This window comes from Streptomyces sp. NPDC091371 (genome assembly GCF_040684275.1).
Lineage (GTDB): Bacteria > Actinomycetota > Actinomycetes > Streptomycetales > Streptomycetaceae > Streptomyces.
Genome location: NZ_JBFBFP010000003.1, coordinates 143,853 through 339,306 on the forward strand (window position 1 = coordinate 143,853; position 195,454 = coordinate 339,306).

194 protein-coding genes, 1 tRNA gene, 6 pseudogenes and 1 riboswitch (1 of these 202 running past the window's edge) are annotated in these 195,454 nt (G+C 73.4%); of the genes and pseudogenes, 90 read left to right on the forward strand and 111 right to left on the reverse strand.

All coding sequences use genetic code 11. The features are described from left to right. Both AB0O21_RS05875 and AB0O21_RS05880 read left to right on the forward strand, forming a co-directional pair. Positions 1-1,105: the 3' portion of an alpha/beta fold hydrolase gene (locus AB0O21_RS05875; protein WP_365166686.1), read on the forward strand. 1,607 nt of this gene lie to the left of the window's left edge; the window shows 1,105 of its 2,712 coding nt (coding positions 1,608-2,712); its start codon lies beyond the left edge, outside the window; the stop codon is at positions 1,103-1,105. Continuing rightward, the gene (locus AB0O21_RS05880) at positions 1,102-1,974 is read left to right on the forward strand and encodes an ABC transporter permease (RefSeq protein ID WP_365166688.1); all 873 of its coding nucleotides are present in this window, start codon (positions 1,102-1,104) and stop codon (positions 1,972-1,974) included. Before AB0O21_RS05875 ends, AB0O21_RS05880 begins: the two co-directional genes overlap by 4 nt. A gap of 28 nt (positions 1,975-2,002) precedes the next feature. Here the strand turns inward: AB0O21_RS05880 and AB0O21_RS05885 are convergent, their stop codons facing one another. Further along, the gene (locus AB0O21_RS05885) at positions 2,003-2,980 is read right to left on the reverse strand and encodes a D-2-hydroxyacid dehydrogenase family protein (RefSeq protein WP_365166690.1); all 978 of its coding nucleotides are present in this window, start codon (positions 2,978-2,980) and stop codon (positions 2,003-2,005) included. Continuing rightward, complete coding sequence (locus AB0O21_RS05890) at positions 2,977-3,924, reverse strand: aldo/keto reductase (protein ID WP_365166693.1); 948 nt, start codon at positions 3,922-3,924, stop codon at positions 2,977-2,979. Before AB0O21_RS05890 ends, AB0O21_RS05885 begins: the two co-directional genes overlap by 4 nt. Positions 3,925-4,153: 229 nt before the next feature. Between AB0O21_RS05890 and AB0O21_RS05895 the strand changes: the two genes are divergently transcribed. After that, positions 4,154-5,260 carry a substrate-binding domain-containing protein gene (locus tag AB0O21_RS05895; protein WP_365166695.1) on the forward strand — a complete coding sequence of 369 codons (1,107 nt, stop codon included), beginning with the start codon at positions 4,154-4,156 and terminating at the stop codon, positions 5,258-5,260. A gap of 52 nt (positions 5,261-5,312) precedes the next feature. Here AB0O21_RS05895 and AB0O21_RS05900 read toward each other — a convergent pair whose 3' ends face one another. The 3 genes from AB0O21_RS05900 to AB0O21_RS05910 are packed head-to-tail and all read right to left on the reverse strand — an operon-like array spanning position 5,313 to position 7,667. Next, positions 5,313-5,747: a hypothetical protein gene (locus AB0O21_RS05900; RefSeq protein WP_365166698.1), complete on the reverse strand. Its 435-nt coding sequence runs from the start codon at positions 5,745-5,747 to the stop codon at positions 5,313-5,315. 55 nt (positions 5,748-5,802) lie between these two features. Further along, positions 5,803-6,594, reverse strand: a complete 792-nt coding sequence (locus tag AB0O21_RS05905) for a sugar phosphate isomerase/epimerase (protein WP_365166700.1) — start codon at positions 6,592-6,594, stop codon at positions 5,803-5,805. After that, on the reverse strand, positions 6,591-7,667 hold the full coding sequence (locus AB0O21_RS05910; RefSeq protein WP_365166702.1) for a LacI family DNA-binding transcriptional regulator: 1,077 nt from the start codon (positions 7,665-7,667) through the stop codon (positions 6,591-6,593). Before AB0O21_RS05910 ends, AB0O21_RS05905 begins: the two co-directional genes overlap by 4 nt. Before the next feature lie 186 nt (positions 7,668-7,853). On the opposite strand from AB0O21_RS05910, the gene AB0O21_RS05915 reads away from it, so the two are divergent. Genes AB0O21_RS05915 through AB0O21_RS05930 form a run of 4 tightly spaced genes read left to right on the forward strand, consistent with a single transcriptional unit; the run spans position 7,854 to position 12,003 of the window. After that, positions 7,854-9,005 (forward strand): Gfo/Idh/MocA family oxidoreductase, encoded by a 1,152-nt coding sequence (locus AB0O21_RS05915; RefSeq protein ID WP_365166704.1) that lies wholly within the window; start codon positions 7,854-7,856, stop codon positions 9,003-9,005. Next, entirely contained in the window at positions 9,002-10,159 is a 1,158-nt protein-coding gene (locus tag AB0O21_RS05920) for a dihydrodipicolinate synthase family protein (protein WP_365166706.1), read from the forward strand. Before AB0O21_RS05915 ends, AB0O21_RS05920 begins: the two co-directional genes overlap by 4 nt. Next, the gene (locus tag AB0O21_RS05925) at positions 10,156-10,989 is read left to right on the forward strand and encodes a sugar phosphate isomerase/epimerase family protein (RefSeq protein ID WP_365166708.1); all 834 of its coding nucleotides are present in this window, start codon (positions 10,156-10,158) and stop codon (positions 10,987-10,989) included. Before AB0O21_RS05920 ends, AB0O21_RS05925 begins: the two co-directional genes overlap by 4 nt. A 42-nt stretch (positions 10,990-11,031) precedes the next feature. Next, the gene (locus tag AB0O21_RS05930; protein ID WP_365166710.1) at positions 11,032-12,003 is read left to right on the forward strand and encodes an SMI1/KNR4 family protein; all 972 of its coding nucleotides are present in this window, start codon (positions 11,032-11,034) and stop codon (positions 12,001-12,003) included. On the opposite strand, the gene AB0O21_RS05935 is transcribed toward AB0O21_RS05930, so the two are convergent. Next, positions 11,979-12,884 carry a hypothetical protein gene (locus AB0O21_RS05935; protein WP_365166712.1) on the reverse strand — a complete coding sequence of 302 codons (906 nt, stop codon included), beginning with the start codon at positions 12,882-12,884 and terminating at the stop codon, positions 11,979-11,981. The two genes, AB0O21_RS05930 and AB0O21_RS05935, sit on opposite strands and share 25 nt — an antisense overlap. A 115-nt stretch (positions 12,885-12,999) precedes the next feature. On the opposite strand from AB0O21_RS05935, the gene AB0O21_RS05940 reads away from it, so the two are divergent. After that, complete coding sequence (locus AB0O21_RS05940; protein WP_365166714.1) at positions 13,000-14,631, forward strand: N,N-dimethylformamidase beta subunit family domain-containing protein; 1,632 nt, start codon at positions 13,000-13,002, stop codon at positions 14,629-14,631. A 142-nt stretch (positions 14,632-14,773) separates the two neighbouring features. Continuing rightward, positions 14,774-15,172: a VOC family protein gene (locus AB0O21_RS05945; protein WP_365166717.1), complete on the forward strand. Its 399-nt coding sequence runs from the start codon at positions 14,774-14,776 to the stop codon at positions 15,170-15,172. Here AB0O21_RS05945 and AB0O21_RS05950 read toward each other — a convergent pair. The 3 genes and pseudogenes from AB0O21_RS05950 to AB0O21_RS05960 all read right to left on the reverse strand — a co-directional run bounded on the left by AB0O21_RS05950 (position 15,132) and on the right by AB0O21_RS05960 (position 17,771). Then, positions 15,132-15,953, reverse strand: coding sequence for an ABC transporter ATP-binding protein (locus tag AB0O21_RS05950; RefSeq protein WP_365166719.1), 822 nt, complete (start codon positions 15,951-15,953; stop codon positions 15,132-15,134). The two genes, AB0O21_RS05945 and AB0O21_RS05950, sit on opposite strands and share 41 nt — an antisense overlap. Continuing rightward, a pseudogene (locus AB0O21_RS05955) lies at positions 15,950-16,785 on the reverse strand (iron ABC transporter permease). Before AB0O21_RS05955 ends, AB0O21_RS05950 begins: the two are co-directional and overlap by 4 nt. Next, entirely contained in the window at positions 16,782-17,771 is a 990-nt protein-coding gene (locus AB0O21_RS05960) for an ABC transporter substrate-binding protein (protein ID WP_365166721.1), read from the reverse strand. The pseudogene AB0O21_RS05955 and the gene AB0O21_RS05960 overlap by 4 nt, the downstream one beginning before the upstream one ends. Positions 17,772-17,836: 65 nt before the next feature. Next, positions 17,837-17,917: riboswitch (cobalamin riboswitch) on the reverse strand. Between the two features lie 108 nt (positions 17,918-18,025). On the opposite strand from AB0O21_RS05960, the gene AB0O21_RS05965 reads away from it, so the two are divergent. After that, a complete protein-coding gene (locus AB0O21_RS05965; protein ID WP_365166723.1) occupies positions 18,026-18,619 on the forward strand; it encodes a GNAT family N-acetyltransferase in 594 nt (197 codons plus the stop codon). Between the two features lie 102 nt (positions 18,620-18,721). Continuing rightward, positions 18,722-18,886 (forward strand): hypothetical protein, encoded by a 165-nt coding sequence (locus AB0O21_RS05970; RefSeq protein WP_365166725.1) that lies wholly within the window; start codon positions 18,722-18,724, stop codon positions 18,884-18,886. Between the two features lie 77 nt (positions 18,887-18,963). On the opposite strand, the gene AB0O21_RS05975 is transcribed toward AB0O21_RS05970, so the two are convergent. Beyond that, positions 18,964-19,179 (reverse strand): hypothetical protein, encoded by a 216-nt coding sequence (locus AB0O21_RS05975; protein WP_365166727.1) that lies wholly within the window; start codon positions 19,177-19,179, stop codon positions 18,964-18,966. A 417-nt stretch (positions 19,180-19,596) separates the two neighbouring features. On the opposite strand from AB0O21_RS05975, the gene AB0O21_RS05980 reads away from it, so the two are divergent. Further along, a complete protein-coding gene (locus tag AB0O21_RS05980) occupies positions 19,597-20,724 on the forward strand; it encodes a hypothetical protein (protein WP_365166729.1) in 1,128 nt (375 codons plus the stop codon). Between the two features lie 66 nt (positions 20,725-20,790). On the opposite strand, the gene AB0O21_RS05985 is transcribed toward AB0O21_RS05980, so the two are convergent. After that, positions 20,791-20,864 (reverse strand) — tRNA-Trp (locus AB0O21_RS05985). 126 nt (positions 20,865-20,990) lie between these two features. Here AB0O21_RS05985 and AB0O21_RS05990 point away from each other — a divergent pair. The 4 genes from AB0O21_RS05990 to AB0O21_RS06005 all read left to right on the forward strand — a co-directional run bounded on the left by AB0O21_RS05990 (position 20,991) and on the right by AB0O21_RS06005 (position 25,092). Further along, the gene (locus tag AB0O21_RS05990; protein ID WP_365166731.1) at positions 20,991-21,536 is read left to right on the forward strand and encodes a hypothetical protein; all 546 of its coding nucleotides are present in this window, start codon (positions 20,991-20,993) and stop codon (positions 21,534-21,536) included. A 107-nt stretch (positions 21,537-21,643) separates the two neighbouring features. After that, positions 21,644-22,966: a glycoside hydrolase family 18 protein gene (locus AB0O21_RS05995; RefSeq protein WP_365166733.1), complete on the forward strand. Its 1,323-nt coding sequence runs from the start codon at positions 21,644-21,646 to the stop codon at positions 22,964-22,966. A 63-nt stretch (positions 22,967-23,029) separates the two neighbouring features. Then, entirely contained in the window at positions 23,030-24,214 is a 1,185-nt protein-coding gene (locus AB0O21_RS06000) for a serpin family protein (protein WP_365166735.1), read from the forward strand. Next, a complete protein-coding gene (locus AB0O21_RS06005) occupies positions 24,211-25,092 on the forward strand; it encodes an aldo/keto reductase (protein WP_365166737.1) in 882 nt (293 codons plus the stop codon). Before AB0O21_RS06000 ends, AB0O21_RS06005 begins: the two co-directional genes overlap by 4 nt. On the opposite strand, the gene AB0O21_RS06010 is transcribed toward AB0O21_RS06005, so the two are convergent. Both AB0O21_RS06010 and AB0O21_RS06015 read right to left on the reverse strand, forming a co-directional pair. Beyond that, positions 25,055-26,056, reverse strand: a complete 1,002-nt coding sequence (locus AB0O21_RS06010) for a PfkB family carbohydrate kinase (RefSeq protein WP_365166739.1) — start codon at positions 26,054-26,056, stop codon at positions 25,055-25,057. The two genes, AB0O21_RS06005 and AB0O21_RS06010, sit on opposite strands and share 38 nt — an antisense overlap. Then, positions 26,053-26,721 carry a bifunctional 4-hydroxy-2-oxoglutarate aldolase/2-dehydro-3-deoxy-phosphogluconate aldolase gene (locus AB0O21_RS06015; protein ID WP_365166741.1) on the reverse strand — a complete coding sequence of 223 codons (669 nt, stop codon included), beginning with the start codon at positions 26,719-26,721 and terminating at the stop codon, positions 26,053-26,055. Before AB0O21_RS06015 ends, AB0O21_RS06010 begins: the two co-directional genes overlap by 4 nt. Positions 26,722-26,808: 87 nt before the next feature. On the opposite strand from AB0O21_RS06015, the gene AB0O21_RS06020 reads away from it, so the two are divergent. Both AB0O21_RS06020 and AB0O21_RS06025 read left to right on the forward strand, forming a co-directional pair. Beyond that, entirely contained in the window at positions 26,809-27,600 is a 792-nt protein-coding gene (locus AB0O21_RS06020; protein ID WP_365166743.1) for an IclR family transcriptional regulator, read from the forward strand. A gap of 127 nt (positions 27,601-27,727) precedes the next feature. Beyond that, positions 27,728-29,329, forward strand: a complete 1,602-nt coding sequence (locus tag AB0O21_RS06025; RefSeq protein WP_365166746.1) for a sigma-70 family RNA polymerase sigma factor — start codon at positions 27,728-27,730, stop codon at positions 29,327-29,329. 22 nt (positions 29,330-29,351) lie between these two features. Here the strand turns inward: AB0O21_RS06025 and AB0O21_RS06030 are convergent, their stop codons facing one another. Further along, positions 29,352-30,734 (reverse strand): AMP-binding protein, encoded by a 1,383-nt coding sequence (locus tag AB0O21_RS06030; RefSeq protein ID WP_365166749.1) that lies wholly within the window; start codon positions 30,732-30,734, stop codon positions 29,352-29,354. A gap of 158 nt (positions 30,735-30,892) precedes the next feature. Here AB0O21_RS06030 and AB0O21_RS06035 point away from each other — a divergent pair, with 158 nt between their 5' ends. Together AB0O21_RS06035 and AB0O21_RS06040 are read left to right on the forward strand one after the other, a co-directional pair. Next, on the forward strand, positions 30,893-31,387 hold the full coding sequence (locus AB0O21_RS06035) for a MarR family transcriptional regulator (protein ID WP_365166751.1): 495 nt from the start codon (positions 30,893-30,895) through the stop codon (positions 31,385-31,387). Further along, positions 31,384-31,839: a MarR family transcriptional regulator gene (locus AB0O21_RS06040; protein WP_365166753.1), complete on the forward strand. Its 456-nt coding sequence runs from the start codon at positions 31,384-31,386 to the stop codon at positions 31,837-31,839. Before AB0O21_RS06035 ends, AB0O21_RS06040 begins: the two co-directional genes overlap by 4 nt. A 31-nt stretch (positions 31,840-31,870) precedes the next feature. On the opposite strand, the gene AB0O21_RS06045 is transcribed toward AB0O21_RS06040, so the two are convergent. Further along, positions 31,871-32,734 carry an RNA polymerase sigma-70 factor gene (locus AB0O21_RS06045; protein WP_365166755.1) on the reverse strand — a complete coding sequence of 288 codons (864 nt, stop codon included), beginning with the start codon at positions 32,732-32,734 and terminating at the stop codon, positions 31,871-31,873. Positions 32,735-32,769: 35 nt separating this feature from the next. Next, positions 32,770-33,684 (reverse strand): NAD(P)-dependent oxidoreductase, encoded by a 915-nt coding sequence (locus AB0O21_RS06050; RefSeq protein ID WP_365166757.1) that lies wholly within the window; start codon positions 33,682-33,684, stop codon positions 32,770-32,772. A gap of 134 nt (positions 33,685-33,818) precedes the next feature. On the opposite strand from AB0O21_RS06050, the gene AB0O21_RS06055 reads away from it, so the two are divergent. After that, on the forward strand, positions 33,819-36,239 hold the full coding sequence (locus AB0O21_RS06055; protein WP_365166759.1) for a Helicase associated domain protein: 2,421 nt from the start codon (positions 33,819-33,821) through the stop codon (positions 36,237-36,239). Between the two features lie 13 nt (positions 36,240-36,252). Here the strand turns inward: AB0O21_RS06055 and AB0O21_RS06060 are convergent, their stop codons facing one another. After that, entirely contained in the window at positions 36,253-37,644 is a 1,392-nt protein-coding gene (locus AB0O21_RS06060; protein WP_365166761.1) for a glutamate decarboxylase, read from the reverse strand. Between the two features lie 277 nt (positions 37,645-37,921). On the opposite strand from AB0O21_RS06060, the gene AB0O21_RS06065 reads away from it, so the two are divergent. Continuing rightward, positions 37,922-38,302: a tyrosinase cofactor gene (locus AB0O21_RS06065; RefSeq protein ID WP_365166763.1), complete on the forward strand. Its 381-nt coding sequence runs from the start codon at positions 37,922-37,924 to the stop codon at positions 38,300-38,302. After that, positions 38,299-39,144: a tyrosinase family protein gene (locus AB0O21_RS06070; RefSeq protein ID WP_365166765.1), complete on the forward strand. Its 846-nt coding sequence runs from the start codon at positions 38,299-38,301 to the stop codon at positions 39,142-39,144. Before AB0O21_RS06065 ends, AB0O21_RS06070 begins: the two co-directional genes overlap by 4 nt. On the opposite strand, the gene AB0O21_RS06075 is transcribed toward AB0O21_RS06070, so the two are convergent. Both AB0O21_RS06075 and AB0O21_RS06080 read right to left on the reverse strand, forming a co-directional pair. After that, a complete protein-coding gene (locus AB0O21_RS06075) occupies positions 39,102-39,803 on the reverse strand; it encodes a response regulator (protein WP_365166766.1) in 702 nt (233 codons plus the stop codon). The two genes, AB0O21_RS06070 and AB0O21_RS06075, sit on opposite strands and share 43 nt — an antisense overlap. Further along, entirely contained in the window at positions 39,800-41,395 is a 1,596-nt protein-coding gene (locus AB0O21_RS06080; protein ID WP_365166768.1) for a sensor histidine kinase, read from the reverse strand. The genes AB0O21_RS06075 and AB0O21_RS06080 overlap by 4 nt, the downstream gene beginning before the upstream one ends. Before the next feature lie 105 nt (positions 41,396-41,500). On the opposite strand from AB0O21_RS06080, the gene AB0O21_RS06085 reads away from it, so the two are divergent. Together AB0O21_RS06085 and AB0O21_RS06090 are read left to right on the forward strand one after the other, a co-directional pair. Then, a complete protein-coding gene (locus AB0O21_RS06085) occupies positions 41,501-42,868 on the forward strand; it encodes a cation:dicarboxylase symporter family transporter (RefSeq protein ID WP_365166770.1) in 1,368 nt (455 codons plus the stop codon). 276 nt (positions 42,869-43,144) lie between these two features. Further along, positions 43,145-44,908: a S8 family serine peptidase gene (locus AB0O21_RS06090; RefSeq protein ID WP_365166772.1), complete on the forward strand. Its 1,764-nt coding sequence runs from the start codon at positions 43,145-43,147 to the stop codon at positions 44,906-44,908. 58 nt (positions 44,909-44,966) lie between these two features. Here AB0O21_RS06090 and AB0O21_RS06095 read toward each other — a convergent pair whose 3' ends face one another. Continuing rightward, positions 44,967-45,683, reverse strand: coding sequence for a (2Fe-2S)-binding protein (locus AB0O21_RS06095; RefSeq protein WP_365166774.1), 717 nt, complete (start codon positions 45,681-45,683; stop codon positions 44,967-44,969). After that, on the reverse strand, positions 45,655-46,260 hold the full coding sequence (locus AB0O21_RS06100) for a hypothetical protein (protein ID WP_365166776.1): 606 nt from the start codon (positions 46,258-46,260) through the stop codon (positions 45,655-45,657). The genes AB0O21_RS06095 and AB0O21_RS06100 overlap by 29 nt, the downstream gene beginning before the upstream one ends. Here AB0O21_RS06100 and AB0O21_RS06105 point away from each other — a divergent pair. Beyond that, positions 46,241-46,312: pseudogene (locus tag AB0O21_RS06105) on the forward strand (hypothetical protein); the annotation flags it as partial. The gene AB0O21_RS06100 and the pseudogene AB0O21_RS06105 overlap by 20 nt on opposite strands. A 148-nt stretch (positions 46,313-46,460) precedes the next feature. Here AB0O21_RS06105 and AB0O21_RS06110 read toward each other — a convergent pair. Next, entirely contained in the window at positions 46,461-47,699 is a 1,239-nt protein-coding gene (locus AB0O21_RS06110; RefSeq protein ID WP_365166779.1) for an MFS transporter, read from the reverse strand. 77 nt (positions 47,700-47,776) lie between these two features. Beyond that, the gene (locus tag AB0O21_RS06115) at positions 47,777-48,577 is read right to left on the reverse strand and encodes an alpha/beta fold hydrolase (RefSeq protein ID WP_365166782.1); all 801 of its coding nucleotides are present in this window, start codon (positions 48,575-48,577) and stop codon (positions 47,777-47,779) included. A 140-nt stretch (positions 48,578-48,717) separates the two neighbouring features. Here AB0O21_RS06115 and AB0O21_RS06120 point away from each other — a divergent pair, with 140 nt between their 5' ends. Beyond that, positions 48,718-49,404 carry a GNAT family protein gene (locus AB0O21_RS06120; RefSeq protein WP_365166784.1) on the forward strand — a complete coding sequence of 229 codons (687 nt, stop codon included), beginning with the start codon at positions 48,718-48,720 and terminating at the stop codon, positions 49,402-49,404. Between the two features lie 44 nt (positions 49,405-49,448). On the opposite strand, the gene AB0O21_RS06125 is transcribed toward AB0O21_RS06120, so the two are convergent. Next, positions 49,449-50,477, reverse strand: coding sequence for a TolB-like translocation protein (locus AB0O21_RS06125; RefSeq protein ID WP_365166786.1), 1,029 nt, complete (start codon positions 50,475-50,477; stop codon positions 49,449-49,451). A 292-nt stretch (positions 50,478-50,769) separates the two neighbouring features. On the opposite strand from AB0O21_RS06125, the gene AB0O21_RS06130 reads away from it, so the two are divergent. Beyond that, entirely contained in the window at positions 50,770-52,038 is a 1,269-nt protein-coding gene (locus tag AB0O21_RS06130; protein ID WP_365166789.1) for an alpha/beta hydrolase-fold protein, read from the forward strand. Here AB0O21_RS06130 and AB0O21_RS06135 read toward each other — a convergent pair. Continuing rightward, positions 52,016-53,485, reverse strand: coding sequence for a carboxylesterase family protein (locus tag AB0O21_RS06135; RefSeq protein WP_365166792.1), 1,470 nt, complete (start codon positions 53,483-53,485; stop codon positions 52,016-52,018). The two genes, AB0O21_RS06130 and AB0O21_RS06135, sit on opposite strands and share 23 nt — an antisense overlap. A 101-nt stretch (positions 53,486-53,586) precedes the next feature. Here AB0O21_RS06135 and AB0O21_RS06140 point away from each other — a divergent pair, with 101 nt between their 5' ends. After that, positions 53,587-53,916, forward strand: coding sequence for a hypothetical protein (locus AB0O21_RS06140; RefSeq protein ID WP_365166795.1), 330 nt, complete (start codon positions 53,587-53,589; stop codon positions 53,914-53,916). A 93-nt stretch (positions 53,917-54,009) separates the two neighbouring features. After that, a complete protein-coding gene (locus tag AB0O21_RS06145) occupies positions 54,010-54,300 on the forward strand; it encodes a chaplin (protein WP_365166797.1) in 291 nt (96 codons plus the stop codon). A gap of 80 nt (positions 54,301-54,380) precedes the next feature. On the opposite strand, the gene AB0O21_RS06150 is transcribed toward AB0O21_RS06145, so the two are convergent. The 7 genes from AB0O21_RS06150 to AB0O21_RS06180 form a co-directional block, all read right to left on the reverse strand. Further along, positions 54,381-55,244 carry a tyrosinase family protein gene (locus AB0O21_RS06150; RefSeq protein WP_365166799.1) on the reverse strand — a complete coding sequence of 288 codons (864 nt, stop codon included), beginning with the start codon at positions 55,242-55,244 and terminating at the stop codon, positions 54,381-54,383. 30 nt (positions 55,245-55,274) lie between these two features. Next, on the reverse strand, positions 55,275-55,646 hold the full coding sequence (locus AB0O21_RS06155; protein WP_365166801.1) for a tyrosinase family oxidase copper chaperone: 372 nt from the start codon (positions 55,644-55,646) through the stop codon (positions 55,275-55,277). 59 nt (positions 55,647-55,705) lie between these two features. Next, positions 55,706-56,233 carry a GNAT family N-acetyltransferase gene (locus tag AB0O21_RS06160; RefSeq protein WP_365166803.1) on the reverse strand — a complete coding sequence of 176 codons (528 nt, stop codon included), beginning with the start codon at positions 56,231-56,233 and terminating at the stop codon, positions 55,706-55,708. A gap of 16 nt (positions 56,234-56,249) precedes the next feature. Then, positions 56,250-56,864: a trimeric intracellular cation channel family protein gene (locus AB0O21_RS06165; RefSeq protein ID WP_365166805.1), complete on the reverse strand. Its 615-nt coding sequence runs from the start codon at positions 56,862-56,864 to the stop codon at positions 56,250-56,252. A 200-nt stretch (positions 56,865-57,064) separates the two neighbouring features. Next, on the reverse strand, positions 57,065-58,165 hold the full coding sequence (locus tag AB0O21_RS06170; protein WP_365166807.1) for an acyl-CoA dehydrogenase family protein: 1,101 nt from the start codon (positions 58,163-58,165) through the stop codon (positions 57,065-57,067). Further along, complete coding sequence (locus AB0O21_RS06175; RefSeq protein WP_365166809.1) at positions 58,162-59,352, reverse strand: acyl-CoA dehydrogenase family protein; 1,191 nt, start codon at positions 59,350-59,352, stop codon at positions 58,162-58,164. The genes AB0O21_RS06170 and AB0O21_RS06175 overlap by 4 nt, the downstream gene beginning before the upstream one ends. Then, complete coding sequence (locus AB0O21_RS06180; protein ID WP_365166812.1) at positions 59,349-60,323, reverse strand: NADPH:quinone oxidoreductase family protein; 975 nt, start codon at positions 60,321-60,323, stop codon at positions 59,349-59,351. Before AB0O21_RS06180 ends, AB0O21_RS06175 begins: the two co-directional genes overlap by 4 nt. A 245-nt stretch (positions 60,324-60,568) precedes the next feature. Here AB0O21_RS06180 and AB0O21_RS06185 point away from each other — a divergent pair, with 245 nt between their 5' ends. After that, positions 60,569-61,480 carry an SDR family oxidoreductase gene (locus AB0O21_RS06185; protein WP_365166815.1) on the forward strand — a complete coding sequence of 304 codons (912 nt, stop codon included), beginning with the start codon at positions 60,569-60,571 and terminating at the stop codon, positions 61,478-61,480. 25 nt (positions 61,481-61,505) lie between these two features. On the opposite strand, the gene AB0O21_RS06190 is transcribed toward AB0O21_RS06185, so the two are convergent. Both AB0O21_RS06190 and AB0O21_RS06195 read right to left on the reverse strand, forming a co-directional pair. After that, positions 61,506-62,339: an enoyl-CoA hydratase/isomerase family protein gene (locus tag AB0O21_RS06190; protein ID WP_365166818.1), complete on the reverse strand. Its 834-nt coding sequence runs from the start codon at positions 62,337-62,339 to the stop codon at positions 61,506-61,508. A gap of 67 nt (positions 62,340-62,406) precedes the next feature. Next, on the reverse strand, positions 62,407-63,171 hold the full coding sequence (locus AB0O21_RS06195) for a PIG-L deacetylase family protein (protein ID WP_365166820.1): 765 nt from the start codon (positions 63,169-63,171) through the stop codon (positions 62,407-62,409). Positions 63,172-63,189: 18 nt separating this feature from the next. Here AB0O21_RS06195 and AB0O21_RS06200 point away from each other — a divergent pair, with 18 nt between their 5' ends. After that, complete coding sequence (locus AB0O21_RS06200) at positions 63,190-63,981, forward strand: MBL fold metallo-hydrolase (RefSeq protein WP_365166822.1); 792 nt, start codon at positions 63,190-63,192, stop codon at positions 63,979-63,981. Positions 63,982-63,991: 10 nt separating this feature from the next. On the opposite strand, the gene AB0O21_RS06205 is transcribed toward AB0O21_RS06200, so the two are convergent. From AB0O21_RS06205 to AB0O21_RS06215, 3 genes are all read right to left on the reverse strand, one after another. After that, the gene (locus AB0O21_RS06205; protein ID WP_365166824.1) at positions 63,992-65,302 is read right to left on the reverse strand and encodes an alpha/beta fold hydrolase; all 1,311 of its coding nucleotides are present in this window, start codon (positions 65,300-65,302) and stop codon (positions 63,992-63,994) included. Between the two features lie 107 nt (positions 65,303-65,409). Beyond that, positions 65,410-66,495 (reverse strand): S-(hydroxymethyl)mycothiol dehydrogenase, encoded by a 1,086-nt coding sequence (locus AB0O21_RS06210; RefSeq protein WP_365166826.1) that lies wholly within the window; start codon positions 66,493-66,495, stop codon positions 65,410-65,412. 71 nt (positions 66,496-66,566) lie between these two features. Further along, positions 66,567-67,511, reverse strand: a complete 945-nt coding sequence (locus AB0O21_RS06215) for a LysR substrate-binding domain-containing protein (protein ID WP_365166828.1) — start codon at positions 67,509-67,511, stop codon at positions 66,567-66,569. Positions 67,512-67,633: 122 nt separating this feature from the next. Here AB0O21_RS06215 and AB0O21_RS06220 point away from each other — a divergent pair, with 122 nt between their 5' ends. Next, positions 67,634-68,569: a dihydrodipicolinate synthase family protein gene (locus AB0O21_RS06220; RefSeq protein WP_365167127.1), complete on the forward strand. Its 936-nt coding sequence runs from the start codon at positions 67,634-67,636 to the stop codon at positions 68,567-68,569. Positions 68,570-68,930: 361 nt separating this feature from the next. Next, the gene (locus AB0O21_RS06225; protein WP_365166830.1) at positions 68,931-69,656 is read left to right on the forward strand and encodes a LysM peptidoglycan-binding domain-containing protein; all 726 of its coding nucleotides are present in this window, start codon (positions 68,931-68,933) and stop codon (positions 69,654-69,656) included. Positions 69,657-69,735: 79 nt separating this feature from the next. Here the strand turns inward: AB0O21_RS06225 and AB0O21_RS06230 are convergent, their stop codons facing one another. The 6 genes from AB0O21_RS06230 to AB0O21_RS06255 all read right to left on the reverse strand — a co-directional run bounded on the left by AB0O21_RS06230 (position 69,736) and on the right by AB0O21_RS06255 (position 75,801). Next, positions 69,736-71,424, reverse strand: coding sequence for a serine/threonine-protein kinase (locus tag AB0O21_RS06230; RefSeq protein WP_365166832.1), 1,689 nt, complete (start codon positions 71,422-71,424; stop codon positions 69,736-69,738). Positions 71,425-71,451: 27 nt separating this feature from the next. Then, on the reverse strand, positions 71,452-73,077 hold the full coding sequence (locus AB0O21_RS06235; RefSeq protein ID WP_365166835.1) for a peptide-N4-asparagine amidase: 1,626 nt from the start codon (positions 73,075-73,077) through the stop codon (positions 71,452-71,454). A 127-nt stretch (positions 73,078-73,204) separates the two neighbouring features. Then, positions 73,205-73,684 (reverse strand): ribonuclease E activity regulator RraA, encoded by a 480-nt coding sequence (rraA, locus tag AB0O21_RS06240; RefSeq protein WP_365166838.1) that lies wholly within the window; start codon positions 73,682-73,684, stop codon positions 73,205-73,207. 92 nt (positions 73,685-73,776) lie between these two features. After that, a complete protein-coding gene (locus tag AB0O21_RS06245; protein ID WP_365166840.1) occupies positions 73,777-74,043 on the reverse strand; it encodes a GlsB/YeaQ/YmgE family stress response membrane protein in 267 nt (88 codons plus the stop codon). A 67-nt stretch (positions 74,044-74,110) separates the two neighbouring features. Beyond that, positions 74,111-74,953, reverse strand: a complete 843-nt coding sequence (locus tag AB0O21_RS06250; RefSeq protein ID WP_365166843.1) for a hypothetical protein — start codon at positions 74,951-74,953, stop codon at positions 74,111-74,113. Further along, positions 74,950-75,801 carry a phosphatase PAP2 family protein gene (locus tag AB0O21_RS06255; protein WP_365166846.1) on the reverse strand — a complete coding sequence of 284 codons (852 nt, stop codon included), beginning with the start codon at positions 75,799-75,801 and terminating at the stop codon, positions 74,950-74,952. The genes AB0O21_RS06250 and AB0O21_RS06255 overlap by 4 nt, the downstream gene beginning before the upstream one ends. Before the next feature lie 128 nt (positions 75,802-75,929). On the opposite strand from AB0O21_RS06255, the gene AB0O21_RS06260 reads away from it, so the two are divergent. Next, on the forward strand, positions 75,930-76,547 hold the full coding sequence (locus AB0O21_RS06260; RefSeq protein WP_365166849.1) for a TetR/AcrR family transcriptional regulator: 618 nt from the start codon (positions 75,930-75,932) through the stop codon (positions 76,545-76,547). Positions 76,548-76,682: 135 nt separating this feature from the next. Here AB0O21_RS06260 and AB0O21_RS06265 read toward each other — a convergent pair whose 3' ends face one another. Together AB0O21_RS06265 and AB0O21_RS06270 are read right to left on the reverse strand one after the other, a co-directional pair. Continuing rightward, positions 76,683-77,252, reverse strand: a complete 570-nt coding sequence (locus tag AB0O21_RS06265; protein WP_365166851.1) for a TerD family protein — start codon at positions 77,250-77,252, stop codon at positions 76,683-76,685. A 125-nt stretch (positions 77,253-77,377) separates the two neighbouring features. Continuing rightward, complete coding sequence (locus AB0O21_RS06270) at positions 77,378-78,478, reverse strand: hypothetical protein (RefSeq protein WP_365166854.1); 1,101 nt, start codon at positions 78,476-78,478, stop codon at positions 77,378-77,380. A 229-nt stretch (positions 78,479-78,707) separates the two neighbouring features. Here AB0O21_RS06270 and AB0O21_RS06275 point away from each other — a divergent pair, with 229 nt between their 5' ends. Further along, positions 78,708-79,526, forward strand: coding sequence for a glutamate ABC transporter substrate-binding protein (locus AB0O21_RS06275; protein ID WP_365166857.1), 819 nt, complete (start codon positions 78,708-78,710; stop codon positions 79,524-79,526). On the opposite strand, the gene AB0O21_RS06280 is transcribed toward AB0O21_RS06275, so the two are convergent. Then, complete coding sequence (locus AB0O21_RS06280) at positions 79,510-80,490, reverse strand: superoxide dismutase (protein WP_365166860.1); 981 nt, start codon at positions 80,488-80,490, stop codon at positions 79,510-79,512. The two genes, AB0O21_RS06275 and AB0O21_RS06280, sit on opposite strands and share 17 nt — an antisense overlap. Positions 80,491-81,062: 572 nt before the next feature. Further along, positions 81,063-81,629: a DJ-1/PfpI family protein gene (locus AB0O21_RS06285; RefSeq protein ID WP_365166863.1), complete on the reverse strand. Its 567-nt coding sequence runs from the start codon at positions 81,627-81,629 to the stop codon at positions 81,063-81,065. Between the two features lie 231 nt (positions 81,630-81,860). On the opposite strand from AB0O21_RS06285, the gene AB0O21_RS06290 reads away from it, so the two are divergent. Then, complete coding sequence (locus AB0O21_RS06290) at positions 81,861-82,685, forward strand: endonuclease (RefSeq protein WP_365166866.1); 825 nt, start codon at positions 81,861-81,863, stop codon at positions 82,683-82,685. Between the two features lie 11 nt (positions 82,686-82,696). Here AB0O21_RS06290 and AB0O21_RS06295 read toward each other — a convergent pair whose 3' ends face one another. The 7 genes from AB0O21_RS06295 to AB0O21_RS06325 all read right to left on the reverse strand — a co-directional run bounded on the left by AB0O21_RS06295 (position 82,697) and on the right by AB0O21_RS06325 (position 89,716). Continuing rightward, the gene (locus tag AB0O21_RS06295; RefSeq protein WP_365166869.1) at positions 82,697-83,308 is read right to left on the reverse strand and encodes a hypothetical protein; all 612 of its coding nucleotides are present in this window, start codon (positions 83,306-83,308) and stop codon (positions 82,697-82,699) included. A 130-nt stretch (positions 83,309-83,438) separates the two neighbouring features. Then, the gene (locus tag AB0O21_RS06300; protein WP_365166872.1) at positions 83,439-85,106 is read right to left on the reverse strand and encodes a family 20 glycosylhydrolase; all 1,668 of its coding nucleotides are present in this window, start codon (positions 85,104-85,106) and stop codon (positions 83,439-83,441) included. A gap of 127 nt (positions 85,107-85,233) precedes the next feature. Further along, a complete protein-coding gene (locus tag AB0O21_RS06305; RefSeq protein WP_365166875.1) occupies positions 85,234-86,544 on the reverse strand; it encodes a serine/threonine-protein kinase in 1,311 nt (436 codons plus the stop codon). 29 nt (positions 86,545-86,573) lie between these two features. Then, positions 86,574-87,047 carry a hypothetical protein gene (locus tag AB0O21_RS06310; protein ID WP_365166877.1) on the reverse strand — a complete coding sequence of 158 codons (474 nt, stop codon included), beginning with the start codon at positions 87,045-87,047 and terminating at the stop codon, positions 86,574-86,576. Then, positions 87,044-87,721 carry a SigE family RNA polymerase sigma factor gene (locus tag AB0O21_RS06315; RefSeq protein ID WP_365166878.1) on the reverse strand — a complete coding sequence of 226 codons (678 nt, stop codon included), beginning with the start codon at positions 87,719-87,721 and terminating at the stop codon, positions 87,044-87,046. The genes AB0O21_RS06310 and AB0O21_RS06315 overlap by 4 nt, the downstream gene beginning before the upstream one ends. Before the next feature lie 8 nt (positions 87,722-87,729). Further along, the gene (locus tag AB0O21_RS06320) at positions 87,730-88,167 is read right to left on the reverse strand and encodes an LAETG motif-containing sortase-dependent surface protein (protein WP_365166880.1); all 438 of its coding nucleotides are present in this window, start codon (positions 88,165-88,167) and stop codon (positions 87,730-87,732) included. Positions 88,168-88,210: 43 nt separating this feature from the next. After that, on the reverse strand, positions 88,211-89,716 hold the full coding sequence (locus tag AB0O21_RS06325; protein ID WP_365166882.1) for a PLP-dependent aminotransferase family protein: 1,506 nt from the start codon (positions 89,714-89,716) through the stop codon (positions 88,211-88,213). Positions 89,717-89,745: 29 nt separating this feature from the next. On the opposite strand from AB0O21_RS06325, the gene AB0O21_RS06330 reads away from it, so the two are divergent. Then, positions 89,746-90,681 carry an EamA family transporter gene (locus AB0O21_RS06330; protein WP_365166885.1) on the forward strand — a complete coding sequence of 312 codons (936 nt, stop codon included), beginning with the start codon at positions 89,746-89,748 and terminating at the stop codon, positions 90,679-90,681. A gap of 89 nt (positions 90,682-90,770) precedes the next feature. Then, positions 90,771-91,586: an AraC family transcriptional regulator gene (locus AB0O21_RS06335; protein ID WP_365166887.1), complete on the forward strand. Its 816-nt coding sequence runs from the start codon at positions 90,771-90,773 to the stop codon at positions 91,584-91,586. Between the two features lie 3 nt (positions 91,587-91,589). Here the strand turns inward: AB0O21_RS06335 and AB0O21_RS06340 are convergent, their stop codons facing one another. The 4 genes and pseudogenes from AB0O21_RS06340 to AB0O21_RS06355 all read right to left on the reverse strand — a co-directional run bounded on the left by AB0O21_RS06340 (position 91,590) and on the right by AB0O21_RS06355 (position 97,559). Next, positions 91,590-95,054, reverse strand: coding sequence for an endo-alpha-N-acetylgalactosaminidase family protein (locus AB0O21_RS06340; RefSeq protein ID WP_365166889.1), 3,465 nt, complete (start codon positions 95,052-95,054; stop codon positions 91,590-91,592). A 167-nt stretch (positions 95,055-95,221) separates the two neighbouring features. After that, positions 95,222-95,596, reverse strand: coding sequence for a YbjQ family protein (locus AB0O21_RS06345; protein ID WP_365166892.1), 375 nt, complete (start codon positions 95,594-95,596; stop codon positions 95,222-95,224). Between the two features lie 59 nt (positions 95,597-95,655). Then, a pseudogene (locus AB0O21_RS06350) lies at positions 95,656-96,334 on the reverse strand (response regulator transcription factor). Continuing rightward, positions 96,309-97,559, reverse strand: a complete 1,251-nt coding sequence (locus AB0O21_RS06355; protein ID WP_365166895.1) for a sensor histidine kinase — start codon at positions 97,557-97,559, stop codon at positions 96,309-96,311. Before AB0O21_RS06355 ends, AB0O21_RS06350 begins: the two are co-directional and overlap by 26 nt. A 345-nt stretch (positions 97,560-97,904) precedes the next feature. On the opposite strand from AB0O21_RS06355, the gene AB0O21_RS06360 reads away from it, so the two are divergent. After that, positions 97,905-98,375, forward strand: a complete 471-nt coding sequence (locus tag AB0O21_RS06360; protein ID WP_365166897.1) for an SH3 domain-containing protein — start codon at positions 97,905-97,907, stop codon at positions 98,373-98,375. 18 nt (positions 98,376-98,393) lie between these two features. Here the strand turns inward: AB0O21_RS06360 and AB0O21_RS06365 are convergent, their stop codons facing one another. From AB0O21_RS06365 to AB0O21_RS06395, 7 genes are read right to left on the reverse strand one after another with little or no spacing between them, the layout of a single operon-like run. Next, positions 98,394-98,741 carry an NTP pyrophosphohydrolase gene (locus AB0O21_RS06365; RefSeq protein ID WP_365166900.1) on the reverse strand — a complete coding sequence of 116 codons (348 nt, stop codon included), beginning with the start codon at positions 98,739-98,741 and terminating at the stop codon, positions 98,394-98,396. A gap of 18 nt (positions 98,742-98,759) precedes the next feature. Next, positions 98,760-99,782, reverse strand: coding sequence for an AAA family ATPase (locus AB0O21_RS06370; protein ID WP_365166903.1), 1,023 nt, complete (start codon positions 99,780-99,782; stop codon positions 98,760-98,762). Positions 99,783-99,785: 3 nt separating this feature from the next. Continuing rightward, entirely contained in the window at positions 99,786-100,994 is a 1,209-nt protein-coding gene (locus AB0O21_RS06375; protein WP_365166905.1) for an RNA ligase, read from the reverse strand. Between the two features lie 57 nt (positions 100,995-101,051). After that, on the reverse strand, positions 101,052-101,738 hold the full coding sequence (locus AB0O21_RS06380) for an epimerase (protein WP_365166908.1): 687 nt from the start codon (positions 101,736-101,738) through the stop codon (positions 101,052-101,054). Positions 101,739-101,758: 20 nt separating this feature from the next. Next, positions 101,759-102,193, reverse strand: a complete 435-nt coding sequence (locus tag AB0O21_RS06385; protein WP_365166911.1) for a VOC family protein — start codon at positions 102,191-102,193, stop codon at positions 101,759-101,761. A 9-nt stretch (positions 102,194-102,202) separates the two neighbouring features. After that, a complete protein-coding gene (locus tag AB0O21_RS06390) occupies positions 102,203-102,913 on the reverse strand; it encodes a class I SAM-dependent methyltransferase (protein ID WP_365166914.1) in 711 nt (236 codons plus the stop codon). Further along, positions 102,913-103,878: a tellurite resistance/C4-dicarboxylate transporter family protein gene (locus tag AB0O21_RS06395; protein ID WP_365166916.1), complete on the reverse strand. Its 966-nt coding sequence runs from the start codon at positions 103,876-103,878 to the stop codon at positions 102,913-102,915. Before AB0O21_RS06395 ends, AB0O21_RS06390 begins: the two co-directional genes overlap by 1 nt. 183 nt (positions 103,879-104,061) lie before the next feature. Between AB0O21_RS06395 and AB0O21_RS06400 the strand changes: the two genes are divergently transcribed. From AB0O21_RS06400 to AB0O21_RS06415, 4 genes are all read left to right on the forward strand, one after another. After that, positions 104,062-105,090, forward strand: coding sequence for a helix-turn-helix domain-containing protein (locus AB0O21_RS06400; RefSeq protein WP_365166918.1), 1,029 nt, complete (start codon positions 104,062-104,064; stop codon positions 105,088-105,090). Between the two features lie 334 nt (positions 105,091-105,424). Next, positions 105,425-107,050 (forward strand): N,N-dimethylformamidase beta subunit family domain-containing protein, encoded by a 1,626-nt coding sequence (locus AB0O21_RS06405; RefSeq protein ID WP_365166920.1) that lies wholly within the window; start codon positions 105,425-105,427, stop codon positions 107,048-107,050. 72 nt (positions 107,051-107,122) lie between these two features. Further along, a complete protein-coding gene (locus AB0O21_RS06410) occupies positions 107,123-108,460 on the forward strand; it encodes an LCP family protein (protein ID WP_365166922.1) in 1,338 nt (445 codons plus the stop codon). A 9-nt stretch (positions 108,461-108,469) separates the two neighbouring features. After that, the gene (locus AB0O21_RS06415; protein ID WP_365166924.1) at positions 108,470-109,048 is read left to right on the forward strand and encodes a YdeI/OmpD-associated family protein; all 579 of its coding nucleotides are present in this window, start codon (positions 108,470-108,472) and stop codon (positions 109,046-109,048) included. A gap of 24 nt (positions 109,049-109,072) precedes the next feature. On the opposite strand, the gene AB0O21_RS06420 is transcribed toward AB0O21_RS06415, so the two are convergent. Both AB0O21_RS06420 and AB0O21_RS06425 read right to left on the reverse strand, forming a co-directional pair. Next, positions 109,073-110,194: a hypothetical protein gene (locus tag AB0O21_RS06420; RefSeq protein WP_365166926.1), complete on the reverse strand. Its 1,122-nt coding sequence runs from the start codon at positions 110,192-110,194 to the stop codon at positions 109,073-109,075. Positions 110,195-110,389: 195 nt separating this feature from the next. Next, positions 110,390-110,812: a DUF5997 family protein gene (locus AB0O21_RS06425; protein ID WP_365166928.1), complete on the reverse strand. Its 423-nt coding sequence runs from the start codon at positions 110,810-110,812 to the stop codon at positions 110,390-110,392. Positions 110,813-110,871: 59 nt separating this feature from the next. Here AB0O21_RS06425 and AB0O21_RS06430 point away from each other — a divergent pair, with 59 nt between their 5' ends. From AB0O21_RS06430 to AB0O21_RS06445, 4 genes are all read left to right on the forward strand, one after another. Next, positions 110,872-111,675: a LysR family transcriptional regulator substrate-binding protein gene (locus AB0O21_RS06430; RefSeq protein WP_365166930.1), complete on the forward strand. Its 804-nt coding sequence runs from the start codon at positions 110,872-110,874 to the stop codon at positions 111,673-111,675. 97 nt (positions 111,676-111,772) lie between these two features. Next, a complete protein-coding gene (locus tag AB0O21_RS06435) occupies positions 111,773-112,915 on the forward strand; it encodes a PP2C family protein-serine/threonine phosphatase (protein ID WP_365166932.1) in 1,143 nt (380 codons plus the stop codon). A 28-nt stretch (positions 112,916-112,943) separates the two neighbouring features. Beyond that, positions 112,944-113,315, forward strand: coding sequence for a VOC family protein (locus AB0O21_RS06440; RefSeq protein ID WP_365166934.1), 372 nt, complete (start codon positions 112,944-112,946; stop codon positions 113,313-113,315). 140 nt (positions 113,316-113,455) lie between these two features. Further along, the gene (locus AB0O21_RS06445) at positions 113,456-114,949 is read left to right on the forward strand and encodes a cellulose binding domain-containing protein (RefSeq protein ID WP_365166936.1); all 1,494 of its coding nucleotides are present in this window, start codon (positions 113,456-113,458) and stop codon (positions 114,947-114,949) included. 41 nt (positions 114,950-114,990) lie between these two features. Here the strand turns inward: AB0O21_RS06445 and AB0O21_RS06450 are convergent, their stop codons facing one another. Both AB0O21_RS06450 and AB0O21_RS06455 read right to left on the reverse strand, forming a co-directional pair. Next, positions 114,991-116,001: a hypothetical protein gene (locus tag AB0O21_RS06450; protein ID WP_365166938.1), complete on the reverse strand. Its 1,011-nt coding sequence runs from the start codon at positions 115,999-116,001 to the stop codon at positions 114,991-114,993. A 42-nt stretch (positions 116,002-116,043) separates the two neighbouring features. Further along, positions 116,044-116,715, reverse strand: coding sequence for an HAD family hydrolase (locus AB0O21_RS06455; RefSeq protein WP_365166940.1), 672 nt, complete (start codon positions 116,713-116,715; stop codon positions 116,044-116,046). 189 nt (positions 116,716-116,904) lie between these two features. Between AB0O21_RS06455 and AB0O21_RS06460 the strand changes: the two genes are divergently transcribed. Both AB0O21_RS06460 and AB0O21_RS06465 read left to right on the forward strand, forming a co-directional pair. Then, complete coding sequence (locus AB0O21_RS06460) at positions 116,905-117,312, forward strand: ATP-binding protein (protein ID WP_365166942.1); 408 nt, start codon at positions 116,905-116,907, stop codon at positions 117,310-117,312. A gap of 123 nt (positions 117,313-117,435) precedes the next feature. After that, entirely contained in the window at positions 117,436-118,179 is a 744-nt protein-coding gene (locus tag AB0O21_RS06465) for a carbonic anhydrase (protein WP_365166943.1), read from the forward strand. 65 nt (positions 118,180-118,244) lie between these two features. Here the strand turns inward: AB0O21_RS06465 and AB0O21_RS06470 are convergent, their stop codons facing one another. Beyond that, entirely contained in the window at positions 118,245-118,484 is a 240-nt protein-coding gene (locus AB0O21_RS06470) for a chaplin (protein WP_365166945.1), read from the reverse strand. A 182-nt stretch (positions 118,485-118,666) separates the two neighbouring features. On the opposite strand from AB0O21_RS06470, the gene AB0O21_RS06475 reads away from it, so the two are divergent. Together AB0O21_RS06475 and AB0O21_RS06480 are read left to right on the forward strand one after the other, a co-directional pair. Continuing rightward, a complete protein-coding gene (locus AB0O21_RS06475; RefSeq protein WP_365166947.1) occupies positions 118,667-119,017 on the forward strand; it encodes a metalloregulator ArsR/SmtB family transcription factor in 351 nt (116 codons plus the stop codon). Between the two features lie 91 nt (positions 119,018-119,108). Then, a complete protein-coding gene (locus AB0O21_RS06480; protein ID WP_365166949.1) occupies positions 119,109-120,347 on the forward strand; it encodes an MFS transporter in 1,239 nt (412 codons plus the stop codon). A 182-nt stretch (positions 120,348-120,529) separates the two neighbouring features. Here the strand turns inward: AB0O21_RS06480 and AB0O21_RS06485 are convergent, their stop codons facing one another. Beyond that, on the reverse strand, positions 120,530-121,186 hold the full coding sequence (locus AB0O21_RS06485; protein WP_365166951.1) for a DUF1326 domain-containing protein: 657 nt from the start codon (positions 121,184-121,186) through the stop codon (positions 120,530-120,532). Between the two features lie 129 nt (positions 121,187-121,315). On the opposite strand from AB0O21_RS06485, the gene AB0O21_RS06490 reads away from it, so the two are divergent. Genes AB0O21_RS06490 through AB0O21_RS06510 form a run of 5 tightly spaced genes read left to right on the forward strand, consistent with a single transcriptional unit; the run spans position 121,316 to position 125,295 of the window. Next, positions 121,316-122,179 (forward strand): DUF2182 domain-containing protein, encoded by an 864-nt coding sequence (locus tag AB0O21_RS06490; RefSeq protein ID WP_365166953.1) that lies wholly within the window; start codon positions 121,316-121,318, stop codon positions 122,177-122,179. A gap of 13 nt (positions 122,180-122,192) precedes the next feature. Beyond that, positions 122,193-122,393 carry a DUF5988 family protein gene (locus AB0O21_RS06495; protein ID WP_365166955.1) on the forward strand — a complete coding sequence of 67 codons (201 nt, stop codon included), beginning with the start codon at positions 122,193-122,195 and terminating at the stop codon, positions 122,391-122,393. A 53-nt stretch (positions 122,394-122,446) separates the two neighbouring features. Further along, a complete protein-coding gene (locus AB0O21_RS06500; RefSeq protein WP_365166957.1) occupies positions 122,447-122,827 on the forward strand; it encodes a hypothetical protein in 381 nt (126 codons plus the stop codon). 51 nt (positions 122,828-122,878) lie between these two features. After that, positions 122,879-123,985 carry a PLP-dependent cysteine synthase family protein gene (locus tag AB0O21_RS06505; protein WP_365166959.1) on the forward strand — a complete coding sequence of 369 codons (1,107 nt, stop codon included), beginning with the start codon at positions 122,879-122,881 and terminating at the stop codon, positions 123,983-123,985. Further along, on the forward strand, positions 123,985-125,295 hold the full coding sequence (locus tag AB0O21_RS06510; RefSeq protein ID WP_365166961.1) for an MFS transporter: 1,311 nt from the start codon (positions 123,985-123,987) through the stop codon (positions 125,293-125,295). The genes AB0O21_RS06505 and AB0O21_RS06510 overlap by 1 nt, the downstream gene beginning before the upstream one ends. A gap of 12 nt (positions 125,296-125,307) precedes the next feature. On the opposite strand, the gene AB0O21_RS06515 is transcribed toward AB0O21_RS06510, so the two are convergent. Continuing rightward, entirely contained in the window at positions 125,308-127,107 is a 1,800-nt protein-coding gene (locus tag AB0O21_RS06515; protein ID WP_365166963.1) for a beta-galactosidase family protein, read from the reverse strand. A gap of 134 nt (positions 127,108-127,241) precedes the next feature. Between AB0O21_RS06515 and AB0O21_RS06520 the strand changes: the two genes are divergently transcribed. Together AB0O21_RS06520 and AB0O21_RS06525 are read left to right on the forward strand one after the other, a co-directional pair. Beyond that, positions 127,242-128,387: a substrate-binding domain-containing protein gene (locus tag AB0O21_RS06520; protein WP_365166964.1), complete on the forward strand. Its 1,146-nt coding sequence runs from the start codon at positions 127,242-127,244 to the stop codon at positions 128,385-128,387. A 107-nt stretch (positions 128,388-128,494) separates the two neighbouring features. Then, positions 128,495-130,879, forward strand: a complete 2,385-nt coding sequence (locus tag AB0O21_RS06525; protein WP_365166966.1) for a polysaccharide lyase 8 family protein — start codon at positions 128,495-128,497, stop codon at positions 130,877-130,879. Here AB0O21_RS06525 and AB0O21_RS06530 read toward each other — a convergent pair. The 7 genes from AB0O21_RS06530 to AB0O21_RS06560 all read right to left on the reverse strand — a co-directional run bounded on the left by AB0O21_RS06530 (position 130,860) and on the right by AB0O21_RS06560 (position 138,264). Then, positions 130,860-131,492, reverse strand: coding sequence for an HAD family phosphatase (locus tag AB0O21_RS06530; protein WP_365167130.1), 633 nt, complete (start codon positions 131,490-131,492; stop codon positions 130,860-130,862). The genes AB0O21_RS06525 and AB0O21_RS06530 overlap by 20 nt on opposite strands. A gap of 22 nt (positions 131,493-131,514) precedes the next feature. After that, the gene (locus AB0O21_RS06535; protein WP_365166969.1) at positions 131,515-132,423 is read right to left on the reverse strand and encodes an alkaline phosphatase family protein; all 909 of its coding nucleotides are present in this window, start codon (positions 132,421-132,423) and stop codon (positions 131,515-131,517) included. A gap of 34 nt (positions 132,424-132,457) precedes the next feature. Further along, the gene (locus tag AB0O21_RS06540; protein WP_365166972.1) at positions 132,458-133,732 is read right to left on the reverse strand and encodes an alpha-L-fucosidase; all 1,275 of its coding nucleotides are present in this window, start codon (positions 133,730-133,732) and stop codon (positions 132,458-132,460) included. Positions 133,733-133,759: 27 nt separating this feature from the next. Continuing rightward, a complete protein-coding gene (locus tag AB0O21_RS06545) occupies positions 133,760-134,614 on the reverse strand; it encodes a carbohydrate ABC transporter permease (RefSeq protein WP_365166974.1) in 855 nt (284 codons plus the stop codon). Continuing rightward, positions 134,611-135,426: a sugar ABC transporter permease gene (locus AB0O21_RS06550; RefSeq protein WP_365167132.1), complete on the reverse strand. Its 816-nt coding sequence runs from the start codon at positions 135,424-135,426 to the stop codon at positions 134,611-134,613. The genes AB0O21_RS06545 and AB0O21_RS06550 overlap by 4 nt, the downstream gene beginning before the upstream one ends. 318 nt (positions 135,427-135,744) lie before the next feature. Next, entirely contained in the window at positions 135,745-137,052 is a 1,308-nt protein-coding gene (locus AB0O21_RS06555) for a sugar ABC transporter substrate-binding protein (protein ID WP_365166977.1), read from the reverse strand. A gap of 228 nt (positions 137,053-137,280) precedes the next feature. Beyond that, positions 137,281-138,264 (reverse strand): hydroxyacid dehydrogenase, encoded by a 984-nt coding sequence (locus AB0O21_RS06560; protein ID WP_365167135.1) that lies wholly within the window; start codon positions 138,262-138,264, stop codon positions 137,281-137,283. A 207-nt stretch (positions 138,265-138,471) separates the two neighbouring features. Here AB0O21_RS06560 and AB0O21_RS06565 point away from each other — a divergent pair, with 207 nt between their 5' ends. From AB0O21_RS06565 to AB0O21_RS06575, 3 genes are all read left to right on the forward strand, one after another. Then, positions 138,472-139,662, forward strand: a complete 1,191-nt coding sequence (locus AB0O21_RS06565; protein WP_365166979.1) for an MFS transporter — start codon at positions 138,472-138,474, stop codon at positions 139,660-139,662. Between the two features lie 84 nt (positions 139,663-139,746). Beyond that, complete coding sequence (locus AB0O21_RS06570) at positions 139,747-139,998, forward strand: DUF6213 family protein (RefSeq protein ID WP_365166981.1); 252 nt, start codon at positions 139,747-139,749, stop codon at positions 139,996-139,998. A gap of 102 nt (positions 139,999-140,100) precedes the next feature. Continuing rightward, positions 140,101-140,448, forward strand: coding sequence for a hypothetical protein (locus AB0O21_RS06575; protein WP_365166983.1), 348 nt, complete (start codon positions 140,101-140,103; stop codon positions 140,446-140,448). Between the two features lie 25 nt (positions 140,449-140,473). Here AB0O21_RS06575 and AB0O21_RS06580 read toward each other — a convergent pair whose 3' ends face one another. The 8 genes from AB0O21_RS06580 to AB0O21_RS06615 form a co-directional block, all read right to left on the reverse strand. Next, positions 140,474-140,776: a putative quinol monooxygenase gene (locus AB0O21_RS06580; protein WP_365166986.1), complete on the reverse strand. Its 303-nt coding sequence runs from the start codon at positions 140,774-140,776 to the stop codon at positions 140,474-140,476. Positions 140,777-140,886: 110 nt separating this feature from the next. Then, complete coding sequence (locus AB0O21_RS06585) at positions 140,887-141,753, reverse strand: geranyl diphosphate 2-C-methyltransferase (RefSeq protein ID WP_365166988.1); 867 nt, start codon at positions 141,751-141,753, stop codon at positions 140,887-140,889. A gap of 15 nt (positions 141,754-141,768) precedes the next feature. Beyond that, positions 141,769-143,127 (reverse strand): family 2 encapsulin nanocompartment cargo protein terpene cyclase, encoded by a 1,359-nt coding sequence (locus tag AB0O21_RS06590; RefSeq protein WP_365166990.1) that lies wholly within the window; start codon positions 143,125-143,127, stop codon positions 141,769-141,771. 138 nt (positions 143,128-143,265) lie between these two features. Then, positions 143,266-144,678: a family 2B encapsulin nanocompartment shell protein gene (locus tag AB0O21_RS06595; protein WP_365166992.1), complete on the reverse strand. Its 1,413-nt coding sequence runs from the start codon at positions 144,676-144,678 to the stop codon at positions 143,266-143,268. Between the two features lie 558 nt (positions 144,679-145,236). Continuing rightward, the gene (locus AB0O21_RS06600) at positions 145,237-145,761 is read right to left on the reverse strand and encodes a hypothetical protein (protein WP_365166995.1); all 525 of its coding nucleotides are present in this window, start codon (positions 145,759-145,761) and stop codon (positions 145,237-145,239) included. A 139-nt stretch (positions 145,762-145,900) separates the two neighbouring features. Then, a complete protein-coding gene (locus tag AB0O21_RS06605; RefSeq protein ID WP_365166997.1) occupies positions 145,901-146,518 on the reverse strand; it encodes a nucleoside/nucleotide kinase family protein in 618 nt (205 codons plus the stop codon). Between the two features lie 27 nt (positions 146,519-146,545). Beyond that, entirely contained in the window at positions 146,546-147,358 is an 813-nt protein-coding gene (locus tag AB0O21_RS06610) for an ABC transporter permease (protein WP_365167000.1), read from the reverse strand. Then, a complete protein-coding gene (locus AB0O21_RS06615; protein WP_365167003.1) occupies positions 147,355-148,353 on the reverse strand; it encodes an ATP-binding cassette domain-containing protein in 999 nt (332 codons plus the stop codon). Before AB0O21_RS06615 ends, AB0O21_RS06610 begins: the two co-directional genes overlap by 4 nt. Before the next feature lie 310 nt (positions 148,354-148,663). Between AB0O21_RS06615 and AB0O21_RS06620 the strand changes: the two genes are divergently transcribed. The 14 genes and pseudogenes from AB0O21_RS06620 to hypE all read left to right on the forward strand — a co-directional run bounded on the left by AB0O21_RS06620 (position 148,664) and on the right by hypE (position 164,039). Beyond that, positions 148,664-150,421, forward strand: coding sequence for an enoyl-CoA hydratase-related protein (locus AB0O21_RS06620; RefSeq protein ID WP_365167006.1), 1,758 nt, complete (start codon positions 148,664-148,666; stop codon positions 150,419-150,421). Positions 150,422-150,517: 96 nt separating this feature from the next. Beyond that, on the forward strand, positions 150,518-151,573 hold the full coding sequence (locus AB0O21_RS06625; RefSeq protein WP_365167009.1) for a hydrogenase expression protein HypE: 1,056 nt from the start codon (positions 150,518-150,520) through the stop codon (positions 151,571-151,573). A gap of 77 nt (positions 151,574-151,650) precedes the next feature. After that, positions 151,651-153,435, forward strand: coding sequence for a nickel-dependent hydrogenase large subunit (locus tag AB0O21_RS06630; RefSeq protein WP_365167011.1), 1,785 nt, complete (start codon positions 151,651-151,653; stop codon positions 153,433-153,435). Then, positions 153,432-153,974 carry a hypothetical protein gene (locus AB0O21_RS06635; protein ID WP_365167013.1) on the forward strand — a complete coding sequence of 181 codons (543 nt, stop codon included), beginning with the start codon at positions 153,432-153,434 and terminating at the stop codon, positions 153,972-153,974. The genes AB0O21_RS06630 and AB0O21_RS06635 overlap by 4 nt, the downstream gene beginning before the upstream one ends. Continuing rightward, positions 153,971-154,624 (forward strand): DUF5947 family protein, encoded by a 654-nt coding sequence (locus tag AB0O21_RS06640; protein WP_365167015.1) that lies wholly within the window; start codon positions 153,971-153,973, stop codon positions 154,622-154,624. The genes AB0O21_RS06635 and AB0O21_RS06640 overlap by 4 nt, the downstream gene beginning before the upstream one ends. Continuing rightward, positions 154,621-155,319, forward strand: a complete 699-nt coding sequence (locus AB0O21_RS06645) for a DUF6084 family protein (RefSeq protein ID WP_365167017.1) — start codon at positions 154,621-154,623, stop codon at positions 155,317-155,319. Before AB0O21_RS06640 ends, AB0O21_RS06645 begins: the two co-directional genes overlap by 4 nt. Then, the gene (locus tag AB0O21_RS06650; protein ID WP_365167019.1) at positions 155,316-156,731 is read left to right on the forward strand and encodes a hypothetical protein; all 1,416 of its coding nucleotides are present in this window, start codon (positions 155,316-155,318) and stop codon (positions 156,729-156,731) included. Before AB0O21_RS06645 ends, AB0O21_RS06650 begins: the two co-directional genes overlap by 4 nt. Then, a complete protein-coding gene (locus AB0O21_RS06655) occupies positions 156,728-157,273 on the forward strand; it encodes a hydrogenase maturation protease (RefSeq protein WP_365167021.1) in 546 nt (181 codons plus the stop codon). Before AB0O21_RS06650 ends, AB0O21_RS06655 begins: the two co-directional genes overlap by 4 nt. 229 nt (positions 157,274-157,502) lie before the next feature. Then, positions 157,503-157,910, forward strand: a complete 408-nt coding sequence (locus tag AB0O21_RS06660) for a hydrogenase maturation nickel metallochaperone HypA (RefSeq protein ID WP_365167023.1) — start codon at positions 157,503-157,505, stop codon at positions 157,908-157,910. Between the two features lie 3 nt (positions 157,911-157,913). Beyond that, a pseudogene (hypB, locus tag AB0O21_RS06665) lies at positions 157,914-158,597 on the forward strand (hydrogenase nickel incorporation protein HypB); the annotation flags it as partial. A gap of 581 nt (positions 158,598-159,178) precedes the next feature. Continuing rightward, on the forward strand, positions 159,179-161,581 hold the full coding sequence (gene hypF / locus AB0O21_RS06670; protein WP_365167025.1) for a carbamoyltransferase HypF: 2,403 nt from the start codon (positions 159,179-159,181) through the stop codon (positions 161,579-161,581). Next, positions 161,550-161,843, forward strand: coding sequence for a HypC/HybG/HupF family hydrogenase formation chaperone (locus AB0O21_RS06675; protein WP_365167027.1), 294 nt, complete (start codon positions 161,550-161,552; stop codon positions 161,841-161,843). The genes hypF and AB0O21_RS06675 overlap by 32 nt, the downstream gene beginning before the upstream one ends. Next, the gene (gene hypD, locus AB0O21_RS06680; RefSeq protein WP_365167029.1) at positions 161,840-162,982 is read left to right on the forward strand and encodes a hydrogenase formation protein HypD; all 1,143 of its coding nucleotides are present in this window, start codon (positions 161,840-161,842) and stop codon (positions 162,980-162,982) included. The genes AB0O21_RS06675 and hypD overlap by 4 nt, the downstream gene beginning before the upstream one ends. Before the next feature lie 67 nt (positions 162,983-163,049). Then, complete coding sequence (hypE, locus tag AB0O21_RS06685; RefSeq protein ID WP_365167137.1) at positions 163,050-164,039, forward strand: hydrogenase expression/formation protein HypE; 990 nt, start codon at positions 163,050-163,052, stop codon at positions 164,037-164,039. A gap of 27 nt (positions 164,040-164,066) precedes the next feature. Here hypE and AB0O21_RS06690 read toward each other — a convergent pair whose 3' ends face one another. From AB0O21_RS06690 to AB0O21_RS06710, 5 genes are read right to left on the reverse strand one after another with little or no spacing between them, the layout of a single operon-like run. Beyond that, positions 164,067-164,936, reverse strand: coding sequence for a hypothetical protein (locus AB0O21_RS06690; RefSeq protein WP_365167031.1), 870 nt, complete (start codon positions 164,934-164,936; stop codon positions 164,067-164,069). Continuing rightward, positions 164,933-165,202, reverse strand: coding sequence for a hydrogenase subunit MbhD domain-containing protein (locus AB0O21_RS06695; RefSeq protein WP_365167033.1), 270 nt, complete (start codon positions 165,200-165,202; stop codon positions 164,933-164,935). Before AB0O21_RS06695 ends, AB0O21_RS06690 begins: the two co-directional genes overlap by 4 nt. After that, positions 165,199-165,507, reverse strand: a complete 309-nt coding sequence (locus AB0O21_RS06700) for a monovalent cation/H(+) antiporter subunit G (protein WP_365167036.1) — start codon at positions 165,505-165,507, stop codon at positions 165,199-165,201. The genes AB0O21_RS06695 and AB0O21_RS06700 overlap by 4 nt, the downstream gene beginning before the upstream one ends. Position 165,508: 1 nt before the next feature. Then, positions 165,509-165,817 (reverse strand): MrpF/PhaF family protein, encoded by a 309-nt coding sequence (locus tag AB0O21_RS06705; RefSeq protein ID WP_365167038.1) that lies wholly within the window; start codon positions 165,815-165,817, stop codon positions 165,509-165,511. Beyond that, positions 165,814-166,278: a hypothetical protein gene (locus AB0O21_RS06710; RefSeq protein ID WP_365167041.1), complete on the reverse strand. Its 465-nt coding sequence runs from the start codon at positions 166,276-166,278 to the stop codon at positions 165,814-165,816. Before AB0O21_RS06710 ends, AB0O21_RS06705 begins: the two co-directional genes overlap by 4 nt. A 249-nt stretch (positions 166,279-166,527) precedes the next feature. Here AB0O21_RS06710 and AB0O21_RS06715 point away from each other — a divergent pair, with 249 nt between their 5' ends. Beyond that, positions 166,528-167,433 carry a SigB/SigF/SigG family RNA polymerase sigma factor gene (locus AB0O21_RS06715; protein ID WP_365167044.1) on the forward strand — a complete coding sequence of 302 codons (906 nt, stop codon included), beginning with the start codon at positions 166,528-166,530 and terminating at the stop codon, positions 167,431-167,433. Between the two features lie 107 nt (positions 167,434-167,540). Here the strand turns inward: AB0O21_RS06715 and AB0O21_RS06720 are convergent, their stop codons facing one another. Both AB0O21_RS06720 and AB0O21_RS06725 read right to left on the reverse strand, forming a co-directional pair. Continuing rightward, the gene (locus AB0O21_RS06720; protein ID WP_365167046.1) at positions 167,541-168,077 is read right to left on the reverse strand and encodes an ATP-binding protein; all 537 of its coding nucleotides are present in this window, start codon (positions 168,075-168,077) and stop codon (positions 167,541-167,543) included. A 12-nt stretch (positions 168,078-168,089) separates the two neighbouring features. Continuing rightward, positions 168,090-168,461 (reverse strand): STAS domain-containing protein, encoded by a 372-nt coding sequence (locus tag AB0O21_RS06725; RefSeq protein WP_365167049.1) that lies wholly within the window; start codon positions 168,459-168,461, stop codon positions 168,090-168,092. 144 nt (positions 168,462-168,605) lie between these two features. On the opposite strand from AB0O21_RS06725, the gene AB0O21_RS06730 reads away from it, so the two are divergent. Beyond that, positions 168,606-169,433, forward strand: a complete 828-nt coding sequence (locus AB0O21_RS06730) for a VOC family protein (protein ID WP_365167051.1) — start codon at positions 168,606-168,608, stop codon at positions 169,431-169,433. Positions 169,434-169,490: 57 nt separating this feature from the next. Here the strand turns inward: AB0O21_RS06730 and AB0O21_RS06735 are convergent, their stop codons facing one another. The 3 genes from AB0O21_RS06735 to AB0O21_RS06745 all read right to left on the reverse strand — a co-directional run bounded on the left by AB0O21_RS06735 (position 169,491) and on the right by AB0O21_RS06745 (position 172,190). Continuing rightward, complete coding sequence (locus AB0O21_RS06735) at positions 169,491-169,646, reverse strand: DUF6131 family protein (RefSeq protein WP_365167054.1); 156 nt, start codon at positions 169,644-169,646, stop codon at positions 169,491-169,493. 49 nt (positions 169,647-169,695) lie between these two features. Beyond that, positions 169,696-170,991, reverse strand: coding sequence for a cytochrome P450 (locus tag AB0O21_RS06740; RefSeq protein WP_365167056.1), 1,296 nt, complete (start codon positions 170,989-170,991; stop codon positions 169,696-169,698). A gap of 65 nt (positions 170,992-171,056) precedes the next feature. Beyond that, on the reverse strand, positions 171,057-172,190 hold the full coding sequence (locus AB0O21_RS06745) for a hypothetical protein (RefSeq protein ID WP_365167058.1): 1,134 nt from the start codon (positions 172,188-172,190) through the stop codon (positions 171,057-171,059). Positions 172,191-172,542: 352 nt separating this feature from the next. Here AB0O21_RS06745 and AB0O21_RS06750 point away from each other — a divergent pair, with 352 nt between their 5' ends. Continuing rightward, positions 172,543-173,187, forward strand: a complete 645-nt coding sequence (locus AB0O21_RS06750; protein WP_365167060.1) for an endonuclease — start codon at positions 172,543-172,545, stop codon at positions 173,185-173,187. Positions 173,188-173,199: 12 nt separating this feature from the next. On the opposite strand, the gene AB0O21_RS06755 is transcribed toward AB0O21_RS06750, so the two are convergent. Then, positions 173,200-173,496, reverse strand: a complete 297-nt coding sequence (locus tag AB0O21_RS06755) for an acylphosphatase (RefSeq protein ID WP_365167063.1) — start codon at positions 173,494-173,496, stop codon at positions 173,200-173,202. A gap of 129 nt (positions 173,497-173,625) precedes the next feature. On the opposite strand from AB0O21_RS06755, the gene AB0O21_RS06760 reads away from it, so the two are divergent. From AB0O21_RS06760 to AB0O21_RS06775, 4 genes are all read left to right on the forward strand, one after another. Next, positions 173,626-174,594, forward strand: coding sequence for a nucleoside hydrolase (locus AB0O21_RS06760; RefSeq protein ID WP_365167065.1), 969 nt, complete (start codon positions 173,626-173,628; stop codon positions 174,592-174,594). Between the two features lie 77 nt (positions 174,595-174,671). Further along, positions 174,672-175,076 (forward strand): hypothetical protein, encoded by a 405-nt coding sequence (locus AB0O21_RS06765; RefSeq protein WP_365167068.1) that lies wholly within the window; start codon positions 174,672-174,674, stop codon positions 175,074-175,076. 137 nt (positions 175,077-175,213) lie between these two features. Continuing rightward, positions 175,214-176,392 (forward strand): winged helix DNA-binding domain-containing protein, encoded by a 1,179-nt coding sequence (locus tag AB0O21_RS06770; RefSeq protein WP_365167070.1) that lies wholly within the window; start codon positions 175,214-175,216, stop codon positions 176,390-176,392. 69 nt (positions 176,393-176,461) lie between these two features. Next, complete coding sequence (locus AB0O21_RS06775) at positions 176,462-176,941, forward strand: DUF6328 family protein (RefSeq protein WP_365167072.1); 480 nt, start codon at positions 176,462-176,464, stop codon at positions 176,939-176,941. Between the two features lie 28 nt (positions 176,942-176,969). Here the strand turns inward: AB0O21_RS06775 and AB0O21_RS06780 are convergent, their stop codons facing one another. Together AB0O21_RS06780 and AB0O21_RS06785 are read right to left on the reverse strand one after the other, a co-directional pair. Further along, positions 176,970-177,206, reverse strand: coding sequence for a hypothetical protein (locus tag AB0O21_RS06780; protein ID WP_365167075.1), 237 nt, complete (start codon positions 177,204-177,206; stop codon positions 176,970-176,972). Positions 177,207-177,380: 174 nt separating this feature from the next. After that, complete coding sequence (locus tag AB0O21_RS06785; protein ID WP_365167078.1) at positions 177,381-177,833, reverse strand: Fur family transcriptional regulator; 453 nt, start codon at positions 177,831-177,833, stop codon at positions 177,381-177,383. A gap of 241 nt (positions 177,834-178,074) precedes the next feature. Here AB0O21_RS06785 and katG point away from each other — a divergent pair, with 241 nt between their 5' ends. Beyond that, complete coding sequence (katG, locus tag AB0O21_RS06790) at positions 178,075-180,234, forward strand: catalase/peroxidase HPI (protein ID WP_365167140.1); 2,160 nt, start codon at positions 178,075-178,077, stop codon at positions 180,232-180,234. A gap of 58 nt (positions 180,235-180,292) precedes the next feature. On the opposite strand, the gene AB0O21_RS06795 is transcribed toward katG, so the two are convergent. The 3 genes from AB0O21_RS06795 to AB0O21_RS06805 all read right to left on the reverse strand — a co-directional run bounded on the left by AB0O21_RS06795 (position 180,293) and on the right by AB0O21_RS06805 (position 184,719). Continuing rightward, the gene (locus AB0O21_RS06795; protein WP_365167080.1) at positions 180,293-181,924 is read right to left on the reverse strand and encodes a phospholipase D family protein; all 1,632 of its coding nucleotides are present in this window, start codon (positions 181,922-181,924) and stop codon (positions 180,293-180,295) included. Between the two features lie 66 nt (positions 181,925-181,990). After that, a complete protein-coding gene (locus AB0O21_RS06800; protein WP_365167082.1) occupies positions 181,991-183,511 on the reverse strand; it encodes a hypothetical protein in 1,521 nt (506 codons plus the stop codon). Between the two features lie 137 nt (positions 183,512-183,648). Beyond that, entirely contained in the window at positions 183,649-184,719 is a 1,071-nt protein-coding gene (locus AB0O21_RS06805; protein WP_365167084.1) for an Lrp/AsnC family transcriptional regulator, read from the reverse strand. Between the two features lie 301 nt (positions 184,720-185,020). Here AB0O21_RS06805 and AB0O21_RS06810 point away from each other — a divergent pair. From AB0O21_RS06810 to AB0O21_RS06825, 4 genes and pseudogenes are all read left to right on the forward strand, one after another. After that, positions 185,021-185,716: pseudogene (locus AB0O21_RS06810) on the forward strand (MFS transporter); the annotation flags it as partial. A gap of 6 nt (positions 185,717-185,722) precedes the next feature. After that, positions 185,723-186,292 carry an MFS transporter gene (locus tag AB0O21_RS06815; protein WP_365167141.1) on the forward strand — a complete coding sequence of 190 codons (570 nt, stop codon included), beginning with the start codon at positions 185,723-185,725 and terminating at the stop codon, positions 186,290-186,292. Further along, positions 186,289-187,497 (forward strand): amidohydrolase, encoded by a 1,209-nt coding sequence (locus tag AB0O21_RS06820; protein WP_365167086.1) that lies wholly within the window; start codon positions 186,289-186,291, stop codon positions 187,495-187,497. The genes AB0O21_RS06815 and AB0O21_RS06820 overlap by 4 nt, the downstream gene beginning before the upstream one ends. Before the next feature lie 94 nt (positions 187,498-187,591). Then, entirely contained in the window at positions 187,592-187,930 is a 339-nt protein-coding gene (locus tag AB0O21_RS06825; RefSeq protein WP_365167088.1) for a lysine transporter LysE, read from the forward strand. 12 nt (positions 187,931-187,942) lie between these two features. On the opposite strand, the gene AB0O21_RS06830 is transcribed toward AB0O21_RS06825, so the two are convergent. From AB0O21_RS06830 to AB0O21_RS06850, 5 genes are all read right to left on the reverse strand, one after another. Continuing rightward, positions 187,943-188,542 carry a hypothetical protein gene (locus AB0O21_RS06830; protein WP_365167091.1) on the reverse strand — a complete coding sequence of 200 codons (600 nt, stop codon included), beginning with the start codon at positions 188,540-188,542 and terminating at the stop codon, positions 187,943-187,945. An 11-nt stretch (positions 188,543-188,553) separates the two neighbouring features. Then, a complete protein-coding gene (locus AB0O21_RS06835) occupies positions 188,554-189,108 on the reverse strand; it encodes a GNAT family N-acetyltransferase (RefSeq protein ID WP_365167094.1) in 555 nt (184 codons plus the stop codon). Between the two features lie 109 nt (positions 189,109-189,217). Next, on the reverse strand, positions 189,218-189,811 hold the full coding sequence (locus AB0O21_RS06840; RefSeq protein WP_365167096.1) for an MFS transporter: 594 nt from the start codon (positions 189,809-189,811) through the stop codon (positions 189,218-189,220). 9 nt (positions 189,812-189,820) lie between these two features. After that, on the reverse strand, positions 189,821-190,405 hold the full coding sequence (locus tag AB0O21_RS06845; RefSeq protein WP_365167143.1) for an MFS transporter: 585 nt from the start codon (positions 190,403-190,405) through the stop codon (positions 189,821-189,823). Positions 190,406-190,703: 298 nt separating this feature from the next. Further along, complete coding sequence (locus tag AB0O21_RS06850; RefSeq protein WP_365167098.1) at positions 190,704-191,243, reverse strand: hypothetical protein; 540 nt, start codon at positions 191,241-191,243, stop codon at positions 190,704-190,706. A gap of 212 nt (positions 191,244-191,455) precedes the next feature. Between AB0O21_RS06850 and AB0O21_RS06855 the strand changes: the two genes are divergently transcribed. Next, positions 191,456-192,031: a dihydrofolate reductase family protein gene (locus AB0O21_RS06855; protein ID WP_365167101.1), complete on the forward strand. Its 576-nt coding sequence runs from the start codon at positions 191,456-191,458 to the stop codon at positions 192,029-192,031. A 118-nt stretch (positions 192,032-192,149) separates the two neighbouring features. On the opposite strand, the pseudogene AB0O21_RS06860 reads toward AB0O21_RS06855, so the two are convergent. The 3 genes and pseudogenes from AB0O21_RS06860 to AB0O21_RS06870 form a co-directional block, all read right to left on the reverse strand. Next, a pseudogene (locus AB0O21_RS06860) lies at positions 192,150-192,689 on the reverse strand (HD domain-containing protein); the annotation flags it as partial. A gap of 134 nt (positions 192,690-192,823) precedes the next feature. After that, positions 192,824-193,261, reverse strand: coding sequence for an NUDIX domain-containing protein (locus AB0O21_RS06865; RefSeq protein WP_365167104.1), 438 nt, complete (start codon positions 193,259-193,261; stop codon positions 192,824-192,826). Between the two features lie 601 nt (positions 193,262-193,862). Then, the gene (locus AB0O21_RS06870; RefSeq protein WP_365167107.1) at positions 193,863-194,828 is read right to left on the reverse strand and encodes a pirin family protein; all 966 of its coding nucleotides are present in this window, start codon (positions 194,826-194,828) and stop codon (positions 193,863-193,865) included. A gap of 105 nt (positions 194,829-194,933) precedes the next feature. Between AB0O21_RS06870 and AB0O21_RS06875 the strand changes: the two genes are divergently transcribed. Further along, complete coding sequence (locus tag AB0O21_RS06875; RefSeq protein ID WP_365167110.1) at positions 194,934-195,314, forward strand: tetratricopeptide repeat protein; 381 nt, start codon at positions 194,934-194,936, stop codon at positions 195,312-195,314. The last annotated feature ends 140 nt before the right edge of the window (positions 195,315-195,454 follow it).

Genomic DNA, 195,454 nt, shown 5'->3' on the forward strand with positions numbered 1-195,454 from the left:
GACGTACACGGTCGCGGCACGCAGCGCCCTGACCGTCCCCGAGGCGCCCGGAGTACGGACCTCGGCGGCCGGGCTGCCCGCCTGGACGTGGGGGCTGCCGCTGGGCGCCGCCGCGCTGGCCGCGGCGCTGCTCGGGATCCGCAGGACGGGGCGGCGGCCCGCGGCGGCGCAGCCGGAGGCCGCGCCGGCCGACGTACCGCTGGAGATCACGGGACTGACGAAGCGGTACGCGAAGGCGCAGGACCGGTACGCGGTGCGGGACCTTTCCTTCCGGGTGGAGAAGGGGCAGGTGCTGGGGCTGCTCGGGCCCAACGGGGCCGGGAAGACCACCACCCTGCGGATGCTGATGGGGCTGATCTCGCCGGACGCCGGGGAGATCCGGGTGTTCGGGCACGCGGTGCGGGCCGGGGCGCCGGTGCTGTCGCGGGTCGGGGCCTTCGTGGAGGGCGCGGGTTTCCTTCCGCACCTGACCGGGCGCGCCAACCTGGAGCTGTACTGGCAGGCCACCGGACGGCCCGCCGAGGACGCGCACATGGCGGAGGCCCTGGAGATCGCCGGGCTCGGCGACGCGCTGGAGCGGGCGGTGCGCACGTACTCGCAGGGCATGCGCCAGCGGCTCGCGATCGCGCAGGCCATGCTCGGGCTGCCGGACCTGCTGATCCTCGACGAGCCGACGAACGGTCTGGACCCGCCGCAGATCAGGGAGATGCGGGACGTGATGATCCGCTACGCGGCGGGCGGCCGGACGGTCATCGTCTCCAGCCACCTGCTGTCGGAGGTGGAGCAGTCCTGCACGCACCTGGTGGTCATGGACCGCGGGCGGCGGGTGGCGGCGGGCGAGGTCGCCGAGATCACGGGCGGCGGTGACACGCTGCTGGTGACGCTGGCGGAGCCGGTGGACGAGGCGGCGGTCGAGAAGGTCGCGACGCTGGAGGGAGTGGGTTCGGTGGCGGCCACCGATGACGGGCTGCTCGTAAGGCTGGAAGGCGCGACGGCCGCGGGGCTGATCGCGGAACTCGTACGGCTGGAGGTGCCGGTGGCCGGAGTGGGACCGCACCGGCGACTGGAGGACGCGTTCCTCACCCTGATCGGAGGTCCGGCATGACGGCCGCGAGCGTGATGCAAGAGGTGGCTCCGGGCTACCGGGCGAGCCGTACGCTGCCGCTCCGCGTGGAGGCGCTGAGGCAGTGGCGCCGGCGGCGGACGCTGGTGATGGGCGGGGTGCTGGCCGCGCTGCCGTTCATCCTGATGATCGCGTTCGCGGTGGGTGGCGGACCGGGCAGCCGGGGCGGCGGTGACGGCCGGATCACCCTGATCGACACGGCCACGGCTTCGGCCGCGAACTTCGCCGCGACCTGCCTGTTCGTCTCGGCCGGCTTCCTGCTGGTAGTGCCGGTGGCGCTGTTCTGCGGGGACACGGTGGCCTCGGAGGCGAGCTGGTCCTCGCTGCGCTACCTGCTGGCCTCGCCCGTGCCGAGGGCACGGCTGCTGTGGAGCAAGCTGGTCGTGGCGCTCGGCTTCAGCCTGGCGGCGATGGTGCTGCTGCCGGTGGTGGCCCTCGCCGTGGGAACGGCCGCGTACGGGTGGGGGCCGCTGCAGCTCCCGGCGGGCGGGGCGCTGCCGGCCGGGGACACGGTGCCGAGGCTCGCGCTCGCGGTGGCCTTCGTCTTCGTCTCGCAGCTGGTGACGGCGGGGCTGGCGTTCTGGCTGTCCACGCGGACGGACGCGCCGCTGGGCGCGGTGGGCGGGGCGGTCGGGCTGACGATCGTCGGCAACGTACTGGACGCGGTGACCGCGCTCGGCTCGTGGCGCGAGTTCCTGCCGGCGCACTGGCAGTTCGCATGGGCGGACGCCTTGCAGCCGCAGCTGGAGTGGGGCGGGATGATCAAGGGCGCGGCGGTGTCGGTGTCGTACGCGCTGGTGCTGTTCGCCCTGGCGTTCCGTGGGTTCTCCCGCAAGGACATCGTGTCGTGAGTGTCGCGAGCGGGAGAACCGTCCGGTCCTAGCCGAGTACGCGTACGGGTGAGCCGTCGAGGAACGCGATGACGTCCTCGACGGCTTCGCCGTAGTACGTGGCGTAGTTGGACCGGGTCACATAGCCCAGGTGCGGGGTGGCGAGCAGCCGCGGCGCGGTCCGCAGGGGGTGGTCGGCGGGCAGCGGCTCGATGTCGAAGACGTCGAGGCCCGCGCCCGCGATCCGGCCCGCGTGCAGGGCTTCGAGGAGTGCCCGCTGGTCGACGATGGCGGCCCGGGAGGTGTTGACCAGGTACGCGGTCGGCCGCATCAGGGCCAGCTCGGCCGCGCCGATGAGGCCGCGGCTGCGCTCGCCGAGCGCGAGGTGGACGGAGACGAAGTCGCTGCTGGCGAGGAGCTCCTCCTTGGAGGGCGCGAGGGCGACCCCCACCTCGTCGGCCCGTTCCTTGGTGAGGTTGCCGCTCCAGGCCACCACGTCCATGCCGAAGGCGAGCCCGACCTGGGCGACCTTGCTGCCGATCTTGCCGAGGCCGAGCAGTCCGAGCCGCCGCCCGTGCAGGTCCGCGCCGACCGTCTGCTGCCAGGGGCCGCCGTCGCGGAGGGCGGCGGACTCCTGGACCAGGCCGCGGGCCAGGCCGAGCAGCAGGGCCCAGGTCAGTTCCACGGGCGGGGTGGAGGAGCTGGCGGTGCCGCAGACGGTCACGCCGGCCCGTGCGGCGGCCGCGTAGTCGATCACGCTGTTGCGCATGCCGGAGGCGATGAGGAGGCGGAGGCGCGGCAGCCGGTCGAGCAGCGAGCCGGGGAAGGGCACGCGTTCGCGCAGGGTGACGACGATGTCGAAGCCTGCCAGCCGGGCGGCGAGTTCGTCCTCGTCGTCCGTGTGATCGGGGAAGCTCACCACCTCGACGCGGCCGGCGAGCGGCGACCAGTCGGCGGCGGTGGCGCCGACGCTCTGGAAGTCGTCGAGGAGCGCGCAGCGCAGCGGCGGGCGGGCGGTGGCGGTCATGCGGCGGCCGGGGCGATGGCGTCGATCTCGGCGACCAGCTCGGCGTCCAGTGGGCGGTCGGCGACGGCGGCGTTGGCGCGCACCTGCTCGGCGGAGGTGGCTCCGGCGATGACGGAGGCGCAGCCGGGCTGGGCGCCGAGCCAGCCGATGGCCAGTTCGAGGATGCTGCGGCCGTGCTTCTCGGCGAGGGCGGCGAGCGCTTCGACCACGTCGAGGCGCTGCTCGGTGAGGTAGGTGTCGCGGCCTTCGAGGCGGGAGCCGGCCGGTACGGGTGCGCCCCGGCGGATCTTGCCGGTCAGCAGGCCGTTGGCGAGCGGGAAGTACGGGAGCACACCGACGCCGTAGTGCAGGGCGGCGGGGACCAGTTCGCGTTCTGCCGACCGCTCCAGCAGCGACCACTGGTTCTGCGCCGATACGAAGGGTGCCGCGCCGGTCTCGCGGGCGACGTGGGCGGCTTCGGCGAGCTGCCAGCCGCTGAGGTTGGAGTGGCCGATGTAGCGGACCTTGCCCTCGGTGACGAGCTCGGTGAGCGCGGCCAGGGTCTCGGCGATCGGAGTGGCCGGGTCGGGGCTGTGCAGCTGGTAGAGGTCGATGTGGTCCGTGTCGAGGCGGCGCAGGGACTCCTCGACGGCCCGCCGGATGTAGGCGCGGCCGCCGCGGGCTCCGGCGGCGGGCCCGTACTTCATGTCCATCCCGGCGAAGCCGAACTTGGTGGCCAGGACGACCTGGTCGCGGCGGCCCTTGAGGGCCTGGCCGAGGTGGCTCTCGGAGCCGCCGAGGCCGCCGTAGATGTCGGCGGTGTCGAGGAGGGTGATGCCCGCGTCGAGTGCGGCGTCGACCACGGCACGGGTGGCGCGGGCGTCGAGGCGGCCCCCGAAGTTGTTGCAGCCGAGGCCGACGGCGGAGACCTGAAGTCCTGAATTGCCCAGGGGGAGATGGCGCATGCGGTTCGTTCCTCCACGCTCGTCGGCTACCGGATCGATCAAGTGGTCAGTCTAGGCAGGCCGTTCCCGGTGGCGGCAGGGCGAGGCCCGGGGCGGTTCCGTAGTGAACGCGTCGAGCACCCCAGCCGTGACGAAGTTGATCGGAAACGATCGTATCGATCGCATCGATTCCCTATGATGGTGCGTACCGACTCGCGGCAGCGGACCGTCACCACGTCAGGGGGACCACGTGAGACCACATGTAGACCAGCGTCAGGCGCGGGTGCGCGAGCTCGTGCGGGCCCGGGGCAGCGTGCGCGTGGCGGAGCTGGCCCAGGAGCTCGGCATCTCCCCCGTCACCCTGCGCCGGGACATCGAGGCGATGGCGGCCCGGGGTGAGATCCACCGGATGCACGGGGTGATCGGCCGGGTGGAGCCGGGGCGCACGCCAACCGCCGCGTCCGCGCCGGCGACGACCCCGGCACCGGTTCCGGCCGGGCGCGGGGGCGAGGGCCTGGTGGTCGGGATGGTGGTTCCGACGACCGAGTACTACTACGCCGACGTCGTGCGCGGCGCCCGCGAGGCCGTCGAGGCGCGGGGGGCCCGGCTGACGGTCGGGCTGACGCGGTACCTGGCGGGCGAGGACCGGACGCAGGCGGACCGGCTGCTGTCCACCGGCGCGGACGGGCTGCTGCTGACGCCGAACTGGGAGGCCGGCTCGCCCGGGCCCGGCGAGGGCGCGTGGACGGCGGAACTGCCGGTTCCCACCGTGCTGGTGGAGCGGTGGGCGCCGCCGGGACACCCCGCGGCCGCCCTGGACCGGGTGGCCTCCGACCACGCGCACGGCGCGGCCCGGGCCGTGCAGCACCTGGTGGAGCTGGGCCACCGGCGGATCGCCCTCGCCAGCCGGTCGACCCCGACCTCGGCCCGGCTCCGGGCGGGCTACGAGGCGGCCGTGGCCGCGCTCGGACTGGAGCCGGCACCGGACTGGCCGGTGGCCGGGCCGGACCCGCTGTCCGAGGCGGACCTGTTCGCGCGGACGCTGGACTACCTGTGCGACGCGGTGGCGAAGCACGGGGTGACCGCCGCCCTGATCCACAGCGACACCGACGCGATCATGCTGATCCCGCGGCTCCAGGCGCGGGGCGTGCGGGTGCCGGAGGACCTGGCCGTGATCACCTACGACGACGAGGTGGCCGGCATGGCCGACGTCCCGCTCTCGGCGGTGGCCCCGGCCAAGCACGAGGTGGGCGCACGCGCGGCGGCCCTGCTACTGGACCGCCTGTCGCCCGCCACCCCACAGGACGCCCCCCGCCAACACCTGGAACTCCTCCCCCTCCTCACCATCCGCACGTAGGGTCGCGGATCGACGCGGCGGGGGCGCTGCGCATGCCGGCCGGACCCGACTTCTACGCGACCCAGCAGTACAAGCCGTGACCGAGCTCGCCCGCGCCGTGGGCGAGAGCGCCCAGACCGCTCAGCATCTCACCGGCCAACTCGGCATCGATCGGCTGCCCGTCCTCCGCCCGCTGCCGGGCCCACTCCACGGCTACGTCATGCAGCCGGGGCGGCTCCCCCTCGGCCAGGGCCCGCACCAAGCGGTCGGAGAGCGCGAAGACAACGCATGCGTCATCGTCCCCGCCCGCGACGATCCTCGGTTCGCCGGCCTCCAGCAGTTCCTCGAAACTGCCTCCGCCGAAGAGGCATTCCCACTCGACCACGGCCTCTTCGGGATCGACGTTGCCGAACGAGAGGGACGCGACGGCACGTCCCGGTCCGGTCCTGACGACGAGGGCGGCCGACGCATCGTCCGGTGCCACGAAGAACTTCACGATGGTGCTCACAAGAAGCATGATGCCGGACGGCTGGTAGGACGCCCCGGGCCGCCGGGGTCCGCGGCTACCCGGGCCGGCTCGCCAGCAGGCGCTCCAGGTACTCCCGGCCGCGGGTGAGCTGCGCCGGCAGTTCGGCGGCGGCGGGATACCACCGTTTCTCGTACTCCCAGCAGAGCCAGCCGTCGGGCGGCGCCGCCCGCACCGCCTCGGCGAGCGGGAGTGTCCCGGCGCCCAGGCCGAGCGGGGTGAGTTCCCGCGGCGACGCCACGTCCTTCACCTGTACGTAGCCCAGGTGCGGGCCAAGGGTGCGCAGGGACTCGGCCGGGGATTCGCCGCCCAGCCAGGTGTGCAGGACGTCCCACAGCGCGCCGGCGCCGGGGCGGGCGACCGCGTCGAGGACGCGGGCCGCCGCGGCGGCGGTGCGGTGGGAGTCGTGGGTCTCCAGCAGGATCCGCACGCCGTGGCGCTCGGCGAACGGCGCGGCTGCCCGCAGCCGGCGGACGGCGCGGGCGTCGGCGGCCGCCTCGGGCTGATCGCCGCCGCCGGGGAAGACGCGCACGTACGGGGCTTCCAGGTCGGCCGCGAGCCCGACCAGGCCCCGCAGTTCGGCGAGGACCGGCTCGTCCTCACCGGGGGCGGCCACCTGGGCGTAGCCCGCGATCCCGAGGGCGGTGATGCCGGCGGCGCCCAGGGTCCGCAGTCCGGCGGCGCGCTCGGCGGCCGGGGTGCCCGGGTGCAGGGGCTCCTCGGGGTGGGCGCGCAGTTCGAGGCCGTGGAACCCGTGGGACGCGGCGAGGGCCGCAGCGCGGTCGAGTGGGGTGCCGGGCAGGCCGAGCGTGGAGAAGGCGTACTTCACGGGCGGCCTCCGTCCGGCGGGGGCGGCGCGGTGGACGCCCGGACCATCAGCTCGGTGGGCAGCGTGGTGATCCCGCCCGGGGGCAGCGGCCGGCGGCCCGTGACCAGTTGGGCGGCGAGTACACCGGCCTCGCGCAGGGGCACGCGCACCGTGGTCAGCGCGGGGGCGGTGTCGACGCAGACCGGGAGGTCGTCGAAGCCCGCGACGGAGACGTCCTCGGGGATGCGTATGCCCGCTTCGCGCAGGGCGGCGGCGACTCCGGTGGCGACGGTGTCGTTGGCGGCGGCCACGGCGGTGAAGCGGGCCCCGCGGCGCAGGAGTTCGCGGGTGGCGTCATAACCCGCCGCGCGCTCGAAGCCGGCGTGCACGGTGAGCTCGGCGCAGGTCTCGGCCAGACCGGGGTCGTGCCGCACCAGGGCGGCGTGGTGTCCGGCCAGCCGCTCCCGGGTGGTACTCAGACCCGGCGGGCCGGCGATATAGGCGATCCGGCGGTGCCCGAGCGACAGCAGGTGCTCGGCGAGGCGGAAGGCGCCGCCGCGGTCGTCGAACATGACGGTGGCGACGGGCAGCCCGGCGGGCACCGGCAGCGGCGGCCGCCCGCACAGGACGACGGGGGCGCCGTTGGCCGCCGCCCGCGCGATGCGGGCGGCCAGTGCCGCGGTGTGCTCCGGCTCCTCGACGGCGCCGCCGGTGAGGACGAGGCCGCCCGCCCGCTGCCCCTCCAGCAGGACGAGGTAGGCCAGCTCGGCCTCGGGGACGCCCTCCGTGTTGCAGACGAAGGCGAGCCGGCGGGCGCCTCCCGTGCCGACGGGCGCCAGGGCGCTCTGCAGGGAACCGGCGAGGATCCCGAAGAAGCTGTCGGCCACGTCGTGGACGAGGACGCCGACGAGGTCGGAGGTGGCGGCCGCCAGTGCGCGGGCCGGGCCGTTCACCACGTAACCGAGGTCTTCTACGGCCTGCTCCACCCGGGTCCGGGTGGAACCGGCCACCGGGTACCCGCCGTTCAGTACGCGCGAGACCGTGGCGGGCGAAACACCCGCGTGTGCCGCGACCTCGGCGAGAGTCACCGCCATACCGCTCCCCCTCCTCTGCTGGTCCAGGGCCATCGTCTCATCCGGTCCGTGGACCTCCATGCTCCCAGAAAAAGAAAGCGCTTTCCGTCACTCGTTCGAGTCTTGCGCGGCGGAGAATCCCCGCCCTAGCCTGGCGAGAGTGAAAGCGCTTTCTGTGCTTTCTGTCATCGAATGGGGAGGGGCATCGTGGAGCGCAGGACGATCAAGATCGCCATGAACGGCGTCACCGGCCGCATGGGGTACCGGCAGCATCTGCTCCGGTCCCTGCTCGCCCTGCGCGTGCAGGGCGGCCTCGACCTGGGCGACGGCAGGGTGCTGTGGCCGGAGCCGGTGCTCGTGGGGCGCCGGGAGCCCGCCCTGCGGGCCATCGCCGAGCGGCATGGGCTGGAGCACGTCAGCACGGACCTCGCGGCCGTTCTCGCGGATCCCGAGGTGGAGATCTACTTCGACGCACAGGTCACCGGCGCCCGCGAGGCGGCCGTACGGCAGGCCATAGCGGCCGGCAAGCACGTCTACTGCGAGAAGCCGACGGCGCTGAGCTTCGAGGCCTCCCTGGAGCTGGCCCGGCTGGCCTCGGCCGCGGGGATCAAGCACGGCGTGGTCCAGGACAAGCTGTTCCTGCCGGGGCTGCTCAAGCTGAGGCGGCTGATCGAGGGCGGCTTCTTCGGCGAGATCCTGTCCGTACGGGGGGAGTTCGGCTACTGGGTCTTCGAGGGTGACTGGCAGCCCGCCCAGCGGCCCTCGTGGAACTACCGCTCGCAGGACGGCGGCGGCATCGTCGCCGACATGTTCCCGCACTGGGAGTACCTGCTCCACGAGCTGTTCGGCCGGGTGGAAACCGTGCAGGCGCTGCACCGCACCCACATCGGCCGCCGCTGGGACGAGGAGGGCAAGCCGTACGAGGCGACTGCGGACGACGCCGCCTACGGCATCTTCGAGCTGGAGGGCGGGGTGGTCGCCCAGATCAACTCCTCCTGGGCGGTCCGGGTCAACCGGGACGAGCTGGTGGAGTTCCAGGTGGACGGCACGCACGGGTCGGCCGTCGCCGGATTGCGCGGGTGCCGCATACAGCACCGCTCGGCGACCCCCAAGCCGGTGTGGAACCCGGACCTGCCGCAGACGGAGGCCTTCCGCTCGCAGTGGCAGGAGGTTCCGGACAACGAGCCCGCCGACAACGGCTTCAAGGCCCAGTGGGAGCTCTTCCTGCGGCACGTCGTACTGGACGAGCCCTGGCCGTGGGACCTGCTGGCCGGCGCGCGCGGGGTACAGCTCGCCGATCTCGGGCTGCGCTCCTCGGCCGAGGGACGTCGGCTCCCGGTGCCGGAGGTGACCCTGTGAGCATCCGGCTCCCCTCGGCGGACGGCACGTACCGCATGCACCGCCCGAACACCGATCCCCTCACACCGCTCGCCTGCGGCCCCGCCCGCAGCCGTGCCTTCTACTCGGCCGCGCACGTGGTCGCCGATCCGCTGGCCGCGTCGGCCGAGGCGGGTCCCGTGGTCGACTGGGAGGCCACGCTGGCCTTCCGGCGCCGGCTGTGGGCCCAGGGGCTCGGGGTCGCCGAGGCCATGGACACGGCGCAGCGGGGCATGGGCCTGGACTGGCCCACGGCCGCGGAGTTGATACGCCGTTCGGCGGCGGAGGCCCGGGAGGCAGGCGGCCGGATCGTCTGCGGCGCGGGCACCGACCAGCTCCCCGCCGACGGCGCGCATTCCCTGGCCGCGATCACCGCGGCGTACGAGGAGCAGCTCGCACACACCGAGGCGTGCGGGGCGGGCGCCGTCCTGATGGCTTCGCGGGCCCTGGCCGCCGCGGCCCGCGGCCCGGAGGACTATCTGGAGGTGTACGGCGGCCTGCTCCGGCAGAGCGCGCGGCCGGTCGTACTGCACTGGCTGGGGCCGATGTTCGATCCGGCGCTGGCCGGCTACTGGGGGCACGAAGACCTCGACGAGGCGACGGACGTGTTCCTGAAGGTGATCGCCGAGTGCCCGCAGAAGGTGGACGGGATCAAGGTCTCCTTGCTGGACGCGGACCGGGAGGTGGGCATACGGCGGCGCCTGCCCGCCGGGGTGCGCTGCTACACGGGCGATGACTACCACTACCCGGAACTCATCGCCGGGGATGGGGAGCTGGCCTGCGACGCGCTGCTGGGGATCTTCGACCCGATCGCACCGATCGCCGCGCGGGCCGCAATCGCGCTCGACCGGGACGACGTCACGGGCTTCCGGGAACTGCTGGATCCGACGGTCCCGCTGTCGAGACACCTGTTCGCACCTCCGACCCGGTTCTACAAGACCGGAGTGGTCCTGCTCGCCTGGCTGGCCGGGTACCAGGAGCACTTCACGATGGTGGGCGGTCTCCAGTCGGCCCGGTCGCTCCCGCACCTGGCGACCGCGTACGAACTCGCCGACGGGCTGGGGCTGTTCCCCGATCCGGAACTGGCCGAGGACCGGATGCGGCGGCTGCTGTCCGTACACGGGGTGGAATCGTGAGCACCTCTCCCGCACGGCTGAGCATCAATCAGGAGACGATACGCCAGTGGTCGCTGCCCGAGCTGGTCGCCGGGTGCACGGCGGCCGGGGTGGGCGCGGTCGGGCTCTGGCGCGATCCCGTCCGCCGGCACGGGGTGCGGGAGACCGCCGAGCTGGTCGCCGGAGCGGGGCTGCGCGTCAGCTCGCTGTGCCGGGGCGGCTTCTTCACCGCCGCGGATCCCGGCGGGCGGGCCGACGCGCTCGAGGACAACCGCCGGGCCGTCGAGGAGGCCGCCGAACTGGGCGCCGACACGCTGGTTCTGGTCTCGGGCGGGCTGCCGGAAGGCGACCGGGACCTGGTGGGGGCGCGCGGCCGGATCGCGGACATCCTCGGTGAGCTGGCGCCGTGGGCGGCCGGGCACGGGGTCCGGCTGGGCATCGAGCCGCTGCACCCGATGTACGCCTCGGACCGCTGCGTCGTCTCCACCCTCGGCCAGGCCCTCGACCTCGCCGAGCTCTTCCCCCCGGAGCAGGTCGGGGTGGTGGTGGACTCCTACCACCTGTGGTGGGACGAGCGGCTCCCCGCGGATCTGCGCCGGGCCGGCGAGGGCGGGCGCATCGTGTCGGTGCAGGTGGCGGACTGGGTGACGCCATTGCCGCAGGGCGTCCTGCTGGGGCGCGGGCAGCTGGGCGACGGGTCCATCGACCTCAGGGCCTTCCGGGAGCTGGCTGACGCGGCCGGCTACCGGGGCCGGGTGGAGGTGGAGATCTTCAATCCCGGGCTGTGGGCCCGGGACGGCGCGGAGGTACTGCGGGAGGTGATCGAGCGCTACCGCGAGCACGTGGACTGAGCCCCCTGCACCGCTGTCAGCGGTGTCCGTTTCAATACCGCCATGGACGAACAACGAGAACTGCTCTCGGCTGTCTTCGGCATCGCGCGGCCGGGCCCTGGCGAGCTGACGTGTGACGAGGCGGGGCACCCGGCGGGGCACTCCTGCCTCACGCCCCCGGAGGAGTACGACCTCCCCACGCTCCAGGAGGTGCTGCGCGGGGGGCTCGGGCAGCCGCGCAATCTCGCCTCGGGCGGATTCGTCGATCCGACCGTCTCCCCGCGGACCGGGCTGCCGCTCCTGGCCCCGTTCGGCGACCGGCTCGTCGAGATGCGCGCGTGGGCGTACGGGGGCCGGTGGATCGGCTGCGGTACCGCCCGCTTCGGCGAGGAGGTACGGCCGGTGCTGCTGGTCGCCGAGCGGGAGGACCCGGCGGCGGAGCTGCACGAGGACGGCTCGCGGGTGGACGCGGCCGTCGCCGAGCGGGAGGACCCGGCGGCAGAGCTGCCCGAGGGCACCTCCTGGGTGGACGCGGTGGTCGCCGTCACCGGGTGGGACGCACGTCGTAGGCGTACGTTCGACTGGGCGGACGTCGAGGCCCGTCTCGGAACGGCGCTGCCCGGTGACTACAAGCAGCTCGTCGAGCTGTTCGGAGTGGGCGCGTTCGACGGCTTCCTCACGCTGTACCTGCCCGACGCGCGCTTCCCGGGCGAGGACATCGTGCGGGCGGCCGAGCGGGGGCGGGCGTACGGCGAGCTGTGGGAGCCGTACGAGGCGTACCCGGCCCCGGGCGGGCTGCTGGAGTGGGCGAGCAGCGAACAGGCCGACCAGTGCTTCTGGCTCACGGAGGGCCCGGACCCCGACCGGTGGCCGGTCATGGTGACGGAGGACGTCCCCGACTCGTGGCAGCGGTTCGACGGCACGACGGCCGAGTTCGTCTACCGCATGCTCACCGACCGGAGCCATCCCCTCGCCACTGCCCGCTACTTCGACACCCACTGGTTCCAGAGTTACGAGAGCGAGGGTCCCGAGTAGTCGTACTTCATGCCGATGCCCAGCGTGCTCTGGGACGGCAGGAGGCCGGTGGCCACGATGTCGAGGACCGGCGGGAGCAGCAGGTCGGCGAGCCGGGCCGCTTCCTCGCGGGTGAGCGCGGTCCACGGGGCCGAGGCGAGTTCGTCGGTCAGCTTCTCGACCGCGGTGCGCAGGGCCATCCCGGCGTCGGTGGCCGTGCCGTCCTCGGCGAGGAGGCTCCGGGCGACGAGTCGGCCGCGGGCGGAGTTCCACGCGTCGGCGGACCACTGGCGGCTCTCGAACACCTCGACCGGCGCCGCTCCGGCTCCGGCGTGCAGGACCAGGGACTCCGCCGGATCGAGGTGGTGGGCCTGGAGCGCGACGAGGTGGCCGTCCCCGCGGTGCTCGCGCAGGATCGTGGCCGCGTGCCACAGCACCGCGTGCGGGGCCTCGGGCCAGGGCAGGGCGGCGTTGGCGGCGGCCAGCGGGCGCCCGGCGGTGGCGGCGGCCTCGGCTGCGCGGCGGAGCAGCCCGGCCGCCTCGGCGAGGTCCGGGGATACGGTGCGCTCCCCGAACGCGGCCCGCAGGGCGCGGTCGGCGGCCGCCGCGCGGGCCTCGAGGACCCGGTCCGGCGGGGCGGCCCGCCAGGAGCCGTCCACGTACTGCCGGACCATGCCCGGGCTGAAGCTGTAGAAGAGGGCGCTCACGAGCCCGGCCTCCGCGGGGCCGAGCGGGGCGGCCCGGAAGGCGAAGTACATCGGCCACCGGTCGTCGGTGGGGTAGCCGAGGGCTCCGGCCTCCTCGTAGGACTCGGGCGCGAAGTAGACGAGTGCGTGGACGGGTTCGAGCAGCTGCCACAGCTGCCGGACCGTGCCCGGTTCATGTACGGCGTCGTACGTCATCTCACGTTCCCCCAGGGTCGGTTGGTGCGTCGGACTGCCGGGGGTAAGCGTAGGGCAGCAGGTGCCGGGCGGGTCGGCCGAAGCTTGGGCCCAAGCGTGACATAACGTGCCCTCCATGGATCAGGAGCACATAGCCGGGGTGGCCGGGGGCGGCGGCGACGGCGCGGACAGACGGCGGTTCCTCGCCTTGGCGTCGGGAGTGGCCACGGTGGCCGGGATCGGGGCCGTGTCCGGCTGCGCGGGCGGGGACGGTGGCGCCGAATTGCAGGGCGGGAAGCGGCCCGGCGGGTCCGGGGCTCCGAGCGGGAAGCCGTCGGCGGGCGGGCCGCGGGGATTCGACGTCAAGGCGGAGAACGCCCGCCCGGGCAACGCCGACTGGCCGGTGACCAAGGCCGGCGCGCCCCGCGCCATCGAGGGCTTCGCGGACAGGGTCAGTGTGCTGCCCGGGGAGTCCTTCGGGCTGTACGTGTCGACCACCGCGCCCCGGTTCACCGTCTCCGCCTACCGGATGGGCTGGTACGGCGGCGCCCGGGCGCGGCTGGTGTGGCGTTCCGAGGCGCTGCCGGGGACGCCGCAGCCCGAGCACACCGTGGACTCCGGGACGCGTATGGTCCGCACGCGCTGGGCCCGTACCGCCACGGTCGAGACCAAGGACTGGCCCGAGGGCTGCTACCTGCTGCGGCTCGACGCGCAGGGCGGCGAGGGCCAGCGCTTCGTCCCGGTGACGGTCCGGTCCGCCGCGACGGCCGGCCGTACGGTGGTGGTCAACGCCGTGGCGACCTGGCAGGCCTACAACCGGTGGGGCGGCTACGGCAGCTACGACGGCCCCAGCGGCGGCTACGCCTCGCGCTCGCTGTCGGTGACCTTCGACCGGCCGTACGACTATGACGACGGCGCGGGCCTGTTCCTTGTGTACGAGGCCCCGCTGATCGCGCTCGCCGAGCGGCTCGGCATCCCCCTCGCCTACGCGACCACCACCGACGTGGCGCGCGAGAAGCGGCTGCTGGAGGGCGCGGCGGCGGTGCTGTCGCTCGGGCACGACGAGTACTGGTCGCCGGAGCAGCGGGCGCACGTCACGGCCGCGCGCGACGCGGGCACCAACCTCGCGGTCCTCGGCGCGAACTGCTGCTACCGGAGGATCCGGCTCGAGGCCTCCGACCTCGGGCCGGACCGCACGGTGGTCTGCTACAAGTCCTCCTACGCCCAGGACCCGGCGGTCAAGCGGGGCCATCCGGCGACGGTCGACTTCCGGTCGGCGCCCGGCGCGGACCCGGAGAGCTCGCTCCTCGGCGTGATCTACGACGGCTACCCGGTGGACGCCCCGTACGTGGTGACGCACCCCGGCCACTGGCTCTTCGAGGGCACCGGCGCGAAGGCCGGGGACCGCTTCGAGCACCTGGTCGGCGTGGAGTACGACAAGGTGAACACCGGCTTTCCGACGCCCCGGCCGATCGAGATCCTGGCGCACTCCCCCGTGGTGTGCGACGGGCGCCCGAGCCACCAGGACACGGCGTACTACACGACGGCCGGCGGGGCGGGGGTCTTCGCGACCGGGACGATGCGGTGGGTGGAGGCCCTGGACGCGACGGGCGACGGCCGCGACGGGAGCAACCACGGCCTGGACGCGCGCTCCGGCGCGCTGACGACCCGGGTGACGGAGAACCTGCTGCGGGTCTTCGCGGCGGGCCCGGCCGGCCGGACGCACCCGGCGCAGGACAACGTCAAGGCGGTGTACGGGGGTTCGTGAGGTCCGGCGGACGGGATGCCCGGGTCCCGGTGGACTTCCCGCGGAGGGCGTGCTTAGGATCGTGATCACGGCATCGCGTGTCGGTCACCGACCGGGTGAGGCATGGAGGTGCCCGTGACGTGCCTTTCGGAGGCATTCACCCATGTCAGTCGAACTGAACCACACGATCATCCACTCCCGTGACAACCGGGAGTCCGCCGAATTCCTGGCGCACATCCTCGCCCTCGAGGTCGGAACGGAGTGGGGACCCTTCATCCCCGTCGCGACCGCGAACGGCGTCACCCTGGACTTCGCGACCATCCCGGCCGGGTCCATCACCCCGCAGCACTACGCGTTCCTCCTCTCCGAAGCCGAGTTCGACGCGGCGTTCGAGAAGATCCGGTCGGCGGGGGTCCCGTACTTCGCCGACCCGCACGGCAAGCACCCCGGCGAGATCAACCACAACGACGGGGGCCGCGGGGTCTACTTCACGGACCCGAGCGGGCACGGGATGGAGATCATCACGCGCCCGTACGGATATCAGGAGGACCCGGCCGAGTAGGGCCGGGAGCAGGGCCGAGCGGTAGGTAGACGATGTGGGGCGCGCCCGTGTCGGGATGGACCCCGATGCGGGCGCGGACCCCGTACACCTCGGCCAGCAGTTCCTCGGTGAGCACCTCGGCGGGCGGCCCGGAGGCCGTGACCCGGCCGCCGCGGAGCACGTACAGCCGGTCGCAGAAGGCGGCTGCGAGGTTGAGGTCGTGCAGGACGAGCAGGCTGGTGGCGGGCAGTCCCCGGACCAGGGTCAGGATCTCCAGCTGGTGGCGGATGTCCAGGTGGTTGGTCGGCTCGTCGAGGGCGAGCAGTCCCGGCTCCTGGACGAGGGCCCGGGCCACCAGGGCCCGCTGGCGTTCGCCGCCGGAGAGTTCGTCGAAGCGGCGGGCGGCGAGGCGGGCCGCGCCGACGGTCTCCAGGGCTTCGGCGATCCGGTGCGCGTCCTGCGGTCCGTCCTGTTCCCAGAACCGTTTGTGCGGGCTGCGCCCCATGGCGACGACCTCGCGGACGGTCAGCCCGAAGGTTCCGCTCGCGTCCTGCGGTACGACCGCCGTCCGCCGCGCGCGCTCCTTGACGGTGAGCGCGCCCGCGTCGGCGCCGTCCAGCAGCACCCGGCCGGAGGTGGGCCTCAACGTGCCGTAGACGCAGCGCAGCAGCGTGGTCTTGCCGCTGCCGTTGGGGCCGACCACGCCGACCGTCTCGCCGGGCAGGGCGGTGAGGTCGACGCGGTGCAGCAGCGTGTGCCCGTCGGTCTCGTACCGCAGGGCCTCGACCACGAGTTCCGTCATCCGGCGACCCCCTCCGTACGGCTGGAACGTCTCAGCATCCACAGGAAGAACGGGCCGCCGGCCAGCGCCGTGACCACCCCGACCGGGATCTCCTCGGGCGCGGCGGCGGTACGCGCGAGGAGGTCGGCCAGGGTCAGGAACACCGCGCCGCCGAGCGCGGCCACCGGCAGCAGCGCCCGGTGGCCGGCCCCCACGACCATCCGGGCGGCGTGCGGAACCATCAGGCCGACGAAGCCGATCGCACCGCTGTAGGCGACGAGCACGCCGATGACGAGGGAGGTCAGGACGAACACGGCGGCGCGGAACCGCCCGGTGTCCAGGCCCAGGGTGCGGGCGCCTTCCTCCCCGGCGAGCAGCAGGTCGAGCGGCCGGGCGAGGGCGACGAGCAGACCCGTGCCGAGCAGGAGCGCGGCGGCGGGCAGGGCGAGTTCGTCCCAGCGGGCGCCGCCGAGGCCGCCGAGGGTCCAGAAGAGGACGGAGCGCAGCTGGTCGGGGTGCGCGGCGAGCACGAGGACCAGGCGGCGGAGGCGCCGGAGGAGGCGCCGAGCAGGAAGGGGTCCGCGAGCCGGTTGCGTACGAGGGCTTGCAGCACGGTGCCCGCCACGGCGAGGCCGGCGCCGACGAGGGCCCCGAGGATGACCCGCGGCATCCGCACGTCCCACACGATGGCGGCGAAGGCTCCGGAGCGGTGCTCCCCGGACAGGCCGCCGAGCACGGTGTCGAGGACCCGGCCGGGTGCGATCCGTACGGGCCCCAGGGCCAGCCCGGCGACCGCCGACACGAGGAGGGCCGCGGCCAGGGCGCAGAGCACCGCGGCCGTACGGAGCCTCACGCGGTGTCGGGGTGCAGCTGGCGCCCCAGCGACTCGACCGCGTCGGCGACGCGCACGCCGAGCACGGCCGAGGACAGCGGCAGCACGACGAACCGGCGGTTCTTGACCGCGGGAACTCCGGCGAGCGCCGGGTCGTTCAACAGGCGCTGCTTCTTGGCTTCGACGGTGGTGCCGCCGTAGTCGTAGATGAGGACGACCTCGGGCCGCCGCTCGATGACCTTCTCCCACGACACGTCGCCGAAGGTGTCCTTGAGGTCGGCGAAGACGTTCGTGCCGCCGGAGAGGGTGACGATCTCGTTGCCTATGCCGCCGCCTCCGGAGGTGGAGGCCGTGGCGTCGCCGGAGTCGTAGACGAAGACGGCCGGGCGGGGCTTGTCCTTGACCCGGGTGGTCACGGCGTCGATGCGGCGCTGCTCGTCGGCGATGAGCTCGGCGCCGCGCTCGGGCACGCCGAAGATCCGGGCGACCTCGGTGATCTCGGTCTTGAGCTGGTCGAGGCGGACGGGACCGCTGGTGCAGTACTCCACGTTCAGCCGGGAGTTGATGCCGGACTTGGCGAGCCCCGCGCGGTCGCGGCCCTGCGCCTTGTCGAAGGCGCTGGAATAGCCGCCGTACACGAAGTCGGGGTCGGCGCCGAGCAGGGTCTCCTTGGAGGGGTACTCCTTCGCCAGCACCTTGACCGTGTCGTAGGCGGGCCGGTACGCGGGCAGCACGGCGTCGTCGAGGTAGGCGGAACCGACGATACGGTCCTGGAGGCCCAGGGCGAGCAGGAGTTCGGTGGCGTGCTGGTTCATGGTGACGGCGCGTCGGGGCGGGCCCTGGAAGGTGCTGGTCACCCCGCAGTTGGTGACGGTGTACGGGAACCCGGGCGCGGCGGCGGTGTCCTGGCCCCGGCCCCCCTCCCCCGGCGAACCGCCGCAGGCGGCCAGCGGCACCAGGAACACCAAGGGGACAACGGCGCGCAAAACGGCGCGGGAACGCGACATGGCGAGGCCTCTCCGGGGGATCCGCGTCCCCTGGTCGACGTGAAGGACGAGCAGAGGCGGTGCGTCAGTGTCTGACTCCCGGCCTCCCGCGCGGAGACGGCCGGTCACAGTGGCGGGACCGCACCGGAATCGCACCGGTTTCCTGTCCTGCACCGCCTGGGGTTCGGGGGCCAGTCTGCCAGACGTGTCCCCGGGCTCCGGCGGAGTCCGAAATCCCGTTGCCGGCGGCGGTGACCGGGGACGATCCTCCGCACATGGACCTTCCACCGCAGGTGATCGAACTGGGTGATGTGACGCTTCGCCGTTTCGACCGCGACGCGGACCTCCAGGAGTTGTGCCAGGTCATCGAGGAGTCGCTGGAGCACCTGCGCCCGTGGATGCCGTGGGTCGCGGGGCACGGCCCGGCCAGGACCGCCGAGTTCCTGGCCCGCCGCGAGGAGGCCTGGGAGCGCGGCCGGGAATTCACCTACGCGATCGTGCTGGGCGGGGCCGTCGTCGGCGCCTGCCAGCTGTTCCTGCGTGACGACGGCCCGGCCAACGGTCGCGAGCTCGGCTACTGGCTGCACCCGGCGGCCACCGGCCGCGGCCTGGCCACCCGGGCCGCGCGGGCCCTGGTCGACCAGGCCTTCCGCTTCCCCGGCGTCGACCACGTCGAGGTCGTCCACGACCCGGCCAACCGCGCCAGCGGCGCCGTCCCGTCCCGGCTCGGCTTCACCGCACTCAGCCGGACCGACACCGGCGAGTACCAGGTCTGGCGGCTGACCCGCGATCTCCTCCCCGACGAGGTCGAGGAGGAGCTGCGGGAGACGTTCCGCACGGTGGGTGAGGACCCGGCGTCGGACTCGTGAACGTTCTGCGCTACTCCTGGAACGATCCATTCCGCAGGGGTTGACGCAGGCATCTGCCGGGCGGATCGTAGGCGCCTCAGCCGAACGAACGCTGGAGGTTCCATGGCCGACGAGTACCGCACCAGAGTGATGACGCTGTCCGACGGCACCCCCCTCCGAACAGTCCTTGGGGGAGCCGACGCGGACCTGAGTGACGCCGAGATCCTCGAGCGGTACCCGCGCGTGGCCGAGATCCTGGCGCGTTGGGAGTGTGAAGAGGCCGGCTGACGCCGGCCGCCCGCCCCTCCCGGCTCCCCACGGGAGGGGCATCGCGCCCCTGCTCGACGGTCAGCCGCATCCCGCGGTCAGTCGCCGTCGCCCCATTCCTCCGGGCCGCCGCCCAGCCAGCGGATCGGCGGCCGGCCCTCGGCCGTCTCCAACCCCGCCGCCCGCAGCAGCTCCGTCACGCCGGTAAGGGAGTGCGCGATCCCGAGGGCCTGGTCCTCGGCATGCACGTGCGCCACTACGGCCCTGCCGCCGGCGACGACGGGATGTACAACGATGTAGACGCGGTCAGCCATACCTCCAGCCTGCGACGGGCCGGTCAGTCCAGCACACCGAGCCCCGTTTCGGGGCGGCCGGCTGATTATCGGACACAAGTTCGGTTTTACGTCCAGGCCGCGACCTCGTTGTCAGTGCCTGGGGCTAGCGTGAACACATCATCCGCGAGCAGATCTGACTTGCGGGGACGCTGCAGGGCTGCAGCCGCACGATCCTGCCCCACCGGACCCCCGCGGGGGACAGCGCCCGGCGGGGCGGGCTCTTACCTGCTGGTGGCAGGCCCGACCGAAAGCGTTCTCAGCTCAGTGGCAGAGCTTGCCAAGCTCTCTCCCAGGTAGAGCACCGCGCTGTGGACACGGGGTCCGTGCCGGCCGCTGGCGCAGTGGGGCGAGTTCGTCAGATCGACCGAGCCGGTACGCCCCCGGAAAATGGGCGGATTGGCCCCCTGGTTCGGTGAGGGTGTTTTCTGCGACGCCGCGAGCGTGTTCCGCTTCCCGCCGAGTTTCTCGGCATTCCCCCTCCTGCCCGGGGACGAGCGCACATCCGGTTTCGCGTGCGCCTACCGGCGGCTGATCACAGACGGGTTCGTCAGCACCCGGTTCGAGCTGGCCGTCGCGGGCGGAAGGTCGGGAAGACGGGGGCGGGCGAGGCTGCCCGGCCAGGACTTCGCCGCACTCCTGATCAACTGGCTCGGCCTACCCGTCGCCATCACGTCCCGTGGTGATGGCGACCACCGCAGCAGCTGTCATCTCGGACAGGCGGGAAAGCCGCTCACGGCGCACATGCTCCGGGCGACCACCAGATTCCCCACCTCCACCCCGGCGGTCGACCGTTCCTGGCTCCAGCCCGGCCGGCCGCTGCTGCTGGCCGACTACACGTCCAAGGAGGCCGAGTCGCCGCCGGACGCCAAGGTCGTGGACCTGCACCAGGACATCGGGGTGCGCCTGGCGCACTGCCGGGTGGGCTTCCGCGGAACCCTGGTCGGCGTCTGGCTGCTCGAACGGACGGGCCCGAGTCCCGACAAGGACGCCCTGCGCCGGCTCCGGATCCACCTGCTCCGCCTCCACACGGAATACGAGTGCGTGCGACTCGTACTCCGATTCCTCACCAGACAGGCGCAGGACGACAGCGACACCGCAGCAGGTGGCGGTTCGCAGCCGGTCTACATCGCGGACCGGATCGTGGTGGCGGGGAGAGGCGGGACCGTGAACGAATTCCACACCCGCGCAGGCGGGGACATACACGGCGTCATCGGCAGCGGAAACATCGTGACGAACAGTTTCAACCGGATAGACGGCTCGGACCTACCCGACGAAGCCAAGGCCTTGCTGAAGCAGCTCACGCAAGCCGTCGCACTGACGGCGACCAGGCTGCCCGCCGAAGAGGCCGAGCAGGTGAACAGGGACCTCACCGCCTTCCAGGACGAAGCCCTGTCCGGCACACCACGCAGGAACGTGCTCCAGGTCTTCGGCGATTCGCTCCAGAAGGCATCCGACTTCGTCGGCGACGTCGGCGCTCCGATCGCGAACCTCGTCACCGCAGTGATCGGCTTGATCGCGACCTAACGACCAAGACCCAGGCAGACTGGGTCCGACCTGGGCCTTCGACTCTCAAGCACCTGCTCGACGTTGCAGGGGCGGCAGGATTCGAACCTGCGACATCTGGTTTTGGAGACCAGCGCTCTGACCAGCTGAGCTACGCCCCTTCGGCGTGACCAACCATGGCACGGCCCGCTCCGCAGGTCCACCAGAATTCGCCGGATGTCCGCGTCCTGAGATGCCCGCACCGCCGCGGGTGGCGGGAGGCGGGGGCGGGGAGGATCGTGGAGAGGGTGATCCGCGGATCGGAAGGTGCCGCCACGCCCCGGGGCCGGGGCCGGGGCCACGCACCCCTCCGGCTGAGGGCGGCGCTCGCCTCGCTGGCGTTCACCGTCCCCGTGCTGCTCGGGGCGGGGCCCGGCGGTTCCGGGGAGACGATCCCGCTGGCCGGCCAGGAGCCGGGCGAGCGGCTCGACGTGACGCTGACGCAGGTGGTCGACCCGGCAAGCCCGGCAGGGCCCGCGGAGGCGGCGGCCACGAAGGTCGACGACCGGCTGGTCGCCGTCCGGTTCCGCCTGGAGAACACCGGAACCGCCGTCTACCAGGACTCCCCCGCCGCCTCAGCGCACCTGCTCGACACCGCGGGGCAGCGGTTCGCCGGGCTCAACACCGCCACGACCGCCGGGGCGTCCTTCCCCGACACCGTCACGCTCGACCCCGGCGGCACGGCGGAGGGCTTCGTGACCTTCGAGCTCCCGCGGGACGCCGGCCTGGCAGCGGTCCAGTTCGCGCTCAACGGCGGCCTCGCCGACGACGTCGGCCAGTGGAGCCTCTCCTAACGGTCCGCGCCGCCGCCCTCTTGACCCGCTCTGGTCCAGACCAATAGTTTCCGGCATGCACAGCGCACGCGCACACGCCTCTTTCCCCGCATCCGCAAAGGAAGCCCATGCGCCGCAGCATGCTCGGCAGGCTGGCCGTCGCCACCTGCTCCCTCTCCCTGCTGACCGCGCTCGCGCCCGCCGCCGCGCAGGCCGACGGCGGCCACGACCTCCCGTACAAGAAGGTCGGCTACTTCACCCAATGGGGCGTCTACGGACGGGACTTCCAGGTCCAGGACCTGGAGGCGAACGGCTCCGCCGGCAAGCTCACCCACATCAACTACGCCTTCGGCAACGTCAGCCCGCAGGGCAAGTGCTTCAGTGGGAACGTCCCCGGCGAGGCGGACGCCTGGGCCGACTACGTGCGCCCGCTCGACGCCGAGAACTCCGTCGACGGGGTGGCCGACACCTGGGAGCAGCCGCTCGCGGGCAACTTCAACCAGCTGCGCGAGCTCAAGGCCAAGCACCCCGGGCTCAAGGTGCTGATCTCGCTGGGCGGTTGGAGCTGGTCCACGCACTTCTCGGACGCCGCCCTCACCCCGGCCTCCCGCAAGGCCTTCGTCGAGTCCTGCATCGACCTGTACATCAAGGGCAACCTCCCGCAGGACGGCACCCGCGGTGGCGCGGGCGCCGCCGCGGGCGTGTTCGACGGGATCGACCTCGACTGGGAGTGGCCCGGCTCGGCCGGTGACGCCGACACGAAGTTCCGCCCGGAGGACAAGGAGAACTTCGCCGAACTCGTCAAGGAGTTCCGCACGCAGCTCGACGCGTACGCACGCGACCAGAAGCGGAAGGCGAAGTACGAGCTGACGGCCTTCGTCCCGGCCGCACCCGCCAAGATCGACGCGGGGTTCGACGTCCGCCGCATCATGCGCCACCTGGACTTCGTGACGCTCCAGGGCTACGACTTCCACGTCTCGGGCGAGCCGGTCACCGCCCAGCAGTCCGCGCTCTACGCCCGGGGCGACTTCAGCGTCGACGGCACGGTGGACGCCTGGCGGGAGCGCGGGGCGCCCGCGCACAAGCTGGTGGTGGGCATGCCGTTCTACGGCCAGGGCTGGACGGGCGTCAGTGGCGGCGGGGACGGCATGGGGCAGCCCGCGACCGGCCCGGCGCCGGCCACCTGGTCCGCCGGGTACGAGGACTACAAGGCGTTGAAGAAGCTGGCCGGTTCGGGGGCCTACCAGGTCTACCGGGACCGGCGCGGCGGCCACGCCTGGCTGTTCGACGGCACCACCCTGTGGACGTACGACGACCCGCAGGTGCTGCGCGCCAAGAGCGGCTACGTCCGCGAACGCGGGCTGGGCGGCGCGATGTTCTGGTCGCTGGACGCGGACACCGCCGACGGCGAGCTGATCACGGCCGTCGACCGGGGCCTGCGCAGCCGCTGACCGGCGCCGCCGGGCCGCGAAATTCGTTCCGGCCCGGCGGCGTCCTCCACGTACCCTCCGCGCATGAGGAACTCGACGGTACGGGCGGTCAACCGCCTCACGCAGCGCTGGGCGGAGCAGGCCGCGACGGGAAACGCGGGCACGGTCTTCACCGCGGCCGGGGTCTGGCCGCTGCTCGCCCTGCTCGCGGACGGCGCGGGCGGCCCGGCCCGCGCGGAGCTCGCTGAGGCCCTCGGGATGCCCGCCGGGGCCGCCGCGGGGGCCGCACGCGAGCTGCTGGGCGCGCTGGGCGACGTACGGGGCCTCCAGTCGGCGACCGGGCTGTGGGCGAAAGCCGATGTCCGGTTGGAGGAAGGCTGGTCGGCGAAGCTCCCGGCGGGCACCCGGGGAACGCTGTCCGGGGATCCGGACGCGGACGGCAAGGCGCTGGACGCATGGGCCGGCGAGCGGACCGGCGGGCTGATCGAGCGCATGCCGGTGGTCCTCGACCACGAGACCCGGCTGGTCCTGGCCTCGGCACTCGCCCTGCGACTGCGGTGGATCAAGCCGTTCTACGACTGGCCCTGCGAGCTGGAGCAGGGTCCGTGGGCCGACCGGACCGTGTGCGTGCTGAGCCGCAGCACCTCGCTCCTGGACCGGGTCACGGTGGCGCACGGCCCCGCCGGGGCGGTCACGCTGCTGGAGGTCGTCGGGGACACCGGGGTGGACGTCCACCTCGTGCTGGGCGAGCCCGGCACGCTGCCCGGACAGGTCCTCACCACCGGGATCGACGTGGTCACCAGGGCCCTCCCGGCCACGGGCGCGAGCCTGCTCCCGGACGGAAACCCGGGTCCCGGCCTGCACATCGGCAGCGCCTCCTCCACGGTCCGTGTGCCGCGGCTCGACATCAGGGCGGTGGCCTTCGACATACGCGCGGAGCACGACCTCCTCGACCACGCCGGGCTGTTCGGACTGGCGACCGCCTCGGAGCGGTCCACCGGGCACTTCCCCGGTGTCAGCGCCGAGCCCCTCGCCATCGGCTCGGCGCGGCAGTCGGCGCTGGCCCGGTTCCATGCGGAGGGCTTCGAGGCGGCCGCGGTGACGGCGATGGCCGCCGCGGTCGGCTGCGCACCGCCCAGCAAGACGTACCGGGTCCGCCGGGCCGAAGTCCGCTTCGACCGGCCCTTCGGCTTCCTCGCCGTGCACCGGACCTCCCGGCTCGTCCTCGCCGCCGGATGGGTCAACGAGCCAGCTATGGTCACCGAATGACAGAAACGATCACTGCGGCCGCGGCCGGCACCTGGCAGCTCGGCGACCTCACCGTCAACCGGATCGGCTTCGGCGCGATGCGCCTCACGCATCTCGCCGACGGCTCCCCCAGCGACCGCGAGCGGGTGACCGGCGTGCTGCGCCGGGCCGTCGAGCTCGGCGTGAACCACATCGACACCGCCGCGTTCTACTTCTCCCCGCTTCGCTCCGCCAACGAGTTGATCAACCGCGCGCTCGCCCCGTACGCCGACGAGCTCGTCATCACCACCAAGGTCGGCCCGGGCCGCGACGCGGGCGGCGACTGGTGGTGGGCCACGCCCGAGCAGCTGCGCGGGCAGGTCGAGGAGAACCTGCGCCAGCTCGGCCGGGACCACCTCGACGTGGTCAACCTCCGCGTCAAGCGCCGGGAGACGACCGGGTCGATAGCCGAGCACTTCGGCGCGCTCGCCGAGCTCCGCACGGCCGGGCTGATCCGGCACCTGGGCATCTCCAACGCCCGCGCCGACCACCTCGCCGAGGCGCGGGCCATCGCGCCCGTGGTGTGCGTGCAGAACCCGTACGGGATCGACTCGCCCGCCGAGGACCACGCCTTCGCGGACGCCTGCGGGGAGCAGGGCGTCGCCTTCGTGCCCTTCTTCGCCATCGCCGGCGCGGGCAAGGAGGCCGGGGTGGTGGCGGACGACGGCGAGCGGGTGCGCGCGATCGCCGAGGCGCACGGGGTGTCGGCGGCTCAGCTGCGCCTGGCGTGGACGCTGAACCGCGGTCCGCACGTCCTGTCGATCACCGGCACCGGAAACCCGGACCACCTGGTCGAGAACATCGCCGCGGGCGGGCTGCGCCTCACGCCGGAGGAGATGGACGTCCTGACGTCCGCGTGAGCGCGGCCAGCGCCGCCGTCTCCGCGAAGTCTGGTACGCGCCCGGTGCCGCCGCGCCCCGACACCGAGAGGGAGGCGGCGGCCAGGCCGTAGGACACGGCGTCCGCGAGCGGGTCGCCGAGCGCCAGCCGGGCGGTGGCGGTCCCGGTGAAGCAGTCCCCGGCTCCGGTCGCGTCGACGGGAGCCGGGTTGACGGGCACGGGGTGGTAGCGGGCGGCGCCCGTACCGTCGTCCAGCAGCAGCCGGCCGGCGCCCGCGGTGACCGCCACCGCCCGGGCGCCGAGCGCGCGGTAGCGGGCGGCCGCGGTCCGCGGCTCGCCGGTGCCGACAAGGGCCAGCGCGTCGGCCGGGCAGGAGGTCTTGAGCAGTCCGGTCAGCGGGGCGATCCGGGCGAGCAGCTCGCGGGCCTCGGCCCGGCCCGTCAGCCGGGGGCGGAAGTTGGGGTCGTACGAGAGGTGTCCGCCGGCCCCGTGCACGATGCGGGCGGCTGCCTGCACGGCCTCGCGGCTGGTCCGCGACAGGGCGCCGGCGATGCCGCTGGTGACGAGCGCCCGGCAGCCGGTGAGCAGTCCGCGCCAGGACTCGACGTGCTCCGGCGAGAGGGTGGAACCGGCGCTGCGGGTGCGCCAGTAGACGAACGCGCGGTCGCCGTCAGGGTCGGCGGAGAGCAGGTAGGCGCCATTGGGGCGCGGGGCGCGGCGCACGTGGGAGACGTCCACGCCGAGTGCGGCGGCCCGCCGCAGCAGCGGCACGCTGAGCTCGTCGTCGCCGACCACGGCGAGCAGCGCGGTCCGGGCCCCGGCCGCGGCTGCCGCGGCGGCCGCGTTGAGGGCGTCGCCCGAGTAGGAGATGCGGGCCGGGGTGCCGTCGGCGGCCTCCCGCAGGGCGGTGTCGGCGTGGATCTCGACGAGCACCTCGCCGAGCACGAGCACGTCGTAGCGGGCGCGGCCTCCGGCGCCGCTCACCGTGGGCCTCCCGACGCACGGCACGCGCAGCACGGCTCGGCCGGTTCCCCGAACAGAGCGGCCAGCTCCGCCGGTTCAGCGGGCAGGCCGCCCCCGATGCCCACGGCGCTCGCGCCGGCCGCGATCCAGTCGGGGACCTCGGCGGGCCGGATCCCGCCGGTGGGGATGATCACCGCCTCGGGGAGCACCGCCCGGAGGGAGCGGATGTACCCCGGGCCGCCCACGTGCGCCGGGAACACCTTGGCAGCGCCCGCCGCCCGAACGGCCGCGGCGATCTCGCCGGGGGTGAACCCGCCCTCGACGAAGACGGCCCGGCGGCGCGCGGCGACCTCGCGGACCTCGGGGGCCGGGTACGGGGAGACCAGGAAGGCGGCGCCCCCGTCCAGGGCGGTCTCGGCCTGCGCGGCCGTCGTGACGGTGCCGACGCCGATGAGGGCGCGGCGGCCGTGCGCGTCGGCGAGCGGGACCGTGCGGGCGAGGGCTTCGGCCCAGCCGGGCGTGGAGGTGGTCAGTTCCACGGCGCGGCAGCCGGCGGCGAGCAGGGCTCGGGCGTCGCGGACCGCTTCGTCGGCGTCGGCGTTGCGCAGCACCGGCAGCAGACGCTGCGCGGTGAGCACGGCGTACGGGTGACAGGACTCGCAGGACTGGCAGGACTGGCAGGACAAGGAACCCTCCCGTTGTTCCACTTAATGGAACGGGGTAGCGTCTTGTGGAACCATGTGGTCTAGACCCTACACAGACGGGGAGTTCGCGTGTCAACGCCCACGGAGTCCTCACCCCGCCCCCCGCGCGGCGGCCGGTCCTCCGCCGCCGGGTCCGCCCTGGAGAAGTCCCTGCGCGTCCTGGAGGCGGTGGCGGCGCCGGGCGGTCCGCACCGGCTGGCCGAGCTCACGGCGGCGGCCGCCGTCCCCAAGTCCACGGCCTTCCGGATCCTGGCCTCGCTGATCGAACAGGGCTTCGTACGCCAGGAGTCCGACAGCCGCTACGGGGTGGGGCCCCGGCTGCGCGGGCTGTCCGCCCTGGTCGCGGGCGGGGAGCCGGCCACCGTCGGGCGGGTCCTCGGGGAACTCCGGCGGGCCACCGGCCAGACCGTGCACCTCGCCCTGCGCAGCGGGGAGTCGATCACCTACATCCGCAAGCTGGAGGGCGAGGACCAGCCGTTCAGGACGGCCTCGCGCGTCGGCACGCGCATGCCGCTGCACACGACCGCGATCGGCAAGAGCGTCCTGGCCCACCTGCCCGCCGCGGAGGTCCGGGACCTGATCGCCACCACCGGCCTGCCGGCCCGCACCCCGCGCTCACTGACCACCGAAGAGGCGCTGACCGCCGACCTCGCGGAGATCCGCGCCCGGGGTTTCGCCGTCGACGACGAGGAGAACGAGCCGAGCATCCGGTGCGTCGGCGCCGCGGTCCTCGGCCCGGACGGCCGCCCGGTCGGCGGGGTGAGCGTGACGACCGTCACCTTCCTGGTCTCCCGCGAGGAAATCGATACGTACGCGGCGGCCTTGCTCGCCGCAGCGGAGGCACTCTCCCCGCTGCTGTGACGGCGGGGCAGGGCGGTCTCCACCGCGTGCCGGGAAATGGATTTCCGGATAACTGTTATCGGGGCCCCGCTCGACGGTCTCCCAGGTATCGGGCATCATCAACCGCCGGTACGGACAGGGACATCACATGAGTACTCAGCAGACGGCAGCGCTGGTGGCAGCGGCGCGCTCGGGCGACTTCCGGGCGCAGGACGAGCTCGTCGCCGCCCATCTGCCTCTGGTCTACAACATCGTCGGACGCGCGCTGAACGGGTCCTGCGACGTCGACGACGTGGTGCAGGACACCATGCTGCGGGCACTCGACGGGCTGGGCGGCCTGCGCTCGGACGAGAGCTTCCGGTCCTGGCTGGTGGCCATCGCGATGAACCGGGTCCGGGCGCACTGGCAGGCCCGGCAGAGCGGCTTCGGCGACAGTGCCGCCCTGGACGCGGCCGATGACCTCGCCGACCCGGGGGCCGACTTCGTCGACCTGACCGTCGTCCGCCTGAACCTGTCGGGCCAGCGGCGCGAGACCGCCCGTGCCACGCGCTGGCTGGAGCCCGACGACCGGGCGCTGCTGTCGCTGTGGTGGCTGGAGTGCGCCGGAGAGCTGACCCGGGCCGAGGTGGCCGCCGCCCTGGAGCTGCCCGCGCAGCACGCGGCGGTACGGGTGCAGCGGATGAAGGCGCAGCTGGAGTCGGCCCGGGTGGTGGAGCGGGCACTGGACGCGCAGCCGCGGTGCGAGGAGCTGCGGGGCGTGGTGGCGGCGTGGGACGGGGAGCCCTCCGCCCTGTGGCGCAAGCGAATAGCCCGCCACGCGCGTGAGTGCGTACGGTGCTCCGGCCTGTGGAGCGGCCTGGTCCCGGCGGAGGGGCTGCTGGCCGGACTGGCGCTCGTGCCCCTCTCGGCGGCGCTGCTCGCGTGGACCCGTACGGCCGGGGCGGCCGGCTTCGCCCCCACGGCCGCCGCCTTCGCCTCCGGCCCGGACGAGCTCGCCCAGGTCGGCACCACGGCCGGGGCCGGCGGGGCGGGCGGTGGCCGAGGTGCTCTGCGCCGGCGCCGGCACCGGCGCCGCCGGGTGGTCGGCGGCGCGGTGATCGCCGCCTGCGTCGCGGGGGGCGGCCTGGTCTACCTCGGCGGGCTCCCCGGTTCCGGCGGCGCGAAGGACGCGGACGCTCCCGCCGCCCCCCTGGCCGCGCTCTCGGCGACCGAGTCCGCGACGCCGCTCCCCTCCGCGTCGGCCTCCCCCTCACCGTCCGCTTCGCCCTCGCCGTCGGCGTCCCCCTCGGCGAGCCCGAGCCCGACCCCCGCGAAGACCTCCGCCTCCCCGACCCGGCGGCCCACCACTCCCCCGCCCGCCCCGGCCCCGCAGGGGCTCGCCGGGCAGGTCGTGGCCCTGGTCAACTCCGAGCGGGCGGCGGCCGGCTGCGGCCCCCTCAAGGAGGACGCGCAGCTGCGGGCGGCCGCCCAGGGGCACTCGGACGACATGGCGGCGCGGAACTTCTTCGACCACACCAACCCCGACGGCGCGGACCCGGGTCAGCGGACGACCGCCGCCGGGTACCGCTGGTCGACGTACGGGGAGAACATCGCGCGGGGGCAGTCGACGGCGAAGTCGGTCATGGACTCCTGGATGAACAGCCCGGGCCACCGCGCGAACATCCTCAACTGCTCCTTCAAGGACATCGGCGTGGGCATCCACCAGGGTTCGGGCGGACCCTGGTGGACCCAGAACTTCGGCGCCCGGTAGCGGGCGCCGGGCGCGGGGAGCGTCAGGGGCCGGGTGGGGCCTCGGGGTGCGGCCGCTGTGGGACGTCGTCGCGGTGGCCGGTCACCACCAGGTCGCCGTCCGGGGTGCGGCGTGCGAGGTCGCCGGTGCGGAAGTAGCCGTCGGCGGTGAAGGAGCGCGCGTTGAGGTCGGGCGCCCGGTAGTAGCCGCGCGGGATGTACGGGCCGCGGGCGAGGAGTTCGCCGGGCTCACCGTCGGGCACGTCCTCGCCGTCGGCGTCGACGATGCGGATCTCGTCGTCGGGCGAGAGCGGACGGCCCTGCGCGGCGAGCACCGCAGAGTCCGGATCGTCGGGCCGGGTGAAGGTGAGCAATCCCCCGGCCGTGCCGTGGACCCGCTGGGGGCGGCAGCCCAGTTCGGGGCCGATGCGTTCGGCGGTCGCCGGATCCTGGGGCGCGTCGCCGATCTGCACGAGGCGCAGACTGCTCACGTCGGCGCCCAGCGCGGGAAGCGCGTCGAGCCAGAGCCGGGCGACGGCGGGCACGACCGAGGTGACGGTGACCCGCTCCCGTTCGACGGCCGCGAGGCAGTCGGCGGGTTCCGCGTCCTCGACCAGGACGACGGTCCCGCCGACGGAGAGGGTGCCGACGATGCCGGGGCAGCCGAAGGCGAAGTCGGACCCGGCGGGCAGCACGGCGAGGTACACGTCGTCCTCGGTGAGCGACACCAGCTCGGCGGCGGCCCGCGCCTGGTAGGCGTAGTCGTTGTGGGTGCGCGGGACGAGCCGGGGCTCCTCGCCGGCACCGCCGGAGCGTACGAGGAACGCCACCTGGTCTGCGCTGTGCGCGAGCGCGGGCCCGGGCGGCGCATCGATGGAGCCCAGCGGACTGTACTGGCAGCCCCACGTGTCGATGGTGAGGCCGCCGGACGAGGCACCCGGCTCCTCGAGGGTGAACACCTGCCGCAGGAGCGGGACTCGGGCCGCGATGTCCGCGGCCATCGCGGTGTGGTCGAAGCCCCGGTACGTCGCGGGGCCGACGTAGCCGAGGGCCTGGGTGAGCCGCACGAGGCGGGACACCTCGGACGTGCGGTGCGAGACCGGGCAGAAGACGGGGATCGCGCCGGCCCGCATCAACGCGAACACGGCGATGACGAACTCGGGCACGTTCGGCAGCTGGACGACGACCCGGTGCCCGGGGCGCAGGCCGCGCAGCCGGAACCCGGCGGCCATCCGGTCGACGCGCCGGTTCAGCGCCGCGTACGTGAGGCGGGCGCCGCCGTGCACGAGCGCGGTCCGCGGAGCGTACTGCAAGGCCCAGCCGCGCAGCAGGTTGTCCAGGGTGTTGCCGCGCCAGTGCCCGGCCGCCCAGTAGCGGTCGACGAACTCCTCGGGCCAGGGGGTGCAGCCGTCCCGGATGGATGCCATGCGCTTCCTTCTGTACGGCTCCGCGTCTTGATCTTGATCATCCAAACCGGCGGCATCCCCGCGCGCAATGCGCGTTCCCGACGAGGGGGGCGGGGAGGCTCCGGCGCATCCGCCGAAAATAGTAGCCATGGACATAGTAGCCATGTACTCTATTTGACATGAGCAAGGGTTCACCGGGTCCCACGCCCGGCTTCCTGGTATGGCGGCTCGCCAACAAATGGCGTGTCGCGGTCGATCGCGCGGTGGCTCCGCTGGGCCTCACCCACGCGCAGTACTCGCTGGTCGCGTCGCTGTACGGCATGCAGCGCAGCGGCGAGCGGCCCAGTCAGCGCCGGCTCGCCGACCACACCGGCCTGGAGGCGCTGTACGTCTCGAAGCTGGCGCGCGCCCTGGAGTCGGCCGGCCTGATCGAGCGCACCCGCGATCCCCGCGACCCGCGCGCCGTACAGCTCGCCCTCACCGAGCAGGGCGAGGCCGTCACGCGGCGGGCCATCGCGATGGTCCAGGAACTGCTCCAGCAGCTGCTGGAGCCGCTCGGCGGCCTCGACGCCCCGCGCACCCGCGCGCTGACCGAGGAGCTGACCACCCTGCTCGACGCACCTCTCGCTCCACCCGTACCGACCGACGAGAGCAGTCAGGGGACGACACCATGACCACGAACACCTCAGCCACCGCGCCCGTCGCCGACGCCCGCGCCCTCGGCCTGGCCCACTACGCCGCCCGCGGCGTCCTGGAACAGGTCCTGGCCCGGCACGGCATGACGTTCCAGCAGCAGGTCACCCTGCGCGCCGCCGCCACGGCCGACGCGCCCCGGACCCCGGACGAGCTCGTCGCCCAGGTCCGGGACTCCCTCAAGGCCGATCCGGCCGACGTCCACGCCACCTTCGACGAGCTGCTGGCCAGGCGGCTCCTCGTCGCGGACGGCCCGCACCTGCTCCCCACGGATGCGGGCCGTGAACTGCTCGCCGCCGTCGGCGCGGAGACCGCCCCCGTCACCGCCCGCGTCTGGGGCGGGATACCCGCCGAGGACCTGGCGGCGGCCGGCCGTGTCCTCGCCCTGGTCACCGAACGCGCCAACGCGGAGTTCGCGGCGCTGACCGGCTGATCCCCGACCGCCCCGATCGCCCCGACGGGCCCTACGGCTGGAGGCCGCGAAGCTTCTCCGGGTTGATCGCGAGGCGCAGCGCGGTGATCCGGCCGCCGGCGGACTCGAAGGTGAGGGCGCCCGCGTTCACGCCGCCGTACACCAGGAGCAGGCCGGGCTCCCCGTTGATCTCGGCGGGGTGCATCTCGACGCCCCGGACCTCGGGTTTGGCCAGGACGCCGAGGAACCAGCGGGCGACGTGGTCCGGCCCGTGGAGGGGGCGGCGGGCGGCCGTGACGACGCCGCCGCCGTCCGACCAGGAGACGACGTCGGGGGCGAGGAGCGAGAGCACCTCGCCGAGGTCCCCGCCGGCGCAGGCCGCACGGAACTTCTCGGCGATCTCGCGCTGTTCGGCGACCTCGGTGGTGAAGCGGGGGCGGCGGGCCTGTACGTGTTCGCGAGCCCGGTGGGCGGACTGGCGGACGGCCGCCTCGGACTTCCCGACGACCTCGGCGATCTCCGCGTGGGAGTACCCGAAGACCTCGCGGAGCACGAACACGGCGCGCTCGGTCGGGGTCAGGGTCTCCAGGACGACCAGGACCGCCATCGAGACGGTGTCGGCCAGTTCGGCCTCCTCGGCGATGTCGGGCGAGGTGAGGAGCGGCTCGGGGAGCCAGGGTCCGACGTACGCCTCGCGCACGACCTGGGCGGACTTGAGCCGGTTCAGGCTCAGGTTGGTGACGGTGCGCACCAGGTAGGCCTTCGGGTTGTCGACGGCTGCCCGGTCGGTACGGTGCCAGGCGAGCCAGGCGTCCTGCACGATGTCCTCGGCGTCGGCGACGCTGCCCAGCATGCGGTAGGCGGTCCCGAACAGCAGTCGCCGGTATTCCTCGAAGTGGTCTGTCACGATCGCCACGGTCGCACCGCCCGGCCGACCGATCAAGATCCGTCTCACGCGCCCGCGAGTGCGCTCAGGGCTTCGACGCATCCCGGGTGGCTCGGCGTCCACCCGAGGCCGGCCTTCGCCTTGGCGTTGGACACGCGCATGTTCGTGGTGACCACGCGGTGCACGTAGGGGAAGGGGCGCATCAGCCAGGTGGGCACGGTCATCGGCTTCGGGGTGCCGAACACCCCGGCGACCGCCTTCACGTGCTCGCCGAAGCCCATCGGGGTCTCGTCGACGATGTTGTACGCCTCCCCCGCGCGGCCGCCTTCGACGGCGAGGGCCACGGCGCGGCCCGCGTCCGCGAGTTCGACCCAGGGCAGCACCCGGCCGTGGTCGGCGACCGCCGGGGCCTGCCGCTTGCGCAGCATCCCCACGAGCGTCTCGGTGGCTCCGGCGCCGTAGAAGAGGCCGAAGCGCAGCGCGATCCCCTCGATGTCCCGGTCGCCCAGGATCAGTTGCTCCTTGACCCGCATTCCTTCGAGGTGGCGTTCCACGGCCGGGTCGCCGACCGGGCCGAACAGGTCGGTGTCCTCGGTGATGACGTGGTCGCCGAAGTCCCGGTAGCCGTACCCGAAGACCATCGACTCGGCGATGACGCGGCGGGCGCCGACGGCGCGGGCGGCCTCCATCAGGTGCGCGGTCCCGGTCAGCCGCAGGTCGTCGGTGGCGAACATGTCCTTGTGTCTCATGGGGGGCCTGCGCAGGGCGGTGGCGGCGTGCACGACGGTGTCGACGTGGAGGCCTTCGACCGCGCGCAGCAGCCCGTCGCGGTCCATCAGGTCGGCCCGGACGTCGGCCCCGGCGCCCCGGCCGAGGCCGAGCACGGTGTATCCGTCGCGGGTGAGCGCCTCGGTGATGTGGCGTCCCAGGACTCCGCTCGCCCCGGCCAGCAGTACGTTCTTGGTCTCGTTCATACCCATGGGACAAGACTGCTCCGCCGAACGTGACAGTCGCGGATGTGACCCGCGTCACGAATCTCCCCGCTTCTGCGTCAAAATCAGGGCAGGATAGGAGCTGGAGACGAATCAGCAGATCACAGGGGTGGGTGACGTAGGTGGTGAGGAAGGAACTGCGCCCGCACCAGCGTGAGGCCGTGGACGCCGTGGTGCGGGCCCTGGAGCTGCCCGCGGGGGGCCGGGTCCCCGAGGCGGGGCTGCGCACTCAGGTGATCATGGCGACGGGGTCGGGTAAGTCCCTGGTCGCCGTCCGCTCCGCCGAGGAGCTGCGGGCCGGCCGGGTGCTGGTGCTGGTGCCGTCCCTGGACCTGCTGGTGCAGACGGCCGCGGCCTGGCGGGACGGCGGGCGGACGGGCCGGTCCCTGGCCGTGTGCTCGCTGCGCGGCGAGGACGCCGGGGTGCCGACGACCACCGATCCGGCGGAGCTGGCCCGCTGGGGCGGCCCCTCGGTGGACCGGGTGACCGTGTTCGCCACGTACGCCTCGCTGGGTCTGGGCATCGTCGAGCGGGCGCACCTCTCCGGGCTGCCCGGCTGGGACCTGGTCGTGGTCGACGAGGCGCACCGTACGTCCGGGAGGATCGGCAAACCCTGGGCGGTGGTCCACGACAACACGCGGATCCCCGCCGTCCGGCGGCTCTACCTGACGGCCACGCCGCGGGTCTGGCAGGACGGCGAGGAGAGCGGCGAACGGGGCGCCGGGAGCGGGGGCAAGGGACGCGGTGAGCTGGTCGCCTCCATGGAGGACGATCCGCGGGGGCCCTTCGGCGCCCGCTGCTACACGCTCTCCCTGGCCGAGGCCATCGACCGCGGGATCTGCGCCCCCTACCGGGTCGTGTGCGTGGACGTGACCGATCCGGGGTTCCAGGCGGCCGTGCTGATGGGCCGCGACGGGCGCTCCGACGCGGTGCGCGGGGCTCGGCTGGCCGCCCTGCAGACGGCGCTCGTGAAGGCCGCGGTGCACCAGGGGTTCCGGCGGACGCTGGTCTTCCACCACCTGACGAAGGAGGCCGAGGCCTTCGCGGCCGGACTGCCCGCGGTGGCGAAGCGGCTGCGGCTGACGAGCCGGAGCCCGCGGCCCGTGTACCCCCGCAAGGTGTGGGCGGACTGGCTGTGCGGGCAGCACTCGGCGGCGCACCGGCGGCGGGTGCTGGGCGCCTTCGCCGACGGCCGGGTCGCCGAGAAGGCGTTCCTGGGCAGTGTCCGGGTGCTGGGCGAGGGCGTGGACACCAAGGAGTGCGACTCCGTCTTCTGGGCCGACGTACGGGGCTCCATGCCCGACCTGGTCCAGGCGGTCGGGCGGGCGCTGCGGATCCGGCCCGGCGAGGGCAAGGTCGCCTCGCTCGTGGTGCCGGTGCTGCTGGGTCCGGGCGAGACCCCGGAGGAGATGCTGACCTCCCGGGCGTACGGGGACCTGGCGCGGCTGCTGGAGGCGCTGCGGGCGCACGACACGCGGCTGGTCGAGTCCCTGGCCCAGCCGCAGGTACCGGGCCGGGCCGGGGGCGCCGCGGTCTCGGGCGGCCTCAGCGGCGGCGCCGAGGGCCTGCTGAGCTTCTCCACGCCCCGGGACCCGGCGCTGCTGGCCGCCTTCGTCCGGCTGCGCGTCCTGAACCCGGAGCACGAGCACTGGCGGCGCGGGGTCGAGGCCGCGCGGATCTACGCCGCCGCGGCCGGGGACCTGAAGGTGCCCTTCGGCTACAAGGTGCCGTCCGGCGACGGGGCGTGGCCGCCCGGGCTCGCCCGGTTCCCGCTCGGCCAGTGGATCGCGGACGTGCGGCGCACCTACCGCCGGGGCGCGCTGGGCCGGGAGCGGGCGGCCGAGCTCGACGAACTCGGCATGGTGTGGAGCCACTTCGACGTGGCCTTCGAGGAGGGGCTCGCGGCGGCCCGCGCCTGGGCGGCGGAGCACGGTCACCTGCTGCCGCCGGTGGAGGCCACCTGGGCGGGCGCCCCGGTCGGGGTGTGGGTGAAGAACCAGCGGGCGGCAGCCCGCCGGGAGGGGCCGGGGGCCCTGTCGGAGGAGCGGCGGGAGGCCCTGGAGGCGGTCGACGCCTCCTGGTGCCCGGCCTGGGAGATCTCCTGGCAGCGCGCCTTCCACCTGACCCGGGTGCACCTGGACGCGGGGGGCCGGCTTCCGCTCGCGCCCGGCAAGGTGCTGGTCCAGGGCGAGGACCTGGGGGCGTGGGTCCGCTTCCAGCGGCTGAACTGGGAGCGGCTGACGTGGGCGCAGCGCTGGCTGCTGGAGCACACCCTCGGCGCGACCCCGGCGAGCGAGGCGGAGCGCCCGGCGCCGCGCCGCAGCCACGCCGAAGCCTGGGCGGGCCATCTGGAGGCGGCCCGGCAGTTCCACGCGCGGGAGCGGCACCTCAAGGTGCCGCGGGGGCACGTGGAGCCGGTCGGCGACCAGGAGGTGCGGCTGGGCGCGTGGATCGCCAACCAGCGCTCCCGGGCGGCCTCCCTCGCCCCGGAGCGGGTGGCGGCCCTCGACGCCCTGGGCATGCGCTGGTCGGCGTCCGGCTGAGGCCCCGGCGGCTTCAGTGGTGGAAGCCCGACCGGGGCTCGGTGGCCGGCACGGGCGGGGGCGCGGCGGTGAGGTGCTCGACGGCCCGGCGCAGGTCGGTGACGAGGAGGGCGATCTGATCGCGGGTCACGCCGTGCCGGATGAGCACCCGCTGGATCACGGTGTCGTCGCGGTCGGGCGGCAGCGGGTACGAGGGCACCTGCCAGCCGCGCATGCGCAGCCGGTCGGAGAGGTCGTAGAGGGTGAAGGGAGATCCCGCCGGGTCGGTGAGCGTGTAGGAGACGGCGGGGAGTCCGCCCTGGCCGTCGTACAAGAGGGTGAAGGGGCCCATGGCGGCGATCTCGCCGGCCAGGTACTGGGCGGTGTCGGCGCAGGCCTGATGGACGCGCCGGTAGCCGCCGCGGCCGAGGCGCAGGAAGAGGTAGTACTGGGCGATGACCTCGCCGCCGGGCCGGGAGAAGTTGAGGGCGAAGGTCGGCATGTCGCCGCCGAGGTAGTCCACGTCGAAGACGAGGTCCGCGGGGAGCAGGTCGGCGGTGCGCCACACGATCCAGCCGACTCCGAGGGGTGCGAGTCCGTACTTGTGGCCGGAGGTGTTGACGGAGGCCACGCGGGGCAGCCGGAAGTCCCAGACCACGTCGGGGTGGAGGAAGGGGGCGACGAAGCCGCCGCTGGCGCCGTCGACGTGGATGGGGATGTCCCAGCCGTGTTCGGCCTGGATCCGGTCGAGTTCGGCGGAGATCTCGGCGACGGGCTCGTAGTCGCAGGTGTAGGTCACCCCGAGGATGGCGACGACGCCGATGGTGTTCTCGTCCACGTAGTCGGCGAGCTGGTGGGCGCGCAGGCCGGTGGCTCCGGGCTCGAGGGGGACCGGGCGCAGTTCGACGTCGAAGTAGCGGGCGAACTTCTCCCAGCAGATCTGGACCGGGCCGCAGACCAGGTTGGGGCGGTCCACGGGCAGGCCCTGGGCGCGGCGGCGCTCGCGCCAGCGGAATTTGAGGGCGAGTCCGCCGAGCATGGCGGCCTCGCTGGAGCCCGTGGTGGAGCACCCGGTGGCGGCGGTTCCGGCGGGGGCGTTCCACAGGTCGGCGAGGATGTTGACGCAGCGCGCCTCGATCTCGGCGGTCTGCGGGTACTCGTCCTTGTCGATCATGTTCTTGTCGAGGCACTCGTTCATCAGGCGGTGCACGCCGTCGTCCGACCAAGTGGTGCAGAAGGTGGCCAGGTTCTGAGCGGCGTTGCCGTCGAGGAGGAGCTCGTTGTGGAGGAGCTCGTAGACCACCTCGGTGGGCGAGTGGTCCTCCGGCATCCGGTACTTGGGGAGGATCTGGCCGCTCAGCGTGGACGCGAACACGTCCGTGTCGGCGTCGAGCGCGCGGTCGTCCTTCGTCTCATGAAGAGGCATAGCGGGACTATATGGGACAAGCAGGAACCAATGTCGGTCGCGGCCGACCGGCGCGCCCCGCCAGTTCCGGCCGACCCGGCGGTGTGATCCCCTCCATAGCCCTCCGGTACGACCGTAAGATTTTCGGTCGAGTAGGGTTCTGTCCATAGGTCTTCCCGTTCGGGCCGCTGGAGCCGGTCCGGACGGGAAGATCACCCAACTTGTTCTACCGACAACTTATCCGCAGATGTCCGGATATCGGCCTGCCCTCTCCGGCGCCCTGATACCTCTTCGGGCCATGAACAAGATCACCCGCCGACAGGCCTTAGCGGGCACCGCTGCCGGCGCGCTCACCGCGTTCGGCATCGCGGCCACCACCGCGAACGCCGCCCAGGCCACCGCCCCGACACCCTCGGGCACGGCCACCGACGAGGTCTACCAGGGCCGCCGGATACAGATCACCCAGGGCGGAGGGGGCCACCACGGCGGCCACCACTCCGCCGGACTGCCCACCGTCCGGATAGACGGCCGCGAGCTGCACGTGATGCGCAACGCCGACGGCAGCTGGATCAGCGTGGTCAACCACTACGAGACCTACGCCGACCCGCTCTCCCTCGCCCGCGCCGCGGTCCGCGAGCTCCAGGGCGCCGCGCTCGTCCCGTTCGGCGGTGCGGCATGACCGTCCGCAAGAACCAGGCGTCCCTCACCCCCGAGGAGAAGCGCGCCTTCACGGCCGCCCTGCTGGAGCTCAAGCGCACCGGCACGTACGACCGGTTCGTCACCACCCACAACGGCTTCATCATGGCGGACACCGACGCCGGCGACCGGGTCGGCCACCGCTCCCCCTCGTTCCTGCCCTGGCACCGGCGTTTCCTGCTGGAGTTCGAGGCGGCACTGCAGAAAGTGGACGCGAGCGTCTCCCTCCCCTACTGGGACTGGACCGCGGACCGCACCGCCCGCTCCTCGCTCTGGGCGGCCGACTTCCTCGGCGGCACCGGACGGGCCCGCGACGGGCAGGTGCTCGACGGACCCTTCGCCCACGCGGCCGGGAAGTGGACCGTGAACGTACGGGTCGACGGGCGCGCGTACCTGCGCCGGGCCCTCGGCACGGGGGTCGCCGAGCTGCCGACCAGGGCGGAGGTGGACGCCGTACTGGCCATGCCCGTGTACGACGCGGCCCCCTGGAACAGCTCCTCCGGCGGCTTCCGCAACCACCTGGAGGGCTGGCGGGGCGCCAACCTGCACAACCGGGTGCACGTATGGGTCGGCGGGCAGATGGCGACCGGCGTGTCCCCGAACGACCCCGTCTTCTGGATGCACCACGCCTTCGTGGACAAGCTGTGGGCCGACTGGCAGGCCCGCCACCCCCAGTCCACGTACCTGCCGACGGTGGGCACCGCGAACGTGGTGGACCTGAACGATCGCATGAGGCCGTGGAACGACGTCACCCCGGCGGACCTGCTGGACCACCGGAAGTTCTACACCTTCGACACCGAGCCCGCCGCCGCCAGCCAGCGGTAGTGCAGTTCGGGGCGGCCCACCTGGCCGTACCGGGGGGTGCGGTCCGCGCGGCCGGTGTCCACCAGGTGCTCCAGGTAGCGGCGGGCCGTGATCCGGGAGATCCCGGCCGCCTCGGCCGCCCCCGCCGCGGTCAGCCCCTCGGTCGCCGCCCTCAGCAGGGCGGCGACCTTGTCGAGGGTCGGCGCGCTCAGCCCCTTGGGGAGCTCGGCCGGGCGGGGTGCGCGCAGGGCGGCCATCGCCCGGTCCACGTCGTCCTGGCCGGCCGCCTCGCCCGCCGTCTGGCGGAACTCGGCGTAGCGCAGGAGCCGTTCGCGCAGGGTCGGGAAGGCGAAGGGCTTCAGCACGTACTGGACCACGCCGAGGGAGACGCTCTCGCGGACCACGGCCAGGTCCCGCGCGGAGGTCACCACGATCACGTCGACGGGATGCCCGGCGGCCCGCAGCCCGCGCGCGAAGCGCAGCCCGTGGCCGTCGGGCAGGGTGAGGTCGAGCAGCAGCAGGTCGACCCGGGTCCGCTCCAGGGTCCGGGTGGCCTCGGCGAGCGAGTGCGCCACCCCGACGGCGGTGAACCCGGGCACCCGCCCGACGTACAGCGCGTGCGCGTCGGCGGCCACGGGGTCGTCCTCGACGACCAGCACCCGCACCTCGCCCGCGCTCACCGGACACCGCCCAGGACGGGCAGCCGTACGGTGAACTCCGCGCCCCCGGCCGGTCCTTGGGCCGCCGTCACACTGCCGCCGTAACGCTGCACCACCTGGCGGACCAGGGCCAGGCCGAGGCCCCTCCCCTCACCCTTGCCGGACCAGCCCCGGCGGAACACGTCCACGCCCTGCGGCAGCCCGGGCCCGTTGTCGGCGACCCGCAGCAGCAGCTCGTCCCCGTCGGGCCGCAGCGTCACCGCGATCCGCGCGCCCGGGACGGCGGTGACGGCGTCGGCCGCGTTGTCTATGAGGTTGCCCAGCACGGTGACCAGGTCGCGGGCCGGCGGCAGATCGCCCCCGTCGGCGAGGCTCCGGCTGTCGGGCGTGACGACCAGCTCCACGCCGCGCTCGTGCGCCTGGGCGGCCTTGCCCAGCAGGAGGGCGACCAGCACCGGCTCGCCCACCGCGGTGATCACCTGGTCGGTGAGCGCCTGGGCGAGCTCCAGTTCGGCGGTGGCGAACTCCACCGCCTCGTCGGCGCGGCCGAGTTCGATGAGGGAGACCACGGTGTGCAGCCGGTTGGCCGCCTCGTGGGCCTGCGAGCGCAGCGCCTGGGTGAATCCCCGCTCGTGGTCCAACTCGCCGGTCAGTGCCTGGAGTTCGGTGTGGTCGCGCAGGGTGACCACGGTGCCCCGGCGGCCGCCGCCCGCGACCGGCGAGCTGTTGACGACCAGCACCCGGTCGGCGGTCAGGTGCACTTCGTCGACCCGGGGCCGGTCCGCGAGCAGGGCCCCGGTGAGCGGGGCGGGCAGCCCGAGGTCGGCGGCGCCGGATCCGGTGATCTCGCCGCGCAGGCCGAGGAGTTCGCGGCCCGCGTCGTTGATGAGGGTGATCCTGCGCTGGCCGTCGAGCAGCAGCAGCCCCTCGCGGACCCCGTGCAGGGCCGCCTGGTGGTAGTCGTACATCCGGCTGAGCTCGGCGGCGTTCATGCCGTGCGTGTGACGGCGCAGCCGGGCGTTGACCACGTAGGTGCCGAGGCCCCCGAGGGCGAGCGCGCCGCCCGCGACCCAGGCGAGCGCGGAGAGCTGTGCGGCGAGCCGGTCGCTGATCGCGCGGACGGTGATCCCGGAGCTGACGAGGCCGACGATCCGGCCGCCGTCGGTGAGCGGGGTGACCACCCGGATGGAGGGGCCGAGGGTGCCGGTGTAGGTCTCGCTGAAGGTCTCGCCGCGCAGCGCCGGAGCGGTGTTGCCCATGAAGGTCTCGCCGATGCGCCGCGGGTCGGGGTGGGTCCAGCGCCGTCCGTCGGGGGCCATGATCGTCACGAAGTCCACGCCGGAGTCGGCGCGGACCTTCTCCGCGTAGGGCTGGAGCGCGGCCGACGGGTCGGTTCCGCGCGCGGATCCCCGTACGGCCTCGCGCACCGACGGCGAGTCCGCGACCGCGTGGGCCACGGCCCCGGCCTGGCGCCGCGCGGCGTCCTCGGCCTGGCCGCGTGCGGTGGCGTACGCGAAGACGGCGCACCCGGCGACGACCACGGCGACCAGCAGCACCTGCATGGCGAAGAGCTGGCCGGCGAGGCTGCGCGGCGGCCGGGGGAAGCGGAACATGGCGCTCAGTGTGCACCGGGTCGTGAACTCAATGAACGCAAGGGTGACCGGGGTCACAGCGCTGGGCGATGGTCTCCCGGAACGACTTCACCACCAGGAGGCATCGTGGCCGCCAGGCGCGACAGAACGCACTATCTCTACATCGCGGTGATCGCCGCGGTGCTGCTCGGCATCGCCGTCGGCTTCGCCGCGCCCGGCGTGGCCGTGGAGCTCAAGCCGCTGGGCACCGGCTTCGTCAACCTCATCAAGATGATGATCTCGCCGGTGATCTTCTGCACGATCGTGCTGGGCATCGGCTCGGTCCGCAAGGCCGCCAAGGTGGGGGCGGTGGGCGGGCTCGCCCTCGGCTATTTCATGGTCATGTCCACGGTCGCGCTGGCGATCGGGCTGCTGGTCGGCAACCTGCTGGAGCCGGGGAGCGGGCTGCACCTGACCGAGGCCGCGGCGAAGGCCGGCGAGGCGCAGGCCAAGGCGGGCGGGGCGCAGAGCACGCCGGAGTTCCTGCTCGGGATCATCCCGACCACGCTGGTGTCCGCCTTCACCGGGGGCCAGGTGCTCCAGACGCTGCTGGTGGCGCTGCTCTGCGGGTTCGCGCTGCAGGCCATGGGCGCGGCGGGCGAGCCGGTGCTGCGCGGGATCGGGCACGTGCAGAAGCTGGTGTTCCGGGTGCTCGCGATGATCATGTGGGCGGCTCCGGTGGGCGCGTTCGGCGCGATCGCGGCGGTGGTCGGGGCGACGGGCATCGACGCGCTGAAGTCGCTGGCCGTCATCATGGTCGGTTTCTACGCCACGTGCCTGCTGTTCGTGTTCCTGGTGCTGGGCACGCTGCTGCGGCTGTGCACGGGGGTGAACGTCTTCACCCTGTTCCGCTACCTGGGCCGCGAGTTCCTGCTGATCCTGTCGACCTCCTCCTCGGAGTCGGCGCTGCCGCGGCTGATCGCGAAGATGGAGCACCTGGGCGTCTCCCGCCCGGTCACCGGGATCACGGTGCCGACCGGGTACTCGTTCAACCTGGACGGGACCGCGATCTACCTGACGATGTCCTCGCTGTTCATCGCCGAGGCCATGGGCAAGCCGCTCGCGCTGGGCGAGCAGATCTCGCTGCTGCTGTTCATGATCATCGCCTCGAAGGGGGCGGCCGGGGTCACCGGCGCGGGTCTGGCCACCCTGGCCGGCGGACTCCAGTCGCACCGGCCGGAACTCGTCGACGGCGTCGGCCTGATCGTGGGCATCGACCGGTTCATGAGCGAGGCGCGGGCGCTGACCAACTTCGCGGGCAATGCCATCGCGACGGTGCTCATCGGGACGTGGACGAAGGAGTTCGACCACGCACGGGCCGCGGAAGTCCTCGCCGGGCGGCTGCCGTTCGACGAGAACACGCTGGTCGACGACGCGCCGGCGGAACCGGGCGAGCCCGCGGCGGCCTCCGTGCCGCAGCCGTCGGGCGCCCCCAAGGACGGCGTTCCGGCCTAGCCGTTGCGCCCGTACGGGCCGGCCGGGCAGGGTTCGCCCCCACGGTACCCAGTCCGGCCGGCCCGCCGCATTCTCCGCACTTGTCACCCATAGTCGGTATTCGGCCACCGATAAACGAACCTCCAGGCTGCAAAAGGTACTTCCGCAACAGGCTGTGTGCATGACATCTTGCGTCCACCACTTGTTTCGTACGACCCGGCACGTGCCACGCGCACCACCGGGTCCTCGGAGGACGCATTGATACCCCACATATCCAGCCGACCTCGACGTACCCTCGTGCTGGCCGCCACCATCGGCGCCGCACTCGCTTTCGGGGCCCCCGCCGCGCTCGCCGGCACCGCCCCCGTCTCTCCCAACGGCTCCGTCTCCGCCCCGGCGGCGGCGCCCCGGGCCGCGGCCCCGACTTCCCAGAGTGCGACCTGGGTTGCCGGCACCCGCGCCTACTTCGTGATCACCGCTCCCGGTGACACCACCGCGGTGCGCAACGCCGTCGCCGCCAACGGCGGCACGGTGTTCCAGTCCTACGACGCCATCGGCGTGATCCTCGCCCACTCCGCCTCCGGCTCCTTCGCCACGACGATGCGCGGCGTGAGCGGGGTCCAGCAGGTCGGCGCCACCCGCACCTCGGACGTGCCGGCCGACGCCTACAACCCGGCGCTGCCGGCCAACCCGTCACAGGCCACGACGCCCGCGGGCGAGCCGAACCGCGTGGACATGACCCAGATCAAGGCCGACCAGGCCTGGGCCGTCACCACCGGCTCCGCCTCCGTCAAGGTCGGCATCCTGGACACCGGTGTGGACGACCAGCACCAGGACCTGGCCCCGAACTTCAACGCGGCCGACTCGGTCTCCTGCGCCTACGGCAAGCCCGACACCCGTGCGGGTGCCTGGCGGGACGTGGGCACCCACGGCACCCACGTGGCCGGTACGGTCGCCGCCGCCAAGAACGGCAAGGGCGTCATCGGCGTGGCCCCGGGCGTGAAGATCTCCTCGGTGCGCATCGCCGAGCCGAACTCGTCGCTCTTCTTCGCCGAGAACACCGTCTGCGGGTTCATGTGGGCCGGTGACCACGGCTTCCAGGTCACCAACAACAGCTACTACACGGACCCGTGGCAGTTCAACTGCCCGGACAACGCCGACCAGGCCGCGATCATCGAGGGCGTCAAGCGCGCCCAGGAGTACGCGGAGGGCAAGGGTTCGCTCCAGGTCGCGGCGGCGGGCAACGAGAACTACGACCTCGCCAACAAGACGACCGACACGGCGAGCCCGAACGACTCGACCCCGGTCACCCGCACGATCACCAACGCGTGCCTGGACATCCCGACCGAGCTCCCGGGCGTGGTCACGGTCGCGGCGAACGGCACCGGCACCACCAAGGCCTCGTTCTCCAACTTCGGCCTGGGCAAGATCGACGTCGCCGCTCCGGGCAGCAACGTCTACTCCACCGCGCCGGGCGGCACCTACGCCACCATGAGCGGTACCTCGATGGCCAGCCCGCACGTGGCGGGTGTGGCCGCGCTCATCGCCAGCACCAACCCGGGCATCACGCCGGCCCAGATCCGCGACAAGCTGGCCACCCAGGCCAACGACGTAGCCTGCCCGTCGGACAGCCGCTGCAAGGGCACCACGGCCAACAACGGGTTCTTCGGCGAGGGCCAGGTCGACGCCCTCAAGGCGGTCGGGACCACCCCGCCGCCCGGCAAGTACTTCGAGAACCCCGGTGACTTCGCCATCGCCGACAACGCCACCGTGGAGAGCCCGATCACCGTCAGCGGTGTGACCGGCAACGCCCCGGCCACCCTCAAGGTGGGCGTGAACATCGCGCACACCTACATCGGCGACCTCAAGGTCGACCTGGTCGCCCCGGACGGCACCGTCTACACGGTGCACAACCGGACCGGCGGCAGCGCCGACAACATCAACCAGGTCTACACCGTCAACGCCTCCGCCGAGGTGGCCAACGGCACCTGGAAGCTGCGCGTGAACGACAACGCCAGCGCCGACACCGGCAAGATCGACTCCTGGAACCTCACCTTCTAGTTCCAGCGGTGTCGCGGGGCCATCGGGAGGCAGTGCGCCTGCTCCCCGATGGCCCCACTCATTTCCGCCCGGTCCGCAGCACGCAGTCCCCGCACAGCCCGCCACCGGGCACCTTGTAGTAGAGGCAGCAGCTGCGCCGTACGAAGGCCACGCCCAGCCCCTCCTCGTGGATGAAGGTGCCCGTACCGCCCAGGGCCCCGCCGTCGGCCAGCAGGTCCCCCGCCAGCGCGACGGCCGCGCCGCCCGGCACCCGGTCGAGCAGCACCCGCAGCGCCCCGACCAGTCCCGAAGCGGCGTTGCCCCGCAGGATCTTCTGCGAGACCCCGAACCCGTCCCGCAGGCCCGCGTCGAGCACGGCCAGGTTCCCGAGGACGCTCTCCCCGAGCGCCCCGGCGGGCAGTTCCCCGGGCTCGGGCAGCCACAGCTCCAGCGAACCGGCCCCCGGCAGCCGCCACCAGAGCCGGTCGGGCGCCAGGTCCGGCACCCTCCCGGCCAGCGCGGCGCAGCCCAGCCCGAGGGACCACAGCCGCGAGGCGATCCCGAGCTGCGCGGTCGAGGCGGCCACCCGCCCGGGCCCGCTGCCGATCCGCCGGCCCACCTCGGCGACGTACGGCCCGAGCCGCTCCCCGTACAGCTCGGTCAGCGGCCGGAAACCGGGCCCGGGCGGCTCCTTCCCACAGGGCACGGTGAAGAAGGGCCCGACGGAGGCCAGTTGCCGCAGTACGCCGTCCAGTCCGCCCGCCACGTCACGCCCCGGTCCCGTCACGAAGTCCATGCCCGGATGATCTCAGGTGGCGGCTGCCTCTCGGATCACGGTCGGGGTGTGGGCGGCCACGTCGAACCACCGTCTCCAGGACCACGCGGACGGCGTCGGCCACCCGCGGCAGCCGCACGGTGAACAGGTTCTCCTCGACGTCCACGTCCGCCGTGGTGATCAGCAGGGTCAGGTGGCCTGCTCGCGCGAGTGAGCGGGCCGGCTCGATCTCGCGGCCGTCGCCGTACACGAGGTGAAGGGTGCCGCCCGCCGACTCCATCTCCCCGTGCAGGCAATTGCGGGTGGCCGAGGCGGCGGCGGTCATCCTGACCACCTCGCGCAGCAGCAGCGCGCCCTCCTCCGCCGACGCGCGGGAGGCGCCCGCCGCCACCCCGTCGGAGGCGATGCACCGGGCTCCGCGCTCGCGCAGACCCGCGACGACCTCGGCGGCCTGCCGGTGGACCGCGGTGGTCTGCTCGGCGGGAAGCCGCCGGTCATGAACTGGCCGGCCGAGGGGTCGCCGGCCAGGCCTCGACGTGCCCGCCGGCACCCCGCTGCTGCGCCTGGAGCGGATCCGGCTGCTCAACGAGGTACGCATCGCCCTCGACCGCACCCTGGTGCTCTGCGAGCTCGCCCCGGATCCGACCCGGACCGACTTCCGCGAGGCCTCCCTCTTCGAGGAACTCCGCCGCTGGGGCGTCCAGCCGGCTGCGCACGACCCTCCGTACAGACTGACACGCGGTGGCCCGGCATCCGGGCCTGCCATCGGTCACCCGGGTGCACGCCGAACGGTCCGGATCAGCCCGCCGTCGCGGCCGCCACCGCACCGGCACGCCCCCGGACCGCCCCGGCCCACCGCACCGCCGGGCCCATCGCGTACGAGGCGGCCGTCAGTACGGCCCCCAGCAGCAGCCACCCCGGGATCCCCCACACCAGGAGCAGGGAGGTCAGCACCAGCGGTCCCAGGGTGCGGGCCACCGGGACCCCGGTGCCGAAGAAGCCCTGGTACTGGCCGATCCGGTCGGCGGGGGCCAGCGCGAAGCCGATCTGCCAGGACCCGGCGGACTGCCGCATCTCGGCGTCGACCTGGAGCACCGCGCCGGCCACGAGCAGCGCCGCGGCCGCCCAGCCCGCCCCGGGGACCGCCGAGAGGGCGAACGCCGCGCACGAGGCGGCCATCACCGGCCCGGACACCCGGACCGCGCGCAGGGCGCCGTCCAGGCCGGTCACGGACCGGGCCGTGCGCACCTGGAACAGCATCACGGCGACGGTGTTGAGCACGAACAGCGCCGACACCAGCCAGCCGGGGGCGTGCGTGCGCTGCACGATCCACAGCGGCACGGCGAGGCTGAGCAGCGGCATCCGCAGCAGCAGGATCGCGTTCAGCAGCGTGACCAGGGCGTACGGACGGTCGCGGAGCACCGCCAGCCTGGGCTCCCCGGCCGCCCGCCCGGGAACGGGGGCCACGGCGGGCAGCGCGAGCAGGACGGCGGCGCAGGCCAGGAAGCCCACCGCGTCCAGCACGAAGACCGCGAGGTAGGCCCGCTCGGTGTCCGCGCCCAGCGCCAGCCCGCCGAGCGCCGCCCCCAGGGCGAGGCCCCCGTTGAGCATGGCCTGGAGGTGGGCCAGCACCCCCGTCCGCCGCTCCGGCGGGACCAGTCCCGCGAGCAGCGCCTGCCGGGCGGCCGCGAGACCGCACTGGGCGGTGGCGTAGACGACGGCGGCCGGCAGGAAGGCCCAGAAGGACCGCACGAAGAGGAACGAGAGCACCGAGGCCGCGGTGGCCGCCGCCAGCACCGCCGATGTGCCGCGCGGGCCGCGCCGGTCGGCGAGCGCCCCCAGGGGCACCCCGGCGACGGAGCCGACCGCCCAGGCGACGGTCAGCCCGAGGCCGATCTGCGCGGGCGAGAGGCCGACCACCCGGGTGAAGTAGAGCGCCGAACACACGTAGTAGGCGCCGTCTCCGACGGAGTTGCTCAACTGGGCCGCGGCCAGTCGGCGCGGCGCCCCGGGCGGGGGCAGGATCCGTAGCGTCACCCCCTGATTGCACCAGCCCGGTGGCCCGCCGGGCAGTGCCAATCAGGGCGCATGGCATTGGGCCACTTGCCGCCCCGTCACAGCCCCGCGAGGAACTCCAGCAGCGCTTTGTTGAAGGCCTCCGGCTGCTCCACGCCGGGCAGGTGGCCCGCACCGTCGATGACGGCGAGCACCGAGTTCGGCATCAGGGCGTGCAGGGCCTCGGCCTCGGCGACCGGGGTGTAGACGTCGTCCGCGCCCACCAGCACCAGGCAGGGCTCGGCGGCCCCGGCGAGCACGGGCCGGTAGTCGGGGCGCTCGGCCCGCCCGCGCAGGGCGGCGGCCGCGCCCTCGGGATCGGTCGCGCACATCATGGCGCTCACCCGGGCGGCCGCCTCGGGCATGCCGGTGACGTTGTAAGGCGCCAGCATCTTGTCGATGACCTCATCGGCGTACGGCTCCATGCCCTCGACGAGGAGCCGCTCGGCGAGCTCCCGGCGGAACTTCTTGCCGTCCTCGGTCTCCGGCGCCGGCGAGGTGTCGGAGAGCACGAGGGCCCGTACCACACCCGGGTGGCGCAGCCGCAGCTCCATCGCGATCTGCCCGCCCATGGACACACCGCCGACGACCGCGCGTTCGATACCCAGCCGGGCGAGGAGGGCGGCGAGATCGTCCGCGAGGTCGGCAAGCAGCGCCTTCCCCGGGACCACCGGGCTTTCCCCGTATCCCCGCAGGTCAGGGGTAATCACGCGGTAACCGGCGGTCGTCAGGGCGGCCGTCTGGGGGGCCCACATCGTGCGGTTGAAGGGATGTCCGTGGATCAGGATTACGACCGCTCCGTGGCGGGGACCCAAGTCGTCGAAAAAGACGTTCACGCCATTGCCAAATTGGGGGTTCATGAGAGGACTTTAAGGGGCTACATTGAGCCACTCGCGTTCACCTGACAGCCCGTTGCCTTTCACCCGTGTTTTGCACGGGGGGCGACGTCAGACACGCAGACTGTGCAACCACCCCACCGCCCAGAAGGACCGAAGGCTCCGTGCCCGTACCCGTACTCCTCGCCGGCCGCACCGTGCGGCTTGAGCCCCTCGCCCCCCACCACACTGAGGCCCTGGCCGTGGCCGGGGCCGAGGATCGTACGACTTACGCCTTCACTCCCGTACCCCACGGCGTGCAGGCGTCCCACGAGTACATCGAACGTGCCCTCGCCGATCAGGCCTCGGGTCGCTCGGTCCCGTTCGCGGTGGTCAGAGCCACCGATGGGCGGGTCGTCGGGTCGACCCGGTTCCTGGAACTCGACTACTGGCAGGGGCCCCTGGTGTGGCCCGCCGTGCCGGGCGTCCCGTTCGGCGATCCGGCGACGGCGATCCCCGATGCCGCCGAGATCGGCAATACCTGGCTGTCCCCGGGCGCCCAGGGCACCGGCATCAACACCGAGGCGAAGCTGCTCATGCTCCGCCATGCCTTCGAGACCTGGGGCGTGCGGCGCATCTCGCTGCGCGCGGACGCCCGCAACGGCCGCTCCCGGGCCGCCATGGAACGCCTGGGCTTCACCTGCGAGGGGGTCCGCCGGGCCCATTCGCGGGGCCTCGACGGGGCGGTCCGCAGTACGGCCTTCTACTCGATCCTCGACGAGGAGTGGCCGGCCGTGCGGTCGATCATCGAGCTGCGGCTGTCGGGCGGCGCCCCGCGCAAGCGGCGCCGCAAGACGCTCGTCCCGGCCTAGCGCGGGCGTAACGGTCCTGCGGCCCTCCCTCCGCCTTCCCACGGTCAGCCGAGGAAGGCGGGGGCGAGGGCCGATGCCATCAGCCGGGCCGGGGCGCCGCTCCCGTCGGCCGGCACCGCGTACAGGTCGGCTCCGAAGTCCCCGGGCAGGGAGTAGACGACGGTCCGGTCGTCCCGCCACACCACCTGGTCGTCCACGCTGCGCTCCTCGGCGAGCGGGGTCTCCGTGCCGGAGGTCAGGTCCAGGGCGTGGAGCCGCCACGGGGCCTCGGCCGGCAGGCCCTCCACCCGCTTCTTGAACACCAGGCGCTTCCCGTCGGGCGACAGCGACGGGCACTCCACGTTCTCGCGCAGGACGGTCACCGAGCGTGCGGCCAGGTTCCCGCGGACCAGGTGCGTGCGGCCGCCGGTGGCCATGGTCGCGTAGAAGGTCCGCTCGTCGGCGACGAACGTGACCCCCCAGAAGTTCACGTCGGCGTTCCGGAACTCCTTGCCGTCCTTGAGGATCGTGAAGTCCTCCAGTGAGGCGTCGAGCCTGCCCGTGCCCAGATCGAGCACCGAGGTCCGCGTCGAGAAGTTCGTGCCTGCGTACGAGTCCCCGCCGACGAAGACGGTCCACGCGACACGCAGCCCGCCGGGCGAGACACGGGCCCGGGTGGGGATGCCGGCCAGCCGATGCGCGGACACCTCCCTCAGGCGGGCGTCGAGGACGACGGCCCGGTAGCCGTCCTGGACCCCGCCCTTCACGGCCTGGAGGCAGATCCCGGTGCCCCCCGCCGAGTGGAACCGCAGGCAGCTCACCCCGGAGGCGGTACGGGCTCCCTCGGGTGCAGCGGCGGGAACGGAGGCGAGTTCGTCGCGGTTCGGTCCCCAGGCCATGTTGCGGAAGACGATCCGCGGGCCGTCCTCGCCCGGGGTCAGGGAGAGCCCGCCCCTGGCGATCTCGGGGCCGCCGGCCTGGGTGCGGCCTCGCTGCTCGGCCCGGTCGGCGGCCCGCAGGAAGGACAGCCCGGCCACCCCTGCCAGCACGCACACGACCGCGACCAGGATCAGGATCCGGCGGCGAAGCGACAACGGCGGCATCGGGGGCATGGGGGCCTTTCGGGCTCCGGCGGCACGGGGTGATCGGGCGGCTGCGCGGAGGCACCATACCCACGGACATGTGCACTGGCCAGGGCCAGTCGGCGAACAGATCCCGAACCCGACATGCCCTGCGGGCGCCGGGTAAGGTCCTTCTCCCGAAATCCCCAAGAGAAGGAAAAATCCGGAACCCGGACAAGTTTTCGTTCATCTTCCGAACGGACGGACGCAGCCGCCCAGACCACATCGCCCCTTCGGGGCAGCACCAGCCGGAGAGCCACCGCACATGTCGTACTCACCCGACGGGCAGCAGTACCAGCCGTACCGGCCGCAGGGGCAGAGCCCCCAGCCGCCCCACGGCGACCAGTACGGCGGTCCGTACGGACAGCCGCATCCTCCGTACGGACAGCAACCGCAGGCCCCGTACGGTCAGGAGCCCCGGTACGAGCACCAGCAGTACGGGGACCAGTACGGCTACGACCCCGAGCCCCCGCCCCGCAAGTCCCGGGTCCGCCGCTGGGTGATCGCCGGTGCGTCCGTCCTCGCGCTCGCCGGCATCGCGGCGCTCGTGATGAACCACTTCGAGATACCCCCGTTCACCGACAAGGGCTCCCAGGTGTCCTTCGGGCAGCCGCCGGCCGGTTCCGGCAAGAAGAACGACGCGGCCGCGCAGCCCGCGAGCTCCAAGATGCTGATGCCCACCGGCCCGGCCGCCGACTTCAAGAACTCGATGACCCTGCCGGACGGCACGCACGTGGCCGTCACCACGCTGGACGGCAAGAAGTCCGGCTTCAAGGGCAAGGTCTGGGTCTGGGCCCCCAAGGAGTACAACGACCCGAAGTTCGCCAAGAGCGGCTTCCCGGTCCTGATCGCCCTGCCCGGCGGCGCCGGATTCCCGACCAACTACTGGATGGGCACCGACCTCGGGCTCCAGACCAGCATCAGCAAGTGGTACGCGGAGGGGAAGAGCAAGCCCTTCCTCCTGGCCATGCCGGTGCTGAACCCGCAGCCGGACGACAAGGGCATCTACTGGGACGGCTCCGACATCCCCGGCCAGCCCAAGATGGGCACCTGGCTGACCGAGGACGTGCCGGACCTGATGAAGGCGAACTTCCGCACCGTCAAGTCCCGTGACGGCTGGGCCTTCATGGGCTCCTCCACCGGCGGCTTCGCGGGCCTCAAGGCCGTGCTCAAGCACCCGGACAAGTTCAAGGCCGTGATCGCCTCCGGCCCGGACATCGTCCCGGACTCCTCCCTGTGGAAGGGCTACGACAAGGAGAAGGCCGAGAACAACCCGGAGGTGCTGGCGAAGCAGCTCATCGACCGCAAGGGTCCGGACGTCTACCTCGCCTTCCAGGTCGGCGACAGCGAGAACAACAAGAAGACCCTGCCGGACGTGCAGAAGTTCATCGCCACCTACGGCAACAAGGGGCCCGTCCACACCGACCTGAGGATCATCAAGGGCGGCCAGCACAACGCGAAGACCTACGTCCCGAACATGGGCGAGGGCCCGATCCAGTTCATCAGCAAGGTCATGGAAGGGCCCGTCGAGTAGCCTCCGGTCCTTCCGCCCGCTCCTCCTTCAGCTCCGGCCCGCCGAACCTCCTCGGCGGGCCGTTGCCGTCCCAGGGCGCCCAGCCCGGATCCCCGAGGGCGGCGAACCGCACCCAGGCCGAGTGCATCTCCTCGGCCAGCGCCTGCGGGGTGTCCGGACCGGCCAGCCACGAGGCCTCCGGCACGCCCAGGGTGTCGAACACGAAGCCCAGTTCCAGTGCGTGACAGGCGCCGAGCCCCGGTACGCCGGAGGGCCAGCCGAACTCGTACACCCAGCTCGGCGCGGCTCGCCGGGCCCCGGCGAGCCGCCGCAGCGGGTCGCGCAGCAGGCTGTCCGTGAGCAGCTGCCCCGCGAGCTCGGCGGGGCTCGCCCCGGGCAGGGCGGCGCGCAGCGCCCGTACGTCGGCACGGGACTTGCCGCTGCGGAAGCGGGCCAGCGCCACGGCGAGCGGGCCGAGCCGGTCCAGGAGCCGCATCCCGCCCGTGGGGGCGAGCCACAGCCGGTACTCGTCGCTGGTCCAGCCCAGCAGCAGGGGCACCTCGCCGCGTGCCGCGGCCCCTTCGAGGGGGTCGCCGGGGAGCGTGTCCGGGTCGGCCACGAGACCGAAGGCGGGCCCGCCCACGAGCGGGCTGGACTTGCGGAGCACGGCGGCCTGCGCGACGAGCAGATCGGGCAGCTCGACGCCGGCGAACGCCCGCGCGGTGGCTTGCACCTTGAGCAGGGAGGCCATCCGCCGCACCATGGCGCGGACCTTGTCGCGCGGCAGCGCCTCGGGGGCCCCGCTCTGCAGGACGGCCTGGGAGAAGAGCCCGGCGGCACGCGGGGCGGCGAGCAGGGCGCCGGTGCTGATGGCACCCGCGGACTCGCCGAACAGGGTGACGCCGGCCGGGTCGCCGCCGAAGGCCTCGATGTTGTCGCGGACCCATTCCAGGGCGGCGATCTGGTCGAGCAGCCCGCGGTTGGCGGGGGCGTCGGGGAAGAGCCCGTAGCCGAGCACCCCGAGGCGGAAGTTGCAGGAGACGAGCACGACCCCGTCGCGCGCGAAGGCGGAGCCGTCGTAGACGGGCACGGCCGAGGAGCCCCGGGTGTGCGCTCCGCCGTGCAGCCACACCATGACGGGCAGGCGGGCCGCGGGCGCCGGGTCGGGCGTCCACACGTTGACGGTCAGGCAGTCGTCCCCGGGGATCCGCGGATCGGGCAGCAGGGCCGCGAAGGTGTCCGGGTAGGGCACCTTGGGCGCGGTGGGCCCGAAGGACCCGGCGTCCCGTACGCCCTCCCAGGCGGCCGGGGGCGCGGGCGCCGCGAAGCGCAGGGCGCCGACGGGCGGGGCGGCGTAGGGGATGCCCCGGAAGACGGCGTTCCCGTGGGTGTCCGTGCGGCCCTCCACCACGCCGGACCCGGTCCTGACCTGGGGCCGCGCGCGGCCGCCCCCACCCGGTGCGCTCATCTACTTCCTCCTGCTGTCGCGGTGCTCCGCGCACGGTCGCACAGCCCTCCGACGGGTGACAAGGCGTGACCGCCGCCGGGCCCCGGCTGGTTGGACGGGGCATGCGATCCCTGCGTATCCACCCCATCCTGCCCGCTCTGCTGCTGGCCGCGGCCGCATTCGCCGCCGGCGGCGCGGCCCGGGCCGTTGCCGCCGGGCCCGACTTCCAGTACGTCGGCCAGGACGACCGGCCCCACGGACTCTCCGCGCCGAGGGGCTGCGCCCCGGCGGAGGGCGGCGGCGGCCGCGCGGTCTCCAACAGGACTTCGGCCACGGCGACCTTCTACCGCGATCCGGGATGCACGGGCCGGGTGGTCGAGGTTCTGCGGCCCGGCACCGTCACCCAGGTGCGCCCGTACTTCGCCTCGGTGGCATTTGCCGTCACCGGGTAGGCGCAGCGGCCGTGACCCCTCGGCCCTCCCCGCGTTGTATGCCATGTCAATGCCGCAGATTCTGTGGCCCCTATATCTCACGAGGAGATCTTGATGTCGCGTATCGCGAAGGCATTCGCCATCACCGCTGTGGCCGGTAGCGCCGTGACCGCCGGCGCGGGTCTGGCTGTCGCCGATGCCGGAGCGCACGGTGCGGCGGCCCACTCTCCCGGTGTCCTGTCGGGCAACCTGCTCCAGGTTCCGGTGCACGTCCCCGTCAACGTCTGCGGCAACACGGTCAACGTGATCGCGCTGCTCAACCCGGCGTTCGGCAACACCTGCGTGAACGCCTCGGGCGGCCACGGCGACGACCACCACACCGAGGGCGGGGACTACGGCCACTGATCGCCTGATCCCTTGATCGTCTGATCGTCGAAAGGGCCCCCGCCGAGCGGCGGGGGCCCTTTCCGTCATCCGTTCTCAGGTCATTCGTAGCGGTACACGCCCCGATGGCTGAGCACCTCGCGCGGGGTGAGGTTCCACGGGGGCATCGGCTCGTCGAGGGCGATCACCCGCCCGCGCTGGAGGTCCTCGTACGGCAGCGGTGCGGCCGGCAGGTACCCGGATGCGGGGTGCTTCTCCTGCCAGCGGTCCCAGATCAGGTCGACGAAGGCGTGGTGCAGCCAGAACGCCGGGTCGTTGGGGGCCGTACCGCCCGTCATGTGGCCGCCGATCCACTGGTGGACCTTGTTGTGGTTGCGCCAGCGCTCGCTCCTGGGCGCGGCCCAGCCCTCCAGCTTGTTGCGGAAGCTGCCGCCGGAGGCGGTGGAGTTCCAGGGCGAGGAGTCGTAGGTCGGATCGTCGATCGCCCACTGGAGCTCGGCCGGGGTGGGCAGGGTGATCGGGTTCTGCGGCCGGCCCAGGTTGCGGGTGAGGAAGGCGGACTCCGTGATGCCCACCGTCACCGTCCAGTTGCCCTTGTCGTGGGCGAACGGGCCGGTCATCACCTTGCGGTCGCTCTCCCGGCCCGTGCCGCCGAGGAAGTCGTCGGCCCACAGGGAGGACACCGGGCTGGTGTCGGTGGTCCAGTCCCAGTAGGGGATGGAGACGCCGGGGTCCACGCGCTGCAACTCCTGCTCGAAGCGCAGCAGGTAGAGCCGGTGCCACGGGAAGAAGGACGGCGACATGTGCCCGACGCGGAGCTTGCGGTCGCGGTCGGGCACGAAGTACTTGTCGTGGGTGCGCACGAAGGAGTCGTAGGTGCCGTCGCGCTTCAGCTCCAGCACGGCCGCCGTGAACCGCTTCTTCTGGGCGCTGGTCAGGTTCCTCTGGTTCTGCCGGGTGTACAACGCGGAGCTCCTCCTGTTCCCGTACGTGTGTCAGCCGTGGTGCGGGGCCGCGAACGCCAGCTGGGCCGTGCCCAGTTCGTCGACTGCGGCGCGGGCCAGTTCCAGGGGCGTCGCGTAGGACTGGAAGTGGTTGATCCCGCTGAGGTAGCTGCCGTCTGCGCGGCGCATGACGTGCAGCGGCCGGCCGTCGATGCGGACACCCGCGAGGTCGACGGCGATGTGCCGGCCCCGGTAGGTCTCCTCCTCGGCGAGCGGCGCCGGGGTCAGGGTCTGCCGGGGGCGCCTGGCGCGCAGTACGGGGGCCAGGGCGGCGCCGGTACCGGCGAGCACGAGCGCGGTGAAGGCCGTACGGAGGACCGCGCGGCGGGTCAGTGGTGCGGCGGCGGTTGCTGCGGACGACATACGGGCTCCCTCGCTCGGTGGCCGGCGGCTACGGGTCTAACGCCGCGCGGCGGGCGAGGTCACCCTTGAGGGTGCTTGTAGAAGAGGGTGGTGGGGCGCAGGTTGCCGGCCGGGTCGGTGGCGTAGTCGGGAATGGTGCCGACCTCGGTCCAGCCCGCCCGGAGGTAGACCTGCTCGGCGCCGCTGCCGGTCTCGGTGTCCAGGAACAGCAGCACCACCCCGGCGCGGGCGGCGGCCGACTCGGCCGCGGCGAGCAGGGCGCCGGCGGTGCCCCGGCCGCGGGCCGCCGGATGGACCATGAGCTTGCGCAGCTCGGCGCGGTGGCGGCCGTTGGGCTTGGACTCCCGGTACCAGCTGACGGTGCCGTCGATGCGGCCGCCGCCGGTGCGGGAGACCCACAGCGCGAGGGAGCCCTCCTCCACGGCGGGCAGCAGGGAGTCCCACCAGGCGGCGGCGCCCGCGTGGTCGAGGCCTGCGAGGAAGCCGAGCGAGGAGCCGCCCTCGACGACCGCGAGGAGCAGGGCGGCCAGTTCGTCGCGGTGCGCACGCAGGCCGGTGGCGTCGAGGGGGCTGATGGTGGCCGTCATGCGGCCACCCTACGGATCAGGCGGAGGCGCGCTGGAGGCGGGGCAGGTGGAGGTCGCGGAAGATCGCGGCCATGCGGAGTGCGAAGACGAGGGCCGCGGAGCCGGCGGTGTTGAGGGTGTCCGGGGCCCCGGCCCAGTGCAGTCCCAGGTAGCAGGCGGCGCCGGCGAGGGCGGCTGTCGCGTACACCTCCTCCCGCAGCAGCAGCGGCGGCAACTCCCCGCAGAGCACGTCGCGGACGACCTCGCCGGTCACCCCGGTCAGGACGGCGAGGATGAGCACGGCGACGGGGGTGACGTGGGCGTCGACGGCGGCGCGGGCGCCGATGACGGTGACCACGGCCAGGCCGACCGCGTCGACGACCATGAGGGCGCGGTGCGGGAGGGTGCGCCGGCGGCGCAGGTGGAGCATGGTCAGGACGGCGACGGAGGCGATGAGGGCGAGCAGCAGCCAGTCGTGCGTCCAGTAGAGGGGGTGCCGGTCGAGGATGAGGTCGCGCAGGGTGCCGCCGGAGATGGCAGCGGCGAAGGCGAGGACGAGCCCGCCGAAGGGGTCCATGTCGGCGCGGTGCGCGGCGAGGACGCCGGAGGCGGCGAAGGCGGCGATGCCGAGGAGGTAGAGGGCGTGCAGCACGGCGCGGCCTCCTTCACGGGGTGTGCGGTGTGTCGGGCAACCCGTCGAGGGTGCCGGAGCACACCCGCACGTCGCATCGGCCGTTCGGCCGGTTCCCTGCCGGGGGCCGTGCGGGGTGCGCCCTGGCGCGGCGCAGCCCCGCGCCCGAGCCGGTCCCAGCCCGGGGAACTCCAGCCCCTCCGGCGATTGAGGAGCGGGGGCTACGGGGCCGGGAGTTCCGCGAAGTCGGCCACGAGGCCGCGGTGGTGGCCCGTCGTGCCCAGGGCCAGGGAGTCGGCCTTGGCCCGCTTGAGGTACAGGTGGGCCGGGTGCTCCCAGGTCATGCCGATGCCGCCGTGGAGCTGTACGCATTCCTCCGCGGCCCGGACGGCCACGCCCGAGCAGTAGGCCTGGGCCACGGCCACCGTGAGGGGGGCGTCGGGGGCGCCGGTGGCCAGCGCGTCGGCCGCCGCTCTGGCGGCCGCGCGCGCGGAGGCCACGTCGAGCCAGAGCCGGGCGAGGCGGTGCTTGAGGGCCTGGAAGGAGCCGACGGGCCGGTTGAACTGGTGGCGCGTGCGGACGTGGGCGACGGTCTCGGTCAGGCACCACTCGGCCAGCCCCAGCTGCTCGGAGGCCAGCAGGCCGGCCCCGGTGAGCAGCGCTCCGGCGACCGCCGCGCGGGCCGTGGCCGGGTCGGCGAGGCGGGTGCCCGGGGCCTGCCGCAGGGTGACGGTGGCGAGCGGCCGGGTCAGGTCCAGCGGGACCTGCCCGGTCAGCTCGGCCGAGGCGGCGGGGACGGCGTACAGGCCGGTGTCGGCCGGCACGAGGAGGACGTCGGCGGCCACCGCGTCGGCGACGGAGGTGACCGAGCCGCTCAGGGTGCCGTCGCCGGAGTCCCGGGCGGGGGCCGGCAGGGGGGCGCCCGGGGCGAGGGTGAGCGGTACGGCCGGTGCGCAGATCCGGCTGCCGGAGGCCAGCTCCCGTAGGAGGTCGGCGGCTTCCGGGGTGTCGCAGCCGAGCAGGATCTCCGTGGCGAGCACCGAGCTCGTCAGGTACGGCACGGGCGCCACGGCCCTGCCCAGCTCCTCCAGGACCACGGCGGCTTCGCGGTGGCTCGCGCCCTGGCCGCCGAGCTTCTCGGGGACGAGGAGGCCGGCGGCTCCGATGCCGGCGGCGAGGGTGTCCCACAGGGCCGGGTCGTGCGGCCTGCCGGTCTCGGCGCGGGCGAGGACGGCCGCGCTGTCGCAGCGGTCGGCGAGCAAGGACCGTACGGCCGAGCGGAGTTCCTCTTCCGTCTCGGAGTAGAGCAGGTCGAGGGTCATCGGGCCAGGTCCTTCCAGGGGAGGTCCTTGTCGTCGCGCGGCTCGGGGGGCAGGCCGAGGACGCGTTCGGCGACGATGTTGAGGAGGATTTCGCTGGTGCCGCCCTCGATGCTGTTGCCCTTGGCGCGCAGGTAGCGGTAGCCGGCTTCGCGGCCGGTGAAGTCGACGCCCTCGGGGCGCCGCATGGTCCAGTCGTCGTACGACAGGCCTTCCTCGGCCAGGAGTTCGACCTCCAGGCCGCTGATCTCCTGGTTGAGGCGGGCGAACGTGAGCTTCATGCCAGACCCCTCGGGGCCGGGCTGTCCGGCGGCCAGCTGCTGGCGCAGTCGTTCGCCGGTGAGGCGGGCGACTTCGGCCTCCACCCACAGTTCCAGCAGCCGCTGGTGGAGGGCGTGGGTGCGCAGTTCGGGGCGCTCGCGCCAGGCGGCGCAGACGGGTTCGATCATTCCGCCCTCGCGCGGGAGGCGCATGCCGCCGATGGAGACGCGTTCGTTCATCAGGGTGGTCCGGGCGACGGCCCAGCCCTCGCCGACGGCACCCAGGCGCCGGGCGTCGGGGATGCGGACGCCGGTCAGGAAGACCTCGTTGAACTCGGCCTCGCCGGTGATCTGGCGCAGCGGCCGGACCTCGACGCCCGGGGCGCGCATGTCGCACAGGAAGTAGGTGATGCCCTGGTGCTTGGGGAGCGTGGGGTCGGTGCGGGCGATCAGGATGCCCCAGCGGGCGGTGTGGGCGCTGGAGGTCCACACCTTCTGGCCGTCCACCACCCACTCCCCCGTGGACTCGTCGAGGACGGCGCGGGTGGCGAGCGCGGCGAGGTCGGAGCCGGCTCCGGGCTCGCTGAAAAGCTGGCACCAGACCTCCTCGCCGACCCACAGGGGGCGCAGGAAGCGGCGCTTCTGCTCCTCGGTGCCGTAGGCGAGGATCGTCGGCGCGGCCATGCCGAGGCCGATGCCGATCCGGCGCGGGTCGTTGTCGGGGGCTCCGGCGGCCTCCAGTTCGGCGTCGACGACGGCCTGGAGGGTGCGGGGCGCGCCGAGTCCGCCGAGGCCCTCGGGGTAGTGGACCCAGGCGAGTCCGGCGTCGAAGCGGGCGCGCAGGAAGTCGGCGCGGTCGGTGCCGGCGGGCGGGTGGGCGTCCAGCAGGTCCCGTACGCGGGCGGTGAGTTCTTCGGCGGACACGGTCATCGCGTCGCTCCGTCCATGGCCGGTACGAGCACCAGCCGGCCGGTGGTGGTGCCGTCGGCGAGGCGTTGTACGGCGTCGGCGGCCGCGGTCAGCGGGAGGCGTTCGCTGACGAGCGGTGTGACGGCCCCCTCGGCGGCGAGCCGGGTGAGTTCGGTGTGGCAGGCGAGGATGGCGGCGGGCTCCTTGGCGGCGTAGAGCCCCCAGTGCAGGCCGAGGACGGCGTAGTTCTTCACCAGCGCGTGGTTGAGCGCGGGGGCGGGGATGGTGCCGCTCGCGAAGCCGACGACGACGATCCGGCCCTCGAACGCCACGCACTTGGTGGAGGCGGTGTAGGCGTCGCCGCCGACCGGGTCGTAGACCACGTCGGCGCCGCGGCCGCCGGTGAACTCCTTGACCCGGGCGACGATGTCCTCCGCCGTGCGGTCGATGACCAGGTCGCAGCCGAGTTCCTCGGCGGTGCGGGCCTTGGCCTTCCCGCCGACGACCCCGATGACGGTGGCTCCGGCGGCCTTGCCGAGCTGGACGGCGGCGCTGCCGACCCCGCCGGCCGCGGCGTGCACGAGGAGGGTCTCGCCGCTCCGCAGGCGGGCGCGGCGGTGCAGGCCGAACCAGCCGGTCTGGTAGCCGATGTGCAGGGCGGCGGCCTCGGCGTCGTCGAGGGCGTCCGGTGCGGGGAGCAGGGCGCGCGCGGGCGCGGTGACGTACTCGGCGAAGCCGCCGTGCGGCAGGCTCGGGTTGGCGATGACGCGGCGGCCGTCCTCGGTCTCGGCGCAGACCTCGACGCCGGGGGTGAACGGCAGGGGCGGGCGGATCTGGTACTGGCCGCGGACGAGCAGCGCGTCGGGGAAGTTGACGTTGGCGGCGAGCACCTTGAGCCTCACCTCGCCCTCACCGGGCACCGGCTCGGGAACCTCTTCGAGGCGCATCGCCTCGCGGGGTTCGCCGGGGGTGTGTACGCGCCATGCCTGCATCCGGGGCCTCCAGCCGCCGTCGAGAATCACGCTCCGCGGGCATACTAAGCGGTCGCTTGATGTTCTGTGAACCCGTCGGGACCGCCGGGGGAACGACCCGGTCCGGGTTGACGCCGACGCCGTGCCGGAACGGTGCGGGGGCGGGCGCCGCGATCCGAGCTGCGCGGGCGGTCGGCGTACGCCCCTGGCGATCGTCCGCGTCCCGGGCATGGCCATCTCAGCGCCCGCACGCTATCGATGGGCGCATGGAGACCCCCCTGCGCGGGCTGCCCGCGCCACCCCCGCTCGGCGCCGCCGCCCTGCCTCCCGGTACGTACGCCGGGCAGGTGGTCCTCGTGACCGGTGGCGGCACCGGGCTGGGCAAGGCCGTCGCCGCCGAGTTCGCGCGGCTCGGCGCCGATCTGGTGATCGCGAGCCGGCGGGCCGAGCAGCTCAAGGCGGCGCGGGAGGAGTTGGCGGCCGTACCCGGCGCGGGCCGGGTGTCGGCGGCCGTCTGCGACATCCGGGACCCGGAGCGGGTCGCGGAGGTCTTCGACGCGGCCGAGGCGGCGTTCGGCCTCCCGGACGTACTGGTGAACAACGCGGCCGCCAACTTCCCCTCCCCCGCCGAGGACCTGACGCCGAACGCCTGGCGCGCGGTGGTCGACATCACCCTGACCGGCACCTGGTTCATGACCCGCGAGTTCGGCCGCCGCCACCTCGCCGCCGGCACCCCGGGGTCGATCGTGAACATCGGCGCGTCCTACGCGTGGACGGGCGGCCCGGGTTTCGCCCACAGCGCCGCCGCCAAGGCCGGGGTGAAGAACCTGGTGGAGACGCTCGCGGTCGAGTGGGGCCCGTACGGCATCCAGATCAACGGGCTGGTGCCCGGGCTGTTCCCGCACGCCGAGATGACCGAGGACATCCGGGGCGGCCTGGAGCGCGCCGCTCCCGACACCAAGACCCCTGACACCAAGGGCGGCCGGCAGCCCGCCCTGCGGGTGGGGGCGCCGCGCGAGCTGGGCTGGGCCGCGACCTTCCTGGCCTCCCCCTACGCCCGGTTCGTGACCGGCCACACGCTGGTGGTGGACGGGGCGAACTGGCAGCGCCGGGCCGTGGTCAACCCCCAGGTGGTCCCGGTCCGGGAGCAGCTGGGGCGCGGCCCGTTCGGCGGATAGGGCGTGCCTGTCGGAACAGGCAGGATCAGCCGCCCGTGAAGTGGGGCGGGCGGCGGGCCGCCTTGGCGCCGTAGCCCTCGCGGACGTCCTCCGAGGTGAGGGTGAGGGCGGCGGTCATCGCCACGCGGTCGAGGGCGGCGGGCAGGGCGGCGTCGGCGTAGGAGTCGATCCCCCGCTTGATCCCCTGCACCGCGAGGGGCGCGTTCGCGGCGATCTCCGCGGCCAGCGCGCGGGCGGTGGGCTCCAGTTCCCCGCCCGGGACGACCAGTTGGAGCAGGTTCAGCCGGTGCGCCGTGGCGGCGTCGATGCGGCGGCCGGTCAGGGCCAGGTACTTGGCCCAGCCGGCGCCCGCCTCGCGGGCGATGCGGAGGTCGCCGCCCGCGTCGACGGCCACGCCCAACTGGGCTTCCGGCAGGGCGAAGACGGCGTCCTCGGCGGCCACCCGGACGTCCGCCATCAGTGCCAGCTCGAAGCCGAAGCCGAGGCAGTGGCCCTGGACTGCGGCCACCACGGGCTGCGGGAGGCGGGCGAGCACGGCGAACCGCTCGTGGACCCAGCGGATGCCCTCGTAGTAGTTGCGGGTGCGCTCGGCGGCGGAGGCGCCGGTGATGGCGCCGCCCGGCGCGGTCACGTCGATCCCCGCGCAGAAGGCCCGCCCCTCGGCGCGCAGCAGCACCGCGCGCACCGAGGGGTCGAAGCGGATCCGGTCCGCGAGCAGGCCGAGCTGCCGGGTGGACTCCCAGCTCCAGCCGTTGAGCTTCTCCGGGCGGCACAGGGTGAGGACCGCGATGCCGTCCGCCGTGTCCAGCCGGATCCGCTCCTCGCCCTCCGCGATCTCCGTCGAAACGGTGTCGATCACCGGGCCCGCACCCCCTCCATACCTGACGAGCCGTCAGACTAGGGGTGGCGGGCCGGCCGGGGAAGACTCAGCGGGGGAAGACCTCGAACAGCACCGCCGGGCGGCCGCCGAACCGGGCCCCCGCCTGCGCGGCGACGCCGCCGAGGAAGCCGCGTACGTACTCCTCGGGGTCCTGGTCCGTCAGCACCTCGATGTACGCCTTGTGCTCCATGAGCGACTTCACGGCCCGCTCCATGCCCGGCCCGGCGTCGGCCCCGTGCGTCGGGGTGGTCGTACCGCTCACCGCGACCCAGCGCACCCCGTTCCAGGGCTCCAGGCCCTGTTCGGTCAGGAGCTCGGGGAAGATCCACCGGTTGCCCGCGTCGGCGGCCGCGTCCAGGGTGGCCCGGCCGACGGCCTTGTGGTCGGGGGTGTTCCAGAAACCGCCGCCCTCCGCACCGCCCCAGGTGTCGCGGTGGTTCATCGTGATGACCAGCTCGGGGCGGTGCCGGCGGATGGCCGCGGCGATGTCCCGGCGCAGGTCCAGGCTGTACTCGATCACCCCGTCGCGGTAGTCGAGGAACTCCACCTCGGACACGCCGACGACGGCCGCGCTCGCGCGCTGCTCGGCCTCGCGCAGCGGGGCGCATTCGGCGGGGGCGATGGTGTCGATGCCCGCCTCGCCGCGCGTGGCGAGGAGGTAGACGACCTCGCGGCCGCCTTCCGTCCAGTCCGCGATGGCGGCGGCGGCGCCGTACTCCAGGTCGTCCGGGTGGGCCACCACGGCGAGCGCGCGCTGCCAGTCGGTGGGCATGGGGGGCAACGGGGCCTGCTGATCGTGCTGTTCAGTCATACATCGCACAATAGGCGAATGGATCGTCATGGGCGGGTGGTGGCGCTGCTCGACGCCACCGGGAGTTTCTTCGAGCCGGCGCGCACCGCCTTCCCCGGGGCGGACGGGGCCGCCTGGGCGCGGGCCGCACAGCTGGATCCGGGCGCGGCCGGCCCGGACGGGTCCTGGGTGCTGGACTTCCGGTGCTTCGCGGTCGCCCGGCCGGGCGGCCGCTGGGTCCTGGTCGACGCGGGGGTCGGTCCCGCGGCCTCGCCCGCCGCCGCCTGGGCGCCGGTGCCGGGGCGGCTGCCCGCCGCGCTCGCGGCGGCCGGGATCGAGCCGGCCCAGGTGGAGGCGGTGGTCCTGACCCACCTGCACGAGGACCACGCGGGGTGGACGGCGGGGGCGGACCGGGAGCCGTGCTTCCCGGCCGCGCGGTACGTCGTACAGCGGGCGGAGGTGGCCGCGCTGGAGCGGGCGGACCCCGTGTGGGAGTGGACGGTGGCGCCGCTGCGGGCCGCCGGGCAGCTGCACGAGGTGGACGGGGCGCACCGGCTGTTCCCCGGCATCACCCTGCTGCCGACGCCGGGGCACACTCCCGGGCACCAGTCGGTGCTCGTCGAGCAGGGCGACGGGGCGCGGGACGTGCTGGTCACCGGCGATGTGCTGGTGCACGCCGTGCAGTTGGCCGATCCGGCGGTCCCCTACTCCCACGAGCGGGACCGGGCCGCCGCCCGAGCCTCGCGCGAGGCGCTGCTGGCCCGAGCGGTGGAGCGCGGCGCCCTGCTGGGCACCGCGCACCTGACCCGCGCGTTCGTGGAGCCGGGCTGATCCCCCCGGCTCAGGCCTCGTCCCGTACGAGGGCCAGCAGGCGGTCGAGGACGCGCGTCCCGCCCGCGCGCACTCCGTCGTGCTCGAACTCGTCCGTCACCCAGGTCCGCAGGCCGCGGATCGCGCGGGCGGTGCGCAGCGAGTCCGCGGTGTCCACGTACAGGTCGTCGTGGTACACGGCGGCGGCCACCGGCACCTCGTTGGCGGCGAGCCGGGCCGGGTCGTAGAGCGGCTGCCAGCCGGTGCGGGCGGCCAGCAGTTCCGCGGTCTCGCGCAGCGGGACGAGGGCCGGGTCGGTGGTGAAGTGCCAGGGGTGGACGGTCTCCCCGGTGAAGAGCAGCGGCTCGTCGCCCGCGAGGGTCTTGGCGGCGTCGAAGCGGGGCCGGTCCGCGTGCACGCGGTCGGCGGCCCAGGCGGTGGGCGCGGCCGGGTCCTGGGCGTAGATCGCCTCGTGCAGCAGGGCGTAGAGGGGGTGCCCGGCGAAGGAGAGCTGCGCGCGGACGGCCTCCAGGAAGGCGTCGGAGAGGGCGGGGCCGGCCGGGGTGGGGACGAAGGCGTCCTCGAGGAGGTGGTGCAGCTGGTGGCTGCCTTCGCCGACGCCCAGGAGGATGCCGAGGGACTGGAAGGCCTCCACGGTGAGGAGGTGGCCGCCGGGGAGTTCGGCGGGGCGCTCCGCGAGGTGGGCGGCGATCCGGCGGGCGCGCTCGACGTCCATCGGGTAGCGCGCGTAGTGCGCGAGGTTCTTGCGCTCCATGCGGGGGTACGCGGCCTCGTACACCTCCCGCGCGGTGGCGGTCAGCGAGGGCAGCCCGCCGGTGATCAGGGCAGCGGTGAGGCCCTCGGGCGCGGTCGAGAGGTAGTTGACCGTGCAGAAGCCGCCGAAGCTCTGGCCGAGCACGGTCCACGGCGCGCCGCCGGTCAGGCCGGGGCGGATGGCCTCGGCGTCGCGGACGATGGAGTCGGCGCGGAAGTGCGCGAGGTACTCGGCCTGCTGCTCGGGGGTGCCGCGCAGCGGCAGGGTCTGCCGGTTCGCGGGGGTGGAGCGGCCGGTGCCGCGCTGGTCGAGGAGCAGGACCCGGTAGTCGGTCAGCGCCCGCTCCAGCCAGGCCTGGCGGCCGATGAACCGCCGGGCGCCGAAGCCGGGACCGCCCTCCAGGTAGAGCAGCCACGGCAGGGTCTCGGGGTCCTTGTCCGAGGCGACGACCTCGCGGGCGTACAGCTCGATCCGCTCCCCGTCCGGGCGCGCGTGGTCCAGCGGGACGGTGAACCGGTGGTCGGTGAGGACCGTTCCGGGGTGGCGGTAGCTGTGCTCGACGGTCACGGACGGCCCCAGGGGTACGAGGTGCGGAGGCCCGCGCCCCGGCCGGATCGCGGCCGGGGGCGGGTGGAGTTCCGTCCGAGTCTAAGCCGGTGGCCCGGTCGCGCCGCTCAGAACTCGACCACCGAGCGGAGCACCTCGCCGCGCTCCATCCGGGCGAACGCGTCCTCGACCCCGTCGAGCGGGATGGTCTCGGAGACGAAGGCGTCCAGGTCGAGCCGGCCCTGCAGGTAGAGGTCGATGAGCAGCGGGAAGTCCCGTTCGGGCAGGCAGTCCCCGTACCAGGAGGACTTGAGGGCGCCGCCGCGGCCGAAGACGTCGAGGAGCGGGAGTTCGAGCCTCATGTCCGGGGTCGGCACGCCGACCAGGACCACGGTGCCCGCGAGGTCGCGCGCGTAGAAGGCCTGGCGGTAGGTCTCGGGGCGGCCGACGGCCTCGATGACCACGTCCGCGCCGTTGCCCCCGGTGAGATCCTGTACGGCCTTGACCACGTCCTCCGTGCGGCCGTTGACCGTGTGCGTGGCGCCGAGCCCCTTGGCCCACTCCAGTTTCCGGTCGTCGAGGTCCACGGCGATGATCCGGGAGGCCCCCGCCAGCCTGGCCCCGGCCACGGCGGCGTTGCCGACTCCCCCGCAGCCGATGACGGCGACGGAGTCGCCGCGGCCGACGTTGCCGGTGTTCAGGGCGGCGCCGAGGCCGGCCATCACGCCGCAGCCGAGGAGTCCGGCGGCGGCGGGCGAGGCGGCCGGGTCGACCTTGGTGCACTGCCCGGCCGCGACCAGGGTCTTCTCGGCGAAGGCACCGATGCCGAGGGCCGGGGAGAGCGGGGTGCCGTCCTCCAGGGTCATGGGCTGGGCGGCGTTGTGCGTGGCGAAGCAGTACCAGGGCCGTCCGCGCCTGCAGGCCCGGCAGGTGCCGCACACGGCACGCCAGTTGAGGACGACGAAGTCACCGGGGGCCACCGAGGTGACGTCCGGGCCGACCGATTCGACGGTCCCGGCGGCCTCGTGGCCGAGCAGGAAGGGGAACTCGTCGTTGATGCCGCCCTCGCGGTAGTGCAGGTCGGTGTGGCAGACCCCGCAGGCCTGGACCCGTACGAGCGCTTCGCCCGGCCCCGGGTCGGGCACGAGGATCGTCGTCGTCTCCACCGGTGCGCCCTTGCTCCGGGCGATGACCCCTCGTACGCGATGCGTCACGTCTACCCCGCTCTGGTGTCGTTGGCTGCCGTCAGCAACGTACACGGGCCGCGCCCGCCGGGGCAGTTGTGTCACCGCACGGCGCGCGGTGCAGCCAAATCCGGTGGCACGGACGCGCGCAGGGCCGCGCCGAAGGCGGCCACGGCCGGGTGGGCGGCGGCGCCGCTGCGGAAGGCGAGCTGGGTGCGCCGGCCCATGAGCAGGCGGGTGAGGCGTACGGCCGGATCGGCGGGGGCGGCGATGCCGAGCTGCGGTACGACGGCCACGCCCTGGCCCGCCGCGACCAGGGCGAGCACGGTGGCGAACTCGTCGACCTGGTGGCGGACGCGGGGCGTGAACCCGGCGGCCTGGCAGGCGCGCAGGGTCATGGCGTGGCAGAGGGTGCCGGGGGTGGCGGTGATCCAGGGCGCGCCGGCGTGCCTGCGCAGGACCGCGCCCTGGGCGATCCGGTCCACGGGGTCCTCGTCCGGCTCGGCGGCTCCGGCGGCCGGCGCGGCCACGTACATCGCCTCCTCGTACAGGGGCTCGGTGGCCAGGCCCGGCTCCTGGGCGGCCGGGACGAAGTCGTACTCGTGGACCAGGGCCACGTCCAGGTCCCCGGCGCGCAGCGCGTGCGCGACGGCCGCCGGGTCTGTCTCCGAGACCATGGGCTCCAGTCCCGGGTGGCGCCGGGCAAGGGCGACCAGGGCTGCGGGGACGATGGCCCGGGTGGCGGTGGGGAAGGCCCCGATCCGCAGGGCGCCGGCCAGGCCGCCGCGGGCCTCGGCGAGATCGGCTTCGGCCTGTTCCAGGCGTTCGAGGACGGCTTCGGCGTGCTCGACCAGGTGCTGTCCGGCGGGGGTGAGGCGGACCCGGCGGCCGGTGCGTTCCAGCAGCGGCAGGCCGGCTTCCCGTTCGAGGACGGCGAGTTGCTGGGACACCGCCGAAGGGCTGAAGGCGAGGGCTTCGGCCACGGCGGCGATGGTGCCGCGGCGGGCGAGTTCGCGCAGCAGGCGCAGGCGTCGTACATCGAGCATCGGCTCAGCTTACGTGTCGGATAAGAAATGCGAACTGGATCTGTCGGGTCGGGCGGGCCAGGCTCTACGGCATGGCACAGGACACGATGCAGAGCACGATGCAGAACACGACGGGGAGCGCGATGGGGAGCGCGGCTGAGACCCGCCCCCGCTCCGCCTTCCTCCACGGGATCCACGTCCCGCTCGTCACCCCCTTCGACCGGGCCGGGGAGGTGGCCGCCGACGCCCTCGAAGGCCTCGCCCACGAGGTGCTCGACGCGGGCGCCACCGGGATCGTCGCCCTCGGCACCACCGCGGAGAGCGCCGCCCTCGACGAGGCGGAGCGGGACCTCGTCACCGACGTGTGCGCCCGGGTCTGCGGGGAGCGGGGCGCGACGCTGACCATCGGCGCGGGGGCGAGCGGGACCCGGGCCGCCGAGGCCTCGCTGGCCCGGCTGGCCCGGTGGCCGCAGGCGCGGGCGGCGCTGGTGACCGTCCCGTCGTTCGTGCGGCCCTCGGCGGCGGGGGTGCTGGCGCACTTCGCGCGGCTGGCGGAGGTGAGCCCCGTACCGCTGATCGTCTATCACATCCCGTACCGCACGGGACAGCCGCTGGACGCGGCCGCGCTGCGGGCGCTCGGGGCGCTCCCGGGGGTGGCCGGGATGAAGTACGCGGGCGGGGGCATCGGCGAGGACACGGTCACGCTGCTCGGGGACCTGCCGGCCGGGTTCGAGGTGCTGGCCGGGGACGACGCGTACGCCTCCCCGCTGCTGGCGCTGGGCGCGGCGGGCGGGATCCTCGCCTCGGCCCATCTGGCGACGGCCCGGTTCGCGGAGCTCGCCGGGGCCTGGCGGGCGGGGGACGCGGCGCGGGCGCGGGCGCTGGGGCACGCACTGGCCAGGCTGTCGGCGGCGGCGTTCGCCGAACCGAACCCGACGGTCGTCAAGGGCGTCCTGCACGCGCTGGGGCGCATTCCGACGCCCGCTGTACGGCTCCCCCTGCTGCCCGCTTCCGGGGCGGCCGTGGCGGCGGCGCTGGAGCGGCTGGAAGAACTCGGGAGCGAGGGATTCCCACGCTGAGAAATGCCCGGAATGGGCGATTTGCGCATAACGCACGAGTCGCCCGAATGAGGCGCACAGAGACCGGACTTGCCCGGATTGACCGCGGGGTCTCCGGCCCGTGATGTGAGTCACGCCGGACATTCCAACATCATTTCCCCCGAAGGGCCGATTCCCTTTTCCCGGAAAGGGAATCGGCTATTGCGCGAACCCCCCTCCAAGGTCATTTTCCGGACCTAAGGCGGGAAGTCGATCTACCGGTGGAATTCGGGTCTTGTTCCCGCCCGGCGGGCTCGCCTACGGTCGCCTCGTTCCTGGTGGTACGCAGCCGAATCCGGCCGCCGCCGGGGCTCTCCCGTCCCCCCACGTGAGGAACTCCGCCATGCCCGCAAAGGGAAAGCACCGTCGGCCGAAGCACAACCCGTTCACCCGCAAGCTGGCTCTCGTCGGCACCGGTGGCGCGGCCCTCACCCTCCCGCTGATCAGCGCGACCACCGCCGGGGCGGTGGAGAAGACCACCGCCCCCACGGCTCACACCGCCGCCCCCACGGCCGGCACCGCCACTCCCACGACGTATTCCGTGGTCGCCGGCGACACCCTTTCGGAGATCGCGGCGAAGCATTCCGTGAGCGGCGGCTGGAAGGAGCTCTACGCGGCGAACAAGAGCGTCATCGGTGACAACCCGTCGGTCATCCGGCCCGGCATCAAACTGAAGCTCGGCGCCGAGGCGAAGACCGCCGACGCCACCCGCGCGAGCAGGTCCGCCACCCGTACCCCCATCACCTACGCGAACAATCTCGACGGATGGATCCGCGAGTCCCTCGCCGTGATGGCCAAGCACGGAATTCCCGGTACCTACAACGGAATTCACCGCAACGTGATGCGGGAGTCCTCGGGCAACCCCCTCGCCATCAACAACTGGGACATCAACGCCCAGAACGGCATCCCGTCCAAGGGCCTGCTCCAGGTCATCGACCCGACCTTCCAGACCTACCACGTGCCGGGCACGTCGACGGACTCCTACGACCCGGTCGCCAACATCACCGCGGCGTGCAACTACGCGGCCGCGCGCTACGGCTCCATCGACAACGTCAACGGGCCCTACTGAGCCGGCCCCTTGCCGCAACGCGGGCCGGGACGTCCAGTGCGGATGTCCCGGCCTTCGTGCGTGCGGCGCTCCGGCGGTGTCAGAAGGGGACGACCTTCTTGACCTTGCCGTCGATGCCGGCGAGCACGTAGCCGCCGCGGCCGTACGCGTCAGTGAGGTAGGGACGCATACAGGGGACCTGGTCCATCATCCAGGGCTCGACGATGACGTAGCGCAGGGTCGGGTTCGGCACGTTCAGGTCCTTCGCCGACTGCTCCAGCAGGCCCGGCAGGGCGTCCCAGTTGACCGCGGCCATGTCGATGAGCGGCTCGCCCTCCTCGACCGTGCCGTCCGGGCCCGTGCGCTTGGCCGTGCCGTCGCGGTACTGCCAGGCGTCGACGGTCTCGGCACCGGGGGCGGTGGGGATGGAGGCGAGGACGTAGCCGTCGTAGACCTTCAGGTCCACGAAGGTGGTCGTACCCGTCTGCTGCTTGAACGCCTCCAGCGCGGTCCGGACGTTCGCCGGGGTGAGCATGCTGCCCCGGGGTGCGCTCGCCTTGGGCGCGCTCGCCTTCGGGCCGGGGGTGCCGGAGGTGCCGGGGGTGCCGCCCGCACCGGCGGTCGTGGCGGCTGTGGCGGTGGGGCGGGCCGTGGAGCCGCCCTGCGCGTCGTCACGGCCGCCGTCGCCGCTCCCGTCGGGCAGCCAGCGGACGATGCCCACGACCCCGGCCGCCAGCACGGCGGCGAGCGCGAGGCCGAGCAGGACCGGGCGCTTGCGCGGGGCCGGCCCCGCGGGGAGGGGCGTGGTGGTGGCCGCGTAGGGGGACGGGACCGGGCCGAACGGCGGCGGGGTGGGCGATCCGTACGGCCCGTACTGCCCGTACGGGGCCGGGGCGACGGGGGTGGGCACGGCGGCCGGCGGGGGCGTCGCTCCCACTCCGAGAGCGGTGCTCGCGTCCCGGAGCAGTTGTTCCAGCTGCGCCCCGTCGGGCCGCGCGGCCGGGTCCCGTACGAGCAGCCGTTCCAGTACGGAACCCAGCGGGCCGGAGCGCACGGGTGCCGGGATCGGCTCGTCCAGCACCGCGACGACCGTGGCCAGGCTGGTGGCCCGGCGCAGCGGGTGGACCCCCTCGGCGGCCACGTACAGCAGCATGCCCAGCGACCACAGGTCGGAGGAGGCCAGCCCCTCCTCGCCCCGGACGCGTTCGGGCGCGATGTACTCCGGCGAGCCGATCAGCACGCCCGTCGCGGTGAGTCCCGTCGAGCCGTGCAGGGCCGCGATGCCGAAGTCGGTGAGCACCGCCGATCCGTCGGGGCGCAGCAGCACGTTGGCCGGTTTCACATCACGGTGGAGGATCCCCTCGGCGTGTGCGGCGCGCAGCGCGGACAGCACGTCGAGGCCGAGCCGCAGCACGTCCGCGAGCGGCAGCGGGCCGGCGGACAGCTTGTCGTGCAGGGACCCGCCCCGGACGAGCTCCATGACGATCCACGGGTGTCCGCCCGCGCCGTCGGCGGGCTCGACGATGTGGTGGATCGTCACCACGTGGGGGTGGGCCAGGCGGGCGAGGGCCCGGGCCTCGCGAACGGCCCGTTCGCGCAGCTGATCGGCCAGACCGGGCTGGGCGGCGGCGGTCGCCGGGTCCGGCGGGCGCACCTCTTTGAGTGCGACCTCGCGGTGCAGGGCGATGTCGCGGGCCCGCCACACCGTACCCATGCCGCCGCTGCCCAGGGGCGCTACGAGTTCGAAGCGCCCGTCGATCAATTGTCTGCCGGCCTCACCAGTGTCCATGGCGGCTCATCGTAGGCGCCGCCGCTGTCAACAGCGTCGGCGGTCCACGGTGAGCGTTCCCTGGACCGTGGTGACCGTACGGTCGTAGCACCCTCCGGGTACCCCGCTGCCGTGCAGCCGGTAGCGGGCGGTGCTGGTGCCCACCGCGTGGCGCTGGTCGCGCGGGACGTTCGCGGTGTAGGTGGCCTCGCCCGTGTACCGGTCGTCGAGCCGGGAGACGTCGACCGTGCGGCCGCCGCGCAGGGTGACGGTGTCGGCCCGGTCGCCGAGCGAGAGGACGGTGCGCAGCCGGTCCCCGGCGCCGAGGGTGGTCTCGCCGTCCATCGTGTAGGTGCGGGTGGTGCGGGTGGTGGCGGCGCCGCGCGTCACGCTCTCCTCGTCGGTCCAGGTAGCGGTCAGCGCGTCCCGGTTCTCGCCGTCGGTCCAGCGGTGCACGGAGGTGCCCCGGACGGAGCGGGTGACGGTGGTGGTGACCCGGCCGTGCGAGGTGTCGAGGTATCCGGCGACGGTCAGCCGGTGGGCGCCTTCGGTATCCAGGCGGTGCTCGCCGCCGGGGGTGGCGGGCGTCCAGCGCGAGGAGCCGGCGGGTTCGCCCGGGTCGTGCCGGGTCACGGCACCGGTGACGACCTCGCGGGCCTCGTCCTGCCAGAGCAGCAGGTTGGTGGGGGTGCTCCAGCCGCTCTGGCCGGCCGAGACCCCGGCGACGGTCGCCTCGATCCGGTGCGGGCGCCCGTCGTTGAGGAGCGCGGCGAAGGGGGTGAGGTCGTAGCGGATCGGCTGGACGTCGAAGGCGCGGGGGCCCGGAGTGACGTACCAGAGGAAGGGGTTGGACCAGCCGCCGGTCCAGACCGTGGGGAAGGGCGCGGCGATGCCCGCGAGTTGTCCGTCGACCGAGACGCGGACCTCGCGGTGGGGGCCGTCGGCGGCCTTGCAGGAATACGGGGCCGCGTCCGGAGTGGTCATGTACCAGTACTCCTCGCAGCCGCCCCCGGAGCCGGTGGCGTACACCTCGGCAACGAGCCGCTCCGTGTTGCGCGGAGTGGTGACCGACGGGGTGGTGAGGGGCAGTACGCGGTCGGGGATGTCGGAGGCCGGCGGGGTGCGGTCCTCGGCGGCGTGAAAGGTCAGGGTGACCGTGACGTCGATGACGCCGGTGTAGGTGTCGTTGACGACGTTGCCGATCAGCATCTCAACGGGCTGCGGGCGGGAGAGGGCGTCGCGGTAGCGGGTGACGTCCTTCTCCACGGACCAGGTGATGCCGTCCGGCGAGGGCTGCGGGGTGGAGGTGCGCAGGATCTCGACGCCCCCGAGGGAGAGGTTGCCCAGGCGGTCGTACTGGCGGCCCTTGACCTTGCCGTCGAGGCGGAGCACGACCTTGGCCCAGTCGGCCGGGCCGCAGTCGGTGGGCGGGGCGTAGCTGCCGCGGTAGGGGGTGAAGTCGCGGAACTGCGCCTCCGCGAGGGTCACCTGGCAGGACCGGGTCGCGGGCCGGGTGACGGGCGGGGCGGGGGTGAGGGGGTCGTGCCAGTCGGTGCCGAACTCGGCGGGCGGCGGCTCCGTGGGGGTCCGGCCGTGCGCGGGTCCCGCTCCGGCCAGGGTGCCGGCGGCCAGCGCGATCGCGCCTAGCAGGCCCATGATCCTGTGTCGTCTCATGGGCCCGCAGTGAAACGCGGTCCGCTGCGACCGCGCCAGGGCGGGTGCGGCGGACGTGGCGCGAATTCGCCCCTGCGGCCGGGCGGGCCGCCGGACGTCTGGTCCGGCCCTGCGGGGAGGCGGCGGCTCAGGCCGGCAGGACGACGATGCCGTCGTCGTCCGCGTGGACCGTGTCCCCGGGGCGGAAGGTGGCGCCGCCGATCGTGACGGGCACGTCCACCTGGCCCGCGCCGGTCTTCCCGCTCTTGCGGGGAACCGTGCCCAGTGCCTTGATGCCGAGGTCGAGCCCGCCCAGGGCGACGCTGTCGCGGACGGCGCCGTTGATGATCAGGCCGGCCCAGCCGTTGCGCTCGGCGGCGCCGGCGAGCAGGTCGCCGACGAGTGCGGTGCGCAGCGAGCCGCCGCCGTCCACGACGAGGACGGCGCCGTCGCCCGGCCCGTGGACGAGTTCGCGCAGCAGCGCGTTGTCCTCGTGGCAGGACAGGGTCCGCACCGGTCCGGCGAACAGCCGGCGGCCGCCCAACTGCCGGAACTGCGTGGCACAGATGCCGAGGTCCTCACCGTGCTCGTCGTACAGGTCGGCCGTGGGGACGGGGGTGACGCTCATGTCGCTGAAACTTCCTCGCTGCTCGTTCTCGCTCGTACGTCGCGCCGTGCGGCCAGCGTAGTCGCCGCGCGGGGCGGGCCGGCGGACCCGGGTCAGCTGCGGGAGTTGCCGAAGAGGAGCCGGTAGGCGATCAGCAGGACCAGCGAGCCGGCGATGGCGGAGCCCCAGGTGGCGAGGTCGAAGAACTCGGTCTGGATCGGCTTGTCGAGGAACTTCGCCGAAAGCCAGCCTCCGGTGAAGGACCCGGCCACGCCGATGAGGGTGGTGACGATCAGGCCGCCGGGATCACGGCCGGGCAGCAGGAACTTGGCTATGCCCCCGGCCAGCAGTCCCAGGACGATCCAGCTGACGATTCCCATGCCCAGTCACTCCGTTTCGGTGTTCGGTCGCTCTCCGTGGAGGACGCGGCGGGGGCCGGATCGGTTCTCAGGCGGTGGCGGCGGCCGTGCCTGCGGTCGGGGTCCGGGTCAGGAGGAGCACTCCGCGCGCCGCCGCCAGGGCTCCGGCCACCGCCAGCAGCAGGCCCAGGGCGCCGCCCTGGAGGCGTTCGCCGAGCAGGACCATGCCGATGGCGGCCGCGGCCAGGGGGTTGGACAGGTTCACGACGGCGAGCGGGGCGCCGAGCCCGCCCCGGTAGGCCCGCTGCGACAGGAGCATCCCGCCGACCGCGAACACCACGACGAGCAGGGCCACCGCGACGACCCGGGCGCTGAGCAGGTCACCGCCGCGGCCGCCCGCCACGGCCACGGTCTGGGTCAGGGCGGAGGCGGCCGCGGAGGCCAGCCCCGACGCGGTGGCGTGCCGGAGCCCCGAGCGCGGGTCCTTGCGGGCGGTCAGCAGCAGGATCACGGCGGCCGTCGCCCCGGAGAGGGAGAGGGCCTCGGCCAGGCTGAGGGTGTCGTCCGGGGCGGGCCCGGACGCGGGGAGCAGCAGCAGGCCGAGCCCGGCGACGGTGGCGAGCGTGCCCCGCCATTCGGTGGCCGCGACCCGCCGGCCGGCTCCGCGCGCGCCCAGCGGAACGGCGGCCACCAAGGTGAGCGCGCCGAGCGGCTGCACCAGGGTGAGCGGCCCGTACCGCAGGGCGGCCGCGTGCAGCAGCGCCGCGGCGGCGTTCAGTCCGGCCGACCACCACCAGGCGCCGTTGCCGAGCAGAGCGCCGACGGTGCGGGCGACCGCGGCGCGGGCGAGGCGTTCCTGGGCGACGGCGGCGGCCGCGTAGGTCACGGCCGAGGCCAGGCAGAGGGCGACGGCGAGGGCGGTGGCGTTCACCGTCCCGCTCCTACGAGACCGGGGGCGGCGGCGGGGGCGTTGCGCTGCGCGGGGAGCTCCGGTGCGGGGTGCGGGCTCCGCCGCGGCGGTCGCGGGACCAGCAGCAGGGCCGCGCCGAGCAGCACGGTGGCCACGATGGCGTCGAGCCAGTAGTGGTTGGCCGTGCCGACCACCACGAGCAGGGTCACCAGCGGGTGCAGCAGCCACAGCGCGCGCAGGCGTGCGGAGGTGGCGGCGATCATGCCGAGCGCGAGCACCAGCGCCCAGCCGAAGTGCAGGGAGGGCATCGCGGCGAACTGGTTGGCCATCGTGTCGGCGGCCGGCGCGGCCCCGTACACGGTGGGCCCGTAGACCTGGCCGGTGTCGACGAGGCGTGCGGCTTCGAGCATCCGCGGGGGCGCGAGCGGGAAGGCCAGGTGCAGGACGAGGGCGGCGCCGGTGAGCACGGCCAGGACCCGGCGGGCCCAGAGGTAGTGGCCGGGGCGGCGGACGTAGAGCCACACCAGGAAGAGCGCCGTCGCGGGGAAGTGGACGGCCGCGTAGTAGGTGTTCGCGGTGTGCACGAGGGCGTCGCCGTGCAGCAGCAGCCGCTGGACCGCGCCCTCGCCGGGCAGGTGCAGGGCGCGCTCGGCGTCCCAGGTCCGGCCCGCGTTGCGGAAGGCCTCCTCGGTGCGGCCGGTGGAGAGCATCCGGCCCGCCTTGTAGACGGTGAACAGCACCGTGACGAGCAGCAGCTCGCGCACGAGCCGGCGGCGCGCCGCCGCTCCGTGGCGTCCGGCCCGCTGCCCGGACTGTTGGCCGGACTGTTGGCCGGACTCCTTGGATATCCCGGTGGTCTGGGCGTTCATCCCCCGGTCTCGCTTCCTGTCCTGTTCACGCACACGTCGACCCGACATCGACACGCCAGTGTATCGATACATTCGCGTATCGATACGACCGTGTACCGATACGCTCGCGTTCCCGTAGACTTTCGAGCATGACGTCGCCGCCGCAGACCCCAGCGCGCCGCTCCAAGATCACCCCGGAGCGGGCCAAGGAGTTCTACGACGCCGTGCTGGAGCAACTGCGCGAGCACGGCTACGAGGCCCTCACCATGGAGGGCGTCGCCGCCCGCGCCAGCTGCGGCAAGTCCACGCTCTACCGGCAGTGGAAGACCAAGCCCCGGCTGGTCGCGGCCGCCCTGCGCGCGAACCGGCAGGGCACGCTGACCGCCGTGGACACCGGGACGCTGGCCGGCGACCTGCGCGAGGCCGCCCGTATCGCGGCGGGCACCTCGGGCCGGGACACCCGGCTGACGCAGGCCCTCGGGCACGCGGTGCTCGACGACGAGGAGCTGCAGTCCGCGCTGCGCGAGGCGCTGGTCGAGCCGGAGCTGGCCGCCTTCGACGCGATGGTGCAGCGGGCGGTGGCGCGGGGTGAGATCACCGCGGACCACCCGGCCGTGGAGTTCCTGCCCGCGCAGCTGATGGGCGTGCTCCGGATCCGGCCCGTGCTGGACGGCCGGGACGCCGACGCGGACTACCTGGTCCGGTTCGTCGACGCGGTGTTGCTCCCCTCACTGGGCCTGGCGCCGCCCGGCGGCCCGACCCCCTGAACCGGCGGGCCGCCGTCTCGATGACCGGACGGCGACCTGCCCGCGCTGCCTCGTGGGGACGGTGGCAGCGCGCCACCCGGACCGGGCGGCGGCCACTCCCGCGAGGAGTGGCCGCCGCCGGGTCCGCGCGGGCCGTCAGCGCACGGAGCCCATGGCCCGGGTGTACTCCTCCGGGTCGGCGTCGAAGCCGCGCACCCGCGCGTCGAGGGTCCAGGCGCCCGAGGCATCGCGGAGGAACTCGGCGACCGTGGCCGCGGTGGCCGTCGACACGGACCCGAAGTCGCCCTGGACGAGGTCGGTGTGGCCCTCTCGGATCCGGAAGCCCGTACCGGCGATGTCCGCGAAGGTCTTCGCCCGGCCCGCGTCCCCGCCGGAGCCCGCGCCCGCCCCCACCCCCGCGAGGGCGTTCTGTATCACGACACCGACGACGACGCGGCGCACCTGCTCGCCCATCCGCTCCAGCTCGATCGTCATCACCTCGTCGAAACCGAAGCCCTGGCCGGTGTGGCTGTCCCGGTTCAGGGTGATGGTCCCGTCGGGTGACCGCTTGCCGAAGTGGACCAGCTGGACGGGCTCCCGGTAGAGGTCGGCCGCCCCGTAGACGGCGGCGACGATGTCGAGGTCGTTCGCGGGCGTGCCGGCGGGGCTGGGGTCCCACCTCAGTGCGACCTCCACCTTGGCCAGGCCCTTGCGTACACCGGTCACCGAACTCCCCCTCCGTTCAACGGGTATGGCCCGGCCATGATCCCACGCGGCGCCCGCGCGGGGCCGAACGACCGTACGTTCCCGGCCAGTCGGCCCCGCGTCCGCCTACGGGCCGGCCTGCCCGCCTACCAGTCGCCGTCCTGGACGGGCTTGCCCGGCCTCGGGGCGTTGCCGAGCGGCTTGACCTGGCCGGGTGCCGGATCCACCCAGGGGGCGTGGTCGTCGCCGAGCCACTCCCCGACCGGCTTGACCTGGCTGAGGGTGTCCGCCGGGGCGAGGTCGGTGGCGGACTCGTCGTAGTAGTCGAACCAGGGCAGCCCGGCCTTGGTGTAGGCGGCCCGGTCGACCGGCGAGGGCGGCGCGGCCTCCCCGGTGATACGGCGCCACTCGGGCGGGGTCACCAGGTGGACGAAGACCCGCGCGGCGGGCTCCTCGGACCAGTCGGACAGCGGGCGCTCGTCCCGGTAGACCTCCTGGTGCATGGAGCCGCCCACGCCGAGGCCCATCGCCGGAGCCGCGGGCCGCGGGGCGGCCCCGCGCCGGGGAGCGGAGCCGGGCGCCATGCTCTGGGGCGCCATCATCGGCGCCGGCATCGGCGCGGGCACCGGGCCGCCGAAGCCCCCGGGGGGCTGGGGAGCCCCGTACGGGACGGCCCCGCCCGGCGTCGGCGGCGTGATGCGCGCCAGCTCCGCCCGCCGCCACTCCGCGAGCGCCACCGGCCCCAGCGGGAACGCCTGCAGCTGCACGCCGCCCGTGGTCTCCTCCCCCGTCACCTGGCCCTCCACCGTGGCGCCGAGCCCGAGCGGCACGGCGACGAACTGGCGCACCGTTCCCTCTCCGGAATTGATCCCGTCCAGCCACGGCTGCCGGGGCAGCACCAGGTAGTTCTGCGGGCCGCGCGCGAGCCTGCCCGTCCACCGCTTGCCCGAGACGGCGCAGACCTTGCCGACCCCGACCTGGAGCGCGGCCGGCTCACGGGTCCCGCCGAAGCTCAGCCACATCGCCTCGCGCAGGTACACGGGCAGCATGACGCCGCCCTTCGCCAGCCACTCCGGCGGCACCGTGTCCGGATAGTCCTCCACGCGGCGCAGCGGGAACTCCCCCAGTCCCGGCGGCAGCGAGTGCGTACCGCGCTCGGGCAGCCTCAAGGTCCGGATGAAGCGGATCTGCACCCCCTCGCCCAGCAGCAGCGCATTTCCGTCGACCCGTACCGAACCCGTCCCCATGCCGCCCCTCATTCCCGCCCGGCTGCCGATCGGCCGCAGGAACGGCGGTCGGTCCGGATCGTTATCCTCAAGTTTTGCTCAGATGTAGTGACGCTGAGCCCGTCGCCTTCCTAGCTTCCTCGTACACGCGTCTTTCTCCGTACGCGTGTCTCGACGTCCCCCCACGTCCCCGCGGTTCCACGTGCCCGGCGATCCCGGGGCGCGCCCGCGTCCAAAGAAAGAGTGCAAGATGAAGGTTCCCCAGGCCGGTGCGGTCGCCGCAGTGATCGCCCTCACCCTCACCACCGCCGGGTGCGGCAGTGGCGACGAGGCCAAGGGGAAGCTCGCGGTCGGCATCAAGTTCGACCAGCCGGGCATCGGGATGCGGGAGACCGGCGGCGCCTTCACCGGTTTCGACGTGGACGTCGCCACGTACATCGCCAAGGAGCTCGGCTACAAGGCGGACGAGATCGAGTTCAAGCAGGTCTACAGCAACGACCGCGAGCTGCTGCTGCAGTACAACGAGGTCGAGTTCGTCGCCGCGAGCTACTCGATCAACGACAAGCGCAAGGAGAAGGTCGACTTCGCCGGCCCGTACTTCGTCGCGCACCAGGACCTGCTGATCCGCGCCGACGACACGAGCATCACCAAGGCCGAGGACCTCAACACCCCGACCAAGCGGCTGTGCTCGGTCGTCGGCTCCACTTCGGCCGAGAACCTCAAGAACCGGCTCGCCCCCAAGGCGGGCATCCTCGAGGTGGCCGGCTACTCGGAGTGCCTCGTCGCCCTCCAGGACCACCTGGTGGACGCAATGACCACGGACAATTCCATCCTGGCCGGTTACGCGGCCCGGAAGGGCAACGAGGGCAAGTTCAAGCTGACGGGTCAGAACCTGAGCGTCGAGAACTACGGCATCGGCGTCAAGAAGGGCGAGAAGGAACTCCAGAGCAAGATCAACGACGCCCTTCGGAAGATGGTGTCGGACGGCTCCTGGGAGGCGGCGGTGAGGAAGAACTTCGGCGCCGACTACAAGAACGAGCCGGCCCCGGCGATCACAGCGGGCAGCTGACGATCGTCGAGGCGGTGGCCGGGTCCCCCCAGTCGGCGTCGAAGCGGGCGTTGACCACGTAGAGCCGGTCGCCGTACACCGCCGCGGTGGTCGGTTCGTCGAAGCGCGGGTCGGTGATCCGCTTGACGAACCGGGCCCGGCGGCCGTCGCCGCTCAGGGTGAACACGTCCACGGCGTAGGCCCAGTTGCGTACGACGTACAGGGTGCGGCCGTGCACCACGAGCCCGTCGCCGTTGGCCGCCGAGCCGCCGTCGAGGACGGTCCGGGTGGCGATGCCGGTGCGCGGGTCTACGCGGAACAGCGCCTCGGCGGTGTCGTGCACCAGCAGCAGGGCCTGGCCGTCGGGGGTGCGCTCGATGCCGTTGGCGCCCCAGTACTCCCCGCCGGGCGGGACCGGCACCCATTCGCCGCCGAGGCGCAGGGCGCGCGGCGCCGCTTCGGCGCCCGTGAGCGTGCGGCCGGCCGGCAGGAAGTACACGACGTCGGCGAAGGAGTCGGTGAACCAGGCGCCGCCGCATCCGACGACCACGTCGTTGATGAAGGCGGTGCCCGTGGCGGCCTGGTGGGTGGCCAGCACCCGGCCGTCGCCGGAGTGGACGACGCGGATCTGCCCGCTGTCGCCGCCGGCGACGAGCAGCCTGCCGTAGCCGTCGAGCTTGAGGCCGACGGACATCGGCCCCTGGCCCCGGGTGATGATCCGGCCGGCCCCGGTGGCGAGGTCGGCGCGGTAGATCGAGCCGTCGATCAGCGATCCGGTGTAGGCCGTGCCGCGGCCGGAGACGGCGATGCCCTCGGGCTGGAAGCCGGGCGGGGTGGCTATGGCGTCGGGGCGTACGGCGGTGGCCGACCGCTCGTCGGCCGTGGTACGGGCCTGGGCGAGCGGGGCGAGGGGTCCGGCGAGCGCGGCGCCGCCGAGGGCGGCGGCCGCACCGATGAACCTACGGCGACCCAAGGGTCCGGTCACGTGGTGTCCTTTCAACTGCCTTGTGAGCAACATCGATTGGCCAGCCCACCTCAGCACACCTCCCTCGTCCCGTCAGTCACGCGTTCGGACACTTCACAAGGGAATGGGGAGCCTCCCCTTCACCGCCCGCGCCACGCTGATGCTTCGATCAGCCCGGCGGGCTTCGATGGAGGGAGCCGCAGACGGCGGCCGAGCACCCCGAACGGAGCACGCCACGATGTCCCAGCACCGCCGGTCCGCATGCTGCCTGGTCCCCCTCGTCACCGGCGCCCTGCTGCTGCTCGCCGTCTTCGCGCTGCTCCGGTACGGCGGCGACCTGGGCAAGGCCTGGGCCATCACCTACCGCGGCGCCAGCTCCTCCGGCAGAGCCGTGCGGGCCGACTACACGGACTCCGCGGGCCTGCGCGATCCTGCTGGACGGCTCGAAGGTCCTGGCCGAGGGCCGCTCCCCCGCCGCCGGGCGGCCCGCGGTCTGCACCGCCGGCGTGGACAGGTAGCCGCCGGACCGCGGCCCGCGCCGGATCAGGCCGGGCCGGATCAGGCCCGGCCGGATCAGGCCCGGCCCGGCGGGATCAGGTCACCGGCGCCTTTCCGCGCAGCACCGTCAGGAACTCCCGCATCCAGCGCGAGTGGTCGGGCCAGGCGCGGGCCGAGACCAGCGTGCCGTCGACCACGGTCTCGGAGTCCTCGAACTCCGCCCCGGCCGCCTTCATGTCCAGCTCCAGCGCCGGGTACGCGGTCACCCGGCGCCCGGACAGGCTCACGGCCGCGGCCGTGATCAGCGCGCCGTGGCAGATCTGCGCGATCGGCTTGTCCGCGCCGGCGAAGGCGGCCAGGATCCGCCGCACCTCGGGGTCGTTGCGCAGGTACTCGGGGGCGCGGCCGCCCGGCACGACCAGGGCCGCGTACTCCTCCGGCACGACGTCGGCGAACGCCACGTCGGCCGGCCAGGTGTAGCCGGGCTTCTCGGTGTAGGTGTCGAAGCCGTCCTCGAAGTCGTGGACCACGAACCGCAGCTTCTTCACCGCCGGCGCCGCGATGTGGACCTCGTAGCCCTCCTCGCGCAATCGCTGGTACGGGTACATGACCTCCAGCGACTCGGCCGCGTCGCCGGTCACGATGAGGATCTTCACTGCCATGGGCTGCTCCCGGGAGGAGTGTTCACGGTACGGGGGTTCGCGCTCGGCCCGGCCCCGCCGGGCCACCGCTACCCTGCCCGCGCCGCGGCGGTCGCACACACGAAGGTCCGCACGCCCGACACATGGCCTTTACCTGCACGGCACATGACAATGTGAGCCTCGCTCTGCCACCTGACACCCCGCCAACACCCCATGGCGGGGACGGTGTTTGTGGAGAGGAACCCCCACGTCATGAGAATCTCCCGCCTGACCCCCTGGGCCGCCGGCCTCGCGGCGGCCGCGCTGTTCGCGATACCGGCGGCCGCCTCCGCGGGCCAGGACCGCACCGCGGCTCCCGGCAACGCCCCGGCCGCCGCGGCCGCCACCTCCGTGGACGCGTACTACGCCGCCGCCGAGGGCAAGACCGGCGCGGCGCTGAAGACCGCCCTGCACGACATCATCAAGGTGCAGTCCAAGGTGAGCTACGACGGCGTGTGGAACGCGCTGAAGGTCACCGACCAGGACCCGGCGAACCCGAACAACGTCATCCTCGTCTACTCCGGCCGCTCCCAGTCGAAGTCCACCAACGGCGGGGACCCCAACGACTGGAACCGCGAGCACGTCTGGGCCAAGAGCCACGGGAACTTCGGCACCGCCACCGGCCCGGGCACCGATCTGCACCACCTGCGCCCCGAGGACGTCACGGTCAACAGCACGCGCGGCAACAAGGACTTCGACCTGGGCGGCGGCCCGGTCAGCGAGGCCCCGGGCAGCCGCACCGACAGCGACTCCTTCGAGCCGCGCGACGCCGTCAAGGGCGACGTCGCCCGGATGCTGCTCTACATGGCGGTGCGCTACGACGGCGGCGACGGCTTCGCCGACCTGGAGATGAACGACAAGGTCAACAACGGCACCGCTCCGGCACACGGCCGGATCAGCGTGCTGAAGCAGTGGAACCGGATGGACCCGCCGGACGCCTTCGAGCAGCGCCGCAACCAGGTCATCTACGACACCTTCCAGCACAACCGGAACCCGTTCATCGACCACCCGGAGTGGGTCGACTCGATCTGGCCCTGAGTCCGTTCGCCCTACGGCAGGTAGATCTCGTCGAGGGTGTCGATCGCCCCGTCGGCGCCCAGGTGGTAGTGGAACAGACGGCCCGCGTCGGGATGGGCGACCACCCAGTCGATGAGCTGCTGAAACGCGATCTTCTTGGGCGTCGAGCCCTCGGTGATCGGGGCGGTGGCGGTGATCTCGGCGGTGTCCGCGATCGGGATGAAGGTCTCCTTGCCCACCGGTTCGAAGAAGGCACCGTCCCCGGGCGTGCCGCAGGTCCAGTTCCCGTGCCGGACGATCAGGTTGTGCGAGCCGCCCTCCGGGGTGTAGCGGTTCACCTCGATCAGGTCGGGCGCGATCGGCATCTTGTGGTCGCAGGTCGCGCTCGGCACCGGGGAGGCCGGCTTCTTCGTCGCCGTGGGCTTCGCAGCGGACTTCGAAACCGAGGGCGTCGGGGTCTTGGCCGTGGCGGAGGGGCTGGCGGGGGCCGAGGAGCCGGCCGGTCCGGCGGCGCTCGGCGATCCGGCGGCCCCGCCCGCCGCGCCACCCGGCCCGCAGGCCGTCAGGGCCAGCGTCGCGCTCACCGCCACGGCGGCGAGCGCCGCACGCCCCGGGGTCGTGCGCGGGCCGCGTACCGCTCGCATGGTCGTCTCCCTCTGCCTGGTCGAAGTACGAGGGCAACCTAGCGTGCGGGTTTCGGCCATGGCGATGGCCGGAAGGCGATCGTCACCGGTCCGGCATCCAGCCGTTGCGGATCGCGGACCTTCGTGGGCTTCAGAGCCGGTCGGCGAGGGCCTTGAACGCGCTCCAGTCCAGTGCGGGCGTGCGCGAGTCCCAGACCTTCTGGGAGAGCGCGGCCAGCGGAAGCCTGATGCCCGCCGCGACCTGGGCCGCCGTCTGGGCGCCGGCCAGATCGCACCAGACGGCGAGGCGGGCGCCCAGGATCTGCTTCCCGTACGCGGCCGGGACCGCGGTGGTGCCGCGCAGCACGAGCGGGGTCCACTGCTCGTAGATCCGCCGGCCGGTGGGGTACGTGAACTGGTTCGGCTCGCCGAGCACGTAGTACAGGTACTCGTCGTTGAGGTTCACCACCTGGCGCCCCTCGCGCAGGTACTCCAGCGGCGGGCGGGCGCCGATCTCCTTGCCGGTCCAGTACTCGGCCTGGATGTCCTCGGCCGCGGTGGCCACCCCGCCGGTGAAGAAGCCGTCGTTCCAGGCCTTGAGAGCCTTGCCCGACGGCCGGACCACGGCCGCGCGGTCGTTCAGCCAGCCCGTCGCCAGGTCCTGTACGCGGGCGGTCGGCCCGTACCGCTGCCGCGCGGCGGTGGCGAGCTGGGGGAAGGAGGTCTGCGGGTCGCGGTAGACCAGCGCCTGGTACTCGTCGGCGCCCAGGTGCCAGGCCCCGCCGGGGAACAACGGCAGGTACTCGCGCAGCAGTTCGTCGATGAGTTTCGCCGCCGCCGGATCGGAGATGTCCACCGCCCCCTTCACCGCCCTGCCCTGTACGTCGCGCAGTTGCAGGCCGGGGTGGGCCGCGAGCACCGCGCCGAGGTGTCCGGGCGAGTCGATCTCCGGGACGACGGTGATGTGCAGGCGGGCGGCGAGGGCCGTGATCCCGCGCACCTCGGCCTTGGTGAGGTGCGGGGTGGAGACGATCTCGGGGTGGGTGTCGGACTCGATCCGGAAGGCCTGGTCGTCGGAGAAGTGCAGGCCGAGCTGGTTGAGTTTGAGGTCGGCCATCTCGCGCAGCCGGTCCTCGATCCAGCCGGGGGCGAAGTACTTGCGCGCGATGTCTAGGTTCAGGCCGCGCTGGGGTTTGGCCGGGGCGTCGCGCACGGTGCCCTCGGGGGCCGAACCATCGCCCTGGACGGCCTGTTTGAGGGTGCGGGTGCCGTAGAAGACCCCGGCCTCGTCGGGCCCGGTGACGCGGACCCCGCCGTCCTGGACGGTGAGCGTGTACGACTCGGGCGGCCCGGACTTCGCGTCGTCGAGGGAGAGTTCCACGTCGCCCGGGCGCGGGGCCGTCGACTCGGCGTATCCGATGCGGAGTTCACCGGCGAGCAGTCTGCCCTCGTCGGCCAGGGCGGCCTTGTCGTCCTGCGGGACGACCACGCGGGAGTCGGGGGCGGGTTTCCAGCCGGGCCCCCGGGCGGGGACGTGCTCCCGTACGGCAGGGATGGTCCGCGGTGCCGTGGAGAGGGGGTACGTGCGCGTCGGCGAGGGCGTGGGGGCGGCTTCGGGAGCGGCCTCGGAGGCGGGGTCGGCGCTGCGGTCGGCGGGAGCGCCGGTGCCGGGCGCCGGGGTGGGCGCGGCCGGGGCGGCCGGCGAGCGGGGTTCGTCCGAGGCGGCCGTGCAGCCGGGGAGGGCGAGGGTGACCAGCGCGGCGACGGTTGCCGTCGCGATGACGTGGACCCTCCTGCGCTGCCTCGGATTCCGCATCATGCACCTGTGTCCCCCGTACCAACGTGGCACGCGGGACGCGGGCGCGCGACCGGGGGGCTCAGCGGGGGACGGCGACGGGCGCGGATCGGGCGTCGGGGGCGGGCGCCGTGCGGGACACGGGAACCGTTCAGCGCCTTCCGGGGGCCACGCGCCAGAGGGCGAAGGAGCAGGTCCCCAGGATCAGCCCGTTCAGGACGGTCGGCAGGACCGCCCACGCGTTCAGGACGAGGTTCCCCACGAGAAACAGCAGGATGTTCACGCACACGAACTCGAGCCACGCCCGGAAGACCCGCGGTCGCGGTCGCGTCGCCACGTTCGCCAGCGCCGCCACCAGGGCCACGACGAGGATCGAGAGGCCCCGCCCGGGCGTGAACCAGTGCGCGGCGCGGCTCCACGGCAGCAGGAAGGCTCCCGCCCAGACGAGGGCGAAGCAGACCCCTGCGCGCAGCAGGAGGGCCCGGCCCGTACGCGTCCAGCGGACGGGCGGGGCGGGCGGGACGGGCTGCCGGTCCGGCGGGGCCGTCGTCGACGCGCCCCGGGCCCGCGGCGCCGGTACCCGCGCATCCGGCGGCTGCGGACCGGGTGGCCGGGGCACCCCGGTCCGGGGCGCGGTCTCGTCTCCGCGCGCGACGGGCTCCAGGGCGGCCAGGGCCTGTTCGGCGGTGGCGCGGCGGGCCGGGTCCTTGGTGAGCAGCGCCGCCAGTACGTCCGCCAGCGGGCCGGCCCGCTCCGGGGTGCGGGGTTCCTGGGTGGCGATGGCGATGCACAGGGCCGTGAACGTCTCGGCGGAGAACGGCGCGACGCCCTCGACCGCCCCGTACAAGGTGGCGCCCAGCGCCCACAGGTCGGTGGCGGGGGTCGGCGGCTTGCCCTCGAGCTGCTCGGGGGCCAGGTAGGCGGGCGTGCCGAGAATCGTTCCGGTGTGGGTGAGCGACGTGGTGGCGTCCGACATGTGCGCGATGCCGAAGTCCGTGATGATCACCCGGTCGTCCATGAGCAGCACGTTGTCGGGCTTGAGGTCCCGGTGGACGATGCCGGCGGCGTGGGCCCGCCCGAGCGCCTTGAGCAGCTTGACGCCGATCTCGGCGACCCGCCGCGCGGGCAGGCGGCCCTCGCACGCCACGGCGGCGGCGAGGGAGGTGCCCGTCACGTACTCCATGACGATGGCGGGCGCGCCCTCGTGCACGACCACGTCGTGGACCGTGATGATCCCCGGGTGGTTGAGCCGGGCGGCGGCCCTGGCCTCGCGCATGACGCGCTGGAGGAGGACCTCGCGCTGGGCGTCGCCCACTCCTTGAGGGAGCGTCACCTCCTTGACGGCGACCTCCCGGTCGAGCGTCCCGTCGCGGCCCCGCCACACGCGCCCCATGCCGCCCTGGCCTATCAGCTCCAGGAGCTGGTACCGACCGCCGACCAACGCCCCGCTCACCTCTGCCACAGGGGACACCTTAGGCGGTGTCCCGACGGTCAGGACGAGCGCGGCGAGAAGGGCACCGAGGGCGACGCCGACTTCGCGCCCGGGCTCGGGGAGCCCGGGGACGTGCCCGTCGGGCTCACGGAGGCCACCGGGGTCGGCGGGGAACTCTCCGACGGGGACTGCGACTTCGTCGGCCCCGGCGACGGCGTCTGCGAACCCGGGGACGAGAGCGATGGCGCCGGCGGGGGCGTGGGCGAGACGAGCTCGGGCGGCGCGGCCGGCGGCACCGGGCGGACCGGTGCGTCGTCCGGGGCGAGGACCAGGTACCCGGCCAGAGCGGCGGCCGCCACCCCCAGCCCGGCCAGGGCGAAGGTGAGCCGCCGCAGCCGTGGGACGGCCACCCGCGGACCGGGCGGCTCGGCGGGCCGCAGCGCCCGCACGGTGACCTCGGCCGCACGGGCGTCCAGGGCCTGCCGCAGCCGCCGCTCGACGGGGCGTTCGCCGTCGTGCGTCGTGGGCGTCATATCCGTCCCTCCAGAATCCGCTCCAGCGCGTCCAGGCCGCGGCTCGCGTTCGACTTCACCGCTCCCCGGCTGATCCCGAGGGTGGTGGCGATCTCCGCCTCGCTTAGCTCGGCCCAGTACCGCAGCACCAGGACCTGGCGCCGGCGCGGGCTCAGCCGGCCGAGCGCGGCCAGCACCTCGCGGTGCGCCTCGTCGAGCACGACGGATGCCTCGGCGGACGGTACCTCGGCCGCCGCGGGCGGGGTCCAGGCCCGCACCGTCCGCCTGCGGCGCAGCACGGAGCGCGAGGTGTTGACCACGGCGGTGCGCAGGTAGCCCAGCGCGTTGTCGACCTCGGTGATGTGCTCGCCGTGGCGGCGGTACAGGGCGGTGAAGGCGTCCTGGACCACGTCCTCGGCGGTGGCCAGGTCGTCCACGAGCAGCACGGCCAGCCGCACCATCCGCAGCCGGTGCGCGTGGTAGAGCGCGGAGACGGTGGGCGGCGGCCCGAGATCGCCGTGGCCGGCGAGGTCGTAGGTGTACGAGGAGCCGTACGCGGTCTCGTACGAGGTCCCGTACGCCTGCCCGGGCACGGGCGGGGCCGAGCGGTCGCGGCGCAGCAACGCCCACAGGCCCCGCCACGCCCGGTCGAGGACGGGCATGGCGGGGCCGGCGGTCGGTACGAGGTGAAGCACGGGTTTCCTCAGCCGTTGACGCGGCGCCGTACGGCGTACAGGGTCCCGGCCCCGGCGGCGACGAGGACGGCGGCCCCGGCTCCGAGCGCGGCGGTGGTCGCGGAAGATCCAGTATGCGCGAGCTCGGAACCCTCGGCCGCGACGGGGGCGGCGGCGGGGGCGGAGACGCTCGGCGCCGCGCTCGGCGTCGCGGTGGAGGGCGCCTTGGGCGCGGCGCTCGGCGAGGCGCTGCCCGGCACGCTGACCGACGGGGTCGGCTTCACGCCGTCGGCGGGCGCCTTGGGCGCCGCGCTCGGCGAGGCGCTGGACGCGGGGGACGGAGAGGCGGGGGCCGCGGAGCCCCCCGCGGCGGAGGCCGGTCCGGCGAGGGCGACGACGGCCCCGGCGGCGGCCGCGGTGACGACAGCCCGGCGGACGGTGCGGGGGAGGCGCTTCAGGTTCTTCACAGTGGTTCTCCACGGTCGGGACGAGGACGCGGGACTGCGCCCTTCACCCCCGCACGACGCGCGACCCCCGCCGAGGTTGCTTCTCATCGGAAAAAACTTTCAGCGCCGTGCCCAGCGTGGCGACGCCTTCCTCGATCTCGCTCACGGAGCCGGCCGCGTAGCCGAGGATCAGGCCCGGCGGGCCCGGGCGCATCCGGTGCCAGGACAGGGGATGGGCCTTGACCCCGAGGTCCAGGGCGGCCGCGGCCAGGTCGGTGTCCGCGAAGCGGGCGCCGTCGAAGGTGACCATGAGGTGCAGGCCGGCCGCCGCTCCGTGCACCCGGGCCCCGGGCAGCCGGTCGGCGAGGGACCGCAGCATGGCGTCCCGGCGGCGGCGGTGGCGGCGCCGGACGAAGCGCAGGTGCCGTTCCAGCTCGCCCGAGTCCATCAGCCGGGCGAGGACGAGCTGGGCGAGGACCGGGTTGCCCAGGTCGGCGTGGCGCTTGGCCTCGGTCACCGCGTCGCGCAGCCGCGGCGGGACCAGCAGCCAGCCGAGGCGCAGCGCGGGCGCGAGGAGTTTGGAGACGCTCCCGGCGTAGCAGACGCCCTCGGGGAGCAGGGCCCGCAGCGCGGGGACGGGGGCGCGGTCGTAGCGGTGCTCGGCGTCGTAGTCGTCCTCGATGACCAGTCCTCCGGCGGCCGCCCAGCCGAGCAGGTCCCGGCGGCGCTCGCCGTCCAGGACGACCCCGGTCGGGAACTGGTGTGCCGGGGTCATCAGGACGGCCCCGGCCCCGCTCGCGCGCAGGGCGGCCACGTCCAGCCCCGCCTCGTCCACCGGTACCGGTACGGTCTCCAGCCCCCGGTACTCCAGCTGCTGCCGGGCCCCGAGGGAGCCCGGGTCCTCCACCGCGATGCGCCGTACGCCCTCCTCGCGCAGGACGTGGGCGAGGAGGGCGAGGGCCTGGGCCACGCCCGCGACGATCACCACCTCGTCGGGGTCGGCGCGGATGCCGCGGTTGCGGGCGAGCCATCCGGCGACGGCCTCGCGCAGCGCGGGGGCGCCCTGCGGGTTGCCGTAGCCGAAGTCGGCGGGGGTGAGTGCGGCGAGGACCCGGCGTTCGGCCTGCAGCCATGCCGTGCGCGGGAAGGCGGTGAGGTCGGGGGCCCCGGGCGAGAGGTCGATGCGGCAGGGCACGGCGCGCAGGGCGTCCACGAGCCCCCCGCGTTCCGGGGCGGCCGTGGGGGCGGCCGCCGGGGGCGGTGCGGCGACCACGACGGTGCCGCCCCGGCCGCGGCCGGACACCTGGCCGCTCTCCGCGAGCCGCTGGTACGCCTCGGTGACCAGCCCCCGGGAGACGCGGAGCTCGGCGGCGAGCACGCGGCTGGCGGGGAGCCTGCTGCCGACGGCGAGGGTGCCGTCGGCGATGGCGGCGCGGAGCCGGCCCGCGAGCCATTCGGTGCGGCCGCCGGGCGGAGCCGCACCGATGTCGAGCTGGAGGAAGTCCGACCCGGTGGGGCTGCCGGAACCGTCTTTGGACCCCTGGCCGGCGCCCTCTTTGGACCTGCTCATGGGTCCATTGTGGTCGCAGGCTGGTCGGTATGAACACGAACCCCTCCACGCGCTCCGGCGGCGTGCGCGACCTGCTCCCCGGTGTCGCCGGGATGGCCATGGTCGGCAGCAGCGTCACCGTCTCCCGCTCCCTCGTCGACGCCCCGCTCTTCGCCGTCCAGGCCGTCCGGTACGCCGGAGCCGCGCTGCTGCTGCTCGCGCTGGCCCGTGTCGCCCGGGTGCGGATCCTGCGCCCGCGCGGCCGGGAGTGGCTGTGGCTGGCCGGGATCGCGGCGACGGGGCTGGTGCTGTTCAACGTGGCGGTCGTGCGCGGGGTGGCGCATGCCGAACCGGCCGTGATCGCCGTCGCGGTGGCCTCCGTACCGATCCTGCTGGGGCTGCTCGGCCCGCTCCTGGAGGGGCGGCGGCCCAGCCGGCAGGTGCTGCTGGCGGCGCCCGTCGTGGTGGCGGGCACCGTGCTGGTCGAGGGGTCGGGACGGACGGACGCCACCGGGGTGGCCTGGGCGGCGGTCGCGCTGGGCTGCGAGGCCGGGTTCACGCTGCTCGCGGTGCCGGTGCTGCGCCGGCACGGCGCCTGGGGGGTGTCGGTGCACGCGGTGTGGATGGGGGCGGTGATGTTCGCGGGGCTCTCGGCGGTCTTCGAGCGGCCCTCGGAGCTCGGATCGGTGACCTCGACGCAGTGGGCTGCCGCCGGTTACCTCGCCGTCGTGGTCACCGCGGTGGCCTTCGTCCTCTGGTACCGGACGGTGGCCGCCGTGGGTTCGGGCCGGGCCGGGCTGCTGACCGGCGTCGCGCCCATCAGCGCCGCCGGCGCGGGGGTCCTCGCGGGAGGCGGGGCACCGGGGCCCACGGTGTGGCTGGGCCTGGCCGTGGTGATCGCCGGGCTCGCGGCGGGGCTCCGCCCGCCGCGGCCGCGCCGCCCCGCACCCGTGGACCTTCCGGTGCGGGAGCCCGCGTCCCCTTGAGGGCGCCCGGCCCGGTGGATCACAATCCGCAGATGCCGACGCCCCCTCACCCGACGCCCCCTCACCCCGTGCCCCCGTACAGCAGTTGGATGCGGTACTTCTCCCCCACCCCCAACCACGTCCGGCTCGGCCTGGTCTGCCTGGGCGTGGGCGTGCAGGAGGGAGTGCTGCCGGTCGTCGGACCGCGTGCGCTCGACCACCACGTCGCCGTGGTGGTCACCCGCGGCCGGGGCTGGTTCAGCCACGGCGGCCGGCCGCCGCAGCCGGTGACCGCGCCCGCCCTGCTGTGGCTGGTGCCCGGGGTGGAGCACCACTACGGGCCCGATCCGCGGACCGGATGGGACGAGTGCTTCGTCGACTTCTCGGGGGCGGGCGTCGCCGCCTACACGGACCTCGGCTACGTCACCCCGGACGACCCGGTGGTCGCACTGGGCGGGACGGCCGGGGTGCGGCACGTGGTCGACGGGATCGTACGGGCCGCGCGGCGCGGCGGGCCGCTCCTGGACGTGGAGGCGGCGGCCGCCGTGCACACGCTGCTGGTGACCCTGCGCTACGCCCGCGCCGAGGTGTCCCCGCACGGGGACGCGGTGGTGGACGCCCTGGCGCGGGACGCCCTGCTGCCGATATCGGTGGCCGAGCACGCCGCCCGGCTCGGGATGCCGCTGCCCGAACTGCGCGGGGCGGTGCGGCGCAGTACCGGCGAGGGAGTCAAGGAGTACCTCCTCGGGATCAGGCTGAGCCGGGCGAAGGAGCTGCTGGCCCGCACCGACCTGCCGGTCGCGGGGATCGCCCGGCGGGTCGGGTACGAGGATCCGGCCTACTTCAGCCGGCTGTTCAGCCGCCGGGTGGGCGTGTCCCCCGTCCGGTTCCGCGCCCAGCAGTCGGCCCGGGGCCCCGCCCGCTGAAACTCACGGCCGGTAGCCGATGTTGAGCTCCGCGACGGAGGTCCACGCGTTGCCGCCCACCTCACTGGTCGCCTTCAGCCTGACGTAGCGCGCGGTGCGCGGTGTGAAGGAGACGTCCTGCTGGGCGGCGGTGTTCGGGAAGGTGCCCGAGGCTGCCGCGGTCCCCCAGTTCACCCCGTCGGTGGAGGTGAACACCTGGTAGCCCGCGATGCGTCCGTTGGACTGCGCCTGCCGGGGCAGGTAGTGCAGGGCCGAGACGTCGTACGAGGCCCCGAGGTCGAGGGTGATCTCGTGCGGCATGGGCGCGGTGGCCGCGTACCACTGGGTGTGCCAGATGGTGGCGGGGTCCCCGTCCAGGACGTTGGCGGCGCTGCCGTTCTCCCCGGCGGTCTCCTGGCTGTCGACCGCCTTCACGCTCATCTGGCCCTGGGGCACCAGGAGTTCGCCGCCGCTTCCGGTTCCGAGGTCGTCGACCGTCAGATCGTCGAGGATCAGGTCGGCCTCGTTGTGGGAGCCCTCGGGGGTGGTCTTCCGTACGCCGATCCAGGCGTCGGCCCCGGCGGTGAAGGTGGTGGTGAAGGTAGTGGGCGTACGGGCCTGGCCGAGGGCGGTGGCGGTCTCGGTGGAGCCGGATCCGGTGACGAACTGGTAGTCGCCGCTGAATCCGCTCTCGTAGGCGAAGCTCACCTTGTAGGAGCGGCCCTGGGTCAGGCGCAGCGTCTGCGGGAGGGTGCGGTAGACGAGTCCGGTGCGCTCCTCGTGCGATTTGAGGGAGTTCTGCCCGCCGATCACGTCGTCGACCAGCTTCCCGTTCCAACCGGCCTGGGTGTAGGGGGCGTTGCGCTGGGCGATGTGCGTGCGCGGGTCGGTGGCGGAGCCGCCTGCGCCGCCGAAGGCGAAGGGGCCCCAGCCGGCGTCCACGTTCTCGAAGTCCTCGGCGAACCAGTGGCCGCCGAGCGGCGTGCGCGCGGAGGGGACCACGCGGACGTCGTCCAGGTAGACGGTGCCGGTGCCGCTGCCGGCGGCCGCCGACAGCCTGAGGACGGCCGTGGACTGCCCCGCGGGGACGTCGAAGAGCACCTTCATGCGCTGCATCTTCGTGCCGTTCTTCTCGCTGCCGCCGAGGCTGTTGGCCAGCGGTGAGGAGTCCGCGTACACGGACGCGGGGCTGCCGCCGGCCGGGGTGACGGTGAGGGTGGCGGCCCGGCCGGCCGGGGTGGAGACCCAGACGGAGGCGGCATAGGTGCCGGGGCTGAGACCGGTGAGCTGCTGGGAGACGGCGGGGGTGGTGCCGGGGGCGAAGGTCAGCTCGCTCTGGCCCTGGGCGTTGCGGGCGACGGCGGCGCCGGTCCCGGTGACGGTCCAGGCGTTCAGGTCGCCCGCGTAGAAGGAGGGGTCCTTGACCGGGGTGCCCTCGCCCCACTTGGGGTCGGCCTGGGCGGGGGCCGCGCCGTTGGTGACGACGTACGCGGCCTTGGCGGTGGCGTTCAGGGTCACGGTGCCGCCCGGGCCGACGGTGAGGTCGCCGACGAGCCGGCGCCCGGTGTCGGTGAGCTGGTACAGCTTGGGCGCGCTCCAGCCGGCGGGCAGGGTCCAGGTCGTGGAGCCGCCCTTGTCGTTCCAGTGGTAGAGCTTGCCGTCGCGGGGCAGCAGGTAGGCGTCACCGGACAGGACGGTGCGGCCGCCCGTGGTGATCTGACGCTTGTTGCCGGCGGTGGTGACGGCGGTGCCGTTCGCGAGGGTGACCGTGTCGGCGGTCCACTTCACGATCGGGGACTCCTGGAGGTACTTGGTCGGCAGGTTGACCCCGAAGGTGGTGGTCTGGAAGGCCGTGAAGTCCTTCTTGCCCTGCCAGCCCTCGTAGGCGGTGACCTCGGCGCCGCCGAGCAGCGGGTTGCGGGCGATCCAGTCGTCCTTGGCGTGGTTGGCGATGAACCGGGCGATCTTGGAGTTGATGCCCTTCAGGTCGGTGCCGCCGTAGTTGACGTCGGCGGCCCAGTGGTGCCAGAGGGACTGCTCGGTGAGGGTGTTGGGGAACTCCGTGGTCAGCTGGAGGCCGAGGCCGGAGATCTCGCGCTGGAGCTTGCGGGAGACGTAGCCGTCGCCGTACCAGACGTCCACGTACAGGAAGTCGAGGCCGGGGGCGGCGGTCTTGAGGTCCTGGAGGCGCTTCAGCCGGCCGCCGGACTGGCCGTCCTTGCGGGTGTCCACGTAGTAGGACTGGTCGAGCCAGTCCCAGCCGAGCCCGCCGCTCTGGTGGGCCGGGTCGAAGGTGGCGGAGACCGGATACTCCTCGGTGGCGTTGACGTGCACCCCGAAGTCGGCGTTGTAGGCGTGCCCGGCGGTGGTGAGGGCGTTCAGGTCGACGGCGCCGCCCAGTTTGGAGCCGATGTTCTTGTAGTCCATGTGCGCGGAGTCGTGGCCCTCGGAGGCGTAGCCCTTGAGGAGGACGAACTGCCCGAGGCCGTCCGTGGCGAGGCTCACCCGCTTGGTCTCGTCGAGGGTCTGCGCGAACGGATGGGTGGCCTGGGAGGCGAAGTTGAAGGGGATCCGCTGCACGACCCGGTCGGCGGTCTGCTGCCAGCCGGTGGGCGGGGTCCAGATGTCCCGGTGGGCGACGGCGGCGTCCTGCCAGTCGACGACGGAGTCGGCGTTGCGGTCGGCCGTGATCGCGATACGGGCGTACGGGAGCGGCTCGGTGTCGGTGTCGGCGGCGCCCGCCGCCCGGTAGAGCCAGGCCCCGCTCCACAGGCCCGCGCGGCGGTAGGAGCCCTTGTCGGTGACGCGCTTCGCGATCCGGCCGTTCTCGCGGGCGGTGCCTCCGGAGGGCTGGTCGTAGAGGGAGTTGGAGTCGATGGCGGCGGCCAGCCTGCCGGTGTTGGCCAGGCCGTACATCACGGTGGTCGCGGCGGGGTCGACGGGGGTGTTCGCGGTCACGGCCGTGAAGGTGTCCCCGGTGCCCGTCGTCGCGGTGTGCATGTTCGCGGTGGCGAGGGCGGCGCCCGGCTGGTCGCTGCGGACGCTGACGAGGTGGTGCTCGGGGATCGCGAGGCTGCGTACGCGCAGCGCTGCGGTGTCCTCGATCGCGGTGACCTTGAACTCCACGGTCGAACCAGCCACCGAGATCCGGGATCTGATGGTCACTCCGGAGAAGGCGAGCGCGTAGTCGACGCCGGAGGCGGAGGGGGTCGAGGTCACGGTCGGCGTGTAGGCCGTCCCGTTGACGAGTACGGTGCTCAGCGCGTCCTCGTTGCCGTGCAGTACGTCCCCACTGGCGCGCCGGGTGTAGCTGATGACGCGCGGGAATCCGCTGTCCACGCTGACGGACAGCTCGGGCGAGGTGATCGTCACGGGCGCGGCCGCCGCTGCGGGGGCGGCGGGCCCGGCCACGACCAGCGTGGCGACCAGACCGGCCACCGCGGCCGCGGCCGGCCAGAGGGGCCTGAGCGGCCAGAGAGGGGTGCGCATGGGGCCTCCGGGAGTCGGCGCTTCCTTGGCGGAAGACCGCTCACGGCAGGGGCACCCCGAGCGGTCCGCTCACTGGTCTGACAGCTTGCGGACCGGGGCGGGCCAAACCCATGGACAAAGCGGAGCGCCGTCCTGGACTTACGTACCGGGTGCGCGTCCGGACCCGGTCAGGTGGAGGCCGGGACCAGGACCACGGCCGTCCCGTACGCGCACACCTCGGTCCCGACGTCGGCGGCGTCCGTGACGTCGAAGCGCATCATCAGCACGGCGTTCGCGCCCCGCGCCTTCGCCTGCTCGATGAGCCGCTCCATGGCCTGGTTGCGGGTCTCCACCAGGGTCTTGGTGAGGCCCTTCAGCTCGCCGCCGATCATCGACTTCAGGCCGGCGCCGATCTGGCTGCCCAGGTGGCGGGAGCGCACGGTGAGGCCGAAGACCTCGCCGATGACCTGCTCGACCCGGTAGCCGGGGACGTCGTTGGTGGTCACGACGAGGATGCCGGTCTCGTGCGCCCCGGGACCGCCGCCGTACTCTTCGATTCCCATGGCGCCCACTCTCGCCCGGTCCGCCGCCGCCCGCATCCGGAGGCCGCCGGGGGTCCGCGTCAGCCGGTCCGGGTGACCACGCCGCACTCGTGGGCCAGGACCACGGCCTGGGCGCGGCTGGACAGCTCCAGCTTGCCCATGCAGCGGTGGACGTGCGTCTTGACGGTGGCGGCGCTGAGGAAGAGCCGCTCGGCGATGTCGGCGTTCGAGAGGCCGGCTCCGACCAGGCCGAGCACCTCGCGCTCGCGCGGCGTCAGGGTGTCCAAGGCCGGGGTGGGCGGAGCGGGCCGCGACGGGGACGGCGTACGTGTCGATCAGCCCGCGCAGCGCGCCGGGACTGAACAGCATCTCGCCGGCGTGCACCGTGGAGATGGCGGCGAGCAGCCGGTCGGGCGGGGTGTCCTTGACGAGGAAGCCGCTGGCGCCGACCCGGAGCGCGCGCACCACGTACTCGTCGGAGTCGAAGGTGGTGAGCACGAGCACCTTGGGCCCGCCGTCGGCGCCCTCCCCGCCCGCCCGGCCGGCGGCCACGATCCGTTCGGTGGCGGCGATCCCGTCGGTTCCGGGCATCCGGATGTCCATCAGGACCACGTCGGGCCGGGTCTCGGCGGCGAGCCGGACCGCCTCCTCCCCGTCCTCGGCCTCACCGACGACCTCGTAGCCGGGGGCGGCGGTCAGCAGCGCGGTCAGTCCGGACCGGATCAGGAACTGGTCATCGACGACGAGTACGGACGGCATCGGCGTCCTCCCCTCCCGGCCGGGGCACGGGGACCCGCAGACTGACTTCGAAACCGCCCCCGGGGGCGGGCGCGGCGGTCACCGTGCCGTGGTAGATCGTCGCCCGCTCGCGCATGCCGATCAAGCCCTGCCCGGCGGTCTTCCCGGGGCCGGGCGGCGCGTGGGCCGGCGTCCGCCCGCTCCCGGCGTCCTTGACCCGGACCCTCACCTCGTCGGCGCCGTAGTGGACCCGGACGGTGGTGGGCGCCCGCGGGGCGTGCTTGATCACGTTGGTGAGGGCCTCCTGGACCACGCGGTAGGCGCACAGGTCGATCCCCGGCGGCAGCTCGTACGCCGTTCCCGTGACCCGTACGTCCACCGGCACCCCCGCCTCCCCCACCCGTTTGGCCAGCTCGTCCAGCCGGCCGAGCCCCTGCACTTCGCCGCCGGTCCCGTCCGGTCCGGGCTCCGGCCCCTCCGCGCGCAGTACGACCAGCATCCGCCGCATCTCGGCCAGGGCCTCGCGGGCGCTGTCGCCCACGGTGTCCAGGGCCCGGCGGGCGGTCGGCGGGTCGGAGGCGAACACGTAGGAGGCCAGCCCGGTCTGCACGGAGATCACCGAGACGTGGTGCGCGATGACGTCGTGGAGTTCGCGGGCGATCTGGATGCGCTCCTCCATGACGGCCCGGCGGGCCTTCTCCTCCTGCTCCAGCCGCAGCCGCCGGGTGAGCTCGCGCAGCCGCCGGGAACCGTCGCCGGCGACCCAGCACACGATGGTGGTCACCGTCACGAAGCCCACGCTGAGCGCGCCGATGCCCGGCTCGGCCAGCCGGGTGCCCCACAGGAGTACGACCAGGGTCCCGGCCGCGCAGCGGACCGAGACCCGGCGCGGGCACAGGGAGGCCACCGTGTAGAGGGCGAGGGCCAGTCCGCAGACGGCGACGACGTGGTAGTAGCCGAGGGTGAAGTAGGTGGCGACGCAGGCGCCGGTGCTGACGAGGATGGCGACGGGGAACCGGCGGCGCAGCGCGAGCGGCAGGTAGACGGCCGCGAGCAGGCCGTAGGCCAGCGCGTCGGTGTCCCGCCAATAGCCGTTCGGGTCCGGCCAGTTGCGGAGCATGGTGGACGAGATCCAGAGCGAGCCGACGGCGTACACGATCTCGCCGGCCACGGGAAGCGCGGCTCGGAGCCGGACCGCCGCCGGATGTGTGGCCACGTGCACGTCAACCCCCTTGTGTACACCCATGGTTGTACAGGGTGCACACCCTGTGGGGTAGGCGGATTTCAACCCGCGGATGGGCGCGCCCGATGCCGGCCGGACCGTACGTTGTCCACGTCGGCCCACCGGCCGGCACCGGCCCAGTCCCCCCGGGGCCCCGCGGCGCGGCCGTGCCCGTTCGGGGGCGGGCACGGCCACGCACGCCACCGGCCCGCCGCGCCGGGCCGCGGATTGGGCATATCGGGCTAAGCGGCGGTGCGCCACCGGAAGGGTCGGCTCCGTCCTCGCCATAGTCGTCCGTGGCAACCGCCCGGTTGCCGACCCGTGCCGTGTACGGCGGCCGGGCGGACGTCTTCGTAGAGGAGCCGGCTCATGCTGAAGCCCACCAGGACCATCCTCGCCCTCGCCGCCGGCGGCCTGGTGCTCGGCCTCGCCGGTGCGGGCACCGCGGCCGCGGAGGACGACGGGTTCCAGACCTCGGCCCGCGCCGTCGGAAAGGTCGTCTCCAAGGGCCCGCTGAAGGTCCGCAGCGGGCCGACGACCCGCTCGCAGGCCGTCGGCCAGGTGAAGCCGCACAGCAAGGTCGAGATCTGGTGCAAGAGGCACGGCGAGAGCGTGGACGGCAACGACATCTGGTACCGCCTGGCCGAGCGCAACGGCGCCGCGGAGAACGGCAACTCCGAGCACGGCGACTCCGAGAACGGCAACTCCGAGCACGGCGACTCCGAGCACGGCGACTGGCAGGACGGCTCCCGTCCGGACGACCGCCTGGCGTACGGCGAGGAGCGCTGGGTCTCCGCCCGCTACGTCCAGAACATCGGCCGGGTGCTGCTCTGCCCCTGAGCCGTCGGCTCGCCGCGGTCAGTCCTGCGGGCGCACGGCGCGCGGTCCCACGCACCGCGCGCCGTGCGCCCGTACCCGCGTCCGCAGCTCGCGGTCGGCCGTGACCACCACGACGCCGCGCTCCGCGTGGGCGGCCGCCAGCTCCACGATCCGGTCGTCGCCGCTCCCCGGCGCCGGGTCCACCCGTACCCCGGGAACGGACTCGACGCCCCGGGCCGCGCCCTCGACGACGAGGATGATCTCCTCGCCGGCGTCGCGCGCGGCCAGCCGGTCGCGCAGCCGCTCGGCCGCGCCCCGCCTGTCCCGCCACCAGCCGTCGGGTACGGAGCCCACGACGTTCGCGGCGTCCACGATCAGCACCGTCATGCCCGTTCCCCTGCGCCCCTAGAAGTCGCCGTAGTTGACCTGCCAGGTGGGCAGGCCCATCCGGCGCCAGACCGCGACCACCCGGTCCCGGTCGTCGAGCGACACCCGTACCGCGTACCGGTGGCGCACGTGCGCGTCGAACAGCTCGGCCTTCACCACGTCGTCGCGGCGCTGGTCACCGGCGGCGCGCATCCACAGTTCGTCGTACGGCACTTCGTGGCGCGCGAGCCAGGATTCGGTCTGCGGCCGGAACTCCTCGCTCCGCCCCGACAGCAGCACGATCGTATCGCCGTCGGCGCGCCGGAAGGCGTCCAGGGCGTGCCGGACCGGCTCGTTGAGCAGGTCGAGCTCGCAGCGCGTGAAGTCGTAGGGCCCCCGGTCGCCGGTCAGCGCGAGGGTGCCGTCTATGTCGCACATCACCGCGGCGGGCAGCGAGGGATCGGCGACGTACTCCGTCACCGGGGGCACGGCGGCCGTGCCGGAACCGCCGTTCATCCACTCCGAGGTCAGCCGCCAGCCGCCCTTGCGGGCCTTCTGGTGCTTCTCGGAGAGGACCCGGATGATCTCTTCGCCGACCTGGCGCTCCCGGGCGGCGTCCCGGCGCAGGCACTCCTCCAGCGGGACATCGGTGAAGTCGTGCACGACGAAGGTCGCGAGGCCGCCGACCGCCGCCTTGAGCCGCTTGGGGATGTGCTTGGTGAGGTGGGTGTTGTCGACGACCACGTCGAAACCGCCGTCGACCGCCGCGCGGACCGCCGCGTCCTGGACCGCCAGCACCGTCTGCTCGTGCGCGAAGCTGCGGCCCCGCTCGGGGTCCGGCAGGTCGAGCATGCTGCGCAGGTCGTCGAGGTTGACGCGGCGCATGCGCCCGCCGGCCTCGGCCTGGAGGGCGCGCGCGGCCGTGGTCTTGCCGGAGGCCGGCAGGCCGGTCATGACGTGCACGACGGGCAGCCGGTCCGCCTCGGCGGCGACCTCGGTCGCCGCAGCGGCAGCGGCAGCGGCCTCCGTCATGGGTACGGGTACGGGTGTCTCCTCGGACACGGGTCAGTTCTCCTCGTCGTTCGTGTAGGGGTCGGAGGCCTCGGGCCGGACGAACCGCCAGACGACCAGGTCCGTGGACCTTCCGTCCAGCCGCAGGAACATCGCGGCGCGGATCCCGCGGTCGGGCAGCTCCCGCACGGCGCGCGCGAAGGCACCCCGGTCGGCGGCGAGGTGTACGAGTCCCGCGTACGCCTCGTCCACCGCGCGCTCGCGCCGCTCGGCCTCCTCCTCGAACCGGGCGATCAGCTCCCGCACCCAGGTGTCGAACTCGTCGGGCACCTGGTCCAGCAGCACGTCGAGCGGCTTGCCGCCCGAGGCCTCGATCTCGGCGACCGTGCAGCCGAGGCCCTGCGCGAGCTGCTTGGCGGGCAGGCCGGCGAACCGCTGGATGCCGTGGGCCCGCCAGATGTCCCGCTCGGTGACCTTGGTGAGCACCCGGTGGAGCCGCACGTACTCGGACAGCTTCGCCTTGGCGCGGACGCCGGAGGCGAAGCGCAGCACGAAGCCCTCCGCGTCGGTACCGGTCGCGGCGGCGCCGCCGGGCAGCGTGTTGGACTCGGTCAGCGCGATCAGCTCGCCCAGCGGCATGGCGGGCCACACCGTGACGACGGAGCCGATGCCCTCCCAGTGGGCCGCGGCCTCGGCGAGCGGGACCTCGGTGCCGTCCGTGCCGAAGGCGGCGAGGAGGACGAGGTCGCGCCGGTCGCCGTAGTCGACGACGATGCGGTTGCCCGGGTACAGGATCTCGGCGAGGTAGGTGACGCCGGGGCGCAGTGCCGCCGTGTCCTTGTCGTCGAGCCGGCGCTGGGCCCAGGTGGCCTGCGCGCTGATGAAGGACCCCTTGGAGGCCACGCGCCAGCGGCCCGCGTAGTGGAAGACCACGGCGAGGCTGCCGTCGACCTTGTCGTACACCTCGAACGGCTCGTCGGGGAGCGCGGGGGCGTAGGGCCGGCCGGACTCGTGCTCGCTGACGTTGAAGAACTTCGGCAGCGGCAGCGCGACGATCGCGCCGGTGGTGTCGTCGGCGACGAGGCCGCGGCAGCGCGTGGTGACCTGGTTCCAGACGTGCTCGTACTGGGCCGTCCGCGTGTACGTGTAGATGGACAGCGGCAGTTCGGGGTGCGTCTTGCGGGTCACGTAGCCGGCGTCGATCGCCTGGTCGAGCGCCTGTGCGGGCAGCAGGTCGTGCAGAGTCAGGGTCTCCTGGCTCATGGGTTCCTCCCGGTTTGAGATGCGTCATTCTGACGCGCGGGAGGGTCTGCCCGGTAGTCAATTATGCCTGGTCACGGCTCCGCCCAGGCGGTTGATGTCGGCAGGGCGCAGGATGTGCCCCGGGATCTCGGTGCCGGGTGTGGCAACCGCGATCATGGCGCGGCCGAGGGCCTCGGAGGGGATGACGAGGTTCGGGGCGACCCGGCGGACCAGCGGGATCAGCGGCGCGGTGACCGCGTACAGGGCCCGGTAGAGCCGGGTCTTGGAGGGCACCCCGCGCACGGGCTGGACGATGCCGGGGCGGAACATGTAGGCGCGGAAGGGGAGTTCGAGCAGGTCGTTCTCGGTCTTCCCCTTGACCCGGGCCCACATGGACCGGCCTCGCTCGGTGCTGTCCGTGCCCTCGCCGGAGACGTAGACGAAGGTCATCCCGGGGTTGGCGGCGGCCAGCGGCCGGGCCACCGCGAGCGTCAGGTCGTAGGTGACGCGCCGGTACGCCTCCTCCTTCATGCCGACGGAGGAGACGCCGAGGCAGAAGAAGGCGGCGTCGTAGTCGGCCGGGTCGACCCCGGCGGCGGCGAGGTCGGACGGATCCCGCTGGACTCGCTCGCGGAGCTTGGGGTGGGTCACGCCGAGCGGGGTGCGTCCGATGGCGAGCACGCTCTCGACGGAGTCGTCGCGCAGGCACTCGCGCAGGACGCCCCGGCCGATCATTCCGGTCGCGCCGAAGAGGATGACGTTCACATGACCAGCGTAGGTCTCGATCAGTGCGAGATGCAGAGTTCGTTGCCCTCGGGGTCGGCGAGTGTCGTCCACACGGAGGGGCCCTGGCGGCCCTCGTGGAGGTGGGTGGCGCCCTTGGCGAGGAGCCGTTCCACCACTGCCCGCGGGTCGTCGTCTCCGGTACGGACGTCCAGGTGCACCCGGTTCTTGACCGTCTTGGGGTCGAGGACGTACTGGAAGAGCACGCGCGGCGCCCGCTCCAGCCCCTCCGGGTGACGGATCCCGGCACCCGCTTTCCAGACGAGGGTGCCGCGGTGGGTGGTGGTGTCCTCGTCGGTCGCGCGGCCGGCGGCGATCATGCTGCGGATGAACTCCTCGTCGCTCGGCTCCACTTCCCATCCGAGGGCGTCGGCCCACCAGTCGGCGAGGGTGTGCGGATCGGGCGAGTCGATGGTCACCTGGAACGTGTAAGCCATGCCGGGACCCTACTGAGGCGCCCCCGCTCCCGCCACCGGAGCGACCGCGTAGTGGGAGGCGACGGCGGGCTGCCCGGTGTAGTTGGGACCGGCGGCCGGATCCGCGCCGACGTACCGGAAGGGGAGCCGCACGGTGCGGGGGCCGCGCAGGGAGACCAGATGGCGGCGCGCGTCGTAGCGGAACCCGGCCGCGCGCAGCGCCGCCACCGCGGCCCGGCCGGCCGGGGCCCCGTCGGCCAGCCGCAGCGAGAGGGGGTCGAGGTGGCCGATCAGCAGCCCGTCCGGGGCAAGCCAGGAGGCCGCCCGGGCGAGCAGCCCGAGCTGGTCGCCCACGTAGTGCAGGCCGTGGACGCAGGTGATCAGGTCGTACGTGCGGGGCGGGGACCACTCCGCGACGGAGGCCACGAGCAGTTCCGGCCCGGCCGGTGCGGGGGCCGGGACGAGGGGGCCGACGAGGTCGACGCCCGTCAGGACGGAACCGGCGGGCAGCCGGGAGCAGGCCTCGCGCAGGGCCCGGCCCTCGCCGCTGCACAGGTCGAGCCACGAGGGCGGGGCGGAGCTACGGTCGGCGGCGGCCGTGAGGTGGGCCACCGGGTCGAGGCCCAGTTCGCGGGCGTAGCTGTTGACCCCGGCCAGGCCCCGTTCTCTGTTCATGCTGTTGTTCGCTACCACCGCGGTGCGTTCCAGCTCGTGGGCGGGGAGGAGGTGAGGCGCCGTCATCAGGGCATGGTGCCACGGCCCGGCGGCCGGGTGGCCGGGCGGCGGGAGAGCAGCATCGCGGCGCAGGTCAGCAGGCAGGCGCCCACCGCGATCCAGAGCAGTACCTCGCCCAGCGGGCGCAGCCACGCGATGCCCGCCGGCTCCGCGACGGAGAGGCAGGCGGTGGCCGTCATGCCGAGCGGGAAGACGGTGGACCAGCGCCGGATGTCGTACCGCGGCCGGGGGTGGCGCAGTTCGGCCCCCAGGAGGACCACGTACCAGGCGAGCGACAGGGCGAGCAGGGTCAGCGTGACGATACGGAGGGCCTCGTGCGCGGGGCCGGTCCATACGGGAGACGCGGTGAGCTTGGAACCGGCGAGGGCCGAGATGGACAGCGCCCCGCCCGCCACCCAGTGGTCACCCGCGCCGCCCGCCACCTCGCGCAGGTCGAATCGGAGCAGGGCGGCCAGGTAGAGCACCAGGCCGAGGAGGAAGAACCCCAGTGCCGCCTGGGCCAGCCAGTCGTGGTGGCCGGCCGCGGCGAGGGTCGCCGCGAGGACGGCGACGCCCTGGGTGGCCACGCAGACGAGGAAGGCCACCCCCGGCATGCGCCGCCGCCAGTGCCTCAGGACGTGCAGCAGCAGCCCGGGCCAGACCGCGACGGCCAGCGCGAGCAGCGCCGCGGCCACGGTCTGCCAGCCGAGCGCGGAGAGCCGGGTGCCGAGCACGGTGGTGGCGGCGACCGCGGTCAGGGCGGGCGGGGTGTCGGCCTCGGCGCGGAACCGCCGGCGGTCGCCGAGCAGCCGGGCCGTGAAGTCCGCGGCCAGGACGAGCCAGAGCGCCCCGGCGACGGCCAGCGCCGCCAGCGACAGCGCCTCGTGCCCGGTCAGGTGCAGGCCGAGGGAGATGACGCCGGTGGCCATGACGGCGGCTCCCGCCGCCGGAGGGAGTCCGGCCCACCAGGCGCGGCCAGGAAAGGGGCTCACCCCTCCAGCGGACCCCACCGGCCGCCGTGCCGCCAGCGGACGGCGCGGATGGGCCACGCCGGCCCGACGGGCCCGCGGTTCGCGCGGCGTGGACGCGTACGGGCCGGACCGGGGACTTCCGCCATGCTTGGAACGGCCGGAAATGCGCCGCCGTTCAGGGAGTAACGAGAGATGTGGTCGTCGATGTCCACCGCCGCCTTGCCGGCCGCGGACAGGTTCGAGTGGTTTTCCGACATGGTCGCCGGCACGCTGGAGCCCGTGTCGATCAGCGTCGAGGATCCGGGCGCGTTCCGCGCGGAGGTCGCCGTCGCGAGCCTGGGCGCGGCGGTGCAGGTCTCGGCCTTCTCCTACTCCTCGCTGCACTCGCGGCGCACCCCGGCGCTCATCCGGCAGGGCGACCCGGAGCAGTACCAGCTGGGGCTGGTGACGAGGAGTCCGATGTGGATGTCCCAGCGCCGCAACGAATCGGGGCTGGTCGTCGGCGACATGATGCTGTGGGACACCTCCTACCCCTGGGAGGCGGGCGCCCCGGCCTCGGGCGAGATGGTCCGGGCCGTCATCCTCCAGCTCCCCAAGGCAGCTCTGCCGCTGCCCGCCGGAAAGGTGGAGCGGCTGCTCGCCCAGCGGATCCCGGGCGAGCGCGGGATGGGCGCGATCCTGAGCCGGTTCATCGGCTCGCTGGGCGCGCACGCCGCCGAGTGCGGGCCGCAGGAGCTGGCCCGGCTGGGCTCGATCGCCCTCGATCTGGCCACGGCCTGCCTGGCCGAGCACGTCGACGCCTACGAGGAGCTGACCGGCGAGGTCCGCGACCAGGCGCTGCGGGAACGGATCAACGCCTTCATCGACGACAACCTCGGCAGCCCCGAGCTCACTCCGCAGGCCATCGCCGCCCGCCACCACATCTCGCTGCGCCGCCTGCACCTGCTCTTCCAGGAGGAGCCGGAGAGCGTGGCGGCCTCCGTACGCCGCCGCCGGCTGGAGCGCTGCCACGCCGACCTGCTCCGCCCGGAGGCGTCCGGACGGCCGGTCCACGCGATCGCCGCCCGCTGGGGCTTCACCAACGCCGCCGCGTTCAGCCGCGCCTTCCGCGAGACTTACGGGGTCACCCCCACCGAGCTGCGCAAACAGTCCGGTCAACACCGTTGCGCGCATGATCAAGAGACCGTGCGCGCAATGCACACACCGGGCCGGAGCCGGACCCTAGGCTCGTAGCGAGACGAGGATCACCGGTCTGTCACAGGGGTACGGATCGGCTGGTTCCGCGGACTGACGCGCTGCTGCGGCGGCGGGAGCGCGGGTCCGCACACGTCGCGAGCGCGGCCGAGCCGCCACGGGGATCAGGAGTCACCGTGGTACCCGGCCGCGTTCGCCGTTTCCGCCCCGGCCACCCGGCGCCCGTCACCCGCCCCCGCGTCCCGCCGCCCGCCGCCCGCCGCCCGCCGCCAAGAAGGGGACCCTCCGAGACCCTCCGCGCGCGCCGTCGGCAGGGCCCCGCGGCATCCCGGTAGCGTCGGGATCCGCCCGTGCGGACTTCCGAGGTGATGGCGTGGAGCGGACGGACGGCCCGAGCGGGGCCGGGGATACCGGGAAGGGCCCGGCGCGTCCCGGGCGTCGGGCGGTCCTGGGGCTCGCCGCCGCCGCGCTCGTGCCCTGGCCCGGCAGCACGACGGCGGCCCGTGCCCACGCGGCTGCCGGCCCGGCTGCCGGGGCGGCCGTGCGCCGTGCGCGCACGGGCTGCGGGCTCGACGTGAAGGCCGAGAACGCGCTGCCCGGCTCCCCCGACTGGCGGATCACCCGGGCCGGCCCGGCCCGGGCCGTCGAGGGTTTCGCCGAGCGCGTCAGCGTCTGCTCCGGAGAGTCGTTCGGTCTGCGGGTGTCGACGACGGCCGCCTCCTACACCGTCTCGGCGTACCGGATGGGCTGGTACGGAGGGGCCAGGGCCCGACTGGTGTGGCGCTCGCCCGCCCTGCCGGGCCTGCGGCAGCCGCCGGCCCGGCTCGACCCGGCCACGCGGATGGTCCGCGCCGACTGGCGCCGGACCGCGGAAGTGGACACGTCCGGCTGGCCGGAAGGCAGTTACCTGCTGCGCCTGGACGCCGCGGACGGAGCGGGTCAGCGGTTCGTGCCCGTCACCGTCCGGTCCTCCTCGGCGGACGGCCGTACGGTGGTGGTCAATTCGGTCGCCACCTGGCAGGCCTACAACCGGTGGGGCGGCACCGACCTCTACACGGGACCGACGAAGAAGAACGGGTCGCGGTCCCTCCAGGTCACCTTCGACCGCCCCTACAAGAACCGGCAGGGCGCCGGTCAGTTCATGGTCTACGAGGCACCCGCGATCGCGCTGGCCGAGCGCCTGGGCCTGCCGCTGGCCTACGCCACTGGCGTGGACGTGGCCCGCGACCCGGAGTTCCTGACGGGAGCGGCCTGCGTGGTCTCGCTGGGCCACGACGAGTACTGGAGCCCCGAGCAGCGCCGGCACGTGACGCGGGCCCGCGACGCGGGCACGAACCTGGCCGTCCTCGGCGCCAACTGCTGCTACCGCCGCGTCCGTTTCGAGGATTCGCCGCTGGGGCCGGACCGCGTCGTGGTCTGCTACAAGGACGACTACGCCCGGGACCCGGGCCACCTGCGGGGGTCGCCGCCCACGAACGGTTTCCGGAGCGAGCCCGCGCCCGACCCGGAGAGCGCCCTCCTCGGCGTGCTCTACGCCGGCTATCCGGTCGACGCCCCCTACGTGGTGACGCACCCGGAGCACTGGATCCTGGCGGGGACCGGGGCGCGGGCGGGAGATTCGTTCCCCCACCTGGTGGGAGTCGAGTTCGACCGGGTGAACACGGCGTTCCCGACGCCCCGGCCCATCGAGGTCCTCGCGCATTCGCCGGTGGTGTGCAAGGGCCGGCGCTCGTACGCGGACACCGCGTACCTGTCGCTTCCGGGCGGGGCCGCGGTCTTCGCGACGGGCACCATGCGCTGGGTCGAGGCACTCGACGCGAGCGGTCCCGCGGGCGGCAAGGCCAACCACGGCCTGGACGCGCGCGCCGGGCGGTTCACCCGCACCGTCACCGCCAACGTCCTGACCGCGTTCGCGCGGGGGCCGGCCGGGCGCACCGCACCCGCGCGGGACAATCTGACCACCCACTACGGGGACACGGCCGCGGCTCCCGGCGCGTAGTACCCCGCCCGCGCGCACACCGGCGGTACCGTCGCGCTCTGCACCTTTCGGCACTATTTCCGGGGATGTGCGTTGCGTCGACTCACCGTTGCCCTCACCCTGCTGGCCACCCTCGCCTCGGGCTCCTACGCGGGCTCCCAGGCGGTCTCCGCCGAACGCGGAGCGCACGCCGGCGGACGGGGTACGAACATCCTCGTCGTCGGCATCGACAGCCGGGCGGGCCTGTCCGCCGCCGAGAAGCGGCGTCTGCACGTGGGCGGCAAGGGCTGCAACTGCACCGATGTGATGATGCTCGTCCACCTCTCGCAGGACGCGCGACGCGCGAGCATCGTCTCCATTCCCCGCGACTCCTACGTCCAGTACGCCGATCCGGCGGCCCCGCCGGCCGCCCCCGGCCCCGCCCGCCTCGGGAAGATCAACGGGGCGTTCGCGCTCGGCGCCGGCCCGCTCAGCGTACGGACCGTCGAAAAGGCCACCGGGCTGCGCATCGACCACTACCTGGAGACCGGGTTCACCGGGTTCGAGCAGGCCGTCAACGACCTCGGCGGCGCACCCGTGTGCACGGACAAGGCCCTCCAGGACGAGGGCTCCGGACTCGACATCGCCGCGGGCGTCCACCGCCTCGACGGCAACGGAGCGCTGCGCTACGCCCGGGCCCGGCACATCACCAACCGCCCCGGGGACCTGGGCCGCGTCCGCCGCCAGCAGCGCCTGGTGAACGAGCTGCTCGCCCGCCTCACCGCCGAGGGCGCCCTGGCCCACCCGGTCGCCGCGCTCCGCACGGCCCGGACCCTGCTGAGGTCGGTGCGCACCGACGGGCGGACGGGGCTGACCGACCTGGTCCGCATCGGCCTGGCCCTGGGCCGGCTGCGGCCGGCGGACACCGAGTTCGCCACCGTCCCGATCCGCCTCTTCGACCACCGCGTGCCCGGGGTGGGTTCCACCCTGGTGTGGGACGAGGCCCGCTCCGCCGCTCTGTGGGACGCCCTGGGCGCGGACCGCCCCATCACCGGCGACCCCCGTATCCAGCCCGTTCCGGAAACCCCGGCCGGGACGAATCCCGCCGGGATCGCGGTGCGCGTGGACGACGCGGCCGTCGCGAAGGCGCTGCGCAGCAGCGGCTTCCCGGTCACGGACACCTCGCCGTCCGCGCCGGCCGTACGGCCGCAGGGGCCGCCGGTGATCAGCCACGCTCCCGGCCGGGAGGCGGATGCGGCCACGCTCGCGGCCGCGCTGCCCGGCGCCCGGCTGCGGGCCGTCGCCGACCACGACAAGTCCTTCGACGTCGCCGTGGGCACCCGGCCCGTCGTGGTCAAGACCGTCACCTACGACCGCAACACGGTCGACGGCGCCCCGGTGACCGCCGGCGCCTTGCGCTGTCCCGGCCCGGCGGGGTCGCCCGTCCCTTAGCCTGACCGGATGGACGGTCTTGACGGAGTGGAGATCATCGCCTTCCCTGACGGCGAGGCGTTCGAGAACTGGCTCGCCGAGCACCACGGGCGCCGCGAGGGCGTGTGGGTCAAGGTGGCGAAGAAGAAGTCCGGCATCCCGACCGTCACCGACGACGAGCTGGTCGACATCGGGCTGTGCTACGGCTGGATCTCCGGGCAGCGGCGCTCGCTCGACGAGCACCACTACCTCCAGAAGTACGTGCCGCGCCGCCCCAGGAGCCTGTGGTCGCAGGTCAATGTCGACAAGGTCGCGGCGCTGACGGCGGCGGGGCGGATGCGCGAACCGGGGCTGGCCGAGGTGCGCAGGGCACAGGCGGACGGGCGGTGGACGGCAGCCTACGAGTCGCAGCGGACGGCGGCCGTACCGCCCGACCTCGCGGCCGGGCTCGACGCCCGCCCCGGGGCGAAGCGGGCGTTCGAGGCGCTCGACAAGTCCGCGCGCTACCAGGTGATCCTGCCGCTGCTCCAGGCCCTCACGCCCGAGACCCGGCGGGCCCGGCTCGACCGGGCCCTGAGCCGGCTGGCGGTCGGCGAGGTCCCCGACTGACCGGTCCGCGGGACGCGCCCCGGCTCAGGGCTGGGCCAGCCGCTGGTAGAGCCCGCCGATCTCGCCCTGGTCCGCGATCAGCGGGAGCGTGTCGAAGTAGACCTCCCACTCGCCCCGGGGGCCGAACCGCTCGATGATCCCGAAGGAGACCTCCGGGCCCTTGGTCTCCGTGCCGTCGTCCGCGACCTCGGTCGGGGTCACCGTGCCGTGCCATTCCACGTACGTGGTCTCGCTGCCGAAGGCGGCCTGGCCCGACTTCAGCCGGACGTCCGCGCGGGCGAAGAGCCTCTGGAGGTAGGCGGTCTTGCCGGCCGCGGTGGTCAGGGGGCCGACCAGGCCCGGGCCGGTCAGCCGGGCGCTGCCCATCCGCCCGGTCAGCGCGGACACGTCCTCGCCGTTCCAGGCGGCCAGCCGGTCGGCGATCTCCTCCGCCCGGAAGCGCTCCGGGGCCCGGCCCGCGGTCGCGGGGCCGGCGTCGGCGACGCCCTCGAAGAGGGGGCGCAGTTCGGGGGCGATGGGCCGGAAGATCTCGTAGCGGTCGTAGTAGCGGCGGGCCTGGATGGTCTTGCCGTCGTCGGAGAGCACGTTGCGGGCGATCTGGGGGTAGCTCACCTCGTGCCCCTTGACCGTGACCGCGTTGCGCTGGCCGAACATCATCACCGCGCCGTCGGCCACCACGTCGGTGCCCGTGTACCGCAGGTCGGGGGCGAGCCGGAGGGAGCCGGTGATCGAGTTGCCGATCGTGGTGCGGCCGCGCTGCACGCCGCCGCCCGCCTCCCAGAGGGTCGCCTCCTCGTCGAAGATGTCGAGGTAGGCGCGGACCCGCGGGTGGGTGAGCTCGCCGGGCTGCGGCGGGGTCCCGGTGGGCATCTCGCCGAAGGCGATCTGGCGCTTCATGAACGCGCAGGCGTTCGGGGTGATCCGGCCCTCCAGCCGCTCGACCTTGTCCCGTACCTCGGCGCACGTGCTCCGCGGCGAGCCGGCCAGGTCCGAGCCGGGGTTCGCGGCGGCCGTCACCGTACCGAGGGACAGCGCGGCGGCGAGCCCGGCCACCGCAGCCGTGAGGCGGCCGGTTCGGCCCGCCGCGCCGCGCGTCCGCTCCGTACGCCCCTGCCCCTGCCCCTGCCCCTGCTGCTCAGCCATCATGTCGGCACTCCCCCTCGATCCCCCGTGTGGTCCGCGCCCTCGCCCGGACCGGGTGGAACCAACCCTGACGGGCGGCACGATGAAGATCGATTACCTGGCAGGTAATGCCGGCCGGATCGAGGGGACGAAAGCCGTCAGGCCCGGCTCCCCCGTGGGGAGCCGGGCCTGACGGGACGGGTCGGCGAGGGCCGCGGATCAGGAGCGCGAGCCGCCGGGCTGCTGGGCCTTGTCGGCCTTCGCCGCCTTCTCGGCCTGCATCTCCTTGATGCGGACGGCTTCCTTGCGGACCTCGGCCTGCGTGGCGCGCTCGCGCTGGAGCCACTCGGGAGACTCCTGCTTCAGCGCCTCGATCTGCTCGGTGGTGAGGGGCTCGGTGACCCCGCCGCGGGCGAGGCCCGCGATGGACACGCCCAGCTTGGCCGCGACCACCGGGCGGGGGTGCGGTCCGTTGCGCCGCAGGTCCTGCAGCCACTGGGGCGGGTCGGCCTGGAGCGCACTCAATTCACTGCGCGAGACGACACCCTCCCGGAACTCTGCGGGGGTGGCCTCGAGGTACACGCCCAGCTTCTTCGCCGCGGTCGCGGGCTTCATCGTCTGGGTGTTCTGGTGCGACGTCATGGTGTCAAGAGTATCGAGCGTGTGCGCTACCTCCGACCACGACCGGTTAACCTGGCGGGGTGACAGGCTCGGAAGTACCCCATTCGTTCCGTCTCGCCTATGTACCGGGCGTGACCCCCACCAAGTGGGTACGGATCTGGAACGAGCGGCTCCCCGACATCCCGCTGACCCTCGTCCAGGTGTCCCCCGCCGAGGCGTTCGGCACGTTGCGCGGCGGATCCGCCGACGCGGGTTTCGTCCGGCTGCCGGTCGACCGTACGGATCTCAGCGCCATCCCCCTCTACACCGAAACCACCGTGGTCGTGATCCCGAAGGACCACCTCGTGGCGGCGGTCGAGGAGATCACCACGGCGGACCTCGCCGACGAGATCGTCCTGCACCCCCTCGACGACACCCTCGACTGGGAGGAGCTGCCGGGCAAGCCCGCCTTCGAGCGGCCCGCCACGACGGCGGACGCCATCGAGCTGGTGGCCGCGGGCATCGGCGTGCTCGTCGTCCCGCAGTCCCTGGCCCGCCTGCACCACCGCAAGGACCTCACCTACCGGCCCGTCACGGACGCGCCCGAGTCGCGCGTCGCGCTGTCGTGGCCGCAGGCCGAGACCACCCCCGACCTCGTCGAGGAGTTCATCGGCATCGTCCGCGGCCGTACGGTCAACAGCACGCGCGGCCGCGGGCCGACGCCGCCGCAGCCGAAGGCCAAGCGGGCCGAGACCGGCGGGGCGGCGAAGCGGAAGCCGCAGGCGGGCGGCAAGTCCGGCGGCCGGACGGCCGGGAAGTCGGGGGGCAAGAACCCGCGCGGAGGCTCCGCGAGCCCCAAGGGCGCGAAGACCGCCAAGCGCGGGAAGCCGCCCCGCCGCCCGTAGGGCGTCGGCCCGGCGGGCCGTCCCACGCACTGAGAAGGAACGGCTCCGACGGCCTCGCGTGGCGGATCCGGGCGGCCTCGCGGTGTATTCAGGAGGGATGGATCTTCGGTCACCGCGCACGTCCCGGCAGCGCTCCCGGCAGGTGCGCCACGCAGAGCTCGCGGTTCCGTTCGTGCTGATCGCCCTCGTGACCGTGATCGACGTCCTGGCTCCGCCCGAGGTCCACCTCGGTCCGTTCCTGGTGGCCGCGCCCGCCGTCACGGCCTCGTTCCGCGGGCCCCGGATGACCGCGTTCGTCGGCCTGGTCGCCGTGCTCGCCCAGGCGGTGGTCGCGGCGACCCGCACCACCCTGACCGACCTGAACCACACATTCCAGATCATCGCCCTGATCATGATCTCGGTGTTCGTGACCCTCTTCGCCCACCTGCGCGAGGTGCACGAGAAGGAGCTGATGCAGCTGCGCTCGGTGGCCGAGACCGCCCAGCAGGTGGTCCTTCGGCCGCTGCGCGACCGGATCGGCCCGCTGCGCATGGCCTCCGTCTACCTGGCGGCCGCCGCCGAGGCCCAGATCGGCGGTGACCTGTACGCCGCCGCCCGTACGGCCACCAGCACCCGGCTGATCATCGGGGACGTCCGCGGCAAGGGCCTGGACGCGGTCGGGGAAGCCGCCCTGGTCCTCGGGGCGTTCCGGGCGGCCGCGCACCAAGAGGCCGATCTGCGGGGGCTGGTGAACTACCTGGAGGGGGCGGTCGCCCCTGACCTGTACGACGTCACAGGCCTGGACGAGGACGAGGACGCACTCGCGGGGCCGGGTGAGGACGAGGGCTTCACCACGGCGGCCGTCCTGGACATCCCCGACGACGAGCCCGTACTGCACCTCGTCAGCTGCGGCCATCCGCCGCCGCTGCTCCTGCTCCGCGACGGCCGGGCCACTCCCCTCGAAGTGACCCAGCCGGCGCCGCCGCTGGGCCTCGCCGGGCTCGTGGACGGCGCGGTCACCGCCCAGACCTTCGAGTTCGCGGCGGGGGACGTCCTGCTCCTGTACACGGACGGTGTTCTGGAGGCGCGCGACCGGGCAGGGGACTTCTACCCCCTCACGGAGCGCGTGGCCGCCTGGACCGGCCTGCACCCCCAGGCCGTCCTGGACCACCTGTGCGCCGATCTGCTGGCCCACGTGGTCGGCAGCACCCTCGGCGACGACGCGGCGATGGTGGCGATCGAGCGCCTTCCGCGCACGTAGCGCTTCCGGCGTTTGCCAGAATCGGATCATGCTGAGACTCGGAACGATCGTCATGGGCGCCGCCGACGTGCGGCGGGCCGCGGAATTCTGGGGCCGGGCGCTGGGGTACGTACCGCGCGACGGCGAGGCGGACGAGCGCTGGACCGTCCTGGTCCCCGCCGACGGCGGCGGGCCCGACCTTGCCCTCGGCCGCAGCGTTACGCCCGTACAGGAACGGCCGCGCGTCCACCTCGACCTGTACGCGGCGGACGCCGCGGAGCAGCGGGCGGAGGTGGCGCGGCTGGTGGCGCTGGGCGCCGAACGGGTCGACTGGGACTCCTACCCCGAGGACCCCGATTTCGTGGTCCTGGCCGACACCGAGGGCAACCGCTTCTGCGTCATCGACGCCACGCACGGCTGAGCCTTAACACCTGCCTTTCGCTTCCTTAAGCGGAACCTAAGCCTCTCAAACGCCGCCCCCAAACGAACGAATGTCCGTTTCGGGGCGGCTAGCGTGCTCCCGCACCCCCAACTCCCCGGTAACACAGAGGCAGGCACGCGATGGGCAGCACAGGCGGACACCGGCGCAGGACGAGCCGTACGGCGAAGGTCACGGGAGCGATCGTCGCGGCGGCGGTGATCGGCGGCGCGGCGTTCGCGTTCACCGGTACCGCCCATGCCGGCTCGGTCGGCGCCGTGTACACGAAGTCCAGCTCGTGGAGCGGCGGTTACACCGGCCAGTACGTCATCACCAACAACACCGGCCAGGTGCGGGCGGATTGGACGCTGCAGTTCGACCTGCAGGCGGGCACGAAGATCGACTCCCTGTGGAACGGCACCCACACGGTCGAGGGCCGGCGCGTGACCGTGAAGCCCGCGAGCTGGAACCGGGAGCTGGCGGCGGGTGCCTCCGTCACCGTCGGGTTCGTCGCGAGCGGCGGCGCCGGCGCTCCGGGCGACCCGACCAAGTGCGTGATCAACGGCCTCAAGTGCTCGGTGGACCAGGGCGCGACGGCGCAGCCCAGCGGCCGTCCCACCGCCCGCCCCACCGCCACCGCCACGCCGGCCCCGACCGCGCCCACCACCTCCGCGGCGCCGACGAAGACCTCGGCCCCCTCCCCCACGTCCCCGACCACCCCTCCCCCCACCAGTGGCGGCGGCGCCGGAGCGCGCTTCGCACCGTACGTGGACACCTCGCTGTACCCGGCGTACGACCTCGTGGACACGGCGGCCAAGACCGGCGTGAAGGAGTTCCACCTCGCCTTCATCACCTCCGGCGGCGGCTGCGCCCCACTGTGGGGCGGGGTCACGGACCTCGCGGGCGACAGGGTCGCCTCGCAGATCGGCGCGCTGCGCGCGAAGGGCGGGGACGTCCGGGTCTCCTTCGGCGGTGCCGCCGGGCACGAGCTGGCTCTGAACTGCGCGACCGTCGAGGAGCTGGCGGCCGCGTACGGGAAGGTCATCGACCAGTACCGGCTCACGAAGGTCGACTTCGACATCGAGGGCGCGGCCCTGCCGGACACGGCGGCCAACGCGCGCCGGGCCCAGGCCATCGCCCGCCTGCAGAAGTCCCACCCCGGCCTGGACGTGGCGTTCACCCTCCCGGTGATGCCGGAGGGCCTGACCCAGCCGGGCGTGGCGCTGCTGGCCGACGCGAGGAAGAACGGCGTACGCGTCGACTCGGTCAACATCATGGCGATGGACTACGGGCCGGCGTACAGCGGGGACATGGGCCAGTACGCGATCCAGGCGGCGACCGCGACGCAGGCGCAGCTCAAGGGGGTCCTCGGGCTGTCGGACGCGGCGGCGTGGAAGGCGGTGGCCGTCACGCCGATGATCGGCGTCAACGACGTCACGAGCGAGGTCTTCACGGTCTCGGACGCGGCGCAGCTGGTGGACTTCGCGGCGTCGAAGGGCATCGGCCGCCTGGCGATGTGGTCGGCGACCCGCGACAAGCAGTGCGCGGCGGGCGCGGTGGCGTACGCGGACGCCACGTGCAGCTCGGTCCTCCAGCAGCCGCTCGCCTTCACGAAGGCGTTCTCGGCCCTCAAGTAGCCGGCGGAGCCCCGGTCGCCCGCCGCGACCGGGGCTGCGCGTCACCCCTTGGCGGGCTGCACCTTCGCGAACCATTCGGCGGCCTCGGCCTCGTCGAGTACCCGGTCCAGCACCAGGTCGCCCGGCATGCCGGGGAAGAAGCGCCCGGCCGGCCAGCCGCGGCGGTAGGGCGGAGGGTCGAGGACGAGCAGGCGGGCGCCGTCGACGACGGGGATGTCGGACGGGGTGCCCTCGTTGAAGATCCAGGCGCCGTCCGGGCCGGCCAGGTTGAAGGAGCCCTGCGTCGGGACCTGCCCGGGCGCGTCCCGGCACACGGCGACCTCTTGGGCCGACGGGGCGTCACCTGGTACGTGCTGCCCGCCGATGAGCACGCCCGCGAGCAGGGTGTGCAGCTGGAAGTTGTCGCCGATTCCGGTCATGCGCAGGACGTATCCGGTGCCCGTTTCACGGTGCAGGACGACGAGCGGCTCGTCGTCCAGGACGCGCAGTGCGTAGGTGAGGCACTTGAACTCGTGACCGGAGGCCTCGGTGACCCGCTCCGCGAGGGCGAGGAGTTCCGCCGTGCCCGCGGATTCCCGGCGTACGGACCGGTGGCCCAGCATGGCGACGCACGCCATCTCCCACTGGGGCAGGGTGAACCAGCCGATGGCCGGCTCCTCGCCCGTCCGCCCGATGATCTCGTCGGTGAGCTCGTCATCGGGCTCGGGCAGCTCACCGCCGCCCGTCTCCGCCCAGCGGGCGCAGAAGTCGGCGGCGGCCTCGAACCCCGCCCGGGCCCCGGCGAAGATCGCGGGCGCGCACGCCGACGGGTCCGCGCCCCGTTCGACGCAGGCCCCGGTGACCACCGCGACCGCGGCCCGCGGCCCCTGGGGCACGGACGGGAGCAGTGCCGCCAGCCGCGGTCCCGCCTCCCGGAACTCGGCGTCACCCGCCTTCTCGGCCGCCTGGTAGAGCTGTGCGAACGCCCGCTCCGCCGCCTCGCCGTCCCGCGCGCCCGCGGCCTTCTCGAAGTCGCCCACGGCGGCCAGGAACTTCTTCTTTCCGAATATCATCCGCACATACTGCAGCACGGTCCGGTCGGGCGAATGCCCAGGTCATCCCGCATGTCCGGACCGGCTCGCGCCCGCGACGAGACGGGGCAGGTCGCGCATGTCGCGGAACACGACGGTGCCCGCTCCTTCGAGCCGTTCGGCCGGGGTCAGACCGCCGGCGTAGCCGAAGGCCCGCATGCCCGCGGCGCGCGCGGCCTGCACGCCGGGGCGGCTGTCCTCGACGACCGCGCAGGCCGCCGGGTCGACGCCCATCCGCCGGGCCGCGTACAGGAAGAGGTCGGGGGCGGGCTTGCCGCGGGCGACCTCGGTCGCGCTGTGGATGCGGCCCGCGAAGCGCCCGTAGAGCCCGGTGCGGCCGAGGGTGTGGCGCATCTTCTCGTGGGAGCCGCTGGAGGCCACGCAGGTCGGCAGGGTGAGGGCGTCGAGCGCCTCGGGCAGGCCGTCCACCGGGGACAGGCCCTCGTCCACCGCCTCGCGGTGGAGCTGCTCGAACCGCCCCGACCAGACGGCCGCCGTGTCCTCGCCGAGCCGTGCGGCGATCTGCTCGTGGATGGAGGCGCTGGAGCGTCCGATGAACCGCTCGACGACCTCCTGCTCGGTGAGCGGCCATCCCAACTCCGCACCCAGGACCACCTGTACGCGTGCGGCTATGCGCTCACTGTCGACGAGCACCCCGTCGCAGTCGAATATCACCAGCTCGATGGGCTTGATCATCCGCGCAGCATAAGGCCGGACCCCAAGTGCCACCGTAGGTAGCGAGAGGGACACGGGCTGTGGCATCAGGCGCATATCAGCCGGGCGGTCGGCCGAATTGCCGATGAGCGGGCGGGTGGGGGGCTGGGAAGCTCATTCACGGGTTCTGGTCCGATTTGCGCCGATTCATCCGAGATAGGAGCCGCGCCCATGCTCGTCCTCGACTCCTCCCGCGCGGACACCGCGCTCGCCCGCCGCGCCGCCGCCCGTTTCCTGCGGACCCACTGCCCGTGGGTCGACGCGGACGACGTCCTGCTCGTCGTCAGCGAGCTGCTCGGGAACGCGGTGCGGCACACCGACGACGGCCGGTGGCGCCTGCGGATGAGCTGCCGGCCGCAGGCCCTCGTGGTCGAGGTGTACGACCGCAGCAGCGCCCGGCCCGTTCCGCGCGCCGGAGACCCCGACAACGGCGGCGGGTTCGGCTGGGGCATCGCCGAGCAGCTGACCTCGTCCCTGACCGTCCACCCCCACACGGCCGGCAAGTCCGTACGCGCCGAGTGGTGCGCGGCGGAGCAGGCCGGCGGGCGGCCGCTGTCAACGCCCCTCGCCGCCGCTTGAGTCGGCGCCCCCCTTCCCACATGCTGAGAGGATCCCGATCCCATCCGGCCTGGACCGAGCGGTTCGCGCCATTGTGGCCGGTAGATCAACTCTGGGCCGGGTTACCCGGGTTACGGTCCCGCCATGCCTTCGAACACACGAACCACCGCCGCGCCCGCCCCCAGTCGCCGCACCCTGCTGCGCACCGCCGTGGCGGGCACGGCGGTAGCCGGTGCGGGCCTGGCCCTCGGAACGGCCTCTCCCGCCTCCGCCGCCTCCTGGGAGGCGGAGAGCACCGAGCGCGTCACCACGCCCGCGCAGGCGCTGCGCCGACTGGCGGCGGGCAACGAGCGCTGGCGCACGCTGCGCCAGGAACACCCCCACGAGTCCGCGTACTTGCGGCGCCGGCTCGTCGAGGGCCAGCACCCCTTCGCGATCGTGCTGGGCTGCGTCGACTCGCGGGTTCCCCCGGAGCTGGTCTTCGACCAGGGTCTGGGCGACCTGCTGACGGTCCGCTCGGCCGGCGAGGTGCTGGACGAGGCGGTGCTCGGGAGCATCGCGTACGGGGTTCTGGAGCTGAACGTGCCGCTGGTTCTCGTCCTGGCGCACCAGTCGTGCGGGGCCGTCGGCGCCGCCGTCCACGCCGAGGAGAGCGGCGAACAGCTCCCGGCGCACATCCAGTACCTGGCCGATCAGATACGACCGTCCATCGACCACAGCCAGCACGGGGACGCCCGCGTCGACGCCACGATCAACGCGCACGTGCGAAGCGTGCGCCGCAGACTGGCCGCCGAACCCGATATCGCCGCGAAGGTGGCCTCGGGCCAACTGGCCGTGGTCGCCGCCCGCTACGAGCTGCGCGACCAGCGCGTACGCACCCTGGCCTAGGCACGGGTCCGGCTCGTCCCGGCCGTGGCACGGCCGGGACGAGCCGGGAGTCATGACATCAAGTGTCAGACGTTGACGCAGGTGTTGCCGGCGGCCGGGTTGAGCAGGCCGATCACGTTGATGCTGTTCCCGCACACGTTGATCGGCACGTGGACGGGCACCTGGACGAGGTTGCCCGACAGCACGCCCGGCGAGAGCGCCGCGACGCCCTCGGCGGTCGCGTCGGCCGAGGCCACGGACGCACCGCCGATGACCACCAGACCGGCCGCCAGGGCAAGGCCCGCGCTCTTCCACATACGCAGCATGTGACATCTCCTCGCAATGACTCAGCGGAGCCGGAGCTCCGCACGGCCCCGACCGGGGCCATCCCCCGTTCCTTCGGCAGCCGACGGCCGCGAGCCAGGGCCCGCGCGGCCCGGTTCCCCCGAAGAGGTGTCCCGTACACCTCCGTTCGGAGGTATCCGCGCCCGCGCCCTACGATGTGCCCATGAGCGAGGGCAGGCACCCGGCAGGTGCGCGGGATGCGCAGCGGCGGGATGACCGGCTGGAGGCCGCCGCGTCCGTGCTGGCCCTGCTCGCCGACCGCACCCGCCTCGCACTGCTCGACGAGCTCGGCCGGGGCGAAGCCGATGTCACCACCCTCACCGAGGCGTGCGGCGCGGCCCGGCCCTCCGTGAGCCAGCACCTCGCGAAGCTCCGCCTCGCCGGCCTGGTCACCGCCCGCAAGGACGGGCGGCGCGTCGTGTACGCCCTGCGCCACGGACACCTGCGCCGACTGGTCGACGAGGCGCTGAACGTCGCCGACCACGAGCTCGACTCCCTGCCTCCGCACGACTGAGGAGGTCGCCCCCCGATACGTGCATGGGTGCGCACATGTTGGCTACGATGGATCCGTCCCAGCGATCCGCCGACCAGGGACGGGGCCGCCGATGCTGTCCGTATGGCGCAACCGCACCTTCCGCCGCCTGTTCACCGCCCACGCCGTCGCCCTGGGCGGGACCGGACTCGCCACCGTGGCGCTGAGCCTGCTCGCCTACGACCTGGCCGGGGACCACGCCTCCGCGGTCCTCGGGACCGCGCTGGCGATCAAGATGGTCGCCTACGTCGCCATCGCCCCCGTGGCCTGCGCCGCGGCCCGCCGGGTCCCGCGCCGGACCCTGCTGGCCGCGACGGACCTGGTCCGCGCCGCGGTCGCGCTCGCCCTGCCGTTCGTGACCGAGATCTGGCAGGTCTACGCACTGGTCTTCCTCCTCCAGTCGGCGTCGGCGGTGTTCACGCCCGCCTTCCAGGCCGTCATCCCCGCGATCTTCCCCGCCGAAGGCGATTACACCCGGGCCCTGTCCACGACCAGGCTCGCCTACGACCTGGAGAGCCTGTTCAGCCCGGCCCTGGCCGCGGCCCTGCTGACCCTGGTCTCCTACGACTGGCTGTTCGCCGGAACGACGCTCGGCTTCCTCGCGTCCGCGGCCCTGATCGTGTCCACCGTGCTGCCCCGGCCGGTCCCGGCCGCCGAGCGGACGGCCGGTGTCCGTGCCGGGGCCTCGTCCGGCATCCGGCTGTTCCGGGACGTCCCGCGACTGCGGGCCCTGCTCGCCCTCCACCTCGCGGCGGCCGCCGCCGGAGCGATCGTGTTCGTGGACACCGTCGTCCTGGTCCGCGACCACCTCGGCCGGCCGGCGAGCGCCGTGTCCCTGGCCCTGGGCGCGTACGGGGGCGGCTCGATGCTCACCGCACTGCTCCTCCCCCGCCTGCTGCGCCGCTTCGCCGACCGGGCGGTGATGCTCCCGGCCGCCTTCGCGCTCCCGGTGGTCCTGGCCGGTGTCGCCGCGCTCACCGCGACCACCCCGGGCCCGTGGTCCTGGCCCGCCCTCCTGTCGGCCTGGGCGGCCGTCGGCGCCGGCTGTTCGGCCGTGCTGACCCCTGGCGGGCGGGTGGTCCGCGGCTGCGCCGCCGACGCCGAACTGCCCGCCGCCTTCGCCGCGCAGTTCTCGCTGTCCCACGGCTGCTGGCTGCTCACCTACCCCCTGGCCGGCTGGCTCGCCGCGGGCGCGGGCCTCCCCGTCACCGCCGCCGTCCTCGGCGTGATCTCCCTGGGCGCGGCCACGGCCGCACTCCTCATCTGGCCGCGGACCCCGTCACCCGTACCGGCCGTACACCAGCCCGCCTAGTGCTGTGGCCGGAAAGGTTTGCCGGGTCGCGGTGTCCGGTGCGGTGCATCGCAAGGCGGAGGGCCGCGGCTCGTACTGGACGTACTTGCGCGGTCCGACAACGCAGCGAGGTGCCGTGCCGGGCGCCGTGACCCGGTGAACCTTGCCGGTCACAGCACTAGACAGCAGCGCCCGCCTCGGCATCAGTCGTCGGGGCCGCTCCAGTCGAAGGGGATGTGCTTGCTGGACTGGCCTTCGCGGCTCCACTGGAAGCCGAACGCGTCGGCCCGGTCCGCCGTCGACCGGCCCCAGGTCACGACCTGGCCCGGCCCCACCTCGGAGCCCGGCACGTTCGTCGACTGGACCCGCGCGCCCTCCGGTGTGGTCGGCCCGCCGAGGGCCACGGCACTGGCCTCCACCCGGCCCGGAATCGCGGCCCTCCAGCCGCCGAGGTCCGCGTCGACCTCCATCTCGATCGGGGCGAAGTCCATGCCCCGCACCTCGGGCCCGAACGTGGCCAGGAACTGTGCGGGCCAGCCGCCTCCCTGGCCGCCGAAGATCGTCCCAAGGGCTTCCCGCTGGGCTCCGTCCGCGCGCTCGTCGATGAAGACGGCCGCGTACGCATCGGAGTGTTCGGCCCACGCGTTGCCGACGAAGGAACCGAGGATCAGCACGTTGAGCCCTGCCAGCGGCACGTCGCCGTAGCTCCCCTCATTGACGTGCCAGGCCATGACTCCGTCGCACTCCCCGAAGGTGGGCGGCTGCGCGAACTCGCAGGGGCAGGGAATATTGCACCTGCACGTGTCGAACCAGTCCCCGGTGACGTGCCATCTCGGAACGGTCGCTGTGGTCTCTGCCATGGTCCCGCCTCCTCAGGAGGTCCCTGTGCTCATTCTCCGCTCCTACCGGCGGGTCGACCAGGCCGGGCGGGCACGGGCCGCGGTTGTGTGCTGTGCTGGAGGTGTCCTCGCGCGTTCGGGAGGAGTGCCATGCCGCACGTCCGACTGGCGCCGCCGGCCCCCACGGGACCGGGCGTCCTCCTGCCGAGGCGCGAGCTGGCCTTCGCGTGGATCCTGCTGACCCTGCTCGCCGCACTGGCCTGGGCGGTGACGGTCGCGCAGTCCCGCGAGACGGGCTCGGGCTCCGGCACGATGGGCATGGCGCTGCCGCCGTTCCTGCTGCTGTGGGTGGTCATGATGGCGGCGATGATGCTGCCCTCGGTGGCGCCGGTCGCGGTGACCTGGGTGCGGGCCATCGGCCGTACGTCGGCGGGCCCGGTCCGGGCCGTCCGGACCACCTCGTTCCTCGTCGGCTACCTGCTGGCGTGGACGGCGTTCGGGCTGGTCGCGTACGGGCTGTTCGCCGCCACCGACCGGCTGCTCGACGGCAGTCCGGAGGCCGGCCGCTGGATCGGCGCGGGCGCCTTCCTGCTCGCGGCGGTGCAGCAGTTCGGGCCGCTGAAGTCGGTCTGCCTGCGGCACTGCCGGAGCCCGATGTTCCAGCTGCTGCGGTACTCCCGCTTCCGGCCGTGGGCCAAGGACCTGCGCGTGGGCGCGCACCACGGGACGTACTGCGTCGGCTGCTGCTGGGGGCTGATGATCGTCCTCATCCCGCTCGGAGTGATGAACGTGGCCGCCATGGCGGGGCTGTCCGCCGTGATCTTCCTGGAGAAGCTGTGGCGCCAGGGACCGTGGCTCGCCTGGGCGGTCGGCGCCGTGTTCCTGGTGCTGGCCGTGCTCGCACCCTTCCAGGAGTGGCTGCTCCCGGGCCTCCAGGCCCCGGATCCGTCGATGGACATGGAGCACATGGACATGCACCACATGGACCAGCTGCCGGGCACGGCATCGCACTGAGAGGACCGGAGACATGGCGAACAAGGCAGTGCTGGAGGGTGGACCGGGCGACCTGCCCGAGCGGATCGTCCCCGCCCCCACCCCCGGTGAAGACCTCAAGATCCAGCACCGCGGCGGCTACGAGCACTTCCGGAGCACGTCACGGACCCAGGACGGCCCCGAAGGCCAACTGCCCGTCTACGAGTGGTGGGAACGTACGGAAATCGCCGAGTGACCTTGACCGAATCGGAGCCTGTGGTCACGTGAGGGAGACGCTACGATCACGGCATGGTCACAGCCCGCACCCGCCCAGGCACGTCCTGGCTGCGCGGTGCCCTCGTGGCCGTCCTCACCGCACTGCTCTTCGCGGCGTTCCACTGCTCTTCCTATCCGCACGGCGACGGCCTCGGGCACACGGCCTTCACCGCCTCCGCCGGGCACGAGGAGCCCGCGCATTCCGAGCACGGTTCCGCCTGCGCCACACCCACGCTGACCCCGCAGTCCCAGGGCGGCACCCACAGCCCGGTGGGGGCGGAAGCCCCGCTCCCCGTCGCCGACGCCGTGTCCGTCTCCCCGGCGGGCCCGGCCGCGCCGCGCCGTGCGCACCTCTCACCGATAGACCGATCCGGCCGCTCCACGCTGACCAGCGTGTGTCGATGGCGCGTATAGGCAGCTCCTGTCCCGCGAGCACCTGACGCATCTTCGATTGAGAGCGGAAAAATGCATACATCGATCAACGACGTGACGACCCCTGCCCGCACGACCCTGTCGGGGCTGGTCGGCAACACGCCGCTGCTCCACGTGTCGGAGCCGCTGGCCCCGGCGGGACACGGCTTCTGGGCGAAGCTGGAGGGGTTCAACCCCGGCGGCATCAAGGACCGCCCCGGCCTGCACATGGTCGAACGGGCCCGCGCCCGCGGGGACCTGAAGCCCGGGGCCCGGATCATCGAGTCCACCAGCGGCACCCTCGGTCTGGGCCTCGCGCTCGCCGGCATGGTCTACGGGCACCCGGTCACCCTCGTCACCGACCCGGGCCTGGAGTCATCGATGACCCGGCTGCTGACGGCGTACGGAGCCCAGGTCAACGTGGTCTCCGAACCGCACGCCACCGGCGGCTGGCAGCAGGCCCGCCGCGACCGTGTCGCCCAGCTGCTGGCGCGGTACCCCGGCGCGTGGTGCCCCGACCAGTACAACAACCCCGACAACACCACCGCGTACACCCCGCTCGCCCTCGAACTGGCCACCGAGATGGGGCACATCGACGTCCTGGTGTGCAGCGTCGGCACCGGCGGGCACTCGGCGGGCGTCTCCCGCGTACTGCGGCAGCTCTACCCCGGCCTGACCCTGGTGGGTGTGGACACGGTGGGGTCGACCATCTTCGGCCAGCCCGCCCGGACCCGGCTGATGCGCGGGCTCGGGTCCAGCATCTACCCCCGCAACGTCGCCTACGAGCAGTTCTCCGAGGTGCACTGGGTGGCCCCGGCCGAGGCCGTCTGGACCTGCCGGCAGCTCGCGGCGTCCCACTACGCCACGGGCGGCTGGAGCGTCGGCGCGGTCGCGCTCGTCGCGGGCTGGCTGGCCCGGACCCTGCCCGCGGACACCCGGATCGCGGCGATCTTCCCCGACGGGCCCCAGCGCTACCTGAGCACCGTGTACGACGACGACTACTGCGCGGCCCACGGGCTGCTCGACGGGCCTCCGGCCGCCGAGCCCGACACGATCGGCCGGCTGGACGAGAAGGAGGTCACGCGCTGGACCCGGTGCGCCACGGTGGTCGACCCGCTCACCCTCAGCGCTGACGCGAACGGCCCGGAGGAGCGGGCCTGATGAAGGGCACCATCGCACAGGTCCGTACCTACGAGCGCAGCGTCCAGCTGCTGATGGTGAACCAGTTCACCATCAATCTGGGCTTCTACATGCTCATGCCCTATCTGGCCGCGCACCTCGCGGGGCCGCTGGGGCTCGCCGGCTGGACGATCGGGCTGATCCTCGGCGTACGCAACTTCAGCCAGCAGGGCATGTTCCTGATCGGCGGGACCCTCGCCGACCGGTTCGGCTACAAGCCGATGATCATCACCGGGCTGGTGCTGCGCACCGCCGGTTTCGCGACCCTCGGGCTGGTCGACTCCGTGCCCGCGCTCCTCGGCGCCTCCGCGGCGACCGGTCTGGCCGGGGCGCTGTTCAACCCGGCCACCCGGGCGTACCTGGCCGTGGACGCCGGTGAGCGCCGGGTCGAGGCCTTCGCCCTGTTCAACGTCTACTACCAGGCGGGCATCCTGCTGGGCCCGCTGGTGGGCCTGGTGCTGACGGGGGTCGACTTCCGCGTCACCTGCCTGGTCGCCGCCGGGATCTTCGCCGTGCTCAGCCTCGTGCAGATCCGGTCGCTGCCCGCCCGCCGGGGGGACGACGCCGGCGCCCGGCGGCCGGACGGCGGCCGGCCCGAGGGCGTGCTCGCCCAATGGCGCGGCATCCTCGCGAACCGCCCGTTCCTGCTCTTCTCCCTGGCCATGATCGGCTCGTACGTCATGACCTTCCAGGTCTACCTGGCGCTGCCGCTGGAGGTCCGGCGCCTCGGCGGCGAGGGCGCGGGCGGCACGGCCGCGGTGGCGGTGCTGTTCGCCGTGTCCGGGCTGAGCACGATCCTGTTCCAGACCAGGGTCACCGCCTGGTGCAAGGCCCGCATGGAGCCGGGCCGGGCGCTGGTCTGGGGGCTGCTGACGATGGCGGCGGCCTTCCTGCCGCTGCTGGCCGCGACGGCGGTGCCGGTGCCGGGCGGCGGGGCGGGGCTGTGGGTGCTGGCCGCGGCGCCCCCGGCGCTGGCCGCCCTGCTGCTCGCGCTGGGCACGATGATCGCGTACCCGTTCGAGATGGACACCATCGTCCGACTCTCGGGCGACCGCCTGGTGGCCACGCACTACGGGTTCTACAACACCCTCTGCGGGGTGGGCATCGCGCTCGGCAACCTGCTCACGGGCGCGGCGCTGGACGCGGCCCGGGCCGCCGGCGTCTCCGCGCTCCCGTGGCTGGCGCTGTTCGCCCTGGGCCTGGGGTGCGCCGCCGCGCTCTACGGGTTGCAGCGCAGCGGCCGCCTCGCGGCGCCCGGCGCCGCCGCGCGGCGCCGGGAGGTGGCCGTCTGATCTGACGCTGCTTCAGCTCTGCCGCCCCGGCGTGGGGGACGGGTCCCCGAGATCGGGCTCGTCGCGGATCGCCAGGGCGGCGGGGCCCGCACCCTCCAGCTCCAGGACGACGATCTCGTTGCGGCCCGGCCTCAGCAGCGGCCAGGGGAGGTAGAGCGAGCGCTGCGGGCCGCGCTCCCAGTAGCGGCCCAGGCAGAAGCCGTTGACCCAGACGTAGCCCTTGCTCCAGCCGGTCGGGGCGATCCAGCCGTCGGCGGGCGCGGCCACCTCGAACCAGCCCCGGTGGAAGACCGGGCCGCCGTCGGGCAGTGACGGGTCGGCGCCCTCGGTACGGCCCCAGGGCAGCCGGCCGACGGCGTCCGCCACGTCGATCGCGTGGGCCTCGTACCCGTGCACCCACTGCAGGGCGTGCCGGACGCCGCCCACGATGCCCTTGCGTTCGCCGAGCAGCGGGCCGTAGTTGGTCCGCCCCATGGACTCCACGAGGACGTCGACCGGGCGCCGCTCCCCCGGGACGGCCACCTCCAGCGCCGGACGGTCCTCGTCGAGGACGGCCGCGAACTTCCCGTCGAGGAACAGGTGCGCCCGGTCGGCGAGGCCGTCCAGGGTGAGCGGCAGCGGCGGGCGCGGGCCCGGCAGGACGGTGCGGTAGAGCACCAGGCCGTGGGTGAGGCCGAGTTGCTCGAAGGTGGGCGGCGTCGACACGGCCACCGGGTCCGGGCTCAGTACGTCGAGTACGTCGAACAGCCGCAGGGACTCGGTCAGCCGCACCCCGCCGGGCGGCAGCAGCGGCGCCGGGTCGGGGATCTCCGGGAGCGGCTCCTTCGCGTACCGGGCCAGCACCTCGCGGAAGCGGTGGAACTTCTGGGTGGCCGCGCCGCGCTCGTCGACCGGGGCGTCGTAGTCGTACGAGGTGACGGTGGGGGCGTGCGCTCCGGCGTGGTCCGGGCCGCCGCGGTTGGCTCCGGCCCAGGTCCCGAAGTTGGTGCCGCCGTGCGCCATGTAGACGTTCACCGAGGCGCCGGCGGCGAGCATCCGGTCCAGGACGTCGGCGGCGTCGGCCGCGTCCCGGGTGGTGTGGTGCTCGCCCCAGTGGTCGAACCAGCCGTTCCAGTACTCCATGCAGAACGGCGGGTCCTGGGGCCGGTGTGCGGCAAGCGCGGCGAAGGCGCCTTCGGGGTCGCTGCCGAAGTTCACCGTGGCGAGCACCCCGGGCAGGGTGCCGCCGGTGAGCATGTGGGCCTCCGGCCCGTCCGAGGTGAACAGCGGTACGTCGATGCCGCGCCGCCGCAGCCCGTCCGCGAGGTCCCGCAGGTAGGCCTGGTCCGAGCCGTAGGAGCCGTACTCGTTCTCGACCTGGACCATCAGGACGTTGCCGCCCCGCGTGATCTGGTGCTCGGCGATCAGCGGGACCAGTACGTCGAACCAGCGGTCGACCGCCTCCAGGTACGGCTCGTCCAGGCAGCGCAGCCGGACGTCGTCCCGGCCGGTGAGCCAGGCCGGCAGCCCGCCGTTCTCCCACTCGGCGCAGATGTACGGGCCCGGGCGGACGATGGCGTGCAGACCGGCCTCCGCCGCCCGGGTCAGGAACTCCCCCAGCGCCGGGAGGTCGTGGTGGACGCCCGGCTCGGGTTCGTGCAGGTTCCACGGGACGTAGGTCTCCACGCAGTTGAGGCCCATCGCGCGGAGCATCCGCAGCCGCTGCGGCCACTGCCCGGGCAGCACGCGGAAGTAGTGCAGCGCGCCGGAGAGCACCTGGTGGGGGCGCCCGTCGAGGAGGAAGCCGCTGGGAGTGACGTCGAACTGAGGCATCCGCGCTGCTCTCTTCGGTCCGTTTCGGCGAGAAGGCGGAAAGCACTTCCGTCGCGCCGAAATCTAGGGAATGGTCGATACGAACGTCAAGAGCGATCGATCAATACAATCGCCCGATGTCCTGAGGAGCCCAGGTGCGAGACCACGTCCGCGCACGCCACGAACGGGCGATCGCCATCGCCCGCGCACACGGAAGCCTGAGTATCGCCGACCTCGCCGCCCTGTTGGAAGTCTCCATGGTCACCGCCCGCCGGGACGCGGAACTCCTCGTCTCCGAGGGGCGGCTCGGGCGCGTGCACGGATCGGTGGTGTGGCCGGGCAGCGGCCGGCCGGCGCCCGCACCGGCCGTCCCCGCCCCGGGCTTCCGCCGGGCCAGGGCGGGGACGGTGGTCGGCATGGTCGTACCGACGATGCACTACTCCTTCTCCGAGATCGTCCAGGGTGCCCGCGCGGTGCTCGCCGCCCGCGGAGCGCGGCTCGTGCTGGGCCTGTCCGGCTACTTCCCCGACGAGGACCGGAGCCAGATCCGGCGGCTCGTCGCCGCCGGGGCCGCCGGCCTGCTGGTGACCCCCAGCCGGGAGGACGGGACGCCGGGCCCGGGCGGGGCCGACGCGGTCCTGGAGGCCGCGGTGCCCACCGTGCTGGTCGAGCGGTGGACGCGGACCGGCAGCCCGGCCGACGCCCTGGACCGGGTGCGCTCGGACTCCGCGCACGGCGCGGGCTCCGCCGTCCACCACTTGGCCGCGCTCGGCCACCGGCGGATCGCGCTGGCGCTCCAGGACAGCCCGCACGCCCGGCAGTTGAAGGCCGGTTTCACCTCAGCCCTGACCACCCTGGGCCTCCCCCCGGCGCCCGCGCCGGGCTTCGACCCGGGCGCCGCGGCTTCCGAGTCGGAGCGCTACGACCTCGCCCTGGAGCACCTGCGCGGCTGCGTGCGCGAACACGCGGTCACCGCCGCGCTCGTGCACAGCGACGCCGACGCCGTCGTCCTGCTGCCGCGCCTCCAGGCCCTCGGGATCCGGGTGCCCGAGGACCTCGCGCTGGTGGTGTACGACGACGAGGTGGCGGGGCTGTCGGAGCCGGCGCTGACCGCCGTGGCGCCGCCCCGGCGGGCGGTGGGCGCCGCGGCCGCCGGACTGCTGCTCGACCGGCTCGACCGGCTCGGCCGGCTCGACGGCGGGGACCCGGCGCACGCGCCGCGCCACCACGTGGAGTTGCTGCCCGAGCTGCGCGTCCGCGACTCCTGCGGCGGCGCGATCACACGCGCGTTGACCGTTTGAACGAATCGATCCCTACGTGCCTCTTGAGCATCATTTCGATCGCGTGCTAGAAACCGCCGTGGCGCCGCCGTCCGGCGCGCCGGTCACGCCCCAGCTCTGGAGGCTCCGTGTCCACCCCATGGTCCCGCCGTTCCTTCCTGCTCCGGTCCACCGGCGCCGCCCTGCTGGGCACGACCGCCCAGGCCGGCACCGCCTGCGCCGCCGACGCGTACGACACCCTCCGGCTCAGGTGGCGGGACATGGTGCTGGGCACCGGCTTCGACCCGGCGGGCGCCCCCTTCGCGGAGAAGCTGGCGCTGCTGGGCACCCAGGCCACCGGGTTCCGCTCGACGATGGCGCCCGTGAGCGGGTCCCTCTGGCCCGACCTGCCGCTGACCGCCTCCAGCTCGATCACCACCAGCTACTACCGGCTGAGCACCATGGCCCAGGCGTACGCCCAGCCCGGCACGGGCCTGACCGGTGCCACCGCGCTGCTCACCGACATCAAGGCCGGCCTCGACCACCTCCACGCCCAGGCCTACAACCCGTCGAAGAGCCCGTTCGGCAACTGGTGGGACTTCCAGATCGGCTCCCCGCAGACCCTCCTCGATATCAGCACGATCCTCTACGACCAGCTGTCCGCCACCCAGCTCGCCAACCACCTCGCGGCCGTCGACCGGTTCGTCCCGGACTCCACCGTCGCCCAGTACACCGGCACCAGCACGGGCGCCAACCGGGTCGACCTGTGCCGCTCGCTGGCCGTCCGGGGCGTGCTCGGCAGGAACGCGGCCAAGATCGCCCTGGCCCGCGACGCGCTCTCCCCCGTCTTCCCCCTGGTCACCAGCGGGGACGGCTTCTACGCCGACGGGTCGTTCGTCCAGCACACCCACCTCTCCTACACGGGCTCCTACGGCGCGGTCCTGCTCGGCGGCCTGGCCGGCCTCTTCTCCCTGCTGAGCGGGTCCGCCTGGGCGGTCACGGACCCCGACCGGCAGCTCGTCCTCGACGCCGTGGAGAAGTCCTTCGCACCCTTCCTCTACAACGGCCTGATGATGGACGCGGTCTCCGGCCGCTCCACCAGCCGAGGCAACCCGAGGACCAACACGTACGGCTTCCAGGGCGGCGACCACGGCCGCGGCCACGGCGTCCTCGCCTCCATCGCCCTGCTGGGCACGGCCGCGAGCGCCGCCGAGAACCAGCGCTGGCGCGGGCTGGTCAAGGGCTGGACTCAGCGGGACTACTACAGCCCCGTGCTCACCGACACCGACCTGAGCGTCGCCGCGCTGGCCCGGATCAAGGCCGTACAGGACGACGGCGCCGTCACCGCGATCGCCGAGCCGACCGGTCACGGGCTCTTCCCCGGCATGGACCGGGCCGTCCACCGCCGTCCCGGCTGGGCGGCCTCGATCAGCATGGCGTCCAAGCGGATGGGCCTGTACGAGACGGGCAACGGGGAGAACCTGCGCGGCTGGCACGCCGGGGCCGGGATGCTCCAGTGGTGGGGGAACACGTACGCCAACGGCCAGTACACGGACGCCTTCTGGCCCACCGTGGACCCGTACCGGCTGCCGGGGACCACGGTGTCGAAGAAGGCGCTCGCCGACGCCGAGGGCGGCGCCTGGGGGCTGCCGAGGCCGGACGTCAACTGGGTGGGCGGGGCCACGGACGGGGAGTACGCCGCGCTCGGCCAGTTCATCCGCGGACTGTCGAGCACGCTGTACGCCAAGAAGTCCTGGTTCTGCCTGGCCGACTCCGTCGTCTGCCTGGCGGGCTCCGTCCGCTCCACCGACGGCACCGCGGTCGAGACCGTGGTCGAGAACCGCAACCTCGGCGCCGCCGGCAGCCACGCCCTCACCGTCAACGGCGCCGCCCAGCCCACCGCGCTCGGCTGGTCGGCCACCCTCACCGGTACCACGTGGGCGCAGATCGCGGGCCACGGCGGGTACGTGTTCCCCGGCGGGGCCACGGTCAGAGCGCTGCGCGAGGCCCGGACGGGCTCCTGGCGCGACATCAACACGGGCGGCGCCACCGACCCGGTCACCCGCCGCTACCTGACCCTGTGGTTCGACCACGGCGTCGACCCGGTCGACGCCGCCTGCTCCTACGTCCTGATGCCCGGCGCCACCGCCGCCGCCACCGCCGCCCGGGCGGCCGACGGCGGCTGGCTGACCCTGCTCGCCAACGACAACGCCCGGCAGGCCATCGCGGTCCCCTCGCTCGGCGTCACCGCCGTCAACTTCTGGTTCGCCGGTACCGTCGGCACGCTCACCGCGAGCGCCCCGGCCTGTGTACTGGTCCGGGAGCACGGGGACGGGACCGCGACCCTCTGCGTCAGCGACCCGATGCGGATGCAGAACGGGCTCACCGTCACGTGGAACCGCCCCGTGGCCTCGGTGGTCTCCAAGCCGGCCACCGTCACCTCCGCGGCCACCGGCTCCGCCCTCACCCTGACCTTCGGGGACCTCACCGGGAAGGCCGGGGCCACACAGAAGATCAGGGTCGCGCTGGGCTGATCGAACGGAGCAACGGCGGATCCACCCCCGTCAGCCGGGCGACGACCAGTCGTCCGGCGGCCGCGGGCACCGGCACCGTGGACGGCACGACCAGCACGGCGCAGCCCGCCGCCTCGGCGGAGGCCGTACCCGTGGGGCTGTCCTCCACGGCCACGCAGGACCGGGGGTCGACGCCCAGGGCCCGCGCCGCGGCGAGGTACGGGTCGGGGTGCGGCTTGGTCCGCGGGGTTTCGCCGTCCGCGACGGTGACGGCGAACCGGTGCGGTCCCAGGCCGGCCAGGACGAGGTCCACGATCGGACGGGGGGACGCGGAGACGAGCCCGAGCGGGATCCCGGCCCCGGCCAGCGCGTCGAGCAGCGCCGGCGCGCCCGGCATGAGCCGGGGGCAGCCGCGGGCGACGCGCTCGTGGAACCCCGCCAGCAGCGCCCCGCTGATCTCCTCCACCGTGCGCGCGCCGCCGCTGACCGTGTGCAGGTGCGCGGCCGCGTCGGCGGTCGAACGCCCCACCACGGCCGGCCCGTCGGCCCCGGTCAGCACGTGCCCCAGGGAGCGTGCTGCGGCTTCGGCCGCCCGCCACCACAGGGGCTCGGTGTCGACGAGGGTTCCGTCCATGTCGAACAACACGGCGCGCACGTCAGAGCCCGGCCGGCGCGAGGTGGGCGGACGGGGTCGAGAAGGGCCTGCCGTCCAGGGTCCAGTGCGAGTCGGCCGGGCGGTCGAGGGAGGCGTACACCTGGGCGGCGACGTCCTCGAAGCGCAGCTGCCGGGCGGGCGGTCCGGCGGCGATGCCGGGGCCGCAGCAGGCGACCCATGCCGTGCGTTCCTCCGCGGTGCGCCCGCCGTGCCCGCCGGAGTCCCGGTGGCCGTGGTCGGTGACCACGATGACCGTCCAGGCCTCCTCCTCGTACCGGGGACGCGACCGGACGGCGGTCAGCAGGCGGCCGAGGCGTTCGTCGGCCCGTTCGATCGCCCGCAGGTACGCGTCGCCGCAGCCGTGCAGGTGTCCGGTCTCGTCGACCGCGCCGAGGTAGACGAAGGAGGCCTCGGGGTCGTCGGTCTCCAGGACGTGGACGGCCTCCGCGGTGACCTGTTCGTCGCACACCTGCCAGTCCTCGCTGGTGTCCGCGCGCGGCGCGATGTACGAGAGCCGGCTCGGGGCGGCGAACAGCGGGCCTCCGTCACGGGCCAGCAGCAGCGGTTCCCAGCCGGCGGCCACGAAGGTCTTGCGCCCGTCCTGCCGGGCGAGCCGGGTGGTGAAGTCCGGGAAGACGTCGAGGCGGTGGCCGGCGAAGTGGTTGCCGTACACGCCGTGCTTGGCGACGCCCACGCCGGTGACGATGGTGGCCCAGCACGGGCCGGACATCGTGGGCGTGGCTTCGTCGATCTCGATCCGTCCGAGGAATCCGGCGCCGGCCACCGCGTCGAGGTGCGGTGTGGCCGCGGCGGGGAGCAGGTCGAGCCGGACTCCGTCGATGCCGACGACGAGGACCCGGCGGCGGAGTTCGGAGTCGGAGTCGGAGTCGGAGCTGGGTGAGGTGGTCAACGGTCGGTGTCCCGTCTCGGGTGGGGGAACTGGCTCAGTGGAGGGAGGCGCCGAACTTCTCCGCGGCGGACCCGGGCTGGTCTTCCGGATCGGGGGCCGCGCTGTGCCCGGTGTGGAAACCGCGTACGCCGGCCAGCCGGGCGGCGCCGGAGCCGGCGAGCCGGACGGTCAGCCTGGTGACCTCCACCGGCGGGAAGGCGTGGATCCGGCGGACGCCCACGGTGTGGCCGGAGGCGATGACCCGCCCGTCGGCCAGCACCTGGTGGCCGGCGATGAGCTGGCCGTCAGTGAGGTCCTCGGCCAGTTCCAGGTGGTCGAGGAGGAGGGGCCGGGTGAAGCGGGCCACGACCTCGCCGTCCGGCCCGGCGGCCAGCCGCGCGGGGGCGGGCCGCGCGAACCGGCGGCCGAGTTCCGCGCCGAGCTCGAGCAGCCGTGCCCGGTCGGCCGGGTCGATGCGGCCGGTGCGGTCCGGCGGGACGCCCAGGAGCAGGCCGGCGCCGAGGCCGACGGAGCGGTACCAGACCGCGAGGAGGTGCTCTCGGCTCTTGAGGGTGTGCAGGTCGTCGGGCTGCCAGAACCAGTGCCCGCGGATCGGCACGTCGCACTCGGGCGGCAGGTAGCGGACGCTGTCGAGGGCGGTCTCGCCGTCGTCGTAGAGGCTGATCCCCGTCGAGCCGACGGTGTACCGGCAGGGGTCGGCTGCCAGGCCGTCCTCGTTGCCGACCCAGCGGATCGTCGGGCGGCCCATGTTGAACACCATGGCGTCCGGCTGGTGTTCGGCGACCACGGCCATGACGGCGTCCCAGTCGTAGCTCCGGCCCTCGGAGCCGGCGCCGTCGAACCACAGCTCGTAGAGCGGCCCGTACCGGGTGCACAGTTCCGTCAGCTGCTCCAGATAGAAGGCGTCGTAGGCTCCCGGGTCCTCGTAGCAGGCCGCGTTGCGGTCCCACGGGGAGAGGTAGAGCCCGAGCCCGATGCCCGCCTCCCGGCAGGCTTCGGCGAGTTCGGCGACCACGTCGCCCTCGCCGTCCCGCCAGGGGGACGAGGCGACCGAGTACGCGGTGGTGGCCGTCGGCCACAGGCAGAAGCCGTCGTGGTGCTTCGCGGTGAGGACGACGTACTTGGCCCCGGCCTGCGCGGCGGTGCGCGCCCACAGGCGGGCATCGAGGTCGGAGGGGGCGAAGCAGGCCGGATCGAGGGTGCCGTCGCTCCACTCCCGGCCGTGGAAGGTGTTGACGCCGAAGTGCAGGAAGATCCCGAAGCCGTTCCGCTGCCAGGCGAGTTGTGCGGGCGTGGGGCGGGTGGTCATGCCGGTCTCCTTCATGTGGGGGGCCGTCTACTTCACCGCGCCGGCGGTCAGTCCCGAGCGCCAGAAGCGCTGGAGGCAGAGGAAGGCGATCACGAGGGGGATGACCGCGATGAGCGAGCCGGTGATGGCGAGGGAGTACATCTCGGGGCTCTCCGTGATCGAGATGTTCCACATGTGGAGGCCGAGGTTGACCGGGTACAGGTCCTTGTCGTTCAGCATGACCAGCGCGCCGTAGAAGTTGTTCCAGCTCGCGGTGAAGGAGAAGAGGAACAGCGTCATGAATCCGGGGCCGAGCATCGGCAGGGCTATCGTGCGGAAGGTCCGCACCTCGCCCGCGCCGTCGACCCTGGCCGCCTCGATGACCTCGTACGGGACGTAGCCCTCGGAGAAGACGCGGGCGAGGTAGACGCCGAACGGGTTGACGAGGGACGGGATCAGCAGCGCCCAGTAGGTGTTGGTGAGGCCGGCCTTGGAGGCGAGCAGGTACATCGGCAGGGTCAGGACCGCACCCGGTACGAGGACACCCGCGAGGACCACGGCGAAGAGCCGCTCCTTGCCCGCGAAGGCGTACTTGTCGAAGGCGTACCCGGCGGCGACGGAGACGAGCGAGGAGAGGGCGGAGCCGACGACGGCGTAGAGGACCGTGTTGAGGAGCCAGCGCCCGTAGATGCCGTCGTTGTGGGTGAAGACCTCGTGGATGTTGGAGAAGAGGTTGAACTCGCCGAGGGTGAAGCCGTTGGTGGCGAAGAGGTCGCGGCGGTTCTTGGTGGCGGCGATGAGCAGCCAGCTGATCGGCATGAGCGTATAGAGCGCCGGCACGATCAGTACGGTGTTCACGGCGGCCTTGGAGGCCCAGGCGCGCGGGGCCTTGTCCGTCCTCATGATTCCTGCCACCGCTTCCCTGTCCGGGTGACGACGAAGGACAGTGCCCCGGCCACGAGGGCGAGCAGCAGCGACGCGGCGGCCGCGCCGGCGTAGTCCTGGTCGATGAACGCCTTGCTGACGATGTACATGGTGGGCGACCAGTCGTTGCCCAGGGTCTGGGCCTTGTCCGAGAGCAGTTTGGGCTCGGTGAAAAGCTGGACGGCTCCGACGCCGGTGAACAGGACGGTCATGACCACCGAGGAGCGGATGATCGGCACTTTGATGCCCAGGGCGATGCGCCAGGCCCCGGCGCCGTCGACGGTGGCGGCCTCGATGACCTCGCGGGGTACGGCCTGGAGGGCGGCGAAGAAGATCACCATGTTGTAGCCGACCCACTGCCAGACGGCGATGTTGGCCATCGAGGAGAGGGCGTGTCCGGGTGAGAAGAAGTTCCAGCTGCCGCCCGCGCCGTCGATCCAGTCGACGACGGGGCTGAGCCCGGGGGTGTAGAGGTAGATCCAGATGATCGCGGCGATCAGCCCGGGGACGGCGTGCGGCAGGAAGAAGGCGAGCTGGAAGAAGCGCCGGGCCCGCGCGTAGGCGGAGTCCACCAGCAGGGCCAGGCCGAGCGCCGCGCCGATCATCACGGGGATGTAGACCAGGCAGTAGGCGGCGACGTGCAGGAAGGACGTGCGGAACGCCGGATCCGTGAGCACCACGGAGTAGTTGCCCAGGCCCACGAAGGTGCGTTCGACGCCGCCGAATCCGAGCCCCGAGGACTGTTCCTTGAAGACGCTCATCCATCCCGCATAGACCACCGGCGCCACCATGACGAGGGCGAACAGGACGAAGAAGGGGACGAGGAACAGGGCCACGGCACCGCGTTGGTTGCGGCGCAGCGTGCGGGGGCTTCCGGGGGGCGCCGGAGTGGTGGTGGGCGGTGCTGCCACAGGAGGCTCCTTGGCGGTGCGGGGGGGCTCAGGGGGGCATCGGGTGCTTCGACGGTTTCGGGCGCTGCGGGCGGAGCACCGGACGCTGCGGGCGCTGTCGGCGCTGCGGGCGCTGTCGGCGCTGCGGGCGCTGCGGGGCGCGGGCGCTCATACGAGGGGTGGCCGCGGGCGGGTGCTCCCGCGGCCACCCCCGGCGGGTCACTTGGCGAGCTTGAGACCGCGGCTCTCGATCGCCGACCGGGCCGATTCCTGCGCCTTCACCAGGCCGTTGGCCAGCCCGTTCTTGGCCGCCTCGTCCTTGAAGTCGGCGTTGACCTTGCCCCAGACCGGGCCCCAGGTCCACCCGGGGACGATCGTGGGGATCTGTTCGCCGGTCAGCTTGTAGAGGTCCTGGCCGTCGAAGTAGGAGGTGTCGAAGGCCTTCGCCGCCACCGCGGCCATGGCGGGGTTCGCGGGCAGCGCGCTGCTCGGGTTCTTCAGGGCGCTGATCCGGGCCTCCATCGCGGCCGGGTCCGTGGTCACCCACTTGATGAACTCGGCGGCGGCCTTGGTGTGCTTGCTGCCCTTGGTCACGGCGAAGCTGGTTCCGCCGTACATGCCGCTGGCCGGGGTGCCCCAGTGGGGGACGGGGGCGACGCCCCACTTGCCCTTGAGGTCGGGCATCGCGGAGATCATGCCGCCGGCGCTCCACGAGGCGCCGAGGATGCTGACGGACGTACCGTCGGCCTTGGACTTGTTCTCCTCCGGCGTGCCGGCGCCGTAGTTGAAGACGAGGTCGTCCTTGAGCATCCCCTGCCAGAAGGCGGCGACCTTCTGGGAGGGGGCGTCGTTGATCTCGGGCTTCCAGGCCTCGTCCTTGATCTGGAACCACTTGGACCCGGCCTGCCAGGAGAGGGCGGCCTGCAGCGGGCTGTCCGTCGGGAAGGAGCCGATGCGCGCCTTGGGGTCGGCGGCCTTGATCTTCTCGGCCGCGGCGCGGTACTCGTCCCACGTCTTCGGCACGGTCACGCCGTACTTCTCGAAGAGGTCCTTGCGGTAGAAGTACACCTGCGGGGTGGCGTCGAAGGGGACCGACCAGGTCTTGCCGCCGAAGGTCACCAGGTTCTGGACGCCCGCGGGGAAGCTCTTCTTGACCAGCTCGCCGGAGGTGCCCGTGAGGTCCTCGAGGTAACCCTGGCTCGCGAACTCCGGGACCATGCTGTACTCGATGGTCGCCACGTCGGGCGCGTCGCCCGCCTTGATCGCGTTGCTGATCTTGCTGTAGCCGTCCGCGCCACCCGGTATCTGGGAGAACTGGACCTGGATGTCGGTGTGCGTCTTGTTGAACGCGGCGGCCGCGGCCTCGGCGCCGCTGGTCCAGGTCCAGTACGTGATGGTGACGGGCTTGCCGTCGTCCTTGGGAGCAGACGACGTGGCGGAATCAGAGCCGGCGCAGGCGGAGGTCAGCAGGGCGAGGGAAACCGCTGCGGCCACCGCGCCGTAGGCACGCAAGGACTGAGCCTTCATGTGAACTGCTCCTTGGCGAGTGGGCTGAACGGCTTGAATCATTCGCGCCTGCTTCTTGAACGTCAAGAGCATGTGAACTATTGATCAAAACGATCAGATCGGGGATGTCCGAATGTCCCGTTCCATGGCCGCTGAGCCGTATGACCTGCGGGAAGGCAGCCCTGACGGGCCCGCGGCCGGGCGTGCCGGGCGGGCGGTCGGGGAGAGTGATCAGGGCGGCGCGTGCGGTCAGGCCGTGCGGTCGAGTTCCTCGCGGCGGACCTCGTGGAGGAAGGGCAGGCCCGAGGCGTAGCGGGAGATCTCCTCGATCGCCGAATCGGCCATCCGGTGCAGTTCGTTGCCCAGGGATCCCGCGATGTGCGGGGTGAGCAGCACGTTCGGCAGGTCGTACAACGGGGAGTCGGCCGGCAGCACCTCCGGCTCCGTGACGTCGATGACCGCCTGGATCCGCCCGGAGGCCAGCTCCCCGGTGAGGGCGGCCGCGTCCACGAGCGATCCGCGGGCGGTGTTGATCAGGGTCGCGCCGTCGCGCATCAGCGCCAGCCGCCGGGTGTCGATCATCGACCGGGTCTCGGGCAGGGCCGGCGCGTGCAGGCTGACCACGTCGGAGACTCGGCACAGCTCGTCGAGGGCCAGGCCGCGGACACCGAGCGCGCGCGCTTGCTCCTCGTTCACGTACGGGTCGTAGAGAACGAGTTCGAGATCGTACGGGCGCAGCAGCTCGATCACCCGGCGGCCGATCCGGGAAGCTCCGACGATGCCGACGGTCCGGCGGTAGTTGCCGGCGTGGCCGTACCGCAGGTGCCAGGCGTGCTCGACGCCGCGGACGCTGCGGTACTCGTCGCGCAACTGCAGCACCCGCTTGTTGGAGAGCAACACCATGGCCACGGTGTACTCGGCCACCGGCAGCGAGTTCGCCTGCGCGGCCGAGGAGACGGCGATGCCGCGCTCCCAACAGGCCTCGGTGACGAAGTGTTTGACGGAACCGGCGGCGTGGACGACCGCCCTGAGCCGGGGCGCCGCCGCGAGCACGGCGGCGTCGATGGCGGGGGCTCCCCAGAAGGTGAGCAGGACCTCGGCCTCCGCCAGTGCCCCCGCCACCCCGGGTCTGCCGAAGTCGCTTGCGACGAGCCCCAGGTCGAGCTCGGCCACCTCTTGGAGCCAACGTGCGGTGGCCTCGTCGAAGAGGCGGGGCAGAAGCTCGGGTTCCATCGCGAGCAGGGCCCGCGGGCGGCGAACTGGCATCTGGAGTGCTCCTTGCGGCTCGGTGAGGCCGCGCCGACTCTATGAAGTCGTGATCCGATCGTCAAGATTCATCAATCATATAGCTCCATTCGATCGAAACGATCGCACGGCCGCGCGGCGCGCCGGATCCGTCCCGCCCGGTCCGCGGCGGCGCTCGGGGTTACGGTCTGCGCCATGGACGGTGATCGCCAAGGATGGCGTAGTTGCGTGCTCGCCGGGGCGGTGTTCGCCGTGTGCATGGCGGGCACCACGCTGCCGACCCCCCTCTACGGCCTCTACCAGGAGAAGTTCGGGTTCTCCGAGCTGACGGTGACCGTCGTGTACGCCGTGTACGCCTTCGGGGTCATCGGCGTGCTGCTGCTGGCGGGCAACGCCTCGGACACCGTGGGCCGGCGGCCCGTCCTGCTGGCGGGGCTGGGTTTCGCGGCGGCGAGCGCCGTCTGCTTCCTGTGCGCCACCGGGCTCGGCTGGCTGTACGCGGGACGGCTGCTCTCGGGACTGTCCGCCGGCCTGTTCACCGGCGCCGCCACGGCGTACGTGATGGAACTGGCCCCGGAAGGCGGCGCCTCCCGGGCCACGTTCGTGGCGACGGCCGCCAACATGGGCGGGCTCGGCTGCGGCCCGCTCCTCGCCGGCGTCCTCGCCCAGTACGCCGCCTGGCCGCTCTACCTGCCGTTCCTCGTCCACCTGGCACTGGTGGCCTGCTCGGCGGCCGTGCTGCTGCTCCTCCCGGAAACCGTGCGGGCGCGTCGGCCGTGGAGCACCGTGCGCCCGCAGCGGCCCGGCCTGCCCGCGCAGGTGCGGGCGGTGTTCCCGCCGGCGGCGATCGCCTCGTTCGTGGGTTTCGCGCTGTTCGGGGTGTTCACCTCGGTCAGCCCCGCGTTCCTCGCGCAGTCCCTGGACGTGCACAACCACGCGGTGAGCGGGCTGGTCGTCGCGCTCGCCTTCTTCGCCTCGACCGCGGGGCAGCTCGCCGTCGGCCGGATCGGGGTGGGCCGGTCGCTGCCCCTGGGCTGCGTGGGACTCTTCACCGGACTGGCGCTGCTCGCGGGCGCACTGCGGTGGGACCTGCTGGCGCTGGTGGTCCTCAGCGCGCTGGTCGGCGGCGCCGGGCAGGGCCTGGCGTTCCGCGGGGCACTGGCCGCGGTGGCCGCGGCCTCTCCCCCGGACCGGCGCGCGGCGGTGATCTCGACGCTGTTCGTGGTGGCGTACGCGGGCATCTCGGTCCCGGTGATCGGCGTGGGCCTGCTGGTGGGTCCGATCGGCCTGGAGGGCGCGGGGCTGGTGTTCATCGCGTGCATGGCGGCCTTGGTCGCGACGGCGTTCGGCTACCTGCTGCGGCGTCCCGTGCGGGCGCACACGTAGCGCACGGCCGCCCGGCGGTTGGCGCCCCGGCCCAGCGGGTAGGCGTCCGGTGGAAGACTCGCTGCCGGCCAGGGAGGCGGTTTCATGATCCAGCTGACCATACCGCTGATCCCCACCGCGCAGGGTGGCCCCTTGATCCCCGCCGACCAGGTCACCGGCCTGCTGCGGCGCATCGCGGTCGACTGGGTGCGCTCGGTGGACACCGACGAAATGGCGGCCGACGCCACTACCGTGCACAACCTGGCCGAAGTGCTGAGCGAGCTCGCCGACAGCATCGACGTCGAGTGCATCGCGTTCACCTCCGTACCGGACCGCCACCGGCGCGCGTGGGAGTGAAACGTTTCCCCTGTCCTCTCGGTGGGGATGAAGGGCGAAACGTGTGAGCGGTGCCGAACGGGGTAGCCGCAGAGCAGGCACCGAGTCTCGGGAGGTGGAGTCATGGACGGCCCCGAGCTCTCCCAGCAGGAGCGCATGATCCTCGAGGACATCGAGGCCCGATTGCGCACCGACCACCTCCTCGACCGCAGGCTGCGGACGCTGCGCCGTGGAGCCAGGCCGTGGACGGGCTCCTGGACCGACCCCCGCAGCCCCGGCCTCGGGCTCTACACGTGCCTGCTGGCGATCGCCTGCGCGGCGGCGTTCGTACGGGCCGTGACGACGTCCTCGCCGACCGTGCTCTGGGTCTTCGCCGCCCTCTGGGTGCCCACGGCCCTCTGCCTGCTCCGCCTGCTGTGCCGCTGGGGCGGCAACGCCGTGGCGGCCCTGTCCCGCCGCGGGAAGCGCTGACCCTCCCCGGCGGTCGCGAGAGCCGTCAGGCCAGCGGGGCGGCCGCGAGTTCGATGACCTGCGCGGGGCCCGACCGGAAGGCCGGGCTGGCGGCATCGGCTTCGATCATGTGGGGGGTGGCGTCGTGTGCGGCGAGTGCCTGCTGCGACGCCCAGCGCTCGACGAGCACGAAGCGGTCGGGCTCGCCGCTCACCTGGTGCATGTCGTACTGCAGGCACCCCTCTTCGGCCCGAACGATCGGCGCGAGGCGTTCGAAGGCGGCGACCTGTTCCCGGCCCCGGCCCGGAAGGGTGCTGATGAGGATGACGAGTTGTACCTGCTGCGACATGCGCCGAAGCCTAGCCGGTGCAATACGCCCCGTGATCAAGGGGGTTGGCGTTGTCCGGCGGGAGAGGGGGCCGGGCCGTCGGGTGACGGCCCGGCCCCCTCAGCGCTCGGTCAGACGCGGTCGGCCGCGATCAGGACGTACTGGAAGGAGCCGTCCTTGTAGGAGTTGATGAACGCCTCCTCGATGCCGGTGACCAGGGAGGACGTGGCCCGCAGCTCCCAGTACGGCAGGGTGTCGGGCGTCAGGTCGATGACGGCCTGCGGGACGAGGCGGTTGTCGGCCATGGCGCGCAGGTACTCCCGGCGGGAGTGGATGTTGCACTCGAAGTGCGCGTTGATCTGGGAGACCCACTTGGACGGCTGGCCGTAACGCGGGTTCCAGCAACCGGTGATGGTCACGTAGCGGCCGCCGACCGCGAGCACCCGGGAGTGCTCGGCGAAGAGGTCGTGCAGGTCGACGTACATGCTCGACTCGTTGTTCCAGGAGGCCGCCGCCTGCCCGGTCTCGAAGGGCGTGCTGAGCATGTTGCAGACGCGGGCGCGGACGTGGTCCCCGATGCCGAGTTCGCGGGCGCGGTTGTTGGCGAAGTCGGCCTGCTTGGTGGACAGGGTGACGCCCTCGACCTTGCATCCGAAGCGCTGGTGCGCCATGACCATCGAGCCGCCGCGGCCGCAGCCGGCGTCCACGAGGGTGTCGTCGCGCCCGATGGGGCCGAGGTGGTCCAGGAGGACTTCGGCCTGGGCCGACTCCAGCCGGTGGAGCTCGGCGATCAGCTTCTTCTCGTATGCGCTGTCCTCGGTGTCGCCGAGGGCGTCGTGGTCGATGTCACCGATGCCGTAGTGGTGGTGGTAAAGGCCGTCGACGTCACCCAGGCGCAGGTTGACGGGCCGGGCCTCGTCGTTCCAGTAACGGGCGATGTCCCCCTGGTAGGGCGTCGTCGGGGCGGGGATGAAGGTCGAAAGATCGGTGCTCGTCATGGAAATGTCCCATCCTTACCAGAAGTCGGGCAGGCTGTATCGGTAGGTGTTCGTCTGGTGCCAGTAGTGGTTGCCGTCGACCCACACGGCCACTCCCCGCAGGAACCGCAGCACGCTGGGCGCGGGGCAGGCGGCGGCCAGGGCCGCGGCTTCGGATTCGAAGTCGTGCATGAGGTCGTTGTGGACCTCGACCGCCTTCAGGTAGGCCTCCCGGTCGGAGACGCCCTCCCGGTCGGCGATCACCACGGGCAGGTTCAGGTGCCGGCCGGGGCTGGCGAGTTCCTTCGTGTACGAGTAGAGGTCGTTCACGATGGTCGTGGCGTTGCCCGCGAGCGCGAGGACCCGTTGCATGGCGGGCTGCGCGTGCAGGTCCGCTGGCAGTTCGTAGCCGCCGACGGTGTCCGTGATGGTGGGGCAGGGGCGGAAGTTGTTGAACTGGCGCATCGCCAGGTACTCCCACACCTCGGGCACGTGGTCCGTCTGGGCCCAGGCCGCCTCGGCGAGGTAGCCGAGGTGCAGGCGGGCCATGTCGTGCCGGAAGCGGTCGGCCTGGGAGGGGGTGGACTGCTGGACGAAGTACTCCATGGCGGAGCGGTAGGCGCGCCGCGGGGCGTCCGCGTGGAGCGACTCCGCCCAGTGCGGGTGGTACTCCTTCGTCGTGTGCAGGTGGTCGAGGGCGGTGTGCGCCAGCAGGAGGCGTCCGCCGAGGCCGATCGGCGAGCCGCCGTGGTCCTCGCAGTAGCAGTCGTCGACCGCGTTCTCCGCGACCATCAGGCGGGTGGCGATCATCAGGTGGTCGATGGTCGGAGCGTCCGGATGGCAGGCGACCATGTAGCGCCCGACGGAGAAGCCGTCGAACTGGTCCTCCCAGTCCTCGGGGTAGAGCTCGACCTCGTCGAGCGCCCAGTCCTTGATCCTGCGGCTGACCTCCTCCACCCGTACCGGATCGGGCTCCGGTACGGGGTGGTGGTAGAGGCCCGGAATCGGGTTGCCCGCGACCGCCGTCGGCGCCGCCTCGGCGACCGGCTCGGGGGACGTCGGCGGCTCCGCGCGCCGGGCCAGGCTCAGTCCTGCCGTGCCCAGGCCGCTGGGGCCGCGCAGGATCCTCTCCAGGGCGGGCCCGGGACCCGCGTCGGGCCCGGGGACGTCCACCGGGAGGTCCCCCGTGGAGGGGCGCCGCCCGAAGGGCAGGGTCGGTGCGGACGGCAGCGCCGGTGCGGAAGCCAGGGCGCCGGCGGCGTCCGCCGGGGCGTGGGACGGTTTGTCGGTGTGGGATGGGGCTCCGGCGAGGGCGTTGGTGAGGACGTCGGCTCCGAAGCGGGCCGCGGCGGCCGGCAGGCCCGACTGCAGAGGGGAAAGCCCAGGATCGGGCATCCGTAGCTCCTTGGTGAGGTGGTTTGGGCTGTCCCGGATCCCGGGCACGCTCGGCCGGCCCGGGAAGATCCGGGCTGTCGTGGCCGGATGGCCGGCCGTGGGAGACGGCGCGGCCGTCACGGCCGTCCGGCAGGTCCGCTAGTCGCGCCGACGCGCGATCTGCACGTTCTCCAGCACGCCGAGCGCGTCGGGCACGAGGATCGCGGCGGAGTAGTACGTGCTGACCAGGTACGAGATGATCGCCTGCTCGCTGATGCCCATGAAGCGCACCGACAGGCCGGGCTCGTACTCCTCCGGCAGCCCCGTCTGGCGCAGGCCGATGACGCCCTGGTTGTCCTCGCCGGTGCGCATGGCGAGAATCGAGCTGGTGTTCTCCTTGCTGATGGGGATCTTGTTGCAGGGCAGGATCGGGACCCCGCGCCAGGCCGGTACCGACTGCCCGCCGACGTCCACGTGGTCCGGGTAGAGCCCGCGGGCGTTGAGCTCGCGGCCGATCGCCGCGATCGTCTTGGGGTGGGCGAGGAGGAGCTTGGTGCCGCGGCGGCGGCAGAGCAGCTCGTCGAGGTCGTCCGGGGTGGGCGGGCCGGAGTGGGTCTGGATCCGCTGCTTGAAGTCGGCGTTGTGGAGGAGGCCGAACTCCCGGTTGTTGACGAGTTCGTGCTCCTGCCGCTCGCGCAGCGCCTCGATGGTGAGGCGGAGCTGCTCCTCGGTCTGGTTCATCGGCCCGTTGTAGAGGTCGGCGACCCTCGTGTGGACCCGCAGCACCGTCTGCGCGACGGAGAGTTCGTACTCGCGCGGCTTGAGTTCGTAGTCGACGAAGGCGCCGGGCAGCTCGTACTCGCCGGTGTGGCCGGCCGACATCGCGATCTCGGCCTCGCCGTGCCGGTTCTGCCGCTGCTGGGGAAGCGAGCTGAACCGGTGGATGTGGGCCTGGAGGCTCGGCGCCGTGGACAGCACGGCGTCGAAGTCGGCGCGGGACAGGGTGAGCAGGGTGCCGGGGGTCTCGGCGGTGGCGGTGTAGTCCCAGCCGGCGTCGCCGTCCAGCAGGGCGTTCTCACCGAAGCGGTCGCCGTCGGCGAGGACCGCGACCGCGACCTCGTCGCCGTACTTGCCGACGGAGGTCTGGCTGATCCGGCCGTGGGCGATCAGGTGGATCCGCTCGGCGGGGGCACCGCGCTCGACCAGCACCTCACCGGCGCGGAACTCGCGCTGGACGCACCGGCCGGCGAGCGCGGTCAGCACCTCCTCGTCGTCGAAGCCGCGCAGCAGGGCCAGTTCGCCGAGCTCACGGGGGATCACCCGGACGTCGGCGCCGTCCTGGACGAACTCGATGCGCCCGTCGCCGACGGTGTAGGTGAGACGGCGGTTCACCCGGTAGGCGCCGCCCTTGGTCTCCACCCAGGGGAGCATCCGCAGCAGCCAGCGGGAGGTGATCTCCTGCATCTGCGGGGCGGACTTGGTCGTGGTGGCAAGGTTGCGGGCGGCGGCCGTGCTGAGGCTGGACTGACGGGGTTGGTCCAGCTGTGGTTCGGGGCTGAGGTCAACGGTCATCGGACGAGCTCTCCTTCTTAAGGGCGGCGATCAGCACATGCGCATATCACCGGTGAAAGAGGAAAAAGAGGGCGAATATCTGCGGATCCGTCCAGATCCGGGGGAACATTAATGGCCTGCGCGCCCAGATGACCTTGAGGGAGGGCCGTTATTACCTCGATGCAGTGATCTTGGCCCGCGTTGGGTTTGTTCCGGCTACCGACAGTATTCGGACATGACGAAGCGCCCGCCCGGCGCGGGGCGCGGACGCGAGCCGGATCGTGCGGCGAGGAGGCGGTGCGATCCGGCCAAGTGCGCCGCCGGCCGCCCCGGACGCCCCGCGCTCGGCCATGCGGGTTACCGGGCGGTGGCGCGGGGCCGGCCGGTCAGCCGGCGGCGGGCGAGGCCCGACAGGGGATCGACTTCCTTTGCGGCGCCGAGGAAGGGTGGTCCATGCGCAATCGCAAAGTAAAGGAAATGTCAAAACGGAGGCCTGCGGCCCTCGGCGCACGGGAACGGCCCCGTCGGTGCGTACCGACGGGGCCGTGGTCCTGCGGGAGGTTCCGGACGGGCGGGGCCTCAGCTCCGCGACACGTTGGAGACGACGCACTCCTTGTACTCGCTGCCGTCGCCCTTGCCGGTGTACGGCGTGCTGGCCTGGGTCTGCTGGGACGCGCCCGCCTTGACCTTGACACCGGTCACCATGGCCGTGGCGGTAGTCGCGGTCGACGTCGCGTCCCCGCGGAACTTCATCGTGATGTTGTAGGTGTAGTCCAGCGACGAGCTGTTGGTGACGGTGAGTCGGGCGACGAGGTTCTTGCCCTCCAGCTTGCAGCCGTCGATCTTGATGTCGCGCTCGGCCTTGTTGCTGCTGGAACCGCCCGTGGTGACGGAGCCACCCGTGCTGCCGCTGGTGCTCGTGCTGCTGTCGCCGTTGCTGCCGCTGCTGCTGCCGCTGCTGCTGCTACCACCGCTGGAGCTGCTGGAGCTGGAGTGCGAACCGCTGCTACCGCCGCAGCTGGCGCCGTGCGAGCCACGGGCTCCGGTCAGTGCGACGACGGCGATGCCGAAGACGGCGACCGCGCGGACATGACGAAGCTTCACGTTGAACCCCCGTTGGAATAGCGATAAATGACAGGGCCCGCCTTGACGGGCGCATGCCACCCTAACAGCGGGCTCGGACAGTCTCGTTCGGCGGCCGTTGCTCGTGGAAACGGCCCGTACGGAGAGCGACCGGTCGTGGTCAGCCCGTGGCGATCACGAGGTCGGCGCGGCGGCGGCCCCGGGCGACGAGGCGGGCGTTGGGTTCGTCCGAGCGGGCCACCCAGGCGCGTGCGTACGCCGGTTCCTTCCCGTGGCGCACGTGCCGGTCGACCAGGCGCCGCACGCGCAGTTCCTCGTCCGGGGCGAGGTACCAGGCCTCGTCCAGCAGCGGCCTCACCGAGGCCCACTCCCCCGCGTCGTGCAGCAGGTAGTTCCCCTCGGTGATGACCAGCGGTACGCCGGGAGGCACGGGGACGCTGCCCGCGATCGGCTCCTCCAACGACCGGTCGAAAGCGGGTGCGTAGACGGTGGCCCCGTCGGATCCGCGCAGGCGGCGCAGCAGGGAGACGTACCCCGCCGCGTCGAAGGTGTCCGGGGCGCCCTTGCGGTCGGCGCGCCCGAGCCGGGCCAACTCGGCCTGGGCGAGGTGGAACCCGTCCATCGGGACCACCACGGCCGTCTCCGGGCCGAGCGCTGCGGCGAGCCGGTCGGCCAGGGTGGACTTTCCGGCCCCCGGCGGCCCGGCGATGCCGAGGATCCGCCTGCCGCCCCGGGTGGCCAGCGCGGCCGCCTTCGCCACGAGTTCCGTCGTCTCCACCTGCCCATCCTGCCCGAGCCGGACGCCTCAGCGGTCCTGGGAGCGGTACGCGCGCATCGCCAGGGGCATGAAGACCGCGGCGATGCCGGCCGCCCAGACCAGGGACCACATGATCGACGGGCCCGCGGGGGTGCCGAGCAGGAGTCCGCGGACTGCGTCCGACAGGTGCGTGACGGGATTGACCTCCACCCAGGCCTGGAGCCAGCCGGGCATGGTGGAGACCTGCGCGAAGGCGCTGCTGGTGAACGTGATCGGGAAGATCACCGTGAAGGCATAGACCTGCACCTTCTCCGGGTCCCCGGCCACCATCCCGATGAGCACCGCCGTCCACGAGACGGCGGCGGCGAATATCAGCAGCAGCACCGCCGCGCCGAGGAAGCCCGCGAAGCCCCCGCTGACCTCGAAGCCCAGCAGCATGCCCAGCGCGATCATCAGGACCATGGCCCAGAGCTGTTTGGCCAGGTCGGCGGTGATGCGTCCGAAGAGCGGCGCCGAGCGGGCGATGGGCAGGCTCCGCAGCCGGTCGAAAACCCCTTTCGTGAGGTCGGAGTTCAGCGACATGGCGGTGTACATGCTCATGAAGAGGGTGTTCTGGACGATGATCCCCGCAAGCGCGTACTGGAGGTACTCCTGGGGAGAGCCCGCCATCTGTCCGCCGAAGACGTAGGTGAACAGGAAGACGAACATGATCGGCGTGATGCTGTAGTCGACGAGTTCCAGCGGGTTGTGCTTCACCGAGACCAGGCTCCGCCACGCCATGGTCGCGGTCTGCCGCACGGCCGCGAGGGGGCGCACCCTGCCGCTGCGGCCCAGCCCCTCGGTGATCGTCGTGGTCGTCATGACGGGCTCCCGGCGTTCACGGACCGGTCGTCGAGGTCCGCGAGGTCGCCCGGAGGGCCGGCGGGCTCGGCGCGGTGTCCGGTCAGCACCATGAACACCTCGTCGAGGGAGGAGCGCCGCAGGGTGAGTTCGCCGACCTCGATGCCCGCCTGGTCCAGTCGGCGTACGACGCTCGGCATCAGCGCCGGGTCGTTGACCGGCGCGGTGATCTCCTCGCCCTCGATCTTGGCCTGCGGCCCGGCAGCCTCCGTGATCAGCGCGTGCGCCGCACCGAGGTCGGCGGCGTGGGACGGGCGCAGTTGCAGCACTTGGCCGCCGACCTGTGATTTCAGGTCGTCGGGGGTGCCGTCGGCGATCACCTTGCCCTTGTCGATCACCACGATGTTGTCGGCGAGGCGGTCGGCCTCGTCCAGGTACTGGGTGGTGAGCAGGGTGGTCATGCCCTCCGAGACCAGCGCGCGCAGCATGTCCCACACCTCGCCGCGGCTGTGCGGATCGAGGCCGGTGGTGGGTTCGTCGAGGAAGAGGATCCGCGGCCGCCCGACGAGGCTGGCCGCGAGGTCGAGCCGTCTGCGCATGCCCCCCGAGTAGGCCTTGGCGGCCCGGCCCGCCGCGTCGGTCAGGTGGAAGCGGTCGAGCAGCTCGGCCGCCCGGGCGCGGGCCTCGCCGCGCGTCATCCCGAGCAGCCGGCCGATCATCAGCAGGTTCTCCGTGCCGGTGAGGTTCTCGTCCACGGCGGCGTACTGCCCGGTGAGCCCGATGAGGGCACGGACCCGCCCCGCCTGCCGTACGACGTCGTATCCGCCGACCTCCGCACGGCCCGCGTCGGGCCGCAGGAGCGTGGCGAAAATGCGGACCGCCGTCGTCTTCCCCGCGCCGTTGGGGCCGAGCAGGCCGCACACCGTCCCGGCCGGAACCTGGAGATCCACCCCGGCCAGCGCCTGGGTCTCCCTGAACCGCTTGGCCAGGCCCTCGGCCCGGATCGCGTGCGACATGGGATCACCTCGTTCCCCCGCGGGCAGCGCCGCCGGTCCTCCCCACTGTGACCCATGCGACTGACAGTCCGCCTGCCGTGGGGGTCCCGGGGCTCGCAGGGGGCGGCGGGGCGCGCGACGATCCTGCCGGCGGCCTGCCGCCGAGCGGCCCCGCGCGCTTGCGCGTTCGGGTGACAACCGCCGCCGCGTTGCGCGCGCCCGCCGCCGGCGTACCGGAACATCTCAGGCGGCCGGTCATGCCCCGGTCAGGCACCGCCGATCCGGCCCGGCACATCGGGGCCGCGGCTCCGGTCCGTCGCAGGGAGACCACGTGCACGTCCTGCTCGTCGCGAGCGCTTTCAACAGCCTCACCCAGCGGGTCCACGCCGAGCTGCGCGATCACGGTCACAGCGTCGCGGTGGAGCTGGCGCTCCCCTCCGTCGACCTGGCCGATGCGGTCCGCCGGCACGGGCCGGACCTGGTGGTCGCGCCGATGCTGACCTCTGCCGTGCCTGAGGAGATCTGGTCCGCCCACACCTGCCTGATCGTCCACCCCGGCCCGGTCGGGGACCGGGGCCCCTCCTCGCTCGACCGGGCCGTCCAGGAGGGGTCGCCGCGGTGGGGCGTCACCGTGCTGCAGGCCAATGCGGAGATGGACGCCGGCGATGTGTGGGCCACGGTCGAATGCCCGGTGCCGGACCCGCCGGAGTCCAAGAGCGCCTGGTACCGGGGGGAGGTCGCCGACGCGGCCCTGGAGGCCGTCCTGCTCGCCGTGGAGCGGTTCGCCTCCGGCACGTACGCCCCCGAGCCGCAGGCCGAGGGCCGCGCCCGTCCCCTGCTGCGCCAGGAGGGCCGCCGGATCGACTGGCAGCGGGACGGCACCGAGCGGGTGCTGCGCGTGCTGCGGGCCGCCGATTCCCGGCCCGGCGTACGGGACGAGCTGCTCGGCGGCACCTGGTTCCTGCACGGCGGCCACCCCGAGGACCGGCTGCGCGGCCGCCCGGGCGAACTGCTCGCCACCCGGGCGGGCGCGGTCTGCCGGGCCACCGCCGACGGGGCCGTGTGGATCCCGGAGCTGCGGGCCCACCGCGCGCCGGGGCGGCCGGCCGCGCCCAAGCTCCCGGCCGCGCTCGCGCTCGGGGACCTGCTGCCCGCGCTGCCGGAGGTGCCCGCCTCCGCGGGATCCTGGTCCGACATCGGCTACCGCGAGGAGGGCGGGGCCGGCTTCCTGTCGTTCGCGTTCCCCGGCGGCGCGATGAGCACCGCCCACTGCCGGCGCCTGCTGGACGCCTACCGCGCGGCCTGTACGCGCCCCACCTCGGTGCTCGTGCTCGGCGGCGGCCGGGACTTCTTCTCCAACGGCATCCATCTCGGCGTCATCGAGGCCGCGGCCGACCCCGCCGAGGAGTCCTGGGCCAACATCAACGCGATGGACGACCTGGTGGAGGCCGTCCTGACCACCACCGACCGGCTCGTGGTCGCCGCGCTGGGCGGCAACGCGGCCGCCGGAGGGGCCGTGCTGGCCCTCGCCGCGGACGAGGTCTGGTGCCGCTCGGGCGTGGTCCTCAATCCGCACTACCGCCTGATGGGCCTGTACGGCTCCGAGTTCTGGACGTACACCCTGCCGCGCCGGGTCGGCCCGGTGCTCGCGGAGCGCCTGACTTCCGAGGCGCTGCCGCTGAGCGCCGAGGCCGCCCGGCGGCTCGGCCTGGTCGACCGTACGATCGGCTGCCCGCCCGCGGCGTTCGGCGGCCGGGCCGCGGCGCTCGCGGCCCGGCTCGCCGGCCATCCGGCGACCACCTCGCGGATCGCCGTGAAGAAGGCGCGCCGGGAGCTCGACGAGGCGCAGCGCCCGCTGGCCGCCCACCGCGCGGCCGAGCTGGACCGGATGCGGCAGACCTTCTTCGACCCCGGGGCGCCGTACCACGCGCTGCGCCGGGCCTTCGTGCGCAAGGAGCGCCCCGACACCACCCCGTCCCACCTGGCTCGGTCCGTACCGGGTCGGCACGGGTCGCCGCCGGCCGCGCGAACGGCCCCCGTCACCGGACCGGGCGTACATGACGCGGCACGGGACCCCGCCGCCTGCTAGCAAGAAGGGTGGGGCCGGTGCGTCCCCGGCGGTCGCGGACCGCCCCTCCCCGCCCCGTTCCCGCTCCCCGCTCCCCCTTCTCAAGGAGGCATCCGCATGGATGCAGCAACGTCGGCAACGGTAGAGGACCCCCTGATCCACATCCTCTGGATCAACGCGGGCTTGAGCTGCGACGGCGACTCCGTGTCCCTGACCGCGGCGATGCAGCCGAGCATCGAGGAGATCGTGACGGGGACGCTGCCCGGGCTCCCCCGGATCGCCGTGCACTGGCCGCTGATCGACTTCGAGTGCGGCCCCGTCGGCGGCGCGGACACGTTCATCGAGTGGTTCTTCAAGGGCGAGCGGGGCGAGATCGATCCGTTCGTGCTGGTGGTGGAGGGCTCCGTCCCCAACGAGAAGATCAAGCCCGAGGGTTACTGGTGCGGTTTCGGCGACGATCCGGACACCGGCCAGCCCATCACCACCAGCGAGTGGATCGACCGGCTGGCGCCCAAGGCCCTCGCGGTGGTGGCCATCGGCACGTGTGCCACGTACGGCGGCATCCACGCGATGGAGGGCAATCCGACGGGCGCGATGGGCGTGCCCGACTACCTGGGCTGGGACTGGAAGTCCCACGCCGGGATCCCGATCGTGTGCGTGCCGGGCTGTCCGATCCAGCCGGACAACTTCTCGGAGACGCTGACCTACCTGCTCTACCAGGCGGCGGGCTCGGCCCCGATGATCCCGCTGGACGACAAGCTGCGGCCCACCTGGCTGTTCGGCAACACGGTCCACGAGGGCTGCGACCGGGCCGGCTACTACGAGCAGGGCCAGTTCGCCGAGACCTACGACTCTCCCAAGTGCCTGGTGAAGATCGGCTGTTGGGGTCCGGTGGTCAAGTGCAACGTGCCCAAGCGCGGCTGGATCAACGGCGTCGGCGGCTGCCCGAACGTGGGCGGCATCTGCATCGCCTGCACGATGCCGGGCTTCCCCGACAAGTTCATGCCGTTCATGGACCAGCCCCCGGGCGCCACGGTCTCCACGAAGGCCAGCGGGGCGTACGGCGCCGTGATCCGCAGGCTCCGGTCGATCACCCAGCACACGGTGGACCAGGAGCCCAAGTGGCGGCGCGGCGGCCAGAAGCTGACCACCGGCTACCGCCCGCCCTGGTGAGGCCCCCGGCCGTCCTCCCGCCCGGAACACCTCCTCCTCCCGCACTCCCGCACTGAAGAAGGGTCACGGCAGACACGATGGAACCGAAGACGAAGGCGGCCGGCGACGGCAGCGGCCTGGTCGAGATGGCGTGGGATCCGATCACCCGGATCGTGGGCAGTCTCGGCATCCACACGAAGATCGACTTCAAGCAGAAGCGGGTCGCCGAGTGCTACAGCACCTCGTCGGTCTTCCGTGGCTACAGCGTCTTCATGCGTGGCAAGGACCCCCGGGACGCGCACTTCATCACCAGCCGCATCTGCGGCATCTGCGGTGACAACCACGCCACTTGTTCCGTGTACGCGCAGAACATGGCCTACGGCGTGAAGCCGCCGCACCTCGCCGAGTGGATCATCAACCTCGGCGAGTCGGCGGAGTACATGTTCGACCACAACATCTTCCAGGAGAACCTGGTCGGGGTCGACTACTGCGAGAAGATGGTCCGCGAGACCAACCCCGGGGTCCTGGAGCTGGCCGAGCGGACCGAGGCCCCGCACGCCGGCGAGCACGGCTACCGCACGATCGCCGACATCATGCGCTCGCTCAACCCCATCGAGGGCGAGTTCTACCGCGAGGCCCTCCAGGTCAGCCGCTACACGCGGGAGATGTTCTGCCTGATGGAGGGGCGCCACGTGCACCCCTCCACGCTCTATCCGGGCGGCGTCGGCACCATCGCCTCGGTACAGCTGTTCACCGACTACATGAGCCGCCTGATGCGGTACGTGGAGTTCATGAAGAAGGTCGTGCCGCTGCACGACGACCTGTTCGACTTCTTCTACGAGGCGCTGCCCGGCTACGAGGAAGTCGGCCGCCGGCGCGTGCTGTTGGGCTGCTGGGGCGCCCTGAACGACCCCGAGTACTGCGACTTCACGTACGCCAACATGACCGACTGGGGACGCAAGATGTTCGTCACCCCGGGCGTGGTCGTGGACGGCAAGCTGGTCACCAACGACCTCACCGAGATCAACCTGGGCATCCGCATCCTGCTCGGCAGCTCGTACTACGACGACTGGGAGGGGCAGGAGAAGTTCGTCACGCACGACCCGCTCGGCAACCCCGTCGACGCGCGCCACCCGTGGAACCAGCACACCATCCCGGCCCCGCAGAAGCGGAACTTCGACGACAAGTACAGCTGGGTGATGTCGCCCCGCTGGTTCGACGGCAAGGACCACCTGGCGCTGGACACGGGCGGCGGCCCGATCGCCCGGCTGTGGTCCACGGCGCTGTCCGGGCTGGTGGACGTCGGCTACGTCAAGGCGACCGGGCACAGCGTGGTCATCAACCTGCCGAAGACGATGACCAAGCCCGAGACCCGGTTCGAGTGGCGGATCCCGAAGTGGAGCAACGCCCTGGAGCGCAACCGCGCCCGCACCTACTTCCAGGCGTACGCGGCGGCCATCGCCCTGCACTGCGCCGAGAAGGGACTGGCGGAGGTCCGTGCCGGACGCACCCAGACCTGGGAGAAGTTCGAGGTGCCGAACGAGTCGATCGGCGTCGGCTTCACCGAGGCCGTCCGGGGCGTCCTGTCGCACCACATGGTGATCCGCGACGGGAAGATCGCCAACTACCACCCGTATCCGCCGACTCCGTGGAACGCCAGCACCCGCGACACCTTCGGCACACCGGGACCCTACGAGGACGCCGTGCAGAACACCCCCATCTTCGAGGAGAACCCCCCGGAGAACTTCAAGGGCATCGACATCATGCGGGCCGTGCGCAGCTTCGACCCGTGCCTGCCCTGCGGAGTGCACATGTACGTGGGCGGCGGCAAGACCGTCAAGACCATGCACGTGCCCACCGGCCTGAGCGGGCTGGGCGGATGAGCGCCGCGCACGCGGGCGCCGCGGTGGACGCACGGCAGGCGGGGCACCGGGTGGACGAGGTGCTCGACCGGCTCGCCGCCACGGGCGACCGGGCGGCGTGCGGCGCCGCCGAGGAACTGGTGCGGGTCCTCATGGAGTTCTACGGGTCCGGGCTCGCCCGGATCACGCAGCGGCTCGGCGAGGAGGGCCTGCGCCCCCTGCTGGACGACGAGCTCGTGGCGAGCCTGCTGGCCCTGCACGACCTGAACCCCGAGGACGTGCTCGTCCGGATCGGCCGCGCGCTGCGGTCCGTACGGGAGCCCGTGGAGCTGCTCGGCTTCGACGCGGCCTCGGGCGTGCTGCGGCTGGGCGCCCGCGCCACGGGCGGGTGCGGCTGCGGCAGTTCGGCGGACGGCTCCCCCGGCGTGCCGCAGGACGTGGCGGACGCGCTGGCGGCCTTCGCGCCCGAGGTGACCTCCGTCGAGGTGGAGACGGCGGCCCCGGCCCCCGCCCTGCTGCAGATCGGCACCCGCCCGCACGCCCCGGCACGGGCCCGGTGAGCGGGCCGGCCCCGCTGGGGCGCGGCCTGCGGCGGTTCGCCGGCGCTCGCCCGCCCCGCCCCGAGACCTGCGAACTGTGCGCGGTGGTGGTGCCCGAGGACGGCCACCGCCACCTGGTGGAGACCGAGCGGCGGGCCCTGGTCTGCGCCTGCACGGCCTGCGCGCTCCTCTTCGACCGGCCGGGGGCCGCCACCGGCCGCTTCCGCGCCGTCCCGGACCGGTACCTGGCCGACCCGGGCCGACCCCTGGACGAGGGCGCCTGGGAGGCCCTCCAGATCCCCGTCGGGGTGGCCTTCCTCTTCCGCAACGCCGCCCTGGACCGCCTGGTCGCGCTCTACCCGAGCCCGGCCGGGGCCACCGAGAGCGAACTCGACCCGGAGACCTGGCACGAGGTGCTCGGCGCCGGACGGCTGGCCGCCCTGCTGGAACCCGACGTGGAGGCGCTCCTGCTGCACCGCGCGGACGGCCGCACCACCTGCCACCTGGTGCCCATCGACATCTGCTACGAGCTGGTGGGGCGGATGCGGATGCTGTGGCAGGGCTTCGACGGGGGCGCGGAGGCCCGGGAGGCGCTGCGCGTCTTCTTCGAACGGGTCGAGCGGCGGGCCCGGGCGCTCGCGCCGGACCCGGTGGAAGCGGGCCGGACATGACGGAGTTCGCCTTCGCCTGCACCGGGGTCCGCGCCGACCCGTACGCCGCCGGTCCGACCCTGGTGTTCCGGCTGCGCGTGACCACCTCGCCCGGGGTGCGGGTGCACGCCCTCGCCCTGCGCTGCCAGATCCGCGTGGAACCCGCCCGGCGGCGGTACGGCCCGGCGGAGGCCGACGGGCTCACCGATCTCTTCGGGGCCCCCTCCCGCTGGGGATCCACCCTCCAGCCGGTGCAGTTCGCCCAGGTCTCGCTGATGGTCCCGGGCTTCACCGGGGAGACCGAGGCCGACCTGGTGGTGCCGTGCACGTACGACATGGACATCGCCGCGACCCGGTACTTCGCCGCGCTCCAGGGCGGTGAGGTGCCGCTGCTGATGCTGTTCTCCGGGAGCGCGTTCACCGGGGCGGGCGGCTTCCACGTCGAACCGGTGCCCTGGGACCGGGAGGCGGCGTACCGGATGCCGGTGGCCGTGTGGCGGGAGATGGTCGAGCAGCACTTCCCCGGCTGCGGCTGGCTGCGGCTGCCCGCCGACACCATGGCCGACCTGCTCGCCTTCCGCTCGCGGCACGCGCTGCCCTCCTGGGAGGCGACCGTGCGCGCCCTCCTGGACACCGCGGCCGCGGCGGGACCGCAGCCGCCCGCTGCCCGGCTGGGGGCGGCTCCCCCGCGCGTGACCGAGAGGACGGCCCCGTGACCACGACCGCCAACACCCTCGCGGCCGCCCCTGACACCCGCTTCGAAACGGCCCGGCAGGTGGCGGACGCCGTGCTCTTCGAGGGGTACGTCCTCTACCCGTACCGGGCCTCGGCGGCAAAGAACCGGATGCGCTGGCAGTTCGGCGTGCTCGTGCCGCCCGCCTGGGCGCCCGCGCACGAGGAGCACGCCTTCCAGCGGACCGAACTGCTGCTGGAGCCCCGGGGCGCGGCAACGCTCTCCCTGGAACTGCGCTTCCTGCACCCCCAGCGGCGTACGGTCCAACAGGCCTGCGCGGACGGCACCTTCGAGGAGGTCGCCGAACTCCACCTGGCCGACCGGGTGCTGGTGCCCTGGGACGAGGGCACCGAGGAACGGGTCGAGGTGTCCATCCCGGTGGCCGAACTGGCCGGCGCCGAAGCCCTGTTCCCCTTCGCCCGGCCCGCCCGCGAGGAGGCCGAGCCGGTCCTCGACGCCGGCGGCCGCACGGTCGGCCGCCTGGTGCGGCGCACGGAGCGGGTCAGCGGGATCCTGCGGCTCTCCGCCGCCGAACTCGACGGCCCCTACCGGGTGCTGAAGCTGACGGCGCTGGTGGAGAACACCAGCCCCTGGGCCCCCGACGAGAGCGGCCCGGCGACGCGCGAGGAGGCGCTGCCGCGCTCGCTGGTCGCCGCGCACCTGCTGCTGGGGCTGAGCTCCGGATCCTTCCTGTCGATGACCGACCCGCCCGAGTGGGCCAAGGGAGCGGTCGCGGCCTGCGAGAACCGGCACACCTGGCCGGTGCTGGCCGGCGGGCCCGGCCGCGCGGACGTGGTGCTGTCGTCCCCGATCATCCTCGAGGACCACCCGGCCATCGCGCCCGAGAGCGCCGGCGCCATGTACGACGCCACCGAGATCGACGAGATCCTGGCCCTGCGCACGGCCGCCCTCACCGACCAGGAGAAACGGGAGGCCCGCGGCACGGATCCCCGGGCCGCCGCCGTGATCGAGCTGGCCGATTCGATGCCGCCCGAGGTGCTGGAGCGGCTGCACGGGGCCGTCCGCGGCCTGCGCGAGATCACCGGCGAGGCCGGGGCCGAGGACCCGGGGGCGCTGTTCCGGCCCGATACCCCCTGGTGGGACCCCGCCGGGGCAGACCCCGCCGAACCGGCCCCCGACCACGTCACGGTCGACGGCGTCCGGGTGGGGGTCGGCAGCCGCGTGGTCCTGCGCCCGGGGCTGCGGCGCACCGACGCCCAGGACCTGTTCCTCCAGGGCCGCACCGCCCAGGTCGAGGCCGTACTGCACGACGTCGACGGCGGCGTGCACCTCGCGGTCACCGTGGAGGGCGATCCGGGTGCGGACATCCGCCGGGAGCAAGGGAGGTTCCTCTACTTCCAGCCGGACGAGGTCACCCCCGAGGAGCGCGCGTGAGCGGCCGGACCCTGATCGCCGGAATCGGCAACGTCTTCCTCGGCGACGACGGCTTCGGCGTGGAGACCCTGCGGGCGCTGTCCTCGTACGAACTGCCGCAGGGCGTGGAGGCGGTGGACTTCGGGGTGCGCGGGGTCCACCTGGCCTACCAGCTGCTCGACGGCTACGACACGGTCGTCCTCGTCGACGCCACCGCGCGCGGCGGCGCCCCCGGCACCCTGTACCTGATCGAGGTCGGCGGCGGGGACCCGCGCGTCGCCCCGGGCGGAGCCGCGCTCGACGGGCACGACATGTCCCCCGACACCGTCCTCGCCCTGCTGGACACCCTGTGCGCCGGGACCGGCACGGCGGCGCCCCGCCGCATGCTGGTCCTCGGGTGCGAGCCCGCGTGCGTCGAGGAGGGCATCGGTCTGAGCGGGCCGGTGGCCGACGCGGTGCCGGAGGCCGTACGGATGCTCCTGGACCTGCTCCGGCAGCGGGAGGATCCGTACGGGGCCGACGCGGATGACCCGAACCGCCGTGAACTGAGGAGGACCCCATGAAGAAGGCCGTCATCTGCGGAGCCGCCGCCTTGGCCCTGGCCGCCGTGCTCAAGCAGCTCCTGCCCGACATCAAGCGCTACGTGCGCATCCGCGACATGTGAGCCCCCCGACGGCCCGTACCGCCCCGGCGCCCAAATGGCGTACGGGGCGTACGGGCCGTCGGCGTGCCCGCCCGTACCGCCCCCGCCCGGCCGGTGTAATGAGGCCCGGCAGGACGGAGACGGAGCCGATGCACGAGATGTCGATCGCCATGGCCGTCGTGGGCCAGGTGGAAGAGGCGGCCCCGGGCGGCGCGAGCGTCGCAGGCCGAGTGGAGCTCCAGATCGGCGAGTTGGCCGGGGTGGTCCCGGACTCCCTCGCCTTCTGCTTCGAACTGGCCTGCGCCGGAACGGTCCTGGAGGGCGCCGAACTCGTCATCCGCTCCGTGCCGGCCCGGGCGCGCTGCGGCGCCTGCGCGGGCGACTGGGACGTGGGCATGCCGCCCGAACTGTGCTGCCCCGCCTGCGGAAGGGCCACGGAGGTGGAGCTGCTGTCCGGACGCGAGCTGCGCATCCTCACCGTGACCTGGGAGGACGCCCTGGATCCCGATGCCCCGGCCGCGGTCTCCCGCCGCACGCCGATCTCCGAGGAGGCCTGAACCATGTGCCGAGTGGTCGACCTGCAACAGGCGGTACTCGCCAAGAACGACGGGGCCGCGCAGGCGCTGCGCGCCGAACTCACCGCCCGCGGTACGACGGTCGTCAACCTGCTGTCCAGTCCGGGCAGCGGCAAGACCGCCCTGCTGGAGCGGGAACTGCTGCTCGCCCGGGAGCGGGGGGTGGCCGCGGCCGCCCTGACGGCGGACCTGGCGACCGAGAACGACGCGGTGCGGCTGGCCCGTTCGGGCGCGCCGGTCAAGCAGGTGCTCACCGACGGGCTCTGCCACCTGGAGGCCGCGATGCTGGGGCGCCACCTGGACGGCTGGCTGCCCGAGGACACCCGGCTGCTGTTCGTCGAGAACGTCGGCAACCTGGTCTGCCCGGCCTCGTACGACCTCGGGGAGTCGCTGCGCGTGGTCCTCGCGTCGGTGACCGAGGGCGAGGACAAGCCGCTGAAGTACCCGACGGCCTTCGGGCTGGCCCAGCTGGTCGTGGTCACCAAGACCGACATCGCGCGGGCCGTCGAGTTCGACGAGGCGGCCTTCCGCGCGAACGTCCAGCGGGTCAATCCGGGGGTGGAGGTGGTGCTCACGTCGGTCCGCGCGGGCGAGGGCCTGGGCGTCCTGCTGGACCGGGCGCGGGCGGTCGGCGAGGGGGCGGTGCCGCACGTCCCGGTGATGTCCCGGGCATGCGCGTGCGCTCCCGCGCAGGGCGGCGGCCACGGACCCGGCCCGCACGAGCCGTGCGACGCGCCGGGCCCGCCGGCCGCGCTTGGGCGGGGGCAGTCGCCTGGCCACGCGCACGGCGCGGGGCACGGACCGGCCCACACCCACGGACACGGGCCGGATCACGAACCCGGACACGTACACGGGCCGAGTCACACCCACGGGTACGGCGCGGGGCACGAACCTGGCCACACGCACGGCCCGGAGCACGATCTCGGGCACGAGCCGCGGCACACCCCCGGACGCGGCCCGGGGCACGCACCCGGACACACACACGGGCCCGGGCACACCCCCGGGCCCGGCCCGGGGCACGAGCCCGGACACGCGCACGGGCCGGGGCACGGAGCGGACGGTGCTCACCGGCCGGGGCCCGCACACGGCCAGAGGCACAGCCCCGCGCACGCGCACGGGCCCACGCCCATGCCCGCGCCGGCACCCCTGGACGGACCGGGGCCGGTACACGCGCACACTCCCGGCGAGGCGCACGGGCCGACTCCGATGCCGACTCCGACGCCCGCGGCAGCGAACCGGCAGAGCCGCTGATGGAGTCTGTGCAGCGCCGCCGGGTCACCGTCCGGGGCGTGGTGCAGGGCGTCGGCTTCCGGCCGTACGTCTACGCCCGCGCCACCGGGCTCGGCCTGGCCGGGCACGTCACCAACACCCCCGAGGGCGTGGTCACCGAGGTCGAGGGCGCCCCCGGCGACGTCGCGGCGTTCTGCGAGCGCCTCGCGGCCGACGCGCCCCCGCTGGCCGTGGTGGACGCCGTCGACCACTGCGAGGTGCCCGCGCTCGGCGGCGGCGGGGGGTTCTCGATCATCGCCTCCCGGAGCGGCGGACCGGCCCGGACGCTGGTCTCCCCGGACACGGCCACCTGCGCCGCCTGTCTCGCGGAGCTGGCGGACCCCGCCGACCGGCGCCACCGGCACCCCTTCATCACCTGCACGCACTGCGGGCCCCGCTTCACCATCGTCACCGGGCTGCCCTACGACCGCGCCCACACGACCATGGCCGGCTTCCCGATGTGCCCCGACTGCGCCCGCGAGTACACCGATCCGGCCGACCGCCGCTTCCACGCCCAGCCCGTGGCCTGCCCGGCCTGCGGGCCCCGGCTGCGGCTGCTGGCGGCCGGGCGCGGGCCGGGCGAGGGCCCGTACGAACTCGGCGGTACGGATCCGGTCGCCGAGGCCCGCCGGATGCTGGCCCGGGGCGCGATCCTGGCCGTCAAGGGGCTCGGCGGCTACCACCTGGCCTGCGACGCCACCCGGCCGGCGGCCGTGGCGGAGCTGCGCCGGCGCAAGAACCGCGGCGACAAGCCCTTCGCCGTGATGGCGCGCGACCTCGCCGAGGCGGAGCGGCTGGCGCACATCGGCCCCGAGGAGCGCGCCCTGCTCACCGGGAACGTCCGGCCCATCGTGCTGCTCCGCAGGCGCGCCGGGGTCCCGGGCCCGGCCGAGGAGGTCGCTCCGCGCAGCCCCGACCTCGGTGTCATGCTCCCGTACACCCCGGTCCACCACCTGCTGTTCGGGCTTCCGGGCGATCCGCCGGGGCCGGGGCTGCTCGTCATGACCAGCGGGAACCTCGCGGGCGAGCCCATCGTCACCGACGAGGCCGAGGCCCTGGAGCGGCTGGCCGGGCTCGCCGACGGCTGGCTGACGCACGACCGCCCGATCCACGTGCCGTGCGACGACTCCGTGGTGCGGGTGTGCGACGGCGCCGCCCTGCCGGTCCGCCGCGCGCGCGGCTACGCGCCGCTGCCGGTGCCGCTGCCGCTGCCGGTCTCCGCCACGCTGGCCACCGGGGGCGACCTCAAGAACGCCCTCTGCCTCGGGGAGGGCCGGCGGGCCTGGCTGTCGGCGCACATCGGGGACATGGACGACCTCGCCACGCAGGTCGCCTTCGAGCGGGCCGGGCGGCAGCTGGAGTCCATCACCGGCGTCTCCCCCGAGCTGCTGGCCACCGACCGGCATCCCGGCTACCGGTCGGGCCGGTGGGCGGCCCGCAACGCCGGCGGCCGGCCGCTGGTGCGCGTCCAGCACCATCACGCGCACGTCGCGTCCGCGATGGCCGAGCACGGCCTGGACGGCGGCCGCCGGGTCATCGGCATCGCCTTCGACGGCACCGGCTACGGGGACGACGGCGCGGTGTGGGGCGGTGAGGTCCTCCTCGCGGACTACGCCGGGTACACCCGCTTCGCGCATCTCGCGTACGTGCCGCTGCCGGGCGGCGACGCCGCGGTGCGGCGGCCGTACCGGATGGCCCTGTCGCACCTGAGGGCGGCGGGCATCCCCTGGGATCCGGACCTGCCGTCCGCGGACCACTGCCCCTCCGATGAACTGCCGGTCCTGGCACGACAGTTGGAACGGGGCCTGAACTGCGCCGCGACCTCCAGCATGGGACGGCTCTTCGACGCCGTGTCCTCCCTGGCGGGCATCTGCCACCGCTCCGGCTACGAGGCCCAGGCGGCCATGGAGCTGGAGAGCGCCGCGCTCCGGGCGCCGGGCGGCCTCGCGGACCCCGACCCCTACTCCTTCGCCCTCGGCCCGCCCCTGCCCGGGTCCGGCGGCCCCTTCACCGCCGATCCGGCGCCCCTGCTGGCCGCGGCGGTCGCCGACCTGCGCGCCGGTGTGGACCCCTCGGTGATCGCGGCCCGGTTCCACGGCTGCGTCACCGCGCTGGTCGGCAGGCTGTGCGTCCTGGCGCGCGAGCGGCACGGGCTGGACACGGTGGCGCTGACCGGCGGGGTCTTCGCCAACACGCTGCTGTCCTCGGCGTGCGCCCGCACGCTGCGGGAGCGCGGTTTCACCGTACTGCGGCACCGCCATGTCCCGCCGAACGACGGCGGTCTGGCGATCGGTCAGCTCATGGTGGCGGCTGCCCGCGACGTCACCGACCCCCCACAGCGAGGAGAGGCCCATGTGCCTGGCGGTACCCGGCAGAGTGCTTGACATCGGGGAGCGGGACGGCACCCGCATGGCCACCGTGGACTTCGGCGGCGTGCAGAAGGAGGTGTGCCTGGAGTACCTGCCGGACCTCCGGGTCGGCGAGTACGCCATCGTCCACGTGGGGTTCGCCCTGCAGCGCCTGGACGAGGAGTCCGCCAAGCAGACCCTGGAGCTCTTCGCGGAACTCGGCATGCTGCAGGAGGAGTTCGGGGACCCGTGGGAGCTGGCCGCAGAGGCCGGGAGCGGCGAGGGAGTGCAGCCGTGAAGTACATCGACGAATTCCAGGACCCGGACCTCGCGCGCCGGCTGCTGGACGAGATCCACGCGACGGTGACCCGCCCCTGGGCGCTGATGGAGGTGTGCGGTGGTCAGACGCACACCATCATCCGGCACGGGATCGATCAACTCCTCCCGGATCTAGTGGAATTGATCCACGGCCCGGGGTGTCCGGTGTGCGTCACCCCGCTGGAGGTCATCGACAAGGCGCTGGAGATCGCCTCCCGGCCGGGTGTCATCTTCTGCTCCTTCGGGGACATGCTCCGGGTACCGGGGACCGGCCGCGACCTGTTCCGGGTGCGGAGCGAGGGCGGTGACGTACGGGTGGTCTACTCGCCCCTCGACGCCCTGACCATCGCGCGGCAGAACCCGGACCGGGAAGTGGTGTTCTTCGGCATCGGCTTCGAGACCACCGCCCCACCCAACGCGATGACGGTCCATCAGGCGAAGCGGCTGGGCATCCCCAACTTCAGCCTGCTGGTGTCGCACGTCCGCGTTCCCCCGGCCATCGAGGCCATCATGCGCTCGCCCAGCTGCCGGGTGCAGGGCTTCCTGGCCGCCGGGCACGTGTGCAGCGTCATGGGGGTGGCGGAGTACCCGGAGCTCGCGGCGCGGTACCGGGTGCCGATCGTGGTGACGGGCTTCGAGCCGCTGGACATCCTCGAAGGCGTACGGCGGACCGTGCGGCAGCTCGAACGGGGCGAGCACACGGTGGAGAACGCCTACCCGCGCGCCGTCCGCCCGGAGGGCAATCCGGCCGCCCTCGCGATGCTGGAGGACGTCTTCGAGGTCACCGACCGGGCCTGGCGCGGCATCGGGGTCATTCCCGGCAGCGGCTGGCGACTGTCGGACCGCTACCGGGAGTTCGACGCCGAGCACCGCTTCTCGGTGAGCGGCATCACCACGCGGGAGCCCGCCGAGTGCCGCAGCGGCGAGGTGCTCCAGGGGCTGATCAAGCCGCACGAGTGCGAGGCTTTCGGCACCCTCTGCACCCCGCGCACCCCGCTCGGCGCCACGATGGTCTCCAGCGAGGGCGCCTGCGCCGCGTACTACCTCTACCGCCGGCTCGACCTCCCGGCCGGGCCGCCCTCCCCGACGACGCCGATGGAGGCGAGCCCCGTTGGCTGAGACCGCACCCCTGGACATCACCGGCTGGACCTGCCCCGCCCCGCTGCGCGACCACCCCCGGGTGGTGATGGGCCACGGCGGGGGCGGCGCCCTCTCGGCCGAGCTCGTCCAGCACCTCTTCCTCCCGGAGTTCGGCGGGCCCGCCCTGGCCCAGCTCGGGGACTCCGCCGCGCTCTCGCTCGGCGGGGTGCGCCTCGCCTTCTCCACGGACTCCTACGTCGTGCGCCCGCTGTTCTTCCCGGGGGGCTGCATCGGCGATCTGGCGGTCAACGGCACGGTGAACGACCTCGCGATGAGCGGGGCCGAACCGGCCTACCTCTCCTGCGGGTTCATCCTGGAGGAGGGCGTCGAACTGTCCGTCGTCTCGCGGGTGGCCCGGGCGATGGGCGACGCCGCGCGGGCGGCCGGCGTGGAGGTGGCCACCGGCGACACCAAGGTCGTCGAGAGCGGGCACGGGGACGGGGTCTACGTCAACACCGCGGGGATCGGGCTCATCCCGGCGGGGGTGGACCTGCGCCCGCAGCGGGTGGTGCCCGGCGACGTGGTGATCGTCAGCGGTGACATCGGGCTGCACGGCGTGGCCATCATGAGCGTCCGGGAGGGCCTGGAGTTCGGGGTGGACGTCGAGAGCGACTGCGCGGCGCTGGGCGGTCTCGTACGGAGCATGCTGGCGGTCACCCCGGACCTGCACGTCCTGCGCGACCCCACCCGGGGCGGTCTGGCGGCCGCGCTGAACGAGATCGCGACGGCCTCCGGCACCGGCGTCGTCATCCAGGAGTCCCGCGTCCCCGTACCCCCGGCCGTCGCGAACGCCTGTTCGATCCTCGGCCTTGACCCGCTCTACGTGGCCAACGAGGGCAAGCTCGTGGCCTTCGTGCCGCGCGAGCACGCCGAGGCCGTGCTCGACGCGATGCGGGCGCACCCGCTGGGCCGCGGGGCGACCGTCATCGGCGAGGCGGTGGAGGCCCACCCGGGCATGGTCGTGGCGCGCACCCGGCTGGGCGGCACCCGCGTGGTCGACCTGCCGCTCGGGGAACAGCTCCCGCGGATCTGCTGAACCCCGGCCGGCGGGTGGCCGGGGCGCTCAGATCCGGGCGGCGAAGACCGCCAGGAGCGCCGCCGTCCCGGCCACCAGCCAGGCCGCGTAGTCGCCGACGTGCCCCGAGTGCAGCCGCCGCAGGGGCACGATCGCGTACGCGGTGACCCGCCCGGCCCACCCGCCGGTCCGCCGCGCCAGCGGACCCCGCAGCCCCGGCCCCCACAGCGCGGCGGCGGCCAGAGCCACCGCGGCCCCGGCCGACAGCAGCCCGAGGACGGCCCCGGTCACCGTCCAGCCGGCTTCGGGAGCCTGCGCCGCGGGCGGGACGGCCCGCCCCGCGACGGCGTCCCGGTACCCGGGCGCATCGCAGAACAGCACGGCCGCCTCGGCGACGGCCCGGGCGAACGCCGGTACCAGTCCCCGTGCGAGGGATCCCCCGAGCAGTGCGCAGGGGACCGCCACCATGGGCCACGGGACCCGGCGGCGGGGATCGCGGATCTCCGGCTCCTCGTCCGTACCGGTGGTCTCGGGGCCGGCCGGCCGGCTCGGCACCGGGGCGCCGCGGCCCGCGAACACCCGTACGCCCGCCCGCAGTACGGCTCCCCCGGTGATGGCGGGCACCAGCACGAACAGCGGGATCAGCCAGGCGGCGCCCCCGGCCGCGGCGTGCTCGACGACGGCCTTGCCGAGCGCCGTGGCGAACGGCGGCAGCCCAGCGAGCGCGAGCCCGCCCGCCGCGAACAGCACCCCGGCCGGCCGGAGATCGCGGCCGCGTCCGTACAGCCCGTGTTCGTCCACCGAGCCGTGCCGGTCCAGCAGCACCCCCGCGAGCCCGAACAGGGCGGCCTTGGCTCCGGCGTGGCCGGCCGCGTAGACGGCGACCCCGGTCGTGGCGGCCGGTGCGGTGCGGGTCACCCCTCTCCCTTCTCCCTCCGGTCGGCCACGGCCCGGATCTTGCGTACGGTCAGCAGGATCAGCAGCGGGGTCACCACCGCGGCGACGGCCAGCTGCGACAGGGCCACGTCAGGTGCCTGGAGCAGGGCGAAGGACAGCGCGAGGAGCAGCCCGAGGGCGCTGAGGACGACGGCCTGGCGCACCGGGTCCCTGGTCCGGACGGCCGCGGTGGCGGCGGCCGTCACGAGGACGAGGGAGGCTTCGGCGAGCAGTTCGGTGGCGGTCACGTGCCGGCGTCCCCGGGCAGCCGGCCCTCGTGCTCGGCGGTGACCCGGCCCACGGCCGGCGTGGTCAGCGTGCCGCCGAGGACCATCAGCACGGCGATCACGAGGAACTTGACGGCGGCCCGGCCCGGTGGCGCGTCGACGGCGAGGGCGAGCAGGACCAGCGGCGCGCCGAGCGAGGTGGCCGGTGCCAGCGCGTGCAGTCGGGCGTACGGGCGGGGCAGGGCCAGGAAGGCCGCGACGGCCAGCAGCAGGACGGCGCTTCCGGCGGCGAGCAGGGCCGCGGCGCATACGGTACGGGGGTCCATGTCAGCCGGCCCCGGTCCTGCGTCCGGAGCCCTCTTCCGGCCCGGCCAGGAACCGCGCGAAGGCGAGGACTCCGACGGGGCCGAGCACGGCGAGGACCAGCCCGAGGTCGGTGTACGCGGTGCGGCCGAGGCCGCGGGCGGCCGGCAGCAGGATCACGGTGACCAGGGTGCCCGTCATGCAGAGCCCGGCCAGCCGGTCGGTCGCGGTGCCCCGGCCGCAGGTGACCACGACGGGCGGTACGGCGAGGACCAGCAGCACCCCCGCCGCCACGAGCCAGGCGTTCCAGTGGGCTCCGTACGCGCCGCTCATCGGTCCCGCCCGCTGACCAGGGCCCGTTCCAGGGCGCCCGCGCCCCCGGGCAGGGTGTGCACGAGCATCCGGCCGCCGGGCCCGAGGTGCACCGTGTACAGGCCGGGAGTGGACGCGAGCAGACCGCAGGCCCAGGCGGCCCCGGCTCCGGAGCGCAGCGTCATCGTGTGGAACCGGCCGGTGACCCGGCCGCCCCGCAGGACCCGGGCGACGAGTACGGCCAGCCGCCAGGTGTCGGCCAGCAGGGTGCCGGGCCAGTGGAGCAGGGCCGGCAGCAGCCGGGCCAGGCCGCCCGCGCGGGCCTCGGCGGCGGCGCGCACGGCCCGGGCGGCCACGGCGGCGAGCAGGGCGCCCGCCGCCGCCACGGCCAGTTCGGGCCAGGACAGGGTGTCGACGAACAGCACCTGGAGGACCAGCGCACCCGTCCACCAGGCGATCAGCTCCGCGGCCGCCGTTGCCAAGGTCACTCCCCGTCGGGTGTCCGAAGTCGACAAGACCCGGGTGTACCGCCGTCCGCCGCGCGGTCCGGTGTCGCGCGCCGCCGCGCCGCCGCGCCCGGGCCCCCTGTCACCATTCCGGCGTACACGGGCGCGCGGGACCGCGCCGTCGTCCGGGCGTCAAGCCGCCCCGGGGCGGGTATATCCCCGTCGAAGGCCACGACGGTCCCGTTGCGCCGGGCAGGCGCCGGACCCCTCCGTCGGAGGATTCTCATGTCACGCGTTTCCCGCAGCACTGCGGAGCCCGTCCATACCGCATACCGCGCAGCCACCATCGACGTCCCCGATCTTCCCGAGCTCCCCGACGATCCGCTCGGAGTCAGCACCTCCGAGGCCCGGACGCTGTCGGTCTCGCTGTTCCGGCGGCTGAACGAACTCACCGAGGGCACCGCCGCGTACTCGTACGTGCGCAACACGCTCGTCGAGCTCAACCTCAGCCTGGTGAAGTACGCCGCGCGCCGCTTCCACAACCGCAGCGAGCCGATGGAGGACATCGTCCAGGTGGGCACGATCGGTCTGATCAAGGCCATCAACCGGTACGACGTCGAGCGCGGGGTCGAGTTCGCGACGTTCGCGCTGCCCACCATCACCGGCGAGATGAAACGGTTCTTCCGCGACACCTCATGGGCCGTGAAGGTGCCGAGACGACTGCAGGAACTGCGGCTCGACATCGCCAAGGCGCACGACGTCCTGGAACAGGGGCTGGGCAGACAGCCCACCGACCACGAGCTCGCCGAGCGCCTCGGCATCGACGACGACGCCGTGGCCGAGGGGCGCCGGGCCGCCAACGGGTACACCGCGGGCTCGTTCGACAGACCCGCCGGGGAGGAGCCCGAGGGGGACGCGGCGCCGCAGCGGCTGGGCGTCGAGGAGCCCGCGTACGACCTGGTCGAAAGCCTGGAGTCGCTCAAGCCGCTCCTCGCCGGCCTCGGCGAACGTGACCGGCTGATCCTCTCGCTGCGGTTCGGGGAGGACCTGACCCAGGCGGAGATCGGCGAGCGGCTCGGTGTGTCCCAGATGCAGGTCTCCCGGCTGCTCGGCCGGATCATGGCGAGGCTGCGGACCGGGCTGCTGACGGACTGCGGGCCGGAGCCCGAGCGGGAGCGGGAGCCGCGCTGAGGGCGCTCGCGCGGGTGCTCGGCCCCGCACGTCCTCTCGACGTCGCGCGGACGCGGCGGCCACTCGTACGATCCATCGCGCGGCGGTCGCCCGGCGGCGCTCACCGGTCACGGGCGGGAGCGCGGGCACGGGCAGGAGCGTACGGAGCTCCCCGTGCCGCTGCCTTTCGTCCTGCGCCGGGGCCACCAGGACCGCCCTTCGACCGCCGCCTCCGCGATCCGCCGGGGCTCCGAGACCTCGACCCAGACGCGCTTGCCGCCGTCCAGCGGCTCGGCGCCCCAGCGCCGCGCCAGCCGGTCCACGATGAGCAGCCCGTGCCCTCCGGGCCGGGCCGGGTGCGCGTCGCGCTGGAGGACCGGGAGCGTCGGGCTGCGGTCGGTCACCTCGACGCGCAGGCCGTCGCCGGTGCGCCGGAGCAGGAGCGAGCTCGGGCCGCCGCCGTGCAGGCGTGCGTTGGCCACCAGCTCGGACACCACGAGCAGCACGTCCTCGGCGTCCGCCTCGGCATCGGGGTCCGGAGCGGGCAGCCACCGCCAATCGGTCAGCGCCCGCTTGGTGAAGTCCCGGCACCGGGTGACGACGTACTCGTCCTCGGCGCCCAGGACGAAGACCCGGCTCCGTTCCGGTGAACGGCGCTCGTGCATCACGCGCCTCCGCTAACCGTCTTCCGGTCGTCCCGCCAGTGCCTGCGCGACATCGGCGTAGACGGGGAAGACCGCGTCCGCGCCGGTGATCCGGAACATTCGCTCGACTGGCCGACGAAGGCCGACGAGCTCGATGCTGGCCCCCGCCCGGTCGGCCGTGAGCCGCCCCTGCAGCAGGACGTTCAGCCCCGTCGAATCGCAGAAGCCCACGTCGGAGAAGTCCACCAGCACTCGCTCGCCGCCCTCGGCGGGGACGGCTTCGAGCGCGTCCCTCAGCGGCTCGGCCGTGTCGTGGTCGAGCTCCCCGCCGAGCTTGAGGACGGTCGCCCCGCGGACATGCCGGACCTCGACGGTGAAACGGTCGCCCTCCGCTGTGGAAGCCATGGAGAACCCCCTTCCACATCTGACTCTGCACCGCGCCTACCCGGGGCGCGTGCCGGTCATTCGCGTGGCCGCTCCCGGATGGACATATGCGGACACAATGGGGTCAGCTGCAAGTCCCGAACCGCTTGATGAGAGGAGGCTGCCATGGTGCTCGTGGCAGCGGACGTGCCGGGTGCGCCGTGCTGGCTGAGTCTGATGACGCGCGACCTGCAGGCCGCGGAGGGCTTCTACGGGGCGGTGCTGGGCTGGACGTTCCGGCGCGGCGTGTTCGGCCGGGCCTCCTCGGTGGCCGAGCTGGACGGCGTACCGGTGGCGGGCATCGGGGCGACGGCCGGGAATCTGGCCGTGCCCGTGGCGTGGACGGTGTACTTCGCGGTGGACGACGCCGACACGGCCGTGGCCCGGGTCAGGGAACGCGGGGGCACGGTCGGGGTCGGGCCGGTGTCCTATCCGCCCCGCGGGCGGGCGGCCCTCGCCACCGACCTCGAAGGCGCGGGCTTCGGCATCTGGGAGGGAGAGGCGCTCACCGAGTGGCGCGTCGGCGAGGGGGAGGCACCCGCATGGGTGGAACTGCACACCCGCAACGCCTTCGACGCGGCCGTCTTCTACGGCGAGGTCCTGGAGTGGGTCGGGGACGGTGAGCAGGGCGGGGACGAGGACGAGGACGACCACTCCGGGTGCTGCGAGGTCTCGTACGAGGAGGACAAGGTCGTCCTGCGCCGTGCGGGCCGGCCGGCCGCGCGCTTGAACAGCGGCCCGGTCGACGCGACCGCCGAGAGGCCGCAGCTGCGGCCCCACTGGCTGGTCCACTTCAAGGTCCCGGACCTGGAGCAGGCACGGGCGCTGGTCGTCGAACACGGGGGCACCGTCGTCCCGGAACCCGCCGGCTGGGGCGGTGACGAGCGGAGCGTGACGGTGTGCGATCCGGACGGGGGCCTGTTCGCCCTCGACGAGTCGCCGCGCGGCGCATGACACGGGTGCTCCGCACACCTGGGGAGCGGGCCCGGCCGGCGGGCCGGGCCCGCCTCCTCACCAGTAGTGGCGACGACCGCCGACCGAGTGCCCGACCGAACCGAGGATCCACAGGACCGCACCGACCACGACCAGGATGATGCCGATGGTCCACAGGATGCCGATGCCGGTCAGCCAGCCGATGAGCAACAGGATGATTCCGAGGACGAGCATGATCTCCCTCGATCCCGCGGGACGTACCGGCGGAGCGATCTGTTCCGCCTCAGTGCCGCAGACGGCTTCTACCCCCGTGCGCCCCGCTTATCAGGGGAAGGCGTGATCCGCCCGGCCCTGGACCGAGGTCGATGACGAATCCGCTGCGGGGCCGGGTGGGGATCCGGCCCAGCGGGATCGACAGGTCCTGCCGCGGTACGTCGGCGTCCAGGCGGGCGAGGGCCGGGGACAGCGTGGTGAGCAGCGAGAGGGTGATGTCCTCTCCCGGGCACCGGTGGCCGGTCCGCGCGTCCCCGCCGCCCTGGGGGATCAGCTCGTCGCGGCCGGGTTCGCGGCCCAGGAAGCGCCCCGGGGCGAAGTGGTAGGGCCGCTCCCAGAGCGCGGGGTCGTGGTGGTGTCCGTACACGTCGAGGAGGAGCAGCGTCCCGGCCGGGATCTCCTCGCCGGCGCAGGCGAGGTCGCGGGCGGCCAGGCCTCCGATGAAGGGGACGAAGGGGTAGAAGCGGCGGACCTCGTGGGCGAACGCGCGGGCGTGGGCGGGGCCGTGGGCGCGCAGCTGCTCGCGCTGGCCGGGGTGGCGGTGGAGCGCGTGCGCGGCGAAGGTGACGAACCAGCTGATGGCGACGGTCGGACGGATGATGTTGAGGAGTTCGACGGCCGCCGTGTGCGGGTCGAGGAGGGTGCCGTCCGGCTCCCGGTGCAGGGCGACGGCCTCCACCACGGTCCCGGGGACCAGGTGCGGGTCGTGGGCGCGGACGCTGTAGACGGCGGCCAGAAGGCCCTGCTCCTGGCGGTGCCGGGCGCGGCGGGCCCTGACGTGCCGGGGCCCGGCGGTGGCGAAGCCGTCCACCATGGCCACGCAGTCCTCGGCGATCTCACGGGCCGCCTCATCGGTCACCGGGAGGCCCACCCAGTCGCAGACCGCCCCCGCGAGCAGCGCGGCCACTTCGTCGAACAGCACCACCCTGCGGCCCTCCCAGTCGTCCAGGGCGTCGCGCCAGCCGCTCTCGACCCGCGCGTTCAGGCCGCCGACGGCCTCCGCCGACATGAGCAGCTTCACCAGCAGTTCCTTGCGCCCCCGGTGGTGTGCTCCGTCCAGGGTGTGTACCGCTCCCCTGCCGAAGAGGGTGTCGAGGACCGGGGCCGGCAGCGCGCCGTGCCGCTGGACGCGGCTCTCGTCGTAGAAGAGGGCGACGGCCTCGGGGCCGTGGAGCAGGACGGCGGGGTGCCCCATCAGGCGGGTGTGCACCACCGGCGCGCCGTCATGGGCGCGGCGCAGGTCGGGGGCCCACGCGTAGCCGTGGGTGAGCAGGGAGAGGGTGCTGTCGATGTGGTGTCCGGACATACGGGGCGCCTACCCGGGCCCGGGGCGCGCATTCGGGCGGGTTCCGGTGGTCACGGCGGACGGGGTCAGGCGCCCGTGTAGCGGAGTACCACCGCGACTCCGTCCTCCAGCGGCAGCTCCTCGTCCGGTACGGAGACCAGCTCGGCCTGGGTGCCGGCCGCCGCGCGGATCAGGGCCGCGCCGGGCGCCGGCTCCTCCCAGTAGTACTGAAGGCCGAAGGCGCTCAGCTCCTCGCCCGTCAGAGCCAGGTGTACGGGCGCGGTACCGACCCACAGGTGCCGGTCGAGCCGTGCGGGCCGGGTGAGGATCAGGGTCTGGGCCTGCCCGCGCTGGAGGGCTGCCACGGCCGCGGCGAGGCCTTCGACGTACTCGGGATGGCGGGCCCGCTGCACGAGGAACGTGTCGGTCTGGTGCCTGTCGCGGTCGGAGAGCCTGCCGTCGAGCAGGATGGCGAGCTCCTCCTCCAGGAGGGCCCGGCCGGGTTCGCGCCGGCGGTGCTGGCCGTCCTTGAGCTTCACGAGGGCGCCGTGCAGCCGGCTGGGGGCGGCTCTGATCAGGCTGTTGACGGCCCAGGGGTCGCCGGCGAGCACGACCATCTCGGTGCCCGCCGAGTCCATCCCCGCCACCAGTTCCCCGACGAGTTCTTCGAGCTCCTTGGGCCAGCCGTCCACCGGGATGCTCCGGTGGAAGCGCGTGCCGGGGGCGACGCGGCTCGTGGGCCAGCGGCCGCTCTCGCAGTCGATCTCCAGCTCCTCGTACGATCCGCCGTGGTCGGCGGCGTGCCCTGCGGCATGTGGGGTGGTGTGCTCGGTGACGTGTACGCGGTGCAGGATCACCACCGCGTACGGGATGTCCGGGGTGTGCTGGAGGGCGAGGGGCAGCGTGTCGGGCAGCATCCCGTACTGGGCGGTGTCACGGGCCGGCGGCTCGGGCAGGCGCTCGGCCAGGACCAGCTCCCCGTGGGCGGCGAAGACCGCTCGGCCGTGCGGTCCGGCCACCTCGCGGTCCGAGCCGACGGCGTCGTCGATCGCCTCGACGGTGGCCGGGTCGGTGTCGTGGGCGAGCAGCCGCTTGCGGAGGGTGCGCCATCGCAACTCCAGCGCCCGGTCGGCGTCCTCCAGGTCACGGGAGGTGTCGAGGTACACCGAGGCGATGGGGCCGGGGTGGGCGTAGAGCGGGGTGAGGAACTGCAGCTTCACGGCTTCCTCCTGGGGAGGAGGAGTGCGGGTGTCGGCGCGTCGGCCCCGTCCCCGGGCCGGGTGCGGGCTCGGGATCCGGGGGGCGCGGTGCCGGTCGCGGAGCCTGTGGGTCGCCGGGCCACGGATGCGTGGGAGGCGCCGGGGCGGGCTCCGACGGATCACGCGGGTGGGGATGCGTGGGCGGGCCGGTTCTCTGATGCCTCATGCTGCCCACCTACCCCGGTGGGCGGGCCGTAGACCCGGCGCACGGGGATTGGAGTGCCGGACGGTGGGCAGGCGGCTCCGGGGAGGGGTGGACAGGCCGGCCCCGCGCCGGCCGGACCTCGACTCTGCGAGGACGAGGACGAGAACGATGGACGCGAGGACGATGTCGACGGCCCGCCGGATCCTGCGCGAGTACGGCACGACGTACGCGGAGGAAGCGGGCATCCGGCTCCGGGACGCCCCGTCCCCGCTGTACCGGCTCCTGGTGCTGTGCGTCCTGTTCTCGGCCCCGATCCGCGCGGGAACGGCCGTCGGGGCGGCCCGCGAGCTGTTCGCGGCCGGGCTCCGGACCCCACGGGCGATGGCGGATTCGGCCTGGCAGGACCGGGTCGACGCGCTGGGGCGCGCGCACTACCGCCGGTACGACGAGAGCACGGCGACCGCGCTGGGCGCCGGGGCGCACGTGCTGCTGGAACGCTGGCAGGGCGACCTGCGCAGGCTGCGCGACGAGGCCGGGGCCGACCCCGCCCGGGTGCGGGAGCTGCTCCAGGAGGTGCCGCGGATCGGCCCGACCGGCGCCGACATCTTCTGCCGCGAGGCCCAGGCCGTCTGGCCTGAGCTGCGGCCGTTCGTGGACGGGCGCGTACGCGGGGCCGCGGCCGACGTGGGCCTGCCCCGTACGGCGAAGGCGCTCGCCGCGCTCGTTCCGGCGCGCGACTTCGTACGCTTCACCGATGGCCTGGTGCGCGTGAGCCTGACGCACGATGCGGCCGACCGGCTGCGCGCCGCGTGAGGCGGAGCCGGTTCAGTCCCCGTACCCGGGCGTCGGCCGTACGTCGAACCCGCGCGCCGCCTCCGTCGGCGCCGCGATCTCCTCGCGGACCTCGACGGCCCGGACCACGGCCGCGGGCGGCCCCGTACGCGCCCACCGCACCATGGCCTCGACCGCGTCCTCGCCGCCTTCGAACAGGGCCTCGACGTCGCCGTCGGGGAGGTTGCGCACCCAGCCCGCCACACCGTGCTCCAGCGCCTCACGGCGGCAGGTGTCCCGGAAGAACACCCCTTGCACGGTCCCCGACACGATCACGCGCTTGCGTACCATGCCCCCGACCATACGGCGGGATCGAGCCGTTCTCCGGGCGCCTGCCGGTGACGGGACCGGCGCGGCGGCAGACTGGAGGGGCCTCGACGAAGGGGTTCCGCCCCCCTTCCCCGGACCGGAAGGAGCGACGTGCCCGTTCCGATCATCATCGACTGCGATCCCGGACACGACGACGCCCTCGCGATCATGCTGGCGGCCGGCGACCCCGCGGTCGATCTGCTGGCCATCACCACGGTCGCGGGCAACCAGACCCTCGAGAAGACCACCCTGAACGCGCGCCGCGTCTGCACCGTCGCCGGAATCACCGACGTGCCCGTCGCGGCCGGGTGCGACCGGCCGCTCGTCCAGCCGCTCGGCGTCGCGGACGACGTGCACGGGGCCTCCGGGCTCGACGGGCCGATGTTCCCGGAGCCCACCGTGGACGTCGTCCCCGAGCACGCGGTGGAGCTCATCCACCGGACGCTGGCCGAGCATCCGGAACCGGTCACCCTCGTCCCGACGGCTCCGTTGACCAACATCGCCCTGCTGCTGACCCGCTATCCGCGGGACGCGTCCCGTATCCGCGAGATCGTCCTGATGGGCGGCTCGACGGAGCGCGGCAACCGCACCCCGGCAGCCGAGTTCAACGTCCTCACGGATCCGGAGGCCGCGGACATCGTCTTCCGCAGCGGCGTGCCCGTCACCATGTGCGGCCTCAACGTCACCCATCAGGCGCTGGCCACGCCCGAGGTGGTGGCCCGCTTCGAGGGGCTCGGCACGCCCCTCGGGCGGATCTGCGCCGAGCTGCTGACCTTCTTCGGGTCCACGTACCGCAGGCTGTGGGGGTTCCCGCACCCGCCGCTGCACGACCCCGTCGCGGTGGCGCGCGTCATCGACCCGGGGCTCGTGCACTGCGTGGACGCCAACGTGGTCGTGGAACTGCACGGCCGGTACACGCGCGGCGCCACCGTGGTCGACCTGCACCGCTACGTGGACCGCCCGGTCAACGCGCGGGCGGCGGTGCGGCTGGAGGCCGACGCCTTCTGGGACCGGATGGTCGCGGCCGTGGCGACGCTCGGAGGGGCACAGGCCGGGTCGCCGGGTCGGGTCGGACACTGAGCGGTCTGTCGCGGACCCGTCAGATCTGGATAATGGATCCGACGGACCGACCCACCGACCGAAGAGATGAAGGACCGATGACGCTCGAAGTAGGCCGGCGGGTCAAGCTCACTGCAGACGTCGTCCTGCCCGGCCCGGTCACCCTGGCCGGTTCCGACCCGGCGGCGCCGGTCGCCGTCGCCGGTTCGCTGGGTCTGGCATCGGGCACCGAGGGAACCGTCGAGCGGGTGAACGACGGCCGGAACCGGCAGCCGCAGCCGAGCCACGAGGTCGACGAGTACCTCCGGCTCACCTCGCTCCTGGCCGACTACGGCCACCACATGCCCCCGGCGAGCAGGAAGCACATCGACGAGCACGTCGCCTCCCTCAAACCCGCGTGGATCGCCTACCAGGGGCAGCAGGCGCGCGTGACGGTCCGCGTCCGCCTCGACAACGGGTTCGTCCTCGACGACGCGCAAGAGGACCTCTTCACCTCCGCCTGACCCGCTCCGCTCCCCGGCGTGATCAGCGAACCCGGCCCGCCGACGGTTGGGCGGTGCGACCTCCGGTACGGCGCGCGGCAGTTCGCACTCATCCGAAGGCCGGCCGCCCTGCCGCCCGCGAGACGTAGCGTGGCCCCATGAAGACCGTCTCGGTGTCCTGGGCAGCGGCGTGCGCGCGCCGGATGGGGCGGCAGGGGCTGCTCACCCCCGCCGCGACCACCGGGTGCTCGCCCGCCGACATGGCCGGGCGGATGCTCGGCGCGCACGCCCAAGTGCCTTCCGCGGCGGAGCTCTCCATCGCGCTGCGCCTGGACGGGGCGACCCGCACGGACGTGCGCGACGCCCTGACCGGTGGTCAGGGACCGCGACCCGGCACGCTGGTCAAGACCTTCGGGCCGCGCGGCACCATCCACCTGCTGCCGGCCGGCGACCTGCCGTGGTGGACCGGCGCCCTCTCCGCCCTGCCCGCGCGCCCGAGCCCCTTCCGCCCCGAGGCCCGGATGACGGCCGCCCAGACGGACGAGGTGATCGCCGCGATCGGCGACGCGCTGGCCGGCACCGAGCTGACGGTGGACGAGCTGACCGAGGCGATCGTGGCGCGGACCGGATCCTGGGCCGCGGACCCGGTGATGCCCGCCTTCCAGACCTTGTGGCCGCGCTGGCGCCAGGTCACGCACTGCGCCGCCCACCGCGGCGTGCTGGCCTTCGGCCGCGGCCGAGGGCGCAAGGCCACGTACACCAACCCCGGCTGCACGCCCGCCTCCCCCACCCGCTCGCTGCACGAGCTCGTGGACCGCTACCTGCGCGCCTACGGGCCCGCCACCGCCCGGGACTTCGCCGCCTGGCTCGCCGTACCCGCCGACTGGGCCGCCGAGCTCTTCGCCTCCCTCGCCCGGGAGAAGCGCATCGAGGAGGTGGCCTTCGCGTCCGGGCGGGCCTGGACCGCCGCCGGAGACACCGCCTTCCCCGACGAACCCGTGCGCGGCGTGCGGCTCCTGCCGTACTTCGACGCGTACGTGATCGCCGCCCGCCCCCGCGAGCTGCTCTTCCCCGGCGCCGCGGCCGCCCGCGCCCTGGCGGGCGGCCAGGCCGGCAACCACCCCGTCCTGCTGGTCGACGGTACGGTCGCCGGCGTCTGGCACCAGCGCCGTACGGGGCGCCGCATCGCACTCACCGTGGAGCCGCTGGAGTCAGCGGAGCCGCTGGGCAGGGCCCACCGCCGCGCGCTGGACCAAGAGGTGGAACGCACGGGCGCGGCGCTCGAAGGAACCGCGGAGCTGACCCTCGGCACGATCACCGTAGGCCCCCACGCCTGACCCGGGGCGGACCTGATTCGCGCGGCCCGGGGCGGGTAGGGGCGCAAGCGGTACAGGGAGGTGTCGGGCATGCCCACGGAGGCCGGGCGGGACGAGACCGCGGAGGAACGCGCGGACCGGCGGTGGCAGGAGCTCATCCAGGAGATCCGCGTCGCCCAGACCGGCGTCCAGATCCTCTTCGGATTCCTCCTCACGGTCGCCTTCACCCCCGTGTTCGACGGCCTGGCGGCCACCGAAAAGACGACGTACATCGTCACCGTGGTCCTGGGCTCGCTCGCCACGGGCGCGCTCATCGGGCCGGTCGCCTTCCACCGCGTGGTCTCGGGTCGGCGGATCAAGCCCGAGGCCGTCACCTGGGCCGCGCGCCTGACCTTCGCCGGCCTGATCCTGCTGCTGGCCACCTGCTCCTCGGCGCTGTTCCTCGTGCTGCGGGTCGCCTCGCACAACGCCGTCGTCCCGTGGCTCGTGGGGGGTGTGGTGGCCTGGTACCTGACGTGCTGGTTCCTGCTGCCCCTGTGGGTCCGGTTCCGCCACACGTCCAAGGAGTGACGCGCGTCCGAGGAGTGACGGCCGGCCGTCAGGTCGCGTGCCAGTGGAACTTCCCGCCACCCACCCAGCGGACCTCGTCCGGGTCGTCCAGGTCGTGGATCACGATGCCGGCGGCCGAGGCGAGGAGGAGCACGTCCGTCATGAACCTCGCGGTGCCGACGACCTCGCCGTCGATCTCCACGATGCGGAACGGCGGGTCACCGGGGAGCACGCCGCGCACCCTGACGCGCGCCGGGGAGATGTAGGGGATCGAGCTCTCGGTCATACGGGACTCGCCTCCACTTCGTGAGCGGAGCACCACCGGCCGACCCGGGGAGGCGGCCCCACGGACCCGGTTCCTGCGGTCTGGTCCGCCCCGCGTCCGAAACCGCAGGGCGGCAACCGGCTTCTGCCCCGCGGCCGCGGTCCGAAACGGGTGACGCACCGCGACCGGGCCGGCTCAGCCGGTCCCCGCACGGCTCCCCACGGCCTGCGGCCGGCCGGCCGCGCACTCGGGGCACAGACCGCGGTAGGTGACCTCGACCCCGGACACCGTGAAGCCGAACCGCTCCCGCGCCGGGAGGCCGGCCAGCGGGTCGCCGGTCGGGTGGACGTCGCGGATGATGCCGCAGCCGGAGCACACCAGGTGCTGGTGCGGGTGGTGCGCGTTGGGGTCGTAGCGCTTCGCGCGGCCGTGGGCGGAGACCTCCGCCACCTCCCCGAGCGAGACCAGTTCGCTCAGGACGTTGTAGACGGTCGCCCGGGAGATCTCGGGCAGCAGGCCGGCCGCGCGCGCGTGCACCTCGTCGGCCGTGAGGTGCACGTGCTCGCCCTCCAGGACCTCCGCAACGACACGCCGCTGGGACGTCATGCGCCAGCCGCGCTCTCGCAATCGCTCCAGCAGGTCACTCATTTTCGGTTCACCTGTTCAGAATCGGCGGGATGACAGAAGCCTATCCGCATCGAGCGTGAATGCGGGTTCTGCTGCGCGGCGAATACCGCCCGAAATCGCGATGATCGGAATATCTCATCTTTTACGCCCTGCGTGTTCTCACAATGGCGCGGCGTACGGTGCGCGACCATACGGGCTGCACGGCAACACCGAGACAGGAAGAAGGACGGACGTGTCCGGCAGCGAAAGCGAGAACCCAGCCATCTCCTCCCCCACCCCCACGCAGACTTCCCCCAGGACGAACCGGGACTGGTGGCCGAATCAACTTGACCTACAGGTTCTCCACCAGCACTCGCCCGGGTCCAATCCAATGGACGAGGACTTCGACTACGCGGCGGAATTCACGACCCTGGACGTCGACGCGCTCAAGCGGGACGTCATCGGCGTGATGACGGCCTCCCAGGACTGGTGGCCCGCCGACTACGGCCACTACGGGCCGCTCTTCATCCGGATGAGCTGGCACGCCGCGGGCACGTACCGCATCGAAGACGGCCGGGGCGGCGGCGGCTCCGGCGCCCAGCGTTTCGCCCCCCTCAACAGCTGGCCGGACAACGCGAGCCTCGACAAGGCGCGCCGTTTGCTCTGGCCCGTCAAGCAGAAGTACGGCCGGAAGATCTCATGGGCCGATCTTCTGGTTTTCGCCGGAAACTGCGCCATGGAATCCATGGGATTCAAGACGTTCGGATTCGGATTCGGACGGGAGGACATCTGGGAGCCGGAGGAAATCTTCTGGGGGCCCGAGGACACCTGGCTCGGAGACGAGCGGTACACCGGCGACAGGGAACTCACCGGTCCTTTCGGCGCCGTGCAGATGGGGCTGATCTACGTCAACCCGGAAGGCCCCAACGGAAATCCCGATCCGCTGGCCGCCGCACGGGACATTCGCGAGACGTTCGGGCGCATGGCGATGAACGACGAGGAGACCGTCGCGCTCATCGTCGGCGGCCACACCTTCGGCAAGTGCCACGGCGCGGTCGATCCCGAGTACGTCGGTCCGGAACCCGAGGCCTGCCCGATCGAGTTGCAGGGCCTCGGCTGGACGAACTCGTACGGCAGCGGCAAGGGCGTCGACACACTCACCAGCGGGCTCGAAGGCGCCTGGACCACCGAGCCGACGAAGTGGGACAACGGGTACCTGGACAACCTGTTCCGGTACGACTGGGAGCTGACGACCAGCCCGGCCGGCGCCCAGCAGTGGACCCCCACGGACCCTTCGGCCCAGGGCACCGTGCCCGATGCCCATGACGCGTCGAAGCGGCACGCACCGATGATGCTGACGACGGACCTCTCGCTGAAGCTGGACCCGGTCTACGCGCCGATCTCGAAGAGCTTCCACGAGAACCCGGACAAGCTCGCGGACGCCTTCGCCAAGGCCTGGTACAAGCTGCTGCACCGCGACATGGGGCCGCTCTCCCGCTACCTCGGCCCGTGGATCCCAGCGCCGCAGCTGTGGCAGGACCCCGTGCCCGCGGTCGAGCACGCGCTCGTCGGGGACGCGGAGATCGCCGACCTCAAGACCCGTGTCCTCGCCTCGGGGCTGTCGGTGTCCCAGCTGGTCACCACCGCCTGGGCGGCGGCGGCGAGCTTCCGCGGCACCGACAAGCGGGGAGGGGCCAACGGGGCCCGGATCCGGCTCGCGCCGCAGAAGGACTGGGAGGTCAACGCCTCGCCCGAGGTGGCGGGGACGGTGCAGAAGCTGGAGGGGATCCGGCGGGAGTTCAACGACGCGCAGAGCGGCGGGACCGCGGTGTCGCTCGCCGACCTGATCGTCCTGGGCGGGTGCGCGGCGGTCGAGCAGGCCGCGAAGAACGCCGGGCACGACGTCACGGTCCCGTTCGCACCGGGGCGCACGGACGCCTCGCAGGAGCAGACCGACGTGAACTCGTTCGCCGTACTCGAACCGAGGGCGGACGGGTTCCGCAACTACCTGCGGGCCGGCGAGAAGCTGTCGCCGGAAACCCTCCTGTTGGACCGCGCCAACCTGTTGAACCTGACCGCGCCCGAGATGACGGTTCTCACGGGCGGCATGCGCGCCCTGAACACCGGTTTCCAGGGGTCGCAGCACGGCGTGTTCACCAGCCGGCCGGAGGCGTTGACCACCGACTTCTTCGTCCACCTGCTGGACATGGGGACGGAGTGGAAGGCGTCGGCCTCGAACGAGAACGTGTTCGAGGGTCTGGACCGCGCCACGGGCAAGGCCAAGTGGACCGCCACCGCGGTCGACCTCGTCTTCGGTTCGAACTCCCAGCTCCGGGCCGTCTCGGAGGTCTACGCGTGCGCGGACGCGGGAGAGAAGTTCGTGCGTGACTTCGTGGCGGCGTGGGACAAGGTGATGAACCTCGACAGGTTCGACCTCGCCTGAGCCGCGCGTCCCGGCCGGTCGGCCCCGCTCCGGCCCGCCGGGGCGGGGCCGACCGGTGTCAGAACGCGTTGCGGCGCCGCAGTCCGAACGGGCGTCCGTCCGGGTCGACCAGGACGTGGTGCAGCGGAGTCGCGAGCACCCGCTTGACGGCGGGCAGCTCCGGCGGCACGTAGCGGCGCAGCCGGCCCGGGGGCCGGGGACCGCGGCGGCCTTCCTCGTGCCAGGCGTCGAGGGCGGCGGCCGCCTCCGCGAAGGCGGCGAACGCGGTGACCGGGTCGCAGAGCGCGTCCTGCGCTGGCCCGCCAGGCCCGTCCGGCCCGTCCCCGTCCGCCGCTTCCAGGTGCTCGCGCATGAGCTCGAGGCGCAGCTCCCGGGCGAACACGCGCGCGCCGTCGCCGAGACCGCCCGGATCGGACGGGGCCCGCGGGTCCGGGCTCTGGTCGAGCACGACGCAGCTGAGCTCCGAATCGTGCGTCCACGACCGGAGGTTGATGTTGTCGGAGCCGACGGACGCCCACACGTCGTCGATCACGCACACCTTGGCGTGTACGTAGACGGGCGTTCCGGCGGGGTTCTCCAGGCCGTAGACCGCGACGCGGTCGCCGCCGGCGCGGCGCAGCGCGTCCAGGGCCGCGATCCGCCCGATCAGGTTCATCGGCAGGGTGAGCGGGCCGTCCTGCTCCGGGACCAGGGGGATGACGCCGATCAGACGCAGCCGGCGATGCGCGCTGAGCGCCCGGGCGAAGTGGCGCACCACCCGGGGGGACCAGAGGTACTGGTCCTCCAGGTAGACCAGCCCCTGCGCCCGCCGGAGCGCTTTGATGTAACCCCGTGCGATGCTCCGCTCGCCATCGGGTGCGAACGGGTAGCCGTACAGCAGCCGGTTCGGATAGGTGCGCAGCACCTGCACCGTCTGCGTGCCGGCGGGCGCGGGATCGGGTGCCTGCGGTGGCAGGGCGTCCGCGCTGGTGTCCTCCCGGTGCACGAGCTCCCGCAGCCGTGTGAGGGGGCTGCGGCTGAGCGGCGCCGGGTCCTGCCAGCGTTCGCGGAAGACGGCCTCGACGTCGCCGACGGCCGGCCCGCGCACGGCGAGCTGGACGTCGTGCCACGGCGGGTGCGGCCCGTAGGCGGAGGCCATGGGCAGCGACTGGCGGTCGCCGCGGTGGCCGGCGTCGTCGTTGCGGTTGTGGCAGAGGTCGATGCCGCCGACGTAGGCGACGTCCAGCTCGGGGCGGCCGGGGTGGCGCAGTACAACCATTTTCTGGTGGTGTGACCCACCGGGCCGCACCCGCAGGTCGAGCAGGCATTCGCCGCCGGCTTCCTCGATCTCCGCGCCGAGGCGGCGGTTCGCCTTCTGGCTGAAGTGAAGGCTGTCCAGGTGGGAGCGCCACAGCAGCCCTTTGACGATCACACCGCGCTCCGCGGCCTGTTGCAGGACGGTACCGATCTCGGTTCCCGGTCCGCCGAGCCGCTCGTCGGGGTCGCCGCGCCAGTCGGTGAACAGGAGCAGGTCGCCGGCCCGCATCGCGCGGATGCCGGCCAGGAGCTCCGCGAAGTAGGCGGCGCCGTGGACCAGGGCCCGTACGCGGTTTCCCTCGGACCAGGCCGACCCGTCCGAGTGGCGCTCGTCCAGGCGCGTCGCGTCGTTGCCCCGTTCGTCCGCTGTCAGCATCCAGTGTGCGTACGTCACGGCATCGTCCTCCGACCTGCGCCTACCCGCCGCACGCGTCCGCACTCTGTCCGGCGGCGGCCTCCGTCACCGCCCGGCCGGCCGGGCCGAGGGAGAGAGGTAGGCCCGGTAGCCGGGTGCGCCCGGGAGGTCCGGCAGCGGGTGGGGGCGCCAGCCGCGGGCCCACGGCGGGGGCCGCTCCCCCTGGACGAGGACGGCCACCGGACGGGTCCGGGCGAGTGCCACGAGCTCCTCGGCGGTGATGCTGCCGTCGTGCCCGCCGTGGACCTGGCGGGACGCGCACCCGGCGGAGAAGGCCGCCCTGACGCCCTCGCTGCCGCTGATCACGCACGGCGGCCGGATCCCCTGGCGGCGCAGTTCGGCGGCGATCTGCGTGAAGGCCGTACGGGTGGCCCGGCTGCGCTCCGCCGCGGCTGCGGTGATCGCGAGCTGGACGGCCAGGTGGAAGCCGACGGCGGCGAGGCAGAGGGCGGTGAGGGCCCGCGAGCGCGCCCGGGCCGCCATGACGAGCCGGGCCAGGAAGACCGCGACGGGGAGGGAGAGCAGGGCGTAGGCGGGGAGCAGGAAGCGGGGGGCGGCGTAGCCGATCAGCAGGAGGTAGGGCGCGGCGAGGGACAGGCCGACAGCCGTCGGTACGAGGATCACCCGCAGCCGGCCCGCGCGGTGGGCGGTGATCAGGCCGCCCGCGATCAGCGGCGGCAGGGCCAGCCACCACAGCCCGGTGACCGGCCGGGACCAGGGGCCGTCACACGGACGGCACAGGGTGCGGCCGTCGAGGGCGCGCAGCTGGTCGGCGAAGGCCGGGTTCCAGCCCAGGCCGCCCTGGATCTCGCCCGCCCGGTGCAATCGGGTGAGGAGGCCGCCGTAGCGCAGCTCGGCCTCGACGACCCATTCCATGCCGCCGAGTACGGCGCCGGCCGCGAGCGCCGCGAGCATCAGGGGGCGCCGCCGGGCGGGGACGGCGATCGCGGCGCACGCCAGGGCCAGGACGAGCCAGGCGGCGTCCATCGGCCGCATGAGCGCCGCGAGGGCCACGGCGGCGGTGAGTCCGGCCGGCGCGAGGCGGTCGCGGTGGTCGCGTGCGGTCCTCAGGAAGCAGCCGACGGCGAGGAGCGCGCCGAACGCCACCCAGAGGTTCGGCATGGCCTGGGAGCCGTAGAGGAGGGTCACCCACAGACCGGCGAACAGGCCGCCCGCGAGGGCGAGCACCGGCGCGGGCAGCAGCCTCCGCCACACCCACAGGCACAGCAGCAGCGCGGCCGCCGACAGCAGCGCCAGGAAGACGCGGAGTGCGGTCGGGGACGGGGTGAGCGCGGCGACCGGGGCGACGAGGTAGGTGATGCCGCGGGCCCGCGGGGCGCTGAAGAAGGCGGCGGGCGCCTGGCGGGAGACCTGGCTGACGTAGACGGTTTCGTCCCAGCCCAGTCCGGTGCCCGGCACGGCCAGGAGCAGCTGTACGAGGGCGTACGCCGCGGCGACGGGCGCCAGCCACGCCAGATCCGCGCGCCGGCCGCGCCGACCGGCGGCGGTGGACTTGGGTCGCGCACCCGAAGGGTCCGCCATCGCCTGGACTGAGTCACGCGCCATCGGCCGGCCTCGACTAGTTCGGATGGGGCAGGGAGCACCCTTGCGGGGAGCACCCTGGCGGGGGGGGCACCCCCACACTGCCCCGCCGTCCGCACGGCCACCACTGCAGGCGTACAGCCGGCCCAACGGGTGGGTCTTCACGCACCCTTGGCGCCGGGCTCGGCGCGCGGCGCCTCCGCGACCCCGGCTCGTTTGTACGTGCGCATCAGCAGGGCCGTCTCCACCTGGGTGACCCCGCCGAGCCGGGGGAAGACCCGGGCCGTGAAGGCGTGCAGGTCGGCGAGGTCGCGGTGGCTCGAGTAGCCGAGGAGTCCGGCGGACCCCGTGGTGACCACCAGGTGCCGCACCGCGGGCTCGTGCGCCAGCTGCCGTACGGCCGCGTCGAGGCCGCTGTGCGCCACACCGATCCGGAACCGGGCCTCCACCGGGTAGCCGAGCACCGCCGGATCGGCGTGCAGGCGCAGGTGCAGGATGTGCGAGGTCATCAGCCGGGCGAGGCGGCGCCGGGCGGTGGTTTCGCTCACGCGCAGCTCGCGGGCCAGCCGGGTGGTCGACATCCGGGCGTCCGCGCCCAGCAGCTCGACCAGGCGCCGGTCGAGGTCGTCGACGGTGAGCGGCGGGGGCAGTTCCCGCCCCGCCATGGCGAGCCGTCGTACCTCGGTGGGCTCCTCGTCGTACGGCGCCCAGTCGCTGGCGGTGAGCAGCAGCCGCAGCACCACGCTGGAGTGGATGTCCACGACCCCGTCCAGCCGCCCGATCGCCGAGTCCACGAGGGTCAGCAGGGCGTCGTGGCCGGGCGCGTTGATCTCGGCGAACACCTCCAGGGCACCTGTGGCCACCTCCACCGAGCGGGTTTCGGGCCGGCGGGCGATGGCCAGCGCCGTCTCGTGGACCCGCCCCGGGGCGCACCGTACGGCCAGCTCGGCGGTGATCCCCTCGCCCTGGTACTCGGGGACGAGGGCCGCGGTGAAGTGCACGTGGCCCGTCGCGATCATCCGCTCCAGGCGGCGGGCGACCGTCCGCTCGTGCACCCCGGCCGCCTCGGCCACGTCGGCGAAGGGGGCGCGGGGGTCGCGGTGCAGGGCGCGCAGCACCGCGTGGTCGACGGCGTCGAGCTCGGGCAGGGCGGCGGGGTGGGGCGCGCCGGTGGCTCCGCCCGCGGTACCGGTGTTCGTCGAGGGCCTCCCACGTGCCGGACCGTACGACACTCCGCCCGGCCCCGCCGCTGGCTGTCCGGGCCGGTTCCCTACGGCTGCCGCGATGCCGGAATCCGCCGCAGATCCGCACGTGAATGCCGCGTTCACCCGATTATCGGCCCCACTCTTGCCGGGGCGGCGCCCCGCACCGGACATTGTGGTGCGGAATCCGCCCGCAGGCGGTCCGCCCCTCCCCCTGCCTCGGCCGCACGGCCGTTCCCCGAACAGGTGATACGTATGACGGACACGACGGACACCGACGTCAGACCCCCGCACTCCCCGGCCGGGGCCGCCCCCGGCGGCCGACCTCAACTGGATCAGCATCGGCAACCTGCTGGCCAGCGTCGCCTTCACCCCGGTCCTGTCCCGGATGGGCGACCTCTACGGCCACCGCCGCGTGCTGCGCTGGAATCTGCTGATCGTCCTGCTCGGCTCGGTCCTGGTCGGCCTCAGCCGCGACTTCACCACCCTGCTGTGCGGCCAGATCCTGCAGGGCGCGTTCGCCGGCTTCTTCCCGCTGCTCGTCGGCATCCTGCGCAACCGCAGCCGGGGCGGCGGCGACGCCGAGAGCCGGCGCGGCATCAGCGTGATGGTCGCGGCGCTCGTCGCGGGCCTCGCCCTCGGGCTGGTGGCCAGCGGTTTCGTGGCCAGCACCGTCGACAGTCCGACCGCGGCCCTGTGGGTGCCCGCGGTCGCCACCAGCCTCGCCCTCGCCGTCACCTGGCCGCTGCTGCCCGAGTCGGACCACCGGCCGGGCGGCCGGATCGACTGGGCGGGCGGCGTCCTGCTCTGCCTCGGCCTGACCGCCGTCATGCTCGGCCTCGGCCTCGGCGGCACCCCCGGCTGGGAGTGGACCTCGCTGCGCACCCTCGGCTGCCTCGTCGGCGGCGCGCTCGTCACCGCACTGTGGGTGCGGGTGGAGCTGCGCACCCCGCAGCCGATGATCGACGTACGGATGTTCCGCCGCCGGGGTGTCGTCGTCGTCTCGCTGGTCACTCTGACCTTCACCTTCTGCATGATCGGGCTCCAGGTCGCGAACGCGGTGTGCATGGGGACCGCCCCCTCGGCCTTCGGCTACGGGCTGGGCCTCGACCCCTTCGCCATCGCCGTCGCGATGCTGCCCAACCTGCTGGCCCTCGCCCTCGGGGCGCTCATCGCGCCGGCCGTGGCCGCCGCGATCACCGACCGGCTCACGCTCGTCACCGGCTCCCTGCTGATGGCGGCCGGCTACCTGCTGTCGCTGTCCTTCCACGGCGACCTGGCCGTCTTCCTTGCGGGCACCGCGGTGGCGGGCCTGGGCACCGGGTTCCTCCAGCACTCCACCCGTACGCTCGCCGTGGAATGCGTACCGCGCGACCGCACCTCGGTCGGCTCCGGCATCAACGAACTCCTCATCAACGTCGGCGGATCCCTCGGCGCCGCCGCCGTCCTCACCGTCTTCGCGTCCCGCACCCCCGCCGGGCGGCCGCTGCCCGAGCTGAGCGCCTACACCCTGTCCTGGACGGTCTGCGCCCTGGTCTCCGTGGCCGGCGCCGCCATCGCCCTGCTCTACCGCGCGCCGCGCGGCGAGGAGGTGCGCGGATGAACGCCACCGACCTGAACCCCACCGACCTGCTGCGCGCACGGAGCCGGACCTACCTGACCACCCGCCAGGACGCGGTGATCGACCTCAGCCGCGAGCTGCACGCCGATCCCGAACTCGCCTACGAGGAGCACCGCGCCGCCCGGCGCATCACGGACCTCGTCGAGCGGGCCGGTTTTGAAGTCACCCGCGGCGCGTACGGCCTGCCGACCGCGTTCAGTGCCACCGCCGGCAGCGGCGAGCTCGTCATCGGCATCTGCGCCGAGTACGACGCGCTGCCCGGCATCGGCCACGCCTGCGGTCACAAGGTCAACGGCGCCGCCTCCGTGGCCGCTGCCCTGGCGCTGGCCCCGCTCGCCGACGAGCTGGGCATCACCGTCAAGCTCCTCGGCACCCCGGCCGAGGAGTCCGGCGGCGGCAAGGTGGACATGCTGCGCGAGGGTGCCTTCGACGACGTGGCCGCCGCGATGATGGTGCACGCCGCGCCCTCCGATTCGGTGGGCATGAGCTCGCACGCCATCAGCAGCTGGAAGGTCGGCTACACCGGGCGCGCCGCCCACGCCGCGGCGATGCCCGAGCGCGGCATCAACGCCGCCGACGCCATGATGATCGCCCAGGTGGCCATCGCCGCGTACCGGCAGCAGATGCAGCCCGGCGCGGTGGTCTCGGGGGTGGTCACCGGGGGCGGCGAGGCCGCGAACGTGATCCCGGCGCAGACCACGGCCGACTACGACTGCCGGGCCGTCACCAGCGAGGAGCTCGCCGAGCTCCAGGCCCGGATCCGGGCCTGCTTCGAGGCCGGAGCACTGGCCACGGGCGCCGAACTCGCCCTGGAGACCGTCGGGAACGACTACGCGGACCTGCGCCAGGACTTCGCCATGGGCCGCAGCTACCTCGCGGCCGCCCGCGACCTGGGCCGCCAGGTCCAGGACCTGGACCCGACCCTGCGGGGCGGCTCCACGGACATGGGCAACGTCTCGCGCCTCGTGCCCACGATCCACCCGATGATCGGCTACGACTGCGGGGACGCGATCATGCACAACCCGGAGTTCACCCGGTACGGAGCCACGGCCCAGGCCGACCGCGCCGTGCTCGACGGAGGGCTGGCCATGGCCTGGACGGCGATCGCCCTCGCGACGGACCCGGCCCACCGCCAGTCCCTGCTGGCCCGCCTGGCAGCCCGTGCGGGCGGGGCCGTGCTCGGCTGACGCGGCCCCTGCCCCGGCAACCTTCTCGGGCCGGTACGGGTCTTCGGTACCGGGGCCCGCGCGGGCGCTTCGTACACGAGGACGGAGGAGCGCCATGGGGGTCCGCAGAATCGTGAAAGGCTTCGGCGAGTTCCTGGTGGAATTCGTCGGGGAAGCCGTCGGCGAGCTGATCCTCACTCTGGTCGCCTGCGCCCTGCTCGCCGGCCTGGTTCTGCTCGCCTACCTGAGCTGGTCCTTCAGCCCCCGCCTGACCGTGGCGGGCGCCGGACTGCTCGGCCTCTTCCTCGCGCACGGCGCCTGGCGGACCTTCCGCGGCCCCGCGAAGGGCCGCCGCGGTCGCCGCCTCGCCGCCGTGACCACCGCCGGATTCACCGTCGCCGCCGTGACGGCTGTCTTCCTGTTGCTCTACGGCACGGGCTGCGGCTGCGTGTGACGCGTCCGGTACTCAGCCGAACCAGACCACCAGGCGGACGTTCTCGTCGCCGTGGACGCCCGCCAGTTCGCGCATCGCCGCCCATACCGGGCCCCAACTGCCGTCGGGCGGGGCGAACATGCGGGGAGTGAGGACCACCGGGCGGTACGCGGCGCCGTTCAGGCGGACCTCGCCGCCCTGCGGCCATTCCGACGGCATCAGATACTCGCCGAAGGCCGCCTTCGCCGCTTCGCTCACCTCGCCAGGTGCCCAGACCGCGTGGTCCAGTACGAGCTCGCCGTCCGGGCCCGGCAGCCATACGCCGACGCAGGTGTCATCGGGACCGTCGGCCAGCGGCCCGTCCCAGTCGGCCGCCGCGACCTCCGCCCATGTGGCGTGCGAGTGGCTGTGGTGCCATTCCTGGCACGCGCTGGAGACCGACTCCGAGACGTCGTCCGGGAGCCCACGCCGGTCGAACAACGCCCGTTCCACACCGAGGCCTCCGCCAAAGCCGAACAGGCACTCCCAGGCGAAACGCTGCCGCACGAGCCCGAAGTCCAGCAGATCGATCTCGATGTCCCAGCCCTCGCCGGGTTCACACGTCTCGATCACACCATCTATGTCCGCCCCCATGAGCGACCATCCTAGGGCGGCGCGGCGGTCGATGACACGGCGTGACCAACGGCTCGGATGTCGCGGATGTACCAGTCGAATCGGGTGCCGTCCGCGTCCGGAAGCTGCCGCGCGTAGGTGAAGCCCGACCGTCGCGCGACCGCTGCCGACCCAGGGTTCTCCGGGTCCACCTGGATCACTGCTTGGGTCGCCCCTTCGGCTGTGGCGTACTGGCAGACCAGGTTGACCGCGCGCGTGGCCAGTCCCTGGCCGCGCCAGGCCGGGTAGAGCCCGTAGGCGAGGTTGACCTGCCCGGGGGCGAGGCCCGCCATCTCGAAGCGAAGGTCGACCGTGCCGGCCAGAGCGGCCTGGGCGCCGACGCGCACTCCGAAGGCACGCAACGGCCCACCGGTAGCCCATTGCTCCATGCACAGGCGGAAGTACGCCTCTGTGCCCGATCGGGTTCCCGGCCCCCCGTTCAGCCAGCGCACCAGCAGTTCGTCCTCGCCCGCCAGGTGCGCGTCAGCGTCGTCCACGTGCAGTGGGGACAGGGTGACGACGCCGTCCGACAACTTCGCATCATGCATGGGGCGACTCTTCGCCCTTGGGTATCCACGTGCAATCGAATATCCCGGCGAGGTGCAGGAGAGGGAAGGACGGCTGTGTGGCCGGCGTGCGTCCCGGCATGACGCGGGGTCAGCCAGGCGTGGGCCACAGGCGGGGCAGCATCACCAGCGCGAGCAGCAGTGCGAGGCCCAGGACGCAGCCCGCGACCAGGAAGGCGGCAGGGGTGGCGCTGTCGCTGACGACGCCGGCCGCGTCCTGCGCGTCGTCGTTCGCGCTCAGGACCACGGCGCCGGCGCTCGCCAGCCCCAGCGCGCCGCCCAGCTGCCGGAACGTCTGCCGGAGCACGGACGCGTCGGTCCGCTTGTACGCGGGCACCGCATGCATCATCTCCGCGCTCAGCGCGGGCACGGGCATGCCCATTCCGAGCCCGGCGAGGACCATCCCGGGCACCTGCCACCCGTACTCCAAGGACGGCAGCGCGGCGGTCCAGGCCAGCGCGCCCAGCGTGCCGGCCGACAGGCCGATCAGGGCGGGCACCGGGATCGACCCGAAGCGGTCCAGCAGGTACCCGGACAGGAACGTACCCGCGGCCGGCGCCGTGACCAGCGGGAGCAGGCAGACGCCGGTGGCCCGGAGCGACTCGCCCATCGCCTGCCGCAGGAACAGCGTGCCGTGCACCAGCAGGACGAGCTGCGAGGCCTGCACCATGGCCGTCAGCGCCACCTCCACCGCCTAGCGGCGGATGCGCAGCAGCCTCAGGTCGACGAGGGGCCGCGGGGACCGCGGGGACCGCAGGACGAACCGTACGGTCACGGCCAGCGCGAGCGCCCCTCCCACCAGGGTGGTGAGCGTCCTTGCGTCGGTGACGCCCCAGACACCGCACGTGTAGAGCCCGAGGACGAACGCGCCCAGGGACAGGACCACGGCACACGGCTGCCCCGCGGTGAGCGCGCCGCCCGGGGCCTCGTCGCGTACGTGCGACTCGGCGATCGCCCACAGTGCGAGCGCGCCGACGGGCACGTTGACGAGGAACACGGAGAACCAGCCGAGGTACTCGATGAGCACCGCCCCCGCCACGGGGCCCACGACGAAGAACACCTGCGCCAGCCCCGCGTACAGCGCGAGCGCCCGCCCCCGCTCGCGCTCCCCGTACACGTTCGCGATCAGCGTCGTTCCCGAAGCGGAATGTGCGCAGGAGACCGAACCGGCGGGAGAGCATCGCCCCGACCGGCGTGAACGCGGACATCGCCAAGGTGTAGACGAGCACCATGGCGTGCATGACGAACGTGGTGAGGCCCAGGCTCCGCGCCACCGGATCGAGGACGATGGCTACGACGGTCTGGTCGAGCATGACCATCCCGCCGGCGCAGCCCATGGCGCCGACGACGGGGCGTTTGCGGGGCGCGGCCTGAACGGTCACCGGACGGAGCTGCCGCTCCGCGGTCGGCCCGGTTCAGCGCACACGGGTGGCGGGGAGTTCCGGGGCCAAAAACGGAAGGCCGTTTTCACAGGTCAAGTGTGGCTCGGATCTCTGACGGTCGGCAAACCGTCGCCAGCGGTATCCGAGGAGTCCAAGACCCGCCCGGCTACCCGCTGGGCAAAGTGTCCGCACCTCTCAGTGCTGCCCTACCGACTTGGTCCGCCGCTGATAGGACAAGGCGCACACGCCGAGAGACAACCCAATGGAGAAGAAGTTGACGAAGCCGACGATGAACACCCACGGGGACATGCCGGCCGTGTTCGCCGTGGAGAGTCCACCGGCCGCCATCACCACCAGGCCGAGGCCTCCGTAGGGAGTGAGGGCCACCGCCGAGGCCCATCCGGGTGCAAGAGGAAGCCATCGAGGGACCCGCCGTCCGCGCAGCCCGGGTACCCAGCGCGGGAAGATCTGGCCCCACGGTCGGGTGAGGGCTCCGAGGAGCACGATGCCCAGAAGAATGCCCACGGCGGTGAAATCGATCCCGTGCTCCTCCAGCCATACAAGAACTCGGGGAGCCCCGTTCTCGGCGAATTCCTCGGCGATACTCATGCCGACTGGTTTGCCCGCCGTTCCACCCCATGACCAGTACTCCTTCATCGCCACATAGGGAAGGCAGCCGATGGCACCCGCGATCGCCACCCGCCTGACGGTCAGCGGGGGGCTGATGTACGACATGCTGGATTCGGTGCTTCGACGCATGTCATTACCCTGCCGAAGGACAAGTGCTCCACGCATCCACCCAGGGCACAAGCTATTCCTCCCCCCTGCGGGGGAGATATGCGTCGGGCGAAAGCCGGTGAATCAACGAGGCCTTCCTGCGAGCCGTGACGAGTCCTGCGGCGTCCGGCGGCCGTAGGGTCGAATCCCGTTCCCGAGGAGGATTTCCGATGCGCAGCGTGACCTACTCGATGAATGTCTCCCTAGACGGCTACATCGTCGGGCCGGACGGCGGCTTCGACTGGACGACGCCCGACTCAGAGGTCTTCCGTTTCTGGATCGACGAGATCCGCGGGGTCGGCGTCCACCTGCTGGGACGACGGCTCTACGAGACGATGCTGTACTGGGAGAACGCCGACGAGGATCCATCGCTCGGCGCCCCCGAACTGGAGTGGGCCTCGCTCTGGAACCCGCTCCCGAAGGTGGTGTTCTCCAAGACGCTGTCGACGGTGCAGGGCCATGCCCGCCTGGCCTCCGGCGGCCTGGCGGAGGAGATCGAGCGGTTGCGAGCCGAGCCGGGAGAGGGCGACATCGCGATCGGCGGGGCGACCCTCGCCGCCGAGGCGGCCGGGTTGGGTCTGATCGACGAGTACCAGGCCGTGGTCTACCCGGTACTGGTCGGCGGTGGCATTCCGTTCTTTCCGCGGGACGAGCGCCGGGTGGATCTCGAACTCGTCGAGACCCGCACCTTCAGCTCGAACGTCGTCTACCTCCGCTACCGCGTGGTTCGCCAGGCCGACCTCTAGAAGTCTCCGACGCGCTGGGAGGGCCGGCCAGGAGAGTCGCCGGCGGCCGGCCTGACCGGCCGGCCGCACCTGACCGGCCGATGGGTACGCCTTCCCCGCCACGGCGTCCGGCGGCACGTCAGGCGCCGGGATGGGCGCGGGGGACCCAGCCGTTGGCGGCTCCTGTGTGGATCAGGTCCTGCGCGTACTGCCAGAGGTCTGCGGAGGCGTCCTTGATCACGGACTTGCGGGCGAGTACGTCCTGCTCGGTGACTCCTGGAGTGCGCCAAGTCCCGCCGCGGTTACCGTAGTTCAGGAGCAGCGGCTGGAGCCGGTCCATGGCCTTGGCGAAGCGCGCCTCGGGGGTGCTGCGCTCCTCGAACTCGTCCCACAGGGACCGGAAGTGGTCCTGCTGGTCGGCCGGCAGGAGGGCGAACAGCTTGTCTGCTGCCTGTTGTTCCCGTGCTTCCTGGTCGGCAGCGGCCTCATTGTCGTACAGGAAGGTGTCTCCGGCGTAAATCTCCACCAGGTCGTGGAGGACGACAAGGGCGAGGACCTTGCTCGTGTCGATGGGCTCGTCCGCGTATTCGGCGAGTACCAGGGTCATCAGGGCGAGGTGCCAGGAGTGCTCGGCGTCGTTCTCCCTGCGGTTCGCGGCCAGCAGCGGGCTCTGACGGAAGACGTCCTTGAGCTACTTCCGGACAGTGCCCAACCCGAGCAGCTCACAGCAACCAGCAGCAGCACGCCGTAGGCGCCGTCAGGGCCGATGCACTTCGGCGTCGGTCCCGACGGCAAGTCCACAGAACCGGACGGCTACTTCGCAGCCTGTGCCCGAACGGTGCCGGCGCCGATGGCGCCCCGGAGGACGTGGGTGATCTCCTCGGGCTTGAGGTCGATTCCGTCGAGCCCCTCGACGGTCAGCGGAATCTCCTCCAACGCGTATTCGCCGCGGCCCTCGGCACTGAACTCGGGCCCGGAGCGGTCCTCGAAAGACCAGGTGGCGATGCGGGCGATGTAGAAGAGCTGACGCTCGCCCTCGGACTCCATCGTGTGAAGGAGTCGGACGATGTCGGCCTTCCCCGCAATCTCCTCGTGGATCTCACGGTGAAGGGCGGCCTCCCTCGACTCATCGCTGGGTTCGACGCCACCGCCGGGCAGGACCCAGTACGCGGGGATGCCGGGCTTGGTACGACGGATGACCAGCATCGTGTCGTCAGCGGTGACGAGGACGGCGCGGACTCGTTCGATCATTTCGGTCTGTCTCCTTGCTTGTTGACGGTCTCAGTGCAGCAGCCAGCCGTCATCGACGTGGACGGATTGCCCAGTGATGAACGACGCGGAGGGGCCCACGAGGAACGCCACCAGGGCCGCGACTGCACTCCCTTGGTCGGGCCAACGTCCTCGCCCGTCAGGGCGCCGGGCGTGGGCTCGCCGAGCACTGGGCCAGCTTGAAGTACTGCCAGGCCCTCACCGGCAACGACGGCCGCCTTCGACTCCACGTTCGGCCCGCCGAGGCGGCCGTCCGCCGCGAGCGACGCCGCCTGACCCCAGCGCCCCGCCAGATCCGCTGCTCGGTACAACGTGCTGTACCGAGCAGCGCCGGGCCTCGAACGCCACCGAGAGCCTCATGGCGGGACACCAGCGAACCTGACGAACTATCACCAAAGTCAGCATTGGGTCAGCATTGGTCCTGGCAAAGCTGACCCCACCAGGTCACACATGGGAAAGCACGGAGCCGCGGAATCAGCTTCCGGGAACCCCTGCCGCGAGCCCCTCCGGAACGATCTCCGCGGGGCGCCACCTTCGCTCCGGCTGATCTCGAGCCGATCGGCTCGATCTGAAAACATGCGGGTCAGCGCACCCGCCCGCGTGCTTTCAGGGGCACCGGCGGGAGTTGCGGAGCGGGGATCGGGGGGCCGTCGTAGCCCTTTACCTCGCCGTAGCGGGTGCCCTCCATCCAGTCCTTGCGCGCCTGTACGATCTCCTCGTTGGAGCGGCCGATCCAGTTCCAGAACATGACGATCTCCTCCTCGAACGGCTCGCCGCCCAGCAGCATCAGGCCGGCATCCGAGGCGGCCCGCAGGGGGAGTTCGGTGCGGCCGCAGCCCAGGTAGAGCATCGAGCCCGGGAGGACCGGGACGCCGTCCACGTGGGCCTCGCCCGACATCGACAGGACCGCGTACTCGAAGTCCGGGTCCAGCGGGAGCCGGGTTTCCGTGCCCGCCGCGAGGGCCAGGTCCGCGCCGACGATCGGCGTGTACGCCGTGCCGGGCGAGGTCGCCGTGTCCAGGGTGCCCAGGATGACCGTCGCCGTCAGGCCGGGGGCCGTCACCTGCGGGAGGTCCGCGTGGTGCTGGAAGTGCGGATCCACGTCGCGGCGGGCGTCGGGGAGGGCAACCCACAGCTGCGCGCCGTGCAGGAAGCGGGCGTGCGGGCGCGGGCTCTCCTCCGAGTGGGAGATGCCGCGGCCGGAGGTCATCAGGCCCAGTTCGCGGGGGCGGATCGTGGCGAGGCTGCCGACGCTGTCGCGGTGCAGGACCTCGCCCTCGTGGAGCCAGCTCACCGTCTGGAGGCCGGAGTGCGGATGCGGAGCGATCTGCATGCCGGGCTCGTCCGCGATGTCGTCCGGGCCGTAGTGGTCCACGAAGCACCAGGCGCCGACCATGCGACGGCCCAGGTTCGGCAGGAGTCGGCGGACCTCGTGGGTCTCCCCGAGCTTGACGGTCCGCGGGCTGAGGAGTTCGCGCACCGGTTCGGCCACGACGAAGCCGCGGCCGCCGCAGGTGGAGAGAGCGGGCTGGCGATCGAGATTGCTCATACGGACAACCTAGCCGCGCGGCGACGCCCGTGTGGGGTGGAATCTTCCACCGCTGGAGCGTGTTGGAGGCTTCGTACACACCACCCGAGTGCTGGAAGGGTTGCCATGGAGGCAATGGAGGCGATGACGGCGATGGCGGGCGGGCCGACGGCCTACCTGGAGCACGGCACCGCCGCCGAGCGCTGGGCCCGCGCCGGGCTGTTCTTCGACGCCAAGGAGTACGCGACGGCCGCCCGCGTCCTGGAGCCGCTGGCGGGCGAGGCGCCCGAGCAGCTCGCGCCGCGGCTGCTGCTCGCCCGCGCCTACTACCACTCCGCCCAGCTCTCGCGCGCCGAGCAGGAGCTGCGTTCCATACTGGAGCGCTGGCCGGTGGAGGACTACGCGCAGCTGATGCTCGGCCGCACCCTGGAGCGGCAGGGCCGGGCCGCCGAGGCGCGCCCGTACCTGCGGATCGCCGCCGCGATGGCCGGCGAGTTCCCCGAGTAGGCGACTGAGACGGCCCCGGCCCCCCCGGGGGGGGGGGGGGGGCCCGGGCGGGTTGGCGGGGGGGGTTTTTTTAGCCCCGGATAACCCCCACGGGGCCGAACCGCACACCCCCCAGACCCCGGGACCCCCCCCGCCGCGCC

Coding starts and splice junctions, on each gene's coding strand:
- AB0O21_RS06820 (WP_365167086.1), top strand. CDS start 186,289: ATGAACGCCACCGACCTGAACCCCACCGACCTGCTGCGCGCACGGAGC.
- AB0O21_RS06595 (WP_365166992.1), bottom strand. CDS start 144,678: ATGACCGTTGACCTCAGCCCCGAACCACAGCTGGACCAACCCCGTCAG.
- AB0O21_RS06875 (WP_365167110.1), top strand. CDS start 194,934: ATGGAGGCAATGGAGGCGATGACGGCGATGGCGGGCGGGCCGACGGCC.
- AB0O21_RS06270 (WP_365166854.1), bottom strand. CDS start 78,478: ATGGGGACGGGTTCGGTACGGGTCGACGGAAATGCGCTGCTGCTGGGC.
- AB0O21_RS06590 (WP_365166990.1), bottom strand. CDS start 143,127: ATGCCCGATCCTGGGCTTTCCCCTCTGCAGTCGGGCCTGCCGGCCGCC.
- AB0O21_RS05910 (WP_365166702.1), bottom strand. CDS start 7,667: ATGGCGGTGACTCTCGCCGAGGTCGCGGCACACGCGGGTGTTTCGCCC.
- AB0O21_RS06310 (WP_365166877.1), bottom strand. CDS start 87,047: ATGACGCCCACGACGCACGACGGCGAACGCCCCGTCGAGCGGCGGCTG.
- AB0O21_RS06155 (WP_365166801.1), bottom strand. CDS start 55,646: ATGTCGTCCGCAGCAACCGCCGCCGCACCACTGACCCGCCGCGCGGTC.
- AB0O21_RS06770 (WP_365167070.1), top strand. CDS start 175,214: ATGAAGACCGTCTCGGTGTCCTGGGCAGCGGCGTGCGCGCGCCGGATG.
- AB0O21_RS06375 (WP_365166905.1), bottom strand. CDS start 100,994: ATGAGCCAGGAGACCCTGACTCTGCACGACCTGCTGCCCGCACAGGCG.
- AB0O21_RS06245 (WP_365166840.1), bottom strand. CDS start 74,043: ATGGGAATCGTCAGCTGGATCGTCCTGGGACTGCTGGCCGGGGGCATA.
- AB0O21_RS06230 (WP_365166832.1), bottom strand. CDS start 71,424: ATGGACACTGGTGAGGCCGGCAGACAATTGATCGACGGGCGCTTCGAA.
- AB0O21_RS06870 (WP_365167107.1), bottom strand. CDS start 194,828: ATGAGCAATCTCGATCGCCAGCCCGCTCTCTCCACCTGCGGCGGCCGC.
- AB0O21_RS06290 (WP_365166866.1), top strand. CDS start 81,861: ATGAGAATCTCCCGCCTGACCCCCTGGGCCGCCGGCCTCGCGGCGGCC.
- AB0O21_RS06145 (WP_365166797.1), top strand. CDS start 54,010: ATGTCGCGTATCGCGAAGGCATTCGCCATCACCGCTGTGGCCGGTAGC.
- AB0O21_RS06455 (WP_365166940.1), bottom strand. CDS start 116,715: ATGATCAAGCCCATCGAGCTGGTGATATTCGACTGCGACGGGGTGCTC.
- AB0O21_RS06180 (WP_365166812.1), bottom strand. CDS start 60,323: ATGCAGGCATGGCGCGTACACACCCCCGGCGAACCCCGCGAGGCGATG.
- AB0O21_RS06140 (WP_365166795.1), top strand. CDS start 53,587: ATGCGATCCCTGCGTATCCACCCCATCCTGCCCGCTCTGCTGCTGGCC.
- AB0O21_RS06560 (WP_365167135.1), bottom strand. CDS start 138,264: ATGGAACCCGAGCTTCTGCCCCGCCTCTTCGACGAGGCCACCGCACGT.
- AB0O21_RS06130 (WP_365166789.1), top strand. CDS start 50,770: ATGTCGTACTCACCCGACGGGCAGCAGTACCAGCCGTACCGGCCGCAG.
- AB0O21_RS06235 (WP_365166835.1), bottom strand. CDS start 73,077: ATGAGACGACACAGGATCATGGGCCTGCTAGGCGCGATCGCGCTGGCC.
- AB0O21_RS06115 (WP_365166782.1), bottom strand. CDS start 48,577: ATGAACCCCCAATTTGGCAATGGCGTGAACGTCTTTTTCGACGACTTG.
- AB0O21_RS06475 (WP_365166947.1), top strand. CDS start 118,667: ATGAGCGAGGGCAGGCACCCGGCAGGTGCGCGGGATGCGCAGCGGCGG.
- AB0O21_RS06585 (WP_365166988.1), bottom strand. CDS start 141,753: ATGACGAGCACCGATCTTTCGACCTTCATCCCCGCCCCGACGACGCCC.
- AB0O21_RS06815 (WP_365167141.1), top strand. CDS start 185,723: ATGATCGGGCTCCAGGTCGCGAACGCGGTGTGCATGGGGACCGCCCCC.
- AB0O21_RS06390 (WP_365166914.1), bottom strand. CDS start 102,913: ATGACGGCGCCTCACCTCCTCCCCGCCCACGAGCTGGAACGCACCGCG.
- AB0O21_RS06850 (WP_365167098.1), bottom strand. CDS start 191,243: ATGTCGTACATCAGCCCCCCGCTGACCGTCAGGCGGGTGGCGATCGCG.
- AB0O21_RS06345 (WP_365166892.1), bottom strand. CDS start 95,596: ATGGGAATCGAAGAGTACGGCGGCGGTCCCGGGGCGCACGAGACCGGC.
- AB0O21_RS06540 (WP_365166972.1), bottom strand. CDS start 133,732: ATGACCACCCGCCCCACGCCCGCACAACTCGCCTGGCAGCGGAACGGC.
- AB0O21_RS05880 (WP_365166688.1), top strand. CDS start 1,102: ATGACGGCCGCGAGCGTGATGCAAGAGGTGGCTCCGGGCTACCGGGCG.
- AB0O21_RS06275 (WP_365166857.1), top strand. CDS start 78,708: ATGAAGGTTCCCCAGGCCGGTGCGGTCGCCGCAGTGATCGCCCTCACC.
- AB0O21_RS06565 (WP_365166979.1), top strand. CDS start 138,472: ATGGACGGTGATCGCCAAGGATGGCGTAGTTGCGTGCTCGCCGGGGCG.
- AB0O21_RS06730 (WP_365167051.1), top strand. CDS start 168,606: ATGGTGCTCGTGGCAGCGGACGTGCCGGGTGCGCCGTGCTGGCTGAGT.
- AB0O21_RS06030 (WP_365166749.1), bottom strand. CDS start 30,734: ATGGCATCCATCCGGGACGGCTGCACCCCCTGGCCCGAGGAGTTCGTC.
- AB0O21_RS06160 (WP_365166803.1), bottom strand. CDS start 56,233: ATGACGGCCACCATCAGCCCCCTCGACGCCACCGGCCTGCGTGCGCAC.
- AB0O21_RS06060 (WP_365166761.1), bottom strand. CDS start 37,644: ATGCCTCTTCATGAGACGAAGGACGACCGCGCGCTCGACGCCGACACG.
- AB0O21_RS06335 (WP_365166887.1), top strand. CDS start 90,771: ATGCGGTACTTCTCCCCCACCCCCAACCACGTCCGGCTCGGCCTGGTC.
- AB0O21_RS06755 (WP_365167063.1), bottom strand. CDS start 173,496: ATGGTACGCAAGCGCGTGATCGTGTCGGGGACCGTGCAAGGGGTGTTC.
- AB0O21_RS06580 (WP_365166986.1), bottom strand. CDS start 140,776: ATGTCGCAGCAGGTACAACTCGTCATCCTCATCAGCACCCTTCCGGGC.
- rraA (WP_365166838.1), bottom strand. CDS start 73,684: ATGAGCGTCACCCCCGTCCCCACGGCCGACCTGTACGACGAGCACGGT.
- AB0O21_RS06000 (WP_365166735.1), top strand. CDS start 23,030: ATGAGGAACTCGACGGTACGGGCGGTCAACCGCCTCACGCAGCGCTGG.
- AB0O21_RS06615 (WP_365167003.1), bottom strand. CDS start 148,353: ATGTCGCACGCGATCCGGGCCGAGGGCCTGGCCAAGCGGTTCAGGGAG.
- AB0O21_RS06170 (WP_365166807.1), bottom strand. CDS start 58,165: ATGACCCTCGACCTGCTCTACTCCGAGACGGAAGAGGAACTCCGCTCG.
- AB0O21_RS06485 (WP_365166951.1), bottom strand. CDS start 121,186: ATGGCAGAGACCACAGCGACCGTTCCGAGATGGCACGTCACCGGGGAC.
- AB0O21_RS06450 (WP_365166938.1), bottom strand. CDS start 116,001: ATGATATTCGGAAAGAAGAAGTTCCTGGCCGCCGTGGGCGACTTCGAG.
- AB0O21_RS06025 (WP_365166746.1), top strand. CDS start 27,728: ATGAGTACTCAGCAGACGGCAGCGCTGGTGGCAGCGGCGCGCTCGGGC.
- AB0O21_RS06720 (WP_365167046.1), bottom strand. CDS start 168,077: ATGCACGAGCGCCGTTCACCGGAACGGAGCCGGGTCTTCGTCCTGGGC.
- AB0O21_RS06185 (WP_365166815.1), top strand. CDS start 60,569: ATGGAGACCCCCCTGCGCGGGCTGCCCGCGCCACCCCCGCTCGGCGCC.
- AB0O21_RS05935 (WP_365166712.1), bottom strand. CDS start 12,884: ATGACGTACGACGCCGTACATGAACCGGGCACGGTCCGGCAGCTGTGG.
- AB0O21_RS06355 (WP_365166895.1), bottom strand. CDS start 97,559: ATGGGTGTACACAAGGGGGTTGACGTGCACGTGGCCACACATCCGGCG.
- AB0O21_RS06040 (WP_365166753.1), top strand. CDS start 31,384: ATGACCACGAACACCTCAGCCACCGCGCCCGTCGCCGACGCCCGCGCC.
- AB0O21_RS06835 (WP_365167094.1), bottom strand. CDS start 189,108: ATGCATGATGCGAAGTTGTCGGACGGCGTCGTCACCCTGTCCCCACTG.
- AB0O21_RS06500 (WP_365166957.1), top strand. CDS start 122,447: ATGGTCACAGCCCGCACCCGCCCAGGCACGTCCTGGCTGCGCGGTGCC.
- AB0O21_RS05890 (WP_365166693.1), bottom strand. CDS start 3,924: ATGCGCCATCTCCCCCTGGGCAATTCAGGACTTCAGGTCTCCGCCGTC.
- AB0O21_RS06700 (WP_365167036.1), bottom strand. CDS start 165,507: ATGGACCCCCGTACCGTATGCGCCGCGGCCCTGCTCGCCGCCGGAAGC.
- AB0O21_RS06005 (WP_365166737.1), top strand. CDS start 24,211: ATGACAGAAACGATCACTGCGGCCGCGGCCGGCACCTGGCAGCTCGGC.
- AB0O21_RS05995 (WP_365166733.1), top strand. CDS start 21,644: ATGCGCCGCAGCATGCTCGGCAGGCTGGCCGTCGCCACCTGCTCCCTC.
- AB0O21_RS06705 (WP_365167038.1), bottom strand. CDS start 165,817: ATGAGCGGCGCGTACGGAGCCCACTGGAACGCCTGGCTCGTGGCGGCG.
- AB0O21_RS06575 (WP_365166983.1), top strand. CDS start 140,101: ATGGACGGCCCCGAGCTCTCCCAGCAGGAGCGCATGATCCTCGAGGAC.
- AB0O21_RS06715 (WP_365167044.1), top strand. CDS start 166,528: ATGTCACGCGTTTCCCGCAGCACTGCGGAGCCCGTCCATACCGCATAC.
- AB0O21_RS06415 (WP_365166924.1), top strand. CDS start 108,470: ATGGACGGTCTTGACGGAGTGGAGATCATCGCCTTCCCTGACGGCGAG.
- AB0O21_RS05945 (WP_365166717.1), top strand. CDS start 14,774: ATGTCAGTCGAACTGAACCACACGATCATCCACTCCCGTGACAACCGG.
- AB0O21_RS06340 (WP_365166889.1), bottom strand. CDS start 95,054: ATGCGCACCCCTCTCTGGCCGCTCAGGCCCCTCTGGCCGGCCGCGGCC.
- AB0O21_RS06255 (WP_365166846.1), bottom strand. CDS start 75,801: ATGAACGCCCAGACCACCGGGATATCCAAGGAGTCCGGCCAACAGTCC.
- AB0O21_RS05960 (WP_365166721.1), bottom strand. CDS start 17,771: ATGTCGCGTTCCCGCGCCGTTTTGCGCGCCGTTGTCCCCTTGGTGTTC.
- AB0O21_RS06365 (WP_365166900.1), bottom strand. CDS start 98,741: ATGACGGTGCTGATCGTGGACGCCGCGAACGTCGTGGGCTCCGTACCC.
- AB0O21_RS06495 (WP_365166955.1), top strand. CDS start 122,193: ATGGCGAACAAGGCAGTGCTGGAGGGTGGACCGGGCGACCTGCCCGAG.
- AB0O21_RS06470 (WP_365166945.1), bottom strand. CDS start 118,484: ATGCTGCGTATGTGGAAGAGCGCGGGCCTTGCCCTGGCGGCCGGTCTG.
- AB0O21_RS06785 (WP_365167078.1), bottom strand. CDS start 177,833: ATGAGTGACCTGCTGGAGCGATTGCGAGAGCGCGGCTGGCGCATGACG.
- AB0O21_RS06300 (WP_365166872.1), bottom strand. CDS start 85,106: ATGATGCGGAATCCGAGGCAGCGCAGGAGGGTCCACGTCATCGCGACG.
- AB0O21_RS06200 (WP_365166822.1), top strand. CDS start 63,190: ATGGATCGTCATGGGCGGGTGGTGGCGCTGCTCGACGCCACCGGGAGT.
- AB0O21_RS06465 (WP_365166943.1), top strand. CDS start 117,436: ATGCCTTCGAACACACGAACCACCGCCGCGCCCGCCCCCAGTCGCCGC.
- AB0O21_RS06735 (WP_365167054.1), bottom strand. CDS start 169,646: ATGCTCGTCCTCGGAATCATCCTGTTGCTCATCGGCTGGCTGACCGGC.
- AB0O21_RS06775 (WP_365167072.1), top strand. CDS start 176,462: ATGCCCACGGAGGCCGGGCGGGACGAGACCGCGGAGGAACGCGCGGAC.
- AB0O21_RS06610 (WP_365167000.1), bottom strand. CDS start 147,358: ATGACGACCACGACGATCACCGAGGGGCTGGGCCGCAGCGGCAGGGTG.
- AB0O21_RS06225 (WP_365166830.1), top strand. CDS start 68,931: ATGCCCGCAAAGGGAAAGCACCGTCGGCCGAAGCACAACCCGTTCACC.
- AB0O21_RS06385 (WP_365166911.1), bottom strand. CDS start 102,193: ATGGCTTACACGTTCCAGGTGACCATCGACTCGCCCGATCCGCACACC.
- AB0O21_RS06295 (WP_365166869.1), bottom strand. CDS start 83,308: ATGCGAGCGGTACGCGGCCCGCGCACGACCCCGGGGCGTGCGGCGCTC.
- AB0O21_RS06325 (WP_365166882.1), bottom strand. CDS start 89,716: ATGAGCAGGTCCAAAGAGGGCGCCGGCCAGGGGTCCAAAGACGGTTCC.
- AB0O21_RS06080 (WP_365166768.1), bottom strand. CDS start 41,395: ATGTTCCGCTTCCCCCGGCCGCCGCGCAGCCTCGCCGGCCAGCTCTTC.
- AB0O21_RS06830 (WP_365167091.1), bottom strand. CDS start 188,542: ATGGGGGCGGACATAGATGGTGTGATCGAGACGTGTGAACCCGGCGAG.
- hypE (WP_365167137.1), top strand. CDS start 163,050: ATGGGCCACGGCGGGGGCGGCGCCCTCTCGGCCGAGCTCGTCCAGCAC.
- AB0O21_RS06460 (WP_365166942.1), top strand. CDS start 116,905: ATGCTCGTCCTCGACTCCTCCCGCGCGGACACCGCGCTCGCCCGCCGC.
- AB0O21_RS06050 (WP_365166757.1), bottom strand. CDS start 33,684: ATGGGTATGAACGAGACCAAGAACGTACTGCTGGCCGGGGCGAGCGGA.
- AB0O21_RS06855 (WP_365167101.1), top strand. CDS start 191,456: ATGCGCAGCGTGACCTACTCGATGAATGTCTCCCTAGACGGCTACATC.
- AB0O21_RS06530 (WP_365167130.1), bottom strand. CDS start 131,492: ATGGACGGAACCCTCGTCGACACCGAGCCCCTGTGGTGGCGGGCGGCC.
- AB0O21_RS06035 (WP_365166751.1), top strand. CDS start 30,893: ATGAGCAAGGGTTCACCGGGTCCCACGCCCGGCTTCCTGGTATGGCGG.
- hypF (WP_365167025.1), top strand. CDS start 159,179: ATGGAGTCTGTGCAGCGCCGCCGGGTCACCGTCCGGGGCGTGGTGCAG.
- AB0O21_RS06545 (WP_365166974.1), bottom strand. CDS start 134,614: ATGAGGACGGACAAGGCCCCGCGCGCCTGGGCCTCCAAGGCCGCCGTG.
- AB0O21_RS06625 (WP_365167009.1), top strand. CDS start 150,518: ATGGATGCAGCAACGTCGGCAACGGTAGAGGACCCCCTGATCCACATC.
- AB0O21_RS05970 (WP_365166725.1), top strand. CDS start 18,722: ATGGCCGACGAGTACCGCACCAGAGTGATGACGCTGTCCGACGGCACC.
- AB0O21_RS06195 (WP_365166820.1), bottom strand. CDS start 63,171: ATGACTGAACAGCACGATCAGCAGGCCCCGTTGCCCCCCATGCCCACC.
- AB0O21_RS06550 (WP_365167132.1), bottom strand. CDS start 135,426: ATGGTGGCGCCGGTGGTCTATGCGGGATGGATGAGCGTCTTCAAGGAA.
- AB0O21_RS05965 (WP_365166723.1), top strand. CDS start 18,026: ATGGACCTTCCACCGCAGGTGATCGAACTGGGTGATGTGACGCTTCGC.
- AB0O21_RS06740 (WP_365167056.1), bottom strand. CDS start 170,991: ATGTCCGGACACCACATCGACAGCACCCTCTCCCTGCTCACCCACGGC.
- AB0O21_RS06065 (WP_365166763.1), top strand. CDS start 37,922: ATGAACAAGATCACCCGCCGACAGGCCTTAGCGGGCACCGCTGCCGGC.
- AB0O21_RS06510 (WP_365166961.1), top strand. CDS start 123,985: ATGAAGGGCACCATCGCACAGGTCCGTACCTACGAGCGCAGCGTCCAG.
- AB0O21_RS06555 (WP_365166977.1), bottom strand. CDS start 137,052: ATGAAGGCTCAGTCCTTGCGTGCCTACGGCGCGGTGGCCGCAGCGGTT.
- AB0O21_RS06675 (WP_365167027.1), top strand. CDS start 161,550: ATGTGCCTGGCGGTACCCGGCAGAGTGCTTGACATCGGGGAGCGGGAC.
- AB0O21_RS06480 (WP_365166949.1), top strand. CDS start 119,109: ATGCTGTCCGTATGGCGCAACCGCACCTTCCGCCGCCTGTTCACCGCC.
- AB0O21_RS05930 (WP_365166710.1), top strand. CDS start 11,032: ATGGACGAACAACGAGAACTGCTCTCGGCTGTCTTCGGCATCGCGCGG.
- AB0O21_RS06750 (WP_365167060.1), top strand. CDS start 172,543: ATGGACGCGAGGACGATGTCGACGGCCCGCCGGATCCTGCGCGAGTAC.
- AB0O21_RS06660 (WP_365167023.1), top strand. CDS start 157,503: ATGCACGAGATGTCGATCGCCATGGCCGTCGTGGGCCAGGTGGAAGAG.
- AB0O21_RS06135 (WP_365166792.1), bottom strand. CDS start 53,485: ATGAGCGCACCGGGTGGGGGCGGCCGCGCGCGGCCCCAGGTCAGGACC.
- AB0O21_RS05975 (WP_365166727.1), bottom strand. CDS start 19,179: ATGGCTGACCGCGTCTACATCGTTGTACATCCCGTCGTCGCCGGCGGC.
- AB0O21_RS06630 (WP_365167011.1), top strand. CDS start 151,651: ATGGAACCGAAGACGAAGGCGGCCGGCGACGGCAGCGGCCTGGTCGAG.
- AB0O21_RS06865 (WP_365167104.1), bottom strand. CDS start 193,261: ATGATCGAACGAGTCCGCGCCGTCCTCGTCACCGCTGACGACACGATG.
- AB0O21_RS06635 (WP_365167013.1), top strand. CDS start 153,432: ATGAGCGCCGCGCACGCGGGCGCCGCGGTGGACGCACGGCAGGCGGGG.
- AB0O21_RS06070 (WP_365166765.1), top strand. CDS start 38,299: ATGACCGTCCGCAAGAACCAGGCGTCCCTCACCCCCGAGGAGAAGCGC.
- AB0O21_RS06505 (WP_365166959.1), top strand. CDS start 122,879: ATGCATACATCGATCAACGACGTGACGACCCCTGCCCGCACGACCCTG.
- AB0O21_RS06215 (WP_365166828.1), bottom strand. CDS start 67,511: ATGCTCGATGTACGACGCCTGCGCCTGCTGCGCGAACTCGCCCGCCGC.
- AB0O21_RS06725 (WP_365167049.1), bottom strand. CDS start 168,461: ATGGCTTCCACAGCGGAGGGCGACCGTTTCACCGTCGAGGTCCGGCAT.
- AB0O21_RS06435 (WP_365166932.1), top strand. CDS start 111,773: ATGGATCTTCGGTCACCGCGCACGTCCCGGCAGCGCTCCCGGCAGGTG.
- AB0O21_RS06570 (WP_365166981.1), top strand. CDS start 139,747: ATGATCCAGCTGACCATACCGCTGATCCCCACCGCGCAGGGTGGCCCC.
- AB0O21_RS05950 (WP_365166719.1), bottom strand. CDS start 15,953: ATGACGGAACTCGTGGTCGAGGCCCTGCGGTACGAGACCGACGGGCAC.
- AB0O21_RS06400 (WP_365166918.1), top strand. CDS start 104,062: ATGTCCACCGCCGCCTTGCCGGCCGCGGACAGGTTCGAGTGGTTTTCC.
- AB0O21_RS05885 (WP_365166690.1), bottom strand. CDS start 2,980: ATGACCGCCACCGCCCGCCCGCCGCTGCGCTGCGCGCTCCTCGACGAC.
- AB0O21_RS06800 (WP_365167082.1), bottom strand. CDS start 183,511: ATGGCGCGTGACTCAGTCCAGGCGATGGCGGACCCTTCGGGTGCGCGA.
- AB0O21_RS06440 (WP_365166934.1), top strand. CDS start 112,944: ATGCTGAGACTCGGAACGATCGTCATGGGCGCCGCCGACGTGCGGCGG.
- AB0O21_RS05940 (WP_365166714.1), top strand. CDS start 13,000: ATGGATCAGGAGCACATAGCCGGGGTGGCCGGGGGCGGCGGCGACGGC.
- AB0O21_RS06360 (WP_365166897.1), top strand. CDS start 97,905: ATGCTGAAGCCCACCAGGACCATCCTCGCCCTCGCCGCCGGCGGCCTG.
- AB0O21_RS06330 (WP_365166885.1), top strand. CDS start 89,746: ATGAACACGAACCCCTCCACGCGCTCCGGCGGCGTGCGCGACCTGCTC.
- AB0O21_RS06100 (WP_365166776.1), bottom strand. CDS start 46,260: ATGCGTACCTCGTTGAGCAGCCGGATCCGCTCCAGGCGCAGCAGCGGG.
- AB0O21_RS06095 (WP_365166774.1), bottom strand. CDS start 45,683: ATGGACTTCGTGACGGGACCGGGGCGTGACGTGGCGGGCGGACTGGAC.
- AB0O21_RS06260 (WP_365166849.1), top strand. CDS start 75,930: ATGACGTCGCCGCCGCAGACCCCAGCGCGCCGCTCCAAGATCACCCCG.
- AB0O21_RS06445 (WP_365166936.1), top strand. CDS start 113,456: ATGGGCAGCACAGGCGGACACCGGCGCAGGACGAGCCGTACGGCGAAG.
- AB0O21_RS06420 (WP_365166926.1), bottom strand. CDS start 110,194: ATGATGGCTGAGCAGCAGGGGCAGGGGCAGGGGCAGGGGCGTACGGAG.
- AB0O21_RS06515 (WP_365166963.1), bottom strand. CDS start 127,107: ATGCCTCAGTTCGACGTCACTCCCAGCGGCTTCCTCCTCGACGGGCGC.
- AB0O21_RS06645 (WP_365167017.1), top strand. CDS start 154,621: ATGACGGAGTTCGCCTTCGCCTGCACCGGGGTCCGCGCCGACCCGTAC.
- AB0O21_RS06780 (WP_365167075.1), bottom strand. CDS start 177,206: ATGACCGAGAGCTCGATCCCCTACATCTCCCCGGCGCGCGTCAGGGTG.
- AB0O21_RS06425 (WP_365166928.1), bottom strand. CDS start 110,812: ATGACGTCGCACCAGAACACCCAGACGATGAAGCCCGCGACCGCGGCG.
- AB0O21_RS06175 (WP_365166809.1), bottom strand. CDS start 59,352: ATGACCGTGTCCGCCGAAGAACTCACCGCCCGCGTACGGGACCTGCTG.
- AB0O21_RS06285 (WP_365166863.1), bottom strand. CDS start 81,629: ATGGCAGTGAAGATCCTCATCGTGACCGGCGACGCGGCCGAGTCGCTG.
- AB0O21_RS06490 (WP_365166953.1), top strand. CDS start 121,316: ATGCCGCACGTCCGACTGGCGCCGCCGGCCCCCACGGGACCGGGCGTC.
- AB0O21_RS06825 (WP_365167088.1), top strand. CDS start 187,592: ATGGGGGTCCGCAGAATCGTGAAAGGCTTCGGCGAGTTCCTGGTGGAA.
- AB0O21_RS06765 (WP_365167068.1), top strand. CDS start 174,672: ATGACGCTCGAAGTAGGCCGGCGGGTCAAGCTCACTGCAGACGTCGTC.
- AB0O21_RS06220 (WP_365167127.1), top strand. CDS start 67,634: ATGGGGAGCGCGGCTGAGACCCGCCCCCGCTCCGCCTTCCTCCACGGG.